Source organism: Rhodococcus sp. IEGM1428, from assembly GCF_050321865.1.
In the GTDB taxonomy this organism is placed as follows: domain Bacteria; phylum Actinomycetota; class Actinomycetes; order Mycobacteriales; family Mycobacteriaceae; genus Rhodococcoides.
Genome location: NZ_JBNQFW010000006.1, coordinates 57,672 through 288,357, shown reverse-complemented (window position 1 = coordinate 288,357; position 230,686 = coordinate 57,672). Strand labels below are relative to the sequence as shown.

At 61.6% G+C, this 230,686-nt stretch carries 205 protein-coding genes, 1 tRNA gene and 7 pseudogenes (2 of these 213 only partly in view); 96 read left to right on the top strand and 117 right to left on the bottom strand.

Translation table 11 applies throughout. The features are described 5' to 3' along the window. The 7 genes from ACQR3T_RS24740 to ACQR3T_RS24710 all read left to right on the top strand — a co-directional run. On the top strand, positions 1-910 hold the 3' portion of the coding sequence (locus tag ACQR3T_RS24740; RefSeq protein ID WP_242640164.1) for a ParA family protein. The gene continues 53 nt to the left of window position 1, outside the view; the window shows 910 of its 963 coding nt (coding positions 54-963); its start codon lies off the left edge, out of view; the stop codon is at positions 908-910. After that, positions 907-1,743: a segregation and condensation protein A gene (locus ACQR3T_RS24735; protein WP_428695224.1), complete on the top strand. Its 837-nt coding sequence runs from the start codon at positions 907-909 to the stop codon at positions 1,741-1,743. Before ACQR3T_RS24740 ends, ACQR3T_RS24735 begins: the two co-directional genes overlap by 4 nt. Further along, a complete protein-coding gene (gene scpB, locus ACQR3T_RS24730) occupies positions 1,740-2,423 on the top strand; it encodes an SMC-Scp complex subunit ScpB (protein WP_428695223.1) in 684 nt (227 codons plus the stop codon). The genes ACQR3T_RS24735 and scpB overlap by 4 nt, the downstream gene beginning before the upstream one ends. A 12-nt stretch (positions 2,424-2,435) precedes the next feature. Further along, the gene (locus tag ACQR3T_RS24725) at positions 2,436-3,614 is read left to right on the top strand and encodes a pseudouridine synthase (protein WP_428695222.1); all 1,179 of its coding nucleotides are present in this window, start codon (positions 2,436-2,438) and stop codon (positions 3,612-3,614) included. Beyond that, positions 3,614-4,294, top strand: a complete 681-nt coding sequence (gene cmk, locus ACQR3T_RS24720; protein ID WP_428695221.1) for a (d)CMP kinase — start codon at positions 3,614-3,616, stop codon at positions 4,292-4,294. The genes ACQR3T_RS24725 and cmk overlap by 1 nt, the downstream gene beginning before the upstream one ends. Then, positions 4,294-5,742, top strand: a complete 1,449-nt coding sequence (der, locus tag ACQR3T_RS24715) for a ribosome biogenesis GTPase Der (RefSeq protein ID WP_032377998.1) — start codon at positions 4,294-4,296, stop codon at positions 5,740-5,742. Before cmk ends, der begins: the two co-directional genes overlap by 1 nt. 85 nt (positions 5,743-5,827) lie before the next feature. After that, positions 5,828-5,901, top strand: a tRNA-Pro gene (locus ACQR3T_RS24710). 852 nt (positions 5,902-6,753) lie between these two features. Here ACQR3T_RS24710 and ACQR3T_RS24705 read toward each other — a convergent pair. After that, complete coding sequence (locus ACQR3T_RS24705) at positions 6,754-6,924, bottom strand: hypothetical protein (RefSeq protein WP_428695220.1); 171 nt, start codon at positions 6,922-6,924, stop codon at positions 6,754-6,756. 63 nt (positions 6,925-6,987) lie between these two features. Between ACQR3T_RS24705 and ACQR3T_RS24700 the strand changes: the two genes are divergently transcribed. After that, positions 6,988-7,380 carry a tyrosine-type recombinase/integrase gene (locus tag ACQR3T_RS24700; protein ID WP_428695219.1) on the top strand — a complete coding sequence of 131 codons (393 nt, stop codon included), beginning with the start codon at positions 6,988-6,990 and terminating at the stop codon, positions 7,378-7,380. A gap of 134 nt (positions 7,381-7,514) precedes the next feature. Here the strand turns inward: ACQR3T_RS24700 and ACQR3T_RS24695 are convergent, their stop codons facing one another. The 8 genes from ACQR3T_RS24695 to ACQR3T_RS24660 form a co-directional block, all read right to left on the bottom strand. Continuing rightward, a complete protein-coding gene (locus ACQR3T_RS24695; protein ID WP_428695218.1) occupies positions 7,515-8,645 on the bottom strand; it encodes a hypothetical protein in 1,131 nt (376 codons plus the stop codon). Between the two features lie 205 nt (positions 8,646-8,850). After that, the gene (locus tag ACQR3T_RS24690) at positions 8,851-9,198 is read right to left on the bottom strand and encodes a hypothetical protein (protein WP_428695217.1); all 348 of its coding nucleotides are present in this window, start codon (positions 9,196-9,198) and stop codon (positions 8,851-8,853) included. Positions 9,199-9,200: 2 nt separating this feature from the next. Continuing rightward, entirely contained in the window at positions 9,201-9,665 is a 465-nt protein-coding gene (locus ACQR3T_RS24685) for a prevent-host-death protein (protein WP_428695216.1), read from the bottom strand. Positions 9,666-9,905: 240 nt separating this feature from the next. Then, the gene (locus tag ACQR3T_RS24680) at positions 9,906-10,181 is read right to left on the bottom strand and encodes a fumarylacetoacetate hydrolase family protein (protein ID WP_428695215.1); all 276 of its coding nucleotides are present in this window, start codon (positions 10,179-10,181) and stop codon (positions 9,906-9,908) included. Positions 10,182-10,427: 246 nt separating this feature from the next. Continuing rightward, positions 10,428-11,189, bottom strand: coding sequence for an amino acid ABC transporter ATP-binding protein (locus ACQR3T_RS24675; protein WP_428695214.1), 762 nt, complete (start codon positions 11,187-11,189; stop codon positions 10,428-10,430). A gap of 4 nt (positions 11,190-11,193) precedes the next feature. Next, on the bottom strand, positions 11,194-12,114 hold the full coding sequence (locus ACQR3T_RS24670; RefSeq protein WP_428695213.1) for an amino acid ABC transporter permease: 921 nt from the start codon (positions 12,112-12,114) through the stop codon (positions 11,194-11,196). After that, positions 12,114-12,887: an ABC transporter substrate-binding protein gene (locus tag ACQR3T_RS24665; RefSeq protein ID WP_428695212.1), complete on the bottom strand. Its 774-nt coding sequence runs from the start codon at positions 12,885-12,887 to the stop codon at positions 12,114-12,116. The genes ACQR3T_RS24670 and ACQR3T_RS24665 overlap by 1 nt, the downstream gene beginning before the upstream one ends. Before the next feature lie 181 nt (positions 12,888-13,068). After that, positions 13,069-14,220: a pyridoxal phosphate-dependent aminotransferase gene (locus tag ACQR3T_RS24660; RefSeq protein ID WP_428695211.1), complete on the bottom strand. Its 1,152-nt coding sequence runs from the start codon at positions 14,218-14,220 to the stop codon at positions 13,069-13,071. 447 nt (positions 14,221-14,667) lie between these two features. Here ACQR3T_RS24660 and ACQR3T_RS24655 point away from each other — a divergent pair, with 447 nt between their 5' ends. Next, complete coding sequence (locus ACQR3T_RS24655) at positions 14,668-14,844, top strand: hypothetical protein (protein ID WP_428695210.1); 177 nt, start codon at positions 14,668-14,670, stop codon at positions 14,842-14,844. A 300-nt stretch (positions 14,845-15,144) separates the two neighbouring features. Here ACQR3T_RS24655 and ACQR3T_RS24650 read toward each other — a convergent pair whose 3' ends face one another. The 4 genes and pseudogenes from ACQR3T_RS24650 to ACQR3T_RS24635 all read right to left on the bottom strand — a co-directional run bounded on the left by ACQR3T_RS24650 (position 15,145) and on the right by ACQR3T_RS24635 (position 20,814). After that, positions 15,145-15,339 carry a hypothetical protein gene (locus ACQR3T_RS24650; RefSeq protein ID WP_428695209.1) on the bottom strand — a complete coding sequence of 65 codons (195 nt, stop codon included), beginning with the start codon at positions 15,337-15,339 and terminating at the stop codon, positions 15,145-15,147. An 88-nt stretch (positions 15,340-15,427) separates the two neighbouring features. Next, positions 15,428-18,583, bottom strand: a pseudogene (locus tag ACQR3T_RS24645) (NAD-glutamate dehydrogenase domain-containing protein); the annotation flags it as partial. A 438-nt stretch (positions 18,584-19,021) separates the two neighbouring features. After that, the gene (locus ACQR3T_RS24640) at positions 19,022-20,191 is read right to left on the bottom strand and encodes a pyridoxal phosphate-dependent aminotransferase (RefSeq protein WP_428695208.1); all 1,170 of its coding nucleotides are present in this window, start codon (positions 20,189-20,191) and stop codon (positions 19,022-19,024) included. Next, positions 20,188-20,814: an RraA family protein gene (locus ACQR3T_RS24635; protein WP_428695207.1), complete on the bottom strand. Its 627-nt coding sequence runs from the start codon at positions 20,812-20,814 to the stop codon at positions 20,188-20,190. The genes ACQR3T_RS24640 and ACQR3T_RS24635 overlap by 4 nt, the downstream gene beginning before the upstream one ends. A gap of 233 nt (positions 20,815-21,047) precedes the next feature. On the opposite strand from ACQR3T_RS24635, the gene ACQR3T_RS24630 reads away from it, so the two are divergent. The 3 genes from ACQR3T_RS24630 to ACQR3T_RS24620 all read left to right on the top strand — a co-directional run bounded on the left by ACQR3T_RS24630 (position 21,048) and on the right by ACQR3T_RS24620 (position 23,572). After that, a complete protein-coding gene (locus ACQR3T_RS24630; protein WP_428695206.1) occupies positions 21,048-21,716 on the top strand; it encodes a TetR/AcrR family transcriptional regulator in 669 nt (222 codons plus the stop codon). A 456-nt stretch (positions 21,717-22,172) separates the two neighbouring features. Further along, on the top strand, positions 22,173-23,186 hold the full coding sequence (gene ilvC, locus ACQR3T_RS24625) for a ketol-acid reductoisomerase (protein ID WP_428695205.1): 1,014 nt from the start codon (positions 22,173-22,175) through the stop codon (positions 23,184-23,186). A 20-nt stretch (positions 23,187-23,206) separates the two neighbouring features. Continuing rightward, complete coding sequence (locus tag ACQR3T_RS24620) at positions 23,207-23,572, top strand: WhiB family transcriptional regulator (RefSeq protein WP_428695204.1); 366 nt, start codon at positions 23,207-23,209, stop codon at positions 23,570-23,572. A 296-nt stretch (positions 23,573-23,868) separates the two neighbouring features. Here ACQR3T_RS24620 and ACQR3T_RS24615 read toward each other — a convergent pair whose 3' ends face one another. The 4 genes from ACQR3T_RS24615 to ACQR3T_RS24600 all read right to left on the bottom strand — a co-directional run bounded on the left by ACQR3T_RS24615 (position 23,869) and on the right by ACQR3T_RS24600 (position 28,560). Then, positions 23,869-24,948, bottom strand: a complete 1,080-nt coding sequence (locus ACQR3T_RS24615) for a DUF5937 family protein (protein WP_428695203.1) — start codon at positions 24,946-24,948, stop codon at positions 23,869-23,871. A 101-nt stretch (positions 24,949-25,049) separates the two neighbouring features. Then, the gene (locus ACQR3T_RS24610) at positions 25,050-25,880 is read right to left on the bottom strand and encodes an HpcH/HpaI aldolase/citrate lyase family protein (protein WP_428695202.1); all 831 of its coding nucleotides are present in this window, start codon (positions 25,878-25,880) and stop codon (positions 25,050-25,052) included. A gap of 37 nt (positions 25,881-25,917) precedes the next feature. Then, on the bottom strand, positions 25,918-27,336 hold the full coding sequence (locus tag ACQR3T_RS24605) for a GntP family permease (RefSeq protein ID WP_428695201.1): 1,419 nt from the start codon (positions 27,334-27,336) through the stop codon (positions 25,918-25,920). Between the two features lie 39 nt (positions 27,337-27,375). Further along, entirely contained in the window at positions 27,376-28,560 is a 1,185-nt protein-coding gene (locus ACQR3T_RS24600; protein WP_428695200.1) for a CaiB/BaiF CoA transferase family protein, read from the bottom strand. A gap of 593 nt (positions 28,561-29,153) precedes the next feature. Between ACQR3T_RS24600 and ACQR3T_RS24595 the strand changes: the two genes are divergently transcribed. Then, positions 29,154-29,279, top strand: coding sequence for a hypothetical protein (locus tag ACQR3T_RS24595; RefSeq protein ID WP_428695199.1), 126 nt, complete (start codon positions 29,154-29,156; stop codon positions 29,277-29,279). 289 nt (positions 29,280-29,568) lie between these two features. On the opposite strand, the gene ACQR3T_RS24590 is transcribed toward ACQR3T_RS24595, so the two are convergent. The 6 genes and pseudogenes from ACQR3T_RS24590 to ACQR3T_RS24565 all read right to left on the bottom strand — a co-directional run bounded on the left by ACQR3T_RS24590 (position 29,569) and on the right by ACQR3T_RS24565 (position 34,436). Continuing rightward, the gene (locus tag ACQR3T_RS24590; protein WP_428695198.1) at positions 29,569-30,117 is read right to left on the bottom strand and encodes a hypothetical protein; all 549 of its coding nucleotides are present in this window, start codon (positions 30,115-30,117) and stop codon (positions 29,569-29,571) included. 59 nt (positions 30,118-30,176) lie between these two features. Further along, positions 30,177-31,211 carry a phosphotransferase family protein gene (locus ACQR3T_RS24585; protein ID WP_428695197.1) on the bottom strand — a complete coding sequence of 345 codons (1,035 nt, stop codon included), beginning with the start codon at positions 31,209-31,211 and terminating at the stop codon, positions 30,177-30,179. After that, a pseudogene (locus tag ACQR3T_RS24580) lies at positions 31,204-31,984 on the bottom strand (SDR family oxidoreductase). Before ACQR3T_RS24580 ends, ACQR3T_RS24585 begins: the two are co-directional and overlap by 8 nt. Further along, entirely contained in the window at positions 31,981-33,213 is a 1,233-nt protein-coding gene (locus ACQR3T_RS24575; RefSeq protein WP_428695196.1) for an acyl-CoA dehydrogenase family protein, read from the bottom strand. The pseudogene ACQR3T_RS24580 and the gene ACQR3T_RS24575 overlap by 4 nt, the downstream one beginning before the upstream one ends. A gap of 111 nt (positions 33,214-33,324) precedes the next feature. Continuing rightward, positions 33,325-33,969 carry a TetR/AcrR family transcriptional regulator gene (locus ACQR3T_RS24570; protein ID WP_428695195.1) on the bottom strand — a complete coding sequence of 215 codons (645 nt, stop codon included), beginning with the start codon at positions 33,967-33,969 and terminating at the stop codon, positions 33,325-33,327. A 56-nt stretch (positions 33,970-34,025) separates the two neighbouring features. After that, positions 34,026-34,436, bottom strand: a complete 411-nt coding sequence (locus tag ACQR3T_RS24565) for an aminotransferase class III-fold pyridoxal phosphate-dependent enzyme (RefSeq protein ID WP_428695194.1) — start codon at positions 34,434-34,436, stop codon at positions 34,026-34,028. Positions 34,437-34,744: 308 nt separating this feature from the next. Between ACQR3T_RS24565 and ACQR3T_RS24560 the strand changes: the two are divergent. After that, positions 34,745-35,079 (top strand): annotated as a pseudogene (locus tag ACQR3T_RS24560) (transposase); the annotation flags it as partial. A 779-nt stretch (positions 35,080-35,858) separates the two neighbouring features. Here ACQR3T_RS24560 and ACQR3T_RS24555 read toward each other — a convergent pair. The 4 genes and pseudogenes from ACQR3T_RS24555 to ACQR3T_RS24540 form a co-directional block, all read right to left on the bottom strand. After that, complete coding sequence (locus ACQR3T_RS24555; protein ID WP_428695193.1) at positions 35,859-36,428, bottom strand: TetR/AcrR family transcriptional regulator; 570 nt, start codon at positions 36,426-36,428, stop codon at positions 35,859-35,861. A gap of 12 nt (positions 36,429-36,440) precedes the next feature. Further along, positions 36,441-37,937 (bottom strand): MFS transporter, encoded by a 1,497-nt coding sequence (locus ACQR3T_RS24550; protein ID WP_428695192.1) that lies wholly within the window; start codon positions 37,935-37,937, stop codon positions 36,441-36,443. 114 nt (positions 37,938-38,051) lie between these two features. Further along, positions 38,052-38,392 (bottom strand): annotated as a pseudogene (locus ACQR3T_RS24545) (MFS transporter); the annotation flags it as partial. Between the two features lie 544 nt (positions 38,393-38,936). Beyond that, the gene (locus ACQR3T_RS24540; RefSeq protein ID WP_428695191.1) at positions 38,937-39,542 is read right to left on the bottom strand and encodes a TetR/AcrR family transcriptional regulator; all 606 of its coding nucleotides are present in this window, start codon (positions 39,540-39,542) and stop codon (positions 38,937-38,939) included. A gap of 218 nt (positions 39,543-39,760) precedes the next feature. Between ACQR3T_RS24540 and ACQR3T_RS24535 the strand changes: the two genes are divergently transcribed. The 6 genes from ACQR3T_RS24535 (at position 39,761) to ACQR3T_RS24510 (ending at position 47,874) form a co-directional block, all read left to right on the top strand. Next, positions 39,761-40,540 (top strand): IclR family transcriptional regulator, encoded by a 780-nt coding sequence (locus ACQR3T_RS24535; protein ID WP_428695190.1) that lies wholly within the window; start codon positions 39,761-39,763, stop codon positions 40,538-40,540. A gap of 752 nt (positions 40,541-41,292) precedes the next feature. Next, positions 41,293-42,969 carry an FAD-binding protein gene (locus ACQR3T_RS24530; protein ID WP_428695189.1) on the top strand — a complete coding sequence of 559 codons (1,677 nt, stop codon included), beginning with the start codon at positions 41,293-41,295 and terminating at the stop codon, positions 42,967-42,969. 303 nt (positions 42,970-43,272) lie between these two features. Continuing rightward, positions 43,273-44,565 (top strand): NtaA/DmoA family FMN-dependent monooxygenase, encoded by a 1,293-nt coding sequence (locus ACQR3T_RS24525; RefSeq protein WP_428695188.1) that lies wholly within the window; start codon positions 43,273-43,275, stop codon positions 44,563-44,565. Next, complete coding sequence (locus ACQR3T_RS24520; RefSeq protein WP_428695187.1) at positions 44,562-45,743, top strand: flavin reductase; 1,182 nt, start codon at positions 44,562-44,564, stop codon at positions 45,741-45,743. The genes ACQR3T_RS24525 and ACQR3T_RS24520 overlap by 4 nt, the downstream gene beginning before the upstream one ends. A 70-nt stretch (positions 45,744-45,813) precedes the next feature. Next, entirely contained in the window at positions 45,814-46,584 is a 771-nt protein-coding gene (locus ACQR3T_RS24515; RefSeq protein WP_428695186.1) for an SDR family oxidoreductase, read from the top strand. 75 nt (positions 46,585-46,659) lie between these two features. After that, a complete protein-coding gene (locus ACQR3T_RS24510) occupies positions 46,660-47,874 on the top strand; it encodes an acetyl-CoA C-acetyltransferase (protein WP_428695185.1) in 1,215 nt (404 codons plus the stop codon). A gap of 13 nt (positions 47,875-47,887) precedes the next feature. Here the strand turns inward: ACQR3T_RS24510 and ACQR3T_RS24505 are convergent, their stop codons facing one another. Continuing rightward, positions 47,888-49,492: an AMP-binding protein gene (locus ACQR3T_RS24505; RefSeq protein WP_428695184.1), complete on the bottom strand. Its 1,605-nt coding sequence runs from the start codon at positions 49,490-49,492 to the stop codon at positions 47,888-47,890. A 114-nt stretch (positions 49,493-49,606) separates the two neighbouring features. Here ACQR3T_RS24505 and ACQR3T_RS24500 point away from each other — a divergent pair, with 114 nt between their 5' ends. After that, positions 49,607-50,236 carry a TetR/AcrR family transcriptional regulator gene (locus tag ACQR3T_RS24500; protein WP_428695183.1) on the top strand — a complete coding sequence of 210 codons (630 nt, stop codon included), beginning with the start codon at positions 49,607-49,609 and terminating at the stop codon, positions 50,234-50,236. A gap of 42 nt (positions 50,237-50,278) precedes the next feature. On the opposite strand, the gene ACQR3T_RS24495 is transcribed toward ACQR3T_RS24500, so the two are convergent. Together ACQR3T_RS24495 and ACQR3T_RS24490 are read right to left on the bottom strand one after the other, a co-directional pair. Further along, a complete protein-coding gene (locus ACQR3T_RS24495; RefSeq protein WP_428695182.1) occupies positions 50,279-51,043 on the bottom strand; it encodes a CoA-transferase subunit beta in 765 nt (254 codons plus the stop codon). Next, positions 51,040-51,918 carry a CoA transferase subunit A gene (locus tag ACQR3T_RS24490; RefSeq protein ID WP_428695181.1) on the bottom strand — a complete coding sequence of 293 codons (879 nt, stop codon included), beginning with the start codon at positions 51,916-51,918 and terminating at the stop codon, positions 51,040-51,042. The genes ACQR3T_RS24495 and ACQR3T_RS24490 overlap by 4 nt, the downstream gene beginning before the upstream one ends. Before the next feature lie 111 nt (positions 51,919-52,029). Here ACQR3T_RS24490 and ACQR3T_RS24485 point away from each other — a divergent pair, with 111 nt between their 5' ends. Next, entirely contained in the window at positions 52,030-52,755 is a 726-nt protein-coding gene (locus ACQR3T_RS24485) for an SDR family NAD(P)-dependent oxidoreductase (protein WP_428695180.1), read from the top strand. Further along, positions 52,752-53,642, top strand: coding sequence for an aldo/keto reductase (locus tag ACQR3T_RS24480; protein ID WP_428695179.1), 891 nt, complete (start codon positions 52,752-52,754; stop codon positions 53,640-53,642). The genes ACQR3T_RS24485 and ACQR3T_RS24480 overlap by 4 nt, the downstream gene beginning before the upstream one ends. A 72-nt stretch (positions 53,643-53,714) precedes the next feature. On the opposite strand, the gene ACQR3T_RS24475 is transcribed toward ACQR3T_RS24480, so the two are convergent. From ACQR3T_RS24475 to ACQR3T_RS24460, 4 genes are read right to left on the bottom strand one after another with little or no spacing between them, the layout of a single operon-like run. Beyond that, positions 53,715-54,812, bottom strand: a complete 1,098-nt coding sequence (locus ACQR3T_RS24475) for an acyl-CoA dehydrogenase family protein (protein ID WP_428695178.1) — start codon at positions 54,810-54,812, stop codon at positions 53,715-53,717. 1 nt (position 54,813) lies between these two features. After that, entirely contained in the window at positions 54,814-55,812 is a 999-nt protein-coding gene (locus ACQR3T_RS24470; protein WP_428695177.1) for an acyl-CoA dehydrogenase family protein, read from the bottom strand. After that, positions 55,809-56,984: an acyl-CoA dehydrogenase family protein gene (locus ACQR3T_RS24465; RefSeq protein WP_428695176.1), complete on the bottom strand. Its 1,176-nt coding sequence runs from the start codon at positions 56,982-56,984 to the stop codon at positions 55,809-55,811. Before ACQR3T_RS24465 ends, ACQR3T_RS24470 begins: the two co-directional genes overlap by 4 nt. After that, the gene (locus ACQR3T_RS24460) at positions 56,984-57,856 is read right to left on the bottom strand and encodes an enoyl-CoA hydratase (protein ID WP_428695175.1); all 873 of its coding nucleotides are present in this window, start codon (positions 57,854-57,856) and stop codon (positions 56,984-56,986) included. The genes ACQR3T_RS24465 and ACQR3T_RS24460 overlap by 1 nt, the downstream gene beginning before the upstream one ends. Before the next feature lie 149 nt (positions 57,857-58,005). On the opposite strand from ACQR3T_RS24460, the gene ACQR3T_RS24455 reads away from it, so the two are divergent. From ACQR3T_RS24455 to ACQR3T_RS24445, 3 genes are read left to right on the top strand one after another with little or no spacing between them, the layout of a single operon-like run. Further along, positions 58,006-59,190, top strand: a complete 1,185-nt coding sequence (locus ACQR3T_RS24455; protein WP_428695174.1) for an acyl-CoA dehydrogenase family protein — start codon at positions 58,006-58,008, stop codon at positions 59,188-59,190. Further along, positions 59,187-59,984 carry an SDR family oxidoreductase gene (locus ACQR3T_RS24450; protein WP_428695173.1) on the top strand — a complete coding sequence of 266 codons (798 nt, stop codon included), beginning with the start codon at positions 59,187-59,189 and terminating at the stop codon, positions 59,982-59,984. The genes ACQR3T_RS24455 and ACQR3T_RS24450 overlap by 4 nt, the downstream gene beginning before the upstream one ends. 43 nt (positions 59,985-60,027) lie before the next feature. Beyond that, positions 60,028-61,179 carry an acetyl-CoA C-acetyltransferase gene (locus tag ACQR3T_RS24445; protein ID WP_428695172.1) on the top strand — a complete coding sequence of 384 codons (1,152 nt, stop codon included), beginning with the start codon at positions 60,028-60,030 and terminating at the stop codon, positions 61,177-61,179. Between the two features lie 80 nt (positions 61,180-61,259). Here ACQR3T_RS24445 and ACQR3T_RS24440 read toward each other — a convergent pair whose 3' ends face one another. Together ACQR3T_RS24440 and ACQR3T_RS24435 are read right to left on the bottom strand one after the other, a co-directional pair. Then, the gene (locus ACQR3T_RS24440; RefSeq protein WP_428695171.1) at positions 61,260-62,351 is read right to left on the bottom strand and encodes an NAD(P)H-dependent flavin oxidoreductase; all 1,092 of its coding nucleotides are present in this window, start codon (positions 62,349-62,351) and stop codon (positions 61,260-61,262) included. Positions 62,352-62,388: 37 nt separating this feature from the next. Beyond that, on the bottom strand, positions 62,389-63,147 hold the full coding sequence (locus ACQR3T_RS24435) for an enoyl-CoA hydratase family protein (RefSeq protein WP_428695170.1): 759 nt from the start codon (positions 63,145-63,147) through the stop codon (positions 62,389-62,391). Positions 63,148-63,250: 103 nt separating this feature from the next. On the opposite strand from ACQR3T_RS24435, the gene ACQR3T_RS24430 reads away from it, so the two are divergent. The 3 genes from ACQR3T_RS24430 to ACQR3T_RS24420 all read left to right on the top strand — a co-directional run bounded on the left by ACQR3T_RS24430 (position 63,251) and on the right by ACQR3T_RS24420 (position 66,120). Next, complete coding sequence (locus ACQR3T_RS24430) at positions 63,251-64,162, top strand: SDR family oxidoreductase (RefSeq protein WP_428695169.1); 912 nt, start codon at positions 63,251-63,253, stop codon at positions 64,160-64,162. Beyond that, the gene (locus ACQR3T_RS24425) at positions 64,159-64,965 is read left to right on the top strand and encodes a MaoC/PaaZ C-terminal domain-containing protein (RefSeq protein ID WP_428695168.1); all 807 of its coding nucleotides are present in this window, start codon (positions 64,159-64,161) and stop codon (positions 64,963-64,965) included. Before ACQR3T_RS24430 ends, ACQR3T_RS24425 begins: the two co-directional genes overlap by 4 nt. A 171-nt stretch (positions 64,966-65,136) precedes the next feature. After that, positions 65,137-66,120 (top strand): 3,4-dihydroxy-2-butanone-4-phosphate synthase, encoded by a 984-nt coding sequence (locus ACQR3T_RS24420; RefSeq protein ID WP_428695167.1) that lies wholly within the window; start codon positions 65,137-65,139, stop codon positions 66,118-66,120. A gap of 384 nt (positions 66,121-66,504) precedes the next feature. Here ACQR3T_RS24420 and ACQR3T_RS24415 read toward each other — a convergent pair whose 3' ends face one another. Both ACQR3T_RS24415 and ACQR3T_RS24410 read right to left on the bottom strand, forming a co-directional pair. Continuing rightward, positions 66,505-67,650 (bottom strand): Rieske 2Fe-2S domain-containing protein, encoded by a 1,146-nt coding sequence (locus tag ACQR3T_RS24415; protein ID WP_428695166.1) that lies wholly within the window; start codon positions 67,648-67,650, stop codon positions 66,505-66,507. Positions 67,651-67,815: 165 nt separating this feature from the next. Continuing rightward, positions 67,816-68,844, bottom strand: coding sequence for a 2Fe-2S iron-sulfur cluster-binding protein (locus tag ACQR3T_RS24410; RefSeq protein WP_428695165.1), 1,029 nt, complete (start codon positions 68,842-68,844; stop codon positions 67,816-67,818). A gap of 288 nt (positions 68,845-69,132) precedes the next feature. Here ACQR3T_RS24410 and ACQR3T_RS24405 point away from each other — a divergent pair, with 288 nt between their 5' ends. Further along, on the top strand, positions 69,133-69,708 hold the full coding sequence (locus ACQR3T_RS24405; protein WP_428695164.1) for an isochorismatase family protein: 576 nt from the start codon (positions 69,133-69,135) through the stop codon (positions 69,706-69,708). Between the two features lie 100 nt (positions 69,709-69,808). On the opposite strand, the gene ACQR3T_RS24400 is transcribed toward ACQR3T_RS24405, so the two are convergent. Next, the gene (locus ACQR3T_RS24400) at positions 69,809-70,336 is read right to left on the bottom strand and encodes a VOC family protein (RefSeq protein ID WP_428695163.1); all 528 of its coding nucleotides are present in this window, start codon (positions 70,334-70,336) and stop codon (positions 69,809-69,811) included. A 272-nt stretch (positions 70,337-70,608) separates the two neighbouring features. Here ACQR3T_RS24400 and ACQR3T_RS24395 point away from each other — a divergent pair, with 272 nt between their 5' ends. The 9 genes from ACQR3T_RS24395 (at position 70,609) to ACQR3T_RS24355 (ending at position 81,248) form a co-directional block, all read left to right on the top strand. Further along, positions 70,609-71,625 (top strand): hypothetical protein, encoded by a 1,017-nt coding sequence (locus ACQR3T_RS24395; protein ID WP_428695162.1) that lies wholly within the window; start codon positions 70,609-70,611, stop codon positions 71,623-71,625. A 95-nt stretch (positions 71,626-71,720) separates the two neighbouring features. Beyond that, entirely contained in the window at positions 71,721-74,090 is a 2,370-nt protein-coding gene (locus tag ACQR3T_RS24390; RefSeq protein ID WP_428695161.1) for a CaiB/BaiF CoA transferase family protein, read from the top strand. Next, positions 74,087-74,647 carry an FAS1-like dehydratase domain-containing protein gene (locus ACQR3T_RS24385; protein ID WP_428695160.1) on the top strand — a complete coding sequence of 187 codons (561 nt, stop codon included), beginning with the start codon at positions 74,087-74,089 and terminating at the stop codon, positions 74,645-74,647. Before ACQR3T_RS24390 ends, ACQR3T_RS24385 begins: the two co-directional genes overlap by 4 nt. After that, positions 74,644-75,126 carry a hypothetical protein gene (locus ACQR3T_RS24380; RefSeq protein ID WP_428695159.1) on the top strand — a complete coding sequence of 161 codons (483 nt, stop codon included), beginning with the start codon at positions 74,644-74,646 and terminating at the stop codon, positions 75,124-75,126. Before ACQR3T_RS24385 ends, ACQR3T_RS24380 begins: the two co-directional genes overlap by 4 nt. Before the next feature lie 52 nt (positions 75,127-75,178). Continuing rightward, positions 75,179-76,342 carry a thiolase C-terminal domain-containing protein gene (locus ACQR3T_RS24375; RefSeq protein WP_428695158.1) on the top strand — a complete coding sequence of 388 codons (1,164 nt, stop codon included), beginning with the start codon at positions 75,179-75,181 and terminating at the stop codon, positions 76,340-76,342. Next, positions 76,339-76,821, top strand: a complete 483-nt coding sequence (locus ACQR3T_RS24370; protein ID WP_428695157.1) for a Zn-ribbon domain-containing OB-fold protein — start codon at positions 76,339-76,341, stop codon at positions 76,819-76,821. Before ACQR3T_RS24375 ends, ACQR3T_RS24370 begins: the two co-directional genes overlap by 4 nt. A gap of 10 nt (positions 76,822-76,831) precedes the next feature. Then, complete coding sequence (locus ACQR3T_RS24365) at positions 76,832-78,205, top strand: phenylacetate--CoA ligase family protein (protein WP_428695156.1); 1,374 nt, start codon at positions 76,832-76,834, stop codon at positions 78,203-78,205. Next, complete coding sequence (locus ACQR3T_RS24360) at positions 78,202-80,388, top strand: acetate--CoA ligase family protein (RefSeq protein ID WP_428695155.1); 2,187 nt, start codon at positions 78,202-78,204, stop codon at positions 80,386-80,388. The genes ACQR3T_RS24365 and ACQR3T_RS24360 overlap by 4 nt, the downstream gene beginning before the upstream one ends. Further along, positions 80,388-81,248 carry an amidohydrolase family protein gene (locus tag ACQR3T_RS24355; protein WP_428695154.1) on the top strand — a complete coding sequence of 287 codons (861 nt, stop codon included), beginning with the start codon at positions 80,388-80,390 and terminating at the stop codon, positions 81,246-81,248. Before ACQR3T_RS24360 ends, ACQR3T_RS24355 begins: the two co-directional genes overlap by 1 nt. Here ACQR3T_RS24355 and ACQR3T_RS24350 read toward each other — a convergent pair. The 12 genes from ACQR3T_RS24350 to ACQR3T_RS24295 all read right to left on the bottom strand — a co-directional run bounded on the left by ACQR3T_RS24350 (position 81,197) and on the right by ACQR3T_RS24295 (position 92,897). Next, positions 81,197-82,105: an alpha/beta fold hydrolase gene (locus ACQR3T_RS24350; RefSeq protein ID WP_428695153.1), complete on the bottom strand. Its 909-nt coding sequence runs from the start codon at positions 82,103-82,105 to the stop codon at positions 81,197-81,199. The two genes, ACQR3T_RS24355 and ACQR3T_RS24350, sit on opposite strands and share 52 nt — an antisense overlap. Before the next feature lie 4 nt (positions 82,106-82,109). After that, the gene (locus tag ACQR3T_RS24345; RefSeq protein ID WP_428695152.1) at positions 82,110-82,604 is read right to left on the bottom strand and encodes a hypothetical protein; all 495 of its coding nucleotides are present in this window, start codon (positions 82,602-82,604) and stop codon (positions 82,110-82,112) included. After that, positions 82,601-83,713 (bottom strand): acyl-CoA dehydrogenase family protein, encoded by a 1,113-nt coding sequence (locus ACQR3T_RS24340; protein WP_428695151.1) that lies wholly within the window; start codon positions 83,711-83,713, stop codon positions 82,601-82,603. Before ACQR3T_RS24340 ends, ACQR3T_RS24345 begins: the two co-directional genes overlap by 4 nt. Next, on the bottom strand, positions 83,704-84,210 hold the full coding sequence (locus tag ACQR3T_RS24335; RefSeq protein WP_428695241.1) for a MaoC/PaaZ C-terminal domain-containing protein: 507 nt from the start codon (positions 84,208-84,210) through the stop codon (positions 83,704-83,706). The genes ACQR3T_RS24340 and ACQR3T_RS24335 overlap by 10 nt, the downstream gene beginning before the upstream one ends. Beyond that, positions 84,210-85,364, bottom strand: coding sequence for a CaiB/BaiF CoA transferase family protein (locus ACQR3T_RS24330; RefSeq protein WP_428695150.1), 1,155 nt, complete (start codon positions 85,362-85,364; stop codon positions 84,210-84,212). The genes ACQR3T_RS24335 and ACQR3T_RS24330 overlap by 1 nt, the downstream gene beginning before the upstream one ends. Continuing rightward, on the bottom strand, positions 85,364-86,545 hold the full coding sequence (locus ACQR3T_RS24325; RefSeq protein WP_428695149.1) for an acyl-CoA dehydrogenase family protein: 1,182 nt from the start codon (positions 86,543-86,545) through the stop codon (positions 85,364-85,366). Before ACQR3T_RS24325 ends, ACQR3T_RS24330 begins: the two co-directional genes overlap by 1 nt. A 151-nt stretch (positions 86,546-86,696) precedes the next feature. Further along, complete coding sequence (locus ACQR3T_RS24320; protein ID WP_428695148.1) at positions 86,697-87,485, bottom strand: SDR family NAD(P)-dependent oxidoreductase; 789 nt, start codon at positions 87,483-87,485, stop codon at positions 86,697-86,699. A 152-nt stretch (positions 87,486-87,637) separates the two neighbouring features. Beyond that, the gene (locus ACQR3T_RS24315) at positions 87,638-88,750 is read right to left on the bottom strand and encodes a zinc-dependent alcohol dehydrogenase (RefSeq protein ID WP_428695147.1); all 1,113 of its coding nucleotides are present in this window, start codon (positions 88,748-88,750) and stop codon (positions 87,638-87,640) included. Between the two features lie 175 nt (positions 88,751-88,925). Further along, positions 88,926-89,345, bottom strand: coding sequence for a Zn-ribbon domain-containing OB-fold protein (locus tag ACQR3T_RS24310; RefSeq protein WP_428695146.1), 420 nt, complete (start codon positions 89,343-89,345; stop codon positions 88,926-88,928). Continuing rightward, positions 89,342-90,481 carry a thiolase family protein gene (locus ACQR3T_RS24305; protein WP_428695145.1) on the bottom strand — a complete coding sequence of 380 codons (1,140 nt, stop codon included), beginning with the start codon at positions 90,479-90,481 and terminating at the stop codon, positions 89,342-89,344. Before ACQR3T_RS24305 ends, ACQR3T_RS24310 begins: the two co-directional genes overlap by 4 nt. Before the next feature lie 323 nt (positions 90,482-90,804). After that, positions 90,805-91,719 carry an alpha/beta hydrolase gene (locus ACQR3T_RS24300; RefSeq protein WP_428695240.1) on the bottom strand — a complete coding sequence of 305 codons (915 nt, stop codon included), beginning with the start codon at positions 91,717-91,719 and terminating at the stop codon, positions 90,805-90,807. A gap of 218 nt (positions 91,720-91,937) precedes the next feature. Then, the gene (locus tag ACQR3T_RS24295; protein ID WP_428695144.1) at positions 91,938-92,897 is read right to left on the bottom strand and encodes a MarR family winged helix-turn-helix transcriptional regulator; all 960 of its coding nucleotides are present in this window, start codon (positions 92,895-92,897) and stop codon (positions 91,938-91,940) included. A gap of 175 nt (positions 92,898-93,072) precedes the next feature. On the opposite strand from ACQR3T_RS24295, the gene ACQR3T_RS24290 reads away from it, so the two are divergent. From ACQR3T_RS24290 to ACQR3T_RS24270, 5 genes are all read left to right on the top strand, one after another. Next, complete coding sequence (locus tag ACQR3T_RS24290) at positions 93,073-94,233, top strand: acyl-CoA dehydrogenase family protein (protein ID WP_428695143.1); 1,161 nt, start codon at positions 93,073-93,075, stop codon at positions 94,231-94,233. Further along, the gene (locus ACQR3T_RS24285) at positions 94,230-95,312 is read left to right on the top strand and encodes an acyl-CoA dehydrogenase family protein (RefSeq protein ID WP_428695142.1); all 1,083 of its coding nucleotides are present in this window, start codon (positions 94,230-94,232) and stop codon (positions 95,310-95,312) included. Before ACQR3T_RS24290 ends, ACQR3T_RS24285 begins: the two co-directional genes overlap by 4 nt. Next, the gene (locus ACQR3T_RS24280) at positions 95,309-96,571 is read left to right on the top strand and encodes a CaiB/BaiF CoA transferase family protein (protein WP_428695141.1); all 1,263 of its coding nucleotides are present in this window, start codon (positions 95,309-95,311) and stop codon (positions 96,569-96,571) included. Before ACQR3T_RS24285 ends, ACQR3T_RS24280 begins: the two co-directional genes overlap by 4 nt. Positions 96,572-96,657: 86 nt before the next feature. After that, entirely contained in the window at positions 96,658-97,386 is a 729-nt protein-coding gene (locus ACQR3T_RS24275) for a GntR family transcriptional regulator (RefSeq protein ID WP_428695140.1), read from the top strand. Positions 97,387-97,493: 107 nt separating this feature from the next. After that, complete coding sequence (locus ACQR3T_RS24270) at positions 97,494-99,449, top strand: flavin-containing monooxygenase (protein WP_428695139.1); 1,956 nt, start codon at positions 97,494-97,496, stop codon at positions 99,447-99,449. A gap of 67 nt (positions 99,450-99,516) precedes the next feature. Here ACQR3T_RS24270 and ACQR3T_RS24265 read toward each other — a convergent pair whose 3' ends face one another. The 3 genes from ACQR3T_RS24265 to ACQR3T_RS24255 are packed head-to-tail and all read right to left on the bottom strand — an operon-like array spanning position 99,517 to position 102,016. Beyond that, positions 99,517-99,891: a nuclear transport factor 2 family protein gene (locus tag ACQR3T_RS24265; protein ID WP_428695138.1), complete on the bottom strand. Its 375-nt coding sequence runs from the start codon at positions 99,889-99,891 to the stop codon at positions 99,517-99,519. Positions 99,892-99,941: 50 nt separating this feature from the next. Beyond that, positions 99,942-101,126, bottom strand: a complete 1,185-nt coding sequence (locus ACQR3T_RS24260; protein WP_428695137.1) for a serine hydrolase domain-containing protein — start codon at positions 101,124-101,126, stop codon at positions 99,942-99,944. Next, positions 101,123-102,016, bottom strand: a complete 894-nt coding sequence (locus ACQR3T_RS24255) for an SDR family NAD(P)-dependent oxidoreductase (RefSeq protein WP_428695136.1) — start codon at positions 102,014-102,016, stop codon at positions 101,123-101,125. Before ACQR3T_RS24255 ends, ACQR3T_RS24260 begins: the two co-directional genes overlap by 4 nt. Before the next feature lie 121 nt (positions 102,017-102,137). On the opposite strand from ACQR3T_RS24255, the gene ACQR3T_RS24250 reads away from it, so the two are divergent. Together ACQR3T_RS24250 and ACQR3T_RS24245 are read left to right on the top strand one after the other, a co-directional pair. Further along, a complete protein-coding gene (locus tag ACQR3T_RS24250) occupies positions 102,138-102,896 on the top strand; it encodes an SDR family NAD(P)-dependent oxidoreductase (protein ID WP_428695135.1) in 759 nt (252 codons plus the stop codon). A gap of 29 nt (positions 102,897-102,925) precedes the next feature. Further along, on the top strand, positions 102,926-103,285 hold the full coding sequence (locus tag ACQR3T_RS24245; protein WP_428695134.1) for a VOC family protein: 360 nt from the start codon (positions 102,926-102,928) through the stop codon (positions 103,283-103,285). 82 nt (positions 103,286-103,367) lie between these two features. Here ACQR3T_RS24245 and ACQR3T_RS24240 read toward each other — a convergent pair whose 3' ends face one another. Further along, positions 103,368-104,162 carry an enoyl-CoA hydratase-related protein gene (locus ACQR3T_RS24240; protein ID WP_428695133.1) on the bottom strand — a complete coding sequence of 265 codons (795 nt, stop codon included), beginning with the start codon at positions 104,160-104,162 and terminating at the stop codon, positions 103,368-103,370. A 175-nt stretch (positions 104,163-104,337) separates the two neighbouring features. Here ACQR3T_RS24240 and ACQR3T_RS24235 point away from each other — a divergent pair, with 175 nt between their 5' ends. From ACQR3T_RS24235 to ACQR3T_RS24205, 7 genes are all read left to right on the top strand, one after another. Beyond that, positions 104,338-105,804 carry an MFS transporter gene (locus ACQR3T_RS24235; protein WP_428695132.1) on the top strand — a complete coding sequence of 489 codons (1,467 nt, stop codon included), beginning with the start codon at positions 104,338-104,340 and terminating at the stop codon, positions 105,802-105,804. A 114-nt stretch (positions 105,805-105,918) separates the two neighbouring features. Further along, entirely contained in the window at positions 105,919-106,854 is a 936-nt protein-coding gene (locus tag ACQR3T_RS24230; RefSeq protein WP_428695131.1) for an SMP-30/gluconolactonase/LRE family protein, read from the top strand. A 41-nt stretch (positions 106,855-106,895) separates the two neighbouring features. Then, on the top strand, positions 106,896-107,801 hold the full coding sequence (locus ACQR3T_RS24225) for an SDR family NAD(P)-dependent oxidoreductase (protein WP_428695130.1): 906 nt from the start codon (positions 106,896-106,898) through the stop codon (positions 107,799-107,801). A gap of 58 nt (positions 107,802-107,859) precedes the next feature. Beyond that, positions 107,860-109,092, top strand: a complete 1,233-nt coding sequence (locus tag ACQR3T_RS24220; RefSeq protein ID WP_428695129.1) for a cytochrome P450 — start codon at positions 107,860-107,862, stop codon at positions 109,090-109,092. A 9-nt stretch (positions 109,093-109,101) separates the two neighbouring features. Continuing rightward, the gene (locus tag ACQR3T_RS24215; RefSeq protein WP_428695128.1) at positions 109,102-109,422 is read left to right on the top strand and encodes a 2Fe-2S iron-sulfur cluster-binding protein; all 321 of its coding nucleotides are present in this window, start codon (positions 109,102-109,104) and stop codon (positions 109,420-109,422) included. 1 nt (position 109,423) lies between these two features. Then, entirely contained in the window at positions 109,424-110,701 is a 1,278-nt protein-coding gene (locus ACQR3T_RS24210) for an NAD(P)/FAD-dependent oxidoreductase (protein WP_428695127.1), read from the top strand. A 35-nt stretch (positions 110,702-110,736) separates the two neighbouring features. Beyond that, positions 110,737-111,264, top strand: a complete 528-nt coding sequence (locus tag ACQR3T_RS24205; RefSeq protein WP_428695126.1) for a nuclear transport factor 2 family protein — start codon at positions 110,737-110,739, stop codon at positions 111,262-111,264. A 6-nt stretch (positions 111,265-111,270) separates the two neighbouring features. Here the strand turns inward: ACQR3T_RS24205 and ACQR3T_RS24200 are convergent, their stop codons facing one another. The 6 genes from ACQR3T_RS24200 to ACQR3T_RS24175 form a co-directional block, all read right to left on the bottom strand. Beyond that, the gene (locus tag ACQR3T_RS24200; protein WP_428695125.1) at positions 111,271-111,855 is read right to left on the bottom strand and encodes an integrase core domain-containing protein; all 585 of its coding nucleotides are present in this window, start codon (positions 111,853-111,855) and stop codon (positions 111,271-111,273) included. 478 nt (positions 111,856-112,333) lie between these two features. Continuing rightward, complete coding sequence (locus ACQR3T_RS24195) at positions 112,334-112,501, bottom strand: transposase (protein ID WP_428695124.1); 168 nt, start codon at positions 112,499-112,501, stop codon at positions 112,334-112,336. A gap of 323 nt (positions 112,502-112,824) precedes the next feature. Next, a complete protein-coding gene (locus ACQR3T_RS24190; protein WP_428695123.1) occupies positions 112,825-113,652 on the bottom strand; it encodes an LLM class F420-dependent oxidoreductase in 828 nt (275 codons plus the stop codon). Positions 113,653-114,284: 632 nt separating this feature from the next. Continuing rightward, positions 114,285-114,440: a hypothetical protein gene (locus tag ACQR3T_RS24185; RefSeq protein WP_428695122.1), complete on the bottom strand. Its 156-nt coding sequence runs from the start codon at positions 114,438-114,440 to the stop codon at positions 114,285-114,287. Positions 114,441-114,492: 52 nt separating this feature from the next. Further along, a complete protein-coding gene (locus ACQR3T_RS24180; RefSeq protein ID WP_428695121.1) occupies positions 114,493-115,638 on the bottom strand; it encodes an Ldh family oxidoreductase in 1,146 nt (381 codons plus the stop codon). 288 nt (positions 115,639-115,926) lie between these two features. After that, entirely contained in the window at positions 115,927-116,655 is a 729-nt protein-coding gene (locus ACQR3T_RS24175; RefSeq protein WP_428695120.1) for an IclR family transcriptional regulator, read from the bottom strand. Between the two features lie 209 nt (positions 116,656-116,864). On the opposite strand from ACQR3T_RS24175, the gene ACQR3T_RS24170 reads away from it, so the two are divergent. The 5 genes from ACQR3T_RS24170 (at position 116,865) to ACQR3T_RS24150 (ending at position 123,003) form a co-directional block, all read left to right on the top strand. Then, on the top strand, positions 116,865-118,244 hold the full coding sequence (locus ACQR3T_RS24170; protein ID WP_428695119.1) for a DUF1932 domain-containing protein: 1,380 nt from the start codon (positions 116,865-116,867) through the stop codon (positions 118,242-118,244). 198 nt (positions 118,245-118,442) lie between these two features. Beyond that, positions 118,443-119,789, top strand: coding sequence for a TRAP transporter large permease subunit (locus ACQR3T_RS24165; RefSeq protein ID WP_428695118.1), 1,347 nt, complete (start codon positions 118,443-118,445; stop codon positions 119,787-119,789). Positions 119,790-119,861: 72 nt separating this feature from the next. Then, on the top strand, positions 119,862-120,062 hold the full coding sequence (locus tag ACQR3T_RS24160) for a hypothetical protein (RefSeq protein ID WP_428695117.1): 201 nt from the start codon (positions 119,862-119,864) through the stop codon (positions 120,060-120,062). Positions 120,063-120,501: 439 nt separating this feature from the next. Continuing rightward, positions 120,502-121,704, top strand: coding sequence for an L-2-hydroxyglutarate oxidase (gene lhgO, locus ACQR3T_RS24155; RefSeq protein WP_428695116.1), 1,203 nt, complete (start codon positions 120,502-120,504; stop codon positions 121,702-121,704). 714 nt (positions 121,705-122,418) lie between these two features. Next, positions 122,419-123,003, top strand: a complete 585-nt coding sequence (locus ACQR3T_RS24150; RefSeq protein ID WP_428695115.1) for a hypothetical protein — start codon at positions 122,419-122,421, stop codon at positions 123,001-123,003. A 149-nt stretch (positions 123,004-123,152) separates the two neighbouring features. Here ACQR3T_RS24150 and ACQR3T_RS24145 read toward each other — a convergent pair whose 3' ends face one another. Then, on the bottom strand, positions 123,153-124,490 hold the full coding sequence (locus tag ACQR3T_RS24145; RefSeq protein ID WP_428695114.1) for an MFS transporter: 1,338 nt from the start codon (positions 124,488-124,490) through the stop codon (positions 123,153-123,155). 210 nt (positions 124,491-124,700) lie between these two features. Here ACQR3T_RS24145 and ACQR3T_RS24140 point away from each other — a divergent pair, with 210 nt between their 5' ends. Further along, a complete protein-coding gene (locus tag ACQR3T_RS24140) occupies positions 124,701-125,432 on the top strand; it encodes a hypothetical protein (RefSeq protein ID WP_428695113.1) in 732 nt (243 codons plus the stop codon). A 551-nt stretch (positions 125,433-125,983) separates the two neighbouring features. On the opposite strand, the gene ACQR3T_RS24135 is transcribed toward ACQR3T_RS24140, so the two are convergent. After that, entirely contained in the window at positions 125,984-127,405 is a 1,422-nt protein-coding gene (locus ACQR3T_RS24135; protein WP_428695112.1) for an amidase, read from the bottom strand. Positions 127,406-127,622: 217 nt separating this feature from the next. On the opposite strand from ACQR3T_RS24135, the gene ACQR3T_RS24130 reads away from it, so the two are divergent. After that, positions 127,623-128,123, top strand: a complete 501-nt coding sequence (locus ACQR3T_RS24130) for a hypothetical protein (RefSeq protein ID WP_428695111.1) — start codon at positions 127,623-127,625, stop codon at positions 128,121-128,123. A gap of 720 nt (positions 128,124-128,843) precedes the next feature. On the opposite strand, the gene ACQR3T_RS24125 is transcribed toward ACQR3T_RS24130, so the two are convergent. After that, a complete protein-coding gene (locus ACQR3T_RS24125) occupies positions 128,844-129,164 on the bottom strand; it encodes a carboxylesterase family protein (RefSeq protein WP_428695110.1) in 321 nt (106 codons plus the stop codon). A gap of 195 nt (positions 129,165-129,359) precedes the next feature. Between ACQR3T_RS24125 and ACQR3T_RS24120 the strand changes: the two genes are divergently transcribed. Further along, positions 129,360-130,022, top strand: a complete 663-nt coding sequence (locus tag ACQR3T_RS24120) for a TetR/AcrR family transcriptional regulator (RefSeq protein WP_428695109.1) — start codon at positions 129,360-129,362, stop codon at positions 130,020-130,022. 87 nt (positions 130,023-130,109) lie between these two features. Beyond that, complete coding sequence (locus tag ACQR3T_RS24115) at positions 130,110-131,018, top strand: esterase/lipase family protein (protein ID WP_428695108.1); 909 nt, start codon at positions 130,110-130,112, stop codon at positions 131,016-131,018. 420 nt (positions 131,019-131,438) lie between these two features. Here the strand turns inward: ACQR3T_RS24115 and ACQR3T_RS24110 are convergent, their stop codons facing one another. The 7 genes from ACQR3T_RS24110 to ACQR3T_RS24080 form a co-directional block, all read right to left on the bottom strand. Next, entirely contained in the window at positions 131,439-132,539 is a 1,101-nt protein-coding gene (locus ACQR3T_RS24110) for a sensor histidine kinase (protein ID WP_428695239.1), read from the bottom strand. 5 nt (positions 132,540-132,544) lie between these two features. Then, positions 132,545-133,234: a response regulator gene (locus tag ACQR3T_RS24105; RefSeq protein ID WP_428695107.1), complete on the bottom strand. Its 690-nt coding sequence runs from the start codon at positions 133,232-133,234 to the stop codon at positions 132,545-132,547. A 48-nt stretch (positions 133,235-133,282) separates the two neighbouring features. Further along, a complete protein-coding gene (locus ACQR3T_RS24100; protein WP_428695106.1) occupies positions 133,283-134,512 on the bottom strand; it encodes a cation:proton antiporter in 1,230 nt (409 codons plus the stop codon). Between the two features lie 58 nt (positions 134,513-134,570). Further along, complete coding sequence (locus tag ACQR3T_RS24095; RefSeq protein WP_428695105.1) at positions 134,571-137,138, bottom strand: bifunctional lysylphosphatidylglycerol flippase/synthetase MprF; 2,568 nt, start codon at positions 137,136-137,138, stop codon at positions 134,571-134,573. Continuing rightward, positions 137,135-138,427 (bottom strand): alpha/beta hydrolase, encoded by a 1,293-nt coding sequence (locus ACQR3T_RS24090; RefSeq protein ID WP_428695104.1) that lies wholly within the window; start codon positions 138,425-138,427, stop codon positions 137,135-137,137. Before ACQR3T_RS24090 ends, ACQR3T_RS24095 begins: the two co-directional genes overlap by 4 nt. A gap of 673 nt (positions 138,428-139,100) precedes the next feature. After that, positions 139,101-139,811, bottom strand: coding sequence for an MFS transporter (locus ACQR3T_RS24085; protein WP_428695103.1), 711 nt, complete (start codon positions 139,809-139,811; stop codon positions 139,101-139,103). 29 nt (positions 139,812-139,840) lie between these two features. Next, positions 139,841-140,539, bottom strand: coding sequence for an MFS transporter (locus ACQR3T_RS24080; protein ID WP_428695102.1), 699 nt, complete (start codon positions 140,537-140,539; stop codon positions 139,841-139,843). A 332-nt stretch (positions 140,540-140,871) separates the two neighbouring features. Between ACQR3T_RS24080 and ACQR3T_RS24075 the strand changes: the two genes are divergently transcribed. Continuing rightward, positions 140,872-141,249, top strand: coding sequence for an amidohydrolase family protein (locus tag ACQR3T_RS24075; protein ID WP_428695101.1), 378 nt, complete (start codon positions 140,872-140,874; stop codon positions 141,247-141,249). After that, a complete protein-coding gene (locus ACQR3T_RS24070) occupies positions 141,246-141,713 on the top strand; it encodes a DUF3237 family protein (RefSeq protein WP_428695100.1) in 468 nt (155 codons plus the stop codon). The genes ACQR3T_RS24075 and ACQR3T_RS24070 overlap by 4 nt, the downstream gene beginning before the upstream one ends. Before the next feature lie 342 nt (positions 141,714-142,055). Here ACQR3T_RS24070 and ACQR3T_RS24065 read toward each other — a convergent pair whose 3' ends face one another. The 6 genes from ACQR3T_RS24065 to ACQR3T_RS24040 form a co-directional block, all read right to left on the bottom strand. Continuing rightward, positions 142,056-143,399 carry an NAD-dependent succinate-semialdehyde dehydrogenase gene (locus ACQR3T_RS24065; RefSeq protein WP_428695099.1) on the bottom strand — a complete coding sequence of 448 codons (1,344 nt, stop codon included), beginning with the start codon at positions 143,397-143,399 and terminating at the stop codon, positions 142,056-142,058. Positions 143,400-143,432: 33 nt separating this feature from the next. Continuing rightward, a complete protein-coding gene (locus ACQR3T_RS24060; RefSeq protein ID WP_428695098.1) occupies positions 143,433-144,368 on the bottom strand; it encodes an Lrp/AsnC family transcriptional regulator in 936 nt (311 codons plus the stop codon). Between the two features lie 66 nt (positions 144,369-144,434). Then, complete coding sequence (gene speB / locus ACQR3T_RS24055) at positions 144,435-145,394, bottom strand: agmatinase (RefSeq protein WP_428695097.1); 960 nt, start codon at positions 145,392-145,394, stop codon at positions 144,435-144,437. After that, a complete protein-coding gene (locus ACQR3T_RS24050) occupies positions 145,391-145,765 on the bottom strand; it encodes a cupin domain-containing protein (RefSeq protein ID WP_428695096.1) in 375 nt (124 codons plus the stop codon). The genes speB and ACQR3T_RS24050 overlap by 4 nt, the downstream gene beginning before the upstream one ends. Continuing rightward, positions 145,762-147,384: a N,N-dimethylformamidase beta subunit family domain-containing protein gene (locus ACQR3T_RS24045; RefSeq protein ID WP_428695095.1), complete on the bottom strand. Its 1,623-nt coding sequence runs from the start codon at positions 147,382-147,384 to the stop codon at positions 145,762-145,764. Before ACQR3T_RS24045 ends, ACQR3T_RS24050 begins: the two co-directional genes overlap by 4 nt. 75 nt (positions 147,385-147,459) lie before the next feature. Further along, positions 147,460-148,887, bottom strand: a complete 1,428-nt coding sequence (locus ACQR3T_RS24040) for an APC family permease (protein WP_428695094.1) — start codon at positions 148,885-148,887, stop codon at positions 147,460-147,462. 363 nt (positions 148,888-149,250) lie between these two features. Here ACQR3T_RS24040 and ACQR3T_RS24035 point away from each other — a divergent pair. Beyond that, positions 149,251-149,505: pseudogene (locus tag ACQR3T_RS24035) on the top strand (aldehyde dehydrogenase family protein); the annotation flags it as partial. A 374-nt stretch (positions 149,506-149,879) separates the two neighbouring features. Here the strand turns inward: ACQR3T_RS24035 and ACQR3T_RS24030 are convergent. The 12 genes from ACQR3T_RS24030 to ACQR3T_RS23975 form a co-directional block, all read right to left on the bottom strand. Then, positions 149,880-150,035: a hypothetical protein gene (locus tag ACQR3T_RS24030; RefSeq protein WP_428695093.1), complete on the bottom strand. Its 156-nt coding sequence runs from the start codon at positions 150,033-150,035 to the stop codon at positions 149,880-149,882. 17 nt (positions 150,036-150,052) lie between these two features. Continuing rightward, a complete protein-coding gene (locus ACQR3T_RS24025) occupies positions 150,053-150,322 on the bottom strand; it encodes an IS3 family transposase (RefSeq protein WP_428695092.1) in 270 nt (89 codons plus the stop codon). Between the two features lie 196 nt (positions 150,323-150,518). Beyond that, positions 150,519-150,773, bottom strand: a complete 255-nt coding sequence (locus ACQR3T_RS24020; RefSeq protein WP_428695091.1) for a transposase — start codon at positions 150,771-150,773, stop codon at positions 150,519-150,521. 1,068 nt (positions 150,774-151,841) lie between these two features. Beyond that, on the bottom strand, positions 151,842-152,573 hold the full coding sequence (locus ACQR3T_RS24015; protein ID WP_428695090.1) for a TetR/AcrR family transcriptional regulator: 732 nt from the start codon (positions 152,571-152,573) through the stop codon (positions 151,842-151,844). Beyond that, entirely contained in the window at positions 152,570-154,087 is a 1,518-nt protein-coding gene (locus ACQR3T_RS24010; RefSeq protein ID WP_428695089.1) for an aldehyde dehydrogenase family protein, read from the bottom strand. Before ACQR3T_RS24010 ends, ACQR3T_RS24015 begins: the two co-directional genes overlap by 4 nt. After that, a complete protein-coding gene (locus ACQR3T_RS24005; RefSeq protein WP_428695088.1) occupies positions 154,084-155,013 on the bottom strand; it encodes a dihydrodipicolinate synthase family protein in 930 nt (309 codons plus the stop codon). The genes ACQR3T_RS24010 and ACQR3T_RS24005 overlap by 4 nt, the downstream gene beginning before the upstream one ends. 195 nt (positions 155,014-155,208) lie before the next feature. Next, positions 155,209-156,684: an aldehyde dehydrogenase family protein gene (locus ACQR3T_RS24000; RefSeq protein WP_428695087.1), complete on the bottom strand. Its 1,476-nt coding sequence runs from the start codon at positions 156,682-156,684 to the stop codon at positions 155,209-155,211. Between the two features lie 59 nt (positions 156,685-156,743). Then, positions 156,744-157,499, bottom strand: coding sequence for an enoyl-CoA hydratase/isomerase family protein (locus tag ACQR3T_RS23995; RefSeq protein WP_428695086.1), 756 nt, complete (start codon positions 157,497-157,499; stop codon positions 156,744-156,746). Beyond that, positions 157,496-159,157, bottom strand: coding sequence for a class I adenylate-forming enzyme family protein (locus ACQR3T_RS23990; protein ID WP_428695085.1), 1,662 nt, complete (start codon positions 159,155-159,157; stop codon positions 157,496-157,498). The genes ACQR3T_RS23995 and ACQR3T_RS23990 overlap by 4 nt, the downstream gene beginning before the upstream one ends. Positions 159,158-159,193: 36 nt before the next feature. Beyond that, entirely contained in the window at positions 159,194-159,670 is a 477-nt protein-coding gene (locus tag ACQR3T_RS23985; RefSeq protein WP_428695084.1) for a hypothetical protein, read from the bottom strand. Next, positions 159,667-161,292 (bottom strand): GMC family oxidoreductase, encoded by a 1,626-nt coding sequence (locus ACQR3T_RS23980; protein ID WP_428695083.1) that lies wholly within the window; start codon positions 161,290-161,292, stop codon positions 159,667-159,669. The genes ACQR3T_RS23985 and ACQR3T_RS23980 overlap by 4 nt, the downstream gene beginning before the upstream one ends. A gap of 205 nt (positions 161,293-161,497) precedes the next feature. Next, positions 161,498-161,728: a hypothetical protein gene (locus ACQR3T_RS23975; RefSeq protein WP_428695242.1), complete on the bottom strand. Its 231-nt coding sequence runs from the start codon at positions 161,726-161,728 to the stop codon at positions 161,498-161,500. Here ACQR3T_RS23975 and ACQR3T_RS23970 point away from each other — a divergent pair. The 7 genes and pseudogenes from ACQR3T_RS23970 (at position 161,621) to ACQR3T_RS23940 (ending at position 169,251) form a co-directional block, all read left to right on the top strand. Further along, positions 161,621-162,629, top strand: a pseudogene (locus ACQR3T_RS23970) (IS110 family transposase). The gene ACQR3T_RS23975 and the pseudogene ACQR3T_RS23970 overlap by 108 nt on opposite strands. A 383-nt stretch (positions 162,630-163,012) precedes the next feature. Next, entirely contained in the window at positions 163,013-163,609 is a 597-nt protein-coding gene (locus tag ACQR3T_RS23965; RefSeq protein WP_428695082.1) for a short chain dehydrogenase, read from the top strand. A gap of 318 nt (positions 163,610-163,927) precedes the next feature. Continuing rightward, on the top strand, positions 163,928-165,184 hold the full coding sequence (locus ACQR3T_RS23960) for an aconitase X (protein ID WP_428695081.1): 1,257 nt from the start codon (positions 163,928-163,930) through the stop codon (positions 165,182-165,184). Next, positions 165,171-165,608 (top strand): aconitase X swivel domain-containing protein, encoded by a 438-nt coding sequence (locus tag ACQR3T_RS23955; RefSeq protein WP_428695080.1) that lies wholly within the window; start codon positions 165,171-165,173, stop codon positions 165,606-165,608. The genes ACQR3T_RS23960 and ACQR3T_RS23955 overlap by 14 nt, the downstream gene beginning before the upstream one ends. A 381-nt stretch (positions 165,609-165,989) precedes the next feature. Further along, complete coding sequence (locus ACQR3T_RS23950; RefSeq protein ID WP_428695079.1) at positions 165,990-166,145, top strand: hypothetical protein; 156 nt, start codon at positions 165,990-165,992, stop codon at positions 166,143-166,145. Positions 166,146-166,648: 503 nt separating this feature from the next. After that, a complete protein-coding gene (locus ACQR3T_RS23945; protein ID WP_428695078.1) occupies positions 166,649-168,118 on the top strand; it encodes an APC family permease in 1,470 nt (489 codons plus the stop codon). 911 nt (positions 168,119-169,029) lie between these two features. Next, on the top strand, positions 169,030-169,251 hold the full coding sequence (locus tag ACQR3T_RS23940; RefSeq protein ID WP_428695077.1) for a TRIC cation channel family protein: 222 nt from the start codon (positions 169,030-169,032) through the stop codon (positions 169,249-169,251). 538 nt (positions 169,252-169,789) lie between these two features. Here ACQR3T_RS23940 and ACQR3T_RS23935 read toward each other — a convergent pair. Beyond that, entirely contained in the window at positions 169,790-170,002 is a 213-nt protein-coding gene (locus tag ACQR3T_RS23935) for a hypothetical protein (protein WP_428695076.1), read from the bottom strand. Between the two features lie 837 nt (positions 170,003-170,839). On the opposite strand from ACQR3T_RS23935, the pseudogene ACQR3T_RS23930 reads away from it, so the two are divergent. Then, a pseudogene (locus ACQR3T_RS23930) lies at positions 170,840-171,142 on the top strand (aldehyde dehydrogenase family protein); the annotation flags it as partial. Positions 171,143-171,214: 72 nt separating this feature from the next. On the opposite strand, the gene ACQR3T_RS23925 reads toward ACQR3T_RS23930, so the two are convergent. Further along, positions 171,215-171,919, bottom strand: a complete 705-nt coding sequence (locus ACQR3T_RS23925; protein WP_428695075.1) for an IclR family transcriptional regulator — start codon at positions 171,917-171,919, stop codon at positions 171,215-171,217. 122 nt (positions 171,920-172,041) lie between these two features. On the opposite strand from ACQR3T_RS23925, the gene ACQR3T_RS23920 reads away from it, so the two are divergent. The 8 genes from ACQR3T_RS23920 to ACQR3T_RS23885 are packed head-to-tail and all read left to right on the top strand — an operon-like array spanning position 172,042 to position 179,722. Continuing rightward, positions 172,042-172,569 carry a VOC family protein gene (locus ACQR3T_RS23920; protein ID WP_428695074.1) on the top strand — a complete coding sequence of 176 codons (528 nt, stop codon included), beginning with the start codon at positions 172,042-172,044 and terminating at the stop codon, positions 172,567-172,569. 33 nt (positions 172,570-172,602) lie between these two features. After that, positions 172,603-173,754 carry an alpha/beta hydrolase gene (locus ACQR3T_RS23915; protein ID WP_428695073.1) on the top strand — a complete coding sequence of 384 codons (1,152 nt, stop codon included), beginning with the start codon at positions 172,603-172,605 and terminating at the stop codon, positions 173,752-173,754. Beyond that, entirely contained in the window at positions 173,751-175,358 is a 1,608-nt protein-coding gene (locus tag ACQR3T_RS23910; RefSeq protein ID WP_428695072.1) for an FAD-dependent monooxygenase, read from the top strand. The genes ACQR3T_RS23915 and ACQR3T_RS23910 overlap by 4 nt, the downstream gene beginning before the upstream one ends. Beyond that, positions 175,355-175,579, top strand: a complete 225-nt coding sequence (locus ACQR3T_RS23905; protein WP_428695071.1) for a hypothetical protein — start codon at positions 175,355-175,357, stop codon at positions 175,577-175,579. The genes ACQR3T_RS23910 and ACQR3T_RS23905 overlap by 4 nt, the downstream gene beginning before the upstream one ends. Beyond that, the gene (locus ACQR3T_RS23900) at positions 175,557-176,885 is read left to right on the top strand and encodes an MFS transporter (RefSeq protein ID WP_428695070.1); all 1,329 of its coding nucleotides are present in this window, start codon (positions 175,557-175,559) and stop codon (positions 176,883-176,885) included. Before ACQR3T_RS23905 ends, ACQR3T_RS23900 begins: the two co-directional genes overlap by 23 nt. Positions 176,886-176,937: 52 nt before the next feature. Then, positions 176,938-178,164 carry a cytochrome P450 gene (locus ACQR3T_RS23895; protein WP_428695069.1) on the top strand — a complete coding sequence of 409 codons (1,227 nt, stop codon included), beginning with the start codon at positions 176,938-176,940 and terminating at the stop codon, positions 178,162-178,164. Next, the gene (locus tag ACQR3T_RS23890; protein ID WP_428695068.1) at positions 178,161-178,490 is read left to right on the top strand and encodes a 2Fe-2S iron-sulfur cluster-binding protein; all 330 of its coding nucleotides are present in this window, start codon (positions 178,161-178,163) and stop codon (positions 178,488-178,490) included. The genes ACQR3T_RS23895 and ACQR3T_RS23890 overlap by 4 nt, the downstream gene beginning before the upstream one ends. Beyond that, positions 178,487-179,722: an NAD(P)/FAD-dependent oxidoreductase gene (locus tag ACQR3T_RS23885; RefSeq protein ID WP_428695067.1), complete on the top strand. Its 1,236-nt coding sequence runs from the start codon at positions 178,487-178,489 to the stop codon at positions 179,720-179,722. The genes ACQR3T_RS23890 and ACQR3T_RS23885 overlap by 4 nt, the downstream gene beginning before the upstream one ends. Before the next feature lie 447 nt (positions 179,723-180,169). Here the strand turns inward: ACQR3T_RS23885 and ACQR3T_RS23880 are convergent, their stop codons facing one another. From ACQR3T_RS23880 to ACQR3T_RS23845, 8 genes are all read right to left on the bottom strand, one after another. Further along, positions 180,170-181,852, bottom strand: coding sequence for an AMP-binding protein (locus ACQR3T_RS23880; RefSeq protein WP_428695066.1), 1,683 nt, complete (start codon positions 181,850-181,852; stop codon positions 180,170-180,172). 106 nt (positions 181,853-181,958) lie between these two features. Next, positions 181,959-182,750 carry an enoyl-CoA hydratase-related protein gene (locus ACQR3T_RS23875; RefSeq protein ID WP_428695065.1) on the bottom strand — a complete coding sequence of 264 codons (792 nt, stop codon included), beginning with the start codon at positions 182,748-182,750 and terminating at the stop codon, positions 181,959-181,961. Next, positions 182,747-184,270 (bottom strand): acetyl-CoA acetyltransferase, encoded by a 1,524-nt coding sequence (locus ACQR3T_RS23870; RefSeq protein WP_428695064.1) that lies wholly within the window; start codon positions 184,268-184,270, stop codon positions 182,747-182,749. The genes ACQR3T_RS23875 and ACQR3T_RS23870 overlap by 4 nt, the downstream gene beginning before the upstream one ends. 57 nt (positions 184,271-184,327) lie before the next feature. Further along, positions 184,328-184,930, bottom strand: a complete 603-nt coding sequence (locus ACQR3T_RS23865) for a TetR/AcrR family transcriptional regulator (protein WP_428695063.1) — start codon at positions 184,928-184,930, stop codon at positions 184,328-184,330. A 291-nt stretch (positions 184,931-185,221) separates the two neighbouring features. After that, positions 185,222-185,725 carry an alpha/beta fold hydrolase gene (locus ACQR3T_RS23860; protein ID WP_428695238.1) on the bottom strand — a complete coding sequence of 168 codons (504 nt, stop codon included), beginning with the start codon at positions 185,723-185,725 and terminating at the stop codon, positions 185,222-185,224. A 610-nt stretch (positions 185,726-186,335) separates the two neighbouring features. Further along, positions 186,336-187,946 carry an amidohydrolase gene (locus ACQR3T_RS23855; RefSeq protein ID WP_428695062.1) on the bottom strand — a complete coding sequence of 537 codons (1,611 nt, stop codon included), beginning with the start codon at positions 187,944-187,946 and terminating at the stop codon, positions 186,336-186,338. A gap of 89 nt (positions 187,947-188,035) precedes the next feature. After that, on the bottom strand, positions 188,036-189,559 hold the full coding sequence (locus ACQR3T_RS23850; protein ID WP_428695237.1) for a sodium:solute symporter family protein: 1,524 nt from the start codon (positions 189,557-189,559) through the stop codon (positions 188,036-188,038). Positions 189,560-189,561: 2 nt separating this feature from the next. Beyond that, a complete protein-coding gene (locus tag ACQR3T_RS23845; RefSeq protein ID WP_428695061.1) occupies positions 189,562-189,789 on the bottom strand; it encodes a hypothetical protein in 228 nt (75 codons plus the stop codon). A 64-nt stretch (positions 189,790-189,853) separates the two neighbouring features. Here ACQR3T_RS23845 and ACQR3T_RS23840 point away from each other — a divergent pair, with 64 nt between their 5' ends. Then, the gene (locus ACQR3T_RS23840) at positions 189,854-190,975 is read left to right on the top strand and encodes a LacI family DNA-binding transcriptional regulator (RefSeq protein WP_428695060.1); all 1,122 of its coding nucleotides are present in this window, start codon (positions 189,854-189,856) and stop codon (positions 190,973-190,975) included. A gap of 216 nt (positions 190,976-191,191) precedes the next feature. Here the strand turns inward: ACQR3T_RS23840 and ACQR3T_RS23835 are convergent, their stop codons facing one another. Beyond that, complete coding sequence (locus ACQR3T_RS23835) at positions 191,192-191,860, bottom strand: TetR/AcrR family transcriptional regulator (RefSeq protein WP_428695059.1); 669 nt, start codon at positions 191,858-191,860, stop codon at positions 191,192-191,194. A 131-nt stretch (positions 191,861-191,991) separates the two neighbouring features. Here ACQR3T_RS23835 and ACQR3T_RS23830 point away from each other — a divergent pair, with 131 nt between their 5' ends. The 4 genes from ACQR3T_RS23830 (at position 191,992) to ACQR3T_RS23815 (ending at position 199,001) form a co-directional block, all read left to right on the top strand. Then, positions 191,992-193,635 (top strand): amidohydrolase, encoded by a 1,644-nt coding sequence (locus tag ACQR3T_RS23830; protein ID WP_428695058.1) that lies wholly within the window; start codon positions 191,992-191,994, stop codon positions 193,633-193,635. Beyond that, the gene (locus tag ACQR3T_RS23825) at positions 193,632-194,999 is read left to right on the top strand and encodes an APC family permease (RefSeq protein ID WP_428695057.1); all 1,368 of its coding nucleotides are present in this window, start codon (positions 193,632-193,634) and stop codon (positions 194,997-194,999) included. The genes ACQR3T_RS23830 and ACQR3T_RS23825 overlap by 4 nt, the downstream gene beginning before the upstream one ends. Before the next feature lie 160 nt (positions 195,000-195,159). Then, positions 195,160-198,045, top strand: a complete 2,886-nt coding sequence (locus ACQR3T_RS23820) for an aminotransferase (RefSeq protein WP_428695056.1) — start codon at positions 195,160-195,162, stop codon at positions 198,043-198,045. Positions 198,046-198,314: 269 nt separating this feature from the next. Beyond that, complete coding sequence (locus ACQR3T_RS23815) at positions 198,315-199,001, top strand: trimeric intracellular cation channel family protein (RefSeq protein WP_428695055.1); 687 nt, start codon at positions 198,315-198,317, stop codon at positions 198,999-199,001. 206 nt (positions 199,002-199,207) lie between these two features. Here the strand turns inward: ACQR3T_RS23815 and ACQR3T_RS23810 are convergent, their stop codons facing one another. Next, on the bottom strand, positions 199,208-199,393 hold the full coding sequence (locus tag ACQR3T_RS23810; RefSeq protein WP_428695054.1) for a hotdog domain-containing protein: 186 nt from the start codon (positions 199,391-199,393) through the stop codon (positions 199,208-199,210). Between the two features lie 482 nt (positions 199,394-199,875). On the opposite strand from ACQR3T_RS23810, the gene ACQR3T_RS23805 reads away from it, so the two are divergent. The 3 genes from ACQR3T_RS23805 to ACQR3T_RS23795 all read left to right on the top strand — a co-directional run bounded on the left by ACQR3T_RS23805 (position 199,876) and on the right by ACQR3T_RS23795 (position 202,973). Next, complete coding sequence (locus ACQR3T_RS23805) at positions 199,876-200,637, top strand: IclR family transcriptional regulator (RefSeq protein ID WP_428695053.1); 762 nt, start codon at positions 199,876-199,878, stop codon at positions 200,635-200,637. A gap of 100 nt (positions 200,638-200,737) precedes the next feature. Then, the gene (locus ACQR3T_RS23800; RefSeq protein ID WP_428695052.1) at positions 200,738-201,733 is read left to right on the top strand and encodes a PDR/VanB family oxidoreductase; all 996 of its coding nucleotides are present in this window, start codon (positions 200,738-200,740) and stop codon (positions 201,731-201,733) included. 28 nt (positions 201,734-201,761) lie between these two features. Beyond that, a complete protein-coding gene (locus tag ACQR3T_RS23795) occupies positions 201,762-202,973 on the top strand; it encodes a cytochrome P450 (protein ID WP_428695051.1) in 1,212 nt (403 codons plus the stop codon). Between the two features lie 68 nt (positions 202,974-203,041). Here ACQR3T_RS23795 and ACQR3T_RS23790 read toward each other — a convergent pair whose 3' ends face one another. From ACQR3T_RS23790 to ACQR3T_RS23765, 6 genes are read right to left on the bottom strand one after another with little or no spacing between them, the layout of a single operon-like run. After that, the gene (locus tag ACQR3T_RS23790; RefSeq protein ID WP_428695236.1) at positions 203,042-203,632 is read right to left on the bottom strand and encodes an MBL fold metallo-hydrolase; all 591 of its coding nucleotides are present in this window, start codon (positions 203,630-203,632) and stop codon (positions 203,042-203,044) included. A 59-nt stretch (positions 203,633-203,691) separates the two neighbouring features. Continuing rightward, positions 203,692-204,777 (bottom strand): S-(hydroxymethyl)mycothiol dehydrogenase, encoded by a 1,086-nt coding sequence (locus tag ACQR3T_RS23785; protein WP_428695050.1) that lies wholly within the window; start codon positions 204,775-204,777, stop codon positions 203,692-203,694. Beyond that, positions 204,777-205,733 (bottom strand): fumarylacetoacetate hydrolase family protein, encoded by a 957-nt coding sequence (locus ACQR3T_RS23780; RefSeq protein ID WP_428695049.1) that lies wholly within the window; start codon positions 205,731-205,733, stop codon positions 204,777-204,779. The genes ACQR3T_RS23785 and ACQR3T_RS23780 overlap by 1 nt, the downstream gene beginning before the upstream one ends. 29 nt (positions 205,734-205,762) lie before the next feature. Next, positions 205,763-206,962, bottom strand: a complete 1,200-nt coding sequence (locus ACQR3T_RS23775; RefSeq protein WP_428695048.1) for an FAD-dependent monooxygenase — start codon at positions 206,960-206,962, stop codon at positions 205,763-205,765. Next, on the bottom strand, positions 206,959-208,017 hold the full coding sequence (locus tag ACQR3T_RS23770) for a cupin domain-containing protein (RefSeq protein ID WP_428695047.1): 1,059 nt from the start codon (positions 208,015-208,017) through the stop codon (positions 206,959-206,961). The genes ACQR3T_RS23775 and ACQR3T_RS23770 overlap by 4 nt, the downstream gene beginning before the upstream one ends. 54 nt (positions 208,018-208,071) lie before the next feature. Then, complete coding sequence (locus ACQR3T_RS23765; protein ID WP_428695046.1) at positions 208,072-209,415, bottom strand: MFS transporter; 1,344 nt, start codon at positions 209,413-209,415, stop codon at positions 208,072-208,074. A gap of 270 nt (positions 209,416-209,685) precedes the next feature. Between ACQR3T_RS23765 and ACQR3T_RS23760 the strand changes: the two genes are divergently transcribed. Further along, entirely contained in the window at positions 209,686-210,765 is a 1,080-nt protein-coding gene (locus ACQR3T_RS23760) for a Rieske 2Fe-2S domain-containing protein (protein WP_428695045.1), read from the top strand. Continuing rightward, entirely contained in the window at positions 210,762-211,763 is a 1,002-nt protein-coding gene (locus ACQR3T_RS23755; RefSeq protein WP_428695044.1) for a PDR/VanB family oxidoreductase, read from the top strand. The genes ACQR3T_RS23760 and ACQR3T_RS23755 overlap by 4 nt, the downstream gene beginning before the upstream one ends. A gap of 50 nt (positions 211,764-211,813) precedes the next feature. Here the strand turns inward: ACQR3T_RS23755 and ACQR3T_RS23750 are convergent, their stop codons facing one another. The 8 genes from ACQR3T_RS23750 to ACQR3T_RS23715 all read right to left on the bottom strand — a co-directional run bounded on the left by ACQR3T_RS23750 (position 211,814) and on the right by ACQR3T_RS23715 (position 222,311). Then, positions 211,814-212,734, bottom strand: a complete 921-nt coding sequence (locus ACQR3T_RS23750; protein ID WP_428695043.1) for a MarR family winged helix-turn-helix transcriptional regulator — start codon at positions 212,732-212,734, stop codon at positions 211,814-211,816. Positions 212,735-213,001: 267 nt separating this feature from the next. Further along, positions 213,002-214,408, bottom strand: coding sequence for an FAD-binding oxidoreductase (locus tag ACQR3T_RS23745; RefSeq protein ID WP_428695042.1), 1,407 nt, complete (start codon positions 214,406-214,408; stop codon positions 213,002-213,004). A 129-nt stretch (positions 214,409-214,537) separates the two neighbouring features. Further along, a complete protein-coding gene (locus ACQR3T_RS23740) occupies positions 214,538-215,317 on the bottom strand; it encodes an SDR family NAD(P)-dependent oxidoreductase (RefSeq protein WP_428695041.1) in 780 nt (259 codons plus the stop codon). After that, positions 215,314-215,913 (bottom strand): hypothetical protein, encoded by a 600-nt coding sequence (locus tag ACQR3T_RS23735; RefSeq protein WP_428695040.1) that lies wholly within the window; start codon positions 215,911-215,913, stop codon positions 215,314-215,316. Before ACQR3T_RS23735 ends, ACQR3T_RS23740 begins: the two co-directional genes overlap by 4 nt. A 55-nt stretch (positions 215,914-215,968) precedes the next feature. Further along, on the bottom strand, positions 215,969-216,829 hold the full coding sequence (locus ACQR3T_RS23730; protein WP_428695039.1) for an SDR family NAD(P)-dependent oxidoreductase: 861 nt from the start codon (positions 216,827-216,829) through the stop codon (positions 215,969-215,971). A 763-nt stretch (positions 216,830-217,592) separates the two neighbouring features. Continuing rightward, a complete protein-coding gene (locus ACQR3T_RS23725) occupies positions 217,593-218,366 on the bottom strand; it encodes an SDR family NAD(P)-dependent oxidoreductase (protein ID WP_428695038.1) in 774 nt (257 codons plus the stop codon). 144 nt (positions 218,367-218,510) lie between these two features. Continuing rightward, entirely contained in the window at positions 218,511-221,396 is a 2,886-nt protein-coding gene (locus tag ACQR3T_RS23720) for an aminotransferase (protein ID WP_428695037.1), read from the bottom strand. A 303-nt stretch (positions 221,397-221,699) separates the two neighbouring features. Continuing rightward, positions 221,700-222,311 (bottom strand): TetR/AcrR family transcriptional regulator C-terminal domain-containing protein, encoded by a 612-nt coding sequence (locus ACQR3T_RS23715; RefSeq protein WP_428695036.1) that lies wholly within the window; start codon positions 222,309-222,311, stop codon positions 221,700-221,702. Positions 222,312-222,408: 97 nt separating this feature from the next. Here ACQR3T_RS23715 and ACQR3T_RS23710 point away from each other — a divergent pair, with 97 nt between their 5' ends. Genes ACQR3T_RS23710 through ACQR3T_RS23700 form a run of 3 tightly spaced genes read left to right on the top strand, consistent with a single transcriptional unit; the run spans position 222,409 to position 225,998 of the window. Next, a complete protein-coding gene (locus ACQR3T_RS23710; protein ID WP_428695035.1) occupies positions 222,409-223,887 on the top strand; it encodes an APC family permease in 1,479 nt (492 codons plus the stop codon). A gap of 45 nt (positions 223,888-223,932) precedes the next feature. Then, the gene (locus tag ACQR3T_RS23705; RefSeq protein ID WP_428695034.1) at positions 223,933-225,525 is read left to right on the top strand and encodes an amidohydrolase; all 1,593 of its coding nucleotides are present in this window, start codon (positions 223,933-223,935) and stop codon (positions 225,523-225,525) included. Next, entirely contained in the window at positions 225,525-225,998 is a 474-nt protein-coding gene (locus tag ACQR3T_RS23700) for a DUF3237 domain-containing protein (protein WP_428695033.1), read from the top strand. The genes ACQR3T_RS23705 and ACQR3T_RS23700 overlap by 1 nt, the downstream gene beginning before the upstream one ends. Positions 225,999-226,011: 13 nt before the next feature. Here the strand turns inward: ACQR3T_RS23700 and ACQR3T_RS23695 are convergent, their stop codons facing one another. Together ACQR3T_RS23695 and ACQR3T_RS23690 are read right to left on the bottom strand one after the other, a co-directional pair. Further along, entirely contained in the window at positions 226,012-227,025 is a 1,014-nt protein-coding gene (locus ACQR3T_RS23695; protein WP_428695032.1) for a glutathione S-transferase family protein, read from the bottom strand. A 189-nt stretch (positions 227,026-227,214) separates the two neighbouring features. Beyond that, positions 227,215-228,942, bottom strand: coding sequence for an acetolactate synthase catalytic subunit (locus tag ACQR3T_RS23690; protein WP_428695031.1), 1,728 nt, complete (start codon positions 228,940-228,942; stop codon positions 227,215-227,217). Positions 228,943-229,081: 139 nt separating this feature from the next. Here ACQR3T_RS23690 and ACQR3T_RS23685 point away from each other — a divergent pair, with 139 nt between their 5' ends. Together ACQR3T_RS23685 and ACQR3T_RS23680 are read left to right on the top strand one after the other, a co-directional pair. Beyond that, the gene (locus ACQR3T_RS23685) at positions 229,082-229,981 is read left to right on the top strand and encodes a LysR family transcriptional regulator (RefSeq protein ID WP_428695030.1); all 900 of its coding nucleotides are present in this window, start codon (positions 229,082-229,084) and stop codon (positions 229,979-229,981) included. Positions 229,982-230,080: 99 nt separating this feature from the next. Then, positions 230,081-230,686 carry the 5' portion of an NAD-dependent epimerase/dehydratase family protein gene (locus ACQR3T_RS23680; RefSeq protein WP_428695029.1) on the top strand. Its footprint extends 378 nt past the window's final position, so the window shows 606 of its 984 coding nt (coding positions 1-606); the start codon lies at positions 230,081-230,083; its stop codon lies off the right edge, out of view.

Here is a 230,686-nt window from a genome sequence, read left to right as displayed (position 1 = left end):
CGAAGGCGCGCTGTTCCATACGCGTCAACCGGAGTCCAGTCGCGAGTCGCGCGACATCATTCCCGCTCCCAACGAACTCGGGCCCACCGGTCGAAAGACGCGGTCGGTTCCGGATCCCCAACCGCTGGCCAGTCATGGCCCGGCCAAGATCATCGCGATGTGCAATCAGAAGGGTGGCGTCGGCAAGACGACGTCGACCATCAACCTGGGTGCATCGCTGGCCGGCTACGGTCGTCGCGTGCTGCTGGTGGACCTCGACCCGCAGGGCGCACTGTCCGCGGGCTTGGGCGTCGCGCATCACGAACTCGATCTCACGGTCTACAACCTTCTCGTCGAGGCGAAAGTCTCTGCCGACGACATCATCATGCGGACTCGCGTCGAGAACCTCGATCTGATGCCCAGCAACATCGACCTCTCGGCCGCCGAGATTCAGCTGGTGACCGAGGTGGGCCGCGAGCAGACGCTCGGGCGGGTGCTGCATCCGATTCTGGATCGTTACGACTACGTGCTCATCGACTGCCAGCCGTCGCTCGGTCTGCTGACTGTCAACGCGCTCACATGCGCCGACGAGGTACTGATTCCGATGGAGTGCGAGTACTTCAGCCTCCGCGGCCTGGCACTGCTCAACGACACCGTCGAAAAGGTGCGCGATCGTCTGAATCCTCGGCTGAAGTTGGCCGGCATTGTGGTGACGATGTTCGACGCCCGAACGCTGCACTCTCGCGAGGTGATGACACGGGTGGTCGAGGTGTTCGGGGACGTCGTCTACGACACGGTGATCACTCGTACGGTCCGGTTCCCGGAAACCAGTGTGGCCGGTGAACCCATCACCACATGGGCTCCGAAATCCGGCGGCGCGCAGGCGTACCGCGCTCTGGCGCGCGAGGTGATCTACCGGTCGGGTCCGTGACCGTCGACGCTGCCGACGAGGCCCCGATAGAGGTTCCCGCCGACGCGGATCCGTCGAAGTTTCGGGTTCGGTTGCTCAACTTCGAGGGTCCGTTCGACCTGCTGCTGTCCTTGATCAGTCAGCACCGCATGGATGTCACCGAAGTGGCGCTGCACACCGTCACCGACGATTTCATCTCGTTCACCAAGTCTCTCGGTGCCGATGTGGGACTGGACCAGACGACGGAGTTCCTGGTCGTCGCTGCCACGCTCCTCGATCTCAAGGCAGCTCGTCTGCTGCCCTCGGGTGACGTCGAGGATGCCGAGGATCTGGCGCTGCTCGAAGTGCGAGATCTCCTGTTCGCGCGGTTGCTGCAGTACCGAGCCTACAAGCAGGTGGCCCTGCTGTTCGGTGAGCTGGAAGCTGCTGCGCTGCGGCGGTATCCGCGATCGGTGTCGGTGGAAGACAGGTACGCCGATCTGATCCCGGAGGTGTTGCTCGGCGTCGACCCTGCCAGGTTCGCAGACATCGCCGCTGCCGCCTTTCGGCCCAAGCCGATTCCGCGGGTGGGGCTCGATCACATCCATCAGCACGCCGTCTCGATTCCCGAGCAGGCCGAGTGGCTGTTGGAGAACTTGCAGGGCCGCGGCCTGAACGAATGGGCGTCGTTCTCGGAGCTGGTACAGGACTGCGAGGTGCAGGTCGAAATAATCGCGCGATTCCTGGCGTTGCTGGAGCTGTTCCGCCAACAGGTGATCGCGTTCGAACAACCGGAGCCGCTGGGCGATCTCCGAGTGAGCTGGACCGGCAAGGACGAAGGACCCATCGTGGTCACGGAAGAGGACTACGCATGAGTGCCGACCCCGAACTCGAGCTCGAGGACGTCGACGATTCCGAGGAGTTGGACGACGCCACCCTCGCGTCGGCGCTCGAAGCCGTGTTGCTGATCGTGGACACCCCCGCGTCGGACGAGCAGCTCGCATCCGCCGTGGGTACATCGGTCGCTCGCGTACGCGCCTCCTTGAACGCGATGGCCGCAGCACTGACCGAGCGAAGCAGCGGAATCGATCTTCGCTACGCCGGTGACGGGTGGCGTTTCTACACCAGAACCGCGTACGCGCCCTACGTCGAACGGCTGCTTCTGGACGGCGCTCGGTCCAAGCTCACACGCGCAGCATTGGAAACCCTGGCCGTGATCGCCTATCGTCAACCGTTGACCCGCGCACGAGTCAGCGCCGTACGCGGAGTCAATGTCGATGGAGTGATGCGTACGTTGCTCGCCCGTGGACTGATCTCCGAAGCAGGAACGGACCCGGAGACGAACGGAACGATGTACTGCACCACCGAGCTGTTCCTCGAACGGCTCGGGCTCGCATCGCTCGGTGATCTACCTGAACTGGCACCGCTGTTGCCGGGTGTGGACCTGATCGACGAGATCAGTGACAGCATGGACACCGACCCGAGAATGACCCGCTCCACCAAGAACCGCGGATCGAAACCCGATCCGGCAGCCGAGCTCGACTCGGACGACTGATAGGTAAGACAAGTGAACAAGCCCGCTCGCCGTGATGGCACACCGGACCGCAACAAGAGACAAGACCCACGCAGGAAGCCGACCGCAGGTAGGTCGGACACTCCGCGTGACGCACGCCGCGGAGATCGCACCCGCGACGCTGCGCCCCGTGACGGCGCCCCTCGCGCCGGTGCACCTCGAGCCGGAGGACCCCGCGCAGGCGCTCCCCGAACCGGAGCACCCCGGACCGGAGGCCGACCGGATCCCCGCAGAGGCGTCGAGCAGGACGAGTTCGATTACAAGCCTGCCGACACGGGCATCAACGACCGCAGCAACGACGCGGTGCCCCGCAAGAAGCCGTCGCGTCCCAAGCCGCCGAAGCCGCAGAAGAAGCAGGTTCCGACGACCACGATCAGCAACGCCAAGCCGGCGAAGCACCAGCACACCGATTCCTCGCCCCGCAAGCACGTGCCTGCCGGTGAAGGTGTTCGTCTGCAGAAGGTGCTCGCGCAGGCCGGTGTCGCATCGCGTCGTGCCGCCGAAGAACTGATCGCCGACGGCCGCGTCGAGGTCGACGGACGCATCGTTACCGAACAGGGCATCCGTATCGACCCGAACATCGCCGTGGTCCGCGTCGACGGCACCCGCGTCGTCGTGAAGGAAGAGCTGGTTCATCTCGCGATGAACAAGCCGCGTGGATGGCAGTGCACCATGTCCGACGACCTCGGACGCCCGTGCGTCGGCGACATCGTCTCCGAGCGCGTCCAGGCGGGGCAGCGACTGTTCCACGTCGGCCGCCTCGATGCGGACACCGAAGGGCTGTTGCTCTTCACCAACGACGGTGACCTTGCTCACCGCCTGATGCACCCGTCGTTCGAGGTCTCCAAGACCTATTTGGCAACGCTGTTCGGCACCATTCCCCGCACACTCGGCAAGCAGCTGCGTGAGGGCGTCACTCTCGACGACGGCCCGGTGAAGGTCGACGGCTTCCAGCTGCTCGACATCTCGGACGGCAAATCACTCGTCAAGGTGACCCTGCACGAGGGCCGCAAGCACATCGTGCGTCGGTTGTTCGACAAGGTCGGATTCCCCGTCGGCCGCCTCGTGCGTACCGATGTCGGCAACATCGTGCTCGGCGATCAGCGTCCAGGAACACTGCGTGTCCTCGGCCGCGGCGAGATCGGCAAGCTCTACGAATCCGTAGGCCTGTGATGAGTGCGCTCGTCGTGGCGATGGACGGGCCGTCGGGCACCGGTAAGTCGTCGGTATCGCGTCGGCTCGCGTCGGCACTCGAAGCAAGCTACCTCGACACCGGTGCGATGTACCGCGTCGCGACGGTATGGGTGTTGCGTTCGGGCGTCGAGCCCACCGATGCTGACGCAGTCGCGAAAGCTGTTGCTGCCCTTCCCCTCGAGATCGGCAAGGACCCGCTGTCCGAGACCGTGTTGCTCGACGGTGAAGACGTCAGCGGCGAAATTCGCGGCGACGCCGTCACCAAGTCCGTCTCGGCCGTCTCTGCCGTGCCTGCGGTGCGCGAGTTGTTGGTGCAGATGCAGCGCGATCTCGCGAGCTCGTCCACGCGAATCGTGGTGGAGGGCAGAGACATCGGCACCGTCGTTCTTCCCGACGCCGACGTGAAGGTGTTCCTGACGGCCTCACCGGAAGCGCGTGCAGAGCGTCGCAACAAGCAGAACGTAGAGCAAGGTCGCGGCGACGACTACGAATCCGTGCTCGCGGATGTGCAACGCCGTGACCATGCAGATTCGACAAGAGCAGTGTCACCGCTTCGTCCCGCCGAGGATTCGGTGATCGTCGATACCAGCGAGCTGGATCTCGACGGTGTGATGGAGCGCTTGCTGCTCGTGGTCAACGACAGAACTGGAGCAGTGTAGTGAGTGAAGAATTCTTCTCCGGCGCAGCGGAAACCGCGGGCGACGGAACATGGAGCGACGAGGGCGAGTGGGAGTACGTCGACCTCAACGAAGGCGAAGACGGCGAAGATGCCGTGGCCGTTCCGACCCTCGCCGTGGTGGGGCGTCCGAACGTCGGCAAGTCGACGCTCGTCAACCGCATCATCGGACGACGTGAGGCCGTGGTCGAGGACGTCCCCGGCGTCACCCGCGACCGAGTGTCGTACGAGGCGAACTGGAGTGGTCGACGATTCCTGGTGCAGGACACCGGCGGTTGGGAGCCCGACGCCAAGGGTCTGCAGCAATCTGTTGCGCGCCAGGCCGAATTGGCGATGAACACCGCCGACGCGATCCTGTTGGTCGTCGACGCTCGTGTCGGTTCGACGACGACGGACGAGGCAGTGGCACGAGTACTGCGCCGGTCGAAGACTCCGGTTCTGTTGGTGGCCAACAAGGTCGACGACGGTCGCACCGAGTCCGAGGTTGCCGCACTGTGGTCGCTCGGTCTGGGGGAGCCGCTGTCGGTTTCGGCCACCCACGGCCGCGGCACCGGCGATTTGCTCGACCGTGTGCTCGAGGCACTGCCCGAGACGCCGCGTGAAGGTATCCCCGGTGGGGGACCCAGGCGTGTGGCTTTGGTCGGCAAGCCGAACGTCGGCAAGTCCTCGCTGATCAACAAGCTGTCGGGTGACGAGCGCTCGGTGGTGCACGATGTTGCCGGCACCACCGTCGACCCGGTCGACTCGTTGGTCGAATTGGGCGGTAAGACATGGCGATTCGTCGATACCGCAGGCTTGCGCAAGCGCGTCAGTCATGCCAGTGGTGCCGAGTTCTATGCGTCGCTGCGCACCAAGTCCGCCATCGAGGCTGCCGAGGTCGCGATTCTGCTTCTCGATGCCTCACAGGTGATCTCGGAGCAGGATCTGAGGGTTCTGAGCATGGTCTCCGACGCCGGCCGCGCGCTGGTCTTGGCGTTCAACAAGTGGGATCTGGTGGACGACGATCGTCGTCAACAGCTCGAGAAGGAGATCGATCGCGATCTCGCTCGGGTGCCGTGGGCGCAGCGAGTGAACATCTCGGCGCAGACGGGCCGCGCCGTCCAGAAGCTGGTTCCCGCTCTGGAGACGGCTCTGGAGTCGTGGGACAAGCGTGTGCCCACCGGACGCCTCAACACGTGGCTCAAGGAGGTCGTGGCGGCCACTCCGCCGCCGATGCGTGGCGGACGTCTGCCGCGCATCATGTTCGCGACGCAGGCCAGCACGAGGCCGCCGACGTTCGTGCTGTTCACCACCGGCTTCCTCGAGGCCGGCTACCGCCGGTTCATCGAGCGGCGTCTGCGTGAAGAGTTCAACTTCGACGGCAGCCCTGTGCGCGTCTCGGTGCGAATCCGCGAGAAGCGGGAACGGCCGGGCAAGGGCAACAACCGCTGACGTTTCCCGGTCTTGCCCCTGAGCAGGCGATTTCCTCTCAGGGGTAGGGCTGGGGTAATCTCAGCAAGCGCCTTTCGAGGCGCGGCGGGCTGTGGCGCAGTTTGGTAGCGCACTTGACTGGGGGTCAAGGGGTCGCAGGTTCAATTCCTGTCAGCCCGACACAGATAGATGCAGGTCAGAGGCGGTTTCGGAGAAGTCCGAGACCGCCTTTGTTGGCTCAAAATGGGGTTCCGTGCCGCTCAGTGTCACTACTCGTTCCTTAGTCGATTTTTGATGTCCATAGGCGTCCGCCTCGACCGCGCTGACTGAGCCGAGGTTTCGGCCGCTTCGACCGCGTGAATCTCGAATCCCGGATCACTCTCTTGTGGGGACTGTCCGAGCCCTGACGGCGGTCATCCACGCGTGTTCGCACCGAGCGATCTGGACCCTTATATCGGGTAACTCAGTCGACCTAGCAATGGCCGATGTCAACCTTGTAAATTGCATTTTCCGCGCCGTATGCCTTGAAATGCCAGTTCAGCACAGTTTTGCTCTGCAAACGTCTCGGTGAGCTGCGTTGGGGCATGTATGGACTTCCGACCAATTCAAACACCTGCGGTGGGCCTCCCCGATCCCGTCGAAGCGGTGGCTGTGGAGCCTGAGATCCCGCTCGCCGCCGCGAAGCGAATCGCGAGCGCTATGGAGTCCTCCCGCTAGGGGGAACACGTAGGGCGTATGCGGCCGCGTAGAGACGGTTCACGAACTGATGCATGCGAACGGTCACGTGGCGTTGCCGGAGCACCTGGTCGCTGTCGCCACCTCCCTGGTCGACGCCGCAGATAGCCGGACCGAGACGGGGGAGCGGGCCTACGCCGTCGCCACGTTCGGCACCTGGATAGCCGCGATCGACCACCAACACAGCACCACCCGTCATCTGTCGCCGTCCGCGCGCGAACTCGTCACCGCGACACTGTCGGGCATTCGGCGGGAGTATGCCGCGGCGGGGACCGACCCCGTACCCCGCGAGACCCACTACTGGCCGACGACATCAAACTCCTCGTCGAGACGGAGCGGGAACGATGCCGAGGCTGGGCCGACGAGGTACTCGAACACCGCGATTCCGCGATTCTGCTCCTCGGGTTCGCCGGCGCATACCGCCGCAGCGAATTTTCGGAGATGGTGTGCGGGGACATCACTGTGCATCGGTACGATGGTCTGCACATCCGGTTACGGAAGTCGAAAACCGACCAAAAAGGCAAAGGAGCAGTGAGAGCGCTGCCGTACATCGACTCTTACGAGACCTGCCCACCCTGTGCGTACGTCCGCTGGGTCCAGGTCGTCGCGGCCTTCGATGTCGGTGGCCGTCCGTCTGTGATCCGCCTACTCCGGAAACAAGAACTGTTCGGCGATCACGTGTGTCGTGGAGGGGTAAACCGCACTGCCGCTCGCGTACCGCTGCTCCGGGCCGTCGCGAAGAACGGGAACCTCGGCGACACTGAGTTGTCCGGGGCCGCTATTCACCAGACCATCCGCCGCCGCGCCACGCAGGCCGGTTTCGATCCCACCGCGCTCGCCAAACTCGGCGGACACTCGCTCCGCGCCGGATTCGTAACGCAGGGCACCCGCAACGGTGGCGACGGATCCGCCATCGCCCGCTAAACCGGACATGCCAGCCTCGACCCCGTCGAGGTCTACCGCCGCGAACACGCACCGTTAGCCGGAAACGCCGTCAACGAAATTGGGTTGTGACGGGTTTGATGGCTGCTTGGTTTCACATCACTCGACGGTCTTGCTCAAGACTGGCGTGCGGGCAGTCGCCCGTGTTTTCTGATCCAACTGGTTCCGTCTTCATCAGCGAAAGTGATGTCGACCTCCACCTGTGCCGCAGAGCGGTCAAATGGCCCGCATTCATAGACGACCTCAGCCTTGCCGTTCATCGCGAGTACAGAAGGAAACTCGACTGCCATGTACGCCTGCAACTCCCGCTGTATCGCCGGGTTCAGGCGCGCGCTCATGTGACCAGCCATCATGTCGGCGGCTGCGGGGCCAATTCCGGGAGACCACGGGTTTGCCCTGGATGCTTGGGTCAACAGCGGTCCGAGTATTCCTGACAGTCCTTGACTCATGAACTGGCTAACGGCTTCTCCTGCCGTTCGACCATCTCTGGCGGGAGCACACCGCACGCTGGTTCTCTGACCATCCTGATCCGCGACATACACGTCCGCGGAGAGGTCAGTGATCGGCCCGGCGCTGCCATTGCTGACGGTAACCGTCCAAAGATTGTCGCCCAGCGGAAGAATTGCTACGGAAGCGGTTATTGCACGGACTCGTCCCGCATTCCCACCACCGGCGCTAGTTGATAGGTGAAACTGGTTGATGTAGTCCCGACCGACACTGACATTCTCCGATGTCGTGGTGAAGTGCGGCGCAGCAGATTCCGCCCCGGCTGCTGCGCCCCGTTCAGGGTGGGGCGGCTCCGCGTGTTGTGCCCGCACTCCATCAATTTGCAACGATCCGCTCGTATGAATATCGGTTGCCAGTACCCCGCTGCCGCCGAGAACTGCTACATCTCGAATCGTTATGTCGCCTTCAGTAGACAATCGTTCTAGACGTACTCCAACAATTCGTGCCGCTTCGGGAGCGTGCTCGGCCACCTGCCGTAGCACCTCCTGAGCCGCCAATCTGAGATCTTCGTCTGCACTGGCTTCGGTTTTCGACAGCTGTTTGGCCAAAAGTTGCCGCCGCAGAGGCTCTTCCGGGTCAGACTCGAGACCTTCTACTTCTGCAGCTACCGCGCTGTACTTCGTTGACATCAAACGCTTCAGGGCGGCATATGCATCGGCGAAAGCCTGCGTAGCGACGCCGGAAGCACCAGCTGCCGCACCTGTCGCTATGGCCGTGACGATTGGTTCCAGTGCATCCATCAAGACCGACTTTCTGAGTTAACTAGTTGCTCGCTGGTAATAGTAAGTGTCGACACCGACAGCACCGCGAACCCATTTGGCATCGGGAACTGCCCCGGTTTCGGAAGTCGCCGCTGCGACCCATGCCGCCGGGCTACTGCAACAAGATCGGCGTAGGCAGGGGAGCAGCGGATTTTGAAACCAGTCCTCATGGAGCGCAGATGGCCTACTTCGTTTCGTTAGGATGAGCGGCGTGCACCTGCTCGAGGTAGACGGTGCGCTCCTTCACGAAGAACCAGATCCGCGCCGTGCCTCTGCTTGTCAGCTTGTGCTGCCAGCGTTCGTGGACCTCGTTGCCGCGGGTGACCGTGCCGAGGTCGCCACGTAGCGGATAGTTCGTCGGCGTCTTCGCCAAAGGCGTCCGCGTTAGAAAGTCCCATGCATCAGCCAGTGGATTACGAATTGTTGCGGAGAGGTCCTGCCAGCCCTTACGCGCATTGCCGGTGGCAAAGCAGATTTCGTACTCGACCTTCTTCGTCGGACGAGGAACAATCTCGCCACGCTTGCCCGCCACCGTTACGGACGCTCAACAACGACATCATCGTCGCCGGAGTCAAGCCAATCGAGATCGGCTCGGCCAAGACCGGCGGCAATAGCGATCGCAGTCTCGCGCCACGAGGCGAGTTCCGCAAGTACCAGATGCGGCTGGTCGGTGGAAAACGACGCGCGCGCGGCGTCGACGAGGTCCTGCGAGCAAGCACCCCGATCCTCGGTGGACAGAGCCAACATCCAAGGAAACACCCGAGACATTCTCTCAGCCAGCGGGCCGTCATCATCGATGGCGACCCCAATGAGCTGTGCGGCGAACTCAAGCATGCGGACGCGGCCCTCCGCCTCGCGTTGTGACATGAGTACGAGAGCCTCGCCATCACGTCGAGTCACCGTCACCGGATGGTCCTCGGCTTCCGCAAACACCTCGGCTGAGTGCTTGCTCAGATCCGACGATCGACGAGTCGAAGTACGAGTAACTGTCGTGGGCATACGCCAGATTGTATTCGGAACGTGTTCGGAAGTCCAGTGTCAACCGCTCACATCCCGGGAGACGTACCGGGCATGGACGGCGACGGCGACAGGTGAACCGAAGAGCTCCTGCAGCGCACCCCCAATCCGCTCTTTTGAGACGAGTCCGCGCCCTGATAAATCCCTCCCACTGTCACCACCGAACTCCACCGCCAGAAAGCAGAAGACCCCCGAACCTGACATGAAGTCAGCTATCGGCGTTTAAAGCGGTCGAGCTGTGAATGGGGAGTCCTCGTCAACGTGTCTTGACGGTGCGGTAACTATGCCAGCGGCATGTCGGAAGCCTGGGATCCTCTTCCGGCTTAGCGGTCCACGCCGCCAGCGTCGCACCGCGCACCTTGCGCCTGGGGGAGTCTCACTCGCAACGACAACCGGCCCGATGTTGGCTAGCTCGAAGACCACCTCGTCTCCATCGTGGACCTGGCCGACCCCGGCTGGGGTACTTGTGGCCAGAACGTCGCCAGGCTCGAGCACCATCCACCGAGCTGACACAGGAGATCAGTGCAGTGACGCTCCAGATCAAGTCGGATATGTCGGCCCTCTGTGGTAGCGCCCCGTTGACCCAGGTGTGCGGTTCCGGATCCTCGAATCGAAAACGATCATTTGCAACCGCTACCCGGCACCGCACCGGAGGTCTCCAGGTCCATACGACGGACAATCGGCCCGCAAGAACACCGACGCCCGCCCCGATCGCCCCAAGATTTGGGGGGGTGAAGCCCGGGGTTAGAGCACGCGAGCCAGAAAGTCCCTGGTTCGCTGCTGCCTCGGATCGGAGAGCACAACCTTCGGATCTCCCGACTCGACGACGTAACCGTCTGCCATGAAAACCACTTCGGAGGCCACTTCCTTGGCGAATGCGATCTCATGGGTCACCACGACCATTGTGATGCCGCTTTCCGCGACTTCACGCATGACATGGAGAACCTCCCCGACAAGTTCGGGATCGAGTGCCGACGTCGGCTCATCGAAGAGCATGACTCGCGGACGCATCGCCAAAGCGCGGGCGATGGCGACGCGTTGTTGTTGGCCGCCTGACAGCTGTGCGGGGTGTGCGTGAGCCTTCTCAAGTAATCCCACACGGTCCAGTAGTTCCTCGGCGCGCTGTTTGGCCTCTTTCGCCGGGGCCTTCAGTACATTGATCGGGCCCTCGGTTACATTTTCCAATACGGTCTTGTGCGCGTATAGATTGAAACGTTGGAAAACCATTCCTATACGGGCTCGCTGTGCGGCAAGCTCTTTTCCGGATAATTCCTTGAGCTTGTCTTTGTTACGTTGGTAGCCGACATATTCTCCATCCACGATTATCTCGCCGGCATCGATGGTTTCCAGATGATTGATGCATCGAAGCATCGTGGATTTTCCTGATCCCGACGGCCCGATAACAGCAGTGACCGATCCTTCCGGGACGCTCAGGCTCACGTCTTTGAGGACGTGAATTTTACCGAAAGATTTCTGGATGTGTCGGACTTCGACAATTTCGGACACGATTTTATTTCCAATCGCTTGGGCGTGCGGGAGGGTTGTTCTGTTCTACTGCTACAGCCTCGGCGTGGTCGGTGAAGGAGGTGAAGCCTTTTCCTACAGATCGCTCCAAGTAGTGCTGGCCGATCGACGCGATGGTCGTGAGCACGAGATACCAGAAGCACGCTGTGAGGAGAAGCGGTATGACCTTGAAGTTGACGGCGTAGATGTCTTGGACGCGTGAGAGAAGATCGCCACCTGAGATGAACGCAACCAGTGAGGTGGCCTTGAGCATGTTGATCGCTTGGTTAGCGGTCGGAGGTACGATGACTCGCATCGCTTGAGGCAACGTGATTCGACGCATCGCCAGGCTTTCGGTCATACCCGAGGATAGTGCCGCTTCGCGCTGGCCCGGGTCGACGGAACTGATTCCCGAGCGCATGATCTCGGCCATGTACGCTGCCTCGTTCAGGGTGAAGCCGAGAATTGCGGCTACAAAGCCTGTGATGAGAGTGTTGGTGGGTGTCGATATGGAAATGTCCGTGAAAGGGATTCCGACCCCTAGGACCTTGAAGATAAGTGCGAGGTTGTACCAAAAGATGAGCTGCACAAGAAGGGGTGTTCCACGAAATATCCAGACATAGAGATATGAGACAGTGCGTAGTACCGGGTTGGCGGATAGGCGCATGATCGCCAGGAGAGTGCCGAGGACGACACCGAGGATCATGCATATCACCGTCAGGACGATCGTGTTGACGAGGCCGGCGAGGATATCGATGTTGAACAGATAGCTCCATGCAACGTTCCATTGCATGTTGGGGTTTTTTGCCAGCGACCACAGCAGCATCGCACTCAGTAGCAGCAGTACCGCCGCGCTGACGTATTGACCGTACTTCCTCCTGCCTTCGATCAGTAAGGGAGCTTCACGGGTTCCAGAATCGATGATCATCACTTTGCTCCATTTACGGTCGGCTCGGGAATTGCCATTTCGCTCAGTTCCCAATGGTCGAGAATTTTTTGGTATGTTCCGTCTTTCATGAGCGTGGTCATCGCAATCACTATCGCCTGACTCAGCCCGGTCTCGCCCTTGCGGATTCCGACTCCATTCAGTCCGGCACCGTAGAAGGTGTCGACCATCTGGAGCTCGCTGCCGGAGGCCCGCACTTGTGCGCGGGCAAGAGCGTATTCAACCGGAACCGTGTTGACTCTCCCGTTGTACAACGCCAACTGTGCATCGGCGACCGTCGGAAAGCTATTGATCTCGATCGCCGATCTACCTGACTCCTCGCATTTGTCGGACTGAGCGTCCACTGCCATGATCGATTTGGACCCGATCGGCCCGGCGACCGAATGCCCGCACAGTTCTTCGAATGTTGAGATCCCTGTCGGATTACCCTGTTGGACAACGAATGTCTGCTTACTGGCGGCGTAGTCGACGAAGTCGATCTGTTGCTGCCGCGCTACCGTGTCGCTGAAATTGCCCATCACGACATCGAAACGCCCTGACAACAGGCCCGGGACCATCGAGACGAACTTCGTGTTGGTCATCTCTGGCCGAAGTCCGAGCTTCTGGGCCACCGCGACAATGAAATCGGCCTCGACGCCGGTAATTTCGCCGTCCACGGTTTGCAGATACGGCGGCTGCGAGGTCTCACCACCCACCTGAAGCGATCCGCTGCTGCGAACCGATTCCGGCAACAGCGCGCGAGCCTCGTCGTTCACTGCAAGCCCGCCGACAGCTGCAGAGGCAACCAAACCTGATCCCGGTGGGCCACTTCCCAGTTCGATTCCGGACGACCCAATGCTGCAACCGGATACCAACAGCGGCACCAACGCCGCGACGGCAACGATCATTCTAGGCTTCATGATGGCTCGCTCTTCTATGTCTGTCGAGTTTGATGGGTCAGTTCGAACGCTTCAAGGAGGAGAAATAGTCGCTGACACGATCGAGGCCTTTGTCCAGAGTGGTCTCATCCGCCGTCAGCGTGATCCGGAGGTGGTGTTCACCAGCGGGGCCGAATTCCCGCCCGGCCCGTAGCAACACCCCCCGCTGGGACAGTTCGCGGACGACGTCGATCGAGGGTTTCGAGTGGTCGTATCGAGGGAACACGAACAGTCCACCCTCTGGGACGGTGGTCTCGAATGCGGGAATGGACCTCAAATGTTCGATGACTCGGTCCCGCCGATCCTGAAATCGATCTCGCATGTCCGCCGCCCACGGGAGTTCGGTCCGCAATGCGGCAAGTGCCGCGCGCTGAGCGATCGAGTTGACCGTCGTCAAGGTGTTGCGGTGGATCAGACGGATGTCGTCGATGATGGGTGCCAACGCCACGGTGTAGCCGACTCGCCATCCAGACATAGCTGATGTCTTGGACATGCTTTGGCAGTAGATCAATTGATCGCGCCACGCGTCGATCTCGATTGCGGAGACAAACCGACGGTCGTCGAAGGTGAACCGATCGCAAACTTCGTCCGAAATGACAATGACGCCGTGCGCCGATGTCAGCGTGGCGAGGGCTGTCAGTTCCGAGTGAGTGAACACTGCGCCCGAGGGGTTGGACGGGTTGACCAGAACAAGGACCCTGCACTCGTGCAATCTGCTCTCGATCGCCTGAAGATCGAGATGACCGGAGGCATCGAGTGGTACGTGAACAGGAATGGCCCCGGCCATGTGGGCTGCAGCCTCGAACAGTGAATAACTAGGGTCGAGCAACAGCACTTTGTCCCCTGGAGACAAGGTCGACGTCATCGCCGACCATGCCCCGGAGCTAGCGCCATTCGTCACCAGCACATGGGCGGGGTCGTAGTCGTACCCCGAGACGGCGGAGGTGATGCGTGCGACTTGCTCACGCAGTTCGGGATCCCCCCTGGGATCGCCGTAGCGTGTGCGGCCCTCACGCATGGCCTCGACGGCGGCGTCAACAATAAGAGCTGGGGTCGGAAAATCCGGGTCGCCGCTGCTGAGCATGACGACGTCTGCCGCCTCGCTGTGGACGGTGGCAGGACGCAGACTCTGGGTGCGTAAACGTTCGACCAGTGCTGACGGTGTGTACATCGATTCCTCCGGGTAGGACTGAGGGCTGACAGAAGAACGTGACGGCGGTCCGATCGGCGCTGTCCAGGCCTCATCATGCGAAATTCTCAGACTGCCCGCCGCGTTTCGAGAGCCGTAACGACCACGCATCGCGGGGGACGGCTCCGTGTGTTCAGGCCGCAGTCAATTGGACTCTCGCTCCTGTTCCATCCGTCCGTTCTGACGAGCGGATGATCTGAGTACTAATTACATACTGCGATTCATGTCTCACTTGAGTCTGGCACCTCACGGGATGGGAGTCAACGAATATTCCGACGTTGCCTGTAACGTTCTTGTTTCCTCGAATTCAGTCTCCGATCACGCAGGGCGGACAGAAGGCGGCACCCGAGATCGTTGCTTTCGTTGTTTGGTTGCGCGTCAACGCTTCTAAGGTCGAGTTCGTTCAATGAAATCGATAGTGTGACCCGGGTGCACAACGAGAACCGATCCGAGCTCGAGCTCTGCTACGGCAGACTGTGGGAGTATCTCGACGGGCAACCGCGCAACAGCGCAACAGCGCACTCGCTGCGCACTGCAGAAGGTCGATCCGCCGGTAGGTGCCTCACCTCGTCGGGCATGCCGTTCGGTCCTCACTGCACCGCGTGAAGCCGATCTATCGGTGGAATGTTGTGAGGCGGATCCGATCGTGCACCCGGAGGCCTGTTCGTAGGAGCGCGCACGGTCCTTCGTCTGCCCACCACGCCGCCTCGAGACGCGCGTGCCGCATACTCTGTCTGTTCAGCGCTTTGAGCGCCGACATGCGCCTGCGCAGATCGTAAGTGATGAAGCCGCACTCGATTGTGCGGTCATTGCTCCTTGATTGCGCAAGCTCATGAAGTTCTGGTTGAGCGCTCCTGTGCCGGCGAGCGGGTGCGCCTGATCAAATGTCGTTGTTGCCAGGCCTATTCACATGCGGAGATAGTTGGACACGCGCGTTCGCTGCTCTTCGTCGATTCCATCGTGATTCTTCAGGGCCTGCTCGAGTCTCGCGCGAAATTGCAGGGCGTTGATCCCGAATCGAACGAACACATCGGCGGGGTCGGGGCCACCGTAAGGAACCCACTGCTCAGCGTAGGCGAGCAGTTCGGCGTCCGTGGACATGCAATTCTCCGTACATCTTCCGAAAGTTGGTGTACGCGGGCGCGTTCGGCCGAGCGTGAGGTGTTGGATCGTTCGGCCCAGTCATGAGTCATCGGTCGTGGGACGCTGTGCTCGCCGATGTCATGGCGCGGATCTGGCGTGCTGCGACCGACAGGCCAGCGAGGTCGCGGCGGCCCGACAGTCGCAGTGAGCGTAGTGCCGTCTGGGGTTGCCTGAGGCGGTGGGAGGTCTGGGTTTCCCATTCTTTGACTCGGTCGAGCGCAGAGGAGTCCAGGGATGTCTGCGTGATGACCTCGGTGGTCAGGGCGCGGACCGAGTGGTACAAGTCATCGCGTAGTGCCATGCGTGCCAGCGCGTTCCAGCGGTCGGTCCGGTCGAGTGCGGAGACGTCGTCGAGGATGGTATTGGCGGTGATGTGGTCTTTGAGTGTGTAGTACACCTCGGTGGCTGCGCCCGCGTATTCCCCAGTCCTGTCGACAATTTCGACGACGTCGAGTAGGCAATACAGATCCACAAGGCCAGCGATGTCGCGCGCGATCTCCCGGGGGAGTCCGCTGACCGTTGATTCGCGGACGCGTGCGTCCACGATGTCTCGGTCTACGGGGCTCAGCCACGTTGGGACTTCTCTGCGTACGCGCTCGACTATTGGTGCGTAGCGGGTGATTTCGCTGTCCAGGGGCACATCTTGGGGGCGGTGGGTGAGCAGCCATCGCGCGGCTCGATCGAGTAGTCGATTCGAGGCGACGAACAGAAGATCCTCCTGATGCGGGTCGAGGTGAGAGTCTCGTATCGTTTGCCAGGTGCGTTCGAGCTTGAAGATTTCTTTCGACAGGTAGAAGACACGTACCGCAGCCGGTGCCGACGCCCCGGTGTCCTCGAACAGGCGGTGCACGTAGGTGATACCGCCGCGGTCGACGACCTGGTTGGCCACTATCGTGGCGACAATGTCCCTTCGCAGGGGGTGCGCAGCGATTTCGTCGGCGAACCGGGTCCACAACGTTACGGGAAAGTAAGAGAACAGCACTGGAGCGAAGTACGGGTCGTCGATCAAGGTGTCCGCCAGTAACTCGGACTTGAGTGTCAGTTTGACGTGCGCGAGCAACGTGGCGAGTTCGGGCGAGGTGAGTTCGCGTAGACCCCGGGATTCGTCGTCGAGGTCGCGGGAGACCGGGAGGTTCTCGAGTATGGGATCGAGGCGTCCGCTGTCGGCCATGGCTGCGATCTGCCTCAGGTGCATCGACACCACCCGTTTCGCATTCGTGCGATTCATGCCCAGCGTTTCGTTCTGCCGGTAGTTGTTGGCCACGACCAGCTCTGCTACTTCGTCGGTCATCGACGCCAGCAGCTCGTTCCGCTCGGTCGATGCGAGTTTGCCGGCACTGATCGCTGACTGCAGGAGGGTCTTGATGTTCACTTCGCGGTCCGAGCAGTCCACCCCCGCCGAGTTGTCGAGAGCGTCCGTGTTGATGCGCCCGCCGATTCGGGCGTACTCGATACGTGCTCTCTGGGTCAGGCCGAGGTTGCCGCCTTCGGCGACGACGGTGCATCGGAGGCTGGCGCTATCGACGCGGATGCCGTCGTTGGCTTTGTCGCCGACGTCCGCGTGGGTTTCCGACGATCCTTTGACGTATGTTCCGATCCCCGCGTTCCACAGTAAGTCCACTGGAGACTGCAGAATGTGTTGAATGAGCGCGTCGGGTGAGATCGCCGTGACGTCTGTTTCGATTCCCAGAGTGACTTTGACCTGCGATGTCACGGGTATGGATTTGGCTGTGCGTGAGTGCACTCCACCTCCGGTGGAGATGAGTGCCGGTGAGTAGTGGGCCCAGGTCGAGCCTTTCAGCTCGAACAGTCTTCTCCGTTCGGCGTGTGAGGCCGCCGGGTCGGGGGAGGGGTCGAGGAAAATGTGTCGGTGGTCGAACGCGGCCACCAGTCGGATGTGGTCGCTGAGCAACATTCCGTTACCGAAAACGTCCCCGCTCATGTCTCCGACTCCGGCGACGGTGAAGTCGGTGTCGGTATCGAGGCCGCATTCGCGGAAGTGCCGGCGGACGCTCTGCCACGCTCCACGGGCGGTGATTCCCATTGCTTTGTGGTCGTATCCGGTAGAGCCTCCGGATGCAAAAGCGTCGTCGAGCCAAAACCCGCGCTCGGCAGAAATCTCGTTGGCGATGTCGGAGAACGAGGCAGTCCCTTTGTCCGCTGCGACCACCAGATACGGGTCGTCGCCATCGTGGCACACGACGCCGGGCGGAGGAACGACGGCGCGGGTGTCGGGGTCGCGGTTGTCGGTAACCGAGAGCAGCGCGCGAATGAATGCTCGGTAGCAGGCAACTGCTTCGGCGTGGATTGCAGCGTGCCCGATAGCCGCGTCGCCGTTGGCGGCGGCTGCCCGTTTGACCACGAATCCGCCCTTGGCACCGACCGGAACGATCACTGCGTTCTTCACCGCCTGGGCCTTGGCGAGACCGAGTATTTCGGTGCGGAAGTCCTCGGGTCGGTCGGACCATCGCAGCCCACCCCGGGCGACGTCACCGAACCGGATGTGCACGCCTTCCACTCGCGGTGAGCACACGAAAATTTCGTGTGCTGGACGCGGGTCGGGAAGAAAGGCCAGATCGCTGGGCGCGAGCTTGAGGGCGAGCGCCCCGGTGCCAGCGACGAAGTGGTTGGTTCGAGTCGTGCTCTGCACCAGCGCCACGTAGGCGCGCAGAATACGGTCCGCATCGAGGTGGACGACGTCGTCGATCATCTCTGCGATGGCTGTTGCAAGCCGCTGCCCCTCGTCGTCGCGGTTGCCGGCGAAGTCAGGGCGGTGCCGGGTTTCGAACAGTTCGACGAGGGCGATCGTGATTGCGGTGTTCTCGCGCAGGACGGCTTCGATGCGTTCACGGCCGTATGGCAAGTCGCTTTGCAGCAAGTAGCGGGCGTAGGCCCTGAGGACGCTTACCTGACGCCAGTTCAGCCCAGCTTCGGTGACCAAGCCGTTGAGGCTGTCCGATTCGGTGAGTCCACGCCATACAGCCTGGAACGCATCGGTGAATCGCTCACCCAGTGATTCGTCCCGCATCGGCCGGCGAACGTCCACTCGGAACCTGTACACGTGAGCGGTGAGTCCGTCGGCGCGCGTGGTGTCCGTCGGAAATTCGTCGATGAGGTCGAGTCCGAGCCCGTGCAGCACGGGAAGGAACCAGGACAACCTCACACCAGCTCCTGCCGCGTATACCGACACCACCGCGCGGGTCGCGTCGTCGCCCGCGGACGAGAACTGCACGTGAGCGTGGATGTCTCCCGGGGCCAAACCGTCGAGAACCGAGATTTCGTCTGGCCGCGGCTCAGACCGAAACAACTCGTCGAGATGGTCTGAGTACCGCACTTCGTCGGCACGGGAGGGGATAGAGCTCATCGTGGTCGTCCTTGGTTCGATCGCGGATACCGATGCTGCACGGGGTATGGACATCGAGCTGCAGCAACGTCTTTGGATAGGACCGGGCCGGTTGCCGGGGTAATGCGAACGTGCCGGTCCGGGCGGGTGCGTCATGTCCTGTAAGTTCCGACACCGGCGAGCGTTGTCCTGCAGGCATCAGTTCGGGCGCACGAAACTTTGCGGGAGGTGGCGTGGACGCCTTCTCGTGTTCGCGGTACCCGCCCACACACCGTGGTGACAAATTTCCCGGCCGAATCAGGTCCTGACCAGCGACGCTTCGTTCGCGGGCACGGAGGAAAAGTAACTCCTGAGCACAGTCGCAGCTCGCGCGATGCTGTCCGCGTCGGCTGCGAACGACAGTCTGAAGTGGCCTTCTCCGCTTGGCCCGTATTCCGATCCCGCACGTACCAAAAGCCCTTGACCGCGCAGCTCGGCGGTCACTTGTTCCGACGGAACATCGAGGTCGTACCGCACGAACGAGTAGAACGTTCCGTCGACAGGATAGGGACTGAGGTGTGGGATGCCGGCAAGGAGCTCGAGCAACAGGTCTCGGCGTTCGCGGTAGCTCGCGACCATTCCATCGATCACCTCGTGGCCGGTTTCAAGGGCGGTGTGCGCGGCCAGCTGTACTGCGGTGTTGACCGAGCCGTTGAAAGTGCGGTGCACCCGGGAAGCTGCGGCGATGACGTCGGCCGGTCCAGCGATGTAGCCCACGCGCCAGCCGGTCATGGCGTAGGTCTTGGAGAACGTCTGCGCGTAAATCGTTCGTTCGCGCAGTGATTCGACATCCAATGCCGAGGTGAACACTGTGGGTCTGTACACGATTGCGTCGTATGCCTCGTCTGCGATGACAAGTGTGTCTGTGCCTTCGATCATCGTGCCGAGAGCGAGCAGTTCCTCGCGGGTGTGCACGATGCCAGTGGGATTGCACGGGTTGGAGAACACCATCAGTTTCGCGCCCACGAGCGCGTCACGGAGTGCGGGTAAATCCCAGTGCATGTCAGGGCTCAGTCCTACGAACACTGTTGTACCGCCAGCGAGTTCGACGAGATCGGCATACAGCGAGTAGCACGGCTCTGGGATAACGACACGGTCTCCGGGACCGACGGTCGCCAGGATGGCCGATGCGAGACCAGCAGTGGCACCGTGGGATACGAGGATCTGATCCTGGTTGTACTCGAGACCGTCTCGTGAAAGTTTATCGGCCAGTGCGTGCCGCAGAGATGGCAACCCGTTCTGGTCGGCGTAGTGTGTTTCTCCCGCTTCGAGGGCAGCGGACGCTGCGCCGATGACTGCGGTGGGGGTGTCGAAGTCGGGTTCGCCCATCGCCAGGGAGACCGCGTTCTCGGGAGCCGAGCCCATCGCAGGACGTTTGGATGTCGCCGCGACTCGTAGGACGGCGGGGGATGGTTCAAAGGTGGTCATGCCAGCACGCTCTGGGTTGTGTGCGCAGTTGCTCGGATACGTGCGCGCAATTCGCTCTCGAACTTGTCGATCGTCGCCAGCTTGGCCGTGACCTCGGCCAAGCGAGCAGGAGCTACGACGGCTACGCCGTCGTCGTCGGCGACGATGATGTCACCGGACGAAACCACGACGCCGCCGCAGGCGATCGATTGTCCGATCACGCCCGGTCCGTTCTTGGTCGGCCCGGTCGGGGTAACTCCGGTCGCCCAGGTGGGCAGGCCCACCTCGGCGATGGCTTCGCGGTCGCGGATAGTTCCGTCGATGACCACCCCTGCAACACCTTTCGCGAGGCAAATCTCTGCCAGTAGGTCACCGAACACTGCGCGGTTCCCGTCGCCTCGCCCGTTGATGACCAGGACGTCACCGACTTCAACTTCATCGAGTGCCCGGTGGATGGCAAGGTTGTCACCTTCGCGGGTGTACACGGTCACTGCCGGGCCCGCGCAACGTGCACCGGTCCACTGCGTCTTGATGCTCGCGCTCATGAGGTTGAGGCGGTCCTGCGCGTCCCCGATGTTCGCGGCCGGATACCCGGCGATCGCTGCCACGGCGGATGCGCTCGGGCGGTCGAAGTCGTTGGTCACCGGGCAGTTGTCAGCCGAGACATTGATAAACAAGGAAGCTCTCCTGTCAGAGGAAGGAATGCCGAAATGTGCATTCAGGCTTAAATGATTGATAAGTTGTAAGTGAGACTAGTGTCTCGAATTGGAACTGTCAACGGCGAGTTTTGTGTTTCGGCTAGGAGTGGCGGCTGATCTCGGAGTAACCTCTCAGTTGAGAAAGAGCCGGGTACGGATGCTCCGAATCGGGTACAGCGATGGAGGTTTTGGGTTTGGCGCTATCGGAGGGCGTGCTCGCAGCCGAGCACTCGCTCAGTCTCCTGAATGGCCAGCGGTCGCAAAAGGGCGCTAGACGCGACACGATCCGCAACAAACGCAGGCTGCTCGCTGCCGCCAGCGAGCTGATACGCGATGGTTCCGACCTGAACATGCAGAACGTGGCGGATCGAGCGGATATCGCCATAGCGACCGCGTACCGCCATTTTTCCTCGGCCGAGGCGCTTGTCAACGCTTACGTCCTCACCATCATCGACGACCTGATCGGGTACAGTGCCGGCTGCAAAGCCACAGGTAGAGAACTAATTTCGTCGTTGCTGGACCACTGGATCGGACTGATCCAAGAGCACGGACATGTCATGGTCAACTTCAGATCGCGACACGGATTCTTCGAACGACTCAATGCGAAGGACCCCGTTGTGTTGTTGGTCCAAGTCGCCTGGGGTCGTCCGATCTCCGAGTACTTGGCCGACCGACATCTCGACCCCTCGTTGTCGTCGCATGCACTATTTCTGTGCAACTTGCTCTTCGACCCCCGGGAAGTGCTGGATTTGATGAACGAGGCCGGCCACTCACGGAGAGAACTCGGTCCTCGACTCCTCTCATCGATGGACGGCGCACTGAGCGGATGGGCGGCGCTGGCCGATTGACGATCCTCAGTGGTCTCGATACCGCTGAGCGTCACCTCCATCTCCAACAGTTGACCGGCCCGTGACATAGCCAGACGGAACGTTCTAGCTCACGCGTGCCCACCCCAAAACGGACGCTCGACGGTCACGCCGGTTTCCGGGTGTCGGCCGGCTTGCAGCCGCAGCCAGTCGGTTGCCTTCACCGCGAGGAGCGTGTCATCCGGTCGACATCGAACGGTGACCCGACGGGCCTGCCGAACTGGAAACTCGGGTGCGCACCCTTCAGGCGTGCAGAAATGTGTGCCGGGCTTGGCCAGGGCTGTGCAGCCGGACCGAGTCTCATCGGTATCCAATGTGAGATGATATCCTCATTTTCGGGAACTATGGCGGGTTCAAGAAACCCGGTTGCACATTCCGCTCGTCCAGCGGAGATGCCCACCGAACGTTCGTTTATGAAAAGAAAAGAGTCCCAAACCCATGGCAGTCGAGATGTTCTACGACGACGATGCTGATCTGTCGATCATCCAGGGCCGCAAGGTCGCTGTGATCGGATACGGAAGCCAGGGCCACGCGCACTCGCTGAGCCTGCGCGACTCCGGCGTCGATGTTCGCATCGGCCTGGCGGCAGGCTCGAAGTCCCGCGCCAAGGCGGAGGAGCAGGGCCTGAAGGTCGGTACGCCCGCCGAGGTGTCCGAGTGGGCCGACGTGATCATGGTGCTCGCACCCGATACCGCTCAGGCCAAGATCTTCTCCGAGGAGATCGAGCCCAACCTGAAGGATGGCGACGCGCTGTTCTTCGGCCACGGCCTCAACATTCACTTCGACCTGATCAAGGCTCCGGAGTTCGTCACTGTCGGCATGGTCGCACCGAAGGGCCCCGGCCACCTCGTGCGTCGCCAGTTCGTCGACGGCAAGGGCGTTCCCGCGCTCATCGCCATCGATCAGGATCCGAAGGGTGAGGGCCAGGCGCTCGCACTGTCGTGGGCCAAGGGCATCGGCGGCACGCGCGCAGGCGTCATCAAGACCACGTTCAAGGAAGAGACCGAGACCGACCTCTTCGGTGAGCAGGCCGTGCTGTGCGGTGGCACCGAGGAGCTCGTCAAGGTCGGCTTCGAGGTCATGGTCGAGGCCGGTTACGCACCCGAGATGGCGTACTTCGAGGTTCTGCACGAGCTCAAGCTCATCGTCGACCTCATGTACGAGGGCGGCATCGCTCGCATGAACTACTCGGTGTCCGACACCGCGGAGTTCGGCGGCTACCTCTCGGGACCTCGCGTCATCGACGCAGGTACCAAGGAGCGGATGAAGGCCATTCTGGCCGACATCCAGTCGGGTGAGTTCACGCGTCGCCTGGTCGCCAACGTCGAGAACGGCAACACCGAGCTCGAAGGCCTGCGCAAGGAAAACGCCGAGCACCCCATCGAGGTCACCGGCAAGAAGTTGCGCGACCTGATGAGCTGGGTCGACCGCCCGATCACCGAAACGGCATGATCGCACGAAACGGTTGACGAATGTGCTCAGGCAGACAGCTACAACAACTACGGAGGTTTGAGGTGCGAACAGCGTTTCCTCCGCTGCAGCTGCCTCGGCCGCAGTGCGACGAATGGGAATGGCAGGTCCGAGGGGCATGTCGTGCAATGCCCGTCGGTATGTTCTTTCCTCCCACCGAACTGCGGGGGTACTCCCGTTCGATTCTCGAGAAGGATGCAAAGCGGGTCTGCGCGCAGTGCCCAGTAATCGAACGGTGCCTACAGCACGCACTCGAATCCAACGAGCCGTACGGTATTTGGGGTGGGTTGACCAGAGCCGAGCGCTTGTCGGTCAGCTCGACGCGACGTCAGAGCACAAAGTTGGAAGAGTCGGTTTCTGTTGGCTGAACAGCATTCGCACACCCCTTGGCATGCCTGTTTCGTAGGTCAATTCAAATGAAGTCGAACCGCGGGGGCGAACCCTAGAGAATAAATCCGGTGGTCTGCGCCTCGACGGGACGGAGCTTTCCGCAAGACTGCAGGCTCACGGCCGGGTTCCCACTACCACCGGCCTTGCGCGTTCGATTCCAGGGGATCGAACGCTCGCCGGACAGCTCCTGCTTCGGTGGGCAGCAGCCCTCGGCGAACCGCGTGCCGAGATCGTCGACGTCGACGATCTCGGCACCACGTACTGCCTGTCTTGTTCAGTGCAGCAGGGTGTCCATGAAATCTGCCCCGAGTCGTCGGACTGCGTCGGTGTTCATCCGGTACCGAACGACTCGGCCGTCACGCTCACCGATCACCAGGCCTGCCTCGCGCAGTTTGCGGAGGTTTCGGGAAATCTGCGCTTCCGATGTGTTCAATTGTGCGGCTAGATCGATAGTCGCACGTGGCTCTCGCAGAATGTGGTAGCAGATCTTGACCCGCATCGGGTCGTTCAGTGCTTCCAATCGGTGTGCTATCAGGTCGAAACTGATCGGGCCTGCTTGGTGGAGCGGATATTGAACGACGATCGGCATTCCACTGACGTGCTTTACCACGAAGTGGGGGGCGGACCAAATAGACGGAACTCCGACAACGGATTCTTCTTTTACGCTCGCGAACGCGTGGTACAGCTTGTCGAACACGACGCGCGTGGGGTCGTTGTAGGTCCGCGCAGTATCGCTGGTATCCGCGATACTGATGCCGCCACGGATCTGGAGCTCGCGTTGCCGAAGCATGACCTCGCCCGCCAGCCTGGGCTTTATTGCACTCCATTGTCTGCGAAAATGAGGCTGAGTGCCGGCGTCTGCAAGGATGTCCGCGATTTCCTTCCTGCAGCCATCCGGGTCGTCGAGAATGCGAGTGGCTATCTCCGAACGCTCTCTCGATAATCGCTTCGTGTGCGTCAGCAGATCGTTTCGTAGCCGTTCCCTCGTTTCCGGAAACTGGGCGGAATAATCTCGCAGTGTTTCGATGATGCATTTCGCACTGGTCTCGAGAAACAAGTCGGGAGGGTAGTCGACGACGCCTTGTAATTCCTGGTCGAAAGATACATCGGATGACAAATCGAGCGGGAACAAGAACCGAGCCCGCTGGACCCCCCACATCGGCGACCAGAGCCGGATTCGGGAGAGCAACGACGGTGGCAACTCGATGAGGGCGGACGAGATCAGGTCTCGGCTGCCCCGGTGATGCTCCGGGTGGGTGAGAGCGTGTAGATACGCGGCCAGCTCGGCCAGTTGTGAAGCGCGATAGACGAACTGCCGAGCTTCGGCCCCTTCTACGACTAATGTGACGGCCATGTGCCCTCCCCTACGTATGCGTTGACACGGATCGATTCCTCGAAGCGGTGGATTGGCTCGACTGCCGCGACTCTATGAACCATTGTCGCCGGGGCCGTCGTTCAGTTGGTTCCTCTCCTGGCCAGTATGCGGCGTGCCCGCTCCACGACGGGCTTGTCCACCATCTCGCCGTCGATTACGCCGACAGCAGAATGTTCGGAGCCTGCGACGACCCTCGCTGCCCACTCCAGTTCGCTCGCAGAGGGAGCGAACGCCTCGTTCGTTCTCGCTACCTGGGCCGGGTGAATGCAGATCCGACCTCCAAAGCCCAGGGACGCGGCGTACGCAGCATCATCGGCGACAACGGTCTCGTTTTTCGTGTCGAGAGTGACGCCGTCCAGCGGCGCGGCCAGTCCGAACGCGCGGGAGTGCGCTACCACGGCGGACCGTGAATACTGCAGTGCTGCACGATCTGTCGCGCGAACACCCAGATCTGTGGCAAGGTCGACGTTGCCGAAGCCAATCCGCACTACGGACGGAGCCGAACAAATTTCGGGAAGGTTCAGCAATCCCCATGCGGTCTCTACGGTGGCGACGATCGCGTGCCTGCCGGGGCGTAGCGCCGCGGCGACGACGTTTATGTCCCCGATTGTCTCGACCTTCGGCACCATTACCGTCACGTCTGCGAGATCTCCGAGACGCTTCAACTCATGGAGCTGCCAATCGGTTCCCGATCCGTTGATTCGTACGATCGCTCGACTACCGTTTCGGAGCCAGGTGATCGCGTTACCGAGAGCGTCGGCTTTATCCGCCTCCGCTACCCCGTCCTCGAGGTCGAGGACAATACCGTCGGCTCCGCTGCTGTCGGCTCTGTCGAATCGCTCGGGTCGGCTCGCCGGCGCGAACAAGAGACTTTTTGCGCCTGAGATCCAAGGCTCGCGGTTATTGGTCACGTTGTCACCGTCTTTCCTTTACTAGCGGACGGCCAGTTCACAGGGCTACAGCGAGAATTGTGACCAGAATCAGGGCCACCACGGATGCGATGGAGCTGACCAGAGTGTTTATTTTGAATGCGCCGCTCGTTGTCAGGCCCAGCAGCGAGCGAATCAACCAGAAGCCGTTGCTGTTGATATGGACGGCGAACAGGGAACCAGATCCGATGGCAAGCGCAACGAGAACGAGCGGCACCGACCCGCCGACCAACGAAGGCGCGATGATGCCAGTAGCGGTGATCGCGGCGACGGAGATGGATCCGACGCCTAAGTGAGCCAAGGCCGCGACTGTCCAGGCCAGCAGGACGATCAGCACCGAATTGGTGGTCTGTGCGTTCGAGAACAATTTCGAGACCACTACGGCGATGTCGGTGCCGGCCACCACCGTTCCGAACGCGCCGCCTGCGCCGGTGACCAGCAGAACGCTTCCGGCCCGCTTGAGCCCGTCACCGATAGCGGCCTCGACTCGGTCTGTTCCCTGGCTACGGCGGGCGATCACGTAGGCCACCAGCAAGCCGATCAGGAGTGCAATGGTGGGATTGGACAAGAATCCGACAACCGGGGGCACTTCGCCGGCGACGACATCGACAATGGTGCCCGCTGCGATGAGCAGAACAGGAAGCAGGACTGTGGGGACCAGAGAGGTCCAGAGGCGTTGCCGCGGCGGACCAGCGACGACGGTTCCGGTTCCGGTACCGGATTGTGCATGGCTGGCAGTGCCACCGGGATTGTCTGTGGTCGGCAAGCTTTCGGCCAACGGGGGTGGGACGTCGTCGGTGACCGTGTCGGTATCCGGGTTCCAGATTCGGTCGAGAAGTGCGCAGCTGAAGAAGGTTGCGATGAGCACAGTGACCGGGCCGAGAACGAATCCGTACACAAGCACCGAGCCCAGGGATATTCCGAGTATGCCGGCGATGGCGACAGTTGCAATCCCCGGGACGACCATGGCCAGTCCGACCAAGCCGCCTGCGAGCATGCCTGCAGCCATCCGCGGTAGGTGATGACGATCGGATTCGGATGCCGCATCGCGTATCAACGGTGCAGCGAGGACGAACTGCACGTCCGGATACACCGACGGGAAGATCGTGCACAGCGCCAATCCGAGAGCGTAGGGGAGCCTGCGCGGCCCGATCGATCGCAGAAGCTTCCGGACCAAAGCTTGAAGAACGCCTGTCGCTTGAAGGAGCGAGCCCAGCAGGAGGCCGAACCCGATAAGGAGCCCCAATTCGGCCATCAGTTCTCCGAAACCTGTGGTGATTGCTTCCGCGGTGCCACCGAAGCCAAGGCCTCCGGCGATTCCCAGATAGATCGATCCGAGAATCAAAGCCAGCGTCGGGTTCATTTTGACACGCACGATGAGCCCGATAACTATGGCGACTGCGACCAAGAGGTGCAGAACGATCCAATTGCCGGTCATGTTGTAGTCCTTCGTGTTTGGGTTGGAATGGTGCGTCTCTCAGCCATCGATGTGTGCCGCGAACTCGTCCCATTCGTCGTCGATTGCGATTGATCGCAAGATTTCCTCGGTGTGCTCACCGAGTCGGGGCGCGGGACGGGCCACCGATCCTGGCGTTCCCGACAGACGCGGGACTACGTCGTGCATGGGAATGACACGGTCGGGGTCATCGGCATCCGGGCCGTCGATGAGAACTCGCCGAGTCCTGAAGTACTCGGAGCGCACCAGATCGGAGATGTCGTAGACGGGTGCTGCGGTGATTCCGGCGCTCTCCATGACGCCGAGATTTTCGGCAAGAGTCGAACGGGCGAAATACTCACCGACAATGGCGTCGAGCGCGTCCATGTTCGCGACTCTGGCTGCGTTGGTGACGAACCGAGGGTCAGTCACCAGATCGGACCGGTCCATGACGCGGAAAAACTGCTCGGCCATGGGCTGCGTGGACCCGGACATCGCCAACCACTTGCCGTCGGAACACTCGTAGACATTGCGGGGTGCGGAAATGTTCATCCTGCTGCCGGAGCGTTCGGGAACGAGACCGGTCAGTGCGTAATTGAGCGCCTGCGGACCCAGCGTGGAGAAGAGTGGTTCGAATAGAGAGAGATCGATGTCCTGTCCCTCACCCGTCTGTTCGGCTTTACGAACGGCTGCGACCGTTGCGAATGCGCCGTAAATTCCCGCGATCATGTCCGCGAGGGCCCCGGGGGGAAGGACGGGCGGGCGGTCGGCGAACCCGTTCATGGCAGCAAACCCGGACATTGCCTCGACCAGCGTCCCGAAGCCGGGACGTTTCGAGTGCGAACCCGTCTGTCCCCAGCCCGAGATACGGGTGACAACGAGCGCCTGGTTCCGCCCACGCAGGACCTCCGGGCTCAGTCCGAAGCGTTCGAGATCGCCGGGCTTGAAGCTTTCGACGAGGACATCGGCGGTTTCGACGAGACGCAGCAACAGGGTCAGGTCGAGGTCGCGCTTGAGGTCGAGCTCGATGCTCCTTTTGTTGCGTCCGTATACTTTCCAGTGCACCTCGACTTCTTCGACCTGCCAACGTCGTAAAGAATCTCCGACGCCTGCCTGTTCCACCTTGATTACGTCCGCGCCGAAATCGCCGAGCATCATCGTCAGCTGATTTCCGGCAACCAACCGGGAAAGATCAAGGATTCGTATTCCACCGAGCAGAGAATCCACTGTGACTTCGTATCCTTTCGTTCTGTGATGTCGGCGAGACTCGCTCACGGCGGGTTGCCCGCAGGAGGTGGTCGCAGGAGCACCGAGTAACAGAGTGTGATGCCGACTTCATCAGGGAAGGCGGGTGCTCCAGATCACTATGCAGGCACTGTTGGAGGTCCACAAGACCATTGACCGAAGCAGTCAATGGTCGTCCCGTTTCCCGGTCCGGATTGCTGTCGGTGCGTCTGCCCGGCGATACGAGCCGTGGGATCCGTTGTGTCTCAGCCTTACTGAGGTACACATTCACGGCCGGTATCTGCACCTGTCACAGCTGATGCGTTCGACACGCACCGGGTGGAAATCGGGCGTTGCGCGAATCGGCACATCGGACACCACGGGCTTGCGATCCTGCGCACCGAGACCCACCGCCGCACAACTCATCGCATGCATGGGGAATCGGACCCCGACCTCGTCACCGCGATGTGAGTCAATTGCTTGAGACCATAAAATCGACGAAGCATGTGCGGACTGGAGGGTTGAGCTCGACATCCCGCAGAATTGTCAACATTGCTTGACGGTGCGGTAACTGCCGGTTAGGCAGAGGGCGTCTCGTGTTTGATTTCTTCCCGGCCGCGGAGGTGTCTTTTCATCGGACTCGAATGCGGACCATCTTCGAGGTTTCGGCTTTACAGGCCAATTCGATGGTGATGTATCAGGGAAGTGGGCGGCCATCGTAGAGTTCGGTGCGAGTCGCGAGCATCGACAGGCCCACGACGGATACCCGCGGACGGCAGGCTGACCTGCCCTGGGTGCACCCTTCGGCATATTTGCAGCGGAGCGACGATGAGCGCGCCGACCTTGCGCTCCTGTTAGTGGAGGCGTCTGCACCCATGTGCGGCGCATTGAGTGCTCAGCCGCGACGTCGGGCGCGGGCGTAGCTGCCGACGCGATCTTGTACTCCGTGTCAGGGATCGCAGATGCGCTGGGCGACGGTTTGGCCTGTCTCCGACGCAACGTGTTCGGCGGTCAGGCGGGAGTGAAATTCGCCATGTGTTGCACCGCGAGCTGGGCAGCGATCGGTCGTCCCGCTTCCCCCGTCAGCAGGCGTCGAAGGTATACGTCCCAACCACGTTCGTGGTTCACCAACAAGGCGGCAACCGCCTTGTCCTGCGTTCTTGTGCAAGTGTCGAGTAGATCCTGGTATACCGCCAGCGTGTCGGGAACGGTGTTAAGTAGTGGTTCTAGGCGCTCTTCGATTGTCGCCGCCAGTTCCATCGCCAGAATTTGTCTGGCGTTTGCCATTGCGTCGTCGTAGCTCATCGCCCGGTTTTGCAGCGCGAGCCTGTCGATGAGTACGGCCACGGTGGCGACGGTCCTCCTCTGCAGTTCTGCAATCACCAAGTACTGCATTCGGACGTCCGGGTCGGCTTCCGCCTTTTCGTATAGTTCGGCGAGGGCCTGGCCCACGAGCTCGTCCTGGTGAATGCTCAACCACAGCTCGGGCTGGTCGTCAACGTCAGAGGCCGTCTCTGATGAGCTTTCTGCCTTTTCGCTTGCAGAGTCGTAGTGTGTCATGGTCTTTCGCCTTCGTAGATGTTGTCCCCTCGGATCAAACGAACTCTGGAGTAAGGCAATCAAATTCCGGTGGAACTTGCCACTTGGGATGCGTGTGCCAGCAATGCGTCGACCTGGGCACGGGTAGGAGTGCCTGCGGTTGCTCTGTTCTCGGAGTTCTGCTCGGAGCGCACGACGACGCCTTCGGCGATGATCGCCAGTTTCCACAGTCCGAGAGACTGCCAGAACGGCAATGCGCTACGGTCGCGGCCGGTTTCGCCGAAGTAGTGGTCGATCATGTCGGCCTGGGACGCGAATCCTGGCAGCACGGAGGGGGCGAAGTCGCCTACCGTGGCGTCGCCGTCCTGCGGCCAGTAGGCCAACATAGTGCCCACATCCGCCAGAGGATCACCCAGTGTGGAGAGTTCCCAATCGAGCACACCGACGACACTGTCGGATGTGGGGGACAGCACCATGTTCCATAGATGGAAGTCGCCGTGAAGCAAACGGACCTCGTGTTGCTGTGGTATTGCGGCCGACAAGCGTTGCGCCAGCTTATCGACCATCGGGAGGCTCCGCGTCCGAATGGAAGTCCATTGTCTCGACCACCGGGAAAGTTGTCTGGCCGCATAGGGTTTGTGGTTGGCCAGTTCACTGAGACCGACCCGATCGATGTCGACATCGTGGATTGCGCAGAGGGTGTGAACGAGTGAACGTGAGAGGAGATGACGGCGAGTCACGTCGAGCCGCGCGGCGGCGTCCATTGTGTCGATCAACGGTCCCTGGAGGAAGTCCATGAGAACGACGGGTGCCGCGGCGATGTCGGGATCATGAGTGATACCAAATATTTTCGGTACGGGTACTGACGTGCTGTTGAGCGCCATCATGATTCGTGCTTCGCGCACCACGTCGTGGGCCGATGCGAGAAGGTCCCCGAGGGGCGGTCGACGCACGACCCATCTCCGCTCCGATTCATCCTGCACCATGTAGGTGAGATTGGACTGACCCAAGCCGATGCGACGGAGCGTGAGGTCACCGTGTGGCTGGAGCCCGACGTCCTCCATCCACCGGAGGAGACCGTGTGGATCGATTCCAGTCGACGGGTGCTCATTCATGGGGCACCTCCATTGCGCGAAAGCCGTGTGCGTTCCCGAGGTGCTGCCCGCCGTCGACCACCAACGTCTCACCGGTGACCCAGGACGCCGCATCGGAAGAGAAGGTACATGATCGCGGCAGCGATGTCATCGGGCTCACCGACTCGCGATGCGGCGGTCGCTTGTGCAACCTCTACCTCGCGGTCCTTCCACAGCGCCTCTGCCAGAAGGGTTCTCACCACTCCGGGTGCGACGGAGTTCACTCGTATTCCTGGCCCCAGTTCGAGGGCGAGTTGTCTGGTCATGTAGATGAGCGCGGCTTTGGAGATGTTGTACATTCCGATCCCGGGTTCGTGGCTCAGACCGCCGACCGAGGCGGTGTTGACGACCGATCCTCCGTGTTGTTGCATCCAGGCCTTGTGCACGAGCCCGGTCCACAGCAGCGGGGCCCATAAGTTGACGTCCAGGGTCTTGCGCACGCGTGCGTGATCAAGGGATAGCAGCGGCCCGAACGCAGGGTTGGTGCCGGCATTGTTGACGAGGATGTCGATGCGGCCGAAGGTACCGAGTACGGTGTCGACGCACCGCTGGGCCTGATCGGGATCGGCGGCGTGAGCGCCGATACCGATCGCGCGTCCCTAGATGGTTGTGGCGGCGGTGTGCGCGGCTTCTGCAGTTCTGGAGGTCAGCACCACGTTCGCGCCCGCTGCGGCGAGCGAGCGGGCGGTTGCCAAACCGATTCCGCGGGTGGCACCGGTGACGATAGCGGTCTTTCCAGTGAAATCCGCGGTCATCGGACGAGCAATTCGGGTCGCGAATCGATGTGTTTGCGCAGCTCTCGGCGAGCGATGGCTCGCTTGTGCACTTCGTCTGGTCCGTCCGCGAGACGAAGTGTGCGCAGATGGGCGTACGCCGATGCCAGCGGGAAGTCCTCGGTGACGCCGGCACCGCCGTGCACCTGGATCGCACGGTCGACGATTCTCGACGCGATGGCCGGCGCGGCGACATTGATGGCTGCGATCTCGGTCTGCGCAGCCTTGTTGCCCACGGTGTCCATGAGATGTGCCGCTTTGAGGGTCAGTAGTCGGATCATCTCGATGTCGATACGGGATTCGGCAATCCAGTCCTGGATGTTCGCGTTGTCCGCGATGGGTTTACCGAAAGTCACGCGCGACTGTGCGCGCCTACACATCAGATCCAGTGCACGCTCCGCTATGCCGATCGCTCTCATGCAGTGATGGATGCGGCCTGGACCGAGACGGGCCTGGCTGATGGCGAACCCTTCGCCTTCGCCCTTCAAGACGTCCTTGGTCGGCACACGAACGTCGACGAAATCGATCTCGCCGTGCCCCTCGCGATCGTGGTATCCGAAGACCGGCAAATTCCGGCGTACTGTCAGGCCTGGGGCGTCCATCGGAACCACCATCATCGATTGCTGGCGATGCGGACTTGCGGTCGGATCGGTCTTGCCCATGACGATCAGCACTTTGCAGTCGCGGTGCAATGCGTTGGAGGCGAACCATTTTCGTCCGTTGAGGATGTAGTGGTCTGCGTCCCTCGTCATGGACAATTCGACGTTGGTGGCATCGGAACTGGCCACGTCCGGTTCGGTCATGGCGAAGGCCGAGGCCATGGTTCCGGCGAGCAACGGTTCGAGGTAGAGAGCGCGGTGTTCGGCGGTACCGAAGAGTTCGAGGACTTCCATGTTGCCGGTGTCGGGGGCATTGCAGTTGCAGGCTTCCGGCGCGATGATGCTGCGGCCCATGATTTCTGCGAGGGGTGCGTATTCGAGGTTGGTCAGTCCGGCACCGGTCTGTGGGTGCGGGTGGAACAGATTCCAGAGTCCTCGGCGTCGTGCTTCGGCTTTCAGGCCATCGAGAATGGGCGGTTGGAAGTGGGGATCACCCGACTCCGCCATCTGCTGGTGGTACACCGATTCTGCGGGGTAGATGCACTCGTCCATGAAGTGCTCGAGTTGCGCTTGAAGATGGAGTGAACGGGGAGAAACGTCGAAGAGGGACATCGTGATCCTAGGTTGTGGGGAGGTGTCGATTCGCCCGGAACGAGTATTCGGCCCGGATCCGCGCGGGGCACAGCTCGTTGCTGTATTGACCCGGGCTTGTCGACATCGGACTTATATCGTGGTTCGCTGACCGAGCATCCCGGCGATCAGCGTCCAGCACTCGTCTTGCGTTCGTTCGATATCGACCGGCGTCGAGTGCCACGTCGCGGATCTGTCGCAGAGCGAGAGCACCGCCGCGGTGCACACCTCGGTCGAGGGGAGCATGGTGATCGTGGTGGTGCGGATGTCGTCGATCAACCTGTTGATCAAAATTCGGTAGTTCTTCAGCAACTCGTCGATGCCTTGACGCGCGGTGTCGGTCAACAGCTCACCTGCAGTGATGAACTCGAGCAATCTGTCGGCCGCGCGTACAGAACTCGAGTTCTCCGCCTGATATGCGACGTGAAGGCGGACGAGGCTCTCCAGCCGAGCCGCACTCGGTGCGCCTATGTCGTCAGGCAAGACGACATAGCGATGAAATTCTCGAAGTCCAGTCTCGAGCGCGGCGGCAAGAACGCTTTCCTTCGACCCGAAATGATTGTAGATCGACGGCGGCCTGATGTCGGCACCGTGGGCGATATCGCGCATACCAGTAGCGTGGAACCCGCGGCTGCCGAACAGTTCGAGAGCTGCGTCGAGCAGCTTTTCGCGCGTCTGGGCACCCCGCACCAAGCGCCCGTCGACCTTCGTCGACGAGTCGAGGTCAGCCGTTGTCATGCGCCCTCCGTGAGTTGAGGTGAGTTTAACCGGTCGAGCGATTGGCGTGCCATCGGTCAGACCCGTGCGGACAGGTGATCGACCGACTCTGTCAGTGCATGCTGCATCAGCTCCGTGTCCTTGTCGGTGTGTTCTGTGGAGACGAATATTTTTCCGGACGGGAGTGCCACTACGTTCTTGTACAGAAGTCGTTCGGTGATTTGCGGCCACAGACGGTCGGCCTCGGGAAGTTCGTCCTCCGCGACGACGATCAGCGAACCTATTCGTCGAATGGTCGGGTTGGTGGGCAGCTCGGCCAACGCGGAACGCATCGCGACCTCGAGTCGTGCCGACGTGTCGTCCAGTTCGTCGTAGACGGTCGGGGCACCTAGCACGTCGAGCGTGGCGCCTACCGCAGCGAGACCGATGGGATTGCCGTTGTAGGTGCCAGCGTGCACGACTCCGGTATCGACGAGGTCGATCGACATACACGACGGTGGAGAGCTTTGCTGCTGAAGCAGTGCGGCGGACGGAGCGTTTCGGATGACGCAACGGACCGGGCGACAGTCGGGCGGCATCCGCGTAGGTCGCGAGATGAGCCTCGTCGCTGTCGTGCTGGTCGAAACGATTCTCCCGATGAGCCGACCTTCGTGTTCGTCCAAGAGTGCGTTGAGGTGACGAACAGTGTTCCTTACCTCGTCGGCGCTGACGCCGTAGGAGAGCGCGTAGGTTGCCGATTCGAACAGGACCGTGAGCCGCCGCAATGTGGGCCACAAGGGGGAGCCAACCGCGGCTTCGGCTCTACCGCGCTTACTTGTTCAAAGAGGGCCTACAGACGGTCTTCAAGCTCCCCGTCGACCAGTCCGCCGAAGCACTCGAGCGATGGATCCAGTGGACACGGCGCAGCCGAATCGATTCCTTCGTCACGCTGCAACGCCGTGTCGGCACCCATCGCGATCAGATTCTTGCCGCAATCGAACACGGCTTGTCCAACGGATTCGTCGAATCGATGAACACCAAGATCCGACTCATCACTCGCATCGCGTTCGGATTCGTGCATCCCGAAGCGCTCATCCCTTTGGCCATGCTCAACCTCGAGGCCACAAACTGTTCCTACCCGGCCGCTGGTGATCGTGCTTGATGCAGCAGTTCGTTTGGGAGCTTGCCATTTGGCTTTTCTGATCAAGACTTTGTATTAGCTACCATGACTGCCGCCCCGCCTAAAAACTTCTCCCTCGCCGGCAAGTGATGGGCGGAGGAATCGTGACGTCCCTGGCTCTGGCTGACTTGAATGTCAGTTGTCTGCGGAAACAGCCGAAAATCTGTACCCAGATTGGGAATTGCCGTCGAACGTACCCACGATATCGAACGCGTCCTGCCCATAGAATGTGCGAGCCTCGGTCCACACCTCCGCGGGGGCGTCTTCGACGCGTGGGCTCGGTAGATCGTCGACAAATACGAGGAGGTCGGGGATACACCCACACATCAGTCACAAGGGCCACATTTCTTGACGGTGCGGTAACTGCTGTCACGCAGCATCTCTGCAAAGCGGGCCTGGTAGAGGGAGCGGATCGACGCCGACTCGTGCCAGCGGACCAACCTGCGATAACGAGTCGGCGGACCACACGATGACGCCCACCTGGAGCCGGAGAATTCGACCGCAGATACGGCCTGTCGACCGGGTCGCGCCCGACAGGTGAAATCTAGCTACTAACGCACCAGCGGGTCCACCTGCCGAAAAAACCCGCAGATACTGCGGTACAGTACATTTTCTCCCGCTTTCGCGAACTCGGTGTGAGTAGCGCGGGGCCCATTGATTCGAGGAAACCTGCTGTGCGTCGCAGGTATACATGCGGACCTGCTATCAACCTATGTTCTGTCCGCCGCCGGTGCTCCTTCGGAATACTAGATCAGTCCGTCGTATGATCGCGTTCGAGTGCGGGGGGATCGGGAATTCGATCGGCAATCAACTCTGCGATCTGGCGGCGGAAGTCGGGGGTGAGAGGTGACGAGGCGAGGGCCTCGTACATCCAGAGTCCGTCAGCTGCGAGCCGGGTTACGAACGCCTCGGCGGTGACGGCGTCGGTGACTGTCGTCGGTGCGGGCGGCACCCACCGTGTCAGCGCAGCGTCCCACGCCGCGGCATGGTCGGAAGTGGTGGAGCCTTCCAGGAGGAACAACAACTCGGCGCGAGTGGCACCCTGTGTTGCGGCACGTACGTACCCTTCGAGGCGTTCGGTCTCGGTTGCTTGGTCGGCAGGTTTGCCAGTTGCCGCAGCCACAGCCTGGTCCCATTGAGCAGCGAGATATTCATGGAGTGCTGTGATCAGCTCTTCACGGGACGGAAAGTGATACACCAACCCACCTTTGGTGATACCGGACTCAGCGGCGATGCTGTCGTATCTCACCGCTGCGATGCCCTCCCGCTGCACGAGTCGCGCCGCGGCGGCGAGGATATCGGATCGCTTACTGGGACGCATGTTTCGCCCCTCTCAGTGAGCAGTGACGAGGGAGGAACCAGGCCCGTGTCGTCGCAACAGCACACCTGTTCCTGCAGCGGCGAGGGCAAGTGTGACGGCGACGACGATCATGACGGTGGAATAGCCGCTGTCGTAGGCGGTTCCGGCCGCGCGCGTCAGTTCGTCGCTGATGCCTGGATTCTCTGTGGCGACGGTGCGTGCGCTGTCGATACTCGCGCCTGCAACGGGGTCGGCACCGTCTGGGATACGAATCGAGGACGTGAAGATCGCAGTGACGAGCGAACCGAGAAGTGCTACAGCAGTAAGGTTTCCGAACTCGTAGGACACCTCCTCCACGGATGAGGCCATGCCCGCGCGGTTCGCGGGAACATTACTGATGATCGCCGAGGATGCGACGGCCATGGTGGCACCCAGACCCATCCCGATCACGACAAGGGTGACCGCGAACACGGCCAGGTTGCCCTCGAACGTGACCGCCGCCGCGACGACGCCGATGAAGCTGAGGGCCAAGCCGCCACTGATCATGGGCAACAAACCTGTTCGATGAACGATCGCACCGGCGAGAATCGAAGTGGGTAGCGATCCGAGAGCGAGTGCGGCGACCAGTGTTCCGGCTTCGAGGGGCGAGAACTGGGCAACTTGCTGGAATCGCTGAGTGGTGACCAGCTGCACTCCGCCGATCGTGAACATCGCAAAGCCCGCGGCGAGAGTTCCCGCAAGGAATGCAGTGTTGCGGAAGATACCGAAGACAAGCAGGGGGTACGGAAGACGGGCCTGACGGCGGACGAACAGGACCGAGCCCACCGCAGCAGCGCCGATTGCCACGATGACGGTCGAAGTCGACCCGCCGATTTTCGCAACCTCCTTGATCGCGATGACCAGACCGACCAGGGCTAGGAGAGCGTATATCGAGGAGAGCAGGTCCCACTTCTTCGATGGGTCTGCGTCGTTGGAGGGCGCGAGCGCCATCGTGGCCGCCAGTGCGACCACGACTACCGGGACGTTGACCAGGAACACCGACCCCCACCAGAAGTGCGTCAGCAACAAGCCGCTGACGATAGGGCCTAGGGCGATGCCCACGACGGCCATGCTCCCCCACACCCCGACGGCAACGTTGCGTTCACGCTCGTCGTCGAACGTCAACCGAACCAGGGCCAGTGTCGCCGGCATCATTGCGGCCGCACCCACCGCCAGTACCGCTCGCGCGGCAATGAGGGTCTCGGGGGTTGTGGAGAACGCAGCTGCGAGAGACGCTGCGCCGAACACGACCAATCCGATGAGGAACATGCGTCGGTGACCCACCCGATCGCCGAGCGTTCCAGCGCCCAGCAGAAGGCCGGCCATCACGACCGGATAGGCGTTGAGGATCCATAAGCTTTCGGAGCTCGTGGCGCCGAGGTCCTGCACCAACGTAGGCAGGGCGGTGTAGAGGATCGAATTGTCCAGGGTGATCAGCAGGAGTCCCGTGGCTACCGTGACCAAGACACCCCAACGTCGTGCTGAACTCACAAAACTCCCTTGCTCGCTGGGTCCCTCGACCCCACAACAGTTACCGTACAAAAGGTACAGTAACTCGATGGACTGTGCTAATTCCCTGTCCGCACTGCCGCCCAGGCCGCATCATCCGATGGTGCTGTATCCCGGCGATATGCCAATCACAGTGCTAGCAACACCCATCAGCAGCATCGACGCGGCAAGAGTTCGTTTGCGGCCCAGACGATCTCCGAAGTGGCCGAAGATCATGCCGCCGACCGGACGGGCAACATATCCGGCCGCGAGTGTGCCGAACGCTGTGATGATGGCGACTCCGCTGCTCGAGTCCGGGAAATACGGTGCCGAACACCAACGAGGCCATCGTCCCGCAGCAAGAGGTCGTAGTACTCGATCGTTGTGCCCAGCAAGCTCGACAACGCGACTCGGAGAATGCCGCGTCGACTGGTTCCGCCGGATTCTGTCTCGTCCATGTTCTTTTCAGCACTGGCGCCCGTCTGGGTTCCGAAGCTCGTCACAATCGCGTCTCCATTCGAGAAGTAAGCTGACGTCGACCAAGCAATCGCTTGGCCGGGCTTTGTCAAAAGGAGGACTGCAATGCCGACCGCGCCAGGGCGGAGGCGTTTCGCCCTATTGGCGCAATGCCAGTGAGCTGGGTCCTCGCGGCCGGCTTCCAGGTTCCGGTCGGGATCCGATGGCTGGCGACGGAACGAAAAGCGCTGCCCCACTTAGAGCTTCGGTTGGGCGCATTTATCATGCTTTCGCGTCGATTGTCTCGAGGATTCCTGCAGGGTTGTGGGATTTACTGAACCTCTGCAGCCGGATCGACCAAATGCAGGCGATCAAAGGTGAGTCGGCAAGAATACCCAGTTTTTTGCTCGCGAAAAGGACCGAGAGTAACCGGGTTGCGGGAAAGTGCCGTCAACTCGGGAGAGTGCAGCGACGCACACCGAGCGCACCGGCGTCGACATTGCTTGTTGCCCGTTGCGACAGGATGAAGGCCGTGGCCAGGCTAACCTAGCCGTACCCGGAGAACAGAGCGGTCATGCCGCCGCGAAGAACATCCTCCAACTTGTCCAGATCTTCCGTGCCGCCGCGGACCCAATAAATCAAAGCCTGTCTTGCGGTTTGGATGGCCAGGGTTGCGGGCAGGTTTCGCAGGAACGGATCGCTGCTCAGATGAAGCCGGGTGGAAAGGAACTCGGTGATCGGTGCGCACAGTTCCTCGTCCCACTCTTGCCAGCGGAGCCGATACGGCGCATTGGTGACTATGAGGGTCATGAATCGATAGTCGTTGTGCAGAATACTGTTCTGCACCAACTCTGTGGTGAATATCATCACCAACGTCTCGATGGGGTCGGCGTCCGGAGAGGTTCGCGCCAAGGCTTCGATGATGACGGACTCGCTGCGGCGCAGCAGCGGTCGTATTACGTCTTCCTTCACCGGGAAGTGCCGGTGAAACGTGCGGGGATTGATTCCGACTGCGTCGCATATTCTCTCGACTGTGACCGAAGTGGACTCTTCGGCGACAAAAAGATCCCGCGCGGTCAACGCGATAGTGAGGCGTAGTTCCTCGCCTCGGCGTTCGCTGAGTGTCTTCCTAGTGGGCGCTGCTGTGTCCACGCTTCCCCCATCTGCTGTTCCAGTTCCGAGCATATCGCGGCGCGCACTTCGCTCGGACAGCTGTGTTGCCAGGCGGAACACGTCGTGTGATCTATCTGCTAGGCCGAGCAAATTGTGACTTGACTCACGGCATCCTCTGACTTACTGTCAGATTCTGACATTTCGTTTCGGAGGGACATCCTGTGACATCTGCGCAAACTGACGACTCGCCACACGCGATGATCGACCGAGTTGCATCACTGCTCGGTGCATTCGTCGGGCAACGGCCGCTTACCCTCGCTCAGATAGCGCGTCGGTCGAACCTGCCACGATCGTCGACACATCGGATCCTGCAACGCATGGTGGAGCTGGGGTGGATCGAGCGGCACGGCTTCGAGTACACACTGGGGATGGTGATGTTCGAGCTCGGATCGCAGGTGATTCGGCAGAAGAATGTGCAAGCTGCGCTGCCGGTCATGAACGAGCTTCACGGGCGGACAGGGTTGACCGTTCACCTCAGTGCCCTGGCAGGTTCAGAAATTTTGCACCTCGAGAGCAGTGGGCACTGGTTGAAATCCCACCCCCGATTGCTGGTCGGGGCTCGTCAGTCTGCAGCGGTTTCGGCTGCAGGGCACGCGTTGCTCGCGGCTATGGATCCGATCGACTGGCCCGAGATCGCTTTCGACCATCCACCGACCTGCTACAGCGTGCGCACTCGTTCCCAGCTCGACCGAGAAGTACGCAAAGTCGTCGAACGTGACGGTGTCGCGATCGAAGCGCAGGGCAGCGTTCTCGGCATGACGGTCGTTGCAGCAACCGTAGAGGTCGATCGTGGGCTGCTGGCACTGTCGCTGTCCGGACCCACCCGCGCGGTCAGAACCGATTACATGGTTGCCGCTCTTCGCGGCGCAATCTTCGATGTCTCGCACGTCGTGGCCGGAATGCCTCGCCGCCGTCGACGTTCGATGGACATCTCCGCAGTCATCATCCCGGCGCTGGCCGCGTCCATGGCGGTTTGATCGACGAGCCGGTTGCTTTCGTGCGGGAGCAAAGCCGTCACGGAAGGGGGAGACGATCCGACAATGTCTAACCTGTCTATCGGTGTAATCCACACCAGTGCAGTATAATTCAGGCCGACAGAACCTTGCAATCCTGGTCGCTGGTATGTCCGCTCGGCGATTGGCGTTCCGGCCGAGTTGTTGGATCGGGTGACTCGGGCGTCGGGAAATACGTCGAAGTAACGCTTTGGGGCTGCAATGCCTTACGTTTCTTCCGAGTGCTTTCTGTGCCCGAGGTGTCTTCTGTCGTGCCCGCCGGTGTGGCCAAGTCCGTGCAGTCGACGTGATCGGCGCGCAATTGCTAAACATCATGCTCCAGGTCCATTGCTGGCCAACCAGGGCCGCTGGTATCACCACGACACGCTCCAGTGCGAAAGCGACCTCTCCCTCGAATTGTCTCATTCCAATTCCATTGCAAACGAACAGGATCCGCAAACCTGTCCGTTCCGGTGAAGGATGAATCGATGACTGACCACCGATGCGTCCGACCGGACCAGGTTTGCGTGGCGCGTGCGCGCAGTTCCGCTGAATGGACAGACCACGGGAACTGGGGGGTCGACGGAGAACACTCTTGTGTGACCGCAGTGTCGTATCGGGCGTGGGATCGAAATAAATATTTGACTCCAGGCACATGGACAACCTGCGTCGCCGTCCCCGTGATTCCGAATTGCGGTGAACGGACCTCGACGTGTCGGAAAGAAGGAAGGCAAAATATGGACAAGATCGCGAGCTCATGGGACTACGAGTGTGATGTGTTGGTTGTCGGTTCCGGCAGCTCGGGCATGACGACGGCGTTGGCCGCCAAGCACTTCGGATTGGACGCGCTACTGATCGAGAAAGCCGCGCTCTACGGCGGTTCTGGTGCACTATCGGGAGGAAACGTCTGGATTCCGAACAATCCGGTCAACGTTGCCGCCGGGGTGCGTGACAGTAAGACAAAGGCGAGGGCGTATCTCAACGCGATCGCCAACCACGATGTGCCCCAATCGAGAGTCGATGCATTTCTCGACTACGGGCCCGAGGCCATATCGTTCCTCGAACAGAACACCCACATGAACCACGTCCGCGTCCCGGGATATTCGGACTATCACCCAGAAGCGCCCGGCGGTGATAAAAACGGTCGATCGATCGAACCGGTCCCGTTCGATATGCGTAAGCTCGGCTCGGACGCCGATCTGATCAATCGACAGGACATTCAGAAGCCTCCCGGCGGACTCTGGGTCAAAACTCCTGAATACCACCAACTCACCCGTGTTACGCGTACCTGGATGGGCAAGTGGACCGCTTTGCGCGTCGGTGTGCGCACGTACGCCTACAAGGCCATGCGACGGCAGATGGTGTCGCTGGGAACCGCCGGTGCCGCTCGTTTGAGGTTGTCCTTGAAAGAGCAGGGCATCCCACTATGGCTGAAGGCTCCGTTGGTCGAGTTGGTCATGGAGGACGGTGTCGTACTCGGTGCCAAGATCGAGAAGGACGGTAAGCCGTTCACCGTTCGCACCAAGCGAGGCGTAGTGCTGACCACTGGAGGCTTCGAACACAGCGAAGAGTTGCGTCAAAAGTACGGTCCCAAGCCCGCGTCCACGGCATGGACCACCGGACTAGGTTCCAATACCGGTGACGGAATCAATGTCGGCGTCTCTGTCGGCGGCACGCTCGACCTCATGGACGACGCCTGGTGGGGCCCAGTGGTGATGACCGGCGGCGGCCCGTTCTTCCTCCTGGCCGAGCGGTCGCTGCCGGGCTCGATCGTAGTCAACGGTGCGGGCAAACGGTTCGTGAACGAGTCGACGCCATATCAAGATTTCGTGCCGAAGGTGTACGAAGGCGAAGAAACCGGCGTCAGCCATGTTCCCGCATATCTCGTCTTCGACAACCGGCATCGCACGCGTTACCCGTTCATGGTGACGCCGCCTCGTCAGAAGCTGCCACAGGAACTGTTCGACGACGGTGTGGTTGCCACCGCGCCGACCGTCGAGCAGCTTGCGAAAAAAATTGGTATCGAAGCGAGTTCACTACGGGCGACAATCGACCGGTTCAACGGTTTCGTCGACAGCGGACGAGACCTCGACTTCGGGCGAGGCGACAGTATCTACGACCACTACTTCGGTGACCCCACCGTGAAGCCGAACCCGAATCTCGAGAAACTGGAGGAGGGACCGTTCTTCGCGGTCAAGATATGGCCCGGCGATGTTGGTACCAAGGGCGGCTTGGTGTGCGACGAACGCTCGCGGGTGCTCCACGAGAATGGTGAACCCATCGCGGGTCTGTACGCCGCAGGCAATGCCTCGGCGTCGATGATGGGTAAGGCGTACCCCGGGCCAGGCGGAACAATTGGACCTGCAATAACTTTCGGCTACCTTGCAGCAAAGGATCTGGCTGGGCGACTGTGATGTGAGCGGGGCCTGCGCCGAACAGCGCGGGGCCCGTCTTGCGACCCGGTCGTGCGAGCGTTTGTTGTCTCCTCACGTTTCGGCGAGCGCCCACTGGCGCTGCACCGGTAACGACGTGTCGTCACGCGAACAGTGTTTGCAGATACGTAATTCCAGTGGGCGGCACAGATCCTGAAACCCTATGGGAGACCGTGCCAGACTCTCAGAAACAGGTGTATTGCCCAGACCGCGCTGAGCACGACCGAGTGCAGCCGTGGTCGCGATGTGCACGGTCTACCGTGCCGACGAGAGAATCGAGAAGAAATGTCAAGGACCATGCACCTTGCGGTATTCGCTCAGGGCGTCGGAGTATCCCAATCAGTGTGGCGTTCGGCGCGGACGCATCCGGAATCGATGCACACGCTTGGGCATTGGACGGAACTGGCGAGATTGGCCGAAAATGGCTGCTTTGATGCGTTTTTCATCGCCGACCAATTGAACCTGGCACCGACCATCGCAATGGATGCGACCGACCGACCGGATCCCGTCGTCGTTCTGGCCGCTCTCGCCGCCGTCACATCCAAAATCGGTCTCATCGGCACGAGTTCGACCACCTACAACGACCCGTACACGGTTGCGCGCCAGTTCGCGACGCTCGACCAGATCAGCGACGGACGAGCAGGATGGAACGTCGTGACCACCGCAATCGCAACCGCAGCAGCGAATTACGGATCGGCCGGCCTTCCCGATCACGATGCGCGATACGAGCGCGGCGAGGAATTCGTCGATGTGGTTCGTGCGCTGTGGGATGCCTGGGCCACGGACGCCATTGTGGGGGACCGAGAATCCGGTGTGTGGGCCGACCTCGAGAAGATCACAGCCATCGACCACGTGGGACCACATTTTCAGGTCAAAGGTCCGCTGACACTGCCCAGGTCACCGCAAGGGCAGTTGCCTCTCGCACAGGCCGGCTCGTCGGCTACGGGAATGAAGCTGGGCGCGCGTGTCGCGGATATGGTCTTCACCACCCAGCATGACTTCGAGGCGGCAAAGGAGTTCGCCGACTCCATGCATGCTCTTGCTGTAGATGCCGGTCGAACTTCCGGTGCCGTCAAGGTTCTTCCCGGAATTACCCCAATAGTTGGGAAGACCGAAGCCGAAGCACGTGAACTGGCGCGTGAAATCGGATCGTTCATCAGCGAAGAGTCGACGCTCGGATTCTTGAAGCAGGCGTTCGGTGGGCTCGACCTGACAGGGTACGGCCTCGACGAGCCGTTTCCTGATCTGCGTGATCAGTTGCCGTCACACGCCTCGGTGTCGCGGCCCGAATTGTTCATCCGCACGGCGCTGCAAGAAAGTCTTACTGTTCGACAGTTGGCCCAAAGAGTTGGGATGAGCATCGGACACCGGCCGTTGGTCGGCACGCCCGACAGCATCGCCGACGAGATGGCGCGCTGGTTCGAGGGTGGAGCGGCCGACGGCTTCATCGTGTTACCAGCAGACCTGCCCGTCGGACTCGCGGAATTCGTCGAACTGGTGGTGCCACGACTCCAGCACCGCGGGCTGCTCCGTAAGGCCTACACGGGGAGTACGCTTGCCGAGCACCTGGCCGAATGAGCGAGAAGACGCATGTCGGGCCCGATCCGACTCAGTTCCGAGAGGCACTCGGTCGCTTTCCTACAGGAGTTGTCGTAGTGACAGCGATCGACGGTATCGAACCAGTCGGCATGGTTGTGGGTTCGTTCACCTCGGTGTCGCTCGATCCACCGCTGGTCGCGTATCTGCCAGCGCGGACATCGGGTAGCTATTCGCGGCTACAAGGCCTGAAGCACTTCTGCGTGAACGTCCTATCGGTCGAGCAGGAGCACGTATGTCGTCAGTTCTCGATGCGAGGAATCGACAAGTATGCGGGAATTGGCTGGAGGGCAGCACCTTCCGGGTCGCCCATCCTCCGTGATGCGGTTGCATGGATCGACTGCGAGGTGGACGACGTGGTGCATGCGGGAGACCACGACATCGTCATCGGACGCGTCGGCGCGCTCGACGTCGGCGTCGATGTGCCACCGCTGTTGTTCTTCAGGGGTGGCTACGGGGGATTCGACTCGCGGCCGCAGGTTGCTGAACTCTCCGGTGATCTAGCCGTCCAACTTCGAGTGGCAGACCTTGCCCGGGTACCGATGGAGCGGCTCGCGGCCGAACTCGACCTCGCGTGTTATGCGCAGGCAATGGTGGATGGTGATCTGGTGATAATTGCCGGTGCTGGTGCCGGGGGGGAGTCGGTGGGCACCCATATCGGTCGCCGCATGCCGTTCGCGCCGCCGTATGGAGCACTGTTCTGCGACGACGAGTCACTCCCCGCCGCGGTAGGTCGGTGGGGCACATACGGACGCAAGCCGGCGACCGAGGAGGCTCGCCGAGTCCATGTCGACATGATCGCGACGGTCAGAGGGCGCGGATGGTCGATCGGATTGGTCGCACCTCATCATGATCAGGTGTGGGACGAGGTCGAGCGGTTTTCCCGAGACGCGCCGAGTCCGCAGCTCGATAGAAGTACGGGGGGTGCGAAAGATCGATTGATGCCCTACTACGAGCCGCAGGAGCTGGACGTCGAATCGAACGATGTGCGGTTCCTCGCCGCACCGGTTGTCGACGGCAGCGGCCGAACTGTGTTGGCGCTGGCGTTGTTCGGCTTGCCGAGCGGGGCGAGTAAGTCGCGGGTGCAGTCGTGGGCGCACGAACTGGTAGCGACCGCCGAAGAGGTCAATGCGTTACTGGCTCTGAGCGCCTCGGTATGACCAACCATCGCGAAGACCGACTTCTGCTCGGCCGTTCGCCTAGTTCAGCCGGTGATCGAAAGGTGTCCACTTGACTTACTCACTCGATATGCACGGACGCGTCGTCGTCATAACCGGAGGATCCAGGGGAGTCGGCGACGGGATCGTCGATGTGTTTCTCCGCGCCGGTGCCGAGGTGGAGATCTGCGGCAGGAATGCGTCGTCGACCCTCCGTGAGGTCGACGGTAGACACCCGACGATGTCGGAGGTCGACGTACGCAACAGTGAAGCGGTGCAGGCATGGATCGACTCGGTTGTGAGCCGCCGCGGACGTCTAGATGTCGTCGTCAATAATGCAGGTGGAAGTCCGTTCGCTGATTTCTCCACCGCCTCTACTCGATTTGCAGACAAGGTTCTCGCACTGAACTTCTCGGCAGCGGCGTATGTCTGCCACGCCGCCTTCGAGGCACTCGCCGCTACACCCGACTCGAGCATCGTGAACATCACCTCGATCTCGGCCCGGCGCCCCAGCCCCGGTACCGCGGTCTATGGTGCAGCGAAAGCAGCGTTGGAGTCGCTGACGACGAGCCTGGCTGTCGAATGGGCTCCGGCAATCCGGGTGAATGCCGTGAGTTGCGGTTTGGTATCGACACCTGGCTCGATGGATCACTACGGCGACGCCGAACAGTACGCGCGCGTTGCTGCGACAATCCCACGCGGGAAGTTTGCGACTCCGGCCGAGATCGGTCAGGCGTGCTTGCTACTGGCTTCACCTCTTGCCGCCCACATCAGCGGCGCGGTGGTCCCGGTCCACGGCGGCGGCGAGTGGCCCGCATTTCTCCAGCACACCCCTAACGGCTGATCCACCGGACCGGACCGCCGTCAACTCACCTACGCCACCCTCAGGCGCAAGTCCTTCGAGCACAAAGGAATCCTCATGCCAGAAGCAGTCATTGTCTCCGCCGCCCGGTCGCCGATCGGGCGCGCCAAAAAGGGCAGTCTCAAGGACATGCGTCCTGACGATCTCCTAGGCCAAATTTTCGCGGCCGCACTCTCCGAGGTGCCGCAGCTCGACCCGGCAAGCATCGACGACATCGTGGTCGGCTGCGCGCAGCCGGCGGGGGAGCAGGGCTACAACCTCGGTCGCATGCTCGCCTTCCAGCTGAACCTGGACAACATCCCGGGGACAACGGTGCATCGCTACTGCGCATCGTCGTTGCAGGCAGCGCGCATGGCGATGCACGCGATTCGGGCCGGCGAGGGTGATGTGTTCGTGGCTGCCGGTGTCGAGACGGTGTCGCGATACGGACTGGGGAAGTCAGACGGGATGCCGGATACGAAGAACCCGCAGTACGACGCGGCGCGCACGCGTTCCGCGGCTCGCGCGGAAGGTGATGTGTGGAAGGACCCACGCGAATCAGGCGAGCTGCCGGATGTCTACGTGGCGATGGGTGAGACAGCGGAGAATGTCGCACAGCTCCACAGAGTTACACGTGCGGCTCAAGACGAGTTCGCGGTCCGCAGTCAGAATCTGGCCGAAGCCGCTGGGGCACGGGGTTTCTGGAAGACCGACATCACTCCTGTCACCACGCCGGCCGGCACAGTCATCGACGCCGACGACGGCCCACGCAGTGGAGTCACGATCGAAAAGGTCGCCGCGATGAAGCCGGTGTTCCGAGCCGACGGCACGGTCACCGCCGGAAACTGCTGCCCACTCAACGACGGCGCGGCCGCGTTGGTGATCATGAGCGACACCAGGGCGAAGGCATTGGGGATCACTCCGCTGGCCCGTATTCTCTCCACCGGGGTGTCTGCGTTGAGTCCGGAGGTAATGGGACTCGGCCCGATCGAGGCCACCCGGATGGCCGTTGCGCGCGCGGGGCTGACGATGGGAGACATCGATCTCGTCGAGATGAACGAAGCCTTCGCAGCTCAGGTGTTGCCCTGCGTCGACAGCCTCGGCCTCGACATCGATCGGGTCAACGTCAACGGCGGTGCCATTGCGCTCGGGCATCCGTTCGGGTCTACGGGAGCACGCATGGCGACCACCCTCGTTCACGGTCTTCAAGAACGGCAGGGCCGCTACGGTCTCGAAACCATGTGTGCCGCTGGAGGTCAGGGTATGGCGCTCGTACTCGAGCGCCTCGGCTGAGCTCCGCGGCCAGTCACGGTGCTGCGCGTAGATCCCGTTTGAGGATCTTGCCACTGGCATTGCGAGGGAACTGCTTCACGATGACGAACTGGCGTGGCACCTTGAAGTTGGCCAGGCGGTCTCGGCACCATTCGCCGAGAGAATCGCCTGTGATTGCCGAACCGCTTCGCGGAATTACATATGCGCGCGCGACGTGACCGAGTCGGTCGTCGGGCACACCGATGACCGCAGCCTCGGTCACGTCGGGGTGCCCGGCCAACACGTTCTCCACCTCGGCCGGATAGACGTTGAATCCGCCCACGATGAACAGGTCTTTGATGCGATCGGTGATCTTGAGGCAACGATGTTCGTCGAAACGCCCCACGTCGCCGGTGCGAAGCCAGCCATCGGCGTCGATGGCCTCGGCGGTGGCGACGGGATCCTCGAAGTAGCCACGCATTACGTTGTCGCCTCGCAGCCACACCTCGCCGTCGTCGCCGACCCCGACGTCGTCACCGTTCGGGTCCACGATTCGGATTTCGATACCTTCCACCGCAGGCCCTGTCGTCTGGGCAACGTGTCGTGGGTCCTCGTTGGGCCGAGATTGTGTCGCCACCATGCACTCGGTCAGCCCGTAAGCCTGTGCGACAGTATCGAATCCGAGCACTGTACGCATCTGCTCGAAAAGCGTCTCGGGTACCGACGTAGCTCCGGCCGTGGCAAAACGAAGTGACGAAAGATCGAAATCGGCGAGCCGCGGATGATCGATGAGTGTCATGAATATCGTCGGGGCACCTGGCATGACGGTGATACCTTCGTCCTGAATCAATTGCATCACCGTGACCGGGTCGAACGTCAGGACCGGATAGACGGTCGCACCGCGAGTCAGAGCGGCGATGATCCCGGCCTTGTATCCGAATCCGTGAAAGAAGGGATTGACGATCGCATAGCGATCGTCGGCGGTGAGGCCAGCTCCGCGCGCCCAGACGTCGCCTACTCCGACGGTCTGAGCATGCGTGCTCAGGACGCCTTTGGGGATGCCGGTGGTTCCGGAAGTGAAGAGTATGTCGCAGATCGTCGATGGTGCTACTTTCGCGGCCATCTCGTCGGACTGTGCGAGTAGGTCCGTGGAGCCAAGGAGGAAGTCGTTCCAACCGACGGTGCTCGCGCTGCCGTTGGAGCGGATGTCGACGATAGACATCAGGTGCGGCAGGCCTCCGATGGCTGCGCCCTGCTGCTCGGAATTCTGCGACTGGGCATCGTGTGATCCAGCGACATGCAACATCTCGACGTAGTCGGTGCCGAGGAATCCGTCGGCGACGACGAGAACCTTCGCGCGCGATCTCGCGAGGATTGCGTGCGCTTCGAGTCCGCGGTACCTCGTGTTCAGCGGAACCACAGCTGCACCGATCCTCTCTGCCCCCAGGAGCGCGAGGATGTAGTCCGCGGTGTTGGGTGCCCAAATGGCTACTCGGTCGCCAGTCGTGACGCCGAGGCCGACGAGGCCTGCGCTGACAGCCCGCGCGCCATCGGCAAGTTCGCGATAGCTCACCCGGATGGGTCCGTCGACGATCGCCGGGTGGTCTGCGAAGCGGTGTGATCCATCTGCCAGCAAGTCTGGGATTGTGTGTACGGCCATTGTTACTCCTTATCAAGCAAGTGCTTGCTAGATAGTGTGCCAAGATTGTGTCGAGCGGAAGAGGCAAACGCGTGTACTCACGGTGGCTTCTCGGACGGAAGGTGAGTGGTTTCGATGGCAAAGACTGCTTCGCACGGCGGGGATTCTCGTCAACGCCCCACGAGCGGAAGCTCTAGGCGTAGTCAGCTGCTGGCTATCGCGGCCAGACTGTTCGCCGAGCGGGGGTACGCACAGACGACTGTCCGCGACATCGCCGACGAAGCGGGAATACTCTCCGGAAGCCTCTATCACCATTTCGATTCCAAGGAATCGATGGCCTGCGAGGTTCTGTCCGAACTCATGGATGGGTTGCAGACGAGATTCGCCGAGGTCGTCGAACGCAGCTCTGGCCCCCGTGATGCCCTCGACGGGCTGGTGCGCGCGGCGTACGACGTGATTCACAACAAGCAGGACGCCGTCGCCACCTATCAGAACGAGTCGGCGGTATTCGCTGCCTTGCCCGCATTCGAATTCGTCACCGAGGCGAGTCTGGCCATCGAGGCGATCTGGCGGGCAGTACTCGACGAAGGCAGGGCAAATGGAGTGTTCCGGCCCGATATCGATCCAGCACTGGCCTACCTTTCCATCCGGGAGGCAGTGTGGTCCACAGTTCGTTGGTACAACCCGGCTGGAAAATACACCCACGAGGCGCTGGCAGACCAGTTCCTCATGCTTCTCCATGCCGGGTTGGCCGTGCGGGAATGACTGTTGGTCCGCATCACGTCGCTGCTTGACAGATCGAGCCGATCAGGCCCGAACTTCCTTGTCTCGCAAATTCGCGGGATCGATGACCTCTCGGATCAGCCGCAATTCTTCGGTGCTGGGGAATCGGGTGATTGTGGTGGTCGAGACGTCGATGTCGAAGCCGGTGTTCGCTCGTACCTCGTCGGCTGTGACGCCCGGATGAAACGACCTCACTTTCACACTTCCGTCCTCCGCGTAGTCGAGAACGGCGAGGTTGGTCACCACGACACCCAGATCGTGAAACCGCAGCGAAGTCCCCGTATGTGCCCGAGCGCGGTCGTTCCCGACCCCTGAGACCACGTCGACCTTTTCGACGAACACTCGCGCAGTGTGGCGCGAAATCCAGTAGTCCACACGGTGATTGACCGTGTTCCCTGGCGCGCCCCTGACACCGATCAATTGACGCTTCGGTCGCTGCCAGTCGCCGATGGCGGAGATGTTCTGATTGCCGAATCTGTCGATCTGGCTCGCGCCCATCATGCTGTGCCTGCGACCGGTGTTGAGAATCTCGAAAATACTTCGAAACGGAGCCCAACTCTCGATAGTGCCCAGGCCGCTACTCGCAGACTTTCCGATCGGTGGCGGATCGCTGACGAAGAAGCACTCGCCATCGCTGAGAACCAGATCGGGCTCATGCGTCAGGCGGGCCAGTCGTGCCGAGATCGAGGGAATTACACCCACCGCATGAGCCAACACCTCACCGGCCCCGCTCCATGCATCTGCGCAAGCTGTGACGCAAACCTCGGCGCGCGTGATCTCTGATGTCATACCGTGTCCTTGCTCGAGGATGCATGCTGATGGAATGCCTCTACGGCCTTGTGGTAGTCGGCCTCGTCGACGTCGAGGAATCTGGCCGAGAACTCGGACCAGGACGCTGGATCGCCGGCCGAAGCCGCATAGTGCGTCTGAAACTTCTCGTCGCGGTCGTAATCGGGTACACACGAGGTGAAATGGGCCCCAAGGGGGGCCTCGATGACACCGTGCACGAACAGCCGGCTCACCAGCAAAGATTGCACGGGTGCGGAGGCGGTCAATTCGGCTGTGTCGACCACTTTCTCGACCGACATGAAGCACTTGTCCGATGCCATTGCAATCAGGTCGTCGAAGTATGGGTCAGGACCGAGGTACTGGCCGTTGCCCTGCACATCACCTCGGTTGAGGTGGATGAGGCCGATATCGAGTCGTACTCCGGGCACGGCGACGTACACCTCGTCGTCGTAGGGCGAAGCGACAGTGCGCAATTCCGGATTCATCCTCATCACGTCGCTTTCCAGTCCTGCTCGGGTCGGCAGGAACGACAGGCGACCTGCACCGGCACGCAGGGCAGCTAGGAACATGCCCTCGTCGTATTCCGAGATCGCGATGCTGCCTTGTTCGCGAGCGTTCCGGAAATGGGGATCGAGCGCGATGCTGTCGAGCGAGACGAAGCCGTAGACGACGCGTCGGACCTTCCCTGCCGCGCACAACAGACCTACTTCGGGACCGCCGAACGTGACCACGGTGAGATCTGTGACATCCGAGCGCAGCAGTTCACGCACCAGCGCCATGGGCTTTCTCCGTGATCCCCACCCCCCGATGCCGATGGTCATCCCGGATTCGACGTGACGGGTCAGATCCGTCATCGGCATGGATTTGTCTGCCATACGATCTCCTTAACCTAGCGCTTGGTTGGTACCCTAGCGTGAAACAGTCGAACGTGACCACCGCCCCTCAGTCAAAGGGCGGTGAACGCCCGAAAATTTGTGAGGAGCATTGTGACCGAAGGACATGCGGTGGTGACCGGGGGCTCGAGCGGCATCGGAGCGGCGGTCGTGCAACGTTTGCTGGACCGGGGCATGGAGGTCACCGTTCTCGACCTCACGACACCGGTCGAAGTGGACCATCGAGTGGGGTACCGCTCCATCGACGTGACCGACCGGCGCGCGGTCGACAATGCCATCGAACAGGCAAGTGCTGAGCGCGGATTGATCCGGTCGGCGGTGACCTGCCACGGGATTCGCGGTTCGTTCGTGCCTGCGCTCGAACTCGACGAGGAGCTTGTGCGGCGAGTGTTCGACGTTCATGTCGTAGGAACGTTGCTCGTAGCCAACGCCGTCGTTCGCAAACTTCGGGCAGCGAACCAGGGCGGGTCGATCGTGACGATTTCGTCCACGACCGCTTACGGCGGCTGGCGACAACAGTCCGATTACGGTGTCGCCAAGGCCGCGATCCGGCAGCTCACCGAGAATCTCGCCATCGAATGGGCCGAGTTCGGGGTGCGAGTCAACAGTGTCGCGCCCGGCCACACCCTCACTCCCATGGTGCAAGACATGATCGACAACGGGTACGACGTCGCTGCTACCGAAACCAGGATTCCGCTGGGTCGACTCGCCGAACCAGACGAAATAGCAAGAGCAATCGAGCATCTCGCACTCGACGCTTCGTATACTACCGGCGTTTGTATGCCGGTCGATGGGGGCTGGACGGCGGTCGGAAAATGACGCCGACCGGTACGGCCGCATCGGCGCGTAGGCGTCTGGGGGACCTCGAAGTCTCGGCCATCGGGTTCGGGGCGATGACCATCACGCAAGTTGCGGGGTTCGAGCCCGAGCGCGGCGTCCGCGCCGTACATGCGGCTCTCGACGCGGGCATCACCTTGTTCGACACGGCCGACAGTTATGGGCCCACCGACGAATACGGGGTCAACGAACGCGCGCTCGCGCAGGCCTTGCGGTCCTGGCCGGGTTCGCTCGACGATGTCGTCGTCACAACCAAGGGCGGTCACACCAGAATCGGTGACAACTGGTGGATAGATGGCAGCAGAGAGCATTTGCGACGTGCCTGCATGGGTTCGATCCAGCGACTCGGGCTCGATCCGTTGCCGCTGTACCAGCACCACCGGCCCGATCCTGCGCGGCCCTACGAGGAGTCGATGAGCGCCTTGCGTGAACTTGTCGACGAGGGCTACGTGCAGAGGGTCGGCGTCTCGAACGCGAATCCTGCGCAGATCCTCGTTGCCCGAGAGGTGTTGGGACACAGGCTTGTGTCGGTGCAGAACCAGCACTCGCCAGGGTTTCGCTCGAGCGAAATCGAAGTCGAACTCTGCGGTGAACTCGGACTCGCATTCTTGTCGTGGAGTCCATTCGGCGGTATGCGTGCGGCCAAGGATCTGGGAGAACAGGCCCCGGCGTTCGCGCGGGTGGCCGCAGGCCGCGGGATCAGTGTTCAACAGGTCGCGCTGGCATGGCAATTACAACGCTTTCCCCACGTCATCCCGGTTCCGGGAGCGTCGAGGCCTGAATCGGTGCGCGACTCCGTGAAGGCGATCGCCCTGCAACTCGACGCCGAGGAACTCGCTGTTCTCACCGCGTCGTCGACGCCGACGTGACCCCTCACCGACCGCTGTCGTCGGTGACCGATTGCTGATCGAGCGTGGTCACCGACGGCGCTCTCGGCGTCTTTACTCGCTCACCAATTGGCGACGATGGACGTGCGGGGCTCCGAATAGTTGCGAAGTAGCATGAGCACGCTTGAAATACAGCTGCGCGTCGTGCTCCCACGTAATCGCGATGCCGCCGTGCAGCTGTACCGTCTCGCTCGCGATGTGCGAGAAGGACTCACTACACCACGAAGCAGCGATCGCTGCCTGCCTACGCGTATTCGGCGCGTTAGTGGATGCAGCCCACGCCGCGGCCCATGATATGGACCTGGACGTCTCCACCTCGACCAGCATGTCGGCTGCCCTGTGTTTGAGGGCTTGGAAGGATCCGAGGGGACGGCCGAACTGCACCCGCTCCTCGAGGTATTCGACCGTCCGGTCGAACGCGCCCTGCGCGCCGCCCACTTGTAACGCCGTGTTGGCGACCACGAACGACGAGAACAGGTTTCTCAGCTGCTCCTCGTCGGCAGTACCCAGCAGTGTGGCCGTGGCCCCATCGAACGAGATGTCCGCAAACCGCAGTGTCTGGTCCATCCCGCGGTGCGCAGTTCGGGTGAGCCTCGGTTGATCGGGGTCGACCTCGAACAGGCTGGTGCCGTAGGGGGTTCGGCTCAACACCAGCAGAAGGTCCGCCGTATCGCCGCCGAGAACCAGGGCCGATTCGCCGGTCAGGGTCCACCCCCTGGAATCGTGTGCCGCTACGATTCCGGCACCGGGTAGGGCATCCTCGGGTGATGCGCTCCAGCCGAGCGCGGCAAGGGTCGTGCCCTCCACCAGCCGGGGTAGCAGTCGTCGGCGTGAAGACTCGTCCGCAACACGTAGTAGCGCTTGCACGGCCAGAACGCCGGTGCTGAACAGCGGCGTCGGCGTCAGTGTCCGGCCGAGTTCCTCCAGAACGAGGTGGGTCTCGAAGCTGGAGTATCCCGCACCGCCGTACTCCTCTGGAACCGCAAGCGCCACAACGCCGATCTGTTCGCCGAGTTGCGACCACAGTTCGGTGTCGAACCCGGATTCGGTATCGACAGCCGCGCGGACGTCGGCGACTCGGGTTCTGCGCGCGACCAGACTGCGTACCACCGCGGTGAGTTCGCGTTGCTCATCGGTGAGATCGAAGTGCATATCAACGGCTTTCGACGAGTGCGGTCAGAATTCGAGCTCGATGCTGCTGTGGCGTTCCCCAGGCACCGACGAGGGCCTGCACGCGCAGTAGCCACAAGCTCAAGTCGAGCTCGGAGGTGTAACCGACCGCGCCGTGCAACTGCAGAGCGGTTCGCGCCGCGAGTATCGCGGCGTCCGCGGCACCGACCTTTGCCGCGGAGGTGTCGCGGGCTGCGGTGGACGATGCGGTATCGAGCTCGATTGCCGCACCCAAGACCAGAGGCCGTACGAAATCGAGCGCAACCCGAACGTCGGCGAGGGCGTGTTTGAGGACTTGATAGCCGCCGATGACGCGGCCGAACTGCTTCCGCTGCCCCACGTAGGCGATCGTGTCGTGCAGGAGCCGCTCGCCTGCGCCGAGCAACTGCGCTGAACAGGCCAGAGATGCCGCGTCCGTTGCGCGTGCAATCTGAGCGGAGGACACCTCGGCGAGATGCGTGTCGGTGGGGTGAGTCTCGGTCAACCGGCGAGTGGGATCCACAGACGACAGGGTGGCACCGAGGTGGGCCTCGACCACGAACCCGCCGTCGATGTGAAGGACTCGATCGGCGATGTCTGCATCCACCGCCCGAGGTGGGGTACCCGAGGATACCGAGGCGACAACAGATCCCCGCGCGAGTCCGGCCAGCAGGTCGCTTGCGGATCCGTCCACGTGTGGTGACGCAGTGAGCAGCAAGGGAGCGAGGACCACCGATTCGATCCATGGCCCGGGCACACCGTGGTACCCGAGTCGGTCGAATGCAACGGTCATGTCTACTGCGGTGCCGTCGAATCCGCCCCTCGCCTCGGGCACTCGAAGGCCGCTGAGCCCCACATCGGCCAACCGATGCCACAGTCGTCGACCGGGTTCGGCGTCGCGTGCTGCCCACGCGCGGGCTACCGTCGGTACGTCGGCAGTGGACAGAAGTGCGTCGAGCGCCTCGGCGAACGAGTTCTGCTCGTCGGTCAGTGAGAACTTCATGATCCCGATCTCGTGTTGTCGCCCCTCGGCAGTCCGAGCAGGCGCTCGGCGACGATGTTGCGTTGAATTTCGTTGGTGCCGGCGTAGATAGGTCCAGCGAGCGCAAACAGGTGGTCCTCGGCCCATGCTCCCCCGGCTGGTGCTCCCGGACCTCGCAGCTCCTGATCGGTGCCGAGAATGTCCAGGGCACAGGTGTGCAGATCCAGATCGAGCTGGGACCAGAACAATTTGTTCACGCTTCCCAGCGCCCCCAATTGCCCGCCCCCATCGAGCCGTTCGACCGTGCCCCACGTGTACAGCTGATACGCCCTGGCACAAATCCAGGCGTCGACGACGCTCTCGGCGGCGGCGGGTACCTCGTCTCCGCGGTCCCTCCACAAGTCGATCAGGCGTTCGACAGCGGCGGTGAACCGTCCGGGCGAACGCAACGACAGGCCGCGTTCGTTGCCTGCGGTGCTCATGGCTACCCGCCAACCGTCGCCGACGGTTCCGAGGACGTCGGCGTCGGGAACGAAGACATCGTCGAAGAATATCTCGGCAAATCCGGCATCCCCGTCGAGCTGTGCGATCGGTCTGACCGTGATTCCGGGCGCGGTCAGAGGGAACAGGAAGTAGGTGAGTCCACGGTGGCGTTCAGCGGTGGTATCGGAGCGGAACAGACCGAATCCCTGGTCTGCCCACGGTGCACGTGAGCTCCAGGTCTTCTGGCCGCTGAGAACCCAGCCGCCACGGGTGTCGTCGCGGCATGCTCGGCTGCGGATGCTCGCAAGATCCGACCCGGCTTCCGGTTCCGACCACGCCTGGGCCCAGACCTGGCTACCGTCGGCCATGGGGGGGAGGAAGCGTTGCTTCTGCTCGTCCGTTCCGTGCTCGAAGATGATCGGGGCCAACAGAGAAATTCCGTTCTGGGAAATCCGGGTCGGTGCCCCGCTGTGGTAATACTCCTCCTCGAAGATCACCCACTCGGTCAGTGTCGCGTCGCGTCCGCCGAGTGCAGCGGGCCATGCAACGACGGACCACCGGTGGGCCGCCAGTTCTTTCTCCCAGGCGCGGTGTGCAGCCGCTCCGTCGGCAGTGTCCATCGACGGCAAGCGACCGGGTGAGTGTGTTGCCAACCAGGTCCGCGCCTCTGCGCGGAATTCGTCCTCGCTCGCGGTGAAGTGCAGACTCATCAGGCTCCTTGTACCGGCGACATTTTGTTCGCCTTCGCCATCGATCGGGCGTCGAGGCCGGCGAGTGAATCCACCGCGACCTCTGCGTTGTGCGCGTGGGCCGCGTGATGCAATCCGAAGACCGAGTCCATGCCCGAGCGCATGCCCATCAAGTCCTCGGCCTGATTGACCGCCTTCTTGGTCAGGGCCAGTCCCAACGGGGGCATCTCGGCGATGCGGTCCGCCATCGTGAAAGTGAACTCGGCGAGTTCCTCCCGCGGCACAACATGATTGACCATCCCGAGTGCCAGTGCGCGGTCCGATTTGAACCGGTCGGCGGTGAACAGCAGCTCTTTGGCCGCTCGCGGGTTCATGACCCATGGATGGGCGAAATACTCGACCCCGGGGATGCCCATTCGTACCACAGGATCGGCGAAGAACGCATCGTCCGAGGCGACGATGAAGTCGCACGACCACGCCAGCATGAGACCGCCTGCGATACATGCCCCCTGGACCATGGCGATCATGGGTTTGGGGATCTCGCGCCATCGCCTGCACATCCCCAGGTAGACCTCGGACTCGCGCGCGAGTCGTGAATCGACTCCCGAGCGCCCGATGTGGTCCCAGTAGATCACTGCCTTGCGCTCGAACGATTCATCGATGTCGCGCCCGGGGGTACCGATGTCGTGACCTCCGCAGAAGTGCTTGCCATTGCCCGCGAGCACGATCACTTTGACGTTGTCGTCTTCGACGGCTCGTACGAAGGCGGAGTCGAGTGCATAGGTGACCTTCGAGTTCTGCGCGTTGCTGTACTGCGGTCGGTTCAGAGTCACCACGGCGACATGGCCGCGAACCTCGTACGTGACGACGTCGTGCTCTGCTTCGTCGGACATCATGATCCTTTCGGAGGGTGCGTTCCGCTCGATGAGTGCGGCAGCGCGATGTCGTCTACGGTACCAAACAAGTGCTTGGTGGGGTAAGGTTGTTCGTCGGGGCTCTACGCGTGGGCCCGTGCTGCCGTAGAGGAGAGGTTGCCAGGCCCATGGACTTGACGTTTTCGAGCGAGGACGAGGCATTTCGGGCGGAAGTCCGGGACTGGCTGGCCGAGAACCTCGTCGGCGACTTCGCCGCTCTGTCGGGACTCGGGGGATCCGGCCGCGAACACGAAGCGTACGCAGAGCGGCTCGAATGGAATCGCCATCTCGCCGCCTCCGGTTGGACCTGCCTCGGGTGGCCGGTAGAGCACGGCGGCCGCGGACTGAGCCTGTCGCAGCAGGTGATTTTCCACGAGGAGTACGCCAAGGCCGACGCACCAGGCCGCGTAAACCATCTCGGCGAGGAGTTGCTCGGGCCAACCCTCATTGCCCTGGGTACCGCTGAGCAGCAGGCCCGATTCCTGCCGCGTATTCGTGCGGTCGAGGAACTGTGGTGCCAAGGCTATTCCGAACCCGGAGCTGGATCGGATCTCGCCGCAGTGCGCACCAAGGCGCGCCTCGAGGACGGCCGGTGGATCATCGACGGGCAGAAGATATGGACTTCGCTTGCACATCAAGCTGATTGGTGCTTCGTGATTGCCCGCACCGACTCGGGATCACAACGTCACGCGGGCCTGTCCTACCTGTTGGTCCCGATGGATCAGCCGGGCGTGGACGTCCGGCCGATCATTCAGCTCACGGGAACCTCGGAATTCAACGAAGTCTTCTTCGACGCTGCTACCACGTCGGCCGATCTCGTCGTCGGTGAACCCGGCGACGGCTGGAAAGTGGCCATGGCGACCCTCGGTTTCGAGAGAGGTGTGTCCACGATCGGTCAGCAGGTCGGCTTCGCGCGGGAACTGGCAGCCATCGAGGATGTGGCTCGTCGCAGTGGAAGAATCGCAGATCCGATCATTGCGGATCGGATCGCTCGTGCAACGGTCGGCCTCGAGGTCATGCGAGTGCATGCGTTGCGAACGTTGAGCAATATCGATTCGGGTGCCGAGAAGTCGCGGGGCTTCGAGTCCATCGCGAAACTGATCTGGGCGCGCTGGCATCGTGATCTCGGCGAACTCGCGATGGATGTACTCGGCGCGTCAGCTCTCGGCGTGGGTGCCGACTATGCGCTCGACGAATGGCAGACCCTCTACCTGTTCAGTCGAGCGGACACCATCTACGGAGGATCCGATGAAGTGCAACGCAACGTCATCGCCGAGCGTGTGCTCGGCCTACCCAGGGAGTCGCGACCATGACCAAGCGTGAACAACCGGCCCCACCGTACGTACCTGGCCACGGTCTGCTCGCCGATCGAGTTGTCGTCGTGACCGCCGCGGCCGGGGCGGGAATCGGATCGGCGGTCGCTCGTCGGGCACTCGAAGAGGGTGCTCAAGCGGTGATCATCGGCGACACCCACGAACGACGGTTGGCCGAGGCGCACGAAGAACTGGCGAGCGAATTCGGTTCCGAGAGAGTGGCGGCCGTTCGCTGCGACGTCACCGAAGAATCGGATGTGATCGCACTGCTCGATGCGGCCGAGCCCTTCGGCGGCGTCGAGGTGATGATCAACAACGCCGGTCTCGGCGGAACCGTCTCGATCACGGATATGACCGACGAGCAGTGGTCACTGGTCATCGCCGTCACCCTCACCGGCACGTTCCGCTGTGTGCGAGCCGCGTCGCGTCGGATGATCGCGAACGGCACCGCGGGCGTGATCGTCAACAATGCGTCGGTCGTCGGTTGGCGCGCACAGGAGGGGCAGGCGCATTACGCGGCAGCCAAGGCCGGCGTCATGGCTCTCACTCGCTGTGCGGCAATCGATGTCGCGGATCACAACATTCGAGTCAATGCGGTCTCGCCGAGTCTGGCAATGCATCCGTTCCTCGAAAAGGTCACCACCGAGGAGTTTCTCGTCGAACTCAAGGGACGCGAAGCGTTCGGTCGGGCGGCGCAACCCTGGGAGGTGGCGAATGTGATGGTCTTTCTCGCCAGCGACTACTCGTCCTACATGACCGGTGAAACAGTTGCCGTCAGCAGTCAGCATCCCTGATCGGCAATCGCCGGTCCGAACATGCTCTTTTCAGGAGGTACAAATGCCCGAGGCCTATATTGTCGATGCGGTCAGGACGCCGGTCGGGCGTAGAGGAGGCGGGTTGGCCGACGTTCACTCGGCCGACCTCGGTGCGCACGTTCTCGGTGCGCTGGTCGAACGCAGCGGCATCGATGCCAATGCCGTGGACGACGTCATTCTCGGGTGCACGGACACTCTCGGATCTCAGGCCGGCGATATCGCGCGTACGGCTTGGTTGGCTGCAGGTCTCCCTCAACATGTTCCGGGTGTGACCATCGATCGGCAGTGCGGATCGAGCCAGCAGGCAGTACATTTCGCTGCTCAGGGTGTGATGTCGGGAACAGCGGACCTGATTGTGGCAGGCGGCGTGCAGAACATGTCTGCCATCCCTATCTCCTCGGCCATGGTCGTCGGTGCGCAGTTCGGGTTCACCACGCCCTTCGCGGAGTCCGTCGGGTGGGCCGAACGTTATGGCGACCAAGAGGTGTCGCAGTTCCGGGCGGCGGAGATGATCGCCGGGAAATGGGCGGTCACGCGCTCGGACATGGAGGAGTTCGCACTACGGAGTCATCACCGTGCCCTCGTGGCCATCGATGAAGGACGCTTCCTGAAAGAAATTGTCCCCTTCGGGGGAGTGAGCGTCGATGAGGGCCCGCGCCGCAACACCGACCGGGAGAAGATGGCCGCCCTGCGCCCCCTGCAAGAAGGGGGTCGACTGACCGCCGCGGTGGCATCTCAGATCAGCGATGCCGCCTCCGCGATGCTCATTGCGTCGGAAGCAGCAGTTGCGACTCATGGTCTGACCCCGCGCGCACGAATCCACCACCTGGGCGTGTACGCCGACGATCCCGTCTGGATGCTGACGGCACCGATTCCGGCAACGGGTCGTGCTCTGGAACGCACCGGTCTGAGCATCGACGACATCGACTTGTTCGAGGTCAACGAGGCGTTCGCGTCGGTTGTGTTGGCTTGGATCAAGGAGACCGCTGCGGATCCGGCTCGGGTCAATGTCAACGGCGGGGGTATTGCACTCGGCCATCCGATCGGTGCCACCGGCACTCGTTTGATGACAACTCTGCTGCATGAGCTCGAGCGCACCGGCGGCCGGTATGGCTTACAGGTCATGTGCGAGGGCGGCGGTCAGGCGAACGTCACCATCATCGAACGCCTATAGGTCTACACGAATCAGGCGGCGCGCGGGGTACAGGCTCTCCCGCACGCCGCCTTTGTTTCGGACTCGTCCCGGTTGAAATGTCAGTGCTGGACAGGCGTCCTGTCGACGCGCTGACTATCGAGCTGCACCAGGCGTGTCACAGCTTCGGTGACGATCCGGTCGATCAGTTCATCGCATGACGGCAAGTCGTCGATCATACCGACCACCTGGCCGGAGGCCAGCATTCCGGCACTCGTATCCCCTTCCACCAGTCCGGCTTTCAAAAGCATGGGGGTGTTTGCGGCTAGGATCATCTGGGACCAGCTACGGTCGCTCGAGCTCTTCATTCGGCGGCCATCAGCGATGAGTCCGAGCCATCCCAGGCCGGACATCTTCTTGAAAGACACTGTGCGCCGGGCAGTTCCGAGGGTTCGGTGTAATACACCCTCGGTCTCGAGGCCGTCGACGAACTCGGTGCGAAGCAGCCGATGAGGCATGCCGTCCGCTTTGCGGGTAACGATGGTTCCGTCGAGGCCGAAGGTCAAGTATTTCTCCTTGATGGCCTGCGGGACGGCACTGTCGCTGGTGAGCAGGAATCTGGTACCCATGCCGATTCCCGCTGCGCCGTAGGCCAACGCAGCCGCAAGCCCGCGGCCGTCGAAAAATCCTCCACCGGCAACGACCGGGATGTCGACTGCGTCGAGAACAGCGGGTAGAAGTAGTGAGCTCGGCACGGCACCGGTGTGACCACCGCCCTCGCCGCCCTGAACCATCACCATGTCTGCACCCCACGCCGCTACCTTCTCGGCGTGGCGCGCTGCTCCCACCGACGGCATCACGACGATCCCGTTGTCCTTGAGCCTCGCGATCAGTTCCTGCTTCGGTGCCAGCGCGAACGAGGCGACCTTCACTTGATGGCGGATGAGGAGTTCGACTCGTTTCGGCGCATCTCCTGCATCCGCGCGCAGGTTGACCCCGAACGGGCGATCCGTGCGTTCCTTGACCTCGAGGATCGCCTTCTCGAGTTCGTCGAGGCTCATCGTCGCCGAGGCCAGTAGCCCGAGCGCACCGGCCCTGGCGGTGGCCGAAACCAGACGCGCACCCGCAACCCAGCCCATGCCGGTTTGAACAATCGGGTGATCTACACCGGTCAGTTCGGTCAATGGAGTGCGTATCAGAGCGTCAGCGGTCACGGTTCTCCTCACAATCGGGTTGTTGGGCGAAAGATTTTCAGGTCGCCAGGGGGCGACCGGACTCGACGAACTCGTTGCGGTGCTCGTCGGCGACTCCGGCGAGGTTCAACTCGAAGGTGAACCCCTGCTCGAACCGGTAGCTCTTGTTCACGTCCACTGGATCGATGCCATTGAGTGCAGCCTTGGCGGCCCGGAGCACGCGCGGATCTTTGTCGGCGATCTCGCCTGCTACGGCCATTGCGGCGTCGTCGAGTCGGTGCCTGGGGACGACCTCGAGAACAGAGCCGTGTTGGACCAGGTCGGCGGCTGGGATCGTCCGGCTCGTGTAGTACAGAGTGCGCATCAGATGCTGGGGCACCAGGCGAGCCAGGTGTGTCGCGGCACCCAGGGCCCCTCGGTCGACCTCGGGGACGCCGAAGTACGCGTCATCGCTCGCGATGATGGTGTCGCAGTTTCCCACGAGCCCCACGCCGCCGCCCAAGCAGAAACCGTTCACTGCTGCCAGAACGGGGACCTCGGCTTCGTAGATCGCCTTGAAAGCCGCATAGCAGCCCCGATTGGCCCCGACCAAGGCATCGAAACCAGTGGTGCGCTGCATTTCCTTGATGTCCACACCGGCGTTGAAACCGCGACCCTCGGCACGCAACACCACGACCCGGATGTTCGGATCGCGCGGTGCCTCTCGCATGGCATCGGCAACGTGGAACCAGCCTTCGACCGGTAGCGCGTTGACGGGGGGATAGTCCATTGTCACGACGGCGATACGTCCGTCGACAACTGTGGTGGTTATGCTCATCCAAGCTCCTACCTAGCGTTTGCTTGGTAGCGTAGCAGGCGCTCGGTCGTAAACAGCAGTTATTGTTCCGGCGCACTCGGTGCCCCGATACGAAGGACGTGCAATGGCAGGAATTCTCGAAGGAAGAGTCGCAATCGTGACCGGAGCAGGCCGGGGGTTGGGACGCGAGCACGCACTCGAACTCGCTCGGCAAGGCGCGTCGGTGGTCGTGAACGATTACGGCGTAACACTTTCGGGCGAGGGAACCGGTGAGACGCCGGCAGAAGAAGTCGTGGCCGCGATCCGTGCGACCGGCGGATCGGCGGTGGTCAACACGGCGGACGTAGCCGATTTCGACGCCGCCGAAGGCATGGTGCGTCAGGCAATCGACGAATTCGGTCAGCTCGACATACTGGTCAACAACGCGGGTTTCGTACGTGATCGAATGCTGGTCAATACCAGCGAGGCAGAATGGGACGCGGTGATCCGTGTCCACCTCAAGGGACACTTCGCTCCCTTGCGTCACGCAGCCGCGTACTGGCGTCTGCAGTCGAAGGCGGGGCGAACCCGCGCCGCACGCGTGATCAATACGTCTTCGGGTGCTGGGTTGCAAGGCTCCGTCGGGCAGGCCACATACTCGGCCGCCAAAGCGGGCATTGCCGGCCTCACGCTGGTTGCGGCAGAGGAATTGGCAAACTACGGAGTCACGGTGAACGCAATCGCGCCGTCTGCACGAACACGTATGACCGAGGGCCCGTTCGCCGAGACGATGTCAGCGCCGCAGGAGGGTTTCGACGCAATGGATCCGGCAAACGTGTCCCCGGTTGTCGCGTGGCTCGCCAGCGCAGAGAGTTCGGCTGTCACCGGACGCGTCATCGAGATCGAAGGGGGGCGAATCAGCCTGGAGGAGAGCTGGTGTCATGGTCCAGCGGTCGATCTCGGACGAAGGTGGGAAGCAGCTCTGGTCGGCAGTGCACTGCAGGGTCTTCTGAGCAGCGCCCGCACTCCCGAGCCTGTCTACGGGGCACGGCCTTGACCACAGTGGCCGCCGACACCTGGGTGGGGCACGAGCTCGGAACACGGACGGTGTCCTGGAACGAGCGCGACGCGATGCTGTTCGCCCTCGCCGTCGGTGCGAGAACGGATCAACTCGACCTCGTGTACGAGCGCGATCTGCGAGTGCTCCCGACGTTCGGTTTGACCCTGGCGCAGTGGGCTCCGGATCTGCTCGGCGCTGCGAACGCATTCGATGTGGGCCGGGCACTGCATGCGGCCCAACGGCTCGTTGTCCACGAACCGATTCCCCCGCGGGGCGAGGTCCTGATGGCCGCCCGCGTTGCGGCGGTGTGGGACAAAGGCAGCGCCGCACTGTTCGAGGTGGATGTCGAGTGTGAGTTCTTCACGGCCACATGGTCGATCTTCGCCCCCGGTCAGGGTGGATTCGGGGGCGAACGAGGCCCGTCGGCGACCCGTGCGGACAAGGCGGGCCCGGTGCAGAGGCGTAGGTCGACCGTAGCCGCCAACGCCGCGTTGCTGTACCGACTCAGCGGAGATCGTCATGCCATCCACGTCGATCCGGTGGCCGCGCGCGCCATCGGCCAACCCCGTCCCATCCTGCACGGTTTGGCGACATTGGCTACGGCGGCGTCCGTAGTGGCCGATCTCCTCGGTGCGCATCCGTGCGATGTGGTCGAGTTGAGCGGTCGCTTCACCTCCGTCGTCTTTCCGGGTGAGTCGATCGATATCGTGGCCGGGCCGAACGACAGGTTCTGGGTCGAGACCGAGCGGGGGATCGCTATCGACCACGGTCTCGCTCGGTTTCGCGCTCCCGATCACTGAGTTCGGCGTTTGTGATCTACCGAACGAGCGCGTCCCAGTGGCCGGAATTGCTTGCCTGCGCGACGTATCGGCGTTCTACTCTGATGAAGATGGTCCAGGCCGTGTTTGTCCCGAGAACTCTTCTCGTGCAACTGGTTCGGATTTCTCAGCCACTACTGCGGAAGGTTTGCCGTGAGGTCACCGACATCGAAAGGGACATCGATCGGATCTGGACCGACGTCACACGCGGTCGACAAGTTCGGAGCCGGCGGCGCAATACTTCTCGTCGACGATTCCTCAGGATTCTTCCGCGCAGACCTCATGGTTGCGGCCGATAAGGTCACGCCTGCGACAATGGCGTTTCTCATCGAGCATTCGTCGGGGTTCATCTGTGCTGCCATGTCGGGTGCGCGCGCTGACCGACTCGACTTGCCGTTGATCCCACGGTCCGACGGCGATCTCGTTGCGAACAGACGATTCTCGGTTGCGGTCGACGCATCGGACGGTGTGAGTACCGGGATCTCGGCGATCGACCGAACCCGAACCGTCAATCTGCTCGCTACCGACGGAACTCGACCGGACCAGTTGAGCAGACCCGGGCATGTGATGGTTCTGCGAGCCGATGTCGGCGGCCGCGGTGCCGCTGCGGTCGCCGTCCGGTTGTGCCGCATCACTGGAAGGGCCGCAGTCGCAGTGATAGCCCCGCTGATGTTCGAGGGTAATGACGACGTCGAGAACCGTCGGAGCGCACAGTCACTGGCCGGCGCACTACAGGTACCGGTGCTACGAGCCGCGGACGTCTATGCGCACGAGAATTCGGCGGAGCTTGGCGGAGAATGGCGCTCACTCGTGGTGGACGGAGCGTGCGGCGATGTCCTGGTCCGTGCGTTCGGTCGTCTCGGAGAAGGTGGCACACCCTTCGTCGGCGTTTTCGGGCGGTGCCCCGACCACGGTGAGCTGGAACGGTCTCGAGAGGAACTCACCGAATGGGAGACGATAGTCGAGCGTCACGGTCTCGGTATAGTCGTTTTTGGAACGAGTTGCCAGAACTGCTGTGTGCCAACAGGTTCGGTTTCTCCCGACGAGCATCTTGGAAGCATCGACTCGATCGTCGGCGCGCTCGGCATCACCGACTTCCGACTGCTTACCGTTCGCACTGCATCCGGCTCTCGCTAGCCGACGCGTCGTTGTGCCTCGATGGATACTTCACCCGCCGACCTCTCAGTGGTCGGCGGGTGAAGTACCTCGGTGTCGGTGCGTGACGACAGATCGATCAGTTCTCCTGCGCAGCTGCAATGTTCGCGTCATCATCCAATAGTGGCAGTGCGCCGGTCTCGACCGCTACCGAAATAGACCTGCGAAGCTGAGCACAGAATGCCAAGCGGGGGCCCGAGAGAGATCTGGCTGCGTGCATCTCGGGACACGTCGAGACAGCATGGGCGTCCCACTGAATACTGGTTTGTTGACGATTGCTTTTCCTCGCCAGAACTTGTGCGCCGCATTGCAGGCACTGGACCGGCTGCATCGGTGCATCGTGCAGCCGGTCGTCGGTGGGGAGCGTCATGAGGTGCGGTACGTGGGAACGACCCGGTTCTCGACATTGCGCCGTATTTCCTCGTTCCAGTGTTTGAGAGGTTGGGTGGTGTCGAGTTCGTGCTCGAACCGATTGACCATGTCGGGCACAACGTCTGCTCTGTCGACATAGAACTGCTGATACCAGCGTCGCAATTGGTACACGGCTCCGTCTTCCTCGCACAGTAGTGGATTGTCGATGCGGGCCTTGTTCTTCCAGATGACGACGTCCTGGTCGATGCCGATTGCGATATGGTCACCGGTCGCTTTTGCTGCGGGGAGCGCGTACTCCGCCGGGAGCGCGTCGGACAATTCGATGGAGATTCCGTAGTGGTAAACGGTGTTGTTCTCGTCGATCGGGTAATGGCAGTGCGCGAGAACGATGTTGGTGTCTGCCTCGTCGTAATGATAAGTGAGGGTGTTGATCATGAATGCGGGGCCGTAGTAAGTGGCCACGGATGTGACTCCCCGCAGAGGCGGCTGTCCTTCCGGGCCTGGGATGTCCTCGCGGGCTCCGCTGTTGAAGTACTGAGTAGTGGTACTGCCCTCGAAGACATTCTTGAAGTAGGTGGGCAACGTGCCATGTACGTAGAAGAAGTGCGCCATGTCGACGTTATTGTCGATTATTTCACGGCAATTGACGTTCATGGTGGTGCTGTACCAGACCCAGTCGGTCCAGGCATCTGTGGCAATGCCCGGGACCGTCGGAATGGCTTCTTGCTCGGAGGGCGGATTGCCCTCTGGGTCATGCCAGACGAAGAGGAGGCCGTCCTGCTCGAGGGTGGTCCAGGCAGTGGTCCGCGCCCGAAGCGGGACACGCTTGCTGTAGGGCACCTGTTTGCAGCGACCGTCGCCGCCCCAGCGCCAATCGTGGAACGGGCAGGCAATCTCGTCACCCTTGATCTCGCCTGACGAGAGGTCCCCTCCCATATGCCGACAGTAGGCGTCGAGGATGCTGATTGTTCCGCTCTCTCCCCGGAAGACGACCAGCTTCTTGCCGAATGCATTGATCGTGTGCGGCTTGTCGTCGCTGAATTCCTTCAAAGTCCCCAAGCAATGCCAACCGCGGGCGAAGCGGGTCGGTAGGGCGTCTGCTTCGATGATGCGGATGTCGTCTTCGTGCGCAGTGGTCATGGGTGACCGTCCTTTGGAGTTGATCCGATGATGAGGTGAGCAAGAGAGGGAATATCTCTATCTGCGGTAAGTCGTTTCTATCATCTGTGGTGGCGGTCACTTCTTTGGTGTTTCACTGATCGGAACGAAGCAACCGACCATGGTGGTGTTCTCGGGGAAACGTGATCAGGAATAGCTGATTCTGATGGTGTCGCTCACCGGTAAGGCCTGGCAAGACAAGACCAGACCGTCCTCAAGGTCCTCGGCTTCCAGAACCTCGTTTCGCAACATCTTGACCTCACCGTCGACGACTCGGCACGCACATGCGCTGCATGCGCCCTCACGGCAGGAGTACGGGGCTTCGATTCCCGCAGCGAGGAGAACGTCCAGCAACTTCTGTGATCGCGGCCATGAATGGGAGGTGACCACTCCGTCCAAATCGACTGTGATGGAGGCGCTCACACCCGAATCATCTGCCTGCACCCGAGGAACAGGAACCGAGAACGGATCTCCCTGTAGCGAAAGAAAGCGCTCGGCATGGACGTGGTCGCGTGGAAATCCGAGATCTGCCAGAGCCTCACTCATCGCATTGCGAAAGGGCTCAGGGCCGCACAGCAGCGCGTCGTCGAAATCTGCGTAAGGGCTCGCCAGCCCGCGGAGTTGGGTCATCGTGGGTTTTCCCTGCACGCTCACCAACCAGTGGACGACGACGAAGCGGTCTGGATCGGCATCGACCAGAGCGCGCAACTCATCGGCAAAAATGACCGATTGCTCGTGTTGGTTTGCGTAGAGCAGGACTACTCGCCCTGAGCCGACCTCGAGCGCCGACTTTGCGATGGACATGACGGGTGTGATCCCGCTGCCTGCAGCGACGAGTAGCAAGTTTGCGTCGAGGGACGGTGGGGTGAACACACCTGCGGGAGGGAGCGATTCGAGAACCGAACCGGGCATTACGTTGTCGCAGATCCAGTTGGACGCATGTCCGCCGGCGACTCGCTTGACCGTAACTTTGGGAGACTCATCGAGATGCGGAGACGAGGCGAGCGAGTAGCAGCGGGCCACGGACGCACCATCTGCCGTCGGGACTCTGAGGGTAAGGAACTGTCCGGGGACGTAGTCGAAATTCGGCGAGGCATCGAAGACGATCGAGCAGCTCTCGTCGGTCTCCCTGATGACCTCGGCTACTCGAAGGGTATGAACGATTTGTTCCTGCATACCTGCTTCCTGGTCTCCGCCGTCGGCGGGATAAGTCCTCCGTCGGTACGAAAGGTCGGTGACGCAAGTCTCGCTGCAGCGGGTGAGGGCGGCACCTCTGTCTTCCACTGACTGGACGTACCGCTCGGTGACCCGCACGCACCGAAGGGGCGTCCACTGAGTTGAATTCCAGTGTTGACGGAACAGAACTCCTGTGTGAATGTAGCCGCGCGGCAACGAAGTCGAAGATGATTCGCGCGTCGCGATCGTGTCTTTCGCCCAATCATCATCCTCGAAAAAGGAACCGAAATGCCCATCGACGTCATAGCCAGCAACGCAGCCCTCGTTGTCATCGACCTGCAAGTCGGTGTCACCCAAGGAATCGAGACCTTCCCGCACAGTGTCGATACTGTGGTGGACAATGCTTCTCGTCTCGTCGAGGCCTTTCACGATTCGAATCGCCCGGTCGTCTTCGTGACGGTCTGGTACGGACCGAACAATGAACTGCAACCACATATGCCCTGTGAAGCGCCGATGAATTTCGCACCGCCCGCCGGCTGGAACGAACTCGACCCACGGTTCGACGTCCATGCCGACGACATCCACATAGTCAAGCCTGCCGTCAGTTCCTTCTTCGGCACCGATCTCGATGTTCAATTGAGCCGAAGGGGAATCGGCTCCATCGTTGTCGTTGGAATCGCGACCAACATCGGCGGCGAAGGAACAGTCCGCTCGGGTTACGACCGCGGTTACCACCAGGTTGTCGTCAGTGACGCCATGTCAGCGACGTCCGGTGAACTGCACGAGCACACGATGCACAACGTCTTCCCGATGATGGCCAATATCGCGAGTACGGACGACGTGATCCGCGCATTGCAGGGGTGATCCGTTTGTGTTGTGACACCACCGACTCCCCGCGACACGGTGCCGCTGGGAGTCGGTGGTGTCCCTTACCGTCCGAATCGATATTTCGCGCGCGCTTCGGTCAGAATTGAACGACGCGAATCGGGTCCGATCCGTCCCAGTCCAGCGCTGCGGCAGCAACCACGTCGTTGAGTGATTCTGCGTCGGGGCTGCGCTGCATGAGCTCGGTCATGCAACCCAGCTGTTCGCTCGTGTCGAAATATGCAAAGTTGTAGTCACCTTTGGTTCCCTCGAATACCGGAGGAATGCCGAGCGAGTGGTACTCCGCGTATTCGGCGTCGAGATCATCGGTGATCCAGGCCATGTGGTGAACCGCGGTTCGTCCCGCGGCGACGGTGTCTCGGTACGCCGAGGGGCTGTCGTCGTGCTGGGCGATGAGTTCGAGTTGGATCGATCCGAGCTGGGTCAAGCCGATACTCATGTCTATGTCGGCGGGGTGACCACGGTAGAGCTGGGTCTCGAGACCGGCACATGCATGCGGCATGACGAGAAACGGTCCCGTTGTTCCCGATTCCAGCCATTTTTGCATCTGCTTGTCGAGATCGTCGACGACCCAGCCGATTTGGTAGAAGGTTCGATTGACAGCCATTGCGCGCTTGCCTTTCCGTTCGTTGTTTGCAATCAGCGTGCCGCCGCAGCGAGGGGGCGGTCGGTAATGCTCGTCGACCGACCGTAAGCAGCCGTGTTCGCCGGTTCGGGGCATGCGTCCAGTCACCGGAAAGTTGGGTTGCAGGCGCTGTCGGTGCGACTAGGTTCGGCACCATGGCAGCCGTGTACTCGGCTGTAGCCGGACGTCTCGTACGAATCCGGGCTGGTTCGGGAATCTCGATGTACAAGTGCCCCAACGAGAAGGAGAGCTCGATGACGAACGACGGTCGATCTGTGTTGCTGATGGTGAGTTCGACGACCAGGAAATTGGACTTCTATGATCCGACCACCGGTGAGCACCTCGGCGAGATCACCGATCTACTACCGGAGCCACACGAAATGGCGGCCGATCGTGGTCGGGGTCTGGTGTACGTCACGCACACATACCGGTCCGGGGTGTATGGCGACTTCACCGAGCGTTCGCACGAGATCAGCGTTGTCGATGTCGCGACCCGCACCGTGGTGGACGTCATCGACATCTCGCCCTACCAAGCACCACACGACGTCGAGTACAACGCTGCCCGCGATCGGATCTACGTCGGCATCGAGGCCACAGAGGGCGGACCGCAGGGCATTGTCGTAGTTGACCCGCAGACGCGAACGGTCGTCGATCACATTGCGACACAGGCCCCGAACTGCCACTGGCTGGTGAGTTCGCCGGATGGTTCGCGGGCATACGCGACTCACAAGGAAGCGCCGTTCATGACCATCGTCGATCTCGAGAACAACTCGGTGCTGGCGACTGTCGAGTTACCCGGTGGTGCCGAAGAGATCAACATTGCGCCGGATGGAAGCGCCCTGTTCGCTGCCACACCCATGATCGACCGCAGTCGTACAGGTCAGCCGTTCGAATCCAAACTCGTCAAGCTCGATCCCTCGGACGGATCGGTTCTCGGAGAGGTGATCCTGCCGGCCGACATCTGTGGTGTTTGGGCAACGTCGCGCGGGGATGTGCTGGTTTCGCAACTGTCGGTACCAGGTGCCGAGGACTTCCTGCACGGCGTCCTGTGGGTGGTGGATGGCAAGACCATGGAGATCCGTGGCTCCGTCGATACCGGACGTGGTGTCTTCACTCTTCGAGCCTCGGACGACGGTGCCTTGGGTTACGTCGCTAATGCCGGTGACGGAACGGTCAGTGTTGTCGACATGACGACATTGGCCGTGGTGCGCGTGCTCGACAACAGTCCGAGCGCTCAGTGGGGCGGCACGCACGGACTTGCCGTTTGCTGAGAATTCCCCTGGTACACACCGACTGAACCCTCGAAAGTCACTGTCGAAGCAATGGGCTGCCCGTTGGTCTCAGCCCCGAACAAGGAGGACGGCTCATGGCCGACGATCCAGGTACTTCCGCGATGTGGAACTGCAGACGGGGTCCGTTGCGCGGCATGCGGGTGCTGGTCGGTGGACAAACCGTCACAGCTCAGCTGTTGGCCAGTTTGCTCGCGGATTGGGGTGCCGACGTCGTGGTCCTGGAACCGATCGCGGGTCATCGCGGACGTCGAGTGCTGCGGAGCGATGAGCACAGCGCGTTGTGGTGGAAGGCGCGGGCACGTAATACGCGCAGCGTATCCGTCGACGAGAACGATCGAGAGAGCGACGACGTGATCTTTGCACTCGGTGATGCCGCAGATGTCGTTATCGACAGTCCGGGTTCAGGATTGGATGCGGTGTGGGGTACCGATCTGAGCCGAATCCGCTCTGCCGATGCGCGGGCGGTGACGATGTCGATCAGTCCGTACGGATCGACCGGTCCGATGGCGGGCACCGCGGGTGACGAAACCACAGCCGAAGCCTTCGCCGGTCTGGCCCACATGACGGGTGACCCGGCGCGTGAGCCGTTGCATTCGGACTATCCCGTCGGTGCCGCAGCGACCGCGCTGATGGGGGGATTGTCGGTGATGGCCGGGTTGTATCGCCGCGACCACCTTCCGGACGGAAGCGTCGGAGTGGGCGTCGGTAGCCATATCGACCTGTCGATGGCCGACACGGTTCTGCGCATTCTGGAATTCTTGCCTGCCTATCACGATCAGCTCGGCTGGGTTCCCGAGCGCACGGATTCCACGTCGCCCTATCAGGTTCCGGTCAATCGATGGCGCACCGCGGACGGTGTGTGGATGTCGTTCACCGGCAACACTCAAGACGTCGTTGCGCGATTTCTCCGCGGCATCGATCGCGCCGATCTGGTCGAGGACGAGCGATTCGCAACCAACGCTGCACGGGTGGCGAACAAGGCCGAGCTCGAGCGCATTATCGCGACGTACTTTGCCGAGCACACCCACGCCGACGTCGAGAAATCCATGGAGCGCAACGGAGTTCCGATTGCGGCAATCCTTTCCATTGCAGAAGTATTCGAGCAACAGCAATACCGAGAGAGGGGCACGCTCACCGAGTTCACCGATCCACAGCTCGGCACGGTACACCTGCCGAACGTCGCCGTCCGGTTCTCGCGCAGCCCCGGTCGTATCGACAGACTGGGTCCCGATCTCGACCAGGACCGTGAAGCGGTTGTGCGTGAATGGATTTCGGATCGGGAGACGCCGGTTCGGGGTGGCCGCGTGGTGGGCGACGCGGGTCGTGTCGATTACCCCCTTGTCGGCTTGCGGGTAGTCGACAACGCCAACGTTCTCGCCGGTCCGCTGTGCGCGACGCTGCTGGCCGATCTCGGTGCCGATGTCATCAAGACCGAGCGACCGGGTACCGGTGATCTGTTTCGGAGTCAGGCTCCGCTCAAGAACGGTGTGTCGGTGTGGTGGAAAGTGATGGGCCGAGGCAAACGATCGATCGCACTGGACTTGAAAACTGAATCGGATCGGGAGAGCTTCCTCGGACTGGTCGACCATGCCGACGTCGTCGTGGAGAATTTCGTTCCAGGGGTGTCCGCGACGATGGGAATCGATCCGGCCCAATTGCTCGATCTCAACCCCTCGGTGATTCCGGTACAGATCAGCGGGTACGGGCAGCAGGGTCCCCTGAGCCGCCGGCGGGCCTTCGGCCGTAATGCCGAGGCATACAGCGGGATGGCATCGATGACCGGCTATCGCGGCGCGTTGCCGCAGCACACCGGATTTCCGGTGGCCGATTCGTTCAGCGGAATGTTTGCCGCCTTCGGGGCGCTCGCGGCGGTGTACGAGAGGGACACCTCCGGTTCCGGTCTCGGCCAGTCGCTCGACGTGGCGTTGTTCGAGTCGGTGTTCCGGTTCATGGAACCGCAAGCGCTGATCTACGACCGGACCGGAGAGATATGGGAACGTGGACGCGCGTTGGTCGAACCGGGCTTGTGGCGCCGCGTCATCGGGACGAAGGACGGGCGTTGGTTGACGATCTCGGCGTCGGACATGGAGGCGCTGGGGCGTATCGCGGAGTGGACTGGTGTGTGCGCCGAGGCGTTGATGGATCCGGAGCTCGATCTCGCCGAGTTCGGCGGTGCCGAGGACGCTGAGACCCGCCTCGATGAAGCTGTTCGGCGGTCGATCGCATGTGCCCTGGACTCGACGATCGAGGATCTGATCGGCTCGGCGCATATTGCAGACCGAGGCATGCTGGTGACGGTCGACGATCCCGACCTCGGGCCGATCCTCATGCCAGGAATCGTGCCGGCCATCGACGGTCACACACTGGCGGTGCGGGGACCGGCCCCTGCATTGGGCGGCGATCGCGGCGAGATCTTGGCTCAATGGTGCGGAGTTCGAACTTGAGCGGCGATGGCGCGGGTAGCGAGTACGGCACTGCTGTCGGTACCTACCAAGATGGACTGGCTTTCGTAGGGCGCGTGGGTGTTCCGCGATTCGCCGAGGAGCCGGTCGAGGTCTCGGGTGGCCGTGGGTTCGCAGCCGCGGTGCATGACGGCAATCCGCTGTGGTGGGACGTCGAATTCGCAGCAGCGGTCGCCGGCGGGCCGGTTGTACCGCCCGCGACCCTGGTCAAGTGGGGCACCGGCAGACACTGGTCGCCGGCAGTCTCCACCGAATCGGATTTCCCCGGAGCCTCTTGGCGATCGTTTCTTGTGACTGTTCCCTTGCCGACCGACTCGATGATCAACCTACGCAGTGAGATCGAGTTTTTCGACTATCTACGGGCGGGGGACGTCATCAATGTCACCGAGGTGGTCGAATCGCTGTCCGAGGAGAAGCAGACTGGTGTCGGCCCGGGATATTTCCTCACCGTCGTAGCGTGGTACCGGCGCGCGAACGGTGATCCGATTGCGCTGCAGCGCAACGTCATGCTTCGATTCAGGACAGGGGAGCAGCAGTGAGGCTGGAGCGGAAAGCGTACGACGATCGTGACTTCACTCTGGTCGAGGTGGGTGCCGAATTGCCGGTAGAGACGGTCATGGTGGAGTACACCGACGTAGTTGCGGGTGCCGTTTCGACAGGCACGTACTTTCGCGGACACATCGACCCCGCATACGCGACGCGTCAGAACAAGCGAGGAATCTACCTTGCGACCGGGTCGATCAATGGATTGCTCGACGCGTATGTGGCCCGCTGGTGCGGCCCGCGGGCATTTCTGCGGCGCCGGTCCGTGACGATGAAGGGATCGATCTGCGCCGGCGACACCATCACGTACGGCGGTGTAGTTCGGTCCTTCGAGCGGGCTGAATGTCCGGTAGCTCAACAAGTTCCGACGGATGCCGAGCTGATCGGCATCGACGTGACGATCATCAACCAGGCGGGCGAGACATGTGTTCGCGCGCAAGTGAGTATGCAGATCCCGGTACGGACGGCGCGATAACCATGGCTTGGACGACATACGTCGCCGGACCCGAATCGAAAAGAGTCGATCGATGATCCACCCGTTCCGTGACCGCACCGCAATCGCGGGTGTCGGCAGTACGCCGTACTCGAAGAATTCCGGGGTCGGCACTCTGACCCTGGCACTTCGAGCCATCACGGCCGCTGTTGCCGATGCCGGCTTGTCGGTGTCCGATGTCGACGGACTCGCCTGCCACCGAATCGGGGATTCGGTACCGCTGTCGGTGGTGGGTCAGTCGCTCGGACTGCGCGATCTCAACTATTACTGTGACGCCTACGGCGGCGGCAGTACATCGCATTCGATCATCGGACAGGCGGCGATGGCTGTCGCTACAGGGCAGGCCGAGGTCGTGGTGTGTTGGAGGGCGATCAACGCCAGGTCGGGTGACCGCATGGGTGGAACCGGGCAGCCACAGCCCGACGGACTCGAGTTCCAGTACCTGGTGCCCTACGGATACGGCGTTCCGCCCCAACAGTTCGCGATGGTCGCTCGCGCATACATGTCCCGATTCGGGCTCACCGCAGAAGATCTCGGAGCAGTGGCGATCGCTCAGCGCTGGTATGCGCAGCGAAACGAGCGGGCGATGATGCGAACCCCGCTCACCATGGACGATTATCTGGCCGGACGGCCGATCGTCGATCCCTTCCGGGTGTACGACTGCTGCCTCGAGACCGATGCGGCCGTAGCGGTGGTGGTCACCTCGGCCGAACGTGCCCGCGACCTTGCACACGTGCCGGTGACCATTTCCGGTGCCGTCTGGGGTTCGGGACAGACGTTGTTCTCCAATCAGCGGCCGCAGATCTACGACACCGCGGCCCGGCAATCGAGCACACGTCTGTGGAATCGGTCCGGTCTGGGACCGGAGGACGTCGACGTGGCCGAGTTGTACGACGCCTTCACCCCTCTGGTGCTGATGCAGCTCGAGGAATACGGCTTCTGCCAGAGGGGGGAGGCGGCGGCATTCGTTCGGGGCGGACATACCCGCCCCGATGGTCGACTTCCGGTCAATACCCACGGCGGGCACCTGTCCGCCGGGTATGTCCACGGGCTCAATCACCTGATGGAAGCAGTAGAGCAACTGCGAGGTATTTCCGGTGACCGACAGGTCGACGGGGCGGAAGTGGCTCTTTCGACAGGACAGATGGGAATTTCCGCGGGCGTGACGTCCGCGGTCGTCCTACGGAGGCAGACGTGAGTGCACAAAATGAGGTCGGTGGCGAGTTGCCCGCGGGAATCTTCGGCGCCCCACTCTTCGACCGCGAGTCCATCGTGTGGTGGCGTGGGCTCGAGCGAAACGAAATGACGGTCCAGGCCTGCGATCGGTGCGCTGTACTGCGTTGGCCTGCTCGCGCACTGTGCAATCGATGTTGGAGCTTCGAGTGCACGTGGACGGCGGTCAGCGGAACCGGCACGGTGGTCAGTTGGGTGACCAGTCGTCATCCCTTCGGGCCCTGGCGGCACGTCCCTTACACGACGGCTCTCGTTCGTCTCACCGAGCAGGACGACATCCTGATCCCGGCCACCTACCTGTCCAACGACGACACACTCACGATCGGATCCCCCGTCGTGGCGTCGTACCTCGATACCAGCAGTCTGCGGCCGACCGGCGCGCACACTCCGGACGGTGGGCCAGAACCTACGACGGTTCTCGCCTGGCGCGCAGCAGAGATCTGAGGGGAACAACATGTCCATAGGAATCCGTCGTCCGTTCGAGAGCGTCGACTACTCAGCGGTTGCACAGTTGTTTCCGCCCCCGCCCGAGTATTTCGAGACTCGGTGGTTCGAGGAGCCGGAGGTGATCGACGCGCGCAAGATTTCCCGACTGCGTGACCGTGCCGAGCGTGCGTACCGGATTCCGTTCCACCGCAACCGGTGGCAGAAGGCGGGAGTTGAGCCGGCCGATCTGCGGACCCTTGCCGACATCGACAAGTTTCCGCTCTTCGACGTCGACGACATCAGGCTCAGTATCGAAGGTCACCCGCCTCTGGGTGACTACCAGGGAATGGCAGTCGAGGACGCGCTGCGCGAGCCTCTGCGGATCCACATGTCCGGAGGAACCACGGGGCAACCACGTCCGACCCTCTACACCGCGTGGGACCGCGAGGTCGGTGCGGTACTCACTGCTCGCGGCCTTTACATGATGGGCCTACGGCCAGGCGATACTGTCCTCAACAGTTGGTCGTACGGACTGCACAACGGTGCGTTCAACTTCGACGAGGCAGTGAGTCGGTGGTTGAACGGTCTGGTGATCACGACGAGTACCGGCAACGTGACATCGACCCGAAAGCAGGTCGAGCTGGCATGCGCATACAACGCGGCGGCAATTCTCACTACGGGGCCGTACTTGCTTCGGTTGGCCGAGGAGGCCAAGGCAATGGGGGTCGAGCTGCCGATTCGCGCTCTGGCGATGAACGTCGGGAGTGAGGACGAGCTGGAGCAGACGTTCGACCTTCCGGCCTACCGGTCGTACGGCTTCCACGAGGTCCAGGCGGTGTCGGTGGAATGTCCGGCGCGGCGTGGGCTGCACGTATTCGAGGATGCATACCACGCCCAGATCGTCGACTGCGATACCGGCGAGCCTGTGGCCGATGGACAACCAGGAGCATTGGTGTTGACCGAGTTCTACAAGACCGGAAGTGCGCAATTTCGTTACAACACACAAGATCTCACGTTCCTCTACCCTCGCGAACGGTGTGCGTGCGGTAGCTGGCAACGGCGGATGGGATTCTTTGCTGGGCGTGGCGACAACATGGTGAAACTCAGAGGTGTGAACGTGTGGCCCGAAGGTGTCGGTCTCATTGCCGCAAGTGCACCGGGTGCGACGTCGGACTACTTCGTGACCGCACGGCGGATCGACGACCGCGACGAACTGATCGCGGAGATCGTCAGCGAGAACCCGCGTCAGGAATGGGAGGGGATCAGGATGGACATCGAGCAGCGGCTCAAGGACAAACTCGGCGTTCACATTGCGGCCGAGGTCGTTGCGCCGGGCGCTCTCGATGTGCGCACCGGCATCGCGACCGCACCCAAGCCCAAGCGATTCCAGGACGACCGATGATGCAGCGCGCGGATATGTCGATAGTGGACCTCCGCCGCGAAGCTCGCCCGATCGGCGGCGATATCGGTCGGGTCAGCGTGCCTGAGCATGTGGTGAAACTTTGCCTGCACGGTGCGGGCGTCGAGACTCCGCAGGGTGCGACCACACAAAGTCCCAACGAGTTGCACTCGGTTGCCGAGTCGTTCACCGAGCCGTTGGTACTCAAGGCCTTCGGTGCCGGCCTGCTGCACAAGTCGGATATGGGTGCCGTCGAGTTAGGGCTTCGACGTACGGAGTTGACCGCCCGCGCGCTCGAAATGGCAGCCAGGGTCGAGGCGGCGGGCGGCCACGCTGAGGGTTTCGTCGTAGAGGAGCAGATTCCGGCGGGTGTAGAACTGTTACTCGGCGTCGTGCGTCGTGACCCCTACGGCCTGCTGGTGGTCCTGGGGCTCGGCGGTACGTTGACCGAGCTCGCGACCAGGTCATCGGCCCGCATCTTCCCGCTTCGGCGGGCCGATGCGGAGGAGCTGGTTGCAGAACTCCCGGCGGCGGCGTTGGCCGGTGCGCGGACGGGTGTCCCGATCGACCGCCGAGCGCTGGTCGAAGTACTGCTGAAGGTCGCGGGCATCGGCGGTCTCGTCAGCGGCTGGGGCACGGAACTCGATGAGTTCGAGTGCAATCCGCTGATCGTGACGGGCGACCGTGTCGTCGCCGCCGATGGGAGACTCATCCTGCGTGACGTCACGTCGATTCCCGAGTCGCGCACGTACCTCGGCCGCGATCTGAGCCCGCTCTACTCGCCGGAGACCATTGCGGTCGCCGGCGCTTCGACCAGCAAGTACTCGTTCGGTAATCGATTCCTCGCGTCGTACCGGGCAGCTGGGTGGACCGACGGCCTGTACGCGGTTCATCCCACTGCTGAGTCGATCGACGGAGTGCCTGCAGTGGCCGACCTTGTCGACATTCCTGGCGGGGTCGACTACCTGCTGTCCGCTGTGCCGGCCGAACGGACGTCCGCCCTGCTGCGGTCGGGGGCCGGAATCGTCAAGTTCGCCCAGGTCGTCACCGGGGGATTCGGGGAGGCCGGTGAGCGCGGTGCAGTCCTCGAACGTGAGGTCGCCGATACCGCTGCCTCCGCAGGGATTCGGGTGCTCGGCCCCAACTGCATGGGGGTCTACAGCCCTGTCGGTCGTCAGACGTTCATTCTGAACTCCGAATCGGAACCCGGACCGACCGGCGTCGTATCTCAGAGTGGAAGCCTGGCGAGTGAAATAGTGCTCAGCGGTCTGTCGAGGGGCGTGCGTTTCAGCAAATTGGCCACCCTCGGCAATGCTGTCGACGTCACTCCCGGCGAGATGACGCGGTGGCTGCTGACCGATCAGGACACGCGTCTGATCGGGATGTACCTCGAAGGTGTGCGAGACGACGACTTCATCGATGCGGTGCGCGCAGCGCAAGGACGCGTTCCGATCGTCGCGTTGGTCGGCGGTCTCAGTGACCAGGGTTCGGTAGCGGTTGCCTCGCATACTGGAGCAATGGCCGGTGAGACCCGAGTGTGGCAGGCGTTGTCGTCGAGTTACGGAATCACCGTGGTGTCGAGGCTCGAGCACTTGCTCGCGTCGCTGTCCTATCTGCAGTGTCACCTCTCCCGCATCGACGGCGCAGTGCCACCGTCGACGTTGGTGATCGGACCCGGCGGCGGTGCCTCGGTACTGGCTACCGACACGTTCGACGCCTATGGGGTGCCGGTTACCCCATCGACGCCTGAGCTGCGGGCGTCCCTCGCAGCCCACTACGGCACGGGCACGTCGACGGCGAATCCGATGGAGATACCGGTCGGCCCTGGGTCGCCGGTCGATGCCATCGGCGAACTCATCGGCAACACCCTCGAAGTGCAGCAGTTCAGTGACGTCATCGTTCATCTGAATGTGCAGTCCTGGTACGCCTTTTCCAACGACGGTGTCGCGTCCATGGTGGAGTTGATCGAGGCAGTAGGCCGGATACGGCCATACCGCGCGCGACTCGGATTGGTCATTCGAAGCGCCGACGCCGCGCGGAACAGCGACAGCGGTGTGTTGCGTGAGGCGTGCAGCGCTGTGGGTTTGACGTTGTTCCGGGACTTCGACGAGGCCGCGGTATCGGTGGCGGCGGCACAGCGATTCGATCGGCATTTCTTGCGTCGCAACGAGTGGGAGGGCGAGTGATGGGAACAGTCGACTACTGGTCCAACGCATTCACCCCCGAGCGGCTGGCGCTGTGGGAGAGGGCTGTTGCAGGTGCCGGAATTCCGGTGAAGATTCGCACCAAGCCGGACGACTCGTTCTGCGATCCGGAGGAGATGATCGAGCGCATGGATGAATTGGGGATCGACACCCTGGTTCTGGTCGTGGCTGATCCGGATGCGTGGCGCGGGGTGCACGATTTCACCAGTGTCGCCGCTGCGTCGGTCGGCCAGGTCGACAAGTTGGCCGAGCGGTTCCCTGGCCGCTTCGTGGCGCAATGGAGTTACGATCCGCAGGCAGGGAGCGACGGCGTGCGGCGGGCCCGAGCCGCATTGAGCAAACCCTGGACTGTGGGCCTGCACCTGCACACTCACAGCTTCGATCGGCCGTTCGATCACGCCGACCACTACCCGTTCTATTCACTGGCTGCCGAGGTCGGTGTGCCCGTGGTGATGCAAGCAGGGAGCTCGGGCGGTCTGTCGCCGAGTGCCTGCGGTGCGCCGATCGGAATCGACCGTCCGGCGCTGTATTTCCCGGAGGTCAATTTCGTCCTGTCCCATACTGGTTGGCCGTGGGTCGAGGAGGCGATTTCCATGGCTCTGAAGTTCCCCAACGTCTACCTCGGGACAGCGGTGTATCCAGCGCGGCATTGGAACGAGTCGTTGCGGCGGTTCGTCGGTGGTGCGGGTAGGCGCAAGGTGCTCTACGGATCGGGTTTCCCTGCTGCGGGTCACCGGCACACGCTCGCACAGCTCGGGGAGCTCGAGTTGAGCCAGGAGGCACTCTCGAACTACTTGGGAGAGAACGCTCGTCGAGTGTTCGGGGCACGTCTGTCTGCGTGATGGTGGAGCTGCAGCGACGAGCGTAGTGCGGCGACGAGCGCGAGTGGGTGGTCCATCATCGGGTGGTGGCCGGAGTCGGCCAGTTCCACCATCGGCATTCGGTGGCCCTGCAGCTCGTCGATCCGGCGCGCCATGTCATCGGATACGAGTCCGTGCTCGCTCCGCAAATACACAGCAGCAGTTCGTAGTTCGGACAGCATCGCGCCGAACCCGGCCCGCTCGGGCAGCGGGTTGAAGTACCTTTCCGGGTCGAATTTCCAGGTCCAGCCACCGGGTTCTTGCCTGACGGATTCCTGAGCGACATGGCGGCCGACGTAGGGGAGCATGACGCGTTGCGCCGGGCTCAGGGTGAACTTGGCGTAGATTTCTTCCGCTGTCCGATAAAGACGGGGAGGGCGACGAACCTTCGGCGTCTGCGGCTCGTCACGGACGAGCGGGGTATCGATCATCACCAGTCCACTGAGGGATTCGGGGTGCCGTACGCCCAACGCTGCGCCGACGTATCCGCCCATGCTGTGTCCGATGACGATCGGCGGGGAGGTGATTGCACCCGCGTCGACCGTAGCGACGAGTTCATCGGCCCACGTGTCGATCGCGTAGACGGCGCGGTGTCCGCTGTCTCCGTGCCCCGTCAGATCCGGTGCCACTACACGGTGAGTCCTGGACAAGAACGGTGCGATGTGATCCCACCACGCAGAATTCGCCCCGCCCCCGTGCACCAGAACGACGCCAGGATTTCGTTCGTCGCCCCAGCACCGAAGGTGCACCGAGGCACCGGCTACCCGCACTTCTCGATGCTCGGGAAGTGCGGACAATGCGTCGATGAACCAAGCTGGATCAAAGCTGTTGTCGAGCAAGTGATCATTCCCTGTTGTAGCCGAAGGCAGTGTAGGTTTCGGTGCCGGCCAGGCCACCATCGGGCCGTTCGAAGACGACCTCGATGTCCCAGAATCGACCGTGACCCAATCGGGTGGTCTTCGGTTCGCTGACCTTCTTGATCACCTCGTACACACGGAGAACGTCGCCGATGAGAACTGGGTCGTGCAGGGTCAGCGCGTATCGAGAGATGATGGCCTCGGGAAGCCCCAGTTCGCGCTTGAGGTCGAAGTGGGTCTGCAGCGCGCCAGGGGGCACGCCGGTAGGCGACCAGTTGTCCGGTCGTGACCACACCGAGAGCATCGTCTGCGGGGTCCGTGCCGGTACTCCGGTCTCCGAGGCCGATCGCCAATGCAGGTCGGCCCCGTCCTCCACCGCTGCACAGAACGTCCACACCATGCCTTCCTCGACTCGCATCGAGGTGATCGGGTATTTGGGTGCTCCTATCCAGCCGACGACGAGCTCGGGCAGCGTCGTCACGAGACAGAGTCCAGAGCGTCCGCGGCTATCAGGTCCTCGAGGTACGTGGTGTCCCACCATGAGAGCTGCCACTGCTTGGCCCGGCGGAAAAACAACTGAGCGTCGAAATCCGTGGTGAATCCGAGTCCGCCGCAGATTTGCAGCGAGATTGCACTGATATCTCGAAATACATTGCAGGCCGAGAGTTTTGCCATCGGTGCCAGCCTTCTGATGGACTGCCCGTTGTCCGCGACCCACGCTGCCTGCCAGACGAGCGCCTGCGCGGCGTCGATTTCGGTGACGCCGTCCGCCAGGTAGTGCGACACTGCCTGGAATGCTCCGAGTGGCTTGCCGAATTGGTGTCGGGTCTTGGCATGTTCCACCGTGATTTCCAGAACGCGGCGCGACCCGCCACTGGCCTGTGCTGCAGCGAAGATCGCAGCCCGGTTCATCACGTCGTGCCACAGTCCCCACGCACCGCCGATGGTGCCCAGCAATTCACCGGTTGCCGAGTCGAACGAAACGATGCTCTGCGAGTCCCGCGCCAGTGATGTCTGGGATTCGATGGACACGCCGGACTGACCCGGGTCCACCAAGAACAGTGTCCACCCTTGCTCGGCTCGGGCGACCACGACCAAGGCCTGCGCCGACGCAGCGAACGGGACGTGCCACTTGTCTCCGGTCAGCCTCCAGCTATCACCGTGGGGGACGGCCGCCAGGGTGACTCCGCCCTCCCCATACCCTCCGTCTGCTTCCAACCAGGCCGGCACGACTATTGCCTCGCCAGAGGCGATCTGGGGTAGCCAGTGCGCCTTCTGTTCGTTGCTACCCGCTTGCAGGATTGCTTCGGCGCAGATTCCCACCGAGGCGAACAGCGGTGAGGGGACGAGAGCGCGACCCATTTCTTCGAAGACGACAACCGCGTCCAGAAGTGACATGCCGTCTCCGCCCATATCGGCAGGCAAGGCCATACCGGTCAGGCCGGCGTCGGCGAACTGACGCCACAGCTGGGGATCGAAACCAGCGTCGGACTGCTCCATGAGGCGCGTCGCATCGAAATTGCCCTTGTCGACCATCTGCCGCACCATGTGGCGCAATGCGTCTTGCTCGTCGGTGAATATCAGGTCCATTGCATCTCCTGTATGTCCTGGGGGCGCCAGTCGGCGCCGCGTCTGAGCCATGGGTCGTCATTCGGTGTTGTCGGCAGAGCCAGAATTGCCTGGCAGCGGGTGTTCACAGTCCGCTCGGTGCCGATGTTCGAGGCAGTGGTGAGCTCGAGTTCGAGCCGAACCCAGCCGCACCGATCGGCGGTTACGCGACATCCGACCACCGATCCGTCGATCCGCATCCGGTCTCCAGGGAACACTGGATCGACCATCCGGAATGTCAGCGATCCGATCCGCGACGACGGACCGCCCCATTCATTGAGGTAGCGCCCGAACCATGCGGACTGGGTCGGTGTGTTCATGAAGATGTCGCGCGTGCCGTTCCGTTGCGTCGCGAACTGGTGATCGTGGTGCATCGGACGATAGTCGCGGCAGGCCATCGCGCCGAGCACGATAGTCGTTGCCGTGACGTCGTATTCGAGAGGTTCCAGTGCCGTGCCAACGTCGACCTCATCCCACATCAGCACACGACACCGTCCTCGATCAGTGCGTCGATTTCTTCATCGGTCATACCCGCTTCTCCTAGCAGCCCATGTGCATCGGTGGTGTGTCGTTCCAGACGAACCGGCGTCCGGACGGCTGCTGACCCAGCCAGAGGTGCCCCGATCTGCGTGAAGCGCCCGTGCTCGGGATGGTCAGCCGGAACGAAAATGTCTCGATCGGCGAAGATCGGAGATGTCGTCACTTCGTCGAGGGCGTACACAGGAGCGACGCACGTGTCGGCGGGTGCCAGCAGGTCGACCCATTCGTCGCGGGTTCGGCCCAGGAACACCTCGCCCAGTGCCGCGCGAATCAGCGGTTGTGCGCCGTCGTCGTTCTGTACGTCCGCGAACTGATCGAGACCGAGCAGATTGCAGATGTTGCGCCAGAACCGGGGCTCGATTGCCGCCACGACAAGATCCTTGCCGTCTTGGCACCGGTAGATGCCATAGCAGGCATAGCGCCCGGTCAGCAACGTCGATCCGGGACTCGGAGTAATTCCGGTCGCGAGATGTTCGTCGACCGCCAGCGACATTAATGCGAGCACACCGTCGGCCACCGAGACATCCAAATACGTACCCTCGCCACTCTGTTCTCTGGCGAACAGCGCCACCGAAATTGCCATGACGGCGTGCATTCCCCCGCCGGCCGCGTCGGCCAGAGTAGTGCCGGGTATCACGGGCTTCATGTGGCCGTCGCGTCCCGAGTTGAACAGATAGCCGCCTACTCCCAGATAGCCGAGGTCGTGGCCGACCCAGCCGGCGGCCGCGGAGCCTTGACCGTATCCGCTGATTGAGCAATAGATGATCTTCGGATTACGAGCGGACACCGCCTCGTAGTCGATGCCGAGACGCGCGACTACACCGGGCCGGAAACTCTCGATGATCACGTCCGCGGATTCGGACATCTTCAACAGCGCCTCTTTGCCGGCCGGTGACTTCAGGTCCAACTCGATTCGGCGAAACCCGCGGCCACCGCCGTACGCGTAGTACGGTGCCTCGACATCGCGCGTCGAGATCGATTCGATCTTCACGACGACCGCGCCGTAGTCGGCCAGCCAACGAGTCGCACGGGCACCGGGACCGAAGGCCGACAGGTCGAGGACTCGAACGTTGCCGAGTGGAGCTGTGGTCATCAGAAGGTCTTGGGGAGGCCGAGCCCGCGGCGGGCGATGATGTTCTTCTGGATTTCCGATGCTCCTCCTCCGATGGTGTCGATGACGGTGTAGCGGTAGGTGGACTCGGATCGGCCGGCCATCGGAGCGTCCTCGGTGCCGACCACCAACTGCGCGCCGGAGCCACCGATATCCATCGAAGCGTTCGCCAGTTCCTTGGAGAACTCGGTCGAGTAAAGCTTGTACTCCGACGCGAGGACGGTAGGTGCCGGTCCGGGGCGAGACGAGGCATCGACGAAGCGAAGTCCGAGCATTCGTGCCATCTCTGCGTGGGTGAGCAGCCGAGCGATCTCACGCCGAACGCCGGTGTCCTCGCTCAGCGGGCGCCCGTTGCGTTCGTTCGTACGCACGTAGTCGATGAGCAGTTCCATTCGGGCAAGGATCGGCGAGAGCGTGAACATGGTGAACCGCTCGAGATCGAGTGCCTCGCAAATGTATTGGAATCCGGAATTGACTTCTCCGACCACGTAGTCGTCGGAGACCCAGACGTTGTCCAGGAAGACCGAGTTGGTCCGCTCGTGACCGATCGTTCCGATCGCCTGGACTGTGATCCCCTGGTGGTCCATCGGCACGAGGAACAGCGTGATGCCATTGTGTTTCGGGGCGTCGAAGTCTGTTCGAGCACCCAACCAATACCACTCGGCGAAGTGCGCCGACGTTGTCCACGTCTTTTCGCCGTTCAGCCGCCAGCCGTCCCCGTCGCGAACTGCGCGCAGACGCATCGACGCAGCATCGGACCCGGCTTCGGGTTCGCTGTAGCCGACCGCGAATTCGATTTCGGCGTCGCGGATCTGGGGAAGAAACTCCTTCTGCAGCTTCTCGCTTCCGTGCCGCAACAGGGTCTTGCCGATGATGCCGACGCCCTTGCCGATCTGAGGTCCGCCACGCTGTGCGAGGGCCTCGTTCAGCAGGTACTCGTAGATGCCGTCCTTGTCCTGACCGCCCCACTCCTCGGGCCAGGTGATTCCGAGCCAGCCCTTCTTTGCGAGCTCGCCCATCAACGTCCGACGCTCAGGTGTATCGACCAATTGTGCGCCGTTCTCCCGAGTGGGATCGAAGGCGGTCTGGTCCTCGTACGCGTCGAGGAACTCCTCGACCTCGGCCAGAAACTCTCGATGTTCCGGCGTGAAGTTGAAATCCATCTGAACTTGCCTCCGTGGTGTCCCTGGGTCGTTGTGGTCTGTCGGGCTGATGTCGGCACCTGGCCGGGGCGGTTGGCCAAGTGCTTGCTTGGCTTACTCGGGTGGCCGAGAGTGCAGGTGTACTGCGAAGCGCAGGAGCGAACGGCGTCGGTCAGCCGCTCATGATTTCCTTCGTCGTCGCCGAGGCAGCGCGGACTATCGCAGCCCGGGGGAAAGCGCATTGCGCCTGCGCCTGCGCGTAGTGGCCGGCGGCGACCCATACCGGACCGTTTTCGAGATTCTCGAGTCCTTCGCGTACCACGTCCTCGGGTTCGGCAACGCGCAGCGCGGGAAGATCGAAGTTCAACCCGGCACGAGCCATCGCCGGCGTCCTGGTCGCGCCCAAGACGAGTTCGAGGACGTGCACGTCGAATGGCGCGAGTTCCAACCAGAGCCCCTCGGCGAACACGCGGCTGAATGCCTTGGCTGCGGAGTAGACGCTGAGCGTCTCGGCTCCGACGTAGCCGGAGAGCGACCCGATGAGAATGATCCCCCCGCGTCGCCGGTCACGCATGGCCGAACCGAAATGGTGTGTCAGGTCCATCTGCTTCGTGACGTTCAGTGCGACGACATCGCGAAGCTTGTCGAGGTCGCCGGTCACGAAATCGGTCCCATACGTGCTGGCTCCGGCATTGAAGATCAGCAAACCTACTTCGAGATCGTCCGTTACCGAGCGTATCCGGTCGCGGGCCCCGGATTCGAGTAAGTCGACGGGTAATGTCCGAACGTCGACATCGTTGGCACGGGCCAGTTCCGCGGTTTCCTGCAGGGGGCCGGGGTTTCTGGCGAGGAGCACGAGGTTGATACCGACCTTGCTCAATGCGACGGCGAACTCGCGGCCGACACCTTCCGAACCGCCCGCTATCACTGCCCACGGTCCATAATGCGCTGGATCGATCATAGAGACTCCTGTCGGCGGATTTCTTTCGACGTTAGAGGGCGAATTCGTGATGTCCGCCGGATCTCCCAGTGAATGGAATCCCGCGCTGTGCACACACTGAAGGCAATTCGTAGACCGTCATCGGCTAGGAGAGAAGTCGGTGAAAGCGGGTTTCAGCCGTGAACGAGACTGACGTGTACGGCGTCTTGGTCTGCCGTGCGTTCGAGGATGCTCATTCCCAGTTCGAGGTCGTCCATTCCGATATGTATCCCTGACATGGATCGCGCGATCTCAGGATGATCAGCGAGCAGTTGGACGGCCGAATCCATCGTGTGCCGGGTGGCACCGCCGCAACCGACAACCGTCAGCATCTTGAGCGTGATGAGATCTGTCATCAACTCCGGGATCGGACGAAAGTGCTTCAGCCCGGCGAGCGCAATACGACCACCGAGCTGAACGACGTCCACTGCCGACTGCACGGATGCGGTAGCCGGTGTCACATCCATCACCACCGAAACGCCTCGGCCATCGGTGAACTCGTTGATCCTCTCGCTGAGATCCTCGGTCTCGATATCGACGACGGCATGAGCTCCCAAGGCGAGGGCGCTTTCGAGCCGCAGTTCGTCTGAGGATGTTCCGGAGACGATGACTCGAGATGCACCTGCGGCAAGAGCTGCGACTGCGCACAGCAGCCCTTGATGTCCTGGTCCCTGAACGAGAACCCTGTCCCCGAGCCCGACCCCGACTTTTTCGACCCAATTGATCGCGTTGGCGAGCGGCTCGAATACGGTCAATTCGTGAGGTGCAAGGTTGTCGGGTGCCTTCATCAGATGTGTGTTCGGCAGCAGGCGCATGTACTCGCCGTAACCTCCCCACAGGCCGCCGTCGTCGTCGGGTCCCTTGGTGTATCCGTACAGGTGGAGGTTGACGCAGGCCCCTACACCCGAACTCGACAGACAGCTGAGGCAGATACCACAGGGAACAACTTCGTCGACGCACACGCGGTCGCCGACATTCAACCCCCAGTTGCGTTGAGCTTCAGGGGTGATCTCGTGAATTACGCCGACGATCTCGTGTCCCGGCACTACCGGGCTGGCCTCACCCGGTACATGTTTGTCGCCGTGGAACTGCATGGCGTCGCTGCCGCACAGGCCAACGGCTTCCACGCGGAGCACGGCACCGCTCGAAGGCGAGGTCGGCATCGGGAAACTGCGAACTTCGTACCTGCCGTCGCCGGTGAAGACGATCGCCTTGGCCGTGGCATCCGAATTCGTGTCTTTCATCATTGGCCTTTGCTGTTCGGTTCGATCGTGATCGAATTTCCGGACGAATACTGCAATTGAATCGTTCGTGTTTCACTGTGTATCAAAATCATTCGATTGAACCGAGGTCGTTCCAGTGGCTGGAATTGCCTGTCGGGAGTGGGGTGGAGAGTGGAAGGGCACCCTCCGGCGAGCTGTGTCAGCTCAGCCGAAACGTGGGGATGGTACCCCGCCCGTCGGGTAGGTCGAGGAACGAAATCCTTACTGGCATACCAATACTCACCCGGTCGGTGTCCTCGGGGGGGAGTTCGCCAACCATGCGGACGCCTTCCTCCAGGTCGACCGTCACCACCGCGTACGGTGTCCGGTCTGCCCATGCGGGGTGGAAGGGTTGATGGGTGATGGTGTAGCTGTAGACGATTCCACGGCCACTGACCCGACTCCACTCCCAGGACCCGCTGCCGCATTGCGGGCACCGTGGTTGTGGATAGTGCCGATATACAGCGCACTCGGTGCACAACTGAATTATCAATTCGTGACGGGCGATCGCGTCCCAGAACTTCTGACTGGTCGGGGTAGGGGATGGCAGAGGTCGGACCGGGCGCGGTTCGATGGTCATGCGGATCTGCTCAGAATCAGGACGGCACCGTCGAAGAACGCGCCCTCGTTGGCCACGAGGACGCTGTGGCAGTCAGTGATCTGACGTTCGGGCTCGACTACACGGCGCAGTTGCCGCACGGCCTCGATCACATGGTTGACACCCGACGCGTGGCCCTCGGAGAGGGCACCTCCGTGCGGGTTCACCGGGGTGGCACCCGACAATCGGATGTTCCCCTCCTCCACATATGGTCCACCTTCACCGGCTTTCACAACGCCGAGAGCTTCGAGGGCTGCGATGACGTACCACGTGAACCCTTCGTGGATGATCAGTGCGTCTACATCGGAGATAGTCGAGTCGGCCATGCGAAACGCGCGTGCTGCCGCGACGCTCATCGCGGAAACCTCGGGCATCCTGGGCTTCTGTGTGAGCGAGAGCGGCTCGTTGGTGTGCGACTGGGCAATGCCGGCGATCACCACCGATGGTTTTTCGAGATCGCGTGCGCGATCGGTACTCGTGATAACCAGGGCACCTGCGCCGTCGGATTCCAGCGAGCAGTCGAAGAGTCGGAAGGGTGTGGTGATCATGCGTGAGTTCTGGTGATCCTGCAGTGTCATCGGCTTGCCGTACATCAAGGCGTGAGGATTGAGATTGGCGTTTGCTCGACTGTTGACTGCTACATGTCCCAGTTGAATGCTGGTGGTTCCGAATTCGTACATATGGCGTTGCGCTGCCTGTGCGAACCACTGTGCAGCTCCGACATTTCCCGCAGGAACCTCGAATTCGTACATTGTGGCCAGTGCGGGTTCCATGACGCCTTTGCCCGTCGAGATGCGCTCGCCGGAGAATCCGCGTCGTCCGGCCGGAATCAGGACGCAGGTGGCGACGCCGGTGGCTATGAGCATGCACGCGGTCTGCACCGAGCCGAGCAGGCTCGCGCCCCCCATGTGCACAGTGGCCGAATACGCGAGATCGCGCAGACCGAGGTTGACGATGAAGTCTTCGACCGAGCGACCGGCCAGCGCACTGGGAAGAACTGCGTCCACATCGGCGGGTGTGAGGCCCGCGTCGTCGAGGGCCGCGAGCGATGCCTCGAGGTGCAACTCCAGCGTCGACTTATCCGTGCCGCGGGTAAAAGCAGTGTCTCCGATTCCCACGATTGCGCATTGCCCGCTCGTTCCCATAATTGCCTTCCCGTGCCTTCCCGTGCCTTCCCGTGTATTACCGCGATTGCGTTGTGCAATTCCGTTCCGACCCGGGTGACGCACCCATCATCGCGGGCTGTTCGGAATAAAAGCAAGCGCTTGATCGGTTTGAGGACGTAGGCGCACTCTATGCTCGTCTACATTCGCCTGCTCAGTGATTGCGACGGCGGGATGGGTTTCAGGTATGCGGAGTAGTGCAGTCTTCGATCACCGCTCGGTATCGCGCCGCCTTCGGACGGGGTCCGCGCATCCTCACCCTTCCGTGGGCTCGTAGCTCACCCGGGTAGATCGTTGGCCGTCGCAGCGAAGCGAGCCGAAGCGAGAGCGCATATTTCGGCCATTGCCACACGGGCACGTGACACCGTGGCCGTTTGCATGAGGAATCCGTGGGCGAGACCCGGGTACCGAATCAGAGCGGTGGGGACGTGCGCATCCTGTAAGCGGCGACCGTATTCCTCGACGCCGTCGCGAAGCGGATCGCCATGGGCGGAGACGACGATTGCAGAGGGCAGGTTCGAGAGATCTCGGGCCAAGGCTGGGATGCCATACTCATCATCGGTAGCTGGATCGTCTCCCAGGTACAGGTCTTTCATCCAATCGATGTCGCCGGCGCTCAGCAGTGGGCTGTCCCCGAACTCTCGCATCGACGGGCGGTCTTGTCTGCGTTCGACCCCCGGGTACACCAGAATCTGCTGAAGCAGGCGCGGCCCGGCAGTATTTCGAGCTCGCAGGGCAGTGGCGGCGGCAAGCCCACCGCCTGCACTGTCACCCCCTACGGCCACTCGGCTGGGCGAGACTCCCCAATCCGTCGCGTGCGCTACCAACCATTCGGTCGCTGCGTAGGCCTCGTCATTGGCGACGGGAAAGGTGAACTCGGGAGCGAGTCGATAGTCGACATTCACCACCACAGCGCCCGTTCCTGCTGAAACTTCCCGGGCCATCCTGTCGAAGGAATCCAAGCTGCCCATGATCATTCCTCCGCCGTGGAACCACACCAGCGCGGGTGCGTCGGTCGCGGGGGCCGAATGAGGCCTGTAGATCCGGATCGGAATCGAGCCGTGTGGACCATCGATGTTCAGGCCGGTCACCGAACGCATGTCGGGTCCAGGGGGGCGGTCCATCGACTCGATTGTGGTGCGGACTGCCTCCACGCCCTGCAGGTGCATGGGCGGTACAGCGTGCTCGCGCATGAGGTCGACGAGGGCCTGCACCTCGGGGTCGTAGCTATAGGCAGTGATGTTGTCGAGTGGTGGATTCACGATCGTGGCCTGTCTGTTTCCATCATGGTTCGGGACGAGCAGGAGTTCCTAGTCGCTGCAAATAGTATCCAATATTGGAGTCGATGTCTGCCGGATGCTCGATCGGAGAGCGTTTCGGTTCGGCCCCGGTCGCAGGCCTCGACAGCGCCTCAAAGATAGCGTCGGGCAGCTGAGTCGGCAGTCGACATGAGCCGTTCGAGATATTCCGTGGTCAACGCCGTGTAGCGTGCTCGTGTCCGGTTCGGGACGTCGGCAAAGACGGTAAGCAGATCGTCCAGACGCGTGGTGCGAATGTGCGCGCTCAGTCTCGCTCCGGCATCGCTGACGACGAGTAGTCGTGTGCGCCGATCTCTGCCGATCTCGGCGTGCACTAGGCCGCGGCTTTCGAGCGTATGTGCTGCGCGTGAAACAGCTGACTGTGCTTGATCGAGCCGGCTGGCAATCTGACCGATCGCAGACGGGCCGGTGACCTCTACGTCCCTCAGGACGAGGTAGGACAGTTCTGTCAGAGTGCTGCCTGCAGAGCGTAGTGCGTCGTCGAAATGTGCCTTGCCCACGAGTCTGACCAGGGACACAATAGCCTCCAGGCACCGCGTCACGGGGTTGTTGTCGTTGGGTTCGGGGTGGTGCCGGTGGTCGGTCCTCGGAATCAAGGGGTCGAGCCGCTTCGTCACCGCCGTCAGAAACTCGGTGAATGTGACGAGATCGTCCACGGACCAATCCTCGAGCGGCCCGCGCATTTCGTCGTGCCATGACGAGTTCCATCGATCGAGGACGTCGATGCCGCGTTCGGTCATCGTGATTCGGACGCGGCGGCGGTCGGTGGGGGTCCGTTCCTTCTCGACGAGACCTGCGACTACCAGCGCGGCAACTTGCCGGCTCGCACGGGTCAGATCCACTTCGAGCGCTTCGGCGATCTCGCCCACAGTAAGTGGGCCACCGGAGAGGATGTCTGTGGTCTCCAATCCGAACCGGGCAAGTGGGATATCAGTCGCAATCTCGAACCGGCGTCGTAAGGCGTTGGAACTGCTCGAGAACGCGATGAGGTCTATGAACCGAAGCAATTGTTCCTCGAGTGCCGCCTCCGGTCGGCTCGGTTGTTCTCTCACTCGGGGAACGTTACCGAGCGGTTCACGGATTCTGTGGTTCTGCGGTACCACGTCGTCGCCTGCGCTCCGCCCCGGCGAAATCGGTAACCGGGTTCGAGCACCTCGGGAGAGAAGATATGATCAAATAGGATCCAATATTGTCGCCGAATAATCGTTACATCCGAAAGGGGACACCGTGTCCACCGCATTGCACCGCTCGAGTTCGGTAGGTGAGGTCGAGGAACCAAGCGTGGCGTTGCGCGACGCAGTTCGTTCGTTCCTCGTAGCAGAGGAACGAACGGGTGGGTTCTTGCCGACCTGCGACGGATGGATGACGGGTTTCGATCCAGCCTTCAGTGCCCGGGTCGGCGAGCAGGGTTGGCTCGGGGTCACCGTTCCCGTCGAGTACGGGGGGCATGGGGGCAGTCAGCTCGATCGACTCGTCATCGCGGAGGAACTTCTCGCGTACGGCGCTCCGGTCGCGGCGCACTGGATCGCGGACCGGCAAATGGCCCCGAGTCTCCTGAATTTCGGGACGGAGGAACAGAAACGGCGGTATTTGCCTGGGATCACGAAGGGTGAGACCTTCTTCGCAATCGGCATGAGTGAGCCGGAAGCCGGTTCCGATCTGGCAGCGGTGCGTACTCGCGCTGTGCAAGAGGGGGATTCGTGGCGCGTGAACGGCACCAAATTGTGGACCACGGGTGCCCACGTGGCACATGCCATGGTGCTGCTCGCGAGAACCGACGGCACTCCGGCGGACCGACAGCAGGGTCTGTCGCAGTTCGTCGTCGACCTGCCCAACCCCGGTGTGGAGATCCGCCCCATCCGCAGTATCGACGGAGGCTCCCACTTCAACGAAGTGGTCTTCCACGACACCGTGCTACCCGCCTCGGCGCTTCTGGGGCAACGAGGCGAGGGCTGGACCCAGGTGATGAGCGAACTCGCGTACGAACGTTCGGGACCGGAACGGTACCTGTCGACGATGCCGTTGCTGCGCGCCTGGAGCGAACTGCTCCGCACCTCGGATGCGACCGCGGAGCAGCGACATGCCGTCGGGATGTTGACAGCGCGTGCGTGGTCGCTTCGATGCATGTCACGCCAGGTCGCGCAAGAGTTGGCCGCTGGGCGACGTCCTGATGTTCTTGCCGCAATGGTCAAGGACCTCGGCTCCAGCTTCGAGGGTGACCTGGTAGAGGCCGTCCGGGTTTCCAGCGGTATCGAACCCCGGTTCGGCGGCGACCGGTTCGCGACTCTTCTCGCCGATGCAATCCTTCATACCCCCGCCTTCACGCTGCGTGGTGGGACAAACGAGATATTGCGGTCGATCATCGGTCGCGGATTGGGAATGAGATGAGCGAGCACAGTGACGAGATACGTGACGCGGTCTCGAATATGTTGGCGCAGAAAGTGATCGACACTGGCACTGCGAAGGAAACCTGGGATCGAAAGACCTGGGGTGCACTCACAGAGTCGGGTTTCACCGAACTCGGCGTCCCCGAACACTTGGGTGGCAGTGGGGGAGACCTTTCCGACGTGGTCGACGTCGTCGCCACCCTGGCCAACCATGGGGCAAGTACGCCGATCATCGAGCATGCACTCGCCGGATGGCTCGTCAGCAGCGCAGCCGTGCAGGTGCCGAAGGGTGTCGGAACCGTTGCAGTCGGCTCTGCGGCCGAGTTGACGGTTATCGAGGTCGACGGCTCGATCTGGGTCGATGGTCGACTGACCGCGGTGCCGTGGGCGTCGGAAGCCAGCTGGCTCGCGGTGGCCGTGGATTCCTCCGAGTGCACGGTCGTGATCATCGATCTCTCGGATGACGGTGTGCGGGTGGCAGAAGGCACCGACATGGTGGGTGCGCCGCTGTGCGATGTCGTCCTGAAAAACGTTCCTTCGCAGCAATTTTCGTTGAATACGTTGTTAGGCATCGACACTCACCGACTTGAGATGCGTGGCGCGCTGCTGTATGCCGCCGCGACTGCAGCAGCCGCGAGCGCGGTCTCCACCCTTACTGTGGACTACGTGTCCGGTCGTTCTCAGTTCGGCCGACCACTTGCCAAGTTTCAGGCCGTCCAGCAACGGGTGTCCTCCCTGGCCTCGCGCACCGTGGAGATGGAGCGTGCAGTGAGAGTGGCTACCGCCGCGTGTGCCACCGATGACGAATCGGCGTTTGCGGCGGTTGCTTCCGCCAAGACTGTGGTCTCCGGACATGTACGTGAAGTGGCGGCGGCCGGACATCAACTTCACGGCGCGATCGGCTTCACCTCCGAATACCGCCTCGGTCGGTTCACCGGTTCCATGCACAGTTGGCGTAGCCGGTGGGGAAGCGAGGCCGACTGGTCTCGAGTCCTTGCATCGATGATCCTCGACCGAGGTTGCGGTGTGTGGGAACTGGTCACCGGCCAGGCCGACCGTACCGAGGGTGTGGTCGTATGAGTGCACCCGATCTTCAACGTGTCGACGGCCGCGATTCGTCCGCAACGATCGATGGACGCTCCGCGTGGCCGGATATCGAGTCGGTCGGTGCCCTCGCCGGTATCCGCGTGCTCGATCTCAGCCGGGTGCTCGCAGGCCCCTACGCCGCGCAGATGCTCTCGGACCACGGCGCGAATGTCCTCAAGGTCGAGGGGCCGGCGGGCGACGAAACGAGGGGGTGGGGACCGCCCTTCGATGACGAAGGCATCAGTGCCTACTACCGCGGCATGAACCGCAACAAGCGCAACATCTCGCTGGACCTCAACTCCCGTGAGGGCCGCGAAGTGCTGGAACATCTTCTGCTCGGTGCGGACGTCGTTGTCGAGAACTTCAAGGCCGGCACCATGGCGCGATGGGGGTTCGATTACGACACTGTTCTCGCACCGGCAAATCCCGGCCTGGTCTACTGCCGCATCACCGGTTTCGGTGTGGACGGCCCGATGGGCGGCGACCCGGGATACGACGCTGTTCTGCAGTCGTTCGGGGGTCTGATGAGCGTCAACGGATACCCCGACCGAAGCCCGTTGCGGGTTGGGGTTCCCGTGGTCGACCATGTCGCAGCGCACTTGGCATTCAGTGGGACGCTGCTGGCCACGATCGAACGGATGAACTCCGGAGTGGGTCAATTGGTGGACATCGCGTTACTCGACGCGGTCGTCTCACTTCTGCTCCCGCATTCGGCCAACTGGATCGTCGATGGGTCCGTACCGCAGCGCACCGGTGACCTTCATCCCACCGTTGTCCCTTATCAGGTGTTCGGTACTGCGGACGGAGAACTGTTCGTCAGCGCGGCCAACGATCGCCAGTTCGCTTCACTTGCAGCTGTTCTCGGCGTGCCCGAACTGACCCGGGATGTTCGGTTTCGCACCAACGGAGCCCGGAACACTAATCGCATCGAGTTGGTGGACATCCTGCGGCCCGCTATTGCAGAGTGGACGCGAAACGAACTCGCGGCTCGGTTGTCGGAGGTCGGCGTGCCGTCCAGTCCGGTCAACACGGTCGACGAAGCTTTGCAGTCCGCCCAGGTCATCCATCGTGGGCTCGTTGTCGACACCCCGGAATACCGCGGAATAGGGGTACCGATCAGCCTGAGCCGCTCCGGATCGCAGGCACCGAGCAATGCGGCCGCTCGAGGAGCTCATACCGACGTGACGCTCCGTGCGATGGGATATTCGTCCGCCGATCTTCAGCGATTGAGGACCAGTGGCGCGATCGATTGAACTGATCGTACGCAAGGTGACAATATTGAATCCGTTCTGGGTTCGCGTCAGGCCCGCCGCTGTTGTTGTTGCCCATGGAGGTTTTCGTGGCTCGATCGTCCGGACAGGCCACGCCTGCCCCCCGCCTCACAGCCGATGGTGCGCCACGAAATGCATCGGACCGCGCTGCATCACGGGTGGTCGACGAAATCCAACGCATGATCATCAGCGGAGAATTGCTACCAGGGCAGCAGGTTCGCCAGGAGTTGATGGCAGAAAGGTTGGGCGTGAGCCGGTTGCCGATCCGGGAGGGTCTGCGACAGCTGACGGCGGAAGGGTTGGTGCGGCACGTCCACAACGTGGGGTACACCGTTGCTCGGCTCGAACAATCCGAATTCGATCAGATCTATCTGATGCGCTCAGCGCTCGAGCACGAGGTACTAGCAACGCTCCCGAAACTCGACAAGAAGGCGCTCGCAGAGGTTCGAACACTGGCGGATGAAGTGATCAGTGCCTCCGAGCGGGTTGACATCCTTGCGATGCGAATTTCCAACCAGGCCTTTCACTTCGCCATGTTCGACCGCTCTCCGATGAACCTTGTCGTACAGGAACTTCGGCGGTTGTGGACCCTGGCAATGCCCTACCATGCTGCCTACCTGTACGACTCGGAAGGCCGAGCCCGAGTGTTGCGCGAACATGAGGACATGATCGCCGCGCTCGCCGCGCACGACAACGACTCGTTGATCGCGATCATGAACAACCACCGGCGCGGTGGCGAGTCGAGTACGAACGTGATGCTGCGCGGTGGCGGCGCGTCGACGGTGCACCGACGGTAGATGTTCCGGCCGGGGGGTCGTGAACAGTCACGCTGGGGGAAGCATCACGCTATCATTATTTGGGATCCAATTATGAAGCCACTTTGATATAGGAAAATGGAGTAGTTATGACCGAACCAGTCGACGTGCCCATCACTACGAGGTTCGAGATCGACCCAGTGCGGCTCGACGTAGATCAATTGCGAACCAATCTCGCAACCGCCGACCCGGCTATCCTTGTTCTGTGCGCAATGCATGCGACCGGTGACACCACCTTGCTCGATCGCTTCGGCGGCGCTGTGGTCAGGAAAGTTCCGTCAGGGCCCGCAGCCGCTTTGCCGGTGGTCACCATGGCGGACGAGGTCCGATCCGAGTTGACCGACATTCTCGTCGAGGCGCTGTGCAGCGCGCCGACCGAACCGCACCTCGTCGTCGACGATCCTGGCGTCTTCCTAGCAATGGCCGAGATGGCCGTGGGCGTACCGGTCGCAGACGAATTCGCCGCATTGTTGCTCGAACAGAGCGGGTTCGTTCCCACCCAACCGGTCGTCTCGCGTACTCGGAAACCGGCACCCACCCAGCGCATCGCCGTACTCGGTGCGGGCATGGCAGGAATTGCGGCGGGTGTGTATGCCGATCGCAACGGGTTCGATTACGAGATCTTCGAGCGCAGCAACGACATCGGGGGAACCTGGCGCACGAACACCTATCCCGGTGTTGCAGTGGACACTCCGAGCCTGTACTACTCGTACTCGTTCGATCTCAACGCGCAATGGAGCCGTTATTACCCGGTGGGTCACGAGTACCAGGACTACCTCCGACGGGTCGTCGACTCCTTCGACATCAAATCGCACATCTCGTTCGAGTGCGAGGTCACGGAATTGCAGTGGGTCGAGGAAGACAGGCAGTGGGAAGTGCGAAGCATCGATTCGGCCGGTATCGAGTCGTCCTCTCGCTTCACGGCAGTGATCACCGCCTTCGGTTACCTCAATCGACCGAAGTTCGCCGATGTCCCGGGTAGAGAAACTTTCTCGGGTCGCAGTGTCCACACAGCGCAGTGGCCCGAGGACCTCGACGTGACCGGTAAGCGGGTGGCGGTCATCGGTGCGGGCGCGACGTCCGTCCAGGTGGTCGGAGCGATAGCAGATCAGGTGCAGTCATTGGATTTCTTCCAGCGGCAACCGCACTGGGTGATGCCGAAAACGGAAGGCTCCGTTGCGGTCCCCGACGGAGAACGATGGCTCCTGGGCAATCTACCGTTCTACAACCAGTGGTTCCGACTCAAGACGTTCTGGAATGCCAGCGACAACATGTACGACGTGGTGCGAGCCGACCGCGATTGGATGAAGGAACACCTGTCGATTTCACCGGCCAACGATGCAGTCATGCAGTTCTGTCTGGGCCATATAGAGGCAATGTTCGGAGACCGACCGGATCTGGCCGCGGCAATGACTCCTGACTATGCTCCGGCCGGTAAGCGGTTGGTGCGCGATCCGGGAAACTTCTACTCGTCGCTGAAGAAACCCAACGTCACTGTCGTGACCGATCGCATCGATCGCATTGTGCCGGAGGGCATCGTCACTGCAGACGGGCATCTGTACGAACTCGATGTCATCGTGCATGCGACCGGATTCTCACTCGATTACCTGGCACCTATCGACATCGTCGGTCGGGACGGTACGACCCTGAACGAAGTGTGGAAGGGCGACAATCCGTTCGCATACCTGGGCGGTACCGTTCCGGGCTTTCCGAACCTCTTCGTCACGTCCGGTCCGAACACGAGCCCCGGGCACGGCGGCGGACACAACTTCACCGTGGAATCGGTGTTGCACTACATCTTCGAGTGTCTGCAACTGGTGGTCGAGAGCGGAGGGGAGGTCATAGAGGCAACGGCCGCCGCGACCGCCGAATACAACGAAAGACTCGAACGTCAACTCGCCGATTCAGTCTGGGCCACTCAAACCGGAGCGAATACGTACTACCGCAACAAAGCCGGCCGTGTGACACTGCCGAGTCCGTGGCGCATGGTGGATTTTTGGACCATGTTGCGTTCACCGGAGCCGAATGCGTTCGTAGTCCGCTGAACCAATACGAGAAGAGGGGAAGGACCTGTGTGGTCTTTCCCCTCTTCTCGTGTCCGCACAGAGGTCGTCAGGACAGAACTTTCCGCTCGGAAATGAACCAACGGCCATCGACGCGGCGGTAGCGATCGTGATATTGCCCAGAGGCCAGTATCACGGGCGCGGAGTTCTCGCCGTGCGCACTGCCGACGAGCATCCACTCGCTTCGTCCGCTTGCTTCGTGATCCTCATGGAGCGTCGCAGTGCAATTGGTGACCAGATGACGGGTGTTTGCGTCAGGGCCGGCGAATCCTCCGTCACGTGCACCCTGCAGATAGCGTCCGATGTCATCTGCACCGCAATGTGATTCACCGCCGACTGTGAACGATCCGTCGTGAGTGAACAGCGCGGTGACCGCGTCGATGTGTTCCGCTTCGTCGGCGGCAAGAGCGAATTCGATCATCAATTTCGCGAGTGTATGTTCATCGCCGAAAGCGGTCGACGAGTGGGCGTCTGTCATGCCGTCACCGTCTTGGACATATCGGCAGCAACCGCGCGAACTGCTTCCGCGATCGGAGTGAACGGGTGAGTCTCCGTGGGAAGCGCTTGATCGTGCATCGCGTTGTGGTTGATCGACACGGACAGTCCGCTGTCGAGCTCGGCCCAGCCGATCGCACCGCCGGCACCGGGATGATGCACGATGTTCGGATTGTCGCCCAGGACAGGGTATCCACCGGGTTCCGGGCCGCCCAGCCAGAACCCGTATGCACTTACTTGTGCGGGCTTGCCCATGTAGCGGTCAATTTCTTCGACATTCTGACGGGTGGCGGTGAAACTGCGGACACGCTCCTCCGAGAGGAGCCGGACACCGTCGAGGGAGCCATGGCCGGCGAGCAGGGCAAAGAATCGAGCAATTCCTTCCGCGGTGGCGATGACACCTGCCCCCGGATTGATCGTCCGACGCGAGAGCTCGGTGTTGTAGACGTGCGAGCCAGGGAACACTGCTGCAGGCATTCCGAGTAGGTATTCCTCTGGATACCCGACAGGCACTGTGCCTCCGGTCAATTCGGCGACGCGGTCGTCCAGCTCTGAGGGTAGACCCAGATGGACGTCTTCTATGCCGAGAGGGACGAAGATGTCTTCGCGCAGGAACTCGGCGAAGTCTCGTCGCCCACCGTCGGTGCGCAATACGATCTCGGCGACAACCCAACCCCAGATCAGCGCGTGGTAGCAGTTCGTGGTGCCGGGCTCGAACACCGGTCGGGTGCGCTCGATTCGGTCGATCATCCAGGACCAGTCTGCTTGATTCTCCGGTGTCACACCGTCTGGCATCCACGGAATTCCGCCGCGGTGGCTGAGTAGATGGCGGATCGTCATTGTCTCTTTGCCGAGGGTGGCAAACTCGGGCCAGTAGGTTCCGACGGTGGCGTCGTAGTCGACCAATCCGCGCTCGGCCTGCAGGTGCAGGGCTGTCGACGTGATGGCCTTGGTGACCGAAAAGACTGGGAACATGGTCTCCGGTGTCGCAGCTGTACCCGACATCGCCTCTCCAGCAGCTGCATTGACGATCAATTTGCCGTCCAGGTAAGCGGCGACTTGAATACCGGACTCGCCCCTCCTGCGAGCTTCGTCGAGTGCTGCCGTGATGCGGGGATCGGTGTCCGGAACGGTCTTCGTTCGACCGATGCTCTGTGTACTCATGCTGAAATCTGTACTCCCATCATTGCCAGTTGTTCACGAGGATCTTGCGGGTCGGTCAGATCGAGCAGGTGTTGGCCGCGGGCGGCGGCCATAGCGGTGCATACAGCGTCGTCGGAGAAGATCCAGAAGTCTCCGCGCGCAATGGCGTCGATCATGTGTTCGGCAGCGGTGACGGCGTCGAGACCGGCGGCGACGTTCGCCGATTGCATCGCGTCGAACACGGCATTGGCGACTGTGTTGCCGGTCGGCGCTTGGTTGCGTGCTGCGTTGAAAATCGAGCTCTTGATCGAATAGGGCAGAACTGCTGAAACCTGTATCGGTGCATCGACGAGAGCTACCTCCTGATGCAGACATTCGGTCAGGGCCAGAACTGCATGCTTGCTCACCGTGTACGGTGCCTGAACCGGCGTCGAAGAGAAGGCTGCGACCGAGGACAAGTTGGCTATGACGGCAGGGGTGCCGGTCTCGATCATCCTCGGAACGAACGAGCGAATGCCGTGGAAGACACCATCGATATTGACCGACATGACTTTTCGCCATCGATCGGGGTCGACCTCCCACAGAAGTCCGGCGTTCTCCAGTCCGGCGTTGTTGATGAGAAGTTCGACGCTTCCGTGTGTGTCGAACACGTTCGAGGCCATTCTTTCGACAGCCGCCGCGTCCGTCACATCGACGGTGAGTGCGCTCGCAGCACCGCCTTTGCTCACGATGGCTTCGGTTACGCGTCGAGCACCGTCCGAGTCGATGTCCGCGACCACGACGTGCATCCCAAGGGTGGCAATGTGTTTGGCGAGACCTTCGCCGATACCTGCGCCTGCACCTGTGACGACGGCTGTGCCCGAGCTGAAGCGGGTTCGGGCAAGTGAGGTTTTTGACAGTGATGTTGGCATGACAGAAATCGTACACATTGGATCCAATGAAATATACGAAAATGTTGACATGGGCCCGGGCATCGAGTGCACTGGATGCAGACGGGAGCCCGTCGGCCCCACTATCTCAGGAGAAGATGACGTGTTCGATCTGCAGGGACATTGCGCGTTGGTGACAGGAGCGGGACAGGGCGTCGGTGCCGGAATAGCTACCGTTCTCGCACGAGCCGGAGCGTCGGTGATCGTGAACGACCTGCACCCGGACCGCGCCGAGAAGGTCGCCGCGGAGATCAACAGCGCAGGGCACCGTGCTGTGCCGTCCGCGTGGGACATCACCGATTTCGATACGACTGTCGATCGAATCCGTTTGGCAGAAAAGGAGCTGGGTGCGCATGTCGACATCCTGGTCAACAATGCCGGAGTTGCCGAGGGGCGGTGGAACCTACCGTTTCGTGACCTGACCCCTGACCTTTGGAGGCTACCGATCGACCTGAACATCTACGGGGCACTGAACTGCACGAAAGCCGTGATCGACGGGATGTGCGACAACGGATGGGGACGCGTGGTTCAGATTTCGTCAGGATCGGCACGGACGGGTCAGAACATCAACGTATCGATGTATGCCACCGGTAAGAGCGGAATCGAGGGCTTCATACGTCACTTGGCAGCGGAGACAGGTCAATTCGGCGTCACCGCAAACGTTCTGGCTCTCGGTCAGCAGAGCAACCTGGCCGATGTCATGCCGGCCGAGATCGTGGACCGCATCGTCGCAACCATTCCCATCGGTAGGCTCGGTGACGCGGAGGAGGTCGGTGCCGCCTGCGTGTATCTGGCCTCCGCCGAAGCCGGGGGCCTTACGGGGCAAACGATCGACTTCAACGGTGGGTCTCAGACGCGATGAACATCGGAACGGAAATCAGCCTCACGGCCTTGCGCGTTTCAGATCTCGAGCGGTCGGCCGAGTTCTACGTGAACGCGTGTGGTTTGTCTCGGCTGCACGAGATCGCTGCGAGCACGTTCGACGGGGTGATCGTCGGGCGTGAGGATGGTGTCGGGGGTGGGTTGGAACTCGTTCGCGAACGTGAGGGATTCGAAACGATCGACATCGGTACAGGATTCGTGAAAACGGTGTTGACCGTGGACGACGTGGATCTCGCCACCGAGCGGGCCGGGGCTGCAGGTGCTGTCGTGGTCATGGAGCCGCAGTCGCTCGCTCAGATGGGTGGTTTGCGTTTGTCCATGGTTCGCGACCTCGACGGCTACGTGGTGGAGTTCGTACAGCGTCCGTAACGTCGAGGATTTCGCAGGCGAAGGGTGTGCCACCTATCCAGCAGGTAGGCGGCACACCCTTTGTGGGTGGCTGCGTCGAGTTTCAGGAAGATTCGGTTTCGACCGCAGGTTTGGCCGGCTTCCGCGCCCAGCCTGATTCGCCCTTGCGGCCCAACGACCACATCTGGACGCCTCGTTCTATTTCGAGAGCTGAGGCCAAAGATACGCTGGGTGGGCCTAATTCGAGACGGATGCTGTTTTTGATCGCGCGGGCGAGGTCCGGGTCGGCGGCAGCATGTTTCGCCATCGCCGCGATCTCCTCGTCCATTCGATCCGCATCGACGCACGCGTGCACGAGTCCACGGCGAGCGGCCTCGGCCCCTGACATGGCCATGCCGAGGCCGGCCAGTGCGACTGTGCCGGACGGGCCGAGCGAACGCCCGACCAGTGACAGATGACCACCTCCGGGATGGATCTTGCGGGCCAGGAAGCCGCTATCAAGCACAGCGTCGGGTGTGGCCAATACGACGTCGGACGCCAAAGCCAGATTGAGGCCGGCACCCACAGCTCCGCCGATCACCGAACAGATTGTGGGCGTTGGTAGTTGGCCAATTCGCACGAAACTGCGATAGACCGCTGACGTACGTCGAACTGCCTCGTCGGACGCGGCGTCGGTGGACGATGCGGCGAGGTCTCGGGTGTCTGCTCCGCTGCAGAAGTAGTTTCCTTCGGCGTCGAGAACCGCGACCCCGATCGAACGGTCGCGTTCGATCTCGTCGCAGATTCTTTCGATGGACGCCGCCATATCGAGGGTGATGGCGTTCTTGCGAGTGGGGTTGGCGAGAGTGATGCGTGCGACGCCATTGTTCGCGGCGTAGACGATTCGAGCTTCGGTCACGGTAATCCTTTGGTCGGGTATTGGATCCAACATAGAGTACAAAATCAGGCGAATGCGTGTTGCGACCGTACCCAGCCGAAACCGGTGAAGTGAACTACTTCACATTGAGTGGATCCATCTATACACTCCAAATCGGATCCAATTCAGGATGCAGCTGCGACCTAAAGGAGCTACCTTGCCCTCGGCCCAAGAATCTCTGGACGACCACGCTCCTCCGGCAGGAGCGCGATATGCCGGTCTCCTCATTGCTGTTCTGGTGCTTGCAGAAGTCGTGAGCGCCTTCGAGTCCTCGATGGTGTTCGTTGCGATCCCCCGGTTCATGGAGGTTTTCGATGCATCCGCCGCCGACGTCGGATGGACGTTGACTGCATTCCTGCTCGTCACTGCTGCGTCTGCTGTGCTAGCGGGCCGGCTCGGTGACATCTACGGACGCAAGAGAGTCCTCGTGATCGTTTTGCTGCTGTCTGCGGTGGGTTCGGTGATCAGCATCCTGGGCGATTCACTGGACATGGTCGTAGCCGGCCGGGCTCTGCAGGGCGTGGCTGGTGGCATCATGCCGCTGTGTTTCGGTATCGCGCGTACGCTCCTCCCGCGCGAGCGCGTACCGATGGCCGTGGCCATGATCGCTGGCTCTGCCCTCATCGCAGGTGCGCTCGGTTCAGTGGTGTCCGGTGTGATCATCGATGTTGCTGATTGGCACTGGATCTTCGTCATCGCTGCGGTATTCGCTACTGTTGCAGCACTTGTCGTGCTGCGCGCGGTTCCGAAGGATACCGCGTTTGCCGTCGGCGATCGCGTCGACTGGCTGGGGGCGGTCCTGCTCCCATTCGGTGTCGGTGCCGCCCTTCTCGCAGTGACCGGAGGGGACGCCCGCGGCTGGCTATCAATGCCGATCGCAGGATTGTTCGTACTCGCGGTGGCGTTGCTGGCCGGGTGGTTCTGGTGGCAGTTACATACGACGAGTCCGCTGTTCGATGTCCGGCTCCTGGGTCGTCGTGATCTTGGCTCGGCTTATCTGATCACAGTCCTTCTTTCGGTCGGGGTCATGGGGTTGACACCGGTCGTTACCCCGATAATTCTGCAGACACCGGTGTCCGCGCCAGTCGGCCTCGGACTGTCAGCCACCACGGCGGGCTACATTTTCGCGGCTAGCGCAGTGGTCGGTTTCGCTGTGTCGCCCATCAGCGGCCAAATTGCTGCACGTTTCGGCGCAGCACGTGCGGTGCTGACAGGGGCGGTTCTCCTGGCGATCGGAATGTCGTTGTTCGCTGTGGGTCGCGGGTCCTTCGTCGGAGTGGTCACCTCGTCGGTGATCATCGCCATCGGCACCGGATTCGCTTACACCGCGCTACCCAATCTTGTGGTCGAAGTTATCGAGGCCAAGAGGACCGGCGAGGCTACAGGTTTCGCAACTTTGCTCCGCGGAACGTTCAATGCGGTGAGCGCTGCGGTGGTGGGTGCCCTGCTCGCGAGCGGGATGGTCGAAGGAACGCCATTCTCCACCTCGGGTGCATACGACATGGTGTTCGGATTGAGCGTGACGTGCTGTGTCCTTGCGATCGTTGTCGCCGCGACGCTACCGGCACGGCGGATCTCGAATGTTTCCGTCGGTGAGACATCTGCACGCGAAACGATTAGTTGACATTTTGGATGTATCGAATAGTGTGAAGCGCATCACTTCGTTCGTGCACGGACGCAACGGCTTTCAGTCGAACCGTCCGGTCCGGCATCAAACTCAGCCCTGTGAAGGATTCTCATGACCAACACCCTCGTGGACGCGTTCGCTGACGTACCCACCGTTGCAGCCCGTCAACTTGCCGCAGGATTTTCCTGGCCCGAATGTCCGCGTTGGCATGAAGGCAAACTGTGGTTCTCCGACATGTACACCGGCACTCTCAAGACCGTCGATGGCAATGGGGCGGTCGAGACCGTCGTCGACGCCAACAGCAGATCAGCACACACGGCGGTGCCGATCGTGCTGGGTGGGTTCGGGTGGTTGCCCGACGGACGACTCGTGGTCAACTCGATGCACGAAAAGCTTGTTCTGGTACATGACGGCTCGTCCGTCGACGCGCTCACGGAGTACGCCGACGTCTCGGCCCACGCACCCGGACCGATCAACGACATGGTGGTCGACTCCGAGGGCCGCGCTTATGTGACGCAGCTGGGGTTCGATCTCTTCAACGGTGCCGAGCCGGCAGCGTCTCCCATCATCGTCGTGGCACCCGACGGAGCAGTGTCTGTAGCCGATGAGATCGGAGATTTGATGGGAGCGAACGGAATTGTATTGTCGGCGAACGAATCGACCGCGTACACCGCCGAGGCCTTCCTGAACAAGATTCTCGTCATGCGCCGGGGCCCGGATGGAACTCTGTCGGAACACCGTGTTCTTGCCGAGGCACCGTCACTTCCCGATGGGATCGCTCTGGACGAGGACGGCGGAGTGTGGGCTGCGATGCCAGGCAGCGGATACGTTGCGCGCTTCGGTCCGGACGGCACGATGACCGACGCCGTCTCCGTGCCGTTGGACGCGGGGACAGGCTCAGCGTGCATGCTCGGCGGTCCCGATCGAAAGACGCTGTACATCACCGTCGGTGTCGAGGTGTTCGATTTCGAGAAGTCCGCACGCGAAGCCAAAGCCTCGATCTGGGTCGCCGACGTATCTCGGTCCGGCGGCGACACCAGACCCTGACCGATTCGTCGAAATCACACCACTCCTTAAGGACTTACATCATGAACGAACTACGTTTCGACGATCGCGTCGTCATCATCACCGGTGCCGGCCGTGGGATCGGCCGGGCCCACGCCCGGCTGCTCGCCGAACGCGGTGCTGCAGTCGTCGTCGGCGACCTCGGTGCCCGCACCGATGGCTCAGGAGTTGACAGTGACCACCCCGCCGAGGATGTCGCAGCCGAAATCGTCTCTGCCGGCGGACATGCCGTTGCCTGCACTGCCGATGTCAGCACCGAGGAGGGGGCCAACTCCCTTGTCGAGACAGCAGTGTCGTCCTTCGGGCACCTGGATTCGATCGTCAACAATGCCGGCATCATTCGGACCGCGCACTTCATCGAGGTACCTGACGAAGAATTCCAACGGCACCTCGACGTCCACTATTTCGGATCGTTACGACTGTGCAGAGCCGCATGGCCACACCTGGTGAAATCGGGATCCGGGCGGATCGTCAATACTATTTCTCAGGCAATGCTGGGTAATCCGATGATGACGCACTACGGAAGTTCGAAGGGTGCCGTTTTCGGGCTGACCAGAAATCTGGCACTCGAAGGTCTCGAGAGCGGCATCACGGTCAATGCCATCGCCCCCGGTGCAGGTACGCGAATGGCGGAAGCAGCCGGTGACGGTCTCAGTGACGAGATTCTGAACTACATGCGTACCTCGCTCACGCCGGAACATGTTGCACCAGTGGTGGCGTACCTGTTGCATCCGAGCAACACAGTGACCGGAGAGGTGTTGAACGCGGCGGGCGGCGGCGTCAATCGGTTGGCGTTCGTCAACACCACCGGTATCGCAGATCCCAATCTCACACTGGAGACCGTGGCATCACGATTCGACGAGATCATGGCCATCACTCCCGACGCGATTCCCCAGGTCATCTCCGCCGAACCGGCGGCGGTCTCCTGATCTCGACGAATTCCGAACCATCCCACCGCACCGACACCGCCAGTTCTATGGAGACACCATGACCGCAGTCGACGAGACTATGTCCGATTCCGCCTATCCATTTCCTCCCGTCGAGCCCAGCGAAGCAGCCCGCCGATACGCTGCGATCTGCGCCGACCGACCCATGACCAAGATGACGATGCCGATCGGCGGAGACGCCTGGATCATTCATCGCAACTCGACAGCGCGCGCCATGCTGGGCGATCCCCGGTTCGTCCGAGAACCGTTCCGTACCGGAGAGCGAACAGTGCCCTACTTCATGGAGTTCCCCGAATTCCTCAAGGGCACAATCCAGTTCGAGGATCCGCCGCATCACACAAAGTTGCGACGCTTGGTTCAGAAGTCCATCTCGCCCAAGCGTGTTCGCGGGATGCGGGATTCCGCTGTGGCGTTCGCCAACGAGCTGATCGACAAAATGGAAGCACACGGTTCGCCGTCCAACCTCGTCGAGGACTACTCCATCGCCTTGCCGATTCAGATGCTTGCGAATCTCCTGGGAGTCCCTCCCGAGGATCGTCCCAAGTTCGAGGAGTGGAGTTCATCTACGCTCTCGGTTGCCAACATGCCGCCGGAAAAAGTCGCTGCGAACATGGGCGAACTGGTGCAGTACATGACAGCGCTGATCGACGAGCGTCGGCGAGAACCTCGTGAGGACCTGATCAGCGACCTCGCGAATGCGCGGGACAAGGACGACACCCTCACTGACGGCGAAATCATCCCAATAGCACTCATTCTCATCATCGGGGGGTTCGACAACACCGCCAATTTCATCGGGCAAGGCGTCTTGTCGCTGTTCAACAATCCTGACCAGTTGAACATCTTGCTCGAGGACGTCGACGGCGTTGCGCCGACAGCAGTGGAGGAGATCCTGCGGCACGCTGCGTGGGAGATCGGAAATCCGGTGGTGGGCATGGGAGCTCACGTCCCTTTCGTCGCAACTGAGGATGTCGAACTCGAAGGGCAGTTGGTTGCCCGCGGGGAAGCCATCATGGTCGATCCCACCGGAGCCAATCACGACGGAATTGCTGTAGCGGATCCCGGCCGGTTCGACGTACGCCGAACCGACAACCCGCACCTGAGTCTAAGCTTCGGACTGCACCATTGTCTCGGTGCACCGTTGGCCCGAATGGAACTGCAGGTTGCCATCACGGAACTGTTCAAGCGGCTGCCCGGTCTCCGTCAGGACGGGCCCGTCGTGATCAATTACGACAACCTCACCCAGCCCATCACTTCACTTCCAGTGGCCTGGTAGTAGAGCGAAATGACAAAAGTCTTCTACGAGCAGCCCGACGGCGTCGAGAAGGTCGTGGACGGTGTCGTGGGGGAGTCGGTCATGTCCACAGCCGTCAAGAACGGTGTCCGCGGTATCGTCGGTCAGTGTGGCGGCGTGCTGTCCTGCGCTACCTGCCATGTGTTTCTAGCGACCGACGAGCTGAGCAATTTCGACCCGCCGAGCGAGGACGAGGACGAGATGTTGGACTGCGCGGCAACGGATCGCGAGGACAATTCGCGATTGTCCTGTCAACTCCAACTCCGCGACGGAGTCGATGTCCACGTTACGATTCCGGCGGAGCAACTCTGACATGGCCGCACCACCTCGTTCGGTCGTCGTCGTCGGTGCCTCTCACGCAGCAGTCGAGTTCGCCGACTCGTTGCGATCCGCCGGATTCACCGGTGCAATCACCCTCATCGGTGCCGAGCAGCATCAGCCCTACCAACGCCCGGCGTTGTCGAAATCGTTCCTCGCCGGGTCGGTCTCGGCGGAGTCGCTGGCGCTCCGTGCCCCACAGTGGTATGTGGACAATTCGGTGAATCTAGTTCTGGGCCAACGTGTTCGGAAGATCACAACGGGACCTGACGGCACGGGGACTGTGTATACGACGGCCGAAGCCGGGGGACCTGATGCGAGCTACGCCTACGACCGACTCGTGTTGGCGACAGGGGCCCGTCCAAGGCAACTGCGGATTCCGAACGGCGACGCGGACGGTGTATTGCTGTTGCGCGACGTCGACGACGCCCGAGCCCTGGCCGAACGCGCTGCGCGCGGGCCGGTGGTGGTGATCGGGGGTGGGTTCATCGGGCTTGAGGCGGCCGCAACCATCGTGAAGATGGGCGGTGCCGCGACGGTCCTCGAAGTTGCACCGCGGCTGATGGGTCGGGCAGTCGGTACCGTCACCGCGGACTTCATGCGTGAGGCCCATGCTGCGATGGGCGTGGACGTCAGATTGGGAACGGTGCCCGAGCAGATTCTGGTCGACGACGCCGGTCGTGTCCGCGGCGTCCGCACCGATGGTGGTGAGATATCGGCTCTAACAGTGCTCGTCGGCATCGGGGTGCAGCCGCGGGAGGAGGTCGCCGAAAGCCTCGGACTGTCCTGTGCCGGCGGAGTCGTGGTCGACGAGCGTTGCATGACGTCCGACGGCAGGACCCTCGCGATAGGCGATTGCACAGTACAGCCATGGCCGCGGGCAGTGGCCGGAGGCAGTCGAACGATCCGTCTGGAATCGGTCGACAATGCCAGCGAGCAGGCGCTCGTAGCTTCCAAAACTATTATGGGCGAACTGAATTCCGACCGTGGGACGCCCTGGTTCTGGTCGGATCAGGGGGCGTGGAAGATGCAGATGGTGGGCGTGGTGGGTGATCACGACAAAACCGTCGTTCGATCGGACGCGAACCGGCCGACGCGTCTGGTCGTCGGGTACTTCCTCCGGGATCGCCTCGTGGCCGCGGAATGTGTCAATTCCCCCGCCGACTTCGTTGTGCTCCGTACCGCGCTCAACCGGGGGATGCAGATCACGCCGAATATGTTCTCGGACTCCACAGTTCCATTGAAGAAAACGTTGGCCCGCGTCGATGCCTGACTCAGGCGCTACCTCGACCACTACAGAACAGGAAAATGATGAGCAATTCCTACAGCAGAGACGAACTCGAAGCGGCATTCACGACATGGCGCACTACGGTGTCTCGCGCCGCGAGTGGTGAGGGTCATTGGCGCGACTTCGTCGATCTGTTCACCGAAGACGCGCAGTACCTCGAACAGATGGTCGGCGTTCTGAAGGGGCGAGAGGCGATCTGGGCCTGGGCCGAGCCCACCTTGGCCGGATTCCCCGGAAGTGCGATGTCGTTCCCGCCGTACTGGCACGTCGTCGACGAGGAGAACGGGGTCATTGTCGCCAAACTCAACAATCTCATGCGTGATCCTGGCGACGGCTCGCAGATGGGGTCGGACAACATCAGCATCCTGACCTACGCCGGCGAAGGCCGGTTCTCCTCGGAGGAGGACGTATACGACCCTTCTGCGTTCGGCGAACTAATCGGTTCGTGGGGCAAAAGGGCAATGGAACTCGGCACGCTGAACGCTGCTGAGCAAGAATGGTTCGAGAACACCATGCCGCACGCGGTTCCGCGGATAGGGTCCGTCTGACCGCGTTCATTCAGAGTCTCTTGGAAGGTCCCCGATAGTCGGGCCGCCGTGTTCTAGAGCCACGGTGTGATTGATGTCAGTCGATCTCGCAACCCACGGGTTGGTGAGTGTAGGCGCAGTGGGCAGCGTCCGCCCTCGCAAGCGGGAGGGACCCCAGGACGGCGTGAGGTAGCCCAGTGATGAGTGCCTGTGTCGATGGTTGTGGTCGTCTTTGAAGTCCTCGATCACCACCCTCGCTTCGAGAAGGCTCGTCCAGTGATTGCGGTTGAGGCACTCCTTCTGTAGTCGGTTATTGAACGATTCGATGTGTCCGTTGTTCCACGGTGTCCCCGGCGGAATGTAGGAGATGCCGACCCGGTCGCGGCAGAACTGTTGCAGCACATGCGAAATGAACTCCGGGCCGTTGTCCATCCGCAGCACCAACGGGGGCCCGCCCCACAGCGTGAACGTTTGGTCGAGCTCGTCGGTCAGTCGCTGTGCGGTCATCGAACGCTCCACAATGTTCAACAGGGACTGCCGGGTGTGTTCGTCGATCATCGATGCGATTTTGATCGCCTTCCCGTCGACGGTCGAATCGAACTGGAAGGTCATAGCCACACCACTTTCGGTGCATCGGCTTCGATCTGCGGGCAGGAACTGATGCCGGCGCGTTTGCGCGGATGGTAGATCCGAACCTGCAGACCCTCCTCCTTCCAGAGTCGGTGCCTTCTCCTTGTCCACCGCCATGCCCTGGTCGTGCCTGAGATGCGCCCAGGCGCGACGGAGGCCGTCCAGCGGATACGAGCCTGCGTATTTCCGCATGCGGCCCTCAGGGTCGCGTCGGGGTCCGCTGGGGTTTCGGCGATCGGTGTTCGTGCATAGGTGGAGCGGGCAAGCCCAACAGCTTTGCATGCCAGACGTTTCGACGGACCCATCGTGTCCACGAGCATGTCGACGGCGTCGCGTTTGGCGGCTGGGCTCAGAATTTTCCCTTCGCTACCTCCCGCAGTACATCCTTTTCGAGCTCGGCCTCGGCGAGCAACCGTCTGAGCTTGCCGTTCTACTCGCGCGGCTCCTTGAGTTCCTTGCGTCATCGGTCCATCCCGCCGTACTGACGCCGCCAGTTGTACAACGTCGCTGCCGACACCTCGAGCTCCGCCGCGATCTCCTCCTGTGTCTTGCCCGCAGCAGTGAGTTCGTCGGTCCGGCGCAGTTTGCGCACGACGTCCTCGGCAGAGTTGCGTTTCCGTCCAGCCATGTTCTCCATCGTCCTATCCGCCCAACTCATGGGCAACGAGACTCTGAACGAGATGGCCCCGTTCACTGGCGACACGCCACTCCGCCGGGCACGGCTACGCGCGGCGGGACGACCTGGATTCTGAACGAGCGTCGTTCGAGGCCGCCCTACCCTCGTGCTACCACTACTGCCGTACGACAGTGCCCGAGCCCAACTGTGCCTACGGGGGCGACCTTGTGCAGGGCCGGTACACACGGGACAAAAGCCATCGTCAGCACGGCACGGCACGGCACAGCAGAATAGGGCTGGTAGGTTGCGGTGACAAGACCGTCTGTCGGGCCATCTCAGGAATTGAACTTCTCGGTGGCCGACCGCAGCGCGTCGAGCGATCGCAGCGCGTCGTCGCGGGACTGAGTGTCCAACATCAGCAGCACCCTGTCGATATCGAGCTGGGACAGCTTCTCTAGCGATTCTGGGTCGTGTGGAGCGCCGAAGACCGTAACGGGAGTCCTGTTGCCGGTGACCTGACGCATACGGTCGATCTGCTCGCCCAATTGGTCCGGCGGAACCTCGTTGGGCATCCATGCCTGCGCGTATTTCGACACTCTGATGTGGGCGCGTTTGGATACCCCGCCGACGTAGATCGGCGGGTGCGGTTGCTGAATTGGCTTTGGCCACGAGTACACAGGGTCGAAGTCGACGAATTTGCCGTGGTACTCGGCTTGCTCCTGAGTCCAAAGCGCGATCATCGCCTCAATTCGCTCATCCATGAGCGCCCCCCGCGTACGTGGATCTGTGCCGTGATTGCGCATTTCGGCTTCAAGCCACCCGGCACCGACACCGAGGATGACTCGTCCTCCGGACACGTGGTCCAGGGTCGCAACCGCTTTCGCAGTCGTGATCGGGTCGCGCTGAACGACGAGGGCGATTCCAGTACCTAGCAGGAGTTGATCAGTCGCGGTCGCGGCCGCGGCCAGCGCTACGAACGGGTCCAGGGTTCGGTGATAATGACGAGGCAACTCGAAGGCCGAGCCCTCCGGTAACCAACCCACCGGAATGTGGGTGTGCTCGGCCAGAAACAGTGAGTCGAACTGCCGCTCCTGTAGAGCTTTGGCTATATCAGCTGGTCCGATGCTCTCGTCGGTGAGGAAAGTCGAGATACCGAATTTCAAGATAATTCCTGTCTGTCGGGGTCGTTAAATCAGTCGATGAAGAAAGAGTCTGCGTCGAGTTCGCGGGGAAGTGCCTCGAATTCGACCGTCCGCTGCGGATCGGCCGAGATTACTCGGCCGGTGTCGTCGCGAGGAGTGGGCAAGTGGCAACCGATGTGTTGTCGACCATTCAAGGCGATGAGGTCCTGAAGCTGGTCGTCTGCACCCCGCACAGCAGAATCCAAGGTCTGTGTGTGCGATGTCGGTACGGTTCAGCGCAGTCAAACTTCACCGGTCGGTGGCGAACAACTGGGTCGGTGCCGCGCTGGTGTTGTTCGCCTTCAGCCTTCCCTTGTCTCTACCGGCGACCGGTCACAATATTGGATAATATTTAGAATACACAGAAACTGCGTGTGGAAACACTGTACGAATGCCGTGTCTTCCGTTTCCCACCCCAACGCGCCTCGCCGCTGGATCCGTTGTTGTCTGGCCAACAGGACACACCATCCTCGACCTGGGCGAGGTGGACAGCCGCGAGCATGCGCCGAGGAAAAGGGCGTGGTTATCGACATCGGTCGATCTGTAGCCGTTCGGGTCGGCCTGACCCGGCCCTGACCGGCGGTTCCGCGTCTTTACTACCACCATTCGACGAATCAGCGCCGCCCGTCGGTCTGACCGGCGCGATGATGTGCGAACTGCTCCGTCTGTTGCGGGGTGTGCTCGGCTAGGCGGAGCAATCTGCTGGTGGGCGACACCTGCACTCCGTCCTGATCCACCTCATCCGCCATGGGATCCAGTGTTTCGGTCATCATCGATCCTTCCCTCCAAGCTCAGCTCGGCGTGTCGAACCAAGGACAGTGACTAGGAGGTAATGGGTGGTGAAAGGGGCGACTGTGCAGCGTCGGCGCGAAGAGTGAACGGCGCGCCGTGCCGGCGGCAGATCTCCTCGATTTCATCGACGAGGTCGGCGGGGAGGGGGATGCCGTATTCGCGCCGGTGTCGGCGTGACATCTCCTCCGGTTCGCCCGGAATGAGCACGGGGCGTTCGGGATCGATCGGCGGTGTCGCGTGAAGCACGTCGATCATCGAGTCGATATCGGTGATGAATCCATTGTCTTGCCGAAAAACCCTGGGATCGATGACGAGGAAAAAATGTCCGATATCATCGGTCGCTCCAATTGCTCGCAGTGGCGAGAAGGCTGCGCCGCACAGGGTGGCCGAGAGGATCTGAGCCATGATGGCCAAGCCGTAGCCCTTGTGGTTGCCCATGTCTTCGGTTCCGCCGAGTGCCGACAACCCTCCCTCGGGGCGCGTTTGAATTTGTTCGCGGGCTTCGTGCGGGTCGACAATCGAATTCCCTGCGGCGTCCAGCACCCAGCCAGGTGGTAGCAATTTCTTCTTCAAGGCATATGCGCGGACCTTGTTGCTCGCCACAGTCGAGGTCGACATGTCCAACACCAGTGGCCAGCCGGCGCTGGTGGGTGCTCCGAATGCGATCGGATTGGTGCCGAGCCGGGGACTGGTGCCTCGTGAGGGAAGTACCGATATCACTCGTGTCGTCGTGGACGCAAGGCACACCAGACCACGTGACGCGGCACGTGCGACGTAATGCCCGACAGCGCCGAAGTGATGTGAATTACGTACGCAGACAACACCGATGCCTGACTCTTGCGCTTTGGTCGAGGCTAGGTCAACGGCGCGTATTGCCGCGGTATGACCAAGACCGCCGTGCCCGTCGACGGTGGCGTACGAGGGGCCTTCGTTGACGGTCTCAGGTATCGCGGTGACGTTGAGTTCCCCGGCTTCGAGCAGTCGTTCGTAGGCGGGGAGCATAGCGATGCCGTGTGAATCTATTGCAGCAAGATCGGTGTCCGTCATGACTTCGGCGACGATTGTCGCTGTGTCCGGAGGCATTCCCCAAGCGCTCAAAACTGTGAAGATCTGAGAGTGCAGGTTCTTTTCCGACGCTGTGACGGGGTGCGGTGGGGTCGGAGATTTGCTGTTCATCAAGCGTTCCTCGAGGTTGGTCGTACGAAATCGAGTCGAAGGTCGGAGCGGGAGTGAGGGCGTGGATCTACCTGGCGATCAGACTGGAGTTTGTCCTACGACTCCTCGTTTTTTATTGGCCAACACATCCTTCCATTTAGTTCCATTTAATGGAACTAACTTCCACTGAACGGTTCTAGTGTTGCTCGGATCACAGGCTTGGGTCAAGTGCTGATTCGAGCCGTGCCCGCCGTCGGGTTGTAGGGGGTGTGTCTGCGGACCGCCGACGCACTAGCGGGCGGGTGGGTGTCAGGACAGGTGGCGGCCGACAGAGTCGGCGGCATGGCGCACTGCGATGCTCAACTCTTCGATCTTGTCTGCGACCTCGGCGGCAGTGCTGTTGATTTGCAAGGCGGCGCGGTATGAGCCGTCACGATCGAGGATAGGCGCGGCGATCGACGCCATCCCGACGAGTCGTTCGCCGGTTGCGTAGCGATATCCCCGGGCTCGGATGTCATCGAGATCGTGCTCGAATTGGTCGCGATCGACAGGTTGTCCGGAGGCGTAGCGCGGATCGTCGAGCGTTTGCCACATCTCGTCGATCTCGTCCGTCGTCATGCCGGCAACCAGGACTTTTCCGGCACCAAGGTGGAGGGGGAGTCGTTCGCCGATGGGCAGTTGGTAGCGCTGCGGAACGCGCCCCTCGACGCGGGCTACCACCGCTCGGGTGTAGCCCGCGCGCACGTACAGAGACGCAGTGTAGCCGGTCTCCTCGGCCAGATCGCGCAGCACCGGTCGGCCGGCGAGGATCAGCCGGTTCGATTTCATGTAGGAATGCGCGCCGAACAGTGATGAGATGCCCGTACCGAAGCCTCCGTCGATCTTCTCGACCCGGCCCCGGGCCTCGAGGGTACCGAGAATCCGTTGCGCGGTCGCCTTGGGGAGAGCGAGTTCGCGGGCCACGTCGGTCAGACGCAGTGGCCGGGCGGCGTTGTCGAGCAGTTCCAGCACGTCGAGTGCGCGGTCGAGGGAACGCATAGTCGACGGTGTCGACGCCGGGACTGGTTTCGGATCGTTCAAGGCTCGCATCTCTCCACTCTCCAACTGTAACGGGGACCATCGCCCCGGCTGGGTCTTGACATGGAACTTGCCGCGATGCACAGTGATACACATCATATGGATCAAAGTTTCATTGTATGGAACTTCGTATTCCGCCTCAAACAGGTTTTCTTTGGAGGGTACTTCTCGTGATCATCACCATTCTCGGCCTCGGCGAGGCCGGCTCGCTGTACGCGCAAGGTTTGATCGCCGCTGGTCACACTGTTCGTGGCTACGACCCGTTCACCACGGGTGGCCCGCAGGGAGTCCACACAGTCGACACTATCGCCGACGCGGTGGAGGGCGCGGAGTTCGTTCTGAGCCTCACCGGAGCGCGGGCCTCGGAGAAGGTCGCGGTCGACGCCTCCGCCTACCTTGCCACCACCGCTGTGTACGCGGACATGAACGTCGCCTCCGCTGCCACAAAGCGTGCAGTCGCGACACCGGTGATCGCAGTGGGCGCGGCCTTTGCCGACGTCGCCGTCGTCGGACCCGTCCCGGTCCATGGCTCTGCTACTCCAGTAATGATCAGCGGAAACGGTCGCAGCGCCACAGGGTTACTCTTCGAAGGCCTCGGTGCTCCAGTTGATATCGGAACCGATCAACCAGGTGACGCGTCCAACCGCAAACTGTTGCGCAGCGTGTTCATGAAGGGACTCGCCGCAGTTATCAGCGAGGCACTCGACGCCGGCGAAGCAGCTGGCGTCCGCGAATGGGTCAAGGAGCAGATGCGCGCCGAGCTGATACTGGGCGACGCAGTCATCGACCGCCTCTACGACGGCACGATCAAGCACGCCTCCCGGCGCGGGTACGAACTGCGCGACGCAGCCGACCATCTGACCCGACTCGGCGTCGAACCGATCATCACCGCCGCGGCCGCGCACCTGCACGAACAGCGCGCACACGAGACCGCAGGGCAGGTCTCGGACGAAATCCTCGAGATCTTCGCCGCCCAGTCCGCGGCTGCCACCGGCGACGCGATGGACCGCCTCGGCCTGCTCCCTACCTCGATCAGCCCGGTCTTTCCCGCTCCAGGTGTCGTCGTCGGCCGCGCACTGACGGTCTGGGTCCGCGCCGGCGACAACCGCGGCCTGCACGAAGCCCTCGAACAAGCCCGGCCCGGTGATTTCATGGTGGTCAACGGCGAAGGCGACGTCTCGCGTGCAGTATTGGGCGAGTTGTTGGCCGAGCGCAGCCTCGCCAAGGGCATCGTGGGTGCCGTCATCGACGGGGCGGTACGAGACGTCGATGTGCTCGAAGAGGTCGGATTTCCGGTCTGGGCAAGGGGTTTGAGCCCCGCCGGCCCGTTCAAGTACGGTCCCTGCAAGGTCGGCGAACCGGTCGCCGTCGGTGGCGTCGTGGTGCAGCCCGGCGATGTGATCGTCGCCGACAACGACGGTGTCGCCGTCGTCCCGAAGGCCCGCGCACACGAAGTCGCCGAGGCCGCGCGCGCGGTCACCCAACGCGAGGCCGAAACCCGCCGCGCCATCCGCGCCGGAACCGCCAAGTCCGCAGTCGGATCCGATTAGTAGGACCGCTCGCCCTCGACGAGCAACCCTTCGCCATCACTACGGTTTGCGGGCACTACGTCCCGTGGACGCTCGAATGCTGCTGCCTCCCAAGTGGTTTACGGACCCAAATGATCGGCGGACCTCCGCCGACGAAAGGCCTGATATGTTCTCTACGACTTCGACATGCCCGTCCGCGTCTCGCAGCACGGTCCTGACATGAGCGGGATCTGGGCGCTCATCGCCTTCATCGCCGTGATCGTCATCTTCAATTCGATTCTCAAGCGCAACATCGGCGAATCCATGATCGCCGGCTTCGTCGTGTGCGCCGCCTTCGGCGGCACGGAGGCATTGTCCATAGCCTGGCACGGGCTCATCGACGCCATGCAGGAGGAAGTCACATTCGCAACGCTGACCTTCGTCTTCATGAGTTACCTGCTGTCGATCTCGGGTGTCATGGATCGCCTGATCGCGATCCTCAGCTCCATTCTCGGCCGCTACCGCGGCGGCTCCGCGTATACCTCAACCGTGGCATCCGGGTTGTTCGGTGTAGTCGCCCACGCGGGTTCGGCCATCACCGCCACAGTAGGATCGGTCACCATCCCCTGGATGCAACGATCGAAGGTCTCCGGCCCCGTCGCCGCGACGATCGTCGCCGGAAATGCGGGTATGGGCATCACATTCCCGCTCAGCAGCTCGTTCTTCATCCTCACCACCTCGGCCACCGTCACACCGCTACTAGCCGCAGACGACCTGGTCGTACCCCTGTTCGCGATCGGCGCCTGGTGCCTGCTTTACCGGCTCGTGGTTGTCACCATATTGATTCGCAAACACAACATCCAGCCAATGGACGCCGTCGACATTCAACCGCTGCGGCGAAGCTTCGCCTCCGGATGGCACTCGCTGCTCATCTTCATCGGTATCGCCATACCCGTTCTCGCCACCATCGGCCCCACCGGTCGATTCATCAGCGACCGAGTGGGCGAGGACGCCGAGGGCGCGATCAGCCTGATCACATGGCTGCCCGTTTTCATCCTTACCGTCGGATTGGCGATCGGCTGGAAAGCCCTGCCCCGCAGAATACGCGACTGGTGGTCGCTGTTGGGTGAGACCTCGAACCGGGTCGGTGTCGTCGGCGTGACCATGGTCGCCGCGTTCGCGGCCTCGAACGTGCTGGCCTCACTGGGCCTGCCCGCCCAGCTCACCGAACTGCTCGAAAACGTTGGCGGCCTGCCCACCATCATTGTCGCCACCCTCGTCGGGATCCTGGTGATGCTCGTCGCCGCACCACTGACCTCGACCGCGACCATCGCAGCGATCGGTCCGGTCGCGTTCGCGACCCTCGTCAGCGCAGGCGTGCCACCGGCAATCGCCGCCGGATGTGTGCTGGTCTTCTCTTCCACCGAGGGCGCCTCACCGCCCGGAGCCCCGCCGATCTACGTCGCCTCCGCCATTGCCGGGATCGACCCGAGCACGACGTTCAAACCCCTGATCATCTACTACGTCATTCCAGTCCTGGTCATCGGCGTTTTCATGGCCGTCGGCTACATCCCCCTTCCCGTCTAGCTACTCCCAGAGGAGTTGGTTCCCATGCTGAGAACCCCAGTTTTCGCAAAAGTTGTAAATCAAGCTTTTCGCGTGTTCCTACTCGCTTTCGTCGCGGGAGGGTTCGTGCTGGTATTCGGCCAGGTCCTCGGCATTATCGTCGGACATGGATCGATCCTTATCGAACTCGAGGAAACCCTGGCCACCCCCACGTACATGTGCGCCGCGATCGCCGGACTGCTCGCTTTCACCGAGCTCTATGCGTCCGGGCGCACGGTAAAGGAAGAGGGGTAGCCCATCGGCAAGGCCAGCGCTCCGCGAATGGGCATTCGGCACGGTTGCCGGTGGCGGTCCAACTAGGGATCGAGCACCGAGCGACGGGCACGAACCTGACAGCGCAACAGTAAGTTCAACGAAACATGCTCCGCACGATGGAGTTTCGAGGAGTAACCTTGTTATACCAACCTCAAAATCAGTGTGATGACGCGACTACAGCCAATGCGGTAGTCCTGGGGGACCGGATCATCCAGAGGCCGCGTGTTTGGGGCAGGTCCGATTGCGAAACTATTGCCGCCACCTACGTCATGGCGGACGCCGATTTGGCCGCCGTCGACCTGGACGGAGTCTCAATAGTGCCCGAATACGAGCTGCCCTGTGCCTCAAGCAATCTCAATGTTTCGGTATCACCCCCAATTGTCGAGACTTCCGAAAACAACACGACAGGAGCGTCGAAATGACGGACGCCGATCGGACCGACGTACTGATCATCGGCGGCGGCATCGTCGGACTTGCCACCGGCTGGAAGATCCAGCAAGCCCGTCCCGGACTGAAGGTGACGATCATCGAGAAAGAAACTTCGCTCGCCAGCCACCAGACCGGCCACAACAGCGGGGTGATTCACTCCGGAATCTACTACGAGCCGGGCAGTCTCAAGGCAACGCTCTGTAAGCGCGGTGCAACCGAGACGAAGGAGCTGGCCAAAGAGTTCGACATCCCAGTCAAGACCACTGGCAAGCTGCTGGTCGCGACGAACGCGGTCGAAAAGGACCGAATGCTTGCTCTTCATCAGCGGGCAAAGGTCAATGGCCTCGATGTCGACCTGCTGGACGCCACCGAACTGCAGAGGATCGAGCCCAACATCCGCGGTATCGGCGCACTGAGAGTGCCAACCACCGGGGTGACTGATTACCGACAGATCGCCAACGCGCTCGCGCAACGGATCACCGAATCGGGCGGTGAGATCAACAGAGGGCATGCGGTGACTGCCATCCGGGAAACCTCGGACTCGGTTGCCGTCGAAACACAAGACAAGCGATGGCAAGCAGACCGTCTCGTGGTCTGCGCCGGCCTGCAGGCGGATCGAATGGCACGCATGGCCGGGCTGTCCATCGACTTGCAGATCATTCCCTTCCGGGGCGAGTACTACTCACTACCAGCGGCCAGGAACGGCTTGGTCGACCACCTGATCTACCCGATTCCCGATCCTGACCTCCCATTTCTCGGCGTACACCTCAGTCCCACCGTCGACGGCACGTTGACCGTCGGACCCAACGCCGTCCTTGGTTTCGCACGCGAAAAGTACCGCAAGGGAAGCGTCCATCTACCTGACGTCGCCGCGTACGCGACGTTCCCAGGTTTGTGGCGCGTCGCTCGCGCGAATCTGCGGACTGGGACTCGTGAAATGAGGAACTCGATTTTCCGCCGCGGATATCTGGCAGAGTGTAGAAAGTATTGTCCCGAGCTGATTCTCAGCGATTTGCTCCCGCGTGAGGCCGGCATCCGTGCACAGGCAGTCAAGCGTGATGGAACACTGGTGCACGACTTCTGGTTGGAGAAGACCCCGCGCAGCATTCACGTGCTCAACGCCCCGTCGCCAGCCGCCACGTCCGCGCTTCCCATCGGGGAGAGTCTCGCTACTCAGCTTTTCGGCGTCTGATCGTTGCCCGGGCACAGGCTCTGCGGCTGTGTCGCGCCATACCCGTCAGCGGCGCACCAAGGTGTGGGTGTGACCAGGACTGGGTGGAGCGGCAGTTCGGTGATGCACCGCAACTGTTTCCATCACTGACCGGCGATCGGTCGCCTGAACCGACTCCGGACGGGTCCCGACCGTGGGCGTCCCCACTGTCGGGATCCGGGCGACATTGCGGCGGCTCGCGGCGCTGGTCGCGAGACGGGAGGTATTGGCGACGAGCGGTCCCGGCACTCCGCGTGAACAGGGATCTTCAGTTGACGTTGCAAGGCCGGGGAGACCGCTATCGCGGTTCGTTGCGCTACGGCCAAGGCTCCTAATACTTTTCGTAGAGCAGGCGCTGCTTTAGGTCGAAGATTGTCCGGCGGAGGGGTGCCCCGTGGTTCTCGTGCGTGGGCAGCGGCGGACGAATGCTCAACTATCTGCTGTGGTCCCTCGCGTCACAAGACTATCCGGAGCGGATGAACTGTACGAATAATGCCCGCATCATTTCGGGCCGTCTTGTGCGACCTACTTCACATCTTCACTCCAGTGTCTTCGCCAATGCGACACCGGGTGATAGGCCTTCTCATTGCGTGAGATGAGGTTGTGAAGGTAGCGATCCTGGGGCTCGGTGAAGCGGGTCCCCTCTACTCGTCAGGCTTTGCGGCAATCAATTGGGAGGTAACAGGTTTCGACGTCGTGGACACGCCAACGCCGTCGGACGTCGCGCGTTTCGACGACGTCTCGGACGCAGTGGCCGGTTCCGATCTGGTTCTGAGCCCCACCAGCTCGAAGGTGGCCGTAGAGGCCGCCGCATCGGCCGCACCACATCTGAGCACGGGAACGACCTACGCAGACATGAACTCTGCTTCCGCTGCCGTGAAGAACGACGTAGCAACCGCAGTGTCGGCCACCGACGGTATCGCCTTCGCCGACGTGGTCGGTACCGTCCCGGTACACGGTGCACGCACGGCACTGGTCGTCAGCGGTTCGGGTCGGGCGCAGCGGCCGAGCACTTCCGCGCGTTTGGGGCATCGGTCGAGGACATCGGTGGTGCGCCCGGTGACGCGTCACGACGGAAGTTGTTGCTTAGCAGCTTCGTGGAGGGCTCGGCGCGCTGATCGTCGAGTCCATCGACGCTGGTGCGGCGGCGGGTGCCGAGCAGTGGGTACGCGACCAGATCGCCGCCGAACTGTCGGATGGTTTTCGGTGCCCTCGATCGACGCCATGAACGCACCGCAAGCACGCCGCATTGGCCGACGCCGACAGGCGCGACATCGGTGAGTTCGCAGACGCCCACGCAGGGCTACCGACGGCCAACATCTGCGACGACCGTCAGCGCATGAGGATGGTCGACTCGGGCATTCATGCAATGTAGAAAGGTGCTCGCCGTGGGTCGAGCGCGTAAAAATGTGCGCGAGCGGTAGACACCGCTACCGGACGCCCTTGATTCTGGAGGACACCAGTGCTCCCAGTCCGGAAAGCGCTGCTGACATTCCGAACAACACGGTGAATCCGCCGAGATACACAACGATCAGAGCGCCGATGATCGGAGCCAGTGCAGCGGATCCCGTGATCGTGGCGTAGACGAGAGACATGTCTTCCCCTCGGGTGTCGGGATCGGGGAGTGTCAGCGTCGCCTGAGCTTGCAACGCTGGCGTGTACATGCCGTACCCCACTCCCAGAACGACCGAACTGACCACCATCGTGCCCAGATCGCTACCGAGGCAGATCAGAACCGTTGCGGCGGCTTGCGCGAGTGCGCCCACCAGTACGAACACCCGTCGTCGACCGAGCCGGTCTGAAAGTCTGCTCGATATCAGCGACCCGACGCTCACCGTGACGACGTAGACGATCGACAGCAGTGTGAGCGTCTCGGCCGGATCGGCGATACCTACTCCGAACTCGAGGTAGTACAGCAACAGCCCCAGACCCAGCGCGCTGCCGAGGTTGAGTAGCAGCACCTGAACTACCGTCCACCGAAAGTCGGAGTCGTTCGACCTGCTGGGGCGACGTCTACCGGTGCGCACGCGGGTTGCGCCGCTGGCGAAGTCCTCTCCTCGAACCGACGGGTCGGCTATGAACATGACCAGCGGGACGGTGAACGCAAGGACGATCCCGGCAAGTGCAACGTACGCACCGAAACGAGTGGCCAGGACGGTGCCGACCACGACGAGGCCGAGGACCGCTCCCAGGCCCTGCTGGATCGGAATCCACGCGGCAACGGCACCGAGCTGGTTCTCCGGAACTCGATCCGAGAGCAGCGCGCTCAATCCCGCTGTCATCGAACAGAACCCGATTGCCACCAGGGTCCAGGTTGCCGCGATACCCACGATCCCGCTCTGCAGTCCCAGCAGAATGAGGCCGACTGCCATGACCACCGATCCGCCCAGTATCCAGGGCCGACGTCGACCGAACCTGCTCGTGGTGCGATCGGACAGGGTGCCGATGACGGGGTAGACGAGCAACGAGATCACACCTGCGAAACCGACCGTGGCCCCGTATGCCATGAAGGTGAAGTTGGCGGATTCTCCGACGTAGATCGTGCTGATCTGTTCCGGCAGTAGAAATTGCACCGGCGCGTTTTGCGCGATCCACACCCCCAGCCAGGTCGTCGCGAACAGTGCTATCCATTTGTTCCGTACCGGCAGGCGCTCAGATGAGGGGTCGTCGAGCGTTGGGCTCCCCGCGTGAACGTCGGGCTCGGTACTGGGTGAGCAGGGTGCCACTCCGGCTTCTCCGGATGCAGAAAGCTTCTTCTGATCGAACATCGAAGAAACCTAACATCAAAATTCTATGTAGTGCGTAGTTTCGGAAACATTTACATACCCCTGACACGCGGAATGTGTACGTAACACCCGCCGACGTTCGACCCGCCCGCTGGGCCGAACGTCGGTGCATTTTGTCGCAGGTGAAGAACACATCAGGGCGGTGTTTTCGACCTGTTAGCATCGAAAAACTACCCATAGGGAGGAAAATGTATGAAAACGGCCGCACGAGAGTCCTCCGTCGATATCCCACCGAGCCGTAAACGCCGCCGTAGCGCGGAGGAGACTCGCAATCTGCTGCTGGAGGCAGGGGTGAGCCTGGCGCTGGATTCGCTGGAGGCGCACAACCTCAGCGACAGCGGACCGCTGTCTCATATCCGAGTGCAAGATGTCGTTCGATACGCGTCGTCTACACAGCAGTCGCCGGTCACCACTGGCGCTCTGTACAACCTGTGGCCCTCTCAAAGCGCATATCAGGCGGATCTGACGCTGCACATCCTCAGAGAAGGAGCCAATCCGTCATCGGGGCCGATTCTCAAGCTTGCCGCTGAACTCTACGCTCAGAGACTACCGATCGAGGAAGTAGGCGCTCGCATTTCCGACGAGAACTTCCGCCTGGACATCGAGTCCCGGATGTGCCGCGCCGCAAGCGCATTCGTCGCCTTGTCCGACGTGCCGGCTGTCCGCGAAGCGCTGCGTTCCGGCCACGAAGCCCTACTCGACTCCGCCCGCGATCTGTACACGCAATTGCTCAATTACGGCAGCTTGAAGGTGCGTGAACCGTACACACTCGACCAAGTGATCACTGTTATCGGCGGCCTGAACGACGGACTCGAGGCCAAGCACTCGATCGTCCCGGAAGAATTCGAAGTCCCCCACGGTCATCGCAGCCTCGTCGCGACCGCGGTAGCAGGAGTCTTCCGCGAGTTCTGCGAGCCACGGTAGAGACGGACCCCCTACTACGCGATCGACGCCGGACGCTCGAAAGGTAGGAGCCTGGCACGCAGTCCTGACGGCCTGATGTGACGAAATGAGAAGGCTGCCCGCGTATTTGACCGAACCAGGACACACCTGTGACACGCGCGAGCCGATGCGCTGCGTGATGTGAGTGTCGTCGCGCGTATCTCAGCCAACAAGCCGCAGGTGCGAGGCCGGGGCGAAACGCAGGTAGAACTGCAGCACGTCCCACGGAAACCGGGGGAGCGGCGCTGCATTTCACAGACCCTCTCCGCCAACGCTTCCTGTCGACGTCCATGATCGCAACCCGATGGCCGCCTGCGACAAAGTGCTCGGCCGTTTCCTTCCCCAAGCGGCCGTCCCGCCGGTGAACGGAACGCAGCCCCGCCACCGCGCTTGGTCGTCACGACAAGTCCGAATCGTTGCGGTCGAGGTGGGCGAGACCGACGATCCCCGCGAGGACCACCGCCGGTGTCACACGACACCTCTAACCAGTCATTTGGCGTTCGAGTGGACCGTTCATTCGGTGGTACGAATCGTCAGAGCGTCGGACGCCAGGATTTCGATCCCCACAGGTCTTGAGCGGACTCGAGTGCCGCGCCGACTCGGAAGGGCGTGATGTCGTCGAAGCTGCGACCGGCGATCTGCACGCCGGTCGGTACGCCGTTCGGTGCGAGACCGGAAGGGACGCTGAGCACCGGCACCGTGCTGAGGATGTTGAACGGGATCGTCATCACTTGTTCGTGCCAAGTCTGTCGGTGGCCCTCGACATCGAGCATCACATCGACGAGATCCTCGCCGGCAGGAAGCCCCTGGGTAGGCCAGGTGGGGCAGATCAAGGCATCGAAGCGGCTGAGCAACTCCCCGTACGGACGATAAAGTTCGGTTTCACCGAGGAACGTCTCGGCCAGCGACAGTGCACCGGCCGCGGCAGAGACGCGGCTGCTGAACTCCCGCGTGTACGGCATCAGCAACTCATGTGCCGCCTCCGGAAGATGGAGAAGTGCTTCGCCGGCAAGTCGTCCGAGGTGCGCAGCCGCCACTGCGCCGATGTCTCCTCGCCGCCACGGCAGCGTCACCTCTTCGACTATCGCGCCGGCTTCTTCCAGCAGATTCGCGGCGCGGCGAGTGTTCTCCTCGATCGCACGCTCGACGACGAAGTCTCCGAGCTCGACACACAGCGCGATCCTCATTCCCTCCACACCCTCGAAGGTGTCCGGCAGGATGTACGCGGGACGAAGCGACACCTGATCGCGCGCATGGGGTCCGGCGAGAACGTTCTGCATCAGGGCCGCATCCGCTACAGTGCGGGCGAGTGCGCCGTCGGTGCAGTATGTGTCCTGATTGAACGGCGCATCGGCAGGTATGCGCCCCATTGGGGATTTGAACCCTACGACACCACACAGAGACGCCGGAATGCGGATCGACCCTCCGATATCCGATCCGGTCGCCACTGTCGCCATGCCGGCAGCAAGGGCCGCAGCCGAACCTCCCGAGCTGCCCCCGGGCGTGACGTCGAGGTTCCACGGATTACGCGTCACGCCCCACAGTGCCGAGTGAGTGAAGGGGGGAAGGGTGAACTCCGGCGTAGTGGTTCGCCCGTGGATGATGCCGCCGGCAGCGCGTACCCGCTCGATGACCGGATGCGAGTGATCTGCTGGTCGGTCATCGGTCAGCAGGCTGCCCATCCGGTCCGCCCGCCCCTCGATGACGTGTTCGTCCTTTGCGGCCACGAGTAGACCGTCCAGCGCCCCCGCGGGTTCTCCTGCGGCGTACCGTCGCTCCGAAGCCTGCGCAGCGTCCCGTGCTTCGTCGAGCATCTGTTCGCTGAAAGCGTTGATCCGGCCGTCGACCTCAGCGATGCGCGCCGCTGTCGCATCGAGAACTTCGACCGGCGAAACCTCCTTCGCCCGGAAATGCGCCAGCGTCTCGGTTGCGCTCCAATAAATCAGCTCGGTCATAGTCGTCCTCGTCCGGTTGTGATGGATCGTCGTCAGCGAGAACACAACTGCATCCCCGTCAATAATCTATCTTAAGCATAGAATATTTATGCAGTAGCGCTGGTGGGCGGCCTCGCACCCGCCGCGGTAGGTGCCAGAGCATGTCGGCGGGTCGTCTATGCGGTATCGACAATGTCGCGGCCGGATCTGCGAACCCGTTTCCGTACACTCGGACCTCATGCGACTCGGCGCCAACGACATCTACGGCGGAGTGATCGGCACTGTGCTCGCCAGTGTCACGCTGGCCGCGATACCGATCGGACAGACCCCGGGCTACTCGGCGGTCTGGATCATGGTCAGCGTCGCTATTGCGGCTCTGACACGGAGCTATGGACAACACGTGTCTACACATCATGTCGGTCCGGGGTCGGGCTTCTGGCGAGATCTCGGCAAGCACCTTCTCACCGGTGTGCCGATGCTGATCGCCTGCATCCCGACGCTCGTCGCATTGCTCGTTGCGCATCTGACAGGTTGGAACGACGACGTTGTGCAGTCCGACGGCTCCATCGTTGCCGGATACACCACGGTTGTTCTGGGCATGAATGCCGCACTTCTGTTCGCGTGGGGCGTCGTGGCGGGCAGAATCAGCGGCTATTCGACGATCGGATCGTGCGCCGTCGGCCTGGGCAACACTGCACTCGGTGTCGCGGTCATAGTCACCAACGTGCTCATCAGGTGACGGCGTGCCCGGGCCAGCGCCAGGGGTACATGTGCGAGGGCACCCGCGCATCGTCTTCGACCCTGATGCGAAAAGCAGTGCGTAGGTACCGCTGTCCCGGTGCGTTGGGGTACCGGGCCTCGATGTGCGGACGGAGCGCGTCCCGTCCCTTCGTAACTGCTGTGACACAGATGCCGAGCTTGTGCAGTGGCCTGATACTTCGGCCGTCAACCGCAAAAAGCAGGCGCATAAACGCCCGATCTTTTCGGTGTGCTTGTCGCCATTGCTGTCGACGGTCTCGTAATTTCCCAGGGGTGGTCGTCACGTATTTCCCAAGCCGGTTGCTGCCGACGTGAGGATATTGGTGACGGGCTCGGTTGGCAGGTGTTGATGATTCGGTCCAGGGTAGGTTCGGCGACGACGATGTCGAGCTGAGCGCGATGCGGGCGGTTACCAACCGGGCGTCTGCTGCGTCGGCCGCGCTGGTTGCGTTGCCGCTCTGCACGATGGCCCAATCCCCGCAAGCCGGGGCAGTGCGGAGATGCGAGCAAGCAGGCAATGCTCATCCCGCCTGCAGACTCACCGAAATGGTCACGTTGTTCGGGTCGTCACCGAAGACGCGAATATTCTCCTGCACCCAGAAGAGGGCGTAACGGCTGATCGAGCGGTCCCCTGTTCTCGGGCGCTCCGTCAACCGACGTGAAACCGGTTACGCGAGGCGATAATTGACGGATCACGCTGTCACGGGCAAACGCGACTCCGTCGTATGGGGGGGATTCGATTGGTGCCTCGAGTGAAGCCTGCGCAGATCAAGCACACCATGATCCGAAGGTCACGGCAGCCAGGGTCGCGAGCCCGTACAACGACATTCAGGCTCTCGTTATCAGGTGAACGTCGTTGCCGGCAAGTGCATCTGCGGGGCCGGGTACGGGGTTGCTCGCAGGTAGGTCCGTGCACATCCGGTTCGCGGATCCCGATCGATACTGTGACCGGGGTCGGAGTTTGATAACGAGCGATTCCGGTGGGCGCTTCCGCGTAGAGAACCCCGGAGAACGAGCTCACTTCCGAGGCGGTGCCACCACGAGTTCACCCTCCAGTGACAGTGACAATCGGGTCGTTGTGTTCGCCAGCGTTTGTGAGGATATCATGGCAATTCCTAACGGTCGTTCGTAAGATTGCAAGGTACGGTGGGGGCCCCACGGTTTCGTCGACAAGCCCGAGCCGCCCGGGGCGTAACGAGAGAAAAGGAGTGTTTCGATGTCCAGTGTGTCCGACGCAGCCTCTCCGCCCGGCCGTTCGTTGCCCGAGAGGCTCATCACCACCGGTGGAACCCGTCAGCGGCTGCTCGAGCAGGGATTGATCCTCTTCGGTGCCCGCGGATATCACGGCGTGTCTGTGCGAGAGTTGGCCGCCGCCGTAGGTATCCGGGCGAGTTCGTTCTACGCCCATTTCGATACGAAGGAACAGCTGCTTTACGAGCTGCTGTCAGCTGGCCATCAGGAACATCGCGATGCTCTGCGGTCTGCGCTGTTGGACTCCGACGCGAGCCCCATGGATCAAGTTCGGCGCTTGATGACTGCGCATGTTGTCGCTCATGCCACCTATCCACTTCTCGGACGGATCTGCAACCGGGAAAGGGAAGCGCTCAGCATTCCGAATCGGGATCGGATAGGCACGGTGAGAATGGAGTCGGCGCAGCTCTTCTTCGATGTAATCGAGCGAGGGGTGCGCCTGGGGGCGTTCGAGGTGCTGGAGCCGCAGTTGACGGTATCTGCGCTCGGTGCCATCGGAATCAGGGTGGCCGAGTGGTGGTCTGTCGATTTGGGTTACCGGATCGATCATGTCGCCGCTACCTACGCGCGATTCGCTCAACGGATGCTGACTCCGGATCCCCCGGACAGTCAGGGCTCGGGCTCTTGACCAGTTCGGGTGAAGAGATGCACACTACGACCGGACGATCGTTAGGAAAAGTGGGCGCGCACAGTTCAGCTTCGAAAGGACAACCCAGTGAGATCACAGTTTCGGCGTCGGCCAATTCGAGTAATTGTGGGGTTGTCGCTGATTGCGATCCTCAGTTCGATTCTGATACTTCCGGTCGACGCTGCCCCGGCAACGCGATATCCAGTACTCGATTTCACTACCTCGGCGATGCACGCGTTCGCCGACCCCGCGGCATCGCCACCGGGTGTGAACGTGCCGTGCAGACTGAGCCTGGAACATCCGCGTCCGATTGTTCTGATCAACGGTACGCACGCCAGCATGATGCTCAACTGGGGCGGATTGGGGCCCGTTCTCGCCAACGCGGGGTACTGCGTCTACTCGGAAACGATCGGCGGCCATCCAGACGAGTTCGTTCAGACGTGTGGGCCCGTCAGGGACAGCATCGATCAGATCAGCCGGTTCATAGACGATGTTCTACTCGAAACCGGTGCGCGCACCGTCGATATCGTGGGTCACTCCCAGGGCGGGCTCATTGCGGAGTACTACACGAAGTTTCACGGGCGGGACAAAGTGAGCAATGTGGCTCTGCTGTCGCCGACCACGCACGGCAGCACACTCAGCGGTGCGACATTGATGCCGGAGCCTGCGCGCTCGACGGCGATCGATCTGCAAGCTTTCGACTGCGCCGCTGTCTACGATCAACTCCCGACCTCGGATGTCGTCCGCGCGCTGAACGACGGGCCGGTCACCGTGCTTGGTGTGTCCTACACAGTCATCGAAACCAGGTACGAAGTCATCGTCACTCCCGGCCCATCGGCAGCGTTCATCGACGAAGAGGGCGTCGAGAACCTGATAGTCCAGGATTTCTGCGGGCAGGACTTCAGCGACCACATCCTGCTCGCGTACTCCACCACCGCGTGGATGCTCGTGCTCGGTGCATTCGACGATTCGGCACCGACTCGCATCCGCTGCTGAGGTATCTCGGGCTGGCCGGTCACCTGTCCTGAACGCTCTGTATAGCGGTGGTTGACGGCACGCCAGGCTAAAGCCGAACCTGTTCAGTGACAACGCATCCGCCTCGACAACGCACTTCGGGTGCGCCTGGTGTCTGGCGCGGGAACGTCCTGCCCGTCCACCGAGGACTCGTGGCTGCGGAGAAGGCCGGCGACGCGACGGCCGCCGAGCAGGTCTGCGGCTGTATCGAGAGTTGGCAGCAAATGACCGGGCCCGGGCTACGCGTGGGGGAGAGGGCTCGCAGCAGTTTGGGGTTTGCCCGCCCCACATCGGTCGGAGCGTTCGCCAACGTGTCGCCGACGCCGTCGTTCATCACCACGATTGGCGGCGACCTCGAGACTATCCACGAGCGGACGCCGGCGCTGCGGGCCCGAGCAACGATCAATCGATCGGAAGCACGACTCGCAAGGTGAAACCGCCGTGCACTGTGGCGGCGGCCGAGACGTGCCCACCCAGCAACTCCGCCCGCTCGGCCAGTCCCACGAGCCCGTGCCGCGAGGAGGGGAATGCAGGTAGCGCCTGGGTGGGAGCGGAGTTGACCACTTGTACCGTTATCGATCCGTCGACTTCTTCGACGGTGACATCCACTCTCGAGCCCGGGGCATGTTTGCGCACGTTGGTCAGCCCCTCCTGAACGATTCGATACACCGCGCGCTGAACGGAATTCGGCACGTCCGACTTCACCTGCACGGCCAACTGAATGTCCAACTCGGATTCCGCCGCCAGGGCCGAGAGGTCGGCGATGGCCGGTTGTGGGTCTATGCCCTCAGCCTCGCCGCCCGACGCACGCAGAACACTGACCATCTGTCGCAACTCGTCCAGTGTCCGCACCGCGAGTGATCGAATGGTCCGGCTGGCGGCTTTGACCGCCGGATCGTCATTGCTCACCATCAAGGCACCGACCTGCACCGCGATCAAACTTACCTGGTGCGAGACCACATCGTGCATCTCTCTGGCCAATCGTGCGCGCTCGGTCGAGAGCACCAGCTCGGCCTGCGCTGTCCGATCACGCTCGCGAACCTGCCGCAACTCGCTCAGTTGCTGCTTCAGATCGCGTTGCGCTCTGATGAGCTGTCCGATAGCCACCGGCGCCGAGGCGTACGCGGCGGCCGCCAAGGTGATCGCGACGACAGACTCGAACGACGAATCAGTCGATACCCACGCCGTGCTCGCCGCGAACATACCTGCGCCGCAACAAGTCACGACCACGCGGCTTCGAACCACGAACGCCACCGTCCCGAGCGCGAACACAGCTGCCAGTAACGTGACCCCCATCGCCAGACCGGGCAGTGTCAGCGCGAAGACGAGCACAGGAAATCGTCTGCGCCCGAACAACAGCACCGGGGTGAGGATCGCGACGGCAACTTCGGCCCTGGTCGGATCCGGCAGGGTCAGCAGTCCATCGACAAACGCGAGAACGACGAAGATCACATCGAGAACCGCACCCGATCGCCGCTGAGTCGCGCGCCGAACAGCCTGCATCGTGCTCACCGAGGCTCGCCCCCAACCGAAGTGGACCCGCCCGCCGACAGTCCGCCCCGCTCGGCGATCAATGCAGCCTGTACCCGCGTCGAGACCTCCAACTTCGAGAGGATCGCGCTGACATGGTCCTTGACCGTCCCGGTGCCGAGAAACAGTGCCGCGGCGATGTCCGCGTTGGAGTCACCGTGCACCACGCGCACCAGCACAGCGCGTTCGCGCTCGGTGAGCCGCGCAATCTTTCGAGCCTCGGACGGGTCACGGGCACCGCCGATGAACCCGCGAACGACGGTGCGCCCGACTGTCGGAGACAACACGATTCCGCCGGCGGCGAGCGACCTGATATGTCTCGGCAACTCTTCCGGGTCGGTGTCTTTGACCAGGAATCCTGCAGCACCGGTGTCGAGTGCACGCATGATGTAGTCGTCGGAGTCGAAGGTGGTCAGCATTGCCACCGCTGGCGGCTGCGGAAGTGCAAGGATGTCCGCGAGGACATCGAGCCCGTTCCGGCCGGGCATCCTGATATCGAGCAGCACGACATCGGGTTCCGTTCCGACGACGAGATCGAGGGCGTCGCCCGCATCGCCTGTGGCGACCACGTCGATGCCGGGTGCGCCACCGAGGATCAGCTCGAAACCCGATCTGACGAGCGCCTCGTCGTCGATGACGACGACTCTGACGTTCTTGGTATCGCCCACGACAGCACTCCTGTAGAACATCGGACGGTCACAGGCCCGGGAACATGATCAGCATAGGGCGCTGCCGATGTGCGGCGAACGGGTTCGTACCCGCGACAACTGTCGGACCATGTAGGACGAGCCCAATCCGTGCAGAAGCAGACTCAAGGAGATGGTGACGATCATTGCCTGCAGCACGATCACCCCGATGTCGTCGTCGAGCGCGTTGAACGCCAACAGTCCCAACACGATGGTCGTGATCCCGCGCGGACCGAGTATCGACGACGCGAGCCGATCCACTCCGTCCAACCCTGAACCCACGAGGGCCAGACACACCGGCACCAGTCTCACCACGGTCAAGGCCAGTACCGAGATGACGACGACGCGCCAGTCGAGACCGAGGTAGGCGATGTACGCGGCCACCACGCCGAATACGAACCACACCACGAGGGACGTGCATTCCACGAACTGCTCGGTGAGGGCGGTGTGTGGACGGAGTTCGGCGCGCGCACACAGATGTACGGCAACTCCAGCGACGAACGCCGCAACGAAACCGTTGCCGTGCAGGAGAATTGCCACCGAGAACGTCACCAGCGGGATGGCGAGTACGCCGATGGACAACGAGCTCGCGGTGGCCCACTGCCGTCGCAGGGCGACCTTCATCGCCCATCCGAACGTGAGACCGACGGCACTGCCGACGAGTAGCGAGACAGTGCTGGCCAGCAGCGCCTTCCCGATCGATGTGGTCACGCTGTCGACACTGGTCGCAGTGATCATGGCGAGCGCGAACACGAAGATCGGAGCGACGACCCCGTCGTTGTATCCGGACTCGACGTTGAGCGCGGACCGCACTCTGCGGGTGAGCCGATTGTCGGTCAGAATTGCGGTCGCCGGAGCCATGTCGATCGGCATGATCACGCACGCGATCAGCAGTGCGACAGCAAAGCCGTACTCGGGCAGGAGCAACCACGCGGCTCCAGCTGCCAGGGCCAGGCTCAACGGCAATGCGAGAAGAAGCAGCCGAAGTGCTACCGAGGGTGAGCTTCCCAGCATCTTTCCTTCGACCCGAAGTGAGTCGGAGAACAGCAGTGCTGCCAGAACGAGTTCGACGATCTGCTCGGTGACGTGATAGTTCAGCACCGTCACGATCTCGGGCCTGAAGAACCAACCGACCACCGCGCCTGCCGACGCTATCGCAAGAGGTGCACTCACTCGCCACGAGGCCAGCTTCGCCGATACCAGTGACCACAGCGCGACAACACCGACGCAGCACAGCAATGATTGAGCCAGTGCGGTCATCGGAGCGTTACCTTCTTCGAACTTGTTCGGACACAGTCAATTACGGTGGTGAGTAGATTCATCGCCGGTCCCGCGCAGTAGTCCGTGAGCGAGCAACCGTCCACATCAGATGTGCGCTTTGGCTCAGCGTCATTTGCGGCAGATACGCTCGGCTGACCGCGTTGGCGATGCTCGGTAGTGCAGCACTGTCGGGAAAGCTCATGTACATGGATTCGTACCGCGGTTGAAACTTCGATTTGAACGCCAGCAGAGACCTGAACCCGTAAACGGGTTCGAGCGCTCGGCCAACGGCATCGAGGAGTTTCTCCACTGTGTCCGGGGTCGGTGCGGTCGCGGACTGCACACCGGCCTCGATCGTTCTCGGACTCTTGGCAAGTGGTGCACCGGACAAGCTCACGAACTGGAATCCCTCCGACGCGAACGAGACGGCTGCCGACGCGATGAGAAATTCCACTGCCGGCCCGAACCCCGTCGATCGCCTCCGCATGAAATCGAGCGTCCACCCCACCACTTCTCCGTCTCGATACACGGGCAACCAGGAAGTGACACCGTGCACCGTTCGATCGGCGTCGATCGCGATCAGGCATCGGACGTCCGGATCCTCCATCTCCGTCAATCCACCGAGGGTGAAACCCATCTCGGGCATAGCCTTGTCGGCCACCCACTCGCTGGAGATGGCCGCTATCTGATCACGAATCACCGGCGATACTTTCGAATACGCCGTCCACTCAGCAGCGATACCGACTTTCGTCGCTCGATTGAACGACGTCCTGATGTCCTGAAATTTCTTACCGGTGAACTTCAGTGAGGTCAGGTCCAGGATGGCTTCCTCCCCCACATGAACAGAGTTCCAGCCCAATGCATCTGCGATGCGACGGATCTCCACCGAAATCGAATACAGGCACGGTGTCCACCCGTTGTCGGAACAGAATTCCGCGAATGCGCGTACCGCGGCGGCATTGTCCTCACTCGGTCCGACCGGGCCTGCGGTGGTCAACGCAATGCCGCCCACTACGCGGTAGGCCACGAAGCTGTTCCCGTCCGGTGCGAACCAATAGTTGTTGCTGCTCCAGGTCGACATCCACGACAAATTCGACCCACCGCTGCGCACGAGGATGTCGCGCGCCCGCCGAACATCGTCCGGCTCGTCGCCGTAGGCGGGCCGCAGGAACATCACCAGGACGGTCACGCACAGCGTCACCCAGAACGCGACGCCGATCCACTGGTACATCCACGACGGAACGAACTCTCCTGCAAGCAGTGCGGGCTCGAACCATTGCAGGTACACGCTGGGGATCAAACGCTGAACGAAGTCGACGATCAGTTCGGGAACATGTGCGATCGTCCGCGCGGACATCGATCCCGTGGCGACATACAGCGTGCCGAAAGTGAGCAGCGCCAGACCCACGGATCGCAATGCCGATCGTGCAGCGCCGCTGGGCGAGTCGATCGTGAACGACCTTCGCGTGTAGGCGAGAATCAGAGCCACCGCCAACGGGGTCAACAGTGGCGCGGCGGCACGGATCAGATACGAACCATCCAGCTGCACACCGACACTGGACAATGCGGACCAGGACTGATGCAACTGAGCGATGTTGAGGACCGCCAGCGCTGTCAGACACAGCTGCGCGATCACTGCCAATGTCCAGGCCGCTCGCCTGCCGCGTCGGAGGCCGTCGCAGATCGTCACGAGGAACAGGGACGGTGCGACCGCGAGCACCGTGAACCCGAGCCCGTCGAATCGCAAGGCGAACAGTCCCTGCCTGCATTCCGAACTTCCCGAGGTGGCACTGCACACCGCCCGTACTTCATCGGCTGTCCAGGGATCGGCTCGTAGCAGTGTTTCCAACACCCCGAATGGGCCGGCGGCATTGGTCGACACGAGTGCGAGTACCGGACCTAACGCGCTTGCAAGCACGATCAGCGCTACCAGCAGGCGACTCTCGCGGCGCGTCCCCGCCACCGCTTCCTCTGAATCGACCCGGCCGTACATCACCCGTCCGAGTGCGAGTCCGACGACGATGGACGTCGACACCACAAGGTCCGACAAACCACCGTGGAACAGGGCGAACACGATGACAACGGCGGACAGGCCTACTCGCAGTCTGCGACGCCACAAGATGGGCATCGCGGCGCTTGCCGCCATCGCCACACCAGCGACCCAGGCCGCCGGATCGAATACCACGGACGTTTCGAGTTGCGTACCCCAGTCCTCGTCGATCGAATCGACGACGACGGCCAGACCGACTCCGACGATCGCACCGAGTATCTGAACGATCCAGACCGAAATCACGAATTTCGAGGGACCCATTCGCCGTTCCAGCGGCACCGCGCACAGGAGCAACAGAACCACCGAGGCTACGAACACCAACGGATTCGGTGCGACGACAACGGAGGTGATCGGCGTCCACCAGTGCATCTGACGCAGCGCCGAAACACTCAGCGTCAGATGACGTTCCACGAATTCCGGATCGGCAGTCAGAGCATGAACCGCCCCTGTCACGACCGCCATCGTTACGACGATGGCGGTAGTGATCGGTGCACCGGCAACGGTCCTTCGGTGGATGGATGTCAGGACGCCGAGCGCGCGAGTGACGCTCGACCTCGGCTCGATTCCGATGTTCATCGAGGTATCCCCAATCGTGCTGCGATGGGGTCGATTTGGCTCGACAGCCCACCCGACCACACCCGGAAGTCGTGTCCACCCGGTATCTCCTCGTACGAAACTTCCATCCCCGCCGACTTCGCCGCCTCGTACAGCGTCTTCGCTCCCGGTTTGTTGTCGCGGTCGCCGGCCCCGACCACAAAGACCCCGCCGCTGTGTGGATACGCGTTCGCACGCATCTTGTCCAGCGGATTCACCTTCTCGAACGCTGTTGCGTCTCCGTCGAACACCGCATCGAGAGTGCGTCGACGATCGCCGCCCAACGTCGGCTCGACCTGACCGGAAATATCCAGAAACGTCGGGAACACCGACGGATAGTTCGTGGCCAGTTGCAGTGCGCAGGTTCCGCCGTACGACAATCCACCCACAGCCCAGGACGATGCCGTGTTGTCTACCTGCAGGAACGCCTTGATCCACCCGGGTACGTCGACTGCCAGGTAGGTCGCAACATTTCCTCGAGGAGAGTCGACGCACAGGGGGTTAGCGAGGGTCGAACCGGTTCCGTCGGCAACCACGACGACCGGCGCGAGCCCGGAGTGACGTGCGGCGAACGCGTCCATCGTTTTCACCAACCCGCCACTTCGCAGCCAGTCTCCCGGGCTGCCGGGCTGACCGGCGAGCAGCACCAGCACCGGCATAGCCGGCCGACGAGCGGCAAAATACGCGGGCGGCAAGTAGATCTTCGCGGGCCGGGCCGAGAAGCCCGACGTCCTACCCGCAATGTCGGTGGTGACGACGGATCCGCCGGCCGGCAAACCGCCGGGGTCCCGCCATCGAGCGGCAGGCACGGGATCCAGATGGTGTGCGGGCAACGACAGTAATGGAACCTCGTTGACACGGCTGGTTCCCACCGCAGAGCCGACAGTGGGGAAGTAGGCGAAGTGCCCGTTGACTGCAGCAGCCGATTGCGCAAGGACCGCAACGGCGGCGAGCACGACGAACACCCAGGTCTTGATCCTGAGATCGGCAAGGGCGCGATACACCGCCAATCCGATCGCACACACAGCGATGCCGGCCCACAGATAGACGACGAACGGCAGCCGGTCCGGAAACGGGTGCCACCAGTGCTCGATCACGACGTACGCGACGACGGTCACCACCGCGGCCGTTGTAACCGCAATAGGGACGACCACCTGCCCGAACCATGACGACCTGATGGCCGACAACGCGATCGCGCCGACAGCAGCGATACTCCACAACACCGGCACCAGCCAACCGTCGATCAACGACACGTCCAAAAGCCACTGCACCTGGCCACTCCGATCATCGACTACCCGTCCCTAGATCCTGCTGTTGGCGGCGGTCGGAGGACATCCACCAAAGGTCTGCTCCGCCCCCGCCGATCGGCGGGAATACGGGTCGGGGTGCTGGACGAACGACGCTTCGAGGAGCGATTGACCACCGGGCGCGGGTGCACAAGTGGTCGAGCGTGCGAGCCCAGCTTCCTACCCCAGAAGCTGCGTCATGCTGCTCGAGAGGTCGTCCGTGGTGGCGCTCCAACGAGCGGGAGACGCCTGCAGCCGTCGATCCCGACGTGCATCGGCGTTCCCCCCGAGCCGTCGGGACGCGGCAAGTCGATGGCGGCACCGTGTTCGGCGGTCTGCTGGTAGGGCGACGTTCGAGCTGCCACCTCGAAACCACATGATCTGATCTGCCATTGAGGTCGGATCGTTCGTCCATCGAGATCGACTAGGTCACGAACCGGTCGTGAAGGTGGCGACGTGCTCCGGCCGCAGGATGGTGCTGGCGGCTTCGTCGATCTTCGTCGCTGTTATGTACGACTGTTCGAGATCGAGATCTGCCGGGTCGCAGCCGGAGGCTGCCGCCTCGATGATCGAGTGGAATAGCGTTACGGCCGGACGTGTGTGGGGCTGTACGCTGAGCTTCGTTCGCCGCACAGCCCCACACACGTCCGGCACAGCCCTAGTACGCTGAGAGATCCTCTTCACTCCATGCCGGCATGAGGTCTTCCTGCGTGCCGCGCATCAGGCCGAACGATATAGCGGATGCGATAAGCATCACGATGCCCGACGCGATGAAGGTCGCCGAGTACCCTCCGGTGAACGCGTCGAGCTCCGACGCTCCCTTTTCGATTGCTCGATCTACGCTTCCTGCGTAGATCACCGTGAAGATGGCAAGACCGATCGAGCCACCGATGTGGAACGTGGAGTTCACCGTTGCCGAAGCAACGCCTGCGTCCTGTGGTTCGACACCGATGAGTGCCAGGTTCTGCAGTGGTACGAACAGCATTGCGAGGCCAATTCCCAGCGGTACCAACGCAGGCAGGATGTCGACGACGTAACCTCCATCAGCGCTGATCCCGCCGAGGTAGAACAGGCCGGCAGCAGAGAACAGCGGACCGGCGATCATCAGGGGCCGAGGACCGTACGTGTTCAGCACCTTGGTCACGAACGGCACGAGAACGAGGACCACAGCGGTCGTCGCGACGTTGGCGAGCCCGGAGATGAGCGGGCTCATGCCCATCACGATCTGGAAGTGGAACGTCGGGTACAGCATCGAGCCGATCATGATGGCGCCGACGATCGACTGAACCAGGAACGCACCGCCCCGGACACCGTGCAGAATCACGCGCAAGGGCAGGAGCGGCTCGGCTACACGCTGCTCGATCCACACGAACAATGCGAGCAGAACGACACCGAGAATCAGGCGGTGTCGAACGCTGCCCAGCCGTGCTCGGCGAGGGTGAAACCGTACACGAGAGCGCCGAGACCAAAGGTGACGGTGATAGTGCCCCAGATGTCGTATCGGTGGTCTCCTTCGGTCTTGCTCTCGTCGAGCAGTAGGACGCCGCCGATGATGCTGGCGATCACGAAGAAGACATTGACGAGAAGGCACCAGCGCCAACTCGTGTACTCAGTCAGCACGCCACCGAGACCGAGGCCGACAGCTGCTCCCGTTCCAGCGATGGTTCCGAAGACTGCGAACGCCGTGTTGCGTTCCCTGCCCTGCGTGAACAGCACGGTAAGCATGGCGAGCACGGCGGGAGCCAGCAGGGCCCCGAACGCTCCCTGGATTCCACGTGCGACAACGAGTTCGACACCGCTCTGGGAAAGGCCGCCCCATGCAGAGGCCGCGCCGAAGCCGACCATGCCGACCATCAGGGTGCGCTTGCGTCCCCAGTAGTCGGCGATGCGGCCGCCAAGAAGCAGGAGCGCACCGAACGCGAGGGCGTGTGCGGTGACGGCCCACTGGCGTTGACCGTCGGTCAGGCCTAGCTCCGATTGTGCCTGCGGGAGAGCGATCGTCACGATCGTGACGCCGAGAACGACCATCAATTCGGTGAGCGAGAGTACAACCAGCGCCCACCATTTGGTGGCACGACCGGTAATGAGAGCGGGCATGTAGAAAGTCTCCTGGCTTCGTGCGAGACGGAATCGCTGGAGGTTTCGAGCCTCGGATCGACGCGTCGATACGCCCGACCGCCCGGAGCCAGGTAGCTGGGCAGAAATTGAATTTAGCAGAAATCAAGCTGTAGCTGCAAGGAAGGGTCGTCTTCGCTCCTGCGAATCCCATTGCTGTAGAGCATTTTTGGTGTTGTCTCACATCGAATTTTCTGGTCGGAGCAGTGGACGCGGGCTCGTCCGAAGTACCGTGGCGTCCAACTTGCGCATAAGCTCTATGGCGGAAGCGATCTGGGTCATCGGCAAACGCGTGTTGGTGAGCAGGGTGGCGGGTGGCGACGGTTATCGAGGAGCGGTATTCTGGCCCTGTGCTCATGGACGACATCGCCGCCGAATGCCCGTCGCTCACGGTGACCGTTGCGCACACGTCGGTGCCGTGGGTCGACTCGTCAATATCGGTCGCCACTCACGAAGCGAACGTCTCCATCGATCTTTCAGGATCGTCACCCAAGTATTCTCCGCCGCAGTTGATGTGCAACGTCAATTCAATCCTCGAGCACGAGGTGTTGTGGGGGTCCGCTCTTCCAACGCTGACACCGGACCGGTGGACGAAAGACTTCGCCGAAGTCGGGATCCAGGGCGAGCTAGTGCCATTGATAATGAGAGAGAACGCCATTCACAATCTTGGGTTGCGCTCGGAGTCCGCATGACAGACCTGATACCTCCGACACTGACACATGTGCTGCACCTCGAGGTCGACGTGGCAGCAGCTATAGAGATAGGCGCTACACCGAACGGAGTCCGACGGATCGTGCCGATCCTCGGCGGGCGGGTCAGCGGACCACTGATGACCGGCATAGTGCTGCCCGGTGGCAGCGACGTGCAACAGGTGCGGTCGAGTACGGAGACCGCGGTGTTGGCGCGCTACGTGCTCGAGTCCGATCGCGGAGAATTCGTCATGATCGAGAACAGGGGAGTTCGAACGGGATCGGAGAGCGACATCGCGCGTCTGCGCGCGGACGAACCGGTCGACCCCGCCAACATCTACTTCCGCAGCACACCGGTCTTCGAAACCGAGGCAACGAGGCTGTCCTGCCTCAACAACCGCGTCCACGTAGGGGTCGGAGCCAGGCGTAAGGGGCTGGTCATCTTCGATATCTTCGAAGTGCAGTAACGCCGGGAACGTCGCGCGAATAAGGGTCGGCTACCTGCGACTTGATGCCCAACCGCGTGAGTTCGTCGGCCATTTCGTTCAGGATCTGCAACTCGTCTAGCGGCAATGCGCGGAGACGCTTTTCGACTACATTGTTGACTTTCCTGACAAGTTATCCGATATCTCCCGGGATATTCGGTCTGCTAATTGCCGTGGACTCCGTCGACACCTAGTCTCTAGAGCAAGTCGGTATACCCCGGTGTTTGGAAAGAGCACGAATTGCGCCTCAGAATTACCGCTGTGATCTTATCGCTGCTCACGTCGAGTCGAGGGGCACGCGCTCCTGGCCTTGTATCTCCGTATTCACGCGGTTCGGATCAGCTTCTTGTTGACGAACTCGTCGATTCCGTACCGTCCGAGCTCGCGACCGAAGCCCGAACGCTTGACCCCACCGAACGGTAACTCTGCAGCCTCTGCGCCCACCAAGTTTATGAAAACCATCCCGACTTCGAGTCGGTCGGCGACGCGATGGGCTTGGTCCAGGTCGGTGGTAAAAATGTACGAACCCAGGCCGAAAGGGGTGTCGTTTGCCAGCTCGACCGCCTCCTCCTCGGAGTGCACCTGGAACACGGTTGCGACGGGACCGAAGAGTTCTTCGCGGTACGCTGGTGCCGCCGATGTAAGTCCTGTCAGCACGGTTGGTGGAAAGTATGCCCCGCGTCGTGGACCACCGGCGGATACGTGTGCCCCCTGCTCGACGGCACGCTCGACCTGCTGCGCCAGGTGAATCGCAGCATCCACGGACGATAGCGGAGCTACTCCCGGCGCCCGATCGATCATTTCTTGAGTGAGTTTGGCTACGAACTCGTCGTACAAATCGGCATGGATGATAAAGCGCTTTGCCGCATTGCACGCTTGACCCGTGTTTTCCATCCGGGCGTCCAAGGCCGCTTGAACTGTCAGATCGAGATCGTCGGTACTGAGAACGATGAACGGATCCGAGCCGCCGAGTTCGAGTACCACTTTCTTGAGGTGGCGGCCGGCGACCTCGGCCACGGCGGCCCCTGCTTTCTCCGACCCGGTAAGCGACACACCCTGAACTCGCGTGTCCCCAATAGCACGGGCGATTTGCTCGTTGGTCGCATAAATGTTGACGTACGTTCCGGGATCGACGCCGGCTGCCTCGAAGATTTCTTGCAGCGCGGCCGCGGATTCGGGGCATTGCGGTGCGTGCTTAAGGACAATGGTATTGCCCGCCACAAGATTCGGCGCGGCGAACCGTGCTACTTGGTAGTACGGGTAATTCCAGGGCATAATCCCCAACAGCACTCCTAGTGCACTCCGGCGCACCTTCGCATCGCCCGATGCCCCGTGTAGGCGTATGGGCTCATCGGCAAGGAATTCTTCAGCGTTGTCGGCATAGAAATTGTAGATGTCAGCAGCGAATTCTACTTCCGCAATGGCCTGATCGAGAGGCTTCCCCATTTCCCTCTGTATGATGACAGCGAGGTCGGAGCGGCGTTCGACGTGCAGTCGGGCCACGCGGCGAAGCACCTCTGCCCGATGCGATAACGGCCGCTTGCGTGACCATGTATGGTACGCGGCATTCGCTGCACGCAAGGCTGACTCTATCTGTTCGTCCGACGAAATTGCATACTCTCGCAGAGTATTTCCTGTCGCGGGGTCAACTACCGTGTATGTATTCATAATGATTTCCTAAAAGTTGAAATTGATTCTTCATCAGTTTGACTCAGTTGTGTACTGGCCTTTTATGGGCCATCGATCATAGTCTTCTTTGACAAACCGAAGGTGCGTCCACACTTCGAGATCGTAGACACCGTCGATTGCGCGGATCTGTTCCAGTATTGTCAGCATCTCGGCAATCGACGGAGCGGTCGCCGTGCCTACCACGTCGTGACGGCCTAGAGTGGCAGCGAGATATTGCACGGCGTCGAGGGGGCGAAGCAAATCGATTACGGGAGTTGTATTGCCTTGCACGGTCAAACCGAAACCGAAAATGTGAGAGCTTCCCATGACGTCGGGTCTGATGCGAGCCCCGATATGAAGTACCCCGGTCGACAACAGTCGGGCCATTCGGGTCCGCACCGCCGTTGGGGACAGTTGTGTCCGTTCCGCAAGTTCGACGTAGCTCGAGCGACCGTCGTGTTGAAGCAACTCGAGCAGGTGTATGTCGGCGGGGGCGAGTTCACTTCCGAGAAATGGACGCGGTGGCCAATACGCGTCTTTGACGATACTGGCGTAGACCGAAGCCTGCACACTTTGTACCTGGGGCATAGCCTTTATCCAGCCGAGGATGTCGGTCAACGTCGACTGGTCTCGGCAACGTAACTCGGCCACAAGCGCATGGTTGCCCGCAGTGATGCTGACGAAAGGTATGTCGACTGCTGACACGAGTGATTCGGCAACCACTTCCGCCGAACCGACAACTTTGATCGAAGCATGCGCGTATGAATGTAGGCCGAACACAGTCGGATGAACGACGCCCTTGATTTCCAAGATGCGCGTGTCGAGAAGTCGCAACAGTCGGGCTCTCGTTGCAGGGCGAGAGAGCCCGATCGCCTCGGACAAAGCCTGGTAGCTCTGCCGTCCGTCGTGCTGCAACAGATCGATGATGCGTCGATCGAGTGCGTCGATCGCCGGAGATTCCGTGTTCACCTGATCGGCCCCTACATCCAGTGTGTCACGGCCGAACACGTGTCTGCGTACCGGTCGTGAATGTTGTCATCGTGCGGCCGGGACCACACTGAGCAACTCGTAACCTACATGTGCTGCGGCGATAGACGTCAGTTCTGCGTGGTCGTATGCAGGGGAGACTTCGACGACATCCGAACCGACGATGTTGAGCCCGTTCAGCCCTCGGATCATTTCGAGAAGCTCGCGGCTCGTGAGACCGCCGGCCTCGGGTGTTCCTGTACCGGGCGCGTGAGCTGGATCCAGAACGTCGATATCAACGGATACGTATACCGGGCGCGCCCCGACCCGGACTCGCATTCTTTCGACCAGCTCATCAAGGGATTTTCGCGAGAAATCCCGGGCGTTCACGGCCGAAAAACCCATCCTCTCGCTCTCGTCCAAATCGACCTTCGAGTAGAGCGGTCCGCGCAGACCGATATGCATGGAGTGTGCGGTATCTACCAGTCCTTCCTCAAAGGCACGTCTGAAGGGAGTGCCGTGCGTGTACGGCTCGCCGAAGTAGGTGTCCCAGGTATCGAGATGTGCGTCGAAGTGCACCACCGCGATCGGGCCGTGCATGGCATGCTGTACACGTAGAAGCGGCAAGACGATGGTGTGATCTCCACCGATTGTCAGAAGGGTTCGACCAGTATCGGTCAATCTCCGCGCTCCTGATTCGATGGTCTCGATAGCGGACTTGATATCGAACGGGTTGACACCGAGATCGCCGGCGTCCGCGACTTGGTTGCGTTTGAACGGATAGTTGTCGGAAGCCGGGTTGTAAGGGCGCAGCAACCGTGATCCTTGACGAATGTGGTTGGGGCCGAAACGAGCACCCGGGCGGTAGCTGACTCCGGAGTCGAATGGAATTCCCCAAACGACGACATCGGCTCTGCTCACGTCCGTGAGCCGTGGAAGACGAGCGAAGGTGGTGTCACCGCCGAATCGCGGAACCTGTGTCGCGTCGACTGGTCCTACTGTCGAAGCGGCCTCATGGAGATCGGTCACGATGAGGCCGCCGAACTCTGTCCGGGTAGCGCAACGAAAAACTTCTTCGACGGTTCGATGGTCTCCCAGGTACCTCGGAACTCTTTGGGCACGAAAAATGCTTGGCCGGAGCCGAATTCACGACGATTACCGTCGAGGTCGATCAAAGCGACACGGCCACTGATCATGATGCAGACTTCGTCGTATGGGTAGGGGTCGCACCGAAGGGTGCCTGGTTCCCCTTCCCATCCGCCGCCGAAGAATCCCTGATCGGAGGAGCCGAATGCCCGCCACTCGGTCTCTTCCCACCCTGGGGAAGCGTCGTCGCCCCAGTCGGGTGTCACCGACTCTCCCACTCCGAGGCCGAATTCTGTTATGATCTCGACGTTCATTCGCCATCCTCTATGTCGGGGACTCCGAGACCGATGAATCGGTCCAGGACATTCTTGGTGATCTTTTCTGTGAACGGGTCGTGATGAATCAAACCGCTCACCCATTCGCACGATCCCGCGTTGAATACGGTGCCGTTTCCCTTCTTCTCCACGGCGACCATTCCTGACCCGTACTCGGTGTCCAGGTGATCCGGCACCGCTCCGTCGTACATTGCATCGGTCAAGCCCTGCACATCACGCATCGGCGCACCGATGGCAACAGTGCCTGACCAGCTGTCCCGAGATCCAATTACCGCGGGTGTCATCGCCACAATTTCCAGGGTTGTCGAGGCTCCGTCGGCACCGGTCGCATAGGGCTGGCCCTTTCGGAACGTGTAGTCGACACCATCGAACTCGAAGCCCGCGACACACACGGGAGCGGCACCGAACACGTCCCCGTAGTACAGGTCGGTATCGACAAGGCTCCAGTGGTCCGGGCGGTAGACCGTGAATCCGCCACTCGAGCGCGGCGTCGTCGCACCGTAGCGGCCGTACACACCCGCCATCCCGGTCAACGCCATGGTGTGAGCCCCAGGCCGCGCGATCGGCGGCCAATCCCAGGCTGTCGTGACCCGAGTCGGGTCGACTTCTTTCATCGGATCGAGGTTCGGGTCCTTGTAGCACGTCTGAGTGCCGTTCTCCGTGTCGAGACGAACCTGCCACAGGAAGTTGCCACCGAAACGTGCAAGCCCTCCGCCGGAGGCGACGAACGCGTCGATACGATCTCGCATTTCCCACGTCCAATATTCGTCGTGACCAACGATGGCAGCGCACTTGTAACCGGACAGGGCGTCGGGTTCTTCGTGAAGATCGTGTTGCGTCAAGTGGTGAACCGTGTATCCGTTTTCTTCTGCCCACACCGTGAACGGGCGTTCGTAAGTAGCCCAGAACGCATCAGCGTGGTGACGAGAATATCCATTGAGCCACGCCCATTCGTATCCCTCGTGGCGAGGGATCCATCCGGGTGGTGGTGCAGAGGTGTGCACGTTCCGAGGCGCTCCTATGGGCTTACGGAGCATCCCGCGTGCAACCGGTCTCTGGGTGGACGAGATCGCGCTGGGAATATCGTCACCGAGACCGTCGGGAAGTCCTCGATAGTGGTTCGCGCCGCCCCAATCGTTGTACGCCAGCATTGTGCTCGTCGTGTGAATGAGCACGAAGTCGGCGTCGGTCGGACGGCTGGACCGGACGATGAAAAACCCTTCGCTCTCAACGATGCGCCCTTTGTATCGAGACCGGAGGATGATTAGGTAGAAGCCGGGTGACCATTCTGAATCCACCGCCACCGATAGTGCCTCGGGCCACCCGCAACCTACCGCGTATGCATCGGTCGGAGTTGGATGGACTCTACCGGGCATGGTGTCCCGTCGATACACCGTCGTCGGACTGGCACCGTCCCGAATAATCTCGACATCGTAGAAATCGGTGTTGGAGTGAACCTTGATTGAGACGTTCTCGCCCGGCGAGTAGCTGAAACGATCGGTATAACACCAGAGCTCGGCGCGACCAGGATATTCACCAGGACGCTCGACCAAACCACCTGGAACTGACCATCCATAATAGGCCTCTTGCTCGGTCATTGAAAATCTCCTCCACTCGGTCTGACTACGTTCGAACTGGATGGGGTCGCGATCAAACTAATTCTGGCGGCGGCCTTAAAGCTGATTGGTCCGTTGCACTATCAATGCCCTGCCCGCGCCTACTGCGAACGCGAGGACCAATGGAAGGACGATGATCGAGTTGCCGACCACGCCGAGTTGTGTAAGTGCGCTCATATTGAAAATCAGATAGGCGGCCGAGATTGACAATGCGATTACAGACAACCATGGCGCAATTACACGACTCCAGGCTGATTCGCCGTGTGCATTTTTTCGAAAGTACCCGATCACTGCAAGTGACGCCAAGACTTGGAGCGCAAGTACGGCAATAATTGTGGGCGTGTTGGTCCACACGACCACTTGAAGATACGGGTCGGTCGGCGTGATCGAAAATATCAGCAAGATCGCAGAAACCAGAACGACTTGAACAATTCCGGCTGTACTCGGAGTCTTCGTCACTGGGCTGATTTTGACCAGCGCAGCTGGAAGAATCTTGGTGCCGCCCAACGCGAACAAGTAACGAGTGCACGCATTGTGCAGTGCGAGGCATCCAGCGAAAAAGCTCGTTACGATCAAAAGGCGCATGGCTTCTGTCATGAACTCGCCGGCGAACTCGCTGTTGAGCGTGAATACCAGCGCGGAGGGATCTCCGGACAAGACGTCCGCCAGCTTGCTCAGGCCTACGGCTTGGACGATGACCCACGAACAGAATGCATACACGAAAGTGAGTAGTGCAACGCCGATATAGGTGGCGCGCGACACGGTCTTTCGTGGATCCTTGCACTCCTCACTGTAGATCGCGGCCTGCTCGAACCCGACGAAGGAGGTGAAGGTGACAACAAAAGCGCTTGCCACTCCGCCCGCCAGAATGGCATCGGGTGAGAAGCTGCTGAATTCGATGCCTTCGTGCCCTCCGCGGACTAGAACCGCGACGCAAAACACAGCGAGGATTGCCAACTCCAGGCTGAGCAAAACGACCAGGACGCGAGCGCCCAGGTCCACACGACGGTAGCCGATAATCCCGACCGCGACGGACACCAGGAGAGCGCAGGCGTACACGGATGGGCTGAACCCGAAGATGGAATTCAAGGCTGTCGATGCGAAGATGCCGCACGACAATACAAATCCCGTCTGACCACCGAGGTATCCCAGATAAGCCAACATGGCTGCACCGGCACCAACAACGTGCGATAGCCCCTCGCTGATGTATGCGTAGAAGGCACCGGCACCGTGGAAGTGTCGACTCATCGCGGTGAAGCCGACCGCGAAAAGCAAGTAGACACCGCCGGGGATCAGATATGCCACAGGCAAACTCGCTCCAGCAACCCCCAAAGCCAGCGGAGCGAAGCCCGCGAGGATTGTCAGAGGCGCGGCAGCAGCAACGATGAAAAAGACCAGGTGATGTGTTCCGACCGCCCCTCGCTGGAAGTCGGCAGTAGGCGCGCCGAGTGGATCCGAAAGTTCCCGCTTCGGGCTTTCAGTCATGGTTCCGTCCCAATCGAAGTGTAGGGGCACGGACCGAGGCGTCTCGGTCAGCTGCATGCCGGTGGAAGGAGAATACGATGTGACCCCGAACACGTCAAGCGTGAATCGTTCTTTAGCATCATGTTCTGCGAACGATTCTGATGCTAATCCAATTATAAATAGAGGAATCGACTGCACCTGTGACGTTCGGGTTACTTTTGTGTGACGGAGCGGGCGATGCCGAAGGTCTGCTCCTACGGTCAACCTGACTTCCTCCACTCTCGGACAAACGACCTCGTCGGTCGTGCTCTGGCAGTCGGATCTGAGGCCGGCTCTCCGCTGACTGGGCAATGGGCAGCGAGGGTGACTGAGGCCGTGCATCGAGTGAAGTCCAAAGACGAATCGGTCGAGGTCGCAGACGACAGGCCCTCTGGGTTTGGTTCCTGCGTCGTCACCACCGACCGTAAGCAGGCGGTGCGAGTCGCTGACAATCTCTACGCCGGCATGGTGTTTGTCGACGTCGTCGGTACGGAGAGTGCCGAGTTGACTTTCGGAGGCGTCGAACGTTCTGGTTCAGGTCGAGAACTCGGTAGATACGGCGTGGACGAGTTCGTCAACAAGAAGATGGTCTGGGTTTCTTTAGGGCCCTACCTTCGCGAGCCGAGACGGTGCCCGGGCGATCGACCGTGGCATCACCTGAGGTTCGCCCCGGAAAGTGGTCAGCGGTTACGCGGCCATGACGGTCGCGTCCAGTGACTGTTCGTAATCGTGGGGGCTGAGCATCCCGCTTGTGGAATGCCTACGCGCGGTTGTAGATATGCGCCCAGTTGTCAACTGCTGCAACCAATTCGCTGGCGTAAACGAAAATCCCGCTAGTAGTACTCGTGCTTGAACGTCGACCACAGGCTCTCCGCACCAGCGTTGTCCCAGCATATCCCCGTCGCGCCCATCGAACGCCGCAAACCGTACCGTTCACACACCCGCGCCATGACCGCTGCAGTGTATTGACGTCCTCAGTCCGAGTGCAGGATTACGCCCTCGACATCGATGCCACGCTCGGCGACAGCCATATCCAGGGCGTTGACTACCAGCTCGGTACGCATGTGGTCAGCAATCGACCAGCCGAGCACCTTCTTGAAATGCTCGACTTTGATCGCACACAGGTACATGTCACCTTCACCGCAGGTCAGATAGGTGATGTCCGATGTCCAGACGGCATCAAGACGCCCTGGTCGAACTGCCGCTGCACCATGTCGTCCGGGAATGAGGCGAAAGGATCGACGACTGTGGTGCGGACTTTGAATGCGCGCGGGCTTATCCCGTCAATGCCGAGCAAACGCATGATCTTCGCGTCCGTCTTCTCCGAAACGACCTCGTCGCCGGCCTCGAGTTCCACGGTGATTCGCGGCGACCCATACACGTCGTTCGACTCCTTGTGGATGTCGGCGATCTTCACTTCGAGGTCCGCTCTCGGTTGCTGTCGTTCACCCAGTCGTGTTGTCACACTGCGCCCTTGATGTTTGTAGAAACCGGAGGTCGACACCACGAGCAGGCGAGCCATCCTCCCGATCGCAGAGTTGGCGCACTCCGCTGCCATCAACGCGTAGAGCTCTACTTCCGTTGATTGGCGGCGAAGTACGCCGACGCTTTTTTCAGGAACGCAATGTCTTTCTGCTGCTCCGAGACCTGCTTGCGTAGGCGGGCGAGTTCGGTGCGGTCGACGGCTCGTCACCGGACGCGGCTGCTGCTTCGATGCGGAGGCGCTCGTCGGCGACCCACCTGCCGAACAGGGCTTCGTTCACACCCCAGGTCTCGACGACCTCGGCGATCATGCGGCCGAAATCGATCACCCGGTGCGCGGCCTCGACCTTGTATTCGGTCGAGAACGACCTACGCTTGCGGGACATGAGGACATCCTTCCAGCGGAACCATCGATCCCGCTATCTCGGTGTCCACCATCCGGGGTGAACCTCAGCGGACCTTGTCTGTATCCACATGATCATCGTTGCCGGATACTGGCCGTAGACCCCATCGACCGACAGCACTATCTCGACAGCTACACCGAGGTGGTCCGGTTAGCTCGCACCGCCCCCAGGGTGCATCGACTTCGCACCTGGGGGCGGACCTCGTCGAAGCGGATAGAATAAACGTGTGCGAACGGTGGGCGACCGAACAACACTTGCACGATTTTCGTGGATCCGGTCCAGACTCCGAGCAGACCACCGCGATCATCCACAAGACATTCGCGAATTCGTAGAGCCAAACGCGTAGCTATGCCCGGCCCGCGTCGATCACGCAGATACTGGATGATCTGTGCTTCCGGCGCCGGAGATTCTATAATTGACCAACCCAATCAACGTCGAAAACTGCTGGAACACAGCACATACAGATGTCTATAAGCACCCCTACATGTCAGAACTCGTCGTGGCACACCAGTTCGGACATGCGGTTCGCGAACCGGACGTACCGCGCTTTCGATATGGCATGGGACAAACACGCAGCCTGAAGCCCAACTCGGTGCGATCCACATGATTACTGAGGCCATCAGGATCTCCGACCACAGATCACGCATCCCATCGTCAGAGAAAAGTCCTGAGCTTTCAATCCCAGCGACTTAACCCAGCTTCCGCCGGGTCGACCTGCTCCGCCCCGTCCTCCACGATGAGTCCGTGGCGTGGAGGACCACAACCCTTGACACTGTCCGAATCTGAAAACGAGGTGTCGGCCATCGATGCTGGCTTCGGCCTCTGAGACGCTCAGATTCGAGATGGCGGTGATGCCCCCACGGGCACACTTGGAGGTGCGGGTCAAACACAGTGTCTGTGGTGAACCGGGATTGCCCGAACCATACCGAACCTCGAGGACGGTCTCGGCCGGCGCGCCGCGGTCCAACGCTATGGCAGTGCCGTCTGAGAAGTCGATCCCGAACCGTATTCGGTGCATCTGCTCCATTCACCTGTTGGCCTCGTAATCGTTCAGCTGGAGGCCGCAACCGGACTGTTTGGTTCCCAGGGGAATGGTGTTATCGGGAACTGCCCTATCAATTCCGCTGCGTAGTGTTCGCTCAGGCGATGAGCACCGACAATGCTCAATGCAATCTGCATGTAGTCGTGGCAGACTTCCTTCAAGGTGAGTTTCCCAGAACCGCTGAACCAGGAGTTGGTCGAAGTTGCCAGGCCAATGATGGATAATCGACTTGTTACGAGATTGTCGACTTTGAACATGTTTTCCCTGACACCCTCATCAAGGGTTGCCTTGAAGAGCTTTTCAACCTCATCTCTCAGCGAAACAATCAAGATGCGCGATGAATCCTCCTCCAGCGCGCGAAGTTCGTTGTCGATAACGAAACTCGTCTTCGGGCTACTTGCCTGCGTGGCGACGAGCACTCCTGTCAATCGAGCGAGTCGTTCCCGCGGGTCGGAAACACCGTCAATACTGTGCCGAAGGCGGTCGAGCAAGATTTCGAGTGTGTCGATCATGATCGATGTTAGGAGGTTCGGCTTCGACTTGACGTAGTGGTAGAGGGTCGGCACACCGATGCCGACACCAGCGCCTATCTGCCTGATGCCAACGGCAGAAAAGCCTTGCGAGAAGAACAGGTCGATGGCCGTTCGGCGAATGCGGAGTTCCATTTCGCTTCGTGCGTCCATTCTCTCAGCCGCTACACCGGGTAGCTCACCCATCGTTGCGCCCTTCGCAATGCTCATTGCAAGCCATCTCCGTGGTTGATCCACACGCTCTTCACACGCGTATAGTTTTCCAAAGCATACCGGCCCAGGTCCTTGCCATATCCGGACTGGCCGAAGCCTCCGAACGGAGATGCCGCGTCGGTCACATTGTGGCAGTTCACCCACACTGACCCGGCGTTGAGCACCTTGGCGGATTGGTGGGCTCGACTGAGACTTCGGGTCCATACACTGGCACCAAGTCCATATGCTGTGTCATTCGCACGGCTGAGAGCCTCGCCATCCGTCTCGAAGGGGGCCACAACGACCACTGGGCCGAAGATCTCTTCTCTCGAAATGATCATTCCGTCCGTCACACCAGTGAAGACAGTCGGTTCGACGAAGTATCCGTTGTCGAACTCTTTGCCGAACAGTCGCTTGCCGCCGGTGGCTATGGTCGCCCCTTCTGCGACACCCCTGTCGATGTAAGACATCACCTTGTCCCTTTGAGTTGCCGATATGAGGGGGCCTTGGTCGACTCCTGCCGCAAGTCCCGGACCGATTCGGCGACCTTTCGCCTCCTCGACCAGGCCAGCAACGAACTGTTCGTATAAAGCCGCCTGGACGTATACGCGTGATCCGGCCGAGCAGTCCTGGCCCATGTTGTAGAAGATTCCTGCGGCGACCCCAACGATTGCCTCGTCGAGGTCGGCGTCGTCGAACACGATACTAGGTGATTTCCCTCCTAGCTCAAGGCTGACACGCTTGAGGTTGCCAGCGCTCGATCGGACGATGTCTCGACCGGTTGCAGTAGATCCGGTGAAAACAACCGCGTCGATTCCAGGGTGCGCCGAAATCGCTGCACCAACCTCTGCCCCTCGACCTGTGATGACGGATAGGGCCCCGTCTGGAAGCCCTGCCTGTACGGCCAGCTCTGCAAACCGGAGAGCGCTCAGCGACGTCAGCTCGGACGGCTTCAGGATTACAGCGTTGCCTGCGGCCAGCGCGGGGGCGAGCTTCCACGTGGCCATCAGCAACGGATAGTTCCATGGGACAATGGCAGCGACTACCCCGACTGGCTCGCGAAGTGTGTAGTTGAAATACTCGTGCCCTGCAGAGGTCGGGACGCTGTCACCGATGATCTTTGTCGCCCAGCCGGCGAAGTAGCGAAACACCTCGGAGACGTCGGGAATGTCGCCTGAAAGTGAATATTCGAGCGGCTTGCCATTGTCGAGGGTCTCTAGGATGGCGAGGGTTTCGATATCCTGCTCGACCAAATCAGCGAGTTTCAACAAGATTCGGGCCCGCTCGTTGGGACGCATACGTCCCCATTCGCCTTTGAGCGCGCTCCGCGCAGCATCGACTGCTCTGTCGACATCTTCCTTGGTGGCAGAAGGAATTCTCGCCAGTAGAGATCCGTCGGCGGGGTTCAGGCAGTCAACTGTCTGCCCTGACGAGGATTGGCACTTGTGACCGCCGATGAACATGTCTACATCCCGGCCATCTGTCAACCGCTTCGCAGCAGCAGACATGGTGACATCAACAGTAGTGGTCATCGCAGTGCACCCAGGCCTGCAGTCCGCGCTAGGGCAGGTTCCACGTGCGCCGCAAGCTGCTGCTTTTCCTCCGGCGTCAAAGGAAGCATCGGCAGACGTGGATCGCTATGTGCGATTCCAGCGATGTCTGCGCCAGCTTTCAGCGAGGCCAGGTATCCGTTCTGCAGGAAAAAATTGCCAATCGGATGGATTACGCGCCAGAGCTCTTTTGCAGCTGTGAGGTCGTTGTCGCGAATCACCGCATCGAAGAGTCCAACGCATAGTTCGGGAATGACGTTTGTCGCACCCCAAACGGCACCCGTAACACCATTGGCCAGAGCGCCTAGCATGAGCGTGTCGTATCCGCAGAACGGCGTGATTCCGCCCTGCTCCGATGCTTCGATGAGCTCCACCAGGAGCGGAAAGTCGCCGGAAGAGTCTTTCACGTACTGGACGCCGTCGATCTGACCCAACCGCTGCAGTTCGTCGAATGTCCACTTGCGGCCCGTGCAACCCGGAATATGGTAGAGCATCACCGGTATGCCGATCGAGTCGGCAATTGCCTTCACATACTCCTCGGTCTCGCGGATCGTCAAAACTTCATAATACGGCGTGACAGCCATCACCGCTGCTGCGCCGTGCGCCTCGGCGTGACGGCTCAGCTGCACCGCCTCAGCGGTGGTCATCGCTCCCACGTGAACAACAGTTTGGAGCGAGGTTTCCGCAGTCGCGGATTCGACAATCTCAGTGAACCGCATTCGCTCTGCGTTCGTCATCGACATAAATTCGCCCGAGCTTCCGAGCGTCACGATCCCCTGCACTCCCGCAGTATCCATCCGAGTGATCAACGCTTCGGTTTGCTTTACGTCAATGGTTCGATCTTCATCTGCTCCGAATGGTGTTGCCATTGCTCCAAAAAGGCCTGAGAGTCCCAGCGCAGCGTCCATATCTTCACTACCTTCCGTTCATGGTTGTCATAGGTGTTGCCAATTTGTTGTCCAGCATCCAAATCGCGCAAGTGAGGTTCGTGTTCTTGATTCTGTCCACTGACGACTGCGCCACATGGATCCAGCGGGATGAGAAAAGTTAACGGAGAACAACTCACTTCTCCCGAGTCTCAGACGATTACTCGCTACCGTCGCTCAGATGCGGCTGTCGACCATGACATGTTTGACTCGAGTGAACTCGAGAAAACCGGCTTCCGAGTTCTCGGTGCCGAGGCCTGACATCGCGAACCCACTGATTGGCACTTCAGGACTGATGACCAAATGAGTGTTGATCCAGATCGTGCCGAAATTTAAGTTGTTCTGCATCCGCGTCGCAGTTCCGAGGTGCGTAGTGAATATTGAAGCTGCCAGTCCGAATCGGGTGTCGTTGGCCTTCGCCTCCGCATCCGCCACATCGGCAAATACCTGGACTGTGAAGACTGGTCCGAAAATCTCCTCGGCGACGATTTCGTCGGTTTGATCGGCACCAACGATGATCGTCGGGGGGAAGAAGTACCCGCCGGTGTCGGTCTCAGCCTTGCCCCCTAGGACCGCGGTGGCCTTATCCGGAAGGCCACCGACCTTAGCAGCGACGCGGGCGAGCTGCGCCGAAGAATTAAGTGGTCCGACTGTAGTTTTGGGATCGAGCGCATCACCGAGAACGAACGCACTGCATCGTTCTTTGAGGCCAAGAATAACTTCATCAAAAACCGACTCTTCGACGAGCAACCGAGTAGCGGCCATACAGTCCTGGCCGGCGTTGTAGAGACCGCCGGCGACGATCGCATCCAACGCACTGGGCAGATCGGCATCACCGAACAACAGCACCGGCGTGTTGCCCCCAAGTTCCAGGATGGCCTTTTTCACGCCGTCGGCGGCGGCGGTACCCACCTTTCTGCCCGTCTCGATGGAGCCCGTAAACGACACCACGTCCACGTCGGGGTGTCGTGAAAGCGCATCGCCAACTACAGGGCCGGTGCCGAAGACAACATTCAGCACACCAGCCGGCAGTACCTGCCCGGCGAGCTCTACGAGTAACGCTGTGGACAACGGTGTGGTTTCAGCAGGTTTGACGACCATTGTGTTGCCCACTGCTAGCGCTGGAAATATCTTCGAGACAGCTTGAAGAATGGGGTAATTCCACGGGGTGATCCCCGCCACCACGCCAAGGGGTTCTCGGCGCACCGTCGAGGACACGCCCTCCATATAGTCGCCACCGGCCAGCGATGAGAGGCCTCGCCCAGCGCTGGCGAAGTAGCGCATACTATCGATAACACTTGGAATTTCATCCTTGCGAACTGCTGACACAGGCTTTCCGGCGTCAATACACTCCAGCGCCACGAACTCCTCGAAGTGCGCCTCGACAGCGTCCGCCACTTTGTGGAGTGCCTGCGCGCGAGCACCGGGGGCTGTCTTAGCCCAGGATTTTTGAGCGTCGCGTGCCGCATGCACTGCAACATTGACGTCCTCGACGCTCGAGGCCGGAACCCGTCCTACGTTCTGACCTGTTGACGGGTCGAACACCGCAAGCCAATCCGAGGACAACGATCGCGTCCACTGGCCACCGATGAAGTTGCCGTCCAAAGAGCTGGCATACTCGGATGCGTACACGCGCTGCTCCGAAGCACTCATGATTCTGCTTGACATTTGTTTCCCGTCTGTGGTGGTTGATGTCCTTAAGAGTGGCGTCGCTAAAATTTGGCGTGTTCGACATTCTCTGGAACTGAAGCCTGCAGTGCTCCGCTCGCTGCCATTTCACGGTCGAATGCGGCCTCGACCTCACCGCTCTCGGGTCGCAGGAGACGCAACAACTCTGACGCCGGCTCACCATTCGGACTGCTCCATGCTAGAGCTTGATCGATGGCGGTGCTAACCAGCTCTTCAGCCAAGACGATCTGCCCTACCAGGCCAAGTTCTAGTGCTTCGTCGGCATAGAATCGATCAGTTGATAGAGCTACGCGATGGACATCACTTCCACGTAAAACTCGATGGAAGAACAAACTAGCCGCATTCGAGTAGGTGAAGCCTATGTTGCGTTCTGGAAAAAGGTAGTACGCGTCGGGGGACGCGATTCGCGCATCGAAGCAAAGAGTCCATTCCGCGGCTCCTCCGACAACGCAGCCATTGATGGCTGCAATCACTGGAACCTTCGTCTCCAGCACAGCGCGTGTGAGATCGGCAAACGCATCCATCGTCGCCTCGAGCTTTTTTCCGACCGGAGCTTCCTTCAGGTCTTGGCCGGCTGTAAATGCACGACCCGTACCGGTTACGACTATGCCCTTTACGCCTGATTTTCGTCCCTGCTGGCGAATAGTCTCTGCAATCAAAATTTTTAACGAGTAGTCCAGTGCGTTCAGATTGCGAGGGGAGTTGAGACGCAGAACTGCAACTCCCTTCTGCGTCTCAACGATAAGTCGATCGTCTGAATATGCCGGGGGATAGGTCACTGTGAAAGCCCCTCTCTGAGTAGGTTGGCGGTAGAAACAGACGTTGCCGACCCAGGTGTACGCCAAAATTTTTCCTTAACGTCAAAATCTTCTCTTTGGCCGTCGAGAAGCAATTCTCGTAGCTGTTTTTTGGCAATCCTCTCGGACGGCGTTCGCGGCAATGAGTCCACAATTTGTATGTATCGAGGGTTTTTAAACTTGGCCAGTTGTGAGGCAGCGAACTCGGCGACGGATTGCACAACCTCGTCCGGCGACCTTCTCAAACCGTCTTTTCCCAGCTTGATACATGCCTTCGGCTCTTCACCCATAATATCGTCGGGTTCTGGGATCACGGCCGAGATCTCCACCCATGGGTGGTCGTTGAGAACAGCCTCCACTTCTGCGGCGGCGATATTCTCCCCACCACGCCGAATCATGTCTTTCACCCGACCCACTAAGTAGAACCAGCCGTCTGGATCGCGCCACGCGATATCGCCGGTATGAAACCATCCGTTCGGAAGAGCTTTGGTGGACTCTTCGGGCCTGTTCCAGTATGAACGCATTATCGAGTCACCCTGCACGACAATCTCACCTCGCTCCCCGGGGGCTACTTCTACGCCGGTGTCGTCGACGAGCTTGACGAGCTTATTTCCGAAGGGGATACCTATGCTGCCGCTCCCCGTCTTGTGTTCTGCAGAGAGTGGAACTGCCAAGCAACATCCCTCTTCGGTGAGCCCGTAGAGTTCGCGCCAGGGAACTCCCCATCGGTCTTCGAAGTCTCGGTGCCGTTCAGGCAAGATCCCCGAACAAGAAACCAATCTTAGGCAATTGGCCCGATCTTCGTACGAAGGTGCCTGTTTGTAAAGCAGCATTGGCATCGCACCGAGGATGTAAACCACGGTAGCGCGGTTGTCGCGCACTGACTTCCAAAATCCCGATGCTGAGAAGCGCGAAAGAACCACCAACGGTGCACCAAACTGCAAGCACATTGCCAGATTCCATGGTGGATCTACGTACGAAAAGGGCTGTGCGGTCAACACTACGTCATTGCTCGAGAGTTTCCATAGGTCACCAATTGCCCGTGAATGCTCGATCCAGTATTTGTGCGTGAGGACGCATGCTTTTGGAAAACCTGTTGTTCCGGAGGTGTACTGAAGGTTTGCTACTGTGTCCGGTGGAGGTGAGGGAAGGCCGGTATTGATGTGTGAAAGTCGGCTGTCGATCGGTTGATCGATAAGTTGATTGAATGAAAACACATTGGGTTTTGGCGTAGGGCTGCGTGAAATGGCAGTTTCCAAGAGCGAGATGCTCTCGTTCTCGTTCGTGATGATAATTCTCACGCGTGAATCCGAAACCAGAAATGATAGGTCAGCAACGCCGAGTTTGGCGTTCATCGGAACAGCGACTGCTCCGGCGCGAAGGATGGCTACCCAGATAATCGGCCATTCATGGCCGTTTGGCATCATGATGCCGACGTGGTCGCCTATTCCAATGCCAAGGTGGGGCAGGCGGGTTGCAATCTCTCGCGTCTTTGCTTCGAACTCGCGAAACGACAGTGAGATCCCCTCAAATCGAAGACATTCTCGGTCGCCGAATTCGTCAGCCGCACGTCGGACAACCGAGTCTATGTTTCGGTGATGCCGAAGGTCTTGGTCGCGTTCCAGAACTGGATCGTCCATTGAACTAGTCTTCCTTTTCCCTGGAGTTCTGATGGCTCAAGCTTCAATGTAACGTTTTCCGCGTTCGATAACGGGGTCCAAAATTCCGTCCGAAAGATCGTCTACTATGTCTTCCGCGCCTGGATAATTTCGGACTTGGCCCTTGTAGCCAATTGCGGCGCTTACTTCGGGAGTTAGCAAGTACGCGCCAGCTGATATAGCGGCTACTGGCTGAAATAATTCGAGGCTATCTCGGTGAAGTTGGCGTAAATGCTGCGCTAGCCGCGCTTTGCTTTGGAAGGGTACCGTTGCGAGAGTATTCGCGACCGAATTGAAGGCATCACTGCGCGCGAGCAGAGCAGTTTTGAACGCCTGGGCATAGCTGGGCAAGGCACTTGGCAGCGGCAGGCTTCCATCGCCGGCGCAGAGAACATCGGCTACTGCGACGAAAGCAGAGATTTCCTCTTCAGAAAGTTCTCTAGGCAGAGATTGCACTCGGGTCGGTACTGAAAGACGTTCGGATTCGCTTGTCATTGGGCACCTGTCCTTTGTTTTGCCGTTGCGGCAATGTATTCGCCGAGTCGCCACGCAAGTGCACAGATGGTGGCAGTCGGATTAACTGACCCACCTGTGACGAATACACTTCCGTCGGCGATGAAGAGGTTAGGCACGTCGTGGCTCTCGCAGTTGCGGTCAACAACGGATGTCTCTGGGTTGTCACCCATCCGGGCGGTCCCTAGAAGGTGCCCAGGTTGATCTAACCAAAGTTCGACAGGCACCGTCGATTCTGCGCCACTGGCCACGTGGAGCTCTGTCATACTGTCCACGGCGTGCCTGAGTCGGGCGCGAGTGTCGTCGCTAATTCGGTACAGCACTCTCGGGGCCGGCAATCCACTGCTGTCTGTCAGAGTTTGGTCCAACACGATGCGGTTGTGCCGTTCAGGGAGATCTTCAGTCACCGCTGCCCAGGAGGCCGCTCCCTTGTGTGCCTTGGCCGCCTTCAGGAAGTTCTCTCCCCACACAGTGTCGTATCCCAGCCGCGCTTGAGTTTCCAAGTTACCGAGGACCCCCACCGAGGTTTGTCCGGATAGTTTATATCCTCGGGTAAACGGGTTTTCTGGGCGAGTTTCAGCGAATTCTAGGCTGTACAGAAGCTGGCCTACCGGTCCGCTGCCGGAGGCGTCGAGATCCTCGCCGTAGAAGCCGTGGACCGATGCGTTGGGATGCAGCATCAAATTCTCACCCAGCATCCCTGACGAATTCGATAGGCCCTCTGGTTGGCGTGCGTTGTTCGACATCAGGAGGATCCTTGAGGTACCGATTCCGTTCGCACACATCACGACAGCACGCGCCGTCTGCTTGTGTTCCTTTCCCTCTCGGTCCAACCACAACACGCCGTTGGCTCTGCCATCCGCATCCGTCAGAACCTGACGGACCCGTGCTCCGGTAACTAGTGTCGCGCCCGACTTCAATGCGTGCGGCCAAAAAGCAACGTCTGCACTGGCTTTAGAGCCCTCTGGACATCCGAATTCGCAGACCCCACGGCGTGCACATCTCGCAAGATCCTTAAAGCGTGCACTCGGGATTGCATTGGACCCAGGCCACCAGTGCCATCCGAGGTTATTGGCACCCAATGCCATTTTTCGGCCCAACGCAGCAAGCGGAAGGGGCGGCAGTGGATAGTCGAGGCCCTCCGGGTAGGCGGGATCACCTTCGAGGCCGGAGACACCGATATGTTGGTCGACTATGCTGTAATAAGGCGCAAGTTCTCGGTAGTCGATTGGCCAGTCGTCAGCGACGCCGTCCAGACTGCGTACTCGGAAGTCGGACGGCAACAAGCGCATCCATTGGCCACCGAACATGATCGTGGATCCACCGACGCCGTTGAACATCACTGGCGACATATCGGACTCATCCGCATTGGTGGGGTAGTCGGCAGGAAGCCCGCGAAGTGACGGGTCATGTGCCCACTTCTGCTGTATCAGCAGTTCCCACTCAGGCGAATTTCCGGGATAGTCGCCTGGGTTGACCCAGTCTCCCTGTTCGAGACACACCACGTTGTAGCCCGCGGCGGCGAGGCGGTGTGTGACTATGGCGCCTGAAGGTCCCGCGCCGACTACTACTACGTCCACATCCGCATCGAGGTTCGATTTCACCCTTGACACCTCTTTCTATGGTTGACGGCTTCAAGATTCGTTTGTATATCGGTGCCGGTTCTACATGCTCGAAATCCGGATCACATGGGGTAACTTGCCCGGATCGCTGGGACTGATTGCAGGTGGTTGCTTCCTGCCAATGCTGCCGAAGGGCATTGCAACGGCTTTGCGTAGAGCCTCACAGTATCGATCGATCGATCGATCGTCAAGAGATTTCGGACATCATTGCATCGTCGACGAGGCTCGGCGTCGGTGACGGAAAGGACTTGGCGTTGCGCTCACCGAGGAAGGACTGCTTGATGTGCACGATTACGCCGTGTTCTGCGGCATCGACGTAGGACAATCCGAACATCACGCGCGCCGCTCCCGCGGGCACCAGGTCGTGTACCTTCCAGGTCTGTCGATGCGCCGCATCGCAGATCTGTATCGCGGGCACCTAAAACTGATGCGCGGGATGCGCTCATCTTTGCCGACACGGCCCGGACCATGCCCCACACGCTGCGGCGAGTAGATACCGGCGACGGCACATTCGCCGAGCTGGATGCGCTGATCGGTTTCGATGACGATCTCGCCGGCGAAGCAACCCGCATCAGCAACCGAATCCGCGGACCGCTGACCGGGATTCGCCCCGCGCTCGAACGAGTCCTGGGACCGCGTGTGTCACACCCGGCAGTGCTGGAGATCCTGGCCCTCTGCGGTGCCCCCCCGCCGGCATCCGCGCAGCTGACAAACGGAACCGACCGCTATCGCTGCCAAAAACGCACTCAAAATGGGGGCAAAACAAGTAGCGGAGATCTACCTCGCACTTGAGTCTCAGGCGGTAGCGGTGCCCGGGTCCGCGCCTACCGAAACTGTTCTACCCAAACTGGCGGAGTCGCTCAAAGAGACACTGCAACAAAGCAATACCATCGCTTTAGACGTCGAGAGGATGCTCGATGCCCACCCTCTCTCCTCGGTCCTGTTGTCGATGCCAGGCGTCGGAATCATCGGCCGCAGCACGCAACCTCCTCGAAGTCGGTGGCGGTTCGGCAACAAATCCAGTCGGACACCTCGCCGCGTACGCCTGGCATCGCCCAAGTGACCCACCGATCCGGAACCTCGATCCGAGGTGAACACCTCCCCGAGATCAGTAAACCGGAAACTCAACGAGCACTTTTCTCTCGGCCTTCGCCGCGCTGCCCCACCGCACCAGCCGCGCCTGCTACGACCGAAAACGAGCCAAAGGCAAGAAACACAACGCGGTGCTCATTTGCCTCGCCTGCCACCGATGGGACGCCCTATTCGCGATGCTCAATACCAAAACCCTCCACCATCCGCTCACAACTCAAGCCGCTTGACAGAAACAATAGGGACACCCGCGGCATTGCCGTCGACAGGCGAAGTGCGCCCTCCTGCTGCGCCGGGCCAGACGGTCGGTGTTGGCGTGGACTCAGTCGGTGCACCCCCGATGTGATCGGGCGGGGTCGTGCGCCGCGATCCCGATGAGTGAGGCGATGGTGGACGCAGGCTTCTCTTCGGTGAAGTGAACGCTGACCAGTTGGCGTATCCGCCTACGGCAGATGATCAACCCGCGCGATGACCGGCTCGACCACTCCCGACTGCGTCCGTTGCGAAGTTCGACGGGTGCCGGCGGATTTAACAGCCTCGAAACATGTGACCATTGACACCCGATCGATCGATCGATAGCGTCGCGGTATCGAATATCAGGAGGGTTCTCGTTGTGAAAATTCTTGTTGTAGGCGCTAGCGGCACCGTGGGGGCTGCTGTGGTGAAGGCCTTACAGTCCCGCCACGAGATCTTGGCAGCATCACGCTCGAGCCAACTTTCTGTCGACCTTCGTGACGAGGCGTCCATCAGGGACCTTTACGAGCGGATCGGCATCGTGGATGCGGTTGTCTGCGCGGCAGGGGGTGCACCTTTCATATCTCTGCCCAATGCGTCCGCGGCGGATTTCGAGGCAGGATTCGCTGACAAGCTGGGCGGTCAGATCAATCTGGTGCTGCACGGAATCGAGCATGTAAGTGATCGAGGATCATTCACACTTATTTCGGGTGTGCTTGCTCGCGAGCCCGTTGCCACTGGCGTCATTTCTTCCACTGTCAATGGTGCAGTAGAAGCCTTCGTCTCGGCCGCTGCTACAGAGTTGCCCCGAGGAATAAGGATCAATGCCGTGAGCCCATCGGTGCTCACCGAGTCATTAGGCGACTACGGCGACTACTTTCCCGGGTTCGAGAGCGTGTCCGCGGCTAATGTATCGCAAGCGTTTGTGAAATCAGTTCAGGGTGTTCACACCGGCCGGATTCATAGGATCGGTTAAGGGGGAGTCGAGCTAGTTTCAGTAGAGAAAAAGATTGTATTTACCAAATATATCGCGAGCTTGTGATTTTAGTTAGTGTCAAAACTGAAAGGTCGAGAAGCTCTGGCCGAAATCTTTAGTCGTAGTGGACAGAACGGGAGTCTCCATGATTCCCGTCTCCGATCAAAATTATTTCGACTATGGTCGTGTCGGTAACTATTGTGACGAGATAATCGGGAGAGTCGGAGCGTTCTCTTGAAGCCCTGCGACTGCCGATACCTAACGCACGATACGTCACCACAACGTATTCGAACGCGATACCCACAGAATGGATCGAACATGACTGAACTTGTCTTGACTGAATCGGATCAAGCTCTCCTGAATGGCGAATCCGGCGAAGGTGCCGCAGTGGCCATGCGAGTGGTGACCGCGGTGGCGCGTTCCATGGGTGCTCCGCGCCTCGTCGACATTGAAAGTGCTCACGTCGACGGGTGCTTCTATGTAGGACCCGTATCGATTGACTATGCCAGGGTTCTCGTTGAAGGGGACGCCCGAGTGAGGGTTCCAACCACCCTGAATGTGGGTCCAATCGATCAGCGGCATCCAGAACGTTGGAGCGGAACCTCTCAGGCTGCCACGAACGCGCGGACTGTTATGGGACTGTACGAGAAGCTCGGCTGCCAAACGACGTGGACTTGTGCACCTTACCTACTACGTGATCGTCCCCGGTTCGGATCGCAGATCGCTTGGGGGGAGTCCAACGCTATAGTTTTCGCGAATAGCGTCCTGGGTGCACGCACCCAACGCTACGGAGACTTTGTCGATGTTGCTGCCGCGGTCACCGGACGTGCACCATTCGCGGGGCTACACACTGATGAGGGGCGTAGTGGCGAACTTCTTATCGACGTGACTGGGCTTTCCCCTTCAGTTATCGAGCACGAGGCCTTTTTCCCTGTACTCGGCCATATCGCGGGCCAGTGGTGTGGTGGTCGTATCCCGGTCGTCGTTGGCGTGGACGCGGCCACGGAGGATGACCTCAAGGCCTTTGGTGCCGCTACCGCGTCGACGGGAGCAGTCGCACTGTTCCATGTCGTCGGTGTGACACCTGAGGCGGAGACCGCCGAGATGGCGTTTCAAGGCCGCGCACCTGTGGAAACAATCCGTGTCGGCGTCGAAGACCTTCGTCGGGGTTGGTCTGAGCTTTCTACACGCAACGACGGCTTGTTGTCAGCGGTTTGCCTTGGAACCCCACACTTCTCGATTGCGGAGTTCCATCAGCTAGCTAGTTTGCTCGATGGACGAAGCATCCATCCGCGGACTCCGCTATACGTCAACGCCGGCCGCTGGGTGTACGACTCGATTGTTGCGCAGGGCGTCGGGTCTCGGCTCGAAGAGGCGGGCGTTCAGGTCGTCACCGACGCATGTACGTACAACACTCCGATACTCGATAAGATGGAAGGTCTGGTAATGACAAACTCGGCGAAGTGGGCGTGGTACGCGCCCCGCCAGATAGGTGCAGAAGTGCTGTTTGCGGGTCTGAGCGCTTGCGTCGAATCTGCCATCGAGGGACGGGTTGTGAGCCATGCCGGCTTCTGAAGCACGTTTTGCTGCCAGGTCGCTGACCGCAGGATCCGCACACGGACAAGCAGTCAAGCTCACCGAACCTCTGAATGCCTGGGGCGAGCTGGATCCGAAAACCGGCGTTATTGTACACCAGGGCCACCCTCAGCACGGCAAATCCCTGGCAGGAAAGGTATTGGTCATGTGGGAATCCCGCGGCTCAGGTGCCAACGCTCAGGTGTTTGCCCAAGTGTGGGCGAACGAGAAAGGTCCAGTCGGGATCATATTGGCAGTACCTGACTATGTTCTGTGCGTTGGAGCAGTCGTCAGCAACGAGGTTTACGGAATCAGCTGTCCGATTGTGGTACTCGACGCCAACGACTACGACGATCTGATTGATGGCAATTACCTCACGATAGATTCCTCCGAAGAAGGCGCGACAGTCACTGTTCAGCAGTAAGAGAGCGGCGTAGTTGGCTTAGCGCGTATTCGTATGACCGATCTGCCGCGTAGATGAGTGGAGGCGTCAGCTTTACTTTCGGCACCCGCCTGGGCGAGGCGTCACTGCCCGGTGGCGTAATTCCTGGCCGCGGGTGATGGGGAGATTCAGTGCAACGATATTCACGAGTCGGACCTCTCGATCTGTAGTCGTACCACTCACCCGCTCCGCCAACCCTGTTCGATACTCATAGAGCTGAGTTCCGAATGATTCTTCCTACAAAAATTATCAAGGTACTCAAATCGGGCACATCCCGTGAAGGTGGACCTAGTGTGATCTCTATTATTTCATGCAAATTCGGCAGATCGCACAGTCCATCTGCGCTCCTGGCGAGGAGAAAAAATGGGTTCATGCGAAGTGGATCTCGAATCCATCGACGACGCAATCACGTATCTGAGCGATATCGGCGGCATCACAACGTTGCTTGTGCCGTTCTCCTTCTTTTCCGACAATCGGCCTGAGGCGGACCCGTGCAAAGCTGCCTCACCGTGGACCTGAATCAGATAGCACATTCGGCACTACCGATTCGTAGGCTCAGTCTTCGCAACTGGGAAGTGCTCGAAAACCCCAAAGCGGCAATAGTCGTCCCGCGGAATGAACGTGATCCTTGACGCTTGATGGAAATACTCTTTGAAATCGCGCCTCGCCATGAGAAATGTCTCTTGTTGTAGATGCGATTCTCTAAGAACAATAGCGGTGCAAGACTAGGCAACCGTGGACCTCATCTTTACGTCGACGAAACCATTTGACACCTTCACCGGTATCTAATGAGACGACCTGATTCACTACCAGCGCTATGGCGGATTTCCGCATTGGCTGCAATCTACCGGTGTCCTCGCACTGACGGCAACGTCATCGGTGTCGCTAACGCCGGTAATGAACTCGCCGCACAGGGTCGTGCAGGTACCGACATTGCCTACGAATCGCCGCAGCGTAACCGAAGCAGTCAACCACATCAACGTCGACTTTCCAATGTCGGCGCACGAACACCAGGAGCAACTGTGCACATCGACAAACTCGAAGCGAACCACGACCGGGCTGGTGACGAATCCGACTCCACCCAACTTCCCCGCCGTCTTGGGGTCTTCGGTCTAGCGTTCATATTCATCGCCTTCAACGCGCCCCTAGCGGTCCTAGCGGGATACCTTCAGCCAGCAATCGCATTCGGCAACGGGATCGGCGCTCCGGTGGCATTCCTCGCAGCCGGCGGACTGCTTGCGCTGTTCCAGGTCGGCCTGCTGGCTATGACCCGACACATGAAGAGCCCCGGGGCCTTCTACACGTATATTGCCGAAGGCCTCGGAAAGGCACCGGCACTCGCGGGATCCGTTCTCGCCGCGGTTGCGTACGTTCTGTTCACTGTCACCTGCCACGTTTTCTTCGGCTTGATCATGGAGACTGCGCTCGATCAAGTCTTCGGCGGACATTTGATGCCCTGGCAGGGGTGGTCTCTGGTCGGCATCGCAATCGTCACCGTACTGAATCTGCTGCGCATTGATTTCACGGCGAAAATTATCGGAATTTTCGTAACGCTGGAGATCCTCGTGGTTCTCGTCTACCAAGCAGTAGTACTGGTCAAAGGCGGCCCCGAGGGCTACTCGGCTTCATCCTTTGCACCGACCGAATTCCTCTCCGGTAATGCCGGGTTGGCTGTTCTGTTCGCAATCACCACTATGATCGGAATCGAGGCTATGGCCGTCTTCCGTGAGGAAGCACGCGATCCCGACCGCACCGTGCCACGGGCTGCGTACAGCGCAATTGGTTTCACCACAGTCTTTTTCGCACTGGCTGCGTGGGCGTACATCGTTGCCGTCGGGCCCTCGCAAGCTGTCGAGGATGCCCGCACCGCCCCGGTGGATTCGGTTCTGGGCACAGTGCAGACTTACCTAGGCAGCGTCTTCCCGACGCTGGTCTCTGTGCTTCTGGTGACGAGCCAGATAGCAGCGTGTAACTCCACACAGGCCGCTGGCGTGCGCTATCTGTTCAGTTTTGGGCAAGACCGGATCCTGCCGCAGTCGCTCGGGCGAGTGCACCACAAATTGGGCTCCCCGTATATCGCTGTGATCACCAGCATCAGCATGACTCTGATCATTATCCTCGCACTGATCACTTTCAGTGATGACGTGGTCCTGATCTACGGATCGGCTGCCGGCTACGGGACGATGTGCTTCCTGCTGGTGATGTTGGCGACCTGCGCTGCGGTCATCGTGTTTTTCCGACGCAATCCCGGCCTCGAATCCGTCGGCAAAGCCGTGATTGCTCCGGGTCTCGCCTTCATCGGATTGGGATTCGTTGTAGTACTTGCGCTACTTCACATTGATCTCATGGTCGGAAACAAGGCTGCGGGTATGGTCTTCGTCGCAATAGTGATTGCAGTGATAGCGATAGCACTTGGAGTCGCGCGTTGGTTGCGGCTCAATCGACCCGACACATACAGCCGAATCGGCCGCCAAGGGGAAATCCTGAAATAGAATTGCGAGCCTCGGCAAGGGTTCGACCACCTGGAGCCTGGGCACGGGGTGTTCCATAACGCCCTTTCCGGGCCAGGACTGTTAAACCCGTGTGGACCGATTCACGGGAACGCACTTCTCGAAACTCGGGCTTTATTGCCATCCTCATGCCGACCGCACCGTTGACGGTCCCGCGTCACTTCAATGTCGCGGGACCGTTGTCGATCTCTTTGTCCTCACGCTCGAACCGGCGCTTTGCAAATTAGCCCGTTCGGAGATCAGGAAGTGCTCGTCGCTCGTGCCGTCCGACTGGTTGGGGATGGGCCTGTACGGGTCGACCTGGTCGACAGGTGCGGTGTCGGTCTAGCCGGACGGGTCGATTTCTGTGCGTTCGGTTTCCCCGGGGTCGGCGCCCTACGGCTACGAAACCCCTGGTTCACCGATATAGAGGAGCTTCGCGATGAGTTCGCGCGACCAAAATACGAGAACTAAACGAGACACCTTCTGGTGGCAGAATTCTCGGTCGAAAAGGTTTCGATCGTCGGTACGTGCGGCGACTACTGAGATGTCTGCACCATCGGAGGCACGTTCGCCCTTGGATCTCGACGACCTCGACCTTGATGGACAGAGAGCCCTTCATCATGGGGCGGCGTTGCGTCCCGAGTCGCTCAATGCATCGCCTTATCTTTCCGGGACTGGCAAACTATCGTTTCTGATGAACCGCACGATCCTTGCGCTTACCGAGTCCTTTCCCGACCATCCCGATCTGTGGTCGGCGGTCCACAGAGCCGGCATATCGGAATCGGGGCATCGCTCCTGATACAAACGTCAGGTCCGGGGGGCGCGCTTGTCGTGTCGGCGATCCAAACAGACTTGGACCGGCTCACTGTAGCGTTCCAGAGTCGGCGGTGGTCTCGGACTGGAGTGCGCTCGTGGCAGCCTTGGGCGGCATGCTTTTGGAACGCATGTTCTCGAAGATCGACGGGGTAGTCATTGCACTTGACGCGATGACCGTGGGGCTTTACGCGGCAATCGGCATGACCAAGGCTCTTGGAAACGGTTTGCCCGTTGTCCCGTCCATCTTCATTGGCGTTGCCGCGGCCGTGGGGGATCAGCACTGCGCGAGGTCTTTCTCGGATTGCCTATCGCATTGATGCAAGTGGGATCTCTGTACGCCGTCGCGGCACTGTTGGGAACCGTCGCCTTGCTGTTGGTCGTCGGTGCGGAGGTTCAGTTGTCCAAGGTGGAATCGCATGCGCCGCGGTGACAGCCACCGTTCGAATGTGCGCCATGAAATTCGGATGGACTTTGCCGCAGCAATGCGTGTTGGCGGTTCGTCGGCGCGGCTAGCTACGCGGGCACTGCCGACGAGGCCGCTCTCACTGACGCGTACGTGCAGGGAATACAGAGAGCGACCGGATGCGAAGAATGTAGGTCAGCGCGGAGCGGGGGGCGACCCCGGTTGTCGGTGGGCCGACTAACTGGGGTTTCTGGTGTGCAGTCGTAGCAATGACCCAACTCGGTGGTAAGAGTCCGATGTTATTGGGCGGTTGGCCTTCTCGAGGGTCCTGAACCACACTTTCACCAGATTTATCCACCATGCCGAAGTGGGCGTGCAATGGAGTGTGATTCTGGCACTGTCGATGAGCCAGCCTCGTACCTCCTGTTTCTTGTGCGTCGTGTGGCTGTCCATCAACAGGTAAGCCCCTCATCTGAATCCGCTCGTGCGATGCGTTTGAGGAACACCAGAAATTCCGAATGACGGTGATGCGGCCGGTATCTTCCGGTGACCCTGCCGGTCGCGACCTTGAGTGCCGCGAACAGTGTTGGCGTGCCGTTGCGGACGTAGTCATGGGTTTGTCGTCCGGTATCCCGATCTGCATCGGCAACGTCGGTGCGGTCCACGGCCCGAATCTAGGCCTTTCGTCCACGCACAACGCGATAGGGTTCTCCGGCGGTTTCAGGTTGAGACCGACCATGTGGTGACATTCGCGACCAACACCGGGGCAGTGTAGAAACTGAATGTCTCAATGCGCCAGGGCTGAGCACTGTGTTCACGCCACACCCGCGCTACGGTGACGTGCTCGATGATCAATGGATCGGCAAGCAATCCTCCACCGCCAGATCGCTCGTTACTGTAGTCACAATCGACTCGCGATCGAACAAGGGGCCTGACTCGCAATAGATCGAGCGGCCCGTGCGACTTCCTCCTTCATGAGCTCGAGCTAAGCACTTGCCTCGACGTTGCAGACACTCACGCTGGATTCAGGAGAATCCGGTCGCCACGGAGCGATTGGGGCTGCGACGCCGACTGCGCCGACAGTGATCTGCCCGTAGGAAACCGCAACGCCGTCGTTGCGTGCAAGGCAGACGTCGTCGGATTCTCCCTCACGTGCCGGTTGGCCGGCGAGGAGCGCTCTCCCTCCGGCACCCAGAGTCAATGGTGTTCGGGTACCTGGGTGGTATGCGATATAAAACTGGGTAGTTGTCGGCTCGGCAACCTAAAATGCCACGTGCTCTTCAAACTTCCTGAACTATGAGAAATGATGTAGCGGAACACGTATCGGCCAACAAGCGTAGGGCAGAGAATCGGAGCCAACAGTGGACAGCGCGGTCCGAGAGTGCTCATACCTTCACCGCCGCGGCGAACGTGCAGGCGTGTAGTTTCCCGCGGAAGTTTTGACCAGGTTCGACCCGACAGCGTCCCCTTGTGGGAAAATGATCGGGATCACTCCGACTGTGTACCGATTGGAGTCCGAAGACAAAGCGGTCGAGGTCGCAGACGACAGGCCCTCCGGGTTTGGTTCCTGCGTCGTCACCACCAACCGTAAGCAGGCGGTGCGAGTCGCTGACAATCTCCACGCCGGCATGGTGTTTGTCGACGTCGTCGGTACGGAGAGTGCCGAGTTGACTTTCGGAGGCGTCGAACGTTCTGGTTCAGGTCGAGAACTCGGTAGATACGGCGTGGACGAGTTCGTCAACAAGAAGATGTTCTGGGTTTCTTTAGCGGCTATCGGAATCTCTGATCCCTCATTTCCTTCGTGAGGTGGTGACAGTCTCCGTCATTCTTAGAACGGTTCGAGACCTGTGGCCGGTGGGCTGAATCGTGGGCGGCGGTCACAGTTCATCCGCGATCGACCGGGCAGCCCGACCAACCTCGGCCTTCATGAGGTCGACGTCGGCACCCGCCTCGACGTTGAATACCCCCACGCTCGCTTCAGGTGAATCCGGTCGCCACAACGCGATAGGGGCGGCGACACCGACTGCTCCGGCGGTGACCTGGCCGTAGGACACGGCGACACCGTCGCGTCGGGCAAGACGAACCGTGTCAGATTCTCCGTCACGCGCGGGTCGGCCGGCCAGGATGGCTGTTCCGCCTGCGCCTCGGTGGAGTGGTGTTCGGGTCCCGGGGCGGTAGGCGATGTGGAAGTCGGTCGTTGTCGGCTCGACCACCTGAAGTGCGACGTATTCCTCGCCTTCTCGGACAGTGAAGAACGCAGTCGCCGCACATGTGTCCGCCAGCATGCGTAGCGCCGGTCGGACTGCACCTTCCAATCGCGGAATCCACGACCCTGCCAGCGATACCGCCGCCAGACCCAGCCTGTAGCCACCACTGGCTGCCTTTACCGCCAATCCGTGTTCTTCGAGGGTCCCCAACAATCGGTACACCGCCTGTCGATGTAAGCCGAGGTTGCCGGAAATTTCTGAAACGGACACCGTGTCGGACTGTGCGGCAAGATATTTGACCACCTTCAAGCCTCGGTCCAGAGTGAGCGACCGGTCGTTGGGCGTGCGGTTCTGTAGGTCCGTCGGATCGTTCACGAGCACCACCCCTTACCAGGTCACAAAACATGACGCACATCGGCGTTGACACCAGTTGTGTCTTGTGTCACTGTAATTGTCACAATAGTAAACCACGGTATCCGATTATGTGTCAAGGAGTCATGATGAATCTGACCGGACCGGCCTCGTTGAACCACGTCGCCTACCCCACATGGGACTCTGCCGCGACGTACCGCTTCTACACCGAGGTACTGCGGTGCCCGTTCGTCGCAGCGATCCAACTAGACGAAGTGCCCTCGAACGGCGCCCCGACACCGTTCCTGCACACCTTCTACGCGCTCTCGAACGGCGGCTGCGTCGCGTTCTTCGAGGTCGACGAGCTTGCACCCTCCATCGACGACGGCGTGCCCTCATGGATCCGACACCTCGCCCTCGACGTCGAGTCCGTCGAATCCCTGACGCAGTGGCGACAGCACTTCCTCGACCACGGAGTCGAGCCCGTCGGAATCGTCGACCACGACGGAACGTGGATCTCGCTGTACGTCTTCGACCCGAACGGCGTCCGCATCGAACTCACCGTACAAACCCGACCCCTCACCGAGTCGGATCGCACCGACGGCCTTGCCGCGCTCCGTGACTGGTGCGCGGCGCGAGGCCAAAGCCTCGACCTCGAAGACGCCCGGATCTAGCCCCCACACCGACCGATACTCGGAGACGATCACATGGCACAACGCGACCTACTGGCAATCCCCGCACAGACCACCGAGCGGGTGGACATCTACAGCGGTGTGGCACGACTGGCGGCGACGCTGTGGGCCACACGCTGGCAGGCGAACCCGACACCGAGCGACACCGTCGTCCTCATCGTGCACCCCACCTCGAATTTCATGGGGCACTATGCACTGGAACCGCTCGCCGAAATGGGCGTCGACGCAGTCGGATTGACCACCCGGTACATCGGCAACGACACCGCCCTGACCATGGAGAACTGCGTCATCGACATCGGAGTGGCCATCCGCCACCTCCGCACCCTCGGTTACGCGCACATCGTCCTGGTCGGAAACTCAGGAGGCGGTGGGCTTGCCGCGCTGTACCAATCGCAGGCCGAGAACCCAACAATCACGAGTACGCCCGCAGGAGACGGCCCCGACCTGACCCGCGCAGACCTGCCCGCCGCCGACGCACTGGTCCTGGCAATGGCGCATCCGGGCCGTGCCACCGTCTTCACCGACTTCCTGGATCCCTCGATCGTCGACGAATCGGACCCGTTCCGCCGCGACCCCTCACTCGACATGTACCACCAAGACAACTCGCCCCCGTACACGAGCGAGTTCCTCGCCCGATACCGGCGTGAACAACTCGCACGCAACCGACGCATCACCGCGTGGGTGCGAAACCAGCTCGCTTGGCTGGCCACCGAGGCACCCGTCGGCCCGGCCGGAATATGCGTGGACGATCTCCCGTTCGTCGTGCACGGAACGACGGCGGACCCCCGGTTCCTGGACCTGACGATCGACGAATCGGACCGAGCGGCGACGACCCTGTGGGGTGATCCCTGGGTAGCGAACTTCCAACCCGCCACGCTCGGGCACCTGACCAGCCTGCGCGCATGGCTCAGTCAGTGGAGCATCGACGACAGCCGCGCCAACGCCCCCGCAGAACTCCCTCACGTGTCGGTTCCAGTCCAAGTCATCTATGGCACCGCCGACACCGCAGCATTTCCGTCACATGCCAAGTCTATGTACGACGCCATCGACCACGACCGGCGCGAACTCGTGGCGATCAGAGGAGCAGACCACTACTTCCGTGGCCAGCCAGACCTTGCCCGAGAAATGTGTGACCACATCGTGCGATGGGCCAAGGACACCGCATGAGCAGGGTCCTCGTCGTCGGCGCCGGCCCTACCGGGCTCGTTACCGCACTCTCGCTGGCGCGCAGCGGAATCGGCGTCGACATCGTCGACACCGCGCCGGGCATCGGAGAGGGGAGTCGAGCACTCGGCCTGTCCCGACGAACTCTGCAGATCCTCGGTTCCCTCGGCACTGTCGGCGACCGGTGCATGCAGGAGGGCCTGCCGTGGCGCGGTTCCCGCAGCTTCTACCGCGACACAGAAGTGATGACACTCCCGCTCGAGGACGACGGCACCGAAGCCTTCCCCGCCATGCTCAACCTCGCCCAACATCGAGTAGCCCAGCTGCTCGTCGACGAACTCGGCTCCGTCGCAGACAATCCCGTTACCGTTCAGTGGTCGACGACAGTAGAGAGCATCGACACCTCTGACAACGGCCCGGTCCTCGTACGCACCCGCAACGGTTCCCGGTCGTCCACCGGACACTGGGACTGGGTCATCGGATGCGACGGACCTCGCAGCACCGTGCGACGCGAGATGGGACTGGAACTCGAAGGGGAAAGCTTCGACAGCCGCTTCGTCATCGTCGACGTCAGATTCCCCAGCCGACATCCCGCCGAGCGCCGCGCATGGTTCGACCCACCGTCCAATCCCGGATCGACCGTCCTGATGCATCGTCAACCCGACGACGTGTGGCGGCTGGACTATCAGCTCGACTCCGGCGCGATCACCAGCGACACCGATATCACGACCAAGGTCTCCGAACACCTGCACTTCATCGGCGAACGCGGCGACACCGAGCTGGTCTGGTCCTCGTCCTACCAAGCGCGCGCACTCACCGCTCCCACCTACCGCAGCGGACGACTGCTGCTGGCCGGCGACGCCGCGCACCTGATTCCTATTTTCGGTATCAGGGGCATGAACTCCGCAATCGAAGACGCACACAACCTCGCATGGAAGCTCGCCCACGTCATCACCGCAGACGGACCCGACACCCTTCTCGACACCTACTCCACCGAACGAGTGGCCGCAGCTCGAGAGAACATACGCCTCGCCACCCGATCTGCTCGCTTCATGGCACCCCCGTCCACTGCCCACCGCGACGTACGCGATGCACTCCTCCAGCTCGTTGCCGCCGGCCACACAGTATGGAGCTCGGTGATCAACCCGCGGCAAACCAGCATGGTCGGATACGTCGACTCCCCGCTCACCGCGACCGGCGCATTCACCGGACGCGGCCCCCAACCGGGGGAGGTCTACACCGACGGCCCGATCAGCACCAGAGACGGAACATCGCACTTCCTCAGCGACCGGCTGGGGCGAACACCGACGCTACTATGCTTCGAACCCGACGTGACGCTGGCGAAGACGATCACCGACATCTTGAACGACATCGTCGGACCCGGGCCGCTCCGGGCCCTTGCGGTCGAAACGGCAACTTCTCCGTCGCGCAACACGTCGGTCATGATCGCCTTTGACCCGTCAGGCAAGACCCGATCGAAGTGGGACAGCCACCCCGGGGACGTACACCTGATCCGTCCCGACGGACACCTCGCCGGTAGCTGGAACAACCCGACGAGATCGACACTTGCCCAAGCTGTCTCACACCTGAGAACGGCGGCAGTATGACCCTCACCGACGAAGCACGAGACGATATCTTCTTCGCGCTCTCCGACGCCCACGCCCACACCACCGCGTCCGATCCACACTTCCTTCTTCGTCTGACCTTGCTACTCGCCTCCGACGTCGGTGATCGGCGCCTGGTTCTCGAACGAATCCAGCAGGCACACGCGAGCGCACCCCATCCTGCAACCGATACGGAGCGTCATGAGCACAGACAAGCTCGATAGCACACCTGCACAATCGATCTCGACGTCACTACCGACGCAGTCGCAACGCCGCAGGGTCTTGGCGGCCAGCTTCATCGGGACCACGATCGAGTGGTACGACTTCTTCATCTACGGAACCGCAGCGGCCCTCGTCCTGGGCCCACAGTTCTTTCCCTCCGCGTCCCCGCTCGCCGGCACCCTCGCTGCGTTTGCCACGTTCAGCGTCGGGTTTCTCGCACGCCCTCTCGGCGGAATCATCATGGGCCACTTCGGAGATCGAATCGGACGCAAGGCAATGCTCGTCACGTCCCTGATGATTATGGGCGTGGCGACCGTGCTGGTCGGTGTCCTGCCCAACTATGCATCGATCGGACTCGCAGCACCGATTCTGCTCGTCGTACTGCGCCTCGCCCAAGGAATCGGCGTCGGCGGAGAGTGGGGCGGCGCAGTGCTGATGGCCGTCGAATATGCCCCTCCCGCGCGCCGCTCCCTCTACGGCAGCGTCCCCCAGATGGGCGTCCCCGCCGGCATCATCTTGTCCACCATCGCCTACCTCGCCGTCGGACGCTTTCTGACCGAGTCCGCCTTCGAATCGTGGGGATGGCGGATTCCATTTCTTCTGAGCGGAGTTCTCATCGTCGTCGGGCTGCTGATTCGACTGTCGATCGCAGAAAGCCCGGAATTCACCGACGTCAAGCGGCGCGGCGACGTCCGGCGAAACCCCCTCAAGGACGTCCTCACCGGGCACTGGCGTGCCCTGGTGATCGGTGCCGCGATTTCGGTCGCCTCCACTGCACTGGGATACCTGGTGCTGGTGTACATGCTTTCCTACGGCACCACGCAACTCGACCTGCCGCGAGAGCTAATGCTCGAAATGATCCTCACCGGGGCAGCCGTCTGGCTCGTCGGCATCCCGCTGTTCGCCGTCCTGGCCGACAGAATCGGCCGCCGCCCGGTCTTCCTCGGCGGCGCCGCCCTCGCCGCTTTGTGGGCCGTGCCGTTCTTCGTATTGGTCGATTCCAGAAGCGTCCCGTCCATGATCGCGGCGTTCGCCGTCGCCACGGCCGCCGTCGCCGCGATGGCTGGACCGCAAGCCGCCGTCATTGCCGACCTGTTCCCGCCCAGCCTGCGCTACAGCGGAGCGTCCATCGCCTACCAAGCAGGATCGATCGTCGGCGGCGGAGTCGCACCGATCGTCGCAGCCGCACTCCTCGCCACAACGGGCACCTCGATGTCGATCGCGGTGTACATGATCCTCGCCGCAGCGATCAGCCTGATCGCGGGCGGATGGATCCGTTCCAAGACAAGGATCAAACATGATGCATGACAACGCAATTCGGCAACACGAATCGGCACAGACAACCGAGAGGATGACCACAGTGACCGACAGTGCCACCACCGCGACTGCACCGGTGGCCGACTGGGTCACCATCGTCGACCTCTACACCGACCCGTTCCCGATCTACCGCAGAATGCGCGAGGAATCACCGGTCCACTGGGTTCCCGCAGTCAACCGATACCTCGTCACCGGATACGACGCCTGCCACACAATCGACAACGATCAAGAAACGTACTCAGCTGACGAAAGCGGATCGCTGATGAAACGCGCAGTTGGACATTCCATGCTCCGCCGCGACGATCCACGGCACCTCGACGAACGCAAATCGTACGGTGGCGTCCTCAAACCCCGAGCCATCAAACAACATTGGAACCAGATCTTCGACGAGAACTGCCGCGTGCAACTCGACCGACTGCTCGCGATCGGACCGGGCGCAGACCTCGTATGGGATTTTTGCGCCCCCTACGCGGCAGAGAATCTCCGGCAAGTGATGGGTCTGGTCAACGCAACCAACCAGGACCTGCAACGCTGGTCGCAAGCCATGATCAACGGAGCCGGAAACTACTCCGACGACCCGCTGGTCTGGGCCGAGTCGGAACGGGCCTTCGACGAAGTCGACACCGCCCTGGACGAAATCCTGCCGCTCCTTCGCCGCAATCCCGACCACAGCCTGCTCTCACAGATGGCAGCCTCTCCAATAGCCATGGATTCGATCCGCGCCAATATGAAAATGACCATCGCGGGCGGAATCAACGAACCCCGCGATCTGCTCGGCATCGCGGTGTGGGGACTGCTGACACGACCGGAACAACGCGCACTCGTCGCCGCGGACCCCGCCCTCTATTCCCTCGTGTTCGACGAAGCGGCCCGCTGGGTTGCACCCATAGGGATGTACCCGCGAGAGACCACCCGCGAGACCGTCCTCGGCGGCATCGAACTGCCCCGCGGCGCACATCTCGGTGTCGTCGTCGGAGCTGCGAACAGGGACCCCTCTGTCTTCGAGAACCCGAATACCTTCGACATCACGCGAGAGAAGAAGCCCCACCAGGCGTTCGGCGGTGGAACTCACTTCTGTGCAGGAGCGTGGGTCGCCCGTGCCTCAGTCGCCGACGTGGCGTTACCGCACCTGTTCAACGTAATCCCTACCCTCCGACCACACCCCGATCGCCCCGCACGAGAGGAAGGTTGGGTCTTTCGCGGCATGACCTCGCTGCCCGTCGACTGGGACAGATCGACCGTCCCCGCGTTCCCTGGCAGCCCGTCGTGACCACGGCACGTTTCCACCACCCCGACGGTACTGTCGACCACGTCGCGATCGATCCGCGCGAATCGTTGATGAAAGCCGCTGTTGCACAAAGCGTCACGGGAATCATCGGCGAGTGTGGCGGCCGCGCGATGTGCGCAACGTGCCACGTCCACGTGTGGGCCGACCAGGCGAACCGGCTACCCGAAATGACAGAAGACGAAGACGAGATGCTCGACGCAGTCTGCGACCAACGAATCGAGGGCAGAAGCCGCCTTGCCTGCCAACTGACCGCAGGAACCGATTTCGACGACATCGACGTCGACGTTCCCTCCGGGACGACGTCATGACCGGCGTGAGCCAGATCGTCGTCATCGGAAACGGGCACGCAGGCGTTCAGGTGGCGGATTCGCTTCGCCAACAGGGATACACCGGCGCACTGACCCTGATAGGAGATGAAGACCACGCGCCGTATCAGCGCCCCCCACTCTCCAAAGAGCACCTCAGCACCGCGACATCACCGGACTTGGCCCCGCTGCGCGGCAGCGACCACTACGACCGCCACGGCGTCACACTCCACCTCGGAACCCGCGTCTCCGACATCGACAGGTCACGTCACGAGATCCGCACAGGCGCAGGCGAAGTACTCAGATACTCCAAACTCATCTTGGCCACCGGCACTGCCGGGCGAAAGCTCGATGTCCCCGGACGATTCCTCGATGGGGTGGTCGAGCTCAGAACACTTTCTGATGCGCATGATCTCCAGCACCGACTCGGTCCGGCGAAAAAGGTACTCATCGTCGGTGCCGGCTTCATCGGTCTCGAGGTCGCCGCAATGGCCCGCGCACGAGGTCTCGACATCACCGTCGTCGAACCCAACGCAGCGCCACTGATGCGAGCGCTGTCCGGTATCACGGCGTCGCATCTCGCACGCGAACTGCAAGCTCGTGGAGTGGCATTCCGGTTCGGCGAAACAGTGACCGCGTTCGAAGGACGAGATGGGAAAGTCCGTGCGGCGCGCACTTCGACCGACGAAAGAATCGACGCCGACCTGGTACTGGTGTCCATCGGCGTCACACCCCGCACCGAACTGGCCGTAAAAGCCGGTCTCGAAGTACAGAACGGGATCGTTGTCGACGCGACCTTGACGACCAGCGATCCCGACATTCTGGCAATAGGGGACTGCGCCAACCATCCGAGCGTTCACATCGACGGCCCGGTACGAATCGAGTCGGTGCAGAATGCAACCGATCAAGCTCGAACTGCCGCCAAGACAGCGCTCGGCAGACCATCACCTTACACAGCGACCCCGTGGTTCTGGTCGGACCAAGGCGACACCAAACTTCAGATAGTCGGCATCGCATCGCCGGACGACGAATCAGTACTTCGAGGCGACGTCGACTCGGGCAAATTTTCGGTATTTCGCTTCCGCAACGATCGGCTTACGGCTGTCGAATCAGTCAACCGTTTATCGGATCACATGGCTGCCCGGCGTCTCCTGCAAGCCCACCGTGGCATCAACCGCGCTCTAGCAGCGAACCTCGACTTCGATCTCAAGGGTTACTCGAAGACCGGCGAATAGGGGCAGTTCCTGTCCGCGCCTGGGTCCGCTTACGGTTCGAACGTTCGTGGGCAGATGGCTGCCAGGTTGCGGCAAGTGTGGTCACTCCCGCGCTGCAGAATTGCCGATGATGGGGCGAGGCCCAACTAGTCAGGCGATCGGCTCAGTCGGACCTTGATTCGAGGAGGCCTCAGTCTTGGGCGCAAACAGCGCGTCGCTGATGTCTGGGCCAAGGTCATTCGCTGGATGTAGTGCGCTTCGGTGACCCCCGTGTTGGCGCGTCCCAGCTGAACCCGATTTGCTTCGACCCAGTCAGCACTTTCACCAACTCTATTGTGCTGCGTTACGTTCGGCGGTCGAATCGGCGGGGCGGCGGACGTACATGTTGCGGCTGTCCCATTGTCAGGGAACGAGCAACAAGCGGATCGGATTACCGATCTTCTTGTCCAGTCGATGCGCCCGTGCCCGTCAGCGGAGTGGTTCAGCGCTGCTGCCGCGGGTGTCGGTCATGGCGGCCAGCCGCTGCCGCACCACTTTCCCGGTCGCATTTCGCGGTAATTGCTCGACAAAGACGACGTCTCGGGGCACTTTGAATCGCGCCAAGTTTCCGCGAACGTAGGCTCTTACCGCATCTGCGTCTACCGTGTCGGCCGCAACAACGTACGCCCGCAGTCGTTTTCCAAATTCCGGATCGTCCACTCCGACCACGACTGCCTCGACTATGTCCGTGTGTCCCGAGAGCAGGTTCTCGACCTCGAGGGGGTAGACGTTCTCCCCGCCGGAAACGATCATGTCGTCGTCGCGGCCGTCGACGAACCACAGCCCATCGGCATCGAAGTGGCCCATGTCCCCGCTGGAGAGCATGCCGTCGATAATCTCCTTCTTCCTGCCATCTGTGTATCCACCGAAACTCGACGTGCTCTTGGCAAATATCCGTCCGACCACCCCGGGGCGGTCGATGATCGTGCCTTGGTTGTCGAACAGAGCGACCCGACAGCCGACAGGTGGTCGACCGACGGTTCCCAGGGCTTGCGCCAGATCGGCAGGGGTGGCAACCAGCGCCACTGCCACTTCCGTGGACCCGTACAGGTTGTGAAGCACGTTGCCGAAATGCGCGGCAGCACGTACGCCCAAGTCGGTAGGTAGTGCGGACCCCGCCGACAGGATGATGTGCAGCGACGATGTGTCGTAGCGGGCTAGCACATCCGGGCCCAGATCGATGATTCGCTGCAGCATGGTCGGCACCAATATCAGGGCGTGGGCTCGGGTGCGCTCCACCGACGCCAGCGTTGATTCCGCGTCGAATCTGCGATGCAACACCACCGTTCCGCCGAGTGCGAGCGTCAGGATGAACTGCGACAGCCCCGTCCCGTGGAAGATCGGTGCCACCATGACCGTCGTCTCGTTCCGAGCGAGAGGTACCCGATCGAGAAACGCTGCGGATTGCAATAGCGAAACATTGCCGCGAGGAGCGCCTTTCGGCGTACCGGTCGTACCACTGGTCATCAAGACGAGCCCGCCGGGTTGCTTCGGCCGCGGCAGTGGCGCGCTGGAATTCTCAGCGATCAGTCCGTCGATGTTCGGCCTGTCCGTTCCGTCGCTGCGCGCACCCTCTGTCGAAACCTGATCGATCTCGGGCGGGAGAGCGTTTACGAGGGCGTCGAACTCGTCGTCGTATAGCACCACGCTCACACGTTCTCGTGCGACCACATCCACGAATTGCGGTGCGGCGAAACCGGTATTCATGAGCGCCAGTCGGGCACCGACTTTCGCGGTGGCGGCGATTGCGAGCACCATTCCTCGGTGATCGCGGGCAACGAGCGCCACTACACTGCCTGAGCCGACGCCACGTGCGGCCAACGCTCTGGCCAATGCGTTCGAGCCGCTGTCGAGGCCGTGGTAGGTCATCGGTCCGCGGTCGTCGATGATCGCTGTGGCGTTCGGGTGCAGCGCTGCGCCATGCTCGATAGCACCTGCGACCGGCCCTAGCGCCGATACCGTGCGGCTTGCCCTCAGTGCACGGTCGAGGCGGAGCGGATGAAACAGACCGCGTGCGCGCAGCACATCGACTCCACGCACGGCGTCGACGACCGAACTCATCGATGACCGCGCCCGTTCGACCGCCTGGCGTCGCACCGGCTTCGCGTTCATCACAGCTCGATCAACGTGCCGAGTATCTCGGCGGTCCCGTCGCCGATACGGAGAGCGTGGGGCGTGTCCCACGAATCCGTGACGGCGATATCACTCTGTGGCCCAGTCATTTTCCGCTCCAGATGGGAGCGCGCTTCTCCATGAATGCCATGATTCCTTCGAGGGTGTCGGTCGAGGTGCTCAAGCGCGCCAACGCCTCCTCGGTCAGGCGCCAGTACGTATCTTCCGACGGCACAGCACCGTCCACGATTCCGCGCGCGACGATCTTGGTTGCCTGTACGGCCAGTGGTGCGCATTCGGCAATGGTGTCGGCGAGAGCGAGAGCTGTGTCGACGACGTCGGCGGCGGGGACAACCCTGTTGATCAAGCCCCACCGAAGTGCATCGTTCGCGGACAACGGGGCACCGGTGACCAAAAGCTCCATCGCTACGGCGCGCGGAATGGCCTCGGTCAGCCGGAACACGCCGCCAGCTCCGGCAATCAGGCCACGCCGGACCTCGGGCAGGCCGAACGCGGATGTGTCGGACGCGACGACGAGGTCGCCGGCCAGAGCAAGTTCGGTTCCACCGCCGAGAGCGGTGCCGTTGACAGCACAGACGATGGGCTTGGTGATCGGATGTCGCACCACCCCGGCGAATCCCCAGTGTGCGGTGTCAGCCGGAGTGACGCCTGCGGGTCCCAGGGTGCCCAGTGCCTTCAGGTCGGCACCCGCGCAGAAGATCGCACTTCCGGCCCCGGTCAGCACCAGTGCTCGAACGGAATCGGTCGCTTGGGCGGTCTCCCACGCTGCGCCGAGGAGTTGATGCACCTCGGCATTGATGCTGTTGGCCGCGTTCGGTCGGTTGATCGTGACAAGCAGTGTGTGTCCGCGCTGCTCGGTGAGTACGACGTCGGTCATGTGTTCGCCTGTTCTTCGAGTTCGACAGTGAGTAGTCCTCCGCGATCGATGACGCGGACCGGTGCCCCTACCAGGCTCCGGGTCCCTTCTGCGGTGTACGCGACGAGCGCTGCCGCGTCATCGGAGTTCGTGTGTCCGGCAATCCGTCGCCCGTCCGGTGTCTGCGCGACGATGAACCCGATGGAAGGCTCGCCGGTGCGGTCGTATTCGATTGTTGCGGTGATGATGTCAGCGGAGCCGGTGTAGTCGCGGGTGAGCGAGTGGAGTTCGGCGGGGACGTCGTGCGACGTCGGATCACCGATGTAGCCGTCCGCGTGCGGTTGCCGGGACAGCAGTACGGCGTGTTGGTACGTGAGGTAGCCGCCGTTCGCATGAACCATGGCCACTTCACGGGCGTCATGGTGTCGTAGTGTCCGCGTGACTTCGACAACGGAGTGCAGCGAGTAGCTGCTCAGGGGGCCTCCGAAGAACGAGTGGCCGCCGAGCACGCTGGGCACGGCATCCGCAGGGAGTCCCAGCACACCCACCAGCAGCTTCGGCACCACGGGAAAGCAGCAGTAGGAATCGACGATGGACAACTCGTCGCCGCCCAGGCCGGCGCGCGTCAAAATGCGCTCGGTCGCAGATCGCATAGCGGGGGAGTCTCCGAACGTTTTGCGCGCCAGCACATTCGGATCTTCATGTGCACCCGCACCGCCCCACACGTAGACAATGCGGTCCTCGGCGACGCCGTGATCGCGAGCAGCGGCCAGCGAGCACACCACGACGGCCGCGGCCTGATCGACGAACGGCATCGCATTCATCGCGAGCGGGTAGGCGTCGCTGACGAGTCGGTTATCCGGCCCCGGGGTTGCGATGTCCTGAGCAGTTCGGGCGACCGGCGACCACGCCGCCGGATGAGATGCGGCGACGTCGGAGAACGCAGCGTACAACCGAGCAGAACTGGCTCGTGTCTGTGCCGGTCTCTCGCCGAGGCTCGCGCCGTGGCTGTTCTCGAAGAGTGGGTACACGCGGGTGGGTGTGATCGTTCCGGCGCGCTGCATATCGGCGGTGCCCAGTTCGGTTGCATCGAAGGTCGGCGGGCCCCCGGGCGCGGTGGTCCAGCCCACCGAGGCCGGATCTGTGCCTGCTTTGTTCAACGTTTTGAGCGATGCCTGCGCCTCACCTCCGACGAGCAAGGCCACTTCGGCCGAACCGGCTGCGATGTCCGCGCCGATACGGTCGAGCAGTGCGGCCGGCCAGTGGCCACCGACACTGCTCGTGAGAGTCCGAGAAACGTTTGCGCCCAGGCGTTTTCCGATCAGTGCGGGAAGATCGGCGTAGTTCCAACTGCTGGTCTTGATCGCGTAGACGGTGTCGACGGCAGCGTCGAGGCCTGCCGATCCGCAATCTGCCAGAGCGGCGGTGACTGCGTCGGCGATGAGCTCGAGTGGTTCGCGCGGATCCTGCGGATTGCCCGCTCGTCCGTGCCGGAGGTCACCGACTCCGACGATCACCGGGATTGCTGAAGGGTGGGGCATGCATGTGACTCTATTACAGACGCTGAATGTCTGTAAATAGCGCTGATCGAAATATTCCTAATGACCGATGGCGCGCAGAACTGTGTCGACCACGAGTACGGAGTACTCGGCTGGGCTCGAGGCGGAGGCCGAATCGTGGGCCCGAGAGAACAGCGAATGACTGAGCACCGCGCCCGTCACCAACTCGAGAAGGAGTGTCGTCGACGTGCTGGCGGGAAGTTCGCCGCGCGTCACAGCCCGATCGACGATCTGACGGGCGGTCACCAAACGACTCTGGTTCAACGTGTGCGTCAGATGCGCCAACAGATCCGGGTTGACCATCGCATCGAGCGTGACCCGCAACGAGACCAACCCGGCGAGTTCGGCGTATCCGCGGCTGAGTTGCGTCGACAACTCGATCAGGTCTGCGCGTACCGTGCCTGTATCGATGGGAGTCGAGAGCGGCGAACGTTCTTCGAGAGCCTGAACCAGAAGCGTCTCCTTGGTGTCCCATCGGCGGTAGAGAGCAGCCCTACCCACCTTGGCGCGGCGAGCCACCGCATCGAAGGTGAATCCGCGCCAACTGGTTTCCCAGTACACCTCGAGGACCGCGTCGTACACCTTCGCTTCCATGTCGGCATTTCGCGGCCTGCCGGGTCTCCTCCGTTGCATTTCCACCATTCACTCAGTCTTGCACCCCGAAATCGATCTGCGATTTCGACGTGGACGGTGTGCGGGCGCGCCGCGGCATGTTTGGTCGCGCCTGCGACCACCCGCGTTCGACCGTCAGTCGATCGACGTCTTCTGCGCCAGAATTCACGCTACCGCGTCACTCGTGACCCACGCATAGGCCGCGGGATCCGTCACCGGAAGGTCGTGGTCGGCGTCCACTTTCGATGGTGTGCGCGTCCAGGATGGATGCGACCTCCCGCTGCAGAGCAGGCGGACAGACGCGGTCTCGTTGCAACACGGTCACCACGCACGGACTGGACACTCGACGGTGACGATTGCCGGTCCGCCTAACGGCCGCCCACACCGTGCTCGCGCTGTGGACACAATTGGACGACATCTGCTCGTCGATCCAATCCCATCGCGCCCACTCCGCAGCGGTTCGGCTTCCGCTCGCGCGGAAGTAGCGGAGCGGGAGCGACCGCGTCGCCGCCTCGAGACCGAGCCGGTGCACGGCATGCAGAGACACAGAAATGCTCGGTCGCGGACATTCGCTCCGTAGCGCATCGCGGATGCCTGGACGACGATTCCCGAAGTTCGAGCGGGATGGCGGTCGGCGAAGGTCATCGCACAGATCCCACCGAGCGAGTAGCCGCACACGATCACCTCGGGCAGCCCGAGCCGATCCAGGACAGCGACGATGTCGTCCGCGACATCGTCGAACGCGAAGGCTTCCACCGACAACCCGACTCCATGATTGGGAAGGTCGAAAACGATTGCGGAACAGGACTGATCGAGACTCTTGATATTTATTGTTCGACGTCCAGCGTCGGCCCTTCGGCGGTATGTTCTTTCGATGTCACCGTGAAGTCGGGAGACCCGTCCTTATGAACCCTCCCCTGTCAATGAGCAGGCCGAGACGGGCGACACATCGATCCGTAGTGACCCTAATCGCGCACTGCATGTGCCGGTATCCCCCTGCATTTCGAGACTTGTCGTATTGCCCAGTACACAGGCCGACTACGCCCGCACAGCCGGCGTCACGAGCGGACGACGATGCCGGCCGGGCACCCGTATTCGGTCCGCTACTGCATAGCCCCGTCATCTGATCCCAAAGCTGCGTAGTCCCCAGGCAAAGCCTGTGAAGGCAATGGTGGTAGACCAAGCGATCGCGACGATCCCGTCGACAAATTTTGTTCTCTCCCGAGCAGTCGGGAAGTACCGTCGCTGAGCGCAACTTCGATCTCAAGAGTTACTCGAAGACCGGCGGATAGGGCCGCGGACCAGAACGGTCGACGGTGCGGAAACTCAGCATTGCTCGGCACTCTGCTCGGAGATGTTGCAAGCGTAGGAGCAGCAAGAAACCCGGACGGTTCACAGTGCTGGCGGTGCGATATTGGTAAAGAATATCTGATCCCTACTGCTCCGTTCTCTGAGCGACGTCAACTCGGCGATGTTCTCCAACGATAAACTGCGCTTGGCCGTCGATGATGGTGGCAACGACCGAATTTGCGGCTTGAGCTTCCGCGTTCAGTAGTAGGGGATTTGATGCCAATACCGTGAAGTCTGCTCGGTAGCCGACCTTGATCGTGCCTTCGGAATGCTGACGTCCCGCAGCCATTGCGGCGTGAGTGGTGTATCCCTCGTATGCCATGAGGGCTGTGAGGGCCTGTTCGGGTTGAACGGGGTCGATGTTTGGTTTCGCGACCGGTCGACGCAGCTGGGAGTCGGCCATCATTGCGCGGGGATCGACCGGGGTGACAGGCCAATCCGATCCCAGTGCAAGTGTCACCCCGATGTCGCGGAGGTCCCTGCAGCGCCATCCGTGTGATGCTCTCTCGTCGCCTACGCGGGCGGACCAATTGTCGGTTCGGTCGGCGCGTGTGTGGTGCGTTGCATGAATGGGCTGCATGCTGGCTACGACACCGAGCCTTGCGAATTCGTGGACCAGGTCGTCGGGGATCGTCTCGATGTGCTCGATCCTGTTCGGAATATTCGAGCCCGATTTCTCGGCCCCACCGATTGCGTCCAAGACGTAGCGCACCGCGGCGTCACCGATAGCGTGCGTGGCCGTCGGGATTCCCATGCCGATGAAATAGCGGACCGCCCGTTGATAAGTTGCCGGATCGTTCCAGATTGCTTCGGTGTTCTCTCCGTGAATATCCGGCTCTTCGAGCCACGCTGTGCCGTTGTCGATAGTGCCGTCGATCATGAATTTGATGCCCTCGACGTGCCAGCGTCTTCCGTGAAGACCTTGCAGATCGAGGAGGTCTTTCCATTGGGCCTCGTCCATATCCGGTGTGCACATCGGTGAAAGCCGCAGCCTCACCGGCAGATCGGCTGTCCGCTCTATGGCTTCGAGGATGTCGCGACTGCCCTCCACGAAATCCATGACGTGGCCGCCGGTGAGACCGACGGAGGCCATCTTCCGCAGCTGTGACAGAACAGCCGCCGTTGTTTCCTCAAACGTGGTTCTGGGGAGGCATGATTCGATCAGGGCCATGGCACTGAGCTCGAGCAACAGTCCACTCGGTAGGCCGTCGTCGGCCAAGTCGACCGACGACTTGTCGGCAAACGTCTCCCGCCCGGTGATAGCGGCCAACTTGAGCGCGCGGGGACTGACGATTGCGGAGTGAACATCTCTGAGCCGCAGATAAACTGGTCGGTTCTCCAATGTCTCCTCGAACGGGCGACCGCTCATCGGCCCATCGAAAACATTGGGATCCAGGCCCCAGCCGAGCACCCATTCGTCAGGACCGACCGGTTCGCTTTCCTGCAGACGCGTCGTCACGCTCTGCATCGTGTCCAGTCCGGTCAGATCTACCCCGATGGCCATGCTCGTCACACCCCAAATCGGATGTACGTGAGCATCTGTCAACCCGGGAAGAAGTGCAGCGTCGCCGAAATCCACCACGTTGGTGTCTTGGCCGATCCACTGTTCTACGTCCGACGTGGAGCCCACGGCGACTACAGAGCCGTTCTTCACGGCGACGGCCTCTGCGCGTGGCCGTTCGGGGTCGAAAGTCACCACAGGATTTGCTCTGTAGACGGTGTCAGCGCCGTCTTCCGGGATGTGTAGGTCGTGTGGATTCAGGGCAGGAATCGTGGGTCGTTTTTTCATGGAATTCTGGTTCCGATCGGGTCGATGTCGACGACGCGGTCGGGTGATTCGCTTTCGGGCTCGTGCAAATGCGCGAACAGTTCGTTCACTCGTGACCGTTCTCGAGGTGATGCTGGAAAAGCGTAAGCACAGCTGACATAGAGCAAAACATTGATGATCAGGGCAGCCACGCCTGACGTGAGGCCACCGAGCCAAGGGATAGACGTCGGGTAGAAGAGCTGCAGGATTGCCGCGGTGGCGAACCCGCCGATCATTCCGGAAATTGCTCCGGCTGCGTTCCCTCGTTTCCAGAAAATACCCAAGAACAGGGTCGGTGCCAGTTGGCAAATTCCCTGGTAGGAAACTAGTGCGAGCGTGATCAGACCGGTCGAAATGTTCACGGTGGCAAAGGCTCCGCCGGCGGCGAGAACGGTCAGGACGAGAACGGCAACCCTTCCGATCTTCGCGTCTGTCACGCGCTCCTGTCGCGCCGCGCCGATGATGTCGTTGGCAGTCATGGTGCCCAGGGCTTGCAGGTTGGCTCCGACGTTGCCCATGGTCGCAGCGACGACGCAGATGCCGGCAATGGTCACCAGCCCTACACCGCCCACTCCGGCGGCGATGAACCAGACGTTGTCCGGTGCCGCGGCCACCTCGGGCATGGAGGACGCCAGGATGGACAGGAGCGTGAGGGCAGTTCCGAAGACCAGCAGTATCGGGGCTGCCTGGGCGGCCGAACGCTTGATGGTCGACGTGCTTCGGGCCGTGAAGAGGCGCACGAAGATGTCCGGCCAGCACCAACCACCGATCGCACCTGTCAGAACCAAGGACATGAGATACATCGGACCCGATGCGCTGCCGGGACCCGGGATCGTGAAGAACTCCGGATCGACCTGATCGAAGCCATGACCGTTCATGAGGAGCCATACCAGAATTCCGAGAATAACTGCCGTGCCGATGAAGTAGGCGAAAATTCCCTGGACCATGTCGCTGATGACAACGCCGCGCATTCCGAAGCGGACGGTCCACACTTGACGAACACCGATGATCACGATTCCGATGACGACAGCGGTAACTCCGCTGACTGTGCCGAACGAGAGGTAAGTGAAGACGAGACCCAACGATTGCATGCCCAAGATCACCCAGGGGAACGATGCGATTATGCCGATGATGGCGGCGATCATGCGAACAGGCTTGGAGTTGTAGCGCAACCCGATGAGATCGGCCTGCGTGCGCAAGTCGAAGCGTTTACCCCACCTGTTGACCGGCTTCGCGAACCAGAACATCAAGACCGCAGCCATGATCGAATAGGGAACGTAGTAGAAACCGATCACACCGGATTCGGCCGCCAGACCCGCGAATGCGATGAAGATCGTCCCGGGTAGCCACGTATTCACGAAAGCCATTGTGCTGTAGAAAGATCCGAAAGAACGACCCGCGGTGGCATAGGTGCTGAACGTGGCATCCTGTTGTTTGGTCTTCTCCAAAACTGCGATTACCAGAAGGAAGAACAGGGCAACGCCGCCGTAGCCGATCAGCATATTCACTGTTGTTCACCCGTCTTGTCGTCGTCCAAACGGACCATGACGAACAGAGACGCCATGACGGCCAGACTCGATCCGACGAAGTATCCGATGGAGGCCCCGGCTCCGTGGGATCCCGCCACCCAGTGGATGGGCGGAAAGAGCAGCAGAATCGCATCGGCCGCCACCAGCGAGGCCAGCCATTTCGTCCGTCGGCCTGGGCCGACGTGGGTTACGGGAATGGACATAGTGTCTGTTCTCCAGAGTCGTGGGGGGAGGGCCCAGAATGTTGCCGGAACGTTCCGGCATCGCATGAGCATGATCCACATCACTCGCGTCGTCAAGTGGGTGAGCGATCGGCGGGGAATCGGGCGGCAGGTACGGTGGCGGTCGTTGCACGGTGAGGGTGCGTCGCTGCACACCCCGTTCTGCCTACACTGGGGTATGCCGAAGACCGCGGTGACCATCGTTGATATTGCGCGCGAGCTCGGGATGTCGAAGACTACGGTGTCCGATGCCCTGATGGGCTCAGGGCGCGTGTCCGAGGCGACTCGTCAGAAAACGCTCCTGGCCGCACAGCGCATGGGATATGTTTCCAACAGGGCCGCTCGTCTACTGCGTCGAAGCCGAACCGGCGCGCTTGGTCTGTACATTCCTGGGCACGTTCGTAACTTGTCTTTCTACATGGACTTCGCTTTCGGGGCTGCGGATGAATCCGCGCTCCAAGATCTCGATTTAACCCTGATAGGCCGAGCGCACAGCAACGCGATTCGTGTCGCGCCGCCTCGAGTCGACGGGCTGATCGCCATCGATGCGCTTGCTGGAGATCCTGTTCTCGAGTCGTTGTTGGCGTCCGACCTCCCGGTGGTGACTGCCGGACGGATGCTCGGTGCCCCGGAGGGCCGCGCTCTCGCTGTGATCGAGGTAGATCACTACACCATGGCCACCACTCTCCTCGACGCAATTCGCGCTGCAGGGGGACACAGACCGGTACTTCTTGGATCGGACGAGAATTTCAGTTCTGCTTACACCGTCGACGTATCTCGCGCTTACGTCGACTGGTGCTCCGAGCGCAACATCGAGCCCATCCAGTTCGCCCTATCAGTGACTCCTACCGATCGACAACTGTCGCAAGCGGTGCGGGACATCGTCAGCCATGGCACCGCCGATGGGTTGATCTCCGTCGCTACGGGCGTTGCGGGTCGCGCCGCACCTGTACTGCAGTCGTTGGGACTGTCTCTGGCAGATGATTTCCATCTCGGCTCTCTTTCGGGCGACCCAACCACCGAGCTCGTCAATCCACACATTCACGCGGTGGATCTGCGTCCACGCGAGTTCGGACATGAGTCCGTCAACTTGTTGAGCGAGGTCATTTCGGGAGAGGCGGCCGAAACCAGCCGAAGAAGCCATCACGCGAAGTTGACTGCCGGCTGACTTGATCCACCGCCGTGCGTACTCGCGAAATTTTGTAGCTGTCCGATCTGGTCGCCGCACTCCAGGGAAGTCGGCTTCGATTACGTCGTGGTGGTCAGCAGCGGCGTGGCCGGCAGCGAATGCAACTTCCGTTGTTGATCTTCGGAATCCGCGGTTCAGTTAGGTCGGGTAGTCCGCGAATGTGCCTACGTCGGTCGCTCCGCCTAGCAAACGTGGTCAGGAGCCCGCGGATTCGGAACCGCCGGACCCGGTCAGCTCGTCGAACAGGTCTTGCAGCCCAATCATGAGCGCTCTGAGGCCCAAAGCGAAGGCGGCGTCGGCCGGCGAGGCAGTTCCCAGCGTGGCGTCGCGTGCCCAGTACGCCGAGGCAAATGCAGGCACCGCGCTCTCGGTGCCACTGGGGTCGAGCATGTCGGGTGGGGCTACGGCGTCCAGCGCCGAACCGAGTACGAACGATTCCACGGCCACGATCACAGGAAGCACCTCGTGCTCCGGCCACCCGGCCCGCACCATGGCGGCGACCACAATGTCGTACATAGCAAGGGTGCGGTGGGCTCCGGTGATGGGCATGGTGGCAAGCAGTGCGATTGTCGGAGGGTGCTTCGCGAAGGCCACGCGGTACGACTGGGCCCATGCGTGTAGTGCAATCTGCCAGGGCTGGGTGGCAAAAGCGCTCACGTCGATGCGATCGCTTACGAGTTCGCGGACGCCCGCGATCACCTCCTCCTTGCCGCGGAAGTGCTTGTAGAGCGCGCTCGGCCGGACGCCGAGGGCCTTGGCGAGTCGCGACATCGTGAAACCCTCTGCGCCGCTGGCGTCGAGCAATTTGAGAGCGGCCTCCGCGATCAGCGGGCGAGTGAGGACGGTGGTGGTGGGGCGTCCCATTCCGCGGGTTGATTGACCAATTTCTCTCGCGCTCTTCCCTTTGGGCACATACAGACCCTACTATCTGACCAACATAAGTGAATATCGTTCACTTATGCCATCGATCTCACCCCACCGCATATGGAGTTGTAATGCCCCTCACCGTCCTGATCAACGGAAAAGTGCTCGCCGGCTACGGCAACGACTCGCTAGAGCAGTGCGCTCTTGCGCTCGAGGACGGCCGGGTGCTTGCGGTCGGAAGCGCCGCAGAGAGCCTGCAAGAGTCGGCAGACGACGTGGTCGATCTGGCCGGCGGGATCCTTGCACCGGCGTTCGGTGACGGGCACGCGCATCCCGTGCAGGGCGGACTCGAGCGCCTCGGTCCACAGCTCCGCGCCTGCGCAAGCGTGGCCGAAATCGTGGCGGAGGTGAAGGCATGGGCCGACGAGCACCCCGATCAGGATTGGATCTACGGCGCGAGTTACGACGCAACCATCGCTCCGGATGGACTCTTCGACGCGCGCTGGCTCGACGACGCCGCCCCCGGTCGCGCCGTGGTGCTACGCGCATGGGATTACCACACGCTTTGGCTCAACTCTGAGGCACTCGACCGCGCCGGTATCACTGCTGAGACGCCCGAGCCGACACTCGGGCGCATCCCTCGCCGAGACGATGGAACGCCCCTGGGCGTACTGCAGGAGCAGGGCGCTGCTGACCTACTGGCCCACGTCGAGCCCGGACGGACCAACGAAGAACGAGTGGATGCGATCGCACTTGCAACAGCGGAGTACGCCTCGCTCGGCGTGGCCTGGGTGCAGGACGCCTGGGTCGAGTCGGCGGACGCTACGGCATATTTGGAGGCGTCGCGCCTCGGGCTGCTGTCCACGCGAGTGAACCTCGCTCTCCGGGCAGACCCGTTGCGGTGGCGCGAGCAAACAGAAGAGTTCTCAGCGATACGTACGCGCGTGCAGGCCCTCGGCGATCCCCTTCTCACAGCATCGACTGTCAAGGTGTTCGTCGACGGCGTGGTGGAGAACCACACGGCCGCGATGCTTGAGCCGTACACCGATGCATCAGGTGACACCGGGCTGCCGAATTGGCGTGAGGATGAACTCGCCGAAGCGGCAATCGCATTCGATCGACTCGGCTTCCAGCTGCACTTGCACGCTATCGGCGACGCAGCCTGCCGCACCGCTCTCGACGTGGTCGAGGCGGTAGAGGTCGCCAACGGCCCACGTGACCGCCGTCCGGTGATTGCCCACGTGCAACTCGCAGCACAGGCCGACCTCGACCGGTTCGCCGGTCTCGGGGTGATCGCCAACTTCGAGCCGCTGTGGGCCCAGCTCGATCCTCCAATGGTCGATCTGACCCTCCCGCGGCTAGGGCCCGTGCGCGGGGGCTCCCAATACCCGATCAGAACTCTGCTGCAGAACGCCCGCATCTCTTTCGGTAGCGACTGGCCTGTGACCTCTCTCGACTGGCGGCCCGGCGTCGCCACCGCGGTCACGCGGCAGACCGCCGACCGAATGCCGGCCGGGGGGTGGACCCCTGCTGAGCGCATCCCTCTCGACGACGCCCTTGTCGCGTACTCGGCCGGGGTGGCGTATCAGGCGTTCGCCGACGACGGACGAAATCCACTCCAGGTGGGCGATCGACCCGACCTGGTGTGGCTCGACCGTGACCCCCGACGTCTCGACCCGCACCGTCTCGACGAGGTGACGGTGCTCGGCACGTGGATCGCAGGAGAACGGCGAACACCCAACTCCCAGCGCAGTACCCGACGAGACGAGGCATGACCGTGATTACCTCCGCAGCCACTGACGAGTCGCGCCTCGAGCGTGTGCTCGGCCCGATGGCCCTGGTGCTGTTCGGGCTGACCTACCTCGCCCCGGTAACCGTATTCACCACCTACGGCATCGTGACCGAGAGAACGGACAACCACTTGCCGGCGTCCTACCTGGTGGCCCTCGTGGCAATGCTCTTCACGGCACTGAGCTATGGGGCGATGGCCCGCCGCTACCCGGTGTCGGGCTCGGCGTACTCCTACAGCCAGCGGGCATTCGGCGGGCACGTGGGGTTCCTCACGGGGTGGACGCTCCTGCTGGATTACCTCTTCCTCCCGATGATCAACTTCCTACTGATCGGGATCTACCTCAATACTCAGTTCCCCGACGTGCCGGCTCGGGTGTTCGTCCTTGCCGCGCTGCTGCTGGTACTGCTGTTCAACGTGCTCGGCATCAAGATGGTGGAACGACTCAACGTGGGCGTCGTGGGGCTTTCGATGCTGCTTGTGGTCGTGTTCGCGACCCTTGCCCTGAAGCAGCTGACGACCGATCCCTCTTCTACAACACCTGGTTTGATCGAGCCGTTCTTGCCAGGCTCCGGCGGACTCGGGCCGATCTTCGCCGGCGCTGCTGTCCTAGCGCTGTCATTCCTCGGTTTCGACGCAGTTTCGACGCTTTCCGAGGAGGCCAAGAGTCCCCGACGCGACATCCCTCGCGCCATACTGCTCACGACACTGATCGGCGGGGCCATCTTCATCGTGGTGTCGTGGCTCGGCGCACTGGTCTACCCCGACTGGAGGGCGTTCTCCAGGCTAGACTCGGCCGGCGTCGACTTGATGGCATCTGTCGGAGGCACCCTGCTCACGTCGTTCTTCGTGGCGGTGTACGTGGTCGGCGCTTTCGGCTCAGGGATGACAACACAGGTCAGTGTCTCGCGCATCCTTTACGCCATGGGTCGCGACGGGGTCCTGCCTCGAGGATTCGCACGGCTGCACACACGTTTCCGTACCCCGTGGGTGGCTGCTGTTGTGGTGTCGGTGATCTCGCTGCTCGCCCTCGTGCTCACTCTCGAAGTTGTCGCGACCCTGATCTCGTACGGTGCCCTCGCCGCATTCTCGATGGTGAACCTCTCGGTCGTTCGCACACATCTGTTCCCCAAGGGCGGTCGTACGGCACCGACTGCAGGCGAGTGGTTGCGTTACGGACTGGTACCTACAGTGGGATTCCTCCTCACGGTGTGGTTGTGGACCTCGCTGACCACCACCACGTACGCGGTCGGAGTGTCCTGGATGGTGGTCGGTGTCATCTATCTAGCGATATTGACCAGGGGATTCCGCCGCCAACCGCCCGCCATGGACTTCACCGAGAGCGAGTAGTGGTCACCTCAGACCGTTCTCGCTCGGTGCCGCCACTTTCCAGGCCCGGAGCGGCCGCTTGTGGACGTGCTCTCGATCGCACGAATTCGGTGCATGTTGCCGTATTCGACCCCTGATTACCCCTCGAACGCATTCGACGACAGATAACGGATCGAAAACCATGGCTGACACAGTGTTCGACTTCTTTGCTCACCCAGGACTCCCTACGCCGGCCCTCGGGCCGGACGAAGTCGTCCAACTCCTCCGAGAAACGTTCGGGCTGCAGTGCACGCTCACCGAGCTGGGAAGTCAGCAGGATCAGAACTTCCTGCTGCACGACGAGGATGCCTCTCCCATCGGGGTTCTCAAATTGTCGAACCCCGTATTCAGTGAGACCGAGATCGAGTTGCAAGACCTCGCGGCCGCCACCGTTGCCGATCGGGAACCGACAGTGCACACCCCGCGCGTGGTCGACGGGCCACGAGGGCCGATGTCCGCGTGGCTGAACACGTCTCGGGGCAGGGTCCACGGCCGCGTCATCGAGTTCATCGCGGGCTCGACCTTGATGGGTTCGGGTTACCTTTCCCCTTCGACGGTCACCCGAATGGGCGAGCTCGCAGGTAAGATCAGCTCCGCGCTGGCCGACGTCCAGCACCCGGCGCAATCGCGCAAGCTGCAGTGGGACCTCCGCTACGCCAGTCGTGTGATCGCGGCACTGCTGCCGGACGAGTCCGATGCCGATGTTTACGACATCGCCTCGTCGGTCACCGCCTCGGCCGCAGAAATCCTGAGGCCTATCTCGTCGCGATTGCCCGTTCAGCTCGGTCATTTCGACATCACGGACGACAACGTGATCGCGGACCGAACCCCGGGCGCATTGCCGGACGCCGTAATCGATTTCGGCGACGTCGCGCAGTCGTGGGCGGTGAACGAGATTGCGGTCACGGTCTCGTCGCTTCTGCACCATGACGGGTTCACTCCTGCGCATGCCCTGCCGGCGATCCAGGCCTTTCACGGAATTCGCCCGCTCGACGAGAACGAGATCGACGCACTGTGGCCTCTCGTTGCGCTGCGCGGGGTGGTTCTGGTTCTCAGCGGCCGGCAGCAAGTTCGCCTCGATGCCGAAAACTCCTACGCCGACGCAGCACTCGATCGCGAGTTCCGCATCCTCGAGCAAGCAGCGTCGATCCCCTTCGAGGTCATGGGCCAAATAACCCGTCATGCACTGGGTTTCGCACCCCGCGCACACCCCGTATGGGACAAAGCGCCACTCCTGCGTAACCTCGGCACCACCGAGGTTCTCGATGCCGCAACCACTTCGCCGCTCAACGACGAGGGACGCTGGCTCCACCCGAACACGCTCACCGACGCCGCGCTGGCCGCCCTGAATGCAGGAGCATCCTCAGTGGTGGCCCCGGCGTGGTCCGCACAACTGACCGGTGCCCCGTCCCGCACACCCTTCGCACCCGCGACCGTGCCCACTGCACTCACCCTGTGGCTCGCGCACGACACGGCGATCGTTGTTCCTTCCGGTGGCTGCCTCAGCCTCGTCGATCACGGGGTGAGCCTCTCCACGGACCAACACATCGTCCACTTCACCGGCATCGAGGATTCGGCTGCGGAACGAGGTCTGCTTCCCGCACACACACCGATCGACATCCAGTTCACCCGGATCGATGCGGGCGCGGTACCACTCCGAGTCGAGTCCAGGTACGCAGACGGGTGGCGCGCTCTGGCCGGCGATCCTTCGCCCATTGTCGGGATGCCCGCTGCGAACGCCGAACAGGACGACGACACCCTCGAACGCCGCGAATGCGTGGTCGCGGAGGTGCAGGAGTATTACTACGCCCGTCCCCCCCGCATCGAACGCGGCTGGCGCGAATACCTCGTCGACACAGACGGGCGCGTGTACCTCGACATGGTAAACAATGTCGCCTCGGTCGGGCACGCTCACCCGAAAATCGCCGAGGCAGCACATCGACAGCTTCGCCTGTTGAATACCAACTCGCGCTTCAACTATCGGGCCATCACCGAATTCGCTGAACGTATCTCCGCAACTCTCCCCGAGGAGCTGGACACCGTATTCTTTGTCAACTCCGGTTCGGAAGCAACGGATCTCGCCATTCGAGTGGCGATGGCGGCCACGGGGCGCACGGACATGGTCGCGATGCGGGAGGCATACCACGGGTGGACCTACGCCAGCGACGCCGTCTCGACGTCCGTCGCCGACAACCCCAACGCGCTGGCAACCCGACCCGGTTGGGTTCACACCGTCGACGCGGCTAATTCCTACCGCGGAGTCCACCGGGGTTCCGATGCTGCCCGCTACGCCCCTGAGGCCGTTCAGGTCATCGATGACCTCACCGCAGCCGGAACACCCCCCGCTGGATTCATCTGCGAGCCGTACTTCGGCAACGCCGGCGGGGTCGCGCTACCCGACGGTTACCTTCAGCAGGTCTACGCGGCCGTGCGCAGGCACGGCGGCGTGGTGATCTCCGACGAAGTGCAGGTGGGTTATGGACGGCTCGGAGACTGGTTCTGGGGTTTTCAGCAGCAACAAGCAGTCCCCGACGTGGTTGCCGTGGCCAAATCCATCGGGAGCGGACAACCGATCGGTGCCGTCATCACACGTCGCGAGATTGCTGATCGCTACCGCGAAGGGGGATACTTCTTCTCCTCGACAGGCGGGTCACCGCTCTCCTCCGTGATCGGTCTCGCGGTCCTCGACATCATCGAGCAAGAGGGCCTGCAGCTCAACGCGAGCGTGGTCGGCGGACACCTGAAATCGAGGCTGGAGTCGCTTGCCGACAAGCACCCCGTCGTAGGCATCGTACACGGCTCCGGCCTGTACCTTGGCCTCGAATTCGTACGCGACCGAACCACTTTGGAGCCCGCAACCGAAGAGACAGAGGCCATCTGCGATCGCCTCCTCGAGCTGGGCGTCATCATGCAACCCACCGGGGACTACCAGAACGTACTGAAAATCAAGCCTCCCCTGTGTGTCTCGCGGGAGTCGGTTGACTATTTCGTCGACTCCCTGGACCGTGTCCTCACCACGGGTTGGTGAGGACACGGTCAGAAGTGCCTCACCGATGCGAGCGACGCCGGGCACGTGTGCATGGACGTACATCTCGGCCTCTTTGACGAAGACTTGCTCTCGATTTGTCAGCGCTAACTACTTTTTGACTGCTCCGACGCGGGCGAGTTGTATCGAACTGGCTGCACGCAAATCAGTTCAGCACCCTGCGGACTTCGCGAGCTGTCTCGCGTAGCCCGCAATTGCACGTTCCTGCGAAGCAACTGAGCCGAGGCGCGAGTCTCACCCAGGGAGATTCTTTGAATATCGAGCAGTTTTCCATCCCACTCTGGGCTGACCTCGCAGCAGTATCGATCGGGGCTCTCCAAGGCGCGATGTTCGCCGCCAAATTCCATGACCGACGGATCGACCTACTCGGCATAGTGCTGGTCGGCACATTCACTGGACTCGGCGGCAGCCTGATACGTGATGGCTTCCTTAACTCGACCATGGCTGCGCTGACGAACAACTGGTACCTGACCAGTGCGCTCGTGGCAGCCCTGGGCGGCATGCTTTTGGAACGCATGTTCTCGAAGATCGACGGGGTAGTCATTGCGCTCGACGCGATGACCGTGGGGCTTTACGCGGCAATCGGCATGACCAAGGCTCTTGGAAACGGATTGCCCGTTGTCCCGTCCATCTTCATCGGCGTTGCCGCGGCCGTGGGGGGATCAGCACTGCGCGACGTCTTTCTCGGATTGCCGATCGCATTGATGCAAGTAGGTTCTCTGTACGCCGTCGCGGCGTTGTCGGGAACCGTCGCTTTACTGCTGGTCGTCGGTGTAGGAGGTTCAGTCGTCCCAGGTGCAATCGCGTGCGCAGTGGTGACAACCACTGTTCGATTGTGCGCGGTGAAATTCGGATGGACTTTGCCACAGCAACGCGCACTGGCGGTTAGTCGGCGTAGGCACGAACGTGGGCGCAGAAGACAAGGCCGCTCTCAGTAATGAGTACGTTCACGGAAAATGGAGAGCGATTCGATACGCGAACGTAGGTCAGCGTAAAGGGGCGACCCAGAGCTGGCGACGGTGGGCCAACTGCCTTGCGTTGCCGGTGTGCAGTCGTAGTAAGAACTTGACCTAGAGCAGGCAGAGCCCCAATGACCGGAAGTGATCACCGGTTGTCGAGACAGAGGCACCCGGCGCCCGCTGAATCAGCCGCTTGGGGTCGAACGGAATGCGCCCTGCGCTGCCAGTTGTCGCTCTCGTCCCTCGAACGCCTCACCCCAGATCGAGAACTCGAATCGCATCGACGACGACCCCAGGTGCGCGATATCGAGGTCCGTCGTAACTTCCTGTCCGAAATGCAGCGGTGCGTGGAAATCGACTTCGTACCGCACTCGTGGGCTACCGGGAAATAGCCGACGAACCGGATGACTGTGCTGTTGTGGTAGATGCCTGCGGCATCGGTGTCCACCCATTCGACCCGGCCCGTCAGCGAGAAAGTCATGCTGGCACTGTACTTCTCGGGCACCAACGCGCATTGCCGGCGTTCCCGGAACAGTCCCACGCAACGGCGGGTGCGACGGCAACGACCTTGGACTTGACATGTTCAACAGTCGGTGGCCTTTGATAGGTGTCGATTCGAAATATTCGAGACGCGGCGCGAAGGGGACGTCGAGACCGGGGTCCGACGCTGCCCCGGCGATGTGCCCTCGACCATGATCCCGCGTACGGGAGGCAGCGAATTTCGCTACCGTCACCACCGTGAAACTGGTAAATGCCGTTTTCAGTGTACGTTGCGTGATCTGCTGAAGCGAAGAAGTTACGCAATATGAAGAAGCTAGGGTGGGCTGTATCCCCAGAAGCGAGGTGAGGCGCTGTGTCGCGAGTTGCTACTGGTGAGTCCGTGTTGGCTCGTGGGGTCCGAGTGATCGAGTCCTTCGCCCTCGATGATCGAACACTGACCGTTACTGACATCGCACGGCGGTCCGGCTTGCATATTGCAACTGCTTCTCGGTTGATCGAGGAACTGGTTGGCGCGGGTTGGCTCGAGCGCGAGGGCAGAAATCTCCGCATCGGCGTTCGGCTATGGGAAGTCGTGTCCAGGGCTTCTCCGACGGTCGGGTTGCGCCAGGCCGCAATGCCGTTCATGGAGGATCTGCACGCGGTGATCGGTCAGCATACTCAGTTGGGGGTAATGGAGGGCGGCGAAGTGTTGTTCGTCGAGCGGCTCACGGCACCGGATGCGGTGGTGAACTATTCGAGAATCGCCGGCCGGCTTCCGGTACACGCGTCGTCCTCCGGCCTGGTTTTGTTGGCGTATTCGCCGCAGGAGCAGCAAGAGCGCGCGATCAGTGGACCGTTGAAGGTATTCACCGATCAGACATTGCGCACGAGTCGGGAACTTCGGACCGTCTTGGCTGAAGTGCGGCGGCAGGGCTTCGCGTTCTGTGCCGGCCACATCTACCCCGAGACCACAGGAATTGCTGTGCCGGTGCGGAATTCCGATCAGACGGTCGTTGCCGCGTTGTCGGTCATCGTCCCCAACGACGACGCCGCGCGGTCGCTGATACCTGCCCTGCAAGCGGCGGGTCGCGGTGCCTCTCGCGTGATGTCTACCTCCGCATCCGAGCGTTCGTGACCGGCAACACAAAAATGCTCTCAATGGTTGAGAATGCCGTAGCGGGTACCGCGGCGTAGGGGTGATTCTCGATCTACACACGAGATCGAGGAGCTGCAGAATGGCTGAGAGCACCGCGTACGTCGACACGGCCGGAGACTGCGCCGAGACACATGTTGACTCCGCATTGACAGTGACAGCGAAAGAGGTTGTCTCGCAAAGCGTTATGGCGCTGAAATTGAGTCATCCCACCGGCAGGCGTCTGCCGGATTGGGCACCGGGCGCGCATATCGATCTGATTCTGCCGACAGGTGTGACCCGTCAGTATTCGTTGTGCGGGGATCGGTGGGATCCGCGCAGCTACCGCATCGGTGTCCTGCGTGAACCTGCCGGACGAGGTGGGTCTGTCTACGTCCACGACGTACTGGCGGTCGGTGATTCGATCGGGATAGGCGGCCCACGGAATAACTTTCCCTTGGTTCCTGCCCCGAAGTACTTGTTCATTGCTGGGGGCATCGGCATCACGCCGTTGATTCCGATGATCGCGCAGGCCGAGTTGATGGGTATCGAGTGGAACCTGCTCTACGGTGGCCGCACTCGAACCTCGATGGGTTTTCTCGACGAACTTGACGTCTACGGGGACCGTGTGGTGCTCGCCCCGCAGGACGAGGTCGGATTGCTCGATTTGCCGACCTTTCTGAGATCCGCAGCCGCCGATGACACCAAGGTCTACGTGTGCGGCCCCGAACCGCTCCTCGAGGCCGTCGAAACCGGTTGCACCGACTGGCCGGTGGGCAAGTTGCGCCTGGAACGTTTCGTTCCCAAACCGCAGTCCGCGCCGGTGCGGACCGATCCGTTCGAGCTCGAACTCGCTCGTTCCGGCCTCGTGGTCACTGTGACCCCTGACGGCAGCGTTCTCGACGCTGTTCACAAGGCCGGCGTCAACGTCCTGTCCTCCTGCCGCGAGGGTACGTGCGGAACATGCGAGACAACGGTATTGGCGGGGCAGCCCGACCACCGAGATTCGGTCCTCGACGATTCCGAACGCGATAGCGCCGACTGCATGTTCATCTGCGTGTCCCGATCCTGCTCCGACCGCCTCGTCCTCGATCTCTGACACTTCCCACATACAAGGAACACCCCACATGAGCACTGCAGTCCCGACCATCGATGCACCGGTCAGCCACGCCGACCCCTTCGCACTCGACGTGCTGCACGACCCGCTACCGTTCCAATCCGCTCTGCGCGATGCCGGACCGGTGGTCTACCTCGACCGTTACGACGTCTTCGCGATGGGCCGTTACGAACAAGTTCATGCTGCACTCACCGACTGGCAGGGCTTTCAGTCCGCCGCGGGAGTCGGGCTGAGCAACTTCCGGTACGAAACTCCCTGGCGACCACCGAGTTTGCTACTCGAGACCGACCCTCCGCACCACGACGCTCCACGCGCAGTGCTCAGCAAGGTCCTCGGGCCGCGGGCCCTGACCAAGCTGCGCACGTCCTGGATGGTCGACGCGGAAATCCTCGTCGACCAGGTTCTCGACGAGCACACCGAATTCGACGCTGTGCGCGCACTCGCCGCAGCATTCCCGCTACGCGTGTTTCCCGACGCAGTCGGAATTCCGGACTCCGGGCGAGAGAACCTACTGCCGTACGGAGATCATGTGTTCAATGCCTTCGGGCCTGTGAATTCGTTGGTGGAGAGGGGCGCTCCTCGCGTTGTGGAAATGTCGGGCTGGGTCAATTCTCAATGCACACGTGATGTACTTTCCGAGGATGGGTTCGGTGCGCAGATATGGGCGGCGGCCGACCGTGGGGACATCACGCACGAGCAAGCCCCGCTGATCGTGCGTTCGCTGCTGTCGGCGGGCGTCGACACGACGGTCAACGGATTGGCCGCAATCCTGTATGCCTTCGCCAACAATCCACTTCAGTGGGCGCGATTGCGTGAAAATCCCTCGGCGCTGGCCAAGACGGCCTTCGACGAAGCCGTGCGGTGGGAGTCACCGGTTCAGACGTTCTTTCGGACTGCGACCTCCGACATAGAGATCGAGGGCACGGTCATTCCAGATGGACGCAAGGTACTGATGTTTCTAGGCTCTGCGAACCGCGACCCGCGCCGGTGGGCAGATCCCGATGTATTCGACATATCGCGAAACCCATCAGGACACGTCGGCTACGGAATGGGAATTCACCAATGCGTCGGCCAGCACGTCGCGCGACTCGAAGCCGAGGCTCTCCTGACGGCGATTGCTGCACGCGTCGAGACCATCGAACCCATTGCACCGGCTACACGGCACCTGAACAACACATTGCGGTCGTGGGAATCGATTCCCATCCGCGTCACTCTGAGCTAGAGGAGGCCGTGTAGCAATCCCGCCCGGTGCAGGAGCGCCGGACGGGATTGCACTGGTCCAACAATGGTTCAGGATCCGCGGGCGATCCAATCGGCGAGGTGGGGTGATTCGGTGCCGATGGTGGTGCTGTTGCCGTGTCCAGTCAGAACGGTGGTCTCTTCAGGCAGGGCGAAGATACGGTCGCGGATGGATCCGATGATGGTGGGGAAGTCGGAGTACGACCTTCCGGTGGCACCGGGGCCGCCGGAGAAGAGGGTGTCTCCGGAGAACAGGACACCGACCTCGGGGAGATAGAGGCAGACCGAGCCGGGGGAGTGTCCGGGGGTGTGGATGACGTGAATGTCGGTGCCGGCGATGGCGATTCGTTGGTGGTCGTCGAGGGTCCAATGGACGACGACGGGGTGGGTCTGCTTCCACAGGACGTCGTCACCGGGGTGCAGCAGAATCGGGGCGTGGAGCTCGTGTCCGAGTTCGGGAGCGACAGTGACGTGGTCATTGTGCCCGTGGGTGCAGATCACCGCGTTGACGTGTCGTCCGGCGACGGCGTCGATGATCGGGGCGGCGGTGTGGGCGGCGTCGATGACGACGACGTCGGTGTCGTCACCGATGAGGTAGATGTTGTTCTGCACTTCCCATTCGCCGCCGTCGAGAGCAAACATCCCTGAGGTGACGACTCGTTCGATCCGCAGTCCGCCTGCGTCGACGAGTGTTTCGACAGTCACAGGACCACAACCGAACGCAGGATCGTGCCGTCGTGCATGGCGGTGAACGCGGCCTCGATATCGCCGAGTCCGATGCGTTCGGTGACGAACTTCTCGAGCGGTAACCTGCCCTGTTGGTACAAATCCACGAGCATCGGGAAGTCACGTTCGGGCAAGCAGTCGCCGTACCAGGACGACTTCAATGATCCACCGTGGGAGAAGAAGTCGATCATCGGCATCTCGACGCGCATGTCGGGGGTGGGGACACCGACGAGGACGACGGTGCCGGCGAGGTCGCGACTGTAGAAGGCCTGCTTCCATGTCTCCGGACGCCCGACGGCGTCGATGACGACGTCGGCACCGTGGCCGTCGGTGAGATCTTTGACGGCGTCGATGGGCGCGGTGTGGGAGGCGTTGACGGTGTGGGTGGCACCGAGTTCTTTTGCCCAGGCGAGTTTGGTGTCGTCACGGTCGATGGCGATGATGATCGATGCTCCGGCCAAGGCGGCACCCGCGATGGCGGCATCTCCGACGCCGCCGCAGCCGATCACTGCGACGGAATCTCCGCGGGAGATGTTGCCGGTGTTGACCGCTGCTCCGAGGCCGGCCATGATTCCGCAGCCGAGGAGCCCGACGACGGCGGGGTCGGCGGTGGGGTCGACTTTGGTGCACTGTCCTTCGTGGACGAGTGTTTTGTCGGCGAACGCCCCGATCCCCAGGGCGGGGGTGAGTTCGGTGCCGTCGGTGAGGGTCATTTTCTTCGAGGCGTTGTGGGTGTCGAAGCAGTACCACGGGCGCCCGCGCTTGCAGGCACGGCATTCCCCACAAACAGCGCGCCAATTGAGGACGACGAAGTCTCCGACGGACACGTGGGTGACGGCGTCACCGATGGTGTCGACTATTCCGGCGGCTTCGTGGCCGAGTAGGAACGGGAATTCGTTGTTGATGCCGCCGTTGCGGTAGGTGAGGTCGGTGTGGCAGACCCCGCAGGCCTGCACCTTCACGATGACGTCGTGGGGGCCGGGGTCGGGGATGACGATGTCGACGAGTTCGACGACGGCATCTTTGGATCGTGCGATGATGCCGCGCACGGTGTGGGTCATCACGGTGCCTTGGTGCTGGTGGAGGCGAAATCGGAGGAAGCTCGGGCGCGGACCGGGGTGACCGCGGCCGGCGGTTTGGGGCCGCGTGTCGCCCCCTTGGTCGGACACGCGACCGCGCCGAGGGCACTCACCTTCACTGTCAGTGCGCCGATACGGTCGATGGCGACCGAGACGGTATCGCCATCGACGATCTGGCCGATTCCGGCGGGGGTGCCGGTGGTGATGATGTCGCCGGGGTGCAGCGTCATGACGGAGGAGGCGTAGGCGATGAGTTCCGGCACGCCCCAGATGAGGTCGGAGATGTCGGCGTCCTGGCGCAGATTTTCACCGACAGTGGTTCTCAGTTGCAAGGCACCGAGTTCGCCGACCTCGTCCGGGGTCACCAGATACGGCCCGACGGGTGTGAAGGTGTCGAAAGATTTTCTAGTGGACCGGTCTTCGCCGCCGCGCATCGTGATGTCGAGTAGGCAGGTGTACCCGGCGACCGAGCCCAAGGCCTCGGCGACCGCGACGTTCCGGGTGGTGCGTCCGATGACGAGGGCAAGCTCCCCCTCTTGGTCGAAGCGTCTGTCGGTGTAGGGCAGGGTGATCGTGCTTCCGTGGCCGATCACCGAGGAGGGGGCTTTGAGGAAGACGCCCAACGAGTCGATGTGATGGTCCTCCATCATTTCTGCTTGGTGATCGCGGTAGTTGACCGGTGCAGCAATGACTTTGGTGGGATCGGGCACGATCGGATCGTATGCGACAGTGCTGATGTCGATCCGGTCCAGTCCGTCGAAGTCGTTGGTGCTGAACGACAGTCGTCCGTCGGTGGCGTGCAACAGCGCCCGCATCGGGCTCAATCCTGCCGGTGCGGAGTGATGTGCGAGTGGGGTGATGTCGATGATGGTTGCATCTGATTCGAGCACGCCGATTCCCTGGGTGCCCTGTGCGCTTCTGAAGCTGACGAATTTCATGGAATGTCCTTCTGGTCAGTGTGCGGTGGTCAGGATCCGGTGACGTCCAATTCTTCGGGGCGGTCGGCGTAGAGCCAGTCCAAGTCGGTGTAGTCGTCGTCTGCTCGTGTTCGGAACACTCGGTTGCGTAGCGCGAGCATCGCTGGATCGCTGGTGTGCCAGGTACGTCCCCAGGGCCGAGCTACGGTCTGACATTTGTTGGTGAGGGGGACTCGTAGTTCTTCGAATCGCTTGAAGGCGCGTACTGCGTCTCCCGGATGGGCGGCGAGCGAATTGGACAGCACCAGTGCATCTTCGAGCGCCTGGCAGGCTCCCTGCCCCAGATATTGCAGCATCGCGTGGGCGGCATCGCCGATGAGGACGGTGTGCGGGGTCGTCCAGGTCGGCATGGGGTCGCGGTCGAAGACCGGCCACGCTCGACTGGTGTCGATCTGTTCGATCGCGTCCTTGACTGCGGAGCAGGCAGGTGCGAACATTTCGGCGAGTTCGTCGGCGTCGCCCCAATCGTCGCGTCCTGCCGCGAAGCGGGGGCTTTCGTAGACCGCAACTTGGTTGTACAGCTCGCCGCGTCGGACGGGGTACTGCATCAGGTGGATACCGGGGCCCATCCACAGCACGACGTCTTCGGTTGCGGCGTCGGTGTGTACGTCGGCGATGTCGATTGCGCCGCGGTGAGCGATGTGTCCGCTGAAGACAGGTTCGGCGGTGTCGAGTAGTTGTCGTACGCGTGATTTGATGCCGTCCGCACCGATCAGGACGTCGGCGGTGTATTCGTCACCGTCGGCGAATCGGGTGATCGCGTGGTCGGAGTGTTCGACGACTTCGACGACGGTGCGGTTGTTCTCCAGTGTCACCCGAGGTTCGCGTTGGCAGGCGTGCAGCAGGAGCGTGAGGACGTCGCTGCGGTGCGCCACGAGGTAGGGGTAGCCGTATCGGGCGATGAAGCTGGGTCCGAAGTCGAGTCTGGTCAGCACCTCGGACGTCACGGCGTCGCGGATGATGCCGCTCCGCGGATGCACGGCGATGTCGGAGAGCTCGTTCAACAGTCCGAGGCGGTCGAGCGCTCGGGTGGCGTTCGGTCCGATCTGTAGCCCTGCACCGATTTCGGTGAATTCCGGTGCCTGCTCGACCAGGTGTACCTCGGTTCCGGATCGTGCGAGTGCCAGGGCGGTGGCCAATCCGCCGATCCCGCCGCCGACCACGAGTGTGGCGAAGTGTGTGGTGGTCATGGTGCTACCTGCTCACTGCGATAGAGCGACAGCGCTTCGAGTATCGGTGCGTCGCTGGTGGTAAAGATGTCGAGAGCCGTTGTGGCGCAGAGTGTGTGGGTAGCCCAGGATGGCACGACGAAGATGTCACCCTCTGCGATCGTGTAGGTTCGGTCGGCGATGTCGACGGTGCCCGAACCGTCGAGTACTGCGCACACCCTCGATCCGGTTTGGCGGTCGGTGACCGTGCGTGTGCCGGCGGTTGTGCGGCGCATCTCGCACCGCAGGGTCGGCATGACATCGCGGTCGCGGGTGGGGTCGCGGAAGCGAAGTTGCGCGTCTCCGGTGTCCGACAGCTCGAGTAGTGCCGTGAGAGCAGCATCGGTCTCGGCCCATCGGTACACCATCAGGGGGGAATGTGCGCGTTCGTGGGGGTGCGCAGACCCGTTCGCGGGCACAAGCCCTGCGCCTTGTCCGTAGCGCCGCTCCGAGGACGACCGTGGTGCTGTCGAGCGGTCCGCGTCTTCGCTCGGCCCTGCTTCGAAGAAGACCGCGTCCAGTCCCGCCACCACAGGTAGGTCGAGAACGTCGAGCCACATCATCGATTGAGATCCAGGGTTGTGGTGTTCGTGGAACGCCCATGCGGGCGTGAGTACGAGATCGCCGCGCGCCATCGTCACGGGATCGCCGTCGAGGACGGTATAAACTCCGTCCCCGTCGAGGATGAAGCGCAGTGCCGATGGCGAATGCCGGTGTGCCGGTGCCACTTCACCGCCTTGCAGAAACTGCACTGCGGCCCAGAGGGTGGACGAGACGTACGGTGCGCCCGCCAGACCTGGGTTCGCCAGTGCCAGGACCCGACGGTCACCGCCCCGGTCGATGGGAACGAGTTCGCCGGAGCGCTGAGCTAGTTTTTGCAGGTCCCCGGCGGTCCACCGATGCGGGAGCGTCTTCACGGTCGGGGTTGGGGTGAGCAGTCCGCGCATCTCCCACAGTGGCTGAAGGTCGTGCTCTGCGATGTCACGGTAGAACCCGTCGAGGTCGTCGTCGTCGGATCTGTATCTCGTCGTGCTCATGAGCACCTCTTTCCCTGGGTTCTGGTCGGATGGCAGTTGCCGTGGATGGGCGAGTCAGCGTGCACTCTCGCTCCGAACTGGGGTGATGTCAGATGTATCGTCGAGGCCGTCGTGGCCGGATTCGTCGAGGAAGAGCAGTGCCACGAAGCTGATCGATCCCAGACCCGCCATGTAGGCAGCGATCGGTGTGGAGCTGCCGTACGCGGCGTAGAGCGCGGTGGCGATCAGTGGTGCAAGTGCACCTCCGAAGATGGAACCGACCTGGTACGCCAGGGAGGCACCGCTGTACCGGACGGCGGTGGGGAACAGTGCGGCCACCAGCGTTGCCTGTGGGCCCGCCATTCCGGCGATCCCCGCGGTGCCCACAGCGAAGGCCAAAAGTATCAGTTCGGGTCGGGCGGTATCGACGAGGAGGAAGAAGGGCCACGCCCAGACCGTGACAAGAGCTGCGCCGGCGAGGAATACCGGTTTCCGGCCTATACGGTCGGCGAGAATCGCGGCCCCGGCAATGGTGGAGATCCACACGATGCTGCCGCCGATGATCAACCACAGCATGGTGTTTCGTGGGATCTCGAGCACCTGTACCCCGTAGGAGAGCATGTACACCAGTACGAGGTACCCCAGAGCGGGAGCGGCGATCGAGGCGGCACAGGCCAAGACGAGCGACCGCCGATGCGTCCGAACGATCTCCAGCAAGGGGCTCGTGGTGGTTGTGCGAGTTTCCTGAGCCGCGACGAAAGCCGGACTCTCGTCGATCTTCAACCGCAGGATCAATCCGACCACGATGAGTACCGCGCTGATCAAGAACGGGATTCGCCATCCCCACGCAGCGAACGCCTCGGGAGCCACCGCAGCACTGACCAGTAGAAAAACCAGGTTCGCCGCAACGATGCCTGCAGGCAGGCCCATCTGAGGGAACGCACCGTAGAGGGCGCGTTTCTTCTTGGGCGCGTACTCGACGGCCATGAGTACGGCACCGCCCCATTCACCGCCGACGCCGAGCCCCTGGACGAATCGCAGGACCACCAGCAGAATCGGTGCCGCGATTCCGATGGACGCGTAATTGGGGAGCAGGCCGATGCAGACCGTTGCCAGACCCATCATCATCATCGAGATCACCAGCATCGACTTGCGTCCGACGGTATCGCCGAAGTGGCCCATGACGATTCCGCCGATCGGGCGGGCCACGAAGCCGACCGCAAACGTGGCGAATGCGGCCAAAGTGCCGGTCAATGGATCGGCGGTCGGGAAGAATTGCGGCGCGAAGACCAGTGCCGCGGCGCTACCGTATATGAAGTAGTCGTACCACTCGATCGTCGTTCCTACGAAGCTCGCCGCGGCGACACGACGGCGTTGAGAGCTTGTGGGTGGGGTAGCTGTGGTTCTGGATACAGACACGGGCGGTTCCTTGTCACGTATTTGGTTACGCAAAATAGTACGTATACGGATAATAACCGTATGCTGGTCAAGTGTGGCTGTCAATACATACATGCAGGGCAGGCTGCGGGGTCTAGGTGTGCCGCCTCCGGGCTGGCGAGCGGTTCATTCCGGCATGCAACTGCGCATTGACCCAACATCTAGCGCGCTGTAACGTCAGTCACAGATATTGATCCGCATACGGACTACAAGTCCGATCTGGGTTGAACGCACAAGGAAGAGAGATCACAGATGTCGCTTGCTTCACAGGGCTCCGACTTCGTCGACATTGCGGCCAGCGACTGGCCGATGGACGCCTGGTACGTCGCAGCGTGGGACCACGAGGTGGGTAGAGCACTGCGCCCGGTCAATGTCGCGGGAAAGCCGGTCGTGGTCTACCGAACGACCACCGGCGACCCGGTTGCGCTAGCCGATGCGTGTTGGCATCGACTGGTCCCACTGTCGATGGGCACATTGTGCGGCAACGAGGTTCAGTGCGGCTACCACGGCATCAAGTACGACCAGGACGGCAAGTGCACGTTCATGCCTGCCCAGGAAACCATCAACCCCAGTGCGTCCGTGCAGTCGTACCCGGTGGTGGAACGTCACCGATTCGTGTGGGTGTGGCCGGGAAATCCCGCGCTGGCCGACCCCGATCTGATTCCCGACCTACATACCAACGACGACCCGAACTGGGCCGGCGACGGAAAGATGATCGCAGTCGATGCGGGCTATCAACTTGTGCTCGACAATCTGATGGATCTCACGCACGAAGAGTTCATCCACACCTCGAGCATCGGCAACGAACACCTGAGCGTCGCACCGTTCGACACCGAGCATTCGGGAGACAGAGTGACGGTGACCCGTTGGATGCGGAACATCGAAGCACCACCGCTGTGGCAGTACATGCTCAACATCAAATTTCCCGACTATCACGGTCCGGTGGATCGCTGGCAGATCATCAACTACCTGGCACCGTCGACGATTGCACTCGATGTCGGTGTGGCTATCGCAGGAACCGGTGCGCCCGAGGGGGATCGAAGTCAGGGCGTCAACACCTTCGTGCTGCACACCATGACGCCGACGAGCGCCAAGACTTGTATGTACCACTGGGCCATCAACCGCAATTTCGCTTTGGACAAGCAGCGAGTGACCAACGAGTTGAAGGAGGGGGTATCGCGAATCTTCTTCGAAGACGAGACCATGCTGAACGCGCAGCAAGCCGCGATCGACGCAAACCCTGGCTACGACTTCTACAACCTCAACATCGATGCAGGCGGCAAATGGGTTCGCCGCACGATCGAAAAGATGATCGGTCGGGAAAGCCGATGAGTGCCACCTCTCAGCGGCGCTGGTCTACGGCCACCGTTTCCGATGTCAGCGACGCCGCCGACTCGATTCGGCGGATCGCATTACGCTTTCCCGATCCCGTCGCAGGCCAGATCGAAGGCAGTCACCTCGATGTCGACGTAAGGATAGGTGAACAGACCGAAGTGAGGTCGTATTCGGTTGCGGCGCGAGGCACAGACCCGCACACGCTGATTCTCGGTGTGCATCTCTCGCCGCATTCCCGAGGCGGATCGACGTACATGCATTCGCTGAAGTCGGGCTCGAGAATTCGATCCACGCAGCCGTTGGCGAGCTTCCCGTTCAGCCGTAGCCCCGGACACGTCAGATTCTTGGCGGGCGGCATCGGTGTGACCGCGCTGATGTCCATGGGCGAGGCCGTGAAGAGTCGAAAGATGCTGGACAGCAACGGCTACGGATTCACCTACGTAGGGCGGCATCGCAAGGCTATGGCATTCGTCGACGAGTTGCAGGAGCTACACGGTGACTTCCTCACCGTTCACACGAGCGAAGAGGACGGGCGACTCGATGTGGCGAGTTACATCGACGACTGCCCCCCGTCGACTGTTCTGTACGTGTGCGGGCCGGTGGGCATGCTCGATGCGGTACGCAGTCAATGGTCGGCGGCAGGACGGCCACCCGGCGCGCTCCGCTACGAGACCTTCGGGACTGCAGGTCGGCACCTCACGGGAGAGTTCGTCGTGCGCGTCCCCAAGCAGGGTCTCGCCGTGACCGTGAAGAGCAACGAGTCGATGCTAGAGGCATTGGAAGCTGCCGGAGCGGAGATGATGTTCGACTGCAGACGAGGTGAGTGCGGGCTGTGTCAGGTCGACATCTGTTCGGTCGAGGGGATCGTGGATCACCGAGATGTGTTCTTCAGCAACCGACAGCAGCAGTCGAACGCTCGATTGTGTACGTGCGTTACGCGGATCGCGTCGGCAGATGACGGAACTGTCGCCGCTGTGACCCTCGACCTGCCGTGATCGACGCAACCGAGTGATGCGATCGGCCGCCGAGATGAAACTTCGGGGTGTCAGGCCGTCGTCACGAGACCATCGGATGCGCAGTCCACGTTCACCACACGCTGCATCAGGGTCATGAAGACCGATGCGTCTTTGTCGCTCAAGGGTGACAGCAAACGCTGCTGAACGTCCCGAACGGATGTGGTGAGGTGTCTGATGGCAGTGGTGGCAGGCAACGTCAACTCTACGATCATTCGCCTGCCGTCGACATCGTCTTTTCGTCGGGTCAACCAGCCGCGCGCTTCGAGGCGTGTGACGATATCTGCAACGCTGGACGAGTCGAGAGAGGCTCGATTGCCAATTTGTGACTGATCGACGCGCTCCGCTACGGCGGCCACCGCCAATACAGCGTATTGCGGGCTGGTCAAATCGCCGGCGAAGACCGATGTCCACAGCGCTGCATGAACCTGCTGAGCGCGCCTGATCAGGTAGCCCGGCGTTGTGTCGAGTTCGAGCATCGGCCCGGCTGTGAATCGGGCTGTGCCGATCGACTTTTCGTCCTCGAAGGCAAACGCGACCGCGTGCAGCAGAGTGACGAGCTTATGTGCGTCGTCGGATGTCAACGGTCGTAACAAACTGCGCTGCACCCGTTCGGCGGCAGAGGAAATCGACGGGAGCTCGCGGCGGGCGTAGTCGGTCAGCAACAGAATGCGCCGCCGGGCATCGAGGGGGCTGGTGGCCCTCGTGACCCATCCCTTCGACTCGAGCCGTTTGACCACGCCACCGACAGTGGATTTGTCCAGCGAGGCCAATTCCCCTGCCTTCTTCTGATCGAGATTTTCCCACCCTGCGATTGCCACCAAGGTCGCATACTGCGGCCCGGTCAAGACGTCGCCGACCTCTTTGCTCCACAAATCCGTGTGAATCTGTTGCGCTCTCCGAAGGAGATGACCTGGTGCATCGTCGAATCGGACGACGGAAGTAGCGTCCATGTGCACCTCCTCCCCGTCGACGCCGTGACTGTGTGAAATCAGCCGATCGTGCCCAACGACTCAGCTACCCACAAACATACCGTGTTGTATTCGGCCGCTGAACACATGCAATGACTGGGGGATCCGGCACCGGAGTCTTCAGCGTGCAGGCCATGACACCATCGCGGTGCAGATACACCGATGCCCGAGCGTCGAATCTACATCGACGCCCGGGCATGGTCGGTAGTGCGGCCGATCGAGCACGAGATCCAGAGGTCGGTCGAACGCCTAAGTGGCCAAGTCGGCTCTGCGCAAGTTGGCATTGAACCTGAAGACGTTGTCGGGATCCCACTTTTCCTTGAGCGACACCAGACGATCCCAGGTCGACCCGTAAGCTGCAGCGTCACCACCAGTTTCGTCGCCACCCGCGTAATTGACGTAGATGCCGCCGTTCAGGAACGGCTCGACGGAAGAATACGCTTGACGTACCCAGCCGATGGTCTCGTCGTCGCGCGACGCGTCGTCCCACATCGCAATGATGTTGATCGGGTATTTGGCCTTTCGATGCGAGAATGCAGTCTCGTCCTCGGCCACTCTCTCGACTGCGCCACCCAAACGTAGGATCTCGATCTGCGACAACGAATTCGGAACGCATGCCGACGAGTCCAAGAGCGCATCGATCGCGGCATCGTTGAGGTCGTTGATGAACCCCGCCTTGCAATAGGTTCGGTATCCGTAGCCGAAGATATCGTCGTATTGTTGCTGCACCAACACATAGGGCAAGACATCGCGGTAGAGCACTGCGAGGTTCTCGAGCTTATCCGTCAATTGCGCCAACCGCTGTTCTCCTTCTTCAGGGTCACCCGCCCACAACATGGGCATGATGAGAACCGGCTTGTCGACCAGTTCTCTGGGTACCCAGGCGAACTCGGGCCGGTCGGGAACGTTGCGCAGGAACGAAATCCACGACAACTCGTCGGGACCGTCCTCCATTTCGGCGCTCCACAGCTCCAGTGCCGGCCGCGCATGCTCGAGTTCGATGACTGCGATTGCCACGGCCACGCTGGGCCCGAAGTCATGGCATTTGAAATGGAACTCGGTGACGATTCCGAAGTTCCCGCTCCCACCGCGCAGAGCCCAGAACAGGTCAGCGTGGTGGTCGGTATCCGCGCGAACGACGGAGCCGTCGGCCAGGACCACCTCGGCGGACAACAGACTGTCGATCGACAGCCCGAACTTGCGCATGATGTGCCCGAAACCCCCGCCGAGGACCAGACCGCCCATTCCGGTGTGAGAGACCACCCCGGCGGGTACGACGAGACCGTGCGGTGCAGTCGCCTCGTCCAAGCGCCCGAGCAGGGCGCCGCCTTGACCACGTGCTTCCTTCTTTACCGGATCTACGGCGACCTTCTGGAGATCGACCAGGTCGATGACGATTCCCTCGCTACCGCACATGCTGTGGCCGGGCGCGCTGTGGCCACCGCACTTCACTGCGATCGGGAGATCGTTGGCACGCGCGAACTTTACCGCTCGAGCAACCCCTTCGGTGCTCTTGGGTTGCAGGATGAGCAGAGGGTGACGGTCGAACATGGCGTTCCAGATGACGCGCGCCGCGTCGAATTCTGTTGAGCCGGGGCGTAGAACGGTGATGTCCGAGCCCTCGAGAAGGCTCTCGTCCAGCGTTGTAGAGGTCATGTTGCTCCTGTTTCGAAGTGCTGTATGCAGCCGGAGTGGTGTCGTGGGTAGGTCGATGCCGACAGGACAACGGTGTGCCGAGGAGGGTGCCCCGTCGTCGGTCACGGACCGTAACCGGTGTGCGGGGTGTCAGCTCATCTTGATCGGACTGTCAGCGCTGACTCCACCGTCGATGGTGATGACGCTGCCGGTCATGAACAGTGCCTCGTCGCTGAGCAGGTAAGCCACCAGCGACCCCACTTCCTGTGTGGTGCCCATCCGACCCACTGGGCTTGCGCTGTGCAGCACGGACTGCGCCGAGGCCCCACCACCCATGGCCTCGATCAGTGGACCTTGCATGGCGGTGTCGATCACTCCCGGTGCAATGGCGTTCACCCTGATATTCTGCGAAGCACCCTGCACGCCTGCACTTTTCGTCAAGCCGACGACGCCGTGCTTGGTGGCCACATAGGGGGCGATGTCTGGGCTACCTCGGAGACCTGCCAGCGACGCCGTCAGTACGATCGAGCCGCCGCGTCCGGACATAACCCGGAAGCTGTTCTTCAATCCGAGGAATGCACCCCGCAAGTTGATGCGCACTGTGTCGTCGAACTGTTCGACCGTGGTCGATTCGAACGTGCCGAACGGTCCTGATATACCCGCATTGAGGTGTACGAGATCGACAGCACCGCAGCGTTCGACGGCCGCATCGAATGCGGCGGCCATCTCGTCTTCGCTGCCGACGTCGGCGGCAAGTACCACCGTGTCCCCAGGGAGGGCGTCTGCTATCGACTGCGCCGCGGCTTGGTTTCGGTCGACCAGGACCACGGTCGCGCCTTCTTGTGACAGGCGCAGCGCGCTGCCGGCTCCGATACCGCTGCCGGCACCTGTGACGAGTGCAATTTTTCCGCTGATTCCCGAAAATGTCATTTTGCGTAGTCCGGAACGAACTTGGCGAACGCCGGAATGAACGGATCGAGTGCCGCGCGAGCTTGCGCGGCCGTGATCACCTCGGCCGGGTCCAGTTTGGTTACCGTCCGGTTGTCCCAGTCGATGTACACGTTCTCGCCTTCGAGCAGGCCGTCGGCGTTGTACGGCCACAGCTGCATTGCCTGAACACTGATCACATAGATGGCGTCGTGATCGTCGGCGGTTTCACCCATCGCGGCCAGCATGGAGCCCGGTACGAGCTGGTGCAGAAGCATGTCTCCGGATAGTCCCCAGTCGGCAACCGAGAGCCGTTCGTGTTCGGAGAACATCACATTCGAGCCGGCGATCGCATTCTGCTCGTAGAAGCCCATGACTGCTTCTCGACCGGTCAGTATCGACGCGTATGGACCGCCGCGGAAATGGTAGACCGGTTCCTGCACCGTCATGGAGGAGTCGAAGATGTACTGCCAGTAACCGGCCACCTCGCAGCTGGCGTGCAGAAGGTAGTTCTCGAGAATAGCTCGGTGTCTCGGGTTTTCGGTCGTGTTCAGCAGCTCCGTCGATGCAGATCGGCAGCTGAGTGGGTCGAGTTTCATGGTGTTCTCCTGGATTGGTTCGGACATCGTTGGGATGGGTTCGGAAATAGTTCGGTCAAGCAAACGCGGCGATGGTGCCGGTCTCGATAGCGGAGACCCCACCGTCTGCAGTGATGACGGATCCTGTGATCGCCGTAGAGCGGGGGCCGGCCAGAAAAGCGATGACCTCGGCGATCTCTCTCGTAGCCGCCGGACGGCGCAGCGGAGTGAACCGAGTCGCCGATACATAGGCAGCCTCCAGCGCATCTGCACCGTCGAGACCTCCGAGTTCGGTCATCACCGAGTCCGACATTGCCGTGCGAACGAATCCCGGACACACTGCATTCGTACGAACACCCCGAGGTCCGTAGTCACCGGCGAGAGAGCGTGTCAGGCCGATGATCGCGTGCTTCGTCGTCGTGTAGGCAACAGCGTTGGGTGCTGACAGCAGCCCGGCGAGCGACGAGACCAGCACGATCGATCCCCGCGACTCGATCAGAGCTGGAAGGCATTGGCGCGCAGCGACGAAGGCAGTATCGAGGTTGACACGACCTACTCGACCCCACAGCTCGTCGGTGGTATCCGTCGCAGAGCCGAAAGGACTTATTCCTGCACACGAGATGAGGATGTCCAATTGGCCGGTGGCCTCCCGTGCCGCTCGGATCGCAGCATCGACATCGTTGCTGTCGGAGGCGTCGCCAACGATAGCGACGCCTCTCACGGCAGCTGCGACCTCGGACAGGGGCTTCTCGTCTGGTCCGAGAACGACGACATACGCCCCATTTTCGGCCATCAGGCGTGCTGTACCTGCGCCGATCCCGCTTCCTCCGCCAGTGATGAGAACCGACTTTGCTGCGAATTCAGAGGAATTCCCAACGGGTGCGGGCAATGGACCGTCGGTGACATGGCTTTCGGCGACGGCGTCAAGAGGTGACATCGGCTAGATCCGATCAAATAGTACGTATACGGAGTGGTTTGGATCACTGTAGATGTCGATTGTTAAGGCGTCAAGGATGCAGCCGACGTGACGTCTCAATTGATATGCGTTATAGAGACTTAATGCCTCGGTACTGGACACGAGGAAATTGCACGGACAGTCACAGGCTTCCGCTGGACGATGCGTGTACAAACCATTAAAGTGTTCTCACCTACGGCTACTGCTGCCGGCTGAGCCCCCGGAACTCCGTTCGGAGTCGAATGAGATGCCGGTTGCTGTCAATCGACACAACGTGTCGCATCACTCGACTGCACTGACCGTGCCGCCCGCGGGGAGGCGAAGCGGGATATAGCACCACAGCAACGCCGGAATGTGGCGTCGTTGCCACATCACCGATCGGCAATGGGCACGTCGTGTCACTGCGAGCCTATAATCCAACCCGGAACATCAACGACCACAGTCACACTCTCTGTGACCGCGCCCAGGGCACTTCGACAGGTCGAGAGGCCGATCCAGGCATCGAGGATGGCGTCTCGCCGTGTCGAGAGATCGGCCTCCAACCGGTGATGACGGCGAGTCGGCGTCGGATGCAGTGCAGGAGCTGATCGCTGAACGCGCGAAGTCGGTTGAGGGGGTCGTTGCGGGCGGTGCTGTCGTGGTGGAAGTCCCGTATCCGGCGAACATCGACATCTATCGACCGGCTGTCCCGAACGATCGGGCCTCACCCGAAGACCTGATTCGGCTTTCTCATACGGGAGTCAGTTCATTCGGCGGTTCCGAATCCGCGCTCCTCGGCGACCGAATTGCCGCCGTCGACGACGATGACCTGTCCCGTTATGTAGGACGCTGCCTGTGAGGCAAGGAAGGCAACGAGAGCCGCCACCTCGTCCGGTCGACCGGATCGACCCAGTGGGGTAGCAGCTCCCATGGTGTTTTCGTGTTCTGTCGCGGAACTCGTCGCGATCCAACCCGGAGCAACGACGTTCGCGGTGATGCCGCGATGACCGTTGTCGATGGCGATCGATCGTGTGAGTCCGACGAGGGCTGCCTTGGCTGCGTGGTAAGAGGCATCGCCGCGGTAGGCCATCACCGATCCGGAAATCGAACCCACGTTGACGATTCGCCCATATCCCTGTTGCGACATAGGGACGAGCGCCGCTCGTGAAACGAAAAAATTCGTGTCGAGGTTCCGCGAGATTGCCGCGTGCCATTGATCATCCGACGTCGACTCGGCAGGTGCCAACTCTTCGCTGCCGGTCGTTGCTGTCATACCCGCATTGTTGACTAGTACGTCGAGCCGCCCGAAGTTGTCGACGGCCGTTTGGACCAGACGATTCGCGACCATGGAATCGGTGAGGTCTCCGATGAACCCTACTGCGCGAGCGCCGATATCGGCCAGTTCGGCGACACGGTCGTTGATTCGCGACGACGTCGCTGCAATCACGAGCGAGTGTGTGGACGCGAGCGCGCGGGCACAGGCGAATCCGATTCCGGCTGGAGAGCCGGCACCCGTTATCACCGCTACTGGCTGATGCACGTCGTTCGATGTAGATGTAGAAGGAATCACTTTTGCCTCCAGAGTTCTGTGATCCTGCGCATGAACGCAGGGCTTTTCGAAGCGTGTTCGTATCGAGACGACTTGACGTGCGACCCGCAGATTCTGCTGTTGCCGCGGGGCGCGTCACCAGCCTGTTGTCAGAACTCTCTCCAACGAGTCGACGAAATAGTCGACCGAATTCTTCGAGACACACAGCGGTGGTTTGATTTTGAGTACGTTCTGGTGGTCGCCGGTGGGCTGCATGACAACTCCCAATTCGAGCAACCGGTTGCAGATGGCCTCGGTTTCCTCGGTGGCCGGCTCGAGGGTGGTGTGATCGCGAACGAACTCGAGTCCCAGATACAACCCGGATCCGTGCACGGTGCCGACGATGGGGTGTTCGGCGGCGAGCGCCTGTAGCCGAGACTTCAGGTGGCCACCGACCACGCGCGCGTTCTCCTGCAGGCCCCCGTGTTGGATGACGTCGAGCACGGCGAGACCGATCACCGACGACACCGGGGACCCGCCCGTGGACGAGAAGAAGTAACCACCGGTGCGGTAGCGGTCGGCGATCTTTCGGGTGGTGACGACGACGCCGACGGGTTGGCCGCTGCCGATGGATTTCGCGACGGCGACGACGTCGGGAATCGCCTGCTGTTGCTGAAAGCCCCAAAACCATTCGCCTAGTCGGCCGTAGCCAACCTGCACTTCGTCGGAGATCGCTATGCCGCCGTGCCTGCGGACTGCGGCGTACACCTGCTGGAGGTAGCCGTCAGGAAGTGCGACACCGCCGGCGTTGCCGTAGTAGGACTCGCAGATGAACCCGGCGGGGAGAGTTCCTGCTGCAGCCAGGTCGTCGATGAACTGCACGGCCTCGGGTGCGTACCTCGAGGCGTCGTCACCGCGGTGCTTACCCCGGTAGGAATTCGCGGCATCGACGGTGTGTACCCAGTCCGGCCGGGTGGCAAGGGCATTGGGATTGTCGGCAATGGATGTCGAGACGGCATCGCTGGCGAAGGTCCACCCATGGTAGGCCTCCTTCATGGCCACGATATCGGTACGTCCGGTCGCAGCCATCGCGATCCGGATGGCGAGATCAGTTGCCTCCGAACCGGAGTTGACGAAGAACACGGTGTCGAGCTCATCGGGAAGGGTTGCGGTGATGCGTTCTGCGAACTCGGTGATCGCGCGATAGTTGAAGCGCGAGTTGGTGTTCAGCAGGTGCATCTGCCGATTCGCCGCCGCGACCACCTCCGGGCGGGCATGGCCGACGGAGGCGACATTGTTGACCATGTCGAGATAGACCCGGCCGTCGACATCGGCCAGGTACTCACGCCACCCACGCTCGATACGGGGCGGCTCCGCGTAATAGTGCTCCTGGACCTCGGCGAGCAGTCGTTCGCGGCGCTCGAGGGTGTCGTCCTCTGGGGCGTCGACGGTAGGGGGCAGCCCGAGAACCGGAGCCGGGTCACCGGCGAGTACCGACCAACCCCGGGCGTACGACGGTTCGACGCGCAGTGGTATCGGCCCCGAGTTCGCTCGGGTGAGCTGGACATCGATCGGTGTGCGTGACGGCAGCACAATGGAATTCGTCGAGTTCGGCACTCCGACGAAGTGGACGGCGTCGTCACCGTACGTGACGGTGATGCTGTCGTCGGTGTGCGTGCTAGAGCAGTCTGCGGGGACGTCGAGCGTGGTGTCTTGGGCGAGCCAGATGGTCGAGGCCGTGGAGACCGTGGCCGGTTCTGTGGGAGTGCGGCTGGGTCCGCCGGTGAGCCGGGGAGACCACGCAGGTGCCACTGCGGCGGGAGCGCCGGCATCGAGCGCGGTGAGCGCGGCGGTGGTCAGGGTGTGTCGGTCGAGCCAGCGTCCTTCGTCGTTGACGCTCGATGTGGTGCCCGCGTCGATGATCACGGCGTCGGACACACCGGCGACCAGTGGTGCACCCTGCCATGTCGGTCGCGGCCGAGCAGTGAAACCCAGTGCTCGACGGATGGTTTCGGTCATCACGGCGCAGGGCACCGATGCGGCTTGGCGGAGGATGCGGAATTCACGATCCAGCGCGGCGTCAGCGTACGAATTTCCGGCGTCGAGGCGTACCTGCTGACGGCCGCTGAGTACCAAAACCACTCCGCGCAAGGTGACCAAGGGCCACAGTGCGTCGATCTCGTTCTCGCTCAGCGGACGTGCGGCATGGAAGGCACGGATGGCGGGCAGAGCATCGACCGGCGCGAAGCCGTCGTGATGCAGCAGCGAGGACAAGGTCACTGCAATTTCGTTGACCGCCCACGACGCACTGACGTCGCCGAAGTCGATGACGGCGTCGGGGAGCGAGCCCGGTGTCGTCGGCGCGAGAACGTTGTCGTCGGTGATGTCGAAGTGGCCGAGCTGAACGGGCAGGGCGGCCGACACCGACTGCAACTGGTGCATGGCCGAAGCAGTGACCTCGGTGACGAATCCGCTGACATCATGGTCCGGCTCGTCGGGCAACAGTGTTGCGATGACGCGATCGGCATGGCGCAGATCCCATTGCAGCACCCGGCCCGATGCGGGGTGGTCGACCTCGGACAGCGCGACGCTCACCTTGCCGGCGAGCTCGCCCATCCGTGCGGCCGTGGCGGGGGAGAGATAGTTCGAACCCATCAGCGTTGTGCCCGAGATGAATTCGATGACCCGGCCGTGGATGCGTCCCTGCGAAGAGGCCCACCATGCAGACATCGGTCCGCGTGGGCCGATGACCACCTTCGGGGTACGCAGCGTCGGCTCTCGCTGGGCGACGATGCTCGCGGCGAGGTCCTGCAACTCGATCTCGGACTCGCTGAACACGGGATTGCTGAGCTTGAGGACACCGACCGGAGCACCGCTGTCGAAGTCACGGACCACGAAGTTCTGATCCTGCTGGCTGCCGAGCTCGGTGAGAGTGCATGCCAATCCGAAGTTCTCGTGAATCAGTCGACGAACCTCGTCGGACTCGAGGGTCGGTGTGGGTAGCTCGGGCTGCGCGAAGAAGTCGAACACGGTGTCAGCCATGGGTTTCGATCCTTTTTGTTGTCGAACACGGTGGCGTCTCCGACGGACGCGTGGACTTCAGGTACCCAAGGGGGCACCGAAGCTGAGGTATTTCCGCACCGAGCTGTCCAGGCAAAGACATCGCAACGGACGTGTCCAGCGCTGGTCGTCGGAGCTCGGCGAGCGGTGACGGGACTCGAAGGGGATGGTCACGAGCCAATTCGGTTCGAGCCTGCCGCTGCGTGGATTCAAACACACACTGCCCGTTGTGTCGACGCTTGATCTTCGGATGACTCGGACTCTCCGAAGGGCAGGCCCAGCAAGTCATCGGTCGGCGAGTTTGTGCCGCAGTCCGGTGAGGAAAGCCGACAGCCCCACCTCGAAGGCCAGCTCGGACGGGCTTCTTCCGCCTTCGGAGTCGTTTACCGCAGCCGACAGCGCGGGGTGCAGCTGCGGATCAGCGGTGTACAGATTGCCGCCGCTCGCCGTGTCGAGAGCGGATCCGAGAACGAAGTTGTCGAACGCGATGATGATCGGCAGGACTTCCGGCCAACCGAAGCCCGCTGCATGAAGCCCGTGTGCCATCCGGTCGTACTCCGACAGCGATTCTTTGTCGCGAACGAGTGTTGTTGCGAGCAGTCGGATCGAACCAGCGTGGCGCGCGAAGGCCGCGCGGTACGACCACCCCAGCCGCCGCATGGCCTCGTCCCAGGGCGCGGACTCGAATGCCGAGTTGTCGATTGTCCGGCCGATTCGTGCCCGCATGAGGTCGATGACTTCGTCTCGACCGGCAATGTGGTGATACAGCGAGGATGGGTGGACGCCCAGCCTCGACGCCAGCTGCGTGATCGTGAAATCTCCTGTGGTGTCGGAGATTCGAAGCGCCTGGTCAACGATGCGATCGACGTCGAGCAAGGCTGTACGGGGTCTTGCCACATTCCACTCATTTCTCTCCAGGACTATCCAAGTCGGCAACTGTGGTTTACATTACGTCAAAACCAAAACAGTTTTGGTTAATTGGACGGAGTCGGCTATGACCATCCCCGAGCATTCCGAGCGCACCGGTACCCTCGATCGCGCCAGTCTGAATTCGCGCGACATCGTGTTCTTCGTTGTCGCTGCCGCAGCGCCGCTCACCGTCATGGTGGCGGTGGCCCCGATCGCGCTGCTGGTAGGCGGGATCGGGGCTCCTGCTGGCTACCTGGCCGCTGGGCTCATCAACATGGTGTTCGCCATCGGCTTCACCAAGATGGCCCGGCACGTGCACAACAACGGCGCGTTCTATTCCTACATCCGCAAGGGCCTGGGCAAGATTGCCGGTTTGGGGAGCGCCCTGGTCGCGGTGGTGTGTTACACGCTGCTCCAGCTCAGTATCTACGGTCTGTTCGGCGCGGTGACCGAGGCGACGGTGAACGATTTCATCGGGGTGGACCTGCCGTGGTGGGTGTGGGCGTTGGTCGCAGCGGCGATCGTCTCCGTTCTCGGGTACCGGTCGGTTCGAGTCGGTGCCAAGGTTCTGGGAGTTCTTCTCGTGCTCGAGGTCTTGGTGCTTCTGGTGCTGGCCGTCGGAGTCGTCGTCCACGGCGGCGCAACCGGTCTTTCCCTCGAGCCGTTCTATCCGGAGAACGTCTTCACAGGATCGATGGGTGCCGTGCTGGCTGTGTCGTTCGCCGCGTTCGTCGGTTTCGAGGCCACTGCTCTGTTCCGTAACGAGGCGGTACGACCGGATCGGACGGTGCCGCGTGCAACCTATGCCGCGGTCATCTTCCTCGCGATCTTCTACTGCTTCATCGTCTGGATTGCCGTGATGGCATTCGGGGCGGGGAATGCGGTCGATGCAGCTGCGGCTGATCCCGCCGGCTACTTCTTCACTGCGATGGATACCTACGTCGGAAGCGCGGCCACCGATGTCATGCGGATACTGATCATCTCGAGCGGTCTCGCCGCACTTCTGGCCTTTCACAATGCGATCACTCGCTACGGATATGCCATGGGGCGCGAGCGGATTGTCCCGGTGCGGCTCAGCTCCGTGCACAGCAAACACCTGTCTCCGCACATCGCCAGTATCGTGCAGTCCGTAATCGCTGCTATTGCGGTGCTGTGCTTCGCGGTCTCCGACGTCGACCCCGTCTTGCAATTGGCCGCGTGGACGGCAAGTACGGGCACCGTGGGGATTCTCGCGCTGCAGTGGCTGACCTCCCTGTCGGTTGCCGTCTTCTTCTCGAAGGGCAAGGACGGAGTGCGAGATCGCGGTGCGGCCCTGGCCGGTGCTGTCGCCTTCGTGCTGTTCGGTATCGCCCTGTACTTGGTGATCGACAAGATCGAATTGGCCACTCTCACCGACAGTCCGATCGTGAATACCATCGCCGTCAGTGCTCCAGTCTCGGTGTTCGTCCTCGGAGTTCTTCTTGCGCTGTGGATCCGATCCCGTAGACCGGAGGTGTATGCAGGCCTGGGAAGTACCGACATCGATTCCGAACTCGCTCCCAGTTCGCAGTCGAGCGAACGATAGTCATTCGGATGACGCCTGAAACCGACAACACAGATGGAGCACACAATGGCTGACGCCACCCTGGCCCTGATCAACGGACACATACTCCCTCAGGTCGGTGACACTCGATCAGCGGAAGCCGTTGCAGTTCGAGGCGATCGCGTTCTTGCGGTCGGAACAACTGCGGACATTCTCGAAATCGCTGGATCGGCAACGAGAGTCGTCGATCTGGCCGGTGGCACCGTGACACCGGGTTGGGTGGATGCCCACACGCATGTGGTGCAGGGCGCGTTGATGTCACTCGGGGTCGACTTCAGTCGATGCGAGAATTTGGACGACGTGCGTCGGGTACTGTACGCGGCGGAACCGACCGACGGTTGGATTCGCGGATGGGGCCTGAACCACAACGTGTTCGGCGGGCAGGCTCCGAGTTTCGATGCCATTTCCGAGTCGGTCACGACGCCGGTTCTGATCCGGTTCTACGATGCGCATTCGTCGCTGGCCAACCGAACTGCACTCGATCTTGCCGGTGTGACCGGCCGAGAGACCTTCGTGCATGGAGTTGCGCGGGTGGCGGTCGATGACGGGGGCAATACCACCGGCCATCTGATCGAGGAGGCGGCAATCCATCTGGTGGAGAGTGTGATGCCCGCGCAGAATGCGGGGGCCGCACAGTCTCTGCTGCGCAGTGTGACCGAGGAGATGGCGTCGGTCGGGTTGACCGGAGTTCACGTGATGGACGACCTGCCCGGAACAGTGGAGATGATCCGGGCTCTCGATGGAGACGACGCGGGGTTGCGGTTCTGGGTGTACGGCTGGGTGCAGCCGGACCATCCTGCCGATCGGGTCGAGAAGCTGGCTGAATTGGTGCACGGCACTGCCGGGCAGCGGTGGAGATATGCGGGCGCGAAGCTGTTCATGGACGGGACCGTGGAAGGTGGGACGGCGTGGTTGTGTCACCCGGATCTGTACGGCGAGGGCACTCGACCGTCGTGGACCGAACCGGAGCGCTACGCGGCCGTGGTGCGTGAACTCGACAGCCGTCGTGTGCCGACTGCCACCCATGCGATCGGCGATGCCGCTGTGCACCACAGTGTGCAGACCCTGGCGGCCCTCGTCGGCAGTGGTGTCGGGCATCGACTGGAGCATCTCGAAACCGTCTGCCCCGAGGATCTGGCGACGATTGCAACCGCAGGTATCGCCGCATCGATGCAACCGACTCACTGCACCAGATACACCCGAGCCGACGAGGCCGACGACTGGTCTCGGCGCATGGGCCGCGATCGGATCGACCGGGGCTGGCCGGTCGCAGAACTTCTCGATCTCGGTGTGACCGTCGCGCTCGGATCTGATTGGCCGGTAGCACATTTCGACCCCAGGGTGGTGATGGCCGACGCCCGATTGCGTCGCCCGGCAGACCGGCCCGACGACACCCCCCGTCAACCGCGGCAGGCAATCTCGGCGCAGCAGGCGCTGGACGGGTACACCACGCACGTCGCTGCTGCTGCTGGTCTGACCGACGGCACCGGGACCATCGTCGTCGGAGGACCTGCGGATTTCACCGCAGTAGACGGCGACGTGATGGGCCCTGCCGAGAAGCTTCCCGAGTTGCCGATCATCGCCACGATCGTCGGCGGCCAAGTGGTCTACGAACGGTGATGTCTCCTCGGGAAATGCTGCCCGAACCGGAGCTGGAATTCGTGTTCGAGATTCGGGTGCGTGTGTCGGACGAATTGCGGATCGGCCGCAGTGCACAGGAAGTGCTGCACTTCGTGCCTATCACAGGTGGCACCGTGACGGGCCCGAAGATGACGGGCGAGGTGCTCTCGTACGGGGGTGATTGGTTCGTCGAACGCGGCGACACGGTGCAACTCGACGCACGATATGTGCTGCGTGCCGACGACGGGTCGCTGATCGACATCCACAACCGGGGCTACTACCGTGCCCCGCAGGATGTCGAAGCACGCTTGCAGGCGGGCGAATTCGTGGACGAGCGCGAGTACTACTACCGCACGGCACCGGTGTTCCAGACAGATTCGGAACAATTCCGGTGGTTGGCGAACAATCAGTTCGTCGGGATGGCCCGCGACGACGGAGGTTTGATCTGCATTCGCGTCTTCTGGTTGCGCTAGCCGCTGGGAATCACTACACCCGGTGCTCGGGCGGAACCAGTTCGTCCGGCTTCGGCGGCGGCGGCGCGGTGCCGTCACCGAAGGGCGATCCGCCGAGTGATTCGCGCCCGTGCGGTTCGAGCCAGCCGGCCAGATCGGGTCCCTTCGGCACGATGCCCGACGGATTGATCGCGGTGTGCACCTCGTAGTAGTGCCGCTTGATGTGGTCGAAGTCGACGGTGTCTCCGAATCCGGGGGTCTGGAACAGGTCGCGTGCGTAGTTCCACAGCACCGGCATCTCGGTGAGTTTGTTGCGGTTGCACTTGAAGTGGCCGTGATAGACGGGATCGAAGCGAACCAGGGTGGTGAACAGGCGAACGTCTGCTTCGGTGATGTGGTCTCCGACGAGGTAGCGCTGCGTGGCCAGGCGTTCGACGAGCCAGTCCAGGCGTGCGAACAGTCGGTCGTAGGCCTTGTCGTATGCCTCCTGCGAACCGGCGAATCCGCAGCGGTAGACGCCGTTGTTGACGTCCCTGAACACCAGGTCGGACACTTCGTCGATGTCGGCGCGCAGCGCTTCCGGGTACAGATCGGGGGCTCCGTCGCGGTGGAACTGCGTCCACTCGGTACTCAGGTCGAGAGTGATCTGCGGGTAGTCGTTGGTCACGACCTCGCCGGTGGGAACGTCGACGATGGCGGGGACGGTGATGCCGCGCTCGTAGTCCGGGAAGCGGGCGAAGTAGGCGTCCTGCAGGCGAGGAATCTGCAGAACCGAGTCGACGCCACCGGGGTCCTCCTGGAAGTTCCAGCTGCGCGGGTCGTGGGTCGGCCCCGGAATGCCAAGGGACAGTGCGTCTTCGAGCCCGAGCAGGCGACGGACGATGATGGATCGGTGGGCCCACGGGCAGGCGCGGGCAGCGATCAGTCGATACCGGCCCGCCTCCACCGGATAACCGTCCCGGCCGTCGGCGGTGATCCGGGTCGGAATGTAGTTGGTGTCGCGCTCGAATTCCTTGCCCGGCCTGAAGTAGGCACCGTCCTCTGCCATGATCGAACTCCTAAGATCGTTAAATAGTCTGACGCTTCCGGTCTGCACAAAATACGCCCACGCCTGTTTGCCGGACCGTCGGCATAGCTGGGTCCGAATTGCATCCAAAAGACGCCGCGCCTCGCTCCACGTGTAGGGGCGAGGCGCGGCGCGTAAGCCTTTCGTCCGATTCGCTCGGGTGCTTCGTCTCTACTGTGACATCACTTCGGCGGACACGCCGCTCCATCCGGTGATCGGGGGATATGCGTGCGGATCGGTGATGATTTCGACCAGGGTGGGTCGTCCGGATGCAATAGCTTTTGCGAGCACATCGGCCACCGCGTCGGCGCTATCGACGCGGACTCCATCTGCTCCACATGCTCGAGCGATGGCCGCGTGATCTACCGCGACAAAGTCCACAGCGCTGGTGTATTCGCCGAACTGCACAAGTTCCACATGCTTTTGAAAGCCGAGAATACCGTTGTTCAACAGGACAACGACAACAGGAATGTTCTCCCGCACCGCCGTTTCGAACTCCGACCACACGTGCCCGAATCCACCGTCCCCGGTGAGGCAGATGACCGTTGCATCAGGACGAGCAAGCTTGGCTCCCAACGCCAGGGGCATTCCCCATCCGAGCCCCGCGAGGCCTCGGGGGGACAGGAAGCGTTGTCCCGGAACGCGTGACCGGAGGTAGTTGCCCATCCAGATGGACGAGTAGCTGGCGTCCGCTGTGACGATCGTGTTCTCGTCGAGAAGCTCGTTGATCTCGTTCGCCACCAATTCCGGTCGAATCAGGCCGTCTCCGGGAGTCACTAGATCCGCTACTGCGGTCGTGTGGGCGTTACGCCCTGCCGCGATCTGGCTTTTCACGAAGTCGGCCGCCGCGTGTCGTTTGCTCAGATCGGACTTCTCCAACGCCTCGAGAAGGTCGGTCAGCGCGAGCTTCGCGTCCCCGACCACACGAATTGCCTCGTAGTTTCGGCCCACCTCGTTGGAGTCGACGTCTATGTGGATCAGTCTGGCACCCTCGGGAATCAAACTCCAAGCATCGGTGCCGTTCTCGTTGGTGCGTGTACCGACGAGAACTATCGCATCGGCGTCGGTGACGAGTGAGCGAAGATGGTGCGTCGCGCCCGTCGGCCCCATGTAGTTGCCGATGTTTCCGACCGACAGCGGGTGCCGTTCATCGACGGAGCCCTTGCCCATGTTCGTGGTCGCTACTGGGAGGGCGACTCGATTCTGAAGGGCCGCAACAATATCGGCTGCCCCGGAAAGATGTACACCACCTCCGGCAACGAGGAGTGGACGTTCGGCCGAGGCGATGAGTTCGGCCGCCTCGGCTATTCGATCTGAGGCCGGACGAACCGGGTCGAGGGGAAAGTGGCCGAGAGTCGCTGTGCGTCGCCCCAATCCCGTCGCTGTTTCGATAAGAACGTCCCGTGGCAGCATCAGTACTGCCGGCCCCGGCCTTCCCGACGTCGCGGCGGTGATGGCCATGTCGAGATAGTCGTCTACCCGTGCGGGGTCGTCGAGAACTCGAAGCCACTTCGAGACCGACCGAAAGAGGTCGGGGTGGTCGAACTCCTGGAACGCGTTGCGGTCTCGGTTGGCGCGCGGAACATCCTGCACCAGTGCGAGAATCGGAACCGACGCCTTCGTGGCCTCGGCGAGCGGAGGTACCAGCAAGGTTGCAGCCGGTCCGTTCTGCGCCGCGACCACCGAGATCTGACCGGACACACGGGCAAACCCGTCGGCCATCGTCCCCGCGGCATTCTCGGTCCGATACGCCAGCTGACGGATACCGAACTTCGGTGCAGCCAGCATCAGGGCCGATGGCAGGGATTGGCCGAAGATCACTGTGACGCCGTGCCGCTGCAGACCGGCGGCCAGAGCGTCTGCGACCGTGAGAGGTGGTCCTGAGGATTGGTCGGACACGTGTAAGCCCTTCGTGAAAGTTGTTCGGCCGCGGATACCTTGCGCTGGGTCGGCCTCGACCTTCAGCCTGGGCCAGGACGGGCCTCGGCGTCCAATAGGACTCTTTGCGATTGCGAGAAGCGATGCTTATGGTCTGAGCGTGAACCTTCGACGGCTCGAGTATTTCGTGGTCTTGGCGAAAGAACTGCATTTCGGTCGCGCTGCAGATCGGCTGCACCTCGCTCAGCCTGGCCTGTCACAGCAGATCAAAGTGTTCGAGAAAGAGTGCGCCGTGAAACTCTTCGAGCGGAATTCGCACGGCGTGACACTGACGGAGGCCGGCCGAGTTCTGTTGGAGGAGGGCGAGGCCATTCTCGCTCAGGTGGACCGCACACTCGCCCGTGTCCGCGCGTCCGGAGACGGACGGGAGGGAACGCTCCGCATCGTGCTGACCCGATCCGTGGCCTTCGGGCTTCCCGACACCGTGGTGAACGAGTTTTCTCAACGCTACCCGGGAGTGCAGGTCACCAGGGACGTCGCCTGGACCACTCGAAACGTCGACATGTTGCGTGCAGGAGACGTCGACGCGGCGTTCGTTCGTCTGCCTCTGTCGGACGAGTCCGACATCGAAATCCTTTCCCTCGGTGATACCGAGGCAGTCGTCGCGTGCCCGGCCGATCATCCATTGGCGGCCAAGCACCGAATAGAACGCAGCGACCTGATCGGCGAAACGTTGGTCAGTTGGCCACGAACGCAAGCGCCCGGTTACTTCGACGAGATGCAGAGGGAGATATTCGGTGCCCAACCGCCGAACAGCATCATCTGGGAACCGGACCCCGAACATGTGATGGCGGCCGTCGACCGAAACAGGGGAGTGGCGGTGCTGGACAGCGAGCGTGCATCCAAACTCCGATCCGACGGCGTGGTGATCAGGCGGTTCGCGCCGCCGATACCGCGTTTCGCCTTCGGGGTCGCGTGGCATCCCAGGCGGGAGGATCCGGTATTGGCGGCGTTCCTGCAGGTATGTCGCGATCTGCGCGATATTCGCGGCGATCACTAGAGGTTATCGCCGACGACAAAGGTTCTATTGGACTGTGACCTGGGTGACATGGTGACCTGTGTGCATGAGCAAACAGACTGCTGACAGGGGTCCGGTCCGATGAAGGTCTTGGTCATGGGTGGTACCCGATTCGTCGGTGTCCTCGTTGTTCGGCACCTACTGGACGCCGGGCACGAGGTGACGGTGTTCCATCGCGGTAGTCGCGAACCCGAATGGATCGGTGAAGTCCGTTCGATACTGGGCGATCGGAACAAGGCGGACGATCTCGCGCGCTTGGCGGCCACCGATCGATTCGATTCCGTACTGGATCTATCGGCGTACACAGGCGAGCAGACGGCGTCGCTTCTCGCTGCGCTGCCTGAGGTGGACCGATGGGTGCACTGCTCGACCGTCAACGTGGTTCGCCCCGACCCTCTGATTCCGTGGCCCGAGGACATCGAATACGGTCCGCATCCGCTGTGGGGTAACTATGCGGTCGACAAGATTGCGTGCGAACGTGCAATCTCCACTGCCCGAGCCGAATTGCACTCGGTCGTCGTGCGCCTGCCACTGGTTCTCGGCCCACTGAACTTCATCGCTCGCGAGGAGTTCGTTCTCAACCGAATTCTCGACGGAGCTCAGATCCTTCTCCCGGGTGATGGGCAGGCAGTTCACCAGTACATCTACCGCGATCATGCCGCCGAGGCGTTGGCTCGTGCAGTCGAA

Coding starts and splice junctions, on each gene's coding strand:
- ACQR3T_RS24095 (WP_428695105.1), bottom strand. CDS start 137,138: ATGAACATCGGAATCGAGCCGAGGTCGAGCGTCACTCGCGCGCTCGGC.
- ACQR3T_RS24520 (WP_428695187.1), top strand. CDS start 44,562: ATGAGCGAGAAGACGCATGTCGGGCCCGATCCGACTCAGTTCCGAGAG.
- ACQR3T_RS23990 (WP_428695085.1), bottom strand. CDS start 159,157: ATGGACGATCCAGTTCTGGAACGCGACCAAGACCTTCGGCATCACCGA.
- ACQR3T_RS23870 (WP_428695064.1), bottom strand. CDS start 184,270: ATGCCCCACCCTTCAGCAATCCCGGTGATCGTCGGAGTCGGTGACCTC.
- ACQR3T_RS24280 (WP_428695141.1), top strand. CDS start 95,309: ATGAGTGCACCCGATCTTCAACGTGTCGACGGCCGCGATTCGTCCGCA.
- ACQR3T_RS24500 (WP_428695183.1), top strand. CDS start 49,607: ATGGCAAAGACTGCTTCGCACGGCGGGGATTCTCGTCAACGCCCCACG.
- ACQR3T_RS24145 (WP_428695114.1), bottom strand. CDS start 124,490: ATGTTCGATCAGAAGAAGCTTTCTGCATCCGGAGAAGCCGGAGTGGCA.
- ACQR3T_RS24400 (WP_428695163.1), bottom strand. CDS start 70,336: ATGGCTGTCAATCGAACCTTCTACCAAATCGGCTGGGTCGTCGACGAT.
- ACQR3T_RS24505 (WP_428695184.1), bottom strand. CDS start 49,492: ATGGCCGTACACACAATCCCAGACTTGCTGGCAGATGGATCACACCGC.
- ACQR3T_RS23915 (WP_428695073.1), top strand. CDS start 172,603: ATGGCACAACGCGACCTACTGGCAATCCCCGCACAGACCACCGAGCGG.
- ACQR3T_RS24225 (WP_428695130.1), top strand. CDS start 106,896: ATGAACGAACTACGTTTCGACGATCGCGTCGTCATCATCACCGGTGCC.
- ACQR3T_RS24620 (WP_428695204.1), top strand. CDS start 23,207: ATGTGCTCAGGCAGACAGCTACAACAACTACGGAGGTTTGAGGTGCGA.
- ACQR3T_RS24660 (WP_428695211.1), bottom strand. CDS start 14,220: ATGTACACACCGTCAGCACTGGTCGAACGTTTACGCACCCAGAGTCTG.
- ACQR3T_RS24450 (WP_428695173.1), top strand. CDS start 59,187: ATGACCAAGCGTGAACAACCGGCCCCACCGTACGTACCTGGCCACGGT.
- ACQR3T_RS24575 (WP_428695196.1), bottom strand. CDS start 33,213: ATGTCCCTCTTCGACGTTTCTCCCCGTTCACTCCATCTTCAAGCGCAA.
- ACQR3T_RS24030 (WP_428695093.1), bottom strand. CDS start 150,035: ATGTACCTGTGTGCGATCAAAGTCGAGCATTTCAAGAAGGTGCTCGGC.
- ACQR3T_RS24465 (WP_428695176.1), bottom strand. CDS start 56,984: ATGAGTCTGCACTTCACCGCGAGCGAGGACGAATTCCGCGCAGAGGCG.
- ACQR3T_RS24510 (WP_428695185.1), top strand. CDS start 46,660: ATGCCAGAAGCAGTCATTGTCTCCGCCGCCCGGTCGCCGATCGGGCGC.
- ACQR3T_RS23885 (WP_428695067.1), top strand. CDS start 178,487: ATGACCGGCGTGAGCCAGATCGTCGTCATCGGAAACGGGCACGCAGGC.
- ACQR3T_RS24195 (WP_428695124.1), bottom strand. CDS start 112,501: ATGGCTGGACGGAAACGCAACTCTGCCGAGGACGTCGTGCGCAAACTG.
- ACQR3T_RS24455 (WP_428695174.1), top strand. CDS start 58,006: ATGGACTTGACGTTTTCGAGCGAGGACGAGGCATTTCGGGCGGAAGTC.
- ACQR3T_RS24020 (WP_428695091.1), bottom strand. CDS start 150,773: ATGTCCCGCAAGCGTAGGTCGTTCTCGACCGAATACAAGGTCGAGGCC.
- ACQR3T_RS23960 (WP_428695081.1), top strand. CDS start 163,928: ATGACTGAACTTGTCTTGACTGAATCGGATCAAGCTCTCCTGAATGGC.
- ACQR3T_RS24680 (WP_428695215.1), bottom strand. CDS start 10,181: ATGGTGCTCGAGCCTGGCGACGTTCTGGCCACAAGTACCCCAGCCGGG.
- ACQR3T_RS24530 (WP_428695189.1), top strand. CDS start 41,293: ATGGACAAGATCGCGAGCTCATGGGACTACGAGTGTGATGTGTTGGTT.
- ACQR3T_RS23700 (WP_428695033.1), top strand. CDS start 225,525: ATGTCTCCTCGGGAAATGCTGCCCGAACCGGAGCTGGAATTCGTGTTC.
- ACQR3T_RS24120 (WP_428695109.1), top strand. CDS start 129,360: ATGTCCAGTGTGTCCGACGCAGCCTCTCCGCCCGGCCGTTCGTTGCCC.
- ACQR3T_RS23750 (WP_428695043.1), bottom strand. CDS start 212,734: ATGGACGCTACTTCCGTCGTCCGATTCGACGATGCACCAGGTCATCTC.
- ACQR3T_RS24135 (WP_428695112.1), bottom strand. CDS start 127,405: ATGACCGAGCTGATTTATTGGAGCGCAACCGAGACGCTGGCGCATTTC.
- ACQR3T_RS24100 (WP_428695106.1), bottom strand. CDS start 134,512: ATGACCGCACTGGCTCAATCATTGCTGTGCTGCGTCGGTGTTGTCGCG.
- ACQR3T_RS24165 (WP_428695118.1), top strand. CDS start 118,443: ATGAGCGGGATCTGGGCGCTCATCGCCTTCATCGCCGTGATCGTCATC.
- ACQR3T_RS24615 (WP_428695203.1), bottom strand. CDS start 24,948: ATGGCCGTCACATTAGTCGTAGAAGGGGCCGAAGCTCGGCAGTTCGTC.
- ACQR3T_RS23755 (WP_428695044.1), top strand. CDS start 210,762: ATGAGTGCCACCTCTCAGCGGCGCTGGTCTACGGCCACCGTTTCCGAT.
- ACQR3T_RS24475 (WP_428695178.1), bottom strand. CDS start 54,812: ATGCACTTCGATCTCACCGATGAGCAACGCGAACTCACCGCGGTGGTA.
- ACQR3T_RS24590 (WP_428695198.1), bottom strand. CDS start 30,117: ATGACACACTACGACTCTGCAAGCGAAAAGGCAGAAAGCTCATCAGAG.
- ACQR3T_RS24015 (WP_428695090.1), bottom strand. CDS start 152,573: ATGAGCATTGCGAAGGGCGCAACGATGGGTGAGCTACCCGGTGTAGCG.
- ACQR3T_RS23830 (WP_428695058.1), top strand. CDS start 191,992: ATGCCCCTCACCGTCCTGATCAACGGAAAAGTGCTCGCCGGCTACGGC.
- ACQR3T_RS24005 (WP_428695088.1), bottom strand. CDS start 155,013: ATGGACGCTGCGCTGGGACTCTCAGGCCTTTTTGGAGCAATGGCAACA.
- ACQR3T_RS24185 (WP_428695122.1), bottom strand. CDS start 114,440: ATGACCGAAACACTGGATCCCATGGCGGATGAGGTGGATCAGGACGGA.
- ACQR3T_RS24300 (WP_428695240.1), bottom strand. CDS start 91,719: ATGCGCGAGCACGCTGTACCGCCCATGCACCTGCAGGGCGTGGAGGCA.
- ACQR3T_RS24650 (WP_428695209.1), bottom strand. CDS start 15,339: ATGTCCACGGACGCCGAACTGCTCGCCTACGCTGAGCAGTGGGTTCCT.
- ACQR3T_RS24445 (WP_428695172.1), top strand. CDS start 60,028: ATGCCCGAGGCCTATATTGTCGATGCGGTCAGGACGCCGGTCGGGCGT.
- ACQR3T_RS23900 (WP_428695070.1), top strand. CDS start 175,557: ATGAGCACAGACAAGCTCGATAGCACACCTGCACAATCGATCTCGACG.
- ACQR3T_RS24210 (WP_428695127.1), top strand. CDS start 109,424: ATGGCCGCACCACCTCGTTCGGTCGTCGTCGTCGGTGCCTCTCACGCA.
- ACQR3T_RS24320 (WP_428695148.1), bottom strand. CDS start 87,485: ATGATCGATCCAGCGCATTATGGACCGTGGGCAGTGATAGCGGGCGGT.
- ACQR3T_RS24460 (WP_428695175.1), bottom strand. CDS start 57,856: ATGTCCGACGAAGCAGAGCACGACGTCGTCACGTACGAGGTTCGCGGC.
- ACQR3T_RS23950 (WP_428695079.1), top strand. CDS start 165,990: ATGGGTTCATGCGAAGTGGATCTCGAATCCATCGACGACGCAATCACG.
- ACQR3T_RS24490 (WP_428695181.1), bottom strand. CDS start 51,918: ATGGCAGACAAATCCATGCCGATGACGGATCTGACCCGTCACGTCGAA.
- ACQR3T_RS24495 (WP_428695182.1), bottom strand. CDS start 51,043: ATGACATCAGAGATCACGCGCGCCGAGGTTTGCGTCACAGCTTGCGCA.
- ACQR3T_RS24630 (WP_428695206.1), top strand. CDS start 21,048: ATGGAGGTTTTGGGTTTGGCGCTATCGGAGGGCGTGCTCGCAGCCGAG.
- ACQR3T_RS24375 (WP_428695158.1), top strand. CDS start 75,179: ATGATCCACCCGTTCCGTGACCGCACCGCAATCGCGGGTGTCGGCAGT.
- ACQR3T_RS23850 (WP_428695237.1), bottom strand. CDS start 189,559: ATGCTGATCGGCTACGGCGGCGTTGCCCTGTTCTTCCTTCTGGTAATC.
- ACQR3T_RS24340 (WP_428695151.1), bottom strand. CDS start 83,713: ATGGACCTGATATTCACCGACGAGCAAGACGCATTGCGCCACATGGTG.
- ACQR3T_RS23795 (WP_428695051.1), top strand. CDS start 201,762: ATGAGCACTGCAGTCCCGACCATCGATGCACCGGTCAGCCACGCCGAC.
- ACQR3T_RS24260 (WP_428695137.1), bottom strand. CDS start 101,126: ATGAGTACACAGAGCATCGGTCGAACGAAGACCGTTCCGGACACCGAT.
- ACQR3T_RS23705 (WP_428695034.1), top strand. CDS start 223,933: ATGGCTGACGCCACCCTGGCCCTGATCAACGGACACATACTCCCTCAG.
- ACQR3T_RS23845 (WP_428695061.1), bottom strand. CDS start 189,789: ATGTCCATTCCCGTAACCCACGTCGGCCCAGGCCGACGGACGAAATGG.
- ACQR3T_RS24215 (WP_428695128.1), top strand. CDS start 109,102: ATGACAAAAGTCTTCTACGAGCAGCCCGACGGCGTCGAGAAGGTCGTG.
- ACQR3T_RS23820 (WP_428695056.1), top strand. CDS start 195,160: ATGGCTGACACAGTGTTCGACTTCTTTGCTCACCCAGGACTCCCTACG.
- ACQR3T_RS24045 (WP_428695095.1), bottom strand. CDS start 147,384: ATGACCGAGCAAGAGGCCTATTATGGATGGTCAGTTCCAGGTGGTTTG.
- ACQR3T_RS24220 (WP_428695129.1), top strand. CDS start 107,860: ATGACCGCAGTCGACGAGACTATGTCCGATTCCGCCTATCCATTTCCT.
- ACQR3T_RS23985 (WP_428695084.1), bottom strand. CDS start 159,670: ATGACAAGCGAATCCGAACGTCTTTCAGTACCGACCCGAGTGCAATCT.
- ACQR3T_RS24310 (WP_428695146.1), bottom strand. CDS start 89,345: ATGACCATCGAACCGCGCCCGGTCCGACCTCTGCCATCCCCTACCCCG.
- ACQR3T_RS24585 (WP_428695197.1), bottom strand. CDS start 31,211: ATGAATGAGCACCCGTCGACTGGAATCGATCCACACGGTCTCCTCCGG.
- ACQR3T_RS24640 (WP_428695208.1), bottom strand. CDS start 20,191: ATGACCACCTTTGAACCATCCCCCGCCGTCCTACGAGTCGCGGCGACA.
- ACQR3T_RS23840 (WP_428695060.1), top strand. CDS start 189,854: ATGAGCATGATCCACATCACTCGCGTCGTCAAGTGGGTGAGCGATCGG.
- ACQR3T_RS24040 (WP_428695094.1), bottom strand. CDS start 148,887: ATGACTGAAAGCCCGAAGCGGGAACTTTCGGATCCACTCGGCGCGCCT.
- ACQR3T_RS23760 (WP_428695045.1), top strand. CDS start 209,686: ATGTCGCTTGCTTCACAGGGCTCCGACTTCGTCGACATTGCGGCCAGC.
- ACQR3T_RS23905 (WP_428695071.1), top strand. CDS start 175,355: ATGACCCTCACCGACGAAGCACGAGACGATATCTTCTTCGCGCTCTCC.
- ACQR3T_RS24330 (WP_428695150.1), bottom strand. CDS start 85,364: ATGACCACAGCTCCACTCGGCAACGTTCGAGTCCTCGACCTGTCGGCC.
- ACQR3T_RS23720 (WP_428695037.1), bottom strand. CDS start 221,396: ATGGCTGACACCGTGTTCGACTTCTTCGCGCAGCCCGAGCTACCCACA.
- ACQR3T_RS23955 (WP_428695080.1), top strand. CDS start 165,171: ATGCCGGCTTCTGAAGCACGTTTTGCTGCCAGGTCGCTGACCGCAGGA.
- ACQR3T_RS24685 (WP_428695216.1), bottom strand. CDS start 9,665: ATGCCCACGACAGTTACTCGTACTTCGACTCGTCGATCGTCGGATCTG.
- ACQR3T_RS24555 (WP_428695193.1), bottom strand. CDS start 36,428: ATGCGTCCCAGTAAGCGATCCGATATCCTCGCCGCCGCGGCGCGACTC.
- ACQR3T_RS24335 (WP_428695241.1), bottom strand. CDS start 84,210: ATGTGGGATGAGGTCGACGTTGGCACGGCACTGGAACCTCTCGAATAC.
- ACQR3T_RS23780 (WP_428695049.1), bottom strand. CDS start 205,733: ATGAAATTCGTCAGCTTCAGAAGCGCACAGGGCACCCAGGGAATCGGC.
- ACQR3T_RS24270 (WP_428695139.1), top strand. CDS start 97,494: ATGACCGAACCAGTCGACGTGCCCATCACTACGAGGTTCGAGATCGAC.
- ACQR3T_RS24565 (WP_428695194.1), bottom strand. CDS start 34,436: ATGTCGATCGACCTCGTCGATACCGGAGTCGTGCACGCTGGCACCTAC.
- ACQR3T_RS23865 (WP_428695063.1), bottom strand. CDS start 184,930: ATGGTGGAAATGCAACGGAGGAGACCCGGCAGGCCGCGAAATGCCGAC.
- ACQR3T_RS24230 (WP_428695131.1), top strand. CDS start 105,919: ATGACCAACACCCTCGTGGACGCGTTCGCTGACGTACCCACCGTTGCA.
- cmk (WP_428695221.1), top strand. CDS start 3,614: ATGAGTGCGCTCGTCGTGGCGATGGACGGGCCGTCGGGCACCGGTAAG.
- ACQR3T_RS23730 (WP_428695039.1), bottom strand. CDS start 216,829: ATGTCACCTCTTGACGCCGTCGCCGAAAGCCATGTCACCGACGGTCCA.
- ACQR3T_RS24180 (WP_428695121.1), bottom strand. CDS start 115,638: ATGAACAGCAAATCTCCGACCCCACCGCACCCCGTCACAGCGTCGGAA.
- ACQR3T_RS23920 (WP_428695074.1), top strand. CDS start 172,042: ATGATGAATCTGACCGGACCGGCCTCGTTGAACCACGTCGCCTACCCC.
- ACQR3T_RS23735 (WP_428695040.1), bottom strand. CDS start 215,913: ATGAAACTCGACCCACTCAGCTGCCGATCTGCATCGACGGAGCTGCTG.
- ACQR3T_RS24470 (WP_428695177.1), bottom strand. CDS start 55,812: ATGAAGTTCTCACTGACCGACGAGCAGAACTCGTTCGCCGAGGCGCTC.
- ACQR3T_RS23785 (WP_428695050.1), bottom strand. CDS start 204,777: ATGACCCACACCGTGCGCGGCATCATCGCACGATCCAAAGATGCCGTC.
- lhgO (WP_428695116.1), top strand. CDS start 120,502: ATGACGGACGCCGATCGGACCGACGTACTGATCATCGGCGGCGGCATC.
- ACQR3T_RS24070 (WP_428695100.1), top strand. CDS start 141,246: ATGACAGACCTGATACCTCCGACACTGACACATGTGCTGCACCTCGAG.
- ACQR3T_RS23910 (WP_428695072.1), top strand. CDS start 173,751: ATGAGCAGGGTCCTCGTCGTCGGCGCCGGCCCTACCGGGCTCGTTACC.
- ACQR3T_RS23825 (WP_428695057.1), top strand. CDS start 193,632: ATGACCGTGATTACCTCCGCAGCCACTGACGAGTCGCGCCTCGAGCGT.
- ACQR3T_RS24130 (WP_428695111.1), top strand. CDS start 127,623: ATGCGACTCGGCGCCAACGACATCTACGGCGGAGTGATCGGCACTGTG.
- ilvC (WP_428695205.1), top strand. CDS start 22,173: ATGGCAGTCGAGATGTTCTACGACGACGATGCTGATCTGTCGATCATC.
- ACQR3T_RS24140 (WP_428695113.1), top strand. CDS start 124,701: ATGAAAACGGCCGCACGAGAGTCCTCCGTCGATATCCCACCGAGCCGT.
- ACQR3T_RS24050 (WP_428695096.1), bottom strand. CDS start 145,765: ATGAACGTCGAGATCATAACAGAATTCGGCCTCGGAGTGGGAGAGTCG.
- ACQR3T_RS24355 (WP_428695154.1), top strand. CDS start 80,388: ATGGGAACAGTCGACTACTGGTCCAACGCATTCACCCCCGAGCGGCTG.
- ACQR3T_RS23775 (WP_428695048.1), bottom strand. CDS start 206,962: ATGACCACCACACACTTCGCCACACTCGTGGTCGGCGGCGGGATCGGC.
- ACQR3T_RS24285 (WP_428695142.1), top strand. CDS start 94,230: ATGAGCGAGCACAGTGACGAGATACGTGACGCGGTCTCGAATATGTTG.
- ACQR3T_RS24365 (WP_428695156.1), top strand. CDS start 76,832: ATGTCCATAGGAATCCGTCGTCCGTTCGAGAGCGTCGACTACTCAGCG.
- ACQR3T_RS23695 (WP_428695032.1), bottom strand. CDS start 227,025: ATGGCAGAGGACGGTGCCTACTTCAGGCCGGGCAAGGAATTCGAGCGC.
- ACQR3T_RS24390 (WP_428695161.1), top strand. CDS start 71,721: ATGGCCGACGATCCAGGTACTTCCGCGATGTGGAACTGCAGACGGGGT.
- ACQR3T_RS23770 (WP_428695047.1), bottom strand. CDS start 208,017: ATGAGCACGACGAGATACAGATCCGACGACGACGACCTCGACGGGTTC.
- ACQR3T_RS24000 (WP_428695087.1), bottom strand. CDS start 156,684: ATGAGTGCTTCGGAGCAGCGCGTGTACGCATCCGAGTATGCCAGCTCT.
- ACQR3T_RS24325 (WP_428695149.1), bottom strand. CDS start 86,545: ATGGATTTCAACTTCACGCCGGAACATCGAGAGTTTCTGGCCGAGGTC.
- ACQR3T_RS24395 (WP_428695162.1), top strand. CDS start 70,609: ATGACGAACGACGGTCGATCTGTGTTGCTGATGGTGAGTTCGACGACC.
- ACQR3T_RS24175 (WP_428695120.1), bottom strand. CDS start 116,655: ATGCGTTCCCTCGACCGCGCACTCGACGTGCTGGAACTGCTCGACAAC.
- ACQR3T_RS24080 (WP_428695102.1), bottom strand. CDS start 140,539: ATGCCCGCTCTCATTACCGGTCGTGCCACCAAATGGTGGGCGCTGGTT.
- ACQR3T_RS24605 (WP_428695201.1), bottom strand. CDS start 27,336: ATGACCGGCAATTGGATCGTTCTGCACCTCTTGGTCGCAGTCGCCATA.
- ACQR3T_RS23875 (WP_428695065.1), bottom strand. CDS start 182,750: ATGACCGACGTCGTACTCACCGAGCAGCGCGGACACACACTGCTTGTC.
- ACQR3T_RS24480 (WP_428695179.1), top strand. CDS start 52,752: ATGACGCCGACCGGTACGGCCGCATCGGCGCGTAGGCGTCTGGGGGAC.
- ACQR3T_RS24065 (WP_428695099.1), bottom strand. CDS start 143,399: ATGAATACATACACGGTAGTTGACCCCGCGACAGGAAATACTCTGCGA.
- ACQR3T_RS24570 (WP_428695195.1), bottom strand. CDS start 33,969: ATGACAACGGCTGACCTCGACTCGTCGACGAAGGTCGACGGGCGCTTG.
- ACQR3T_RS24705 (WP_428695220.1), bottom strand. CDS start 6,924: ATGCACAGTGATGTCCCCGCACACCATCTCCGAAAATTCGCTGCGGCG.
- ACQR3T_RS24010 (WP_428695089.1), bottom strand. CDS start 154,087: ATGACCACTACTGTTGATGTCACCATGTCTGCTGCTGCGAAGCGGTTG.
- ACQR3T_RS24360 (WP_428695155.1), top strand. CDS start 78,202: ATGATGCAGCGCGCGGATATGTCGATAGTGGACCTCCGCCGCGAAGCT.
- scpB (WP_428695223.1), top strand. CDS start 1,740: ATGAGTGCCGACCCCGAACTCGAGCTCGAGGACGTCGACGATTCCGAG.
- ACQR3T_RS23880 (WP_428695066.1), bottom strand. CDS start 181,852: ATGAACGCGAAGCCGGTGCGACGCCAGGCGGTCGAACGGGCGCGGTCA.
- ACQR3T_RS24525 (WP_428695188.1), top strand. CDS start 43,273: ATGTCAAGGACCATGCACCTTGCGGTATTCGCTCAGGGCGTCGGAGTA.
- ACQR3T_RS23835 (WP_428695059.1), bottom strand. CDS start 191,860: ATGGGACGCCCCACCACCACCGTCCTCACTCGCCCGCTGATCGCGGAG.
- ACQR3T_RS24535 (WP_428695190.1), top strand. CDS start 39,761: ATGATCGACCGAGTTGCATCACTGCTCGGTGCATTCGTCGGGCAACGG.
- ACQR3T_RS23745 (WP_428695042.1), bottom strand. CDS start 214,408: ATGACCTCTACAACGCTGGACGAGAGCCTTCTCGAGGGCTCGGACATC.
- ACQR3T_RS24430 (WP_428695169.1), top strand. CDS start 63,251: ATGGCAGGAATTCTCGAAGGAAGAGTCGCAATCGTGACCGGAGCAGGC.
- ACQR3T_RS24415 (WP_428695166.1), bottom strand. CDS start 67,650: ATGACCACTGCGCACGAAGACGACATCCGCATCATCGAAGCAGACGCC.
- ACQR3T_RS24670 (WP_428695213.1), bottom strand. CDS start 12,114: ATGATCATCGATTCTGGAACCCGTGAAGCTCCCTTACTGATCGAAGGC.
- ACQR3T_RS24435 (WP_428695170.1), bottom strand. CDS start 63,147: ATGAGCATAACCACCACAGTTGTCGACGGACGTATCGCCGTCGTGACA.
- ACQR3T_RS23740 (WP_428695041.1), bottom strand. CDS start 215,317: ATGACATTTTCGGGAATCAGCGGAAAAATTGCACTCGTCACAGGTGCC.
- ACQR3T_RS24405 (WP_428695164.1), top strand. CDS start 69,133: ATGCCCATCGACGTCATAGCCAGCAACGCAGCCCTCGTTGTCATCGAC.
- ACQR3T_RS24200 (WP_428695125.1), bottom strand. CDS start 111,855: ATGACCTTCCAGTTCGATTCGACCGTCGACGGGAAGGCGATCAAAATC.
- ACQR3T_RS23800 (WP_428695052.1), top strand. CDS start 200,738: ATGGCTGAGAGCACCGCGTACGTCGACACGGCCGGAGACTGCGCCGAG.
- ACQR3T_RS23790 (WP_428695236.1), bottom strand. CDS start 203,632: ATGTTTGCTCTCGACGGCGGCGAATGGGAAGTGCAGAACAACATCTAC.
- ACQR3T_RS24695 (WP_428695218.1), bottom strand. CDS start 8,645: ATGGATGCACTGGAACCAATCGTCACGGCCATAGCGACAGGTGCGGCA.
- ACQR3T_RS24315 (WP_428695147.1), bottom strand. CDS start 88,750: ATGATGAAAGACACGAATTCGGATGCCACGGCCAAGGCGATCGTCTTC.
- ACQR3T_RS24410 (WP_428695165.1), bottom strand. CDS start 68,844: ATGCAGGAACAAATCGTTCATACCCTTCGAGTAGCCGAGGTCATCAGG.
- ACQR3T_RS24255 (WP_428695136.1), bottom strand. CDS start 102,016: ATGCCAACATCACTGTCAAAAACCTCACTTGCCCGAACCCGCTTCAGC.
- ACQR3T_RS24205 (WP_428695126.1), top strand. CDS start 110,737: ATGATGAGCAATTCCTACAGCAGAGACGAACTCGAAGCGGCATTCACG.
- ACQR3T_RS23710 (WP_428695035.1), top strand. CDS start 222,409: ATGACCATCCCCGAGCATTCCGAGCGCACCGGTACCCTCGATCGCGCC.
- ACQR3T_RS24110 (WP_428695239.1), bottom strand. CDS start 132,539: ATGCAGGCTGTTCGGCGCGCGACTCAGCGGCGATCGGGTGCGGTTCTC.